The 222,206-nt window shown below is 68.6% G+C and carries 243 protein-coding genes, 5 pseudogenes and 3 riboswitches (2 of these 251 only partly in view); of the genes and pseudogenes, 101 read left to right on the forward strand and 147 right to left on the reverse strand.

The genetic code is table 11. The features are described 5' to 3' along the window. Window positions 1-815, reverse strand: the 5' portion of a protein-coding gene (locus tag K3G64_RS05550; RefSeq protein ID WP_238889565.1) for a glycosyltransferase family 4 protein. The gene continues 391 nt to the left of window position 1, outside the view; only the first 815 of its 1,206 coding nucleotides appear in the window; its start codon is at window positions 813-815; the stop codon falls past the left edge of the window. 134 nt (window positions 816-949) lie between these two features. Here K3G64_RS05550 and K3G64_RS05555 point away from each other — a divergent pair, with 134 nt between their 5' ends. Next, the gene (locus K3G64_RS05555; protein WP_238889567.1) at window positions 950-1,621 is read left to right on the forward strand and encodes a DsbA family protein; all 672 of its coding nucleotides are present in this window, start codon (window positions 950-952) and stop codon (window positions 1,619-1,621) included. Here the strand turns inward: K3G64_RS05555 and K3G64_RS05560 are convergent. From K3G64_RS05560 to K3G64_RS05570, 3 genes are all read right to left on the reverse strand, one after another. Continuing rightward, a complete protein-coding gene (locus K3G64_RS05560; RefSeq protein ID WP_370647107.1) occupies window positions 1,611-2,165 on the reverse strand; it encodes a DUF3592 domain-containing protein in 555 nt (184 codons plus the stop codon). The genes K3G64_RS05555 and K3G64_RS05560 overlap by 11 nt on opposite strands. An 83-nt stretch (window positions 2,166-2,248) precedes the next feature. Further along, window positions 2,249-3,889: a 2-succinyl-5-enolpyruvyl-6-hydroxy-3-cyclohexene-1-carboxylic-acid synthase gene (gene menD, locus K3G64_RS05565; protein ID WP_238889569.1), complete on the reverse strand. Its 1,641-nt coding sequence runs from the start codon at window positions 3,887-3,889 to the stop codon at window positions 2,249-2,251. Beyond that, window positions 3,886-4,674, reverse strand: a complete 789-nt coding sequence (locus K3G64_RS05570) for an alpha/beta fold hydrolase (RefSeq protein WP_238889571.1) — start codon at window positions 4,672-4,674, stop codon at window positions 3,886-3,888. Before K3G64_RS05570 ends, menD begins: the two co-directional genes overlap by 4 nt. Window positions 4,675-4,788: 114 nt before the next feature. Between K3G64_RS05570 and K3G64_RS05575 the strand changes: the two genes are divergently transcribed. Together K3G64_RS05575 and K3G64_RS05580 are read left to right on the forward strand one after the other, a co-directional pair. Continuing rightward, window positions 4,789-5,967, forward strand: a complete 1,179-nt coding sequence (locus K3G64_RS05575) for an FAD-binding domain (RefSeq protein WP_238889573.1) — start codon at window positions 4,789-4,791, stop codon at window positions 5,965-5,967. 4 nt (window positions 5,968-5,971) lie between these two features. Continuing rightward, a complete protein-coding gene (locus K3G64_RS05580) occupies window positions 5,972-6,481 on the forward strand; it encodes a MarR family winged helix-turn-helix transcriptional regulator (RefSeq protein ID WP_238889575.1) in 510 nt (169 codons plus the stop codon). Here the strand turns inward: K3G64_RS05580 and K3G64_RS05585 are convergent. Genes K3G64_RS05585 through K3G64_RS05610 form a run of 6 tightly spaced genes read right to left on the reverse strand, consistent with a single transcriptional unit; the run spans window position 6,478 to window position 11,112 of the window. Then, window positions 6,478-6,984 carry a nitroreductase family deazaflavin-dependent oxidoreductase gene (locus tag K3G64_RS05585; protein ID WP_238889576.1) on the reverse strand — a complete coding sequence of 169 codons (507 nt, stop codon included), beginning with the start codon at window positions 6,982-6,984 and terminating at the stop codon, window positions 6,478-6,480. The two genes, K3G64_RS05580 and K3G64_RS05585, sit on opposite strands and share 4 nt — an antisense overlap. A 44-nt stretch (window positions 6,985-7,028) precedes the next feature. Beyond that, a complete protein-coding gene (locus tag K3G64_RS05590) occupies window positions 7,029-7,745 on the reverse strand; it encodes a DJ-1/PfpI family protein (protein WP_441338864.1) in 717 nt (238 codons plus the stop codon). Between the two features lie 13 nt (window positions 7,746-7,758). Next, on the reverse strand, window positions 7,759-8,517 hold the full coding sequence (locus tag K3G64_RS05595; RefSeq protein WP_238889577.1) for a GlxA family transcriptional regulator: 759 nt from the start codon (window positions 8,515-8,517) through the stop codon (window positions 7,759-7,761). A gap of 42 nt (window positions 8,518-8,559) precedes the next feature. Further along, a complete protein-coding gene (locus K3G64_RS05600) occupies window positions 8,560-9,147 on the reverse strand; it encodes a TetR/AcrR family transcriptional regulator (protein ID WP_238889578.1) in 588 nt (195 codons plus the stop codon). Between the two features lie 4 nt (window positions 9,148-9,151). Further along, on the reverse strand, window positions 9,152-10,102 hold the full coding sequence (locus tag K3G64_RS05605; RefSeq protein WP_238889579.1) for an oxygenase MpaB family protein: 951 nt from the start codon (window positions 10,100-10,102) through the stop codon (window positions 9,152-9,154). Window positions 10,103-10,146: 44 nt separating this feature from the next. After that, a complete protein-coding gene (locus K3G64_RS05610) occupies window positions 10,147-11,112 on the reverse strand; it encodes an o-succinylbenzoate synthase (protein WP_238950428.1) in 966 nt (321 codons plus the stop codon). Between the two features lie 31 nt (window positions 11,113-11,143). Between K3G64_RS05610 and K3G64_RS05615 the strand changes: the two genes are divergently transcribed. Next, window positions 11,144-11,635: a DUF427 domain-containing protein gene (locus tag K3G64_RS05615; protein WP_238889580.1), complete on the forward strand. Its 492-nt coding sequence runs from the start codon at window positions 11,144-11,146 to the stop codon at window positions 11,633-11,635. Window positions 11,636-11,642: 7 nt separating this feature from the next. Here the strand turns inward: K3G64_RS05615 and K3G64_RS05620 are convergent, their stop codons facing one another. Further along, window positions 11,643-12,884, reverse strand: coding sequence for an NAD(P)/FAD-dependent oxidoreductase (locus K3G64_RS05620; protein WP_238889581.1), 1,242 nt, complete (start codon window positions 12,882-12,884; stop codon window positions 11,643-11,645). Between the two features lie 155 nt (window positions 12,885-13,039). On the opposite strand from K3G64_RS05620, the gene K3G64_RS05625 reads away from it, so the two are divergent. Beyond that, entirely contained in the window at window positions 13,040-13,522 is a 483-nt protein-coding gene (locus K3G64_RS05625) for a TspO/MBR family protein (RefSeq protein WP_238889582.1), read from the forward strand. Beyond that, window positions 13,522-14,139 (forward strand): SOUL family heme-binding protein, encoded by a 618-nt coding sequence (locus K3G64_RS05630; protein WP_238889584.1) that lies wholly within the window; start codon window positions 13,522-13,524, stop codon window positions 14,137-14,139. The genes K3G64_RS05625 and K3G64_RS05630 overlap by 1 nt, the downstream gene beginning before the upstream one ends. On the opposite strand, the gene K3G64_RS05635 is transcribed toward K3G64_RS05630, so the two are convergent. From K3G64_RS05635 to K3G64_RS05645, 3 genes are read right to left on the reverse strand one after another with little or no spacing between them, the layout of a single operon-like run. Next, the gene (locus tag K3G64_RS05635; protein ID WP_238889586.1) at window positions 14,136-14,615 is read right to left on the reverse strand and encodes an SRPBCC family protein; all 480 of its coding nucleotides are present in this window, start codon (window positions 14,613-14,615) and stop codon (window positions 14,136-14,138) included. The genes K3G64_RS05630 and K3G64_RS05635 overlap by 4 nt on opposite strands. A 4-nt stretch (window positions 14,616-14,619) precedes the next feature. Further along, window positions 14,620-16,185: a long-chain-fatty-acid--CoA ligase gene (locus K3G64_RS05640; RefSeq protein WP_238889588.1), complete on the reverse strand. Its 1,566-nt coding sequence runs from the start codon at window positions 16,183-16,185 to the stop codon at window positions 14,620-14,622. A gap of 29 nt (window positions 16,186-16,214) precedes the next feature. Next, window positions 16,215-17,825 carry an amidohydrolase gene (locus tag K3G64_RS05645; RefSeq protein ID WP_238889589.1) on the reverse strand — a complete coding sequence of 537 codons (1,611 nt, stop codon included), beginning with the start codon at window positions 17,823-17,825 and terminating at the stop codon, window positions 16,215-16,217. 137 nt (window positions 17,826-17,962) lie between these two features. Between K3G64_RS05645 and K3G64_RS05650 the strand changes: the two genes are divergently transcribed. Further along, the gene (locus K3G64_RS05650; protein WP_238889591.1) at window positions 17,963-18,427 is read left to right on the forward strand and encodes a YciI family protein; all 465 of its coding nucleotides are present in this window, start codon (window positions 17,963-17,965) and stop codon (window positions 18,425-18,427) included. Window positions 18,428-18,433: 6 nt separating this feature from the next. Here the strand turns inward: K3G64_RS05650 and K3G64_RS05655 are convergent, their stop codons facing one another. Further along, window positions 18,434-18,679, reverse strand: coding sequence for a DUF3253 domain-containing protein (locus tag K3G64_RS05655; protein WP_238889593.1), 246 nt, complete (start codon window positions 18,677-18,679; stop codon window positions 18,434-18,436). A 68-nt stretch (window positions 18,680-18,747) separates the two neighbouring features. On the opposite strand from K3G64_RS05655, the gene fadD8 reads away from it, so the two are divergent. Next, window positions 18,748-20,349: a fatty-acid--CoA ligase FadD8 gene (fadD8, locus tag K3G64_RS05660; RefSeq protein ID WP_238889595.1), complete on the forward strand. Its 1,602-nt coding sequence runs from the start codon at window positions 18,748-18,750 to the stop codon at window positions 20,347-20,349. 100 nt (window positions 20,350-20,449) lie between these two features. Here the strand turns inward: fadD8 and K3G64_RS05665 are convergent, their stop codons facing one another. Beyond that, entirely contained in the window at window positions 20,450-21,052 is a 603-nt protein-coding gene (locus K3G64_RS05665; protein ID WP_238889597.1) for a nucleoside/nucleotide kinase family protein, read from the reverse strand. Further along, window positions 21,036-21,245, reverse strand: coding sequence for a ribosome modulation factor (locus K3G64_RS05670; RefSeq protein ID WP_238889599.1), 210 nt, complete (start codon window positions 21,243-21,245; stop codon window positions 21,036-21,038). Before K3G64_RS05670 ends, K3G64_RS05665 begins: the two co-directional genes overlap by 17 nt. A gap of 133 nt (window positions 21,246-21,378) precedes the next feature. On the opposite strand from K3G64_RS05670, the gene K3G64_RS05675 reads away from it, so the two are divergent. The 9 genes from K3G64_RS05675 to menE are packed head-to-tail and all read left to right on the forward strand — an operon-like array spanning window position 21,379 to window position 29,186. Next, entirely contained in the window at window positions 21,379-22,590 is a 1,212-nt protein-coding gene (locus tag K3G64_RS05675) for an RNA polymerase sigma factor (RefSeq protein WP_238950429.1), read from the forward strand. A gap of 11 nt (window positions 22,591-22,601) precedes the next feature. Next, window positions 22,602-23,288: an HAD family hydrolase gene (locus K3G64_RS05680; RefSeq protein WP_238889601.1), complete on the forward strand. Its 687-nt coding sequence runs from the start codon at window positions 22,602-22,604 to the stop codon at window positions 23,286-23,288. A gap of 16 nt (window positions 23,289-23,304) precedes the next feature. Beyond that, the gene (locus tag K3G64_RS05685) at window positions 23,305-23,760 is read left to right on the forward strand and encodes a nitroreductase family deazaflavin-dependent oxidoreductase (protein WP_238889603.1); all 456 of its coding nucleotides are present in this window, start codon (window positions 23,305-23,307) and stop codon (window positions 23,758-23,760) included. A 10-nt stretch (window positions 23,761-23,770) separates the two neighbouring features. Continuing rightward, window positions 23,771-24,232, forward strand: a complete 462-nt coding sequence (locus tag K3G64_RS05690; RefSeq protein WP_238889605.1) for a nitroreductase/quinone reductase family protein — start codon at window positions 23,771-23,773, stop codon at window positions 24,230-24,232. Further along, complete coding sequence (locus K3G64_RS05695; RefSeq protein WP_238889607.1) at window positions 24,229-25,140, forward strand: 1,4-dihydroxy-2-naphthoyl-CoA synthase; 912 nt, start codon at window positions 24,229-24,231, stop codon at window positions 25,138-25,140. Before K3G64_RS05690 ends, K3G64_RS05695 begins: the two co-directional genes overlap by 4 nt. Window positions 25,141-25,178: 38 nt before the next feature. After that, window positions 25,179-26,063, forward strand: a complete 885-nt coding sequence (locus K3G64_RS05700; RefSeq protein WP_238889609.1) for an SDR family oxidoreductase — start codon at window positions 25,179-25,181, stop codon at window positions 26,061-26,063. A 1-nt stretch (window position 26,064) separates the two neighbouring features. Further along, window positions 26,065-27,606, forward strand: a complete 1,542-nt coding sequence (locus K3G64_RS05705) for a long-chain-fatty-acid--CoA ligase (protein ID WP_238889611.1) — start codon at window positions 26,065-26,067, stop codon at window positions 27,604-27,606. 22 nt (window positions 27,607-27,628) lie between these two features. After that, window positions 27,629-28,000 (forward strand): VOC family protein, encoded by a 372-nt coding sequence (locus tag K3G64_RS05710; protein WP_238889613.1) that lies wholly within the window; start codon window positions 27,629-27,631, stop codon window positions 27,998-28,000. Window positions 28,001-28,043: 43 nt separating this feature from the next. Then, window positions 28,044-29,186 (forward strand): o-succinylbenzoate--CoA ligase, encoded by a 1,143-nt coding sequence (gene menE / locus K3G64_RS05715; protein WP_238950430.1) that lies wholly within the window; start codon window positions 28,044-28,046, stop codon window positions 29,184-29,186. Here menE and K3G64_RS05720 read toward each other — a convergent pair. Next, the gene (locus tag K3G64_RS05720) at window positions 29,183-29,524 is read right to left on the reverse strand and encodes a DUF3140 domain-containing protein (protein ID WP_238889615.1); all 342 of its coding nucleotides are present in this window, start codon (window positions 29,522-29,524) and stop codon (window positions 29,183-29,185) included. The two genes, menE and K3G64_RS05720, sit on opposite strands and share 4 nt — an antisense overlap. 73 nt (window positions 29,525-29,597) lie before the next feature. Here K3G64_RS05720 and K3G64_RS05725 point away from each other — a divergent pair, with 73 nt between their 5' ends. After that, entirely contained in the window at window positions 29,598-30,017 is a 420-nt protein-coding gene (locus K3G64_RS05725) for a hypothetical protein (protein ID WP_370647108.1), read from the forward strand. A gap of 239 nt (window positions 30,018-30,256) precedes the next feature. On the opposite strand, the gene K3G64_RS05730 is transcribed toward K3G64_RS05725, so the two are convergent. From K3G64_RS05730 to K3G64_RS05745, 4 genes are all read right to left on the reverse strand, one after another. Then, window positions 30,257-30,718: a hemophore-related protein gene (locus K3G64_RS05730; RefSeq protein WP_370647166.1), complete on the reverse strand. Its 462-nt coding sequence runs from the start codon at window positions 30,716-30,718 to the stop codon at window positions 30,257-30,259. Window positions 30,719-31,146: 428 nt separating this feature from the next. Beyond that, window positions 31,147-31,989 (reverse strand): ATP-binding cassette domain-containing protein, encoded by an 843-nt coding sequence (locus tag K3G64_RS05735; protein WP_238889619.1) that lies wholly within the window; start codon window positions 31,987-31,989, stop codon window positions 31,147-31,149. Next, window positions 31,986-33,095: an ABC transporter permease gene (locus tag K3G64_RS05740; RefSeq protein ID WP_238889621.1), complete on the reverse strand. Its 1,110-nt coding sequence runs from the start codon at window positions 33,093-33,095 to the stop codon at window positions 31,986-31,988. Before K3G64_RS05740 ends, K3G64_RS05735 begins: the two co-directional genes overlap by 4 nt. Window positions 33,096-33,374: 279 nt before the next feature. Next, entirely contained in the window at window positions 33,375-35,741 is a 2,367-nt protein-coding gene (locus K3G64_RS05745; RefSeq protein ID WP_238889623.1) for a heavy metal translocating P-type ATPase, read from the reverse strand. Window positions 35,742-36,486: 745 nt separating this feature from the next. Here K3G64_RS05745 and K3G64_RS05750 point away from each other — a divergent pair. From K3G64_RS05750 to K3G64_RS05765, 4 genes are all read left to right on the forward strand, one after another. Continuing rightward, the gene (locus K3G64_RS05750) at window positions 36,487-37,866 is read left to right on the forward strand and encodes a hypothetical protein (protein ID WP_238889625.1); all 1,380 of its coding nucleotides are present in this window, start codon (window positions 36,487-36,489) and stop codon (window positions 37,864-37,866) included. An 86-nt stretch (window positions 37,867-37,952) separates the two neighbouring features. Next, complete coding sequence (locus K3G64_RS05755) at window positions 37,953-39,302, forward strand: molybdopterin-dependent oxidoreductase (RefSeq protein ID WP_238889627.1); 1,350 nt, start codon at window positions 37,953-37,955, stop codon at window positions 39,300-39,302. A 1-nt stretch (window position 39,303) separates the two neighbouring features. Further along, complete coding sequence (locus tag K3G64_RS05760; protein WP_238889629.1) at window positions 39,304-39,777, forward strand: hypothetical protein; 474 nt, start codon at window positions 39,304-39,306, stop codon at window positions 39,775-39,777. Further along, window positions 39,774-40,811: a hypothetical protein gene (locus K3G64_RS05765; RefSeq protein WP_238889631.1), complete on the forward strand. Its 1,038-nt coding sequence runs from the start codon at window positions 39,774-39,776 to the stop codon at window positions 40,809-40,811. Before K3G64_RS05760 ends, K3G64_RS05765 begins: the two co-directional genes overlap by 4 nt. 1 nt (window position 40,812) lies before the next feature. Here the strand turns inward: K3G64_RS05765 and K3G64_RS05770 are convergent, their stop codons facing one another. From K3G64_RS05770 to K3G64_RS05780, 3 genes are read right to left on the reverse strand one after another with little or no spacing between them, the layout of a single operon-like run. Then, a complete protein-coding gene (locus tag K3G64_RS05770) occupies window positions 40,813-41,439 on the reverse strand; it encodes a class I SAM-dependent methyltransferase (RefSeq protein ID WP_238889633.1) in 627 nt (208 codons plus the stop codon). Further along, window positions 41,439-42,101, reverse strand: coding sequence for a TIGR04282 family arsenosugar biosynthesis glycosyltransferase (locus tag K3G64_RS05775; protein ID WP_238889635.1), 663 nt, complete (start codon window positions 42,099-42,101; stop codon window positions 41,439-41,441). The genes K3G64_RS05770 and K3G64_RS05775 overlap by 1 nt, the downstream gene beginning before the upstream one ends. Further along, window positions 42,098-42,754 carry a glycosyltransferase family 2 protein gene (locus K3G64_RS05780; protein WP_238889637.1) on the reverse strand — a complete coding sequence of 219 codons (657 nt, stop codon included), beginning with the start codon at window positions 42,752-42,754 and terminating at the stop codon, window positions 42,098-42,100. Before K3G64_RS05780 ends, K3G64_RS05775 begins: the two co-directional genes overlap by 4 nt. A 103-nt stretch (window positions 42,755-42,857) precedes the next feature. Here K3G64_RS05780 and K3G64_RS05785 point away from each other — a divergent pair. From K3G64_RS05785 to K3G64_RS05795, 3 genes and pseudogenes are all read left to right on the forward strand, one after another. Further along, window positions 42,858-43,535: pseudogene (locus K3G64_RS05785) on the forward strand (response regulator transcription factor); the annotation flags it as partial. 170 nt (window positions 43,536-43,705) lie between these two features. Continuing rightward, window positions 43,706-44,731, forward strand: a complete 1,026-nt coding sequence (locus K3G64_RS05790; protein ID WP_238889639.1) for a sensor histidine kinase — start codon at window positions 43,706-43,708, stop codon at window positions 44,729-44,731. A gap of 177 nt (window positions 44,732-44,908) precedes the next feature. Beyond that, window positions 44,909-45,355, forward strand: coding sequence for a nitroreductase/quinone reductase family protein (locus tag K3G64_RS05795; RefSeq protein WP_238889641.1), 447 nt, complete (start codon window positions 44,909-44,911; stop codon window positions 45,353-45,355). A 9-nt stretch (window positions 45,356-45,364) separates the two neighbouring features. Here the strand turns inward: K3G64_RS05795 and K3G64_RS05800 are convergent, their stop codons facing one another. From K3G64_RS05800 to K3G64_RS05830, 7 genes are read right to left on the reverse strand one after another with little or no spacing between them, the layout of a single operon-like run. Beyond that, window positions 45,365-45,733 carry a hypothetical protein gene (locus K3G64_RS05800; RefSeq protein ID WP_238889643.1) on the reverse strand — a complete coding sequence of 123 codons (369 nt, stop codon included), beginning with the start codon at window positions 45,731-45,733 and terminating at the stop codon, window positions 45,365-45,367. Between the two features lie 11 nt (window positions 45,734-45,744). Then, the gene (locus K3G64_RS05805; protein WP_238889645.1) at window positions 45,745-46,863 is read right to left on the reverse strand and encodes an NAD(P)H-dependent flavin oxidoreductase; all 1,119 of its coding nucleotides are present in this window, start codon (window positions 46,861-46,863) and stop codon (window positions 45,745-45,747) included. Window positions 46,864-46,873: 10 nt separating this feature from the next. After that, complete coding sequence (locus K3G64_RS05810) at window positions 46,874-47,701, reverse strand: alpha/beta hydrolase (protein ID WP_238889646.1); 828 nt, start codon at window positions 47,699-47,701, stop codon at window positions 46,874-46,876. After that, window positions 47,701-48,732 carry an NAD-dependent epimerase/dehydratase family protein gene (locus K3G64_RS05815; protein ID WP_238889647.1) on the reverse strand — a complete coding sequence of 344 codons (1,032 nt, stop codon included), beginning with the start codon at window positions 48,730-48,732 and terminating at the stop codon, window positions 47,701-47,703. The genes K3G64_RS05810 and K3G64_RS05815 overlap by 1 nt, the downstream gene beginning before the upstream one ends. Then, a complete protein-coding gene (locus K3G64_RS05820) occupies window positions 48,729-49,505 on the reverse strand; it encodes an S-methyl-5'-thioadenosine phosphorylase (RefSeq protein ID WP_238889648.1) in 777 nt (258 codons plus the stop codon). The genes K3G64_RS05815 and K3G64_RS05820 overlap by 4 nt, the downstream gene beginning before the upstream one ends. 44 nt (window positions 49,506-49,549) lie before the next feature. Beyond that, window positions 49,550-50,140, reverse strand: coding sequence for a hypothetical protein (locus K3G64_RS05825; RefSeq protein ID WP_238889649.1), 591 nt, complete (start codon window positions 50,138-50,140; stop codon window positions 49,550-49,552). Window positions 50,141-50,185: 45 nt separating this feature from the next. Then, window positions 50,186-50,416, reverse strand: a complete 231-nt coding sequence (locus K3G64_RS05830; RefSeq protein ID WP_238889650.1) for a hypothetical protein — start codon at window positions 50,414-50,416, stop codon at window positions 50,186-50,188. Between the two features lie 41 nt (window positions 50,417-50,457). Between K3G64_RS05830 and K3G64_RS05835 the strand changes: the two genes are divergently transcribed. Further along, window positions 50,458-51,330, forward strand: coding sequence for a 1,4-dihydroxy-2-naphthoate polyprenyltransferase (locus tag K3G64_RS05835; protein WP_238950431.1), 873 nt, complete (start codon window positions 50,458-50,460; stop codon window positions 51,328-51,330). A gap of 25 nt (window positions 51,331-51,355) precedes the next feature. On the opposite strand, the gene K3G64_RS05840 is transcribed toward K3G64_RS05835, so the two are convergent. Continuing rightward, a complete protein-coding gene (locus K3G64_RS05840; protein ID WP_238889651.1) occupies window positions 51,356-52,561 on the reverse strand; it encodes a DUF1214 domain-containing protein in 1,206 nt (401 codons plus the stop codon). Then, on the reverse strand, window positions 52,558-53,133 hold the full coding sequence (locus tag K3G64_RS05845; protein WP_238889652.1) for a TetR/AcrR family transcriptional regulator: 576 nt from the start codon (window positions 53,131-53,133) through the stop codon (window positions 52,558-52,560). The genes K3G64_RS05840 and K3G64_RS05845 overlap by 4 nt, the downstream gene beginning before the upstream one ends. Before the next feature lie 112 nt (window positions 53,134-53,245). Between K3G64_RS05845 and K3G64_RS05850 the strand changes: the two genes are divergently transcribed. The 7 genes from K3G64_RS05850 to K3G64_RS05880 all read left to right on the forward strand — a co-directional run bounded on the left by K3G64_RS05850 (window position 53,246) and on the right by K3G64_RS05880 (window position 59,502). Continuing rightward, complete coding sequence (locus K3G64_RS05850) at window positions 53,246-54,409, forward strand: sulfotransferase family protein (protein WP_238950433.1); 1,164 nt, start codon at window positions 53,246-53,248, stop codon at window positions 54,407-54,409. A 100-nt stretch (window positions 54,410-54,509) separates the two neighbouring features. Beyond that, window positions 54,510-55,511 (forward strand): AAA family ATPase, encoded by a 1,002-nt coding sequence (locus K3G64_RS05855; protein WP_238889653.1) that lies wholly within the window; start codon window positions 54,510-54,512, stop codon window positions 55,509-55,511. A 6-nt stretch (window positions 55,512-55,517) separates the two neighbouring features. Next, window positions 55,518-56,390, forward strand: coding sequence for a DUF58 domain-containing protein (locus K3G64_RS05860; protein ID WP_238889655.1), 873 nt, complete (start codon window positions 55,518-55,520; stop codon window positions 56,388-56,390). Next, window positions 56,380-56,853 (forward strand): hypothetical protein, encoded by a 474-nt coding sequence (locus tag K3G64_RS05865; RefSeq protein ID WP_238889657.1) that lies wholly within the window; start codon window positions 56,380-56,382, stop codon window positions 56,851-56,853. Before K3G64_RS05860 ends, K3G64_RS05865 begins: the two co-directional genes overlap by 11 nt. Next, the gene (locus K3G64_RS05870) at window positions 56,844-57,848 is read left to right on the forward strand and encodes a hypothetical protein (protein WP_238889659.1); all 1,005 of its coding nucleotides are present in this window, start codon (window positions 56,844-56,846) and stop codon (window positions 57,846-57,848) included. Before K3G64_RS05865 ends, K3G64_RS05870 begins: the two co-directional genes overlap by 10 nt. Next, window positions 57,845-58,783 (forward strand): vWA domain-containing protein, encoded by a 939-nt coding sequence (locus K3G64_RS05875; RefSeq protein ID WP_238889660.1) that lies wholly within the window; start codon window positions 57,845-57,847, stop codon window positions 58,781-58,783. Before K3G64_RS05870 ends, K3G64_RS05875 begins: the two co-directional genes overlap by 4 nt. Next, a complete protein-coding gene (locus K3G64_RS05880) occupies window positions 58,783-59,502 on the forward strand; it encodes a hypothetical protein (protein ID WP_238889661.1) in 720 nt (239 codons plus the stop codon). The genes K3G64_RS05875 and K3G64_RS05880 overlap by 1 nt, the downstream gene beginning before the upstream one ends. Here K3G64_RS05880 and K3G64_RS05885 read toward each other — a convergent pair whose 3' ends face one another. The 3 genes and pseudogenes from K3G64_RS05885 to K3G64_RS05895 form a co-directional block, all read right to left on the reverse strand. Continuing rightward, window positions 59,503-59,847 carry an ester cyclase gene (locus K3G64_RS05885; RefSeq protein ID WP_238889662.1) on the reverse strand — a complete coding sequence of 115 codons (345 nt, stop codon included), beginning with the start codon at window positions 59,845-59,847 and terminating at the stop codon, window positions 59,503-59,505. 245 nt (window positions 59,848-60,092) lie between these two features. Beyond that, window positions 60,093-60,212 (reverse strand): annotated as a pseudogene (locus tag K3G64_RS25635) (aminotransferase); the annotation flags it as partial. 24 nt (window positions 60,213-60,236) lie between these two features. Next, a complete protein-coding gene (locus K3G64_RS05895; protein ID WP_238889663.1) occupies window positions 60,237-60,545 on the reverse strand; it encodes a DUF4229 domain-containing protein in 309 nt (102 codons plus the stop codon). A 52-nt stretch (window positions 60,546-60,597) separates the two neighbouring features. On the opposite strand from K3G64_RS05895, the gene K3G64_RS05900 reads away from it, so the two are divergent. Next, complete coding sequence (locus K3G64_RS05900) at window positions 60,598-60,765, forward strand: hypothetical protein (protein WP_238889664.1); 168 nt, start codon at window positions 60,598-60,600, stop codon at window positions 60,763-60,765. Here the strand turns inward: K3G64_RS05900 and K3G64_RS05905 are convergent. From K3G64_RS05905 to K3G64_RS05940, 8 genes are all read right to left on the reverse strand, one after another. Next, complete coding sequence (locus K3G64_RS05905) at window positions 60,762-61,865, reverse strand: MinD/ParA family ATP-binding protein (protein WP_238889665.1); 1,104 nt, start codon at window positions 61,863-61,865, stop codon at window positions 60,762-60,764. The two genes, K3G64_RS05900 and K3G64_RS05905, sit on opposite strands and share 4 nt — an antisense overlap. Before the next feature lie 544 nt (window positions 61,866-62,409). Continuing rightward, window positions 62,410-63,390: a c-type cytochrome biogenesis protein CcsB gene (ccsB, locus tag K3G64_RS05910; RefSeq protein WP_238889666.1), complete on the reverse strand. Its 981-nt coding sequence runs from the start codon at window positions 63,388-63,390 to the stop codon at window positions 62,410-62,412. After that, window positions 63,387-64,931 (reverse strand): cytochrome c biogenesis protein ResB, encoded by a 1,545-nt coding sequence (resB, locus tag K3G64_RS05915; protein WP_238889667.1) that lies wholly within the window; start codon window positions 64,929-64,931, stop codon window positions 63,387-63,389. The genes ccsB and resB overlap by 4 nt, the downstream gene beginning before the upstream one ends. A gap of 77 nt (window positions 64,932-65,008) precedes the next feature. Beyond that, window positions 65,009-65,791 (reverse strand): cytochrome c biogenesis CcdA family protein, encoded by a 783-nt coding sequence (locus K3G64_RS05920; protein WP_370647167.1) that lies wholly within the window; start codon window positions 65,789-65,791, stop codon window positions 65,009-65,011. An 11-nt stretch (window positions 65,792-65,802) separates the two neighbouring features. Then, window positions 65,803-66,405 (reverse strand): TlpA disulfide reductase family protein, encoded by a 603-nt coding sequence (locus K3G64_RS05925; protein WP_238950435.1) that lies wholly within the window; start codon window positions 66,403-66,405, stop codon window positions 65,803-65,805. Between the two features lie 44 nt (window positions 66,406-66,449). Next, the gene (locus K3G64_RS05930; protein WP_238889670.1) at window positions 66,450-67,085 is read right to left on the reverse strand and encodes a histidine phosphatase family protein; all 636 of its coding nucleotides are present in this window, start codon (window positions 67,083-67,085) and stop codon (window positions 66,450-66,452) included. Continuing rightward, complete coding sequence (hemL, locus tag K3G64_RS05935; RefSeq protein ID WP_238889672.1) at window positions 67,082-68,398, reverse strand: glutamate-1-semialdehyde 2,1-aminomutase; 1,317 nt, start codon at window positions 68,396-68,398, stop codon at window positions 67,082-67,084. The genes K3G64_RS05930 and hemL overlap by 4 nt, the downstream gene beginning before the upstream one ends. A 50-nt stretch (window positions 68,399-68,448) precedes the next feature. Next, on the reverse strand, window positions 68,449-68,829 hold the full coding sequence (locus tag K3G64_RS05940) for a nitroreductase/quinone reductase family protein (protein WP_238889673.1): 381 nt from the start codon (window positions 68,827-68,829) through the stop codon (window positions 68,449-68,451). Window positions 68,830-68,852: 23 nt separating this feature from the next. Here K3G64_RS05940 and K3G64_RS05945 point away from each other — a divergent pair, with 23 nt between their 5' ends. Further along, window positions 68,853-69,236 carry a nitroreductase family deazaflavin-dependent oxidoreductase gene (locus K3G64_RS05945; protein WP_238889674.1) on the forward strand — a complete coding sequence of 128 codons (384 nt, stop codon included), beginning with the start codon at window positions 68,853-68,855 and terminating at the stop codon, window positions 69,234-69,236. A 12-nt stretch (window positions 69,237-69,248) separates the two neighbouring features. Here the strand turns inward: K3G64_RS05945 and K3G64_RS05950 are convergent, their stop codons facing one another. The 14 genes from K3G64_RS05950 to K3G64_RS06015 all read right to left on the reverse strand — a co-directional run bounded on the left by K3G64_RS05950 (window position 69,249) and on the right by K3G64_RS06015 (window position 80,147). Beyond that, on the reverse strand, window positions 69,249-70,607 hold the full coding sequence (locus K3G64_RS05950; RefSeq protein WP_238889675.1) for a cytochrome P450: 1,359 nt from the start codon (window positions 70,605-70,607) through the stop codon (window positions 69,249-69,251). A 37-nt stretch (window positions 70,608-70,644) separates the two neighbouring features. Next, the gene (locus tag K3G64_RS05955; protein WP_238889676.1) at window positions 70,645-71,130 is read right to left on the reverse strand and encodes a pyridoxamine 5'-phosphate oxidase family protein; all 486 of its coding nucleotides are present in this window, start codon (window positions 71,128-71,130) and stop codon (window positions 70,645-70,647) included. 9 nt (window positions 71,131-71,139) lie between these two features. Beyond that, window positions 71,140-71,562, reverse strand: coding sequence for a hypothetical protein (locus K3G64_RS05960; RefSeq protein WP_238889677.1), 423 nt, complete (start codon window positions 71,560-71,562; stop codon window positions 71,140-71,142). Window positions 71,563-71,607: 45 nt separating this feature from the next. Beyond that, a complete protein-coding gene (locus K3G64_RS05965) occupies window positions 71,608-72,207 on the reverse strand; it encodes a TetR/AcrR family transcriptional regulator (RefSeq protein ID WP_238889678.1) in 600 nt (199 codons plus the stop codon). Further along, window positions 72,191-73,063, reverse strand: coding sequence for an oxygenase MpaB family protein (locus K3G64_RS05970; protein WP_238889680.1), 873 nt, complete (start codon window positions 73,061-73,063; stop codon window positions 72,191-72,193). The genes K3G64_RS05965 and K3G64_RS05970 overlap by 17 nt, the downstream gene beginning before the upstream one ends. Before the next feature lie 72 nt (window positions 73,064-73,135). Continuing rightward, window positions 73,136-73,372, reverse strand: a complete 237-nt coding sequence (locus K3G64_RS05975; RefSeq protein ID WP_370647109.1) for a hypothetical protein — start codon at window positions 73,370-73,372, stop codon at window positions 73,136-73,138. After that, window positions 73,369-73,860, reverse strand: a complete 492-nt coding sequence (locus K3G64_RS05980) for a DUF3093 domain-containing protein (RefSeq protein ID WP_238889682.1) — start codon at window positions 73,858-73,860, stop codon at window positions 73,369-73,371. Before K3G64_RS05980 ends, K3G64_RS05975 begins: the two co-directional genes overlap by 4 nt. Next, window positions 73,857-74,303, reverse strand: a complete 447-nt coding sequence (locus tag K3G64_RS05985) for a hypothetical protein (protein WP_238889683.1) — start codon at window positions 74,301-74,303, stop codon at window positions 73,857-73,859. The genes K3G64_RS05980 and K3G64_RS05985 overlap by 4 nt, the downstream gene beginning before the upstream one ends. Before the next feature lie 12 nt (window positions 74,304-74,315). Continuing rightward, window positions 74,316-74,735, reverse strand: coding sequence for a hypothetical protein (locus K3G64_RS05990; protein WP_238889685.1), 420 nt, complete (start codon window positions 74,733-74,735; stop codon window positions 74,316-74,318). Next, complete coding sequence (hemB, locus tag K3G64_RS05995; RefSeq protein WP_238889687.1) at window positions 74,732-75,712, reverse strand: porphobilinogen synthase; 981 nt, start codon at window positions 75,710-75,712, stop codon at window positions 74,732-74,734. The genes K3G64_RS05990 and hemB overlap by 4 nt, the downstream gene beginning before the upstream one ends. A gap of 16 nt (window positions 75,713-75,728) precedes the next feature. Further along, window positions 75,729-77,429 (reverse strand): uroporphyrinogen-III synthase, encoded by a 1,701-nt coding sequence (locus K3G64_RS06000; protein WP_238889689.1) that lies wholly within the window; start codon window positions 77,427-77,429, stop codon window positions 75,729-75,731. Between the two features lie 15 nt (window positions 77,430-77,444). Next, window positions 77,445-78,377 (reverse strand): hydroxymethylbilane synthase, encoded by a 933-nt coding sequence (gene hemC / locus K3G64_RS06005; RefSeq protein WP_238950439.1) that lies wholly within the window; start codon window positions 78,375-78,377, stop codon window positions 77,445-77,447. Window positions 78,378-78,389: 12 nt separating this feature from the next. Further along, the gene (locus tag K3G64_RS06010; RefSeq protein ID WP_238889691.1) at window positions 78,390-79,733 is read right to left on the reverse strand and encodes a glutamyl-tRNA reductase; all 1,344 of its coding nucleotides are present in this window, start codon (window positions 79,731-79,733) and stop codon (window positions 78,390-78,392) included. Between the two features lie 147 nt (window positions 79,734-79,880). Next, entirely contained in the window at window positions 79,881-80,147 is a 267-nt protein-coding gene (locus K3G64_RS06015; protein ID WP_238889693.1) for a glutaredoxin family protein, read from the reverse strand. Window positions 80,148-80,186: 39 nt separating this feature from the next. Between K3G64_RS06015 and K3G64_RS06020 the strand changes: the two genes are divergently transcribed. Together K3G64_RS06020 and K3G64_RS06025 are read left to right on the forward strand one after the other, a co-directional pair. Continuing rightward, the gene (locus K3G64_RS06020) at window positions 80,187-81,155 is read left to right on the forward strand and encodes an HAD family hydrolase (protein WP_238889695.1); all 969 of its coding nucleotides are present in this window, start codon (window positions 80,187-80,189) and stop codon (window positions 81,153-81,155) included. A gap of 23 nt (window positions 81,156-81,178) precedes the next feature. Further along, entirely contained in the window at window positions 81,179-81,718 is a 540-nt protein-coding gene (locus K3G64_RS06025) for an FAS1-like dehydratase domain-containing protein (protein WP_238889697.1), read from the forward strand. A gap of 39 nt (window positions 81,719-81,757) precedes the next feature. Here K3G64_RS06025 and K3G64_RS06030 read toward each other — a convergent pair whose 3' ends face one another. The 9 genes from K3G64_RS06030 to K3G64_RS06070 all read right to left on the reverse strand — a co-directional run bounded on the left by K3G64_RS06030 (window position 81,758) and on the right by K3G64_RS06070 (window position 89,591). After that, window positions 81,758-82,837, reverse strand: coding sequence for a lysophospholipid acyltransferase family protein (locus K3G64_RS06030; RefSeq protein ID WP_238889698.1), 1,080 nt, complete (start codon window positions 82,835-82,837; stop codon window positions 81,758-81,760). A gap of 29 nt (window positions 82,838-82,866) precedes the next feature. Beyond that, window positions 82,867-83,961, reverse strand: coding sequence for an SDR family oxidoreductase (locus tag K3G64_RS06035; protein WP_238889699.1), 1,095 nt, complete (start codon window positions 83,959-83,961; stop codon window positions 82,867-82,869). Window positions 83,962-83,992: 31 nt separating this feature from the next. Further along, window positions 83,993-84,094 carry a 30S ribosomal protein bS22 gene (locus K3G64_RS06040; protein WP_003402602.1) on the reverse strand — a complete coding sequence of 34 codons (102 nt, stop codon included), beginning with the start codon at window positions 84,092-84,094 and terminating at the stop codon, window positions 83,993-83,995. Between the two features lie 106 nt (window positions 84,095-84,200). Further along, window positions 84,201-84,461, reverse strand: a complete 261-nt coding sequence (locus K3G64_RS06045) for a helix-turn-helix domain-containing protein (RefSeq protein WP_238889700.1) — start codon at window positions 84,459-84,461, stop codon at window positions 84,201-84,203. Window positions 84,462-84,588: 127 nt separating this feature from the next. After that, window positions 84,589-85,470 carry a pyrroline-5-carboxylate reductase gene (gene proC / locus K3G64_RS06050; protein WP_238889701.1) on the reverse strand — a complete coding sequence of 294 codons (882 nt, stop codon included), beginning with the start codon at window positions 85,468-85,470 and terminating at the stop codon, window positions 84,589-84,591. 54 nt (window positions 85,471-85,524) lie between these two features. Then, window positions 85,525-86,397, reverse strand: a complete 873-nt coding sequence (locus K3G64_RS06055; RefSeq protein ID WP_238889702.1) for a thioesterase family protein — start codon at window positions 86,395-86,397, stop codon at window positions 85,525-85,527. Window positions 86,398-86,519: 122 nt separating this feature from the next. After that, the gene (locus K3G64_RS06060; RefSeq protein WP_238889703.1) at window positions 86,520-87,365 is read right to left on the reverse strand and encodes a sugar phosphate isomerase/epimerase family protein; all 846 of its coding nucleotides are present in this window, start codon (window positions 87,363-87,365) and stop codon (window positions 86,520-86,522) included. A 13-nt stretch (window positions 87,366-87,378) separates the two neighbouring features. Next, window positions 87,379-88,494 (reverse strand): hypothetical protein, encoded by a 1,116-nt coding sequence (locus tag K3G64_RS06065; RefSeq protein ID WP_238889704.1) that lies wholly within the window; start codon window positions 88,492-88,494, stop codon window positions 87,379-87,381. Window positions 88,495-88,520: 26 nt separating this feature from the next. Next, window positions 88,521-89,591 (reverse strand): Ppx/GppA phosphatase family protein, encoded by a 1,071-nt coding sequence (locus tag K3G64_RS06070; RefSeq protein WP_238889706.1) that lies wholly within the window; start codon window positions 89,589-89,591, stop codon window positions 88,521-88,523. A 12-nt stretch (window positions 89,592-89,603) separates the two neighbouring features. Here K3G64_RS06070 and K3G64_RS06075 point away from each other — a divergent pair, with 12 nt between their 5' ends. Then, window positions 89,604-90,434: a hypothetical protein gene (locus K3G64_RS06075; protein ID WP_370647110.1), complete on the forward strand. Its 831-nt coding sequence runs from the start codon at window positions 89,604-89,606 to the stop codon at window positions 90,432-90,434. A gap of 50 nt (window positions 90,435-90,484) precedes the next feature. Continuing rightward, on the forward strand, window positions 90,485-90,724 hold the full coding sequence (locus K3G64_RS06080; RefSeq protein ID WP_238950442.1) for a YciI family protein: 240 nt from the start codon (window positions 90,485-90,487) through the stop codon (window positions 90,722-90,724). Window positions 90,725-90,728: 4 nt separating this feature from the next. Here the strand turns inward: K3G64_RS06080 and regX are convergent, their stop codons facing one another. The 5 genes from regX to mshA all read right to left on the reverse strand — a co-directional run bounded on the left by regX (window position 90,729) and on the right by mshA (window position 95,389). Then, a complete protein-coding gene (gene regX / locus K3G64_RS06085; RefSeq protein ID WP_238889708.1) occupies window positions 90,729-91,415 on the reverse strand; it encodes a two-component sensory transduction protein RegX in 687 nt (228 codons plus the stop codon). Next, window positions 91,412-92,632, reverse strand: a complete 1,221-nt coding sequence (locus tag K3G64_RS06090; protein ID WP_238889710.1) for a sensor histidine kinase — start codon at window positions 92,630-92,632, stop codon at window positions 91,412-91,414. The genes regX and K3G64_RS06090 overlap by 4 nt, the downstream gene beginning before the upstream one ends. A 129-nt stretch (window positions 92,633-92,761) precedes the next feature. Further along, a complete protein-coding gene (locus K3G64_RS06095; RefSeq protein WP_238889712.1) occupies window positions 92,762-93,523 on the reverse strand; it encodes a phosphoglyceromutase in 762 nt (253 codons plus the stop codon). A 10-nt stretch (window positions 93,524-93,533) separates the two neighbouring features. After that, entirely contained in the window at window positions 93,534-94,025 is a 492-nt protein-coding gene (locus K3G64_RS06100) for a YbjN domain-containing protein (protein WP_370647168.1), read from the reverse strand. 53 nt (window positions 94,026-94,078) lie between these two features. Then, window positions 94,079-95,389: a D-inositol-3-phosphate glycosyltransferase gene (gene mshA, locus K3G64_RS06105; protein ID WP_238889713.1), complete on the reverse strand. Its 1,311-nt coding sequence runs from the start codon at window positions 95,387-95,389 to the stop codon at window positions 94,079-94,081. Window positions 95,390-95,472: 83 nt separating this feature from the next. On the opposite strand from mshA, the gene K3G64_RS06110 reads away from it, so the two are divergent. After that, window positions 95,473-96,231, forward strand: coding sequence for an SDR family oxidoreductase (locus tag K3G64_RS06110; protein ID WP_238889714.1), 759 nt, complete (start codon window positions 95,473-95,475; stop codon window positions 96,229-96,231). Here the strand turns inward: K3G64_RS06110 and K3G64_RS06115 are convergent. Both K3G64_RS06115 and K3G64_RS06120 read right to left on the reverse strand, forming a co-directional pair. Continuing rightward, complete coding sequence (locus K3G64_RS06115; RefSeq protein ID WP_238889715.1) at window positions 96,228-97,508, reverse strand: L,D-transpeptidase; 1,281 nt, start codon at window positions 97,506-97,508, stop codon at window positions 96,228-96,230. The genes K3G64_RS06110 and K3G64_RS06115 overlap by 4 nt on opposite strands. 15 nt (window positions 97,509-97,523) lie before the next feature. Further along, a complete protein-coding gene (locus K3G64_RS06120) occupies window positions 97,524-98,588 on the reverse strand; it encodes a UDP-N-acetylmuramate dehydrogenase (RefSeq protein ID WP_238889716.1) in 1,065 nt (354 codons plus the stop codon). A gap of 26 nt (window positions 98,589-98,614) precedes the next feature. On the opposite strand from K3G64_RS06120, the gene K3G64_RS06125 reads away from it, so the two are divergent. From K3G64_RS06125 to K3G64_RS06135, 3 genes are read left to right on the forward strand one after another with little or no spacing between them, the layout of a single operon-like run. Continuing rightward, window positions 98,615-99,127, forward strand: a complete 513-nt coding sequence (locus tag K3G64_RS06125; protein ID WP_238889717.1) for a DUF2505 domain-containing protein — start codon at window positions 98,615-98,617, stop codon at window positions 99,125-99,127. Window positions 99,128-99,148: 21 nt separating this feature from the next. Further along, entirely contained in the window at window positions 99,149-99,661 is a 513-nt protein-coding gene (locus K3G64_RS06130; protein ID WP_238889718.1) for a DUF2505 domain-containing protein, read from the forward strand. A gap of 49 nt (window positions 99,662-99,710) precedes the next feature. Continuing rightward, complete coding sequence (locus tag K3G64_RS06135; protein WP_238889720.1) at window positions 99,711-100,499, forward strand: class I SAM-dependent methyltransferase; 789 nt, start codon at window positions 99,711-99,713, stop codon at window positions 100,497-100,499. On the opposite strand, the gene K3G64_RS06140 is transcribed toward K3G64_RS06135, so the two are convergent. After that, the gene (locus K3G64_RS06140) at window positions 100,459-102,009 is read right to left on the reverse strand and encodes a sodium:solute symporter family protein (RefSeq protein WP_238889722.1); all 1,551 of its coding nucleotides are present in this window, start codon (window positions 102,007-102,009) and stop codon (window positions 100,459-100,461) included. The two genes, K3G64_RS06135 and K3G64_RS06140, sit on opposite strands and share 41 nt — an antisense overlap. 25 nt (window positions 102,010-102,034) lie before the next feature. Continuing rightward, window positions 102,035-102,137: riboswitch (guanidine-I (ykkC/yxkD leader) on the reverse strand. 182 nt (window positions 102,138-102,319) lie between these two features. After that, a riboswitch (guanidine-III (ykkC-III) riboswitch) is annotated at window positions 102,320-102,389 on the forward strand. Between the two features lie 10 nt (window positions 102,390-102,399). On the opposite strand from K3G64_RS06140, the gene K3G64_RS06145 reads away from it, so the two are divergent. The 3 genes from K3G64_RS06145 to K3G64_RS06155 are packed head-to-tail and all read left to right on the forward strand — an operon-like array spanning window position 102,400 to window position 105,289. After that, window positions 102,400-103,536, forward strand: a complete 1,137-nt coding sequence (locus tag K3G64_RS06145) for an agmatinase family protein (protein ID WP_238889723.1) — start codon at window positions 102,400-102,402, stop codon at window positions 103,534-103,536. Between the two features lie 26 nt (window positions 103,537-103,562). Further along, a complete protein-coding gene (locus K3G64_RS06150; RefSeq protein ID WP_238889724.1) occupies window positions 103,563-104,399 on the forward strand; it encodes a carbon-nitrogen hydrolase family protein in 837 nt (278 codons plus the stop codon). Beyond that, window positions 104,396-105,289, forward strand: a complete 894-nt coding sequence (locus K3G64_RS06155) for an LmeA family phospholipid-binding protein (RefSeq protein WP_238889725.1) — start codon at window positions 104,396-104,398, stop codon at window positions 105,287-105,289. The genes K3G64_RS06150 and K3G64_RS06155 overlap by 4 nt, the downstream gene beginning before the upstream one ends. 53 nt (window positions 105,290-105,342) lie before the next feature. On the opposite strand, the gene deoC is transcribed toward K3G64_RS06155, so the two are convergent. The 6 genes and pseudogenes from deoC to K3G64_RS06185 all read right to left on the reverse strand — a co-directional run bounded on the left by deoC (window position 105,343) and on the right by K3G64_RS06185 (window position 109,459). Then, window positions 105,343-106,017, reverse strand: a complete 675-nt coding sequence (gene deoC, locus K3G64_RS06160; protein WP_238889726.1) for a deoxyribose-phosphate aldolase — start codon at window positions 106,015-106,017, stop codon at window positions 105,343-105,345. Then, entirely contained in the window at window positions 106,017-106,418 is a 402-nt protein-coding gene (locus K3G64_RS06165) for a DUF2599 domain-containing protein (RefSeq protein WP_370647169.1), read from the reverse strand. The genes deoC and K3G64_RS06165 overlap by 1 nt, the downstream gene beginning before the upstream one ends. A gap of 59 nt (window positions 106,419-106,477) precedes the next feature. Further along, window positions 106,478-106,756, reverse strand: a complete 279-nt coding sequence (locus K3G64_RS06170; protein WP_238950448.1) for a DUF2516 family protein — start codon at window positions 106,754-106,756, stop codon at window positions 106,478-106,480. Between the two features lie 95 nt (window positions 106,757-106,851). Continuing rightward, window positions 106,852-106,944 (reverse strand): annotated as a pseudogene (locus K3G64_RS06175) (hypothetical protein); the annotation flags it as partial. 604 nt (window positions 106,945-107,548) lie between these two features. Next, window positions 107,549-108,028, reverse strand: a complete 480-nt coding sequence (locus K3G64_RS06180) for a helix-turn-helix domain-containing protein (RefSeq protein WP_238889727.1) — start codon at window positions 108,026-108,028, stop codon at window positions 107,549-107,551. Between the two features lie 93 nt (window positions 108,029-108,121). Next, window positions 108,122-109,459, reverse strand: coding sequence for a DUF445 domain-containing protein (locus K3G64_RS06185; RefSeq protein ID WP_238889728.1), 1,338 nt, complete (start codon window positions 109,457-109,459; stop codon window positions 108,122-108,124). Between the two features lie 105 nt (window positions 109,460-109,564). Between K3G64_RS06185 and K3G64_RS06190 the strand changes: the two genes are divergently transcribed. Together K3G64_RS06190 and K3G64_RS06195 are read left to right on the forward strand one after the other, a co-directional pair. Then, window positions 109,565-110,269: a TetR/AcrR family transcriptional regulator gene (locus K3G64_RS06190; protein WP_238889729.1), complete on the forward strand. Its 705-nt coding sequence runs from the start codon at window positions 109,565-109,567 to the stop codon at window positions 110,267-110,269. 9 nt (window positions 110,270-110,278) lie between these two features. Further along, window positions 110,279-111,151, forward strand: a complete 873-nt coding sequence (locus K3G64_RS06195; RefSeq protein WP_238889730.1) for a polyphosphate kinase 2 family protein — start codon at window positions 110,279-110,281, stop codon at window positions 111,149-111,151. A gap of 229 nt (window positions 111,152-111,380) precedes the next feature. Here the strand turns inward: K3G64_RS06195 and K3G64_RS06200 are convergent, their stop codons facing one another. The 3 genes from K3G64_RS06200 to K3G64_RS06210 all read right to left on the reverse strand — a co-directional run bounded on the left by K3G64_RS06200 (window position 111,381) and on the right by K3G64_RS06210 (window position 114,605). Next, window positions 111,381-112,196, reverse strand: a complete 816-nt coding sequence (locus tag K3G64_RS06200; protein WP_238950449.1) for a 3-hydroxybutyryl-CoA dehydrogenase — start codon at window positions 112,194-112,196, stop codon at window positions 111,381-111,383. Between the two features lie 115 nt (window positions 112,197-112,311). Further along, entirely contained in the window at window positions 112,312-113,598 is a 1,287-nt protein-coding gene (gene aceA, locus K3G64_RS06205; RefSeq protein ID WP_238889731.1) for an isocitrate lyase, read from the reverse strand. Window positions 113,599-113,828: 230 nt separating this feature from the next. Next, window positions 113,829-114,605, reverse strand: a complete 777-nt coding sequence (locus K3G64_RS06210) for an acyl-[acyl-carrier-protein] thioesterase (protein ID WP_238950450.1) — start codon at window positions 114,603-114,605, stop codon at window positions 113,829-113,831. 120 nt (window positions 114,606-114,725) lie between these two features. Here K3G64_RS06210 and ramB point away from each other — a divergent pair, with 120 nt between their 5' ends. Both ramB and K3G64_RS06220 read left to right on the forward strand, forming a co-directional pair. Further along, entirely contained in the window at window positions 114,726-116,147 is a 1,422-nt protein-coding gene (gene ramB, locus K3G64_RS06215) for an acetate metabolism transcriptional regulator RamB (protein WP_238889733.1), read from the forward strand. A gap of 28 nt (window positions 116,148-116,175) precedes the next feature. Continuing rightward, on the forward strand, window positions 116,176-116,727 hold the full coding sequence (locus tag K3G64_RS06220) for a carboxymuconolactone decarboxylase family protein (protein ID WP_238889735.1): 552 nt from the start codon (window positions 116,176-116,178) through the stop codon (window positions 116,725-116,727). A gap of 16 nt (window positions 116,728-116,743) precedes the next feature. On the opposite strand, the gene K3G64_RS06225 is transcribed toward K3G64_RS06220, so the two are convergent. From K3G64_RS06225 to adh, 6 genes are all read right to left on the reverse strand, one after another. Continuing rightward, complete coding sequence (locus K3G64_RS06225; RefSeq protein ID WP_238889737.1) at window positions 116,744-117,016, reverse strand: hypothetical protein; 273 nt, start codon at window positions 117,014-117,016, stop codon at window positions 116,744-116,746. Next, a complete protein-coding gene (gene lpdA, locus K3G64_RS06230) occupies window positions 117,013-118,407 on the reverse strand; it encodes a dihydrolipoyl dehydrogenase (protein ID WP_238889739.1) in 1,395 nt (464 codons plus the stop codon). Before lpdA ends, K3G64_RS06225 begins: the two co-directional genes overlap by 4 nt. 9 nt (window positions 118,408-118,416) lie before the next feature. Continuing rightward, complete coding sequence (locus K3G64_RS06235) at window positions 118,417-118,884, reverse strand: hypothetical protein (RefSeq protein WP_238889741.1); 468 nt, start codon at window positions 118,882-118,884, stop codon at window positions 118,417-118,419. Next, the gene (locus tag K3G64_RS06240; RefSeq protein ID WP_238889743.1) at window positions 118,877-119,155 is read right to left on the reverse strand and encodes a putative holin; all 279 of its coding nucleotides are present in this window, start codon (window positions 119,153-119,155) and stop codon (window positions 118,877-118,879) included. Before K3G64_RS06240 ends, K3G64_RS06235 begins: the two co-directional genes overlap by 8 nt. Window positions 119,156-119,191: 36 nt before the next feature. After that, window positions 119,192-119,656 carry a DUF779 domain-containing protein gene (locus tag K3G64_RS06245; RefSeq protein ID WP_238950452.1) on the reverse strand — a complete coding sequence of 155 codons (465 nt, stop codon included), beginning with the start codon at window positions 119,654-119,656 and terminating at the stop codon, window positions 119,192-119,194. Window positions 119,657-119,808: 152 nt separating this feature from the next. Next, window positions 119,809-121,332, reverse strand: coding sequence for an aldehyde dehydrogenase (adh, locus tag K3G64_RS06250; protein ID WP_238889745.1), 1,524 nt, complete (start codon window positions 121,330-121,332; stop codon window positions 119,809-119,811). A 51-nt stretch (window positions 121,333-121,383) separates the two neighbouring features. On the opposite strand from adh, the gene K3G64_RS06255 reads away from it, so the two are divergent. Next, window positions 121,384-123,423, forward strand: a complete 2,040-nt coding sequence (locus K3G64_RS06255; protein ID WP_370647170.1) for a prolyl oligopeptidase family serine peptidase — start codon at window positions 121,384-121,386, stop codon at window positions 123,421-123,423. Here the strand turns inward: K3G64_RS06255 and K3G64_RS06260 are convergent. Further along, a complete protein-coding gene (locus K3G64_RS06260; protein WP_238889747.1) occupies window positions 123,416-124,666 on the reverse strand; it encodes a Dyp-type peroxidase in 1,251 nt (416 codons plus the stop codon). The two genes, K3G64_RS06255 and K3G64_RS06260, sit on opposite strands and share 8 nt — an antisense overlap. After that, window positions 124,663-125,583, reverse strand: a complete 921-nt coding sequence (locus K3G64_RS06265; RefSeq protein WP_238889748.1) for an EfeM/EfeO family lipoprotein — start codon at window positions 125,581-125,583, stop codon at window positions 124,663-124,665. The genes K3G64_RS06260 and K3G64_RS06265 overlap by 4 nt, the downstream gene beginning before the upstream one ends. Window positions 125,584-125,751: 168 nt before the next feature. On the opposite strand from K3G64_RS06265, the gene K3G64_RS06270 reads away from it, so the two are divergent. Then, window positions 125,752-126,657, forward strand: coding sequence for a crotonase/enoyl-CoA hydratase family protein (locus K3G64_RS06270; protein ID WP_238889749.1), 906 nt, complete (start codon window positions 125,752-125,754; stop codon window positions 126,655-126,657). On the opposite strand, the gene K3G64_RS06275 is transcribed toward K3G64_RS06270, so the two are convergent. From K3G64_RS06275 to K3G64_RS06300, 6 genes are all read right to left on the reverse strand, one after another. After that, window positions 126,637-127,614: a DUF2889 domain-containing protein gene (locus tag K3G64_RS06275; protein WP_238889750.1), complete on the reverse strand. Its 978-nt coding sequence runs from the start codon at window positions 127,612-127,614 to the stop codon at window positions 126,637-126,639. The two genes, K3G64_RS06270 and K3G64_RS06275, sit on opposite strands and share 21 nt — an antisense overlap. Window positions 127,615-127,631: 17 nt before the next feature. Continuing rightward, a complete protein-coding gene (locus K3G64_RS06280) occupies window positions 127,632-128,477 on the reverse strand; it encodes a hypothetical protein (RefSeq protein ID WP_238889751.1) in 846 nt (281 codons plus the stop codon). Window positions 128,478-128,609: 132 nt separating this feature from the next. Next, window positions 128,610-130,127 (reverse strand): aldehyde dehydrogenase family protein, encoded by a 1,518-nt coding sequence (locus tag K3G64_RS06285; protein WP_238889752.1) that lies wholly within the window; start codon window positions 130,125-130,127, stop codon window positions 128,610-128,612. Window positions 130,128-130,136: 9 nt separating this feature from the next. Further along, window positions 130,137-130,706, reverse strand: a complete 570-nt coding sequence (locus K3G64_RS06290) for a phosphoesterase PA-phosphatase (RefSeq protein ID WP_238889753.1) — start codon at window positions 130,704-130,706, stop codon at window positions 130,137-130,139. Beyond that, the gene (locus K3G64_RS06295) at window positions 130,703-131,218 is read right to left on the reverse strand and encodes a mycothiol transferase (RefSeq protein WP_238889755.1); all 516 of its coding nucleotides are present in this window, start codon (window positions 131,216-131,218) and stop codon (window positions 130,703-130,705) included. The genes K3G64_RS06290 and K3G64_RS06295 overlap by 4 nt, the downstream gene beginning before the upstream one ends. Before the next feature lie 17 nt (window positions 131,219-131,235). Then, a complete protein-coding gene (locus K3G64_RS06300) occupies window positions 131,236-131,625 on the reverse strand; it encodes a VOC family protein (protein ID WP_238889757.1) in 390 nt (129 codons plus the stop codon). Window positions 131,626-131,647: 22 nt separating this feature from the next. Here K3G64_RS06300 and K3G64_RS06305 point away from each other — a divergent pair, with 22 nt between their 5' ends. After that, window positions 131,648-133,375 carry an N-acyl-D-amino-acid deacylase family protein gene (locus tag K3G64_RS06305; protein ID WP_238889759.1) on the forward strand — a complete coding sequence of 576 codons (1,728 nt, stop codon included), beginning with the start codon at window positions 131,648-131,650 and terminating at the stop codon, window positions 133,373-133,375. A gap of 22 nt (window positions 133,376-133,397) precedes the next feature. Here the strand turns inward: K3G64_RS06305 and K3G64_RS06310 are convergent, their stop codons facing one another. Continuing rightward, window positions 133,398-134,222, reverse strand: coding sequence for an SDR family NAD(P)-dependent oxidoreductase (locus tag K3G64_RS06310; protein WP_238889761.1), 825 nt, complete (start codon window positions 134,220-134,222; stop codon window positions 133,398-133,400). 42 nt (window positions 134,223-134,264) lie between these two features. On the opposite strand from K3G64_RS06310, the gene K3G64_RS06315 reads away from it, so the two are divergent. After that, entirely contained in the window at window positions 134,265-134,639 is a 375-nt protein-coding gene (locus tag K3G64_RS06315) for a pyridoxamine 5'-phosphate oxidase family protein (RefSeq protein ID WP_238889763.1), read from the forward strand. A gap of 13 nt (window positions 134,640-134,652) precedes the next feature. On the opposite strand, the gene K3G64_RS06320 is transcribed toward K3G64_RS06315, so the two are convergent. Continuing rightward, a complete protein-coding gene (locus tag K3G64_RS06320; RefSeq protein WP_238950454.1) occupies window positions 134,653-135,156 on the reverse strand; it encodes a DinB family protein in 504 nt (167 codons plus the stop codon). Window positions 135,157-135,191: 35 nt separating this feature from the next. Here K3G64_RS06320 and K3G64_RS06325 point away from each other — a divergent pair, with 35 nt between their 5' ends. After that, window positions 135,192-136,076 (forward strand): endonuclease domain-containing protein, encoded by an 885-nt coding sequence (locus K3G64_RS06325; RefSeq protein ID WP_238889765.1) that lies wholly within the window; start codon window positions 135,192-135,194, stop codon window positions 136,074-136,076. A gap of 106 nt (window positions 136,077-136,182) precedes the next feature. Here K3G64_RS06325 and groL read toward each other — a convergent pair whose 3' ends face one another. Continuing rightward, window positions 136,183-137,808, reverse strand: coding sequence for a chaperonin GroEL (groL, locus tag K3G64_RS06330; RefSeq protein ID WP_238950456.1), 1,626 nt, complete (start codon window positions 137,806-137,808; stop codon window positions 136,183-136,185). A gap of 265 nt (window positions 137,809-138,073) precedes the next feature. Between groL and K3G64_RS06335 the strand changes: the two are divergent. From K3G64_RS06335 to K3G64_RS06345, 3 genes and pseudogenes are all read left to right on the forward strand, one after another. Next, window positions 138,074-138,313: pseudogene (locus K3G64_RS06335) on the forward strand (hypothetical protein); the annotation flags it as partial. After that, window positions 138,313-138,825, forward strand: a complete 513-nt coding sequence (locus K3G64_RS06340) for a cupin domain-containing protein (protein WP_238889766.1) — start codon at window positions 138,313-138,315, stop codon at window positions 138,823-138,825. The pseudogene K3G64_RS06335 and the gene K3G64_RS06340, both read left to right, overlap by 1 nt. 83 nt (window positions 138,826-138,908) lie before the next feature. Further along, complete coding sequence (locus K3G64_RS06345) at window positions 138,909-140,606, forward strand: DEAD/DEAH box helicase (RefSeq protein ID WP_238889767.1); 1,698 nt, start codon at window positions 138,909-138,911, stop codon at window positions 140,604-140,606. Here the strand turns inward: K3G64_RS06345 and K3G64_RS06350 are convergent. The 5 genes from K3G64_RS06350 to K3G64_RS06370 are packed head-to-tail and all read right to left on the reverse strand — an operon-like array spanning window position 140,603 to window position 144,226. Further along, window positions 140,603-141,103 carry an SRPBCC family protein gene (locus K3G64_RS06350; protein ID WP_238889768.1) on the reverse strand — a complete coding sequence of 167 codons (501 nt, stop codon included), beginning with the start codon at window positions 141,101-141,103 and terminating at the stop codon, window positions 140,603-140,605. The genes K3G64_RS06345 and K3G64_RS06350 overlap by 4 nt on opposite strands. A 46-nt stretch (window positions 141,104-141,149) precedes the next feature. Then, complete coding sequence (locus K3G64_RS06355; protein WP_370647111.1) at window positions 141,150-141,422, reverse strand: addiction module protein; 273 nt, start codon at window positions 141,420-141,422, stop codon at window positions 141,150-141,152. Between the two features lie 2 nt (window positions 141,423-141,424). Beyond that, window positions 141,425-142,240: an HAD-IIA family hydrolase gene (locus K3G64_RS06360; protein ID WP_238889769.1), complete on the reverse strand. Its 816-nt coding sequence runs from the start codon at window positions 142,238-142,240 to the stop codon at window positions 141,425-141,427. 25 nt (window positions 142,241-142,265) lie between these two features. Then, entirely contained in the window at window positions 142,266-143,675 is a 1,410-nt protein-coding gene (locus K3G64_RS06365) for a PH domain-containing protein (RefSeq protein WP_238950460.1), read from the reverse strand. A gap of 53 nt (window positions 143,676-143,728) precedes the next feature. Then, window positions 143,729-144,226, reverse strand: a complete 498-nt coding sequence (locus K3G64_RS06370; protein WP_238889770.1) for a PH domain-containing protein — start codon at window positions 144,224-144,226, stop codon at window positions 143,729-143,731. Window positions 144,227-144,294: 68 nt separating this feature from the next. On the opposite strand from K3G64_RS06370, the gene K3G64_RS06375 reads away from it, so the two are divergent. From K3G64_RS06375 to K3G64_RS06435, 13 genes are all read left to right on the forward strand, one after another. Next, a complete protein-coding gene (locus K3G64_RS06375; RefSeq protein ID WP_238889771.1) occupies window positions 144,295-145,206 on the forward strand; it encodes an SDR family NAD(P)-dependent oxidoreductase in 912 nt (303 codons plus the stop codon). Continuing rightward, window positions 145,206-146,465 carry a molybdopterin molybdotransferase MoeA gene (gene moeA / locus K3G64_RS06380; RefSeq protein WP_238889772.1) on the forward strand — a complete coding sequence of 420 codons (1,260 nt, stop codon included), beginning with the start codon at window positions 145,206-145,208 and terminating at the stop codon, window positions 146,463-146,465. The genes K3G64_RS06375 and moeA overlap by 1 nt, the downstream gene beginning before the upstream one ends. A 32-nt stretch (window positions 146,466-146,497) precedes the next feature. Then, on the forward strand, window positions 146,498-147,226 hold the full coding sequence (locus K3G64_RS06385) for a phosphatidylserine decarboxylase (RefSeq protein ID WP_238889774.1): 729 nt from the start codon (window positions 146,498-146,500) through the stop codon (window positions 147,224-147,226). Then, window positions 147,223-148,080 (forward strand): CDP-diacylglycerol--serine O-phosphatidyltransferase, encoded by an 858-nt coding sequence (gene pssA, locus K3G64_RS06390; protein ID WP_238889776.1) that lies wholly within the window; start codon window positions 147,223-147,225, stop codon window positions 148,078-148,080. Before K3G64_RS06385 ends, pssA begins: the two co-directional genes overlap by 4 nt. 5 nt (window positions 148,081-148,085) lie before the next feature. Then, a complete protein-coding gene (locus tag K3G64_RS06395) occupies window positions 148,086-150,293 on the forward strand; it encodes an AAA family ATPase (RefSeq protein WP_238950462.1) in 2,208 nt (735 codons plus the stop codon). Window positions 150,294-150,373: 80 nt separating this feature from the next. Further along, on the forward strand, window positions 150,374-150,856 hold the full coding sequence (locus tag K3G64_RS06400) for a DUF1707 domain-containing protein (RefSeq protein ID WP_238889777.1): 483 nt from the start codon (window positions 150,374-150,376) through the stop codon (window positions 150,854-150,856). A gap of 136 nt (window positions 150,857-150,992) precedes the next feature. After that, window positions 150,993-153,866 (forward strand): Na+/H+ antiporter subunit A, encoded by a 2,874-nt coding sequence (locus tag K3G64_RS06405; RefSeq protein ID WP_238950464.1) that lies wholly within the window; start codon window positions 150,993-150,995, stop codon window positions 153,864-153,866. Next, entirely contained in the window at window positions 153,863-154,333 is a 471-nt protein-coding gene (locus K3G64_RS06410; protein ID WP_238889779.1) for a Na(+)/H(+) antiporter subunit C, read from the forward strand. The genes K3G64_RS06405 and K3G64_RS06410 overlap by 4 nt, the downstream gene beginning before the upstream one ends. Continuing rightward, a complete protein-coding gene (locus K3G64_RS06415) occupies window positions 154,330-155,925 on the forward strand; it encodes a Na+/H+ antiporter subunit D (RefSeq protein ID WP_238889781.1) in 1,596 nt (531 codons plus the stop codon). Before K3G64_RS06410 ends, K3G64_RS06415 begins: the two co-directional genes overlap by 4 nt. Before the next feature lie 124 nt (window positions 155,926-156,049). Next, window positions 156,050-156,586 (forward strand): Na+/H+ antiporter subunit E, encoded by a 537-nt coding sequence (locus K3G64_RS06420; RefSeq protein ID WP_238889783.1) that lies wholly within the window; start codon window positions 156,050-156,052, stop codon window positions 156,584-156,586. After that, complete coding sequence (locus K3G64_RS06425) at window positions 156,583-156,870, forward strand: monovalent cation/H+ antiporter complex subunit F (protein WP_238889785.1); 288 nt, start codon at window positions 156,583-156,585, stop codon at window positions 156,868-156,870. Before K3G64_RS06420 ends, K3G64_RS06425 begins: the two co-directional genes overlap by 4 nt. Continuing rightward, entirely contained in the window at window positions 156,867-157,229 is a 363-nt protein-coding gene (locus tag K3G64_RS06430) for a monovalent cation/H(+) antiporter subunit G (RefSeq protein ID WP_238889787.1), read from the forward strand. The genes K3G64_RS06425 and K3G64_RS06430 overlap by 4 nt, the downstream gene beginning before the upstream one ends. Then, window positions 157,216-157,986, forward strand: coding sequence for an SAM-dependent methyltransferase (locus tag K3G64_RS06435; protein ID WP_238889789.1), 771 nt, complete (start codon window positions 157,216-157,218; stop codon window positions 157,984-157,986). The genes K3G64_RS06430 and K3G64_RS06435 overlap by 14 nt, the downstream gene beginning before the upstream one ends. Here the strand turns inward: K3G64_RS06435 and K3G64_RS06440 are convergent. The 5 genes from K3G64_RS06440 to K3G64_RS06460 are packed head-to-tail and all read right to left on the reverse strand — an operon-like array spanning window position 157,983 to window position 161,266. Next, window positions 157,983-158,621 carry an LON peptidase substrate-binding domain-containing protein gene (locus K3G64_RS06440; RefSeq protein ID WP_238889791.1) on the reverse strand — a complete coding sequence of 213 codons (639 nt, stop codon included), beginning with the start codon at window positions 158,619-158,621 and terminating at the stop codon, window positions 157,983-157,985. The two genes, K3G64_RS06435 and K3G64_RS06440, sit on opposite strands and share 4 nt — an antisense overlap. Window positions 158,622-158,623: 2 nt before the next feature. Next, window positions 158,624-159,757: a glutamate--cysteine ligase gene (locus K3G64_RS06445; protein ID WP_238889793.1), complete on the reverse strand. Its 1,134-nt coding sequence runs from the start codon at window positions 159,755-159,757 to the stop codon at window positions 158,624-158,626. Continuing rightward, entirely contained in the window at window positions 159,738-160,451 is a 714-nt protein-coding gene (gene sodC / locus K3G64_RS06450) for a superoxide dismutase[Cu-Zn] (protein WP_238889795.1), read from the reverse strand. Before sodC ends, K3G64_RS06445 begins: the two co-directional genes overlap by 20 nt. 10 nt (window positions 160,452-160,461) lie before the next feature. Then, window positions 160,462-160,917 (reverse strand): LytR C-terminal domain-containing protein, encoded by a 456-nt coding sequence (locus K3G64_RS06455; RefSeq protein ID WP_238889797.1) that lies wholly within the window; start codon window positions 160,915-160,917, stop codon window positions 160,462-160,464. 40 nt (window positions 160,918-160,957) lie between these two features. After that, window positions 160,958-161,266 (reverse strand): DUF3263 domain-containing protein, encoded by a 309-nt coding sequence (locus tag K3G64_RS06460; RefSeq protein ID WP_238889799.1) that lies wholly within the window; start codon window positions 161,264-161,266, stop codon window positions 160,958-160,960. 130 nt (window positions 161,267-161,396) lie between these two features. On the opposite strand from K3G64_RS06460, the gene K3G64_RS06465 reads away from it, so the two are divergent. From K3G64_RS06465 to K3G64_RS06480, 4 genes are all read left to right on the forward strand, one after another. After that, window positions 161,397-161,990, forward strand: coding sequence for a peptide deformylase (locus tag K3G64_RS06465; protein ID WP_238889800.1), 594 nt, complete (start codon window positions 161,397-161,399; stop codon window positions 161,988-161,990). 35 nt (window positions 161,991-162,025) lie between these two features. Beyond that, window positions 162,026-162,916, forward strand: a complete 891-nt coding sequence (locus K3G64_RS06470) for an N-acetylglutamate synthase, CG3035 family (RefSeq protein ID WP_238950465.1) — start codon at window positions 162,026-162,028, stop codon at window positions 162,914-162,916. 34 nt (window positions 162,917-162,950) lie between these two features. Continuing rightward, window positions 162,951-164,477, forward strand: coding sequence for an HNH endonuclease signature motif containing protein (locus K3G64_RS06475; protein ID WP_238889801.1), 1,527 nt, complete (start codon window positions 162,951-162,953; stop codon window positions 164,475-164,477). Between the two features lie 127 nt (window positions 164,478-164,604). Further along, window positions 164,605-165,405, forward strand: a complete 801-nt coding sequence (locus tag K3G64_RS06480; RefSeq protein WP_238889802.1) for an exodeoxyribonuclease III — start codon at window positions 164,605-164,607, stop codon at window positions 165,403-165,405. A 2-nt stretch (window positions 165,406-165,407) separates the two neighbouring features. On the opposite strand, the gene K3G64_RS06485 is transcribed toward K3G64_RS06480, so the two are convergent. After that, window positions 165,408-166,346 carry a lysophospholipid acyltransferase family protein gene (locus K3G64_RS06485; RefSeq protein WP_238889803.1) on the reverse strand — a complete coding sequence of 313 codons (939 nt, stop codon included), beginning with the start codon at window positions 166,344-166,346 and terminating at the stop codon, window positions 165,408-165,410. 112 nt (window positions 166,347-166,458) lie between these two features. Next, a riboswitch (TPP riboswitch) is annotated at window positions 166,459-166,566 on the forward strand. 4 nt (window positions 166,567-166,570) lie between these two features. On the opposite strand from K3G64_RS06485, the gene thiC reads away from it, so the two are divergent. From thiC to K3G64_RS06530, 9 genes and pseudogenes are all read left to right on the forward strand, one after another. After that, entirely contained in the window at window positions 166,571-168,202 is a 1,632-nt protein-coding gene (thiC, locus tag K3G64_RS06490) for a phosphomethylpyrimidine synthase ThiC (protein WP_238889804.1), read from the forward strand. Continuing rightward, window positions 168,199-169,035, forward strand: a complete 837-nt coding sequence (gene thiD, locus K3G64_RS06495) for a bifunctional hydroxymethylpyrimidine kinase/phosphomethylpyrimidine kinase (RefSeq protein ID WP_238889805.1) — start codon at window positions 168,199-168,201, stop codon at window positions 169,033-169,035. Before thiC ends, thiD begins: the two co-directional genes overlap by 4 nt. Then, window positions 169,032-169,655, forward strand: a complete 624-nt coding sequence (locus K3G64_RS06500; RefSeq protein ID WP_238889806.1) for an alpha/beta hydrolase family protein — start codon at window positions 169,032-169,034, stop codon at window positions 169,653-169,655. The genes thiD and K3G64_RS06500 overlap by 4 nt, the downstream gene beginning before the upstream one ends. A 66-nt stretch (window positions 169,656-169,721) precedes the next feature. Further along, window positions 169,722-170,436 (forward strand): annotated as a pseudogene (locus K3G64_RS06505) (septum formation family protein). A gap of 27 nt (window positions 170,437-170,463) precedes the next feature. Then, window positions 170,464-171,951, forward strand: a complete 1,488-nt coding sequence (locus K3G64_RS06510; protein WP_238889807.1) for a flavin-containing monooxygenase — start codon at window positions 170,464-170,466, stop codon at window positions 171,949-171,951. A 19-nt stretch (window positions 171,952-171,970) separates the two neighbouring features. Then, window positions 171,971-172,246, forward strand: coding sequence for a hypothetical protein (locus tag K3G64_RS06515; RefSeq protein WP_238889809.1), 276 nt, complete (start codon window positions 171,971-171,973; stop codon window positions 172,244-172,246). 198 nt (window positions 172,247-172,444) lie between these two features. After that, window positions 172,445-172,747: a hypothetical protein gene (locus tag K3G64_RS06520; protein WP_370647112.1), complete on the forward strand. Its 303-nt coding sequence runs from the start codon at window positions 172,445-172,447 to the stop codon at window positions 172,745-172,747. A gap of 84 nt (window positions 172,748-172,831) precedes the next feature. Then, complete coding sequence (locus K3G64_RS06525; RefSeq protein ID WP_238950467.1) at window positions 172,832-174,010, forward strand: APC family permease; 1,179 nt, start codon at window positions 172,832-172,834, stop codon at window positions 174,008-174,010. Then, window positions 174,007-175,296, forward strand: a complete 1,290-nt coding sequence (locus K3G64_RS06530; RefSeq protein WP_238889813.1) for a uracil-xanthine permease family protein — start codon at window positions 174,007-174,009, stop codon at window positions 175,294-175,296. The genes K3G64_RS06525 and K3G64_RS06530 overlap by 4 nt, the downstream gene beginning before the upstream one ends. Here the strand turns inward: K3G64_RS06530 and K3G64_RS06535 are convergent. From K3G64_RS06535 to thiO, 8 genes are read right to left on the reverse strand one after another with little or no spacing between them, the layout of a single operon-like run. Beyond that, window positions 175,250-176,704 carry a M28 family peptidase gene (locus K3G64_RS06535; protein WP_238889815.1) on the reverse strand — a complete coding sequence of 485 codons (1,455 nt, stop codon included), beginning with the start codon at window positions 176,702-176,704 and terminating at the stop codon, window positions 175,250-175,252. The two genes, K3G64_RS06530 and K3G64_RS06535, sit on opposite strands and share 47 nt — an antisense overlap. Beyond that, on the reverse strand, window positions 176,701-178,218 hold the full coding sequence (locus tag K3G64_RS06540) for a M28 family metallopeptidase (RefSeq protein WP_238889816.1): 1,518 nt from the start codon (window positions 178,216-178,218) through the stop codon (window positions 176,701-176,703). The genes K3G64_RS06535 and K3G64_RS06540 overlap by 4 nt, the downstream gene beginning before the upstream one ends. Window positions 178,219-178,250: 32 nt before the next feature. Next, window positions 178,251-179,009 carry an ABC transporter permease gene (locus tag K3G64_RS06545; RefSeq protein WP_238889817.1) on the reverse strand — a complete coding sequence of 253 codons (759 nt, stop codon included), beginning with the start codon at window positions 179,007-179,009 and terminating at the stop codon, window positions 178,251-178,253. After that, the gene (locus K3G64_RS06550) at window positions 179,006-179,917 is read right to left on the reverse strand and encodes an ABC transporter ATP-binding protein (protein WP_238889818.1); all 912 of its coding nucleotides are present in this window, start codon (window positions 179,915-179,917) and stop codon (window positions 179,006-179,008) included. Before K3G64_RS06550 ends, K3G64_RS06545 begins: the two co-directional genes overlap by 4 nt. Beyond that, window positions 179,914-180,678 carry an SGNH/GDSL hydrolase family protein gene (locus tag K3G64_RS06555; RefSeq protein ID WP_238889820.1) on the reverse strand — a complete coding sequence of 255 codons (765 nt, stop codon included), beginning with the start codon at window positions 180,676-180,678 and terminating at the stop codon, window positions 179,914-179,916. The genes K3G64_RS06550 and K3G64_RS06555 overlap by 4 nt, the downstream gene beginning before the upstream one ends. Beyond that, window positions 180,675-181,433, reverse strand: a complete 759-nt coding sequence (locus K3G64_RS06560) for a thiazole synthase (RefSeq protein WP_238889822.1) — start codon at window positions 181,431-181,433, stop codon at window positions 180,675-180,677. Before K3G64_RS06560 ends, K3G64_RS06555 begins: the two co-directional genes overlap by 4 nt. Next, window positions 181,426-181,623, reverse strand: a complete 198-nt coding sequence (gene thiS / locus K3G64_RS06565; RefSeq protein WP_238889824.1) for a sulfur carrier protein ThiS — start codon at window positions 181,621-181,623, stop codon at window positions 181,426-181,428. Before thiS ends, K3G64_RS06560 begins: the two co-directional genes overlap by 8 nt. 22 nt (window positions 181,624-181,645) lie before the next feature. Further along, window positions 181,646-182,668, reverse strand: a complete 1,023-nt coding sequence (gene thiO, locus K3G64_RS06570; protein ID WP_238889825.1) for a glycine oxidase ThiO — start codon at window positions 182,666-182,668, stop codon at window positions 181,646-181,648. A gap of 132 nt (window positions 182,669-182,800) precedes the next feature. On the opposite strand from thiO, the gene thiE reads away from it, so the two are divergent. Beyond that, a complete protein-coding gene (gene thiE, locus K3G64_RS06575; protein ID WP_238889826.1) occupies window positions 182,801-183,472 on the forward strand; it encodes a thiamine phosphate synthase in 672 nt (223 codons plus the stop codon). On the opposite strand, the gene K3G64_RS06580 is transcribed toward thiE, so the two are convergent. Continuing rightward, window positions 183,444-183,950, reverse strand: coding sequence for an NUDIX hydrolase (locus tag K3G64_RS06580; RefSeq protein ID WP_238889828.1), 507 nt, complete (start codon window positions 183,948-183,950; stop codon window positions 183,444-183,446). The genes thiE and K3G64_RS06580 overlap by 29 nt on opposite strands. 113 nt (window positions 183,951-184,063) lie before the next feature. On the opposite strand from K3G64_RS06580, the gene glnX reads away from it, so the two are divergent. From glnX to K3G64_RS06600, 4 genes are all read left to right on the forward strand, one after another. Then, a complete protein-coding gene (gene glnX / locus K3G64_RS06585) occupies window positions 184,064-185,383 on the forward strand; it encodes a protein kinase G-activating protein GlnX (protein ID WP_238889831.1) in 1,320 nt (439 codons plus the stop codon). After that, window positions 185,383-186,357, forward strand: a complete 975-nt coding sequence (locus K3G64_RS06590) for a glutamate ABC transporter substrate-binding protein (RefSeq protein WP_238889834.1) — start codon at window positions 185,383-185,385, stop codon at window positions 186,355-186,357. Before glnX ends, K3G64_RS06590 begins: the two co-directional genes overlap by 1 nt. Then, window positions 186,357-188,618: a serine/threonine-protein kinase PknG gene (locus tag K3G64_RS06595; RefSeq protein WP_238889835.1), complete on the forward strand. Its 2,262-nt coding sequence runs from the start codon at window positions 186,357-186,359 to the stop codon at window positions 188,616-188,618. Before K3G64_RS06590 ends, K3G64_RS06595 begins: the two co-directional genes overlap by 1 nt. Before the next feature lie 248 nt (window positions 188,619-188,866). Beyond that, window positions 188,867-189,313, forward strand: coding sequence for an STAS domain-containing protein (locus K3G64_RS06600; protein ID WP_238889837.1), 447 nt, complete (start codon window positions 188,867-188,869; stop codon window positions 189,311-189,313). On the opposite strand, the gene K3G64_RS06605 is transcribed toward K3G64_RS06600, so the two are convergent. The 4 genes from K3G64_RS06605 to fgd all read right to left on the reverse strand — a co-directional run bounded on the left by K3G64_RS06605 (window position 189,248) and on the right by fgd (window position 194,598). Further along, complete coding sequence (locus tag K3G64_RS06605; protein ID WP_238889839.1) at window positions 189,248-190,378, reverse strand: acetate kinase; 1,131 nt, start codon at window positions 190,376-190,378, stop codon at window positions 189,248-189,250. The two genes, K3G64_RS06600 and K3G64_RS06605, sit on opposite strands and share 66 nt — an antisense overlap. Then, complete coding sequence (pta, locus tag K3G64_RS06610) at window positions 190,375-192,441, reverse strand: phosphate acetyltransferase (protein WP_238889841.1); 2,067 nt, start codon at window positions 192,439-192,441, stop codon at window positions 190,375-190,377. The genes K3G64_RS06605 and pta overlap by 4 nt, the downstream gene beginning before the upstream one ends. 127 nt (window positions 192,442-192,568) lie before the next feature. Continuing rightward, complete coding sequence (locus K3G64_RS06615) at window positions 192,569-193,561, reverse strand: endonuclease/exonuclease/phosphatase family protein (RefSeq protein ID WP_238889843.1); 993 nt, start codon at window positions 193,559-193,561, stop codon at window positions 192,569-192,571. Between the two features lie 26 nt (window positions 193,562-193,587). After that, a complete protein-coding gene (fgd, locus tag K3G64_RS06620) occupies window positions 193,588-194,598 on the reverse strand; it encodes a glucose-6-phosphate dehydrogenase (coenzyme-F420) (RefSeq protein WP_238889845.1) in 1,011 nt (336 codons plus the stop codon). A 60-nt stretch (window positions 194,599-194,658) separates the two neighbouring features. On the opposite strand from fgd, the gene K3G64_RS06625 reads away from it, so the two are divergent. After that, window positions 194,659-195,393, forward strand: coding sequence for an MBL fold metallo-hydrolase (locus K3G64_RS06625; RefSeq protein ID WP_238889847.1), 735 nt, complete (start codon window positions 194,659-194,661; stop codon window positions 195,391-195,393). Here K3G64_RS06625 and K3G64_RS06630 read toward each other — a convergent pair. Then, window positions 195,390-195,617, reverse strand: a complete 228-nt coding sequence (locus K3G64_RS06630; protein ID WP_370647171.1) for a hypothetical protein — start codon at window positions 195,615-195,617, stop codon at window positions 195,390-195,392. The genes K3G64_RS06625 and K3G64_RS06630 overlap by 4 nt on opposite strands. A 132-nt stretch (window positions 195,618-195,749) precedes the next feature. Beyond that, entirely contained in the window at window positions 195,750-196,226 is a 477-nt protein-coding gene (locus tag K3G64_RS06635; RefSeq protein ID WP_238889851.1) for a GNAT family N-acetyltransferase, read from the reverse strand. Window positions 196,227-196,283: 57 nt separating this feature from the next. Between K3G64_RS06635 and K3G64_RS06640 the strand changes: the two genes are divergently transcribed. Then, window positions 196,284-197,135, forward strand: a complete 852-nt coding sequence (locus tag K3G64_RS06640; protein ID WP_238889853.1) for an SDR family oxidoreductase — start codon at window positions 196,284-196,286, stop codon at window positions 197,133-197,135. 80 nt (window positions 197,136-197,215) lie between these two features. On the opposite strand, the gene K3G64_RS06645 is transcribed toward K3G64_RS06640, so the two are convergent. From K3G64_RS06645 to K3G64_RS06670, 6 genes are read right to left on the reverse strand one after another with little or no spacing between them, the layout of a single operon-like run. Further along, window positions 197,216-197,659 carry a hypothetical protein gene (locus K3G64_RS06645; protein ID WP_238889855.1) on the reverse strand — a complete coding sequence of 148 codons (444 nt, stop codon included), beginning with the start codon at window positions 197,657-197,659 and terminating at the stop codon, window positions 197,216-197,218. Continuing rightward, the gene (locus K3G64_RS06650) at window positions 197,660-198,907 is read right to left on the reverse strand and encodes an O-succinylhomoserine sulfhydrylase (protein WP_238889856.1); all 1,248 of its coding nucleotides are present in this window, start codon (window positions 198,905-198,907) and stop codon (window positions 197,660-197,662) included. It lies immediately after the preceding gene. Beyond that, complete coding sequence (locus K3G64_RS06655) at window positions 198,904-199,317, reverse strand: rhodanese-like domain-containing protein (RefSeq protein WP_238889857.1); 414 nt, start codon at window positions 199,315-199,317, stop codon at window positions 198,904-198,906. The genes K3G64_RS06650 and K3G64_RS06655 overlap by 4 nt, the downstream gene beginning before the upstream one ends. A 19-nt stretch (window positions 199,318-199,336) precedes the next feature. Beyond that, entirely contained in the window at window positions 199,337-199,798 is a 462-nt protein-coding gene (locus K3G64_RS06660; RefSeq protein ID WP_238889858.1) for an Rv0361 family membrane protein, read from the reverse strand. Beyond that, window positions 199,786-201,048, reverse strand: a complete 1,263-nt coding sequence (gene purT / locus K3G64_RS06665; protein WP_370647113.1) for a formate-dependent phosphoribosylglycinamide formyltransferase — start codon at window positions 201,046-201,048, stop codon at window positions 199,786-199,788. The genes K3G64_RS06660 and purT overlap by 13 nt, the downstream gene beginning before the upstream one ends. Window positions 201,049-201,096: 48 nt before the next feature. After that, entirely contained in the window at window positions 201,097-201,582 is a 486-nt protein-coding gene (locus K3G64_RS06670; RefSeq protein ID WP_238889859.1) for a MarR family winged helix-turn-helix transcriptional regulator, read from the reverse strand. A 63-nt stretch (window positions 201,583-201,645) separates the two neighbouring features. On the opposite strand from K3G64_RS06670, the gene K3G64_RS06675 reads away from it, so the two are divergent. The 5 genes from K3G64_RS06675 to K3G64_RS06695 all read left to right on the forward strand — a co-directional run bounded on the left by K3G64_RS06675 (window position 201,646) and on the right by K3G64_RS06695 (window position 206,190). Next, window positions 201,646-203,799, forward strand: coding sequence for an MMPL family transporter (locus K3G64_RS06675; RefSeq protein ID WP_238889860.1), 2,154 nt, complete (start codon window positions 201,646-201,648; stop codon window positions 203,797-203,799). After that, window positions 203,741-204,337 carry an alpha/beta fold hydrolase gene (locus K3G64_RS06680; RefSeq protein ID WP_370647114.1) on the forward strand — a complete coding sequence of 199 codons (597 nt, stop codon included), beginning with the start codon at window positions 203,741-203,743 and terminating at the stop codon, window positions 204,335-204,337. Before K3G64_RS06675 ends, K3G64_RS06680 begins: the two co-directional genes overlap by 59 nt. Next, complete coding sequence (locus tag K3G64_RS06685) at window positions 204,334-205,566, forward strand: cytochrome P450 (protein WP_238889861.1); 1,233 nt, start codon at window positions 204,334-204,336, stop codon at window positions 205,564-205,566. Before K3G64_RS06680 ends, K3G64_RS06685 begins: the two co-directional genes overlap by 4 nt. A 7-nt stretch (window positions 205,567-205,573) precedes the next feature. Continuing rightward, on the forward strand, window positions 205,574-205,792 hold the full coding sequence (locus K3G64_RS06690; RefSeq protein WP_238889862.1) for a ferredoxin: 219 nt from the start codon (window positions 205,574-205,576) through the stop codon (window positions 205,790-205,792). Window positions 205,793-205,923: 131 nt separating this feature from the next. After that, complete coding sequence (locus K3G64_RS06695; protein WP_238889863.1) at window positions 205,924-206,190, forward strand: hypothetical protein; 267 nt, start codon at window positions 205,924-205,926, stop codon at window positions 206,188-206,190. A 12-nt stretch (window positions 206,191-206,202) separates the two neighbouring features. On the opposite strand, the gene K3G64_RS06700 is transcribed toward K3G64_RS06695, so the two are convergent. From K3G64_RS06700 to K3G64_RS06710, 3 genes are read right to left on the reverse strand one after another with little or no spacing between them, the layout of a single operon-like run. Beyond that, window positions 206,203-206,859, reverse strand: a complete 657-nt coding sequence (locus K3G64_RS06700; RefSeq protein WP_370647115.1) for a hypothetical protein — start codon at window positions 206,857-206,859, stop codon at window positions 206,203-206,205. Then, window positions 206,856-207,518 carry a PaaI family thioesterase gene (locus tag K3G64_RS06705; protein ID WP_370647116.1) on the reverse strand — a complete coding sequence of 221 codons (663 nt, stop codon included), beginning with the start codon at window positions 207,516-207,518 and terminating at the stop codon, window positions 206,856-206,858. Before K3G64_RS06705 ends, K3G64_RS06700 begins: the two co-directional genes overlap by 4 nt. Further along, window positions 207,515-208,810 carry an adenylosuccinate synthase gene (locus K3G64_RS06710; RefSeq protein WP_238889865.1) on the reverse strand — a complete coding sequence of 432 codons (1,296 nt, stop codon included), beginning with the start codon at window positions 208,808-208,810 and terminating at the stop codon, window positions 207,515-207,517. The genes K3G64_RS06705 and K3G64_RS06710 overlap by 4 nt, the downstream gene beginning before the upstream one ends. Window positions 208,811-208,897: 87 nt before the next feature. Between K3G64_RS06710 and K3G64_RS06715 the strand changes: the two genes are divergently transcribed. The 3 genes from K3G64_RS06715 to K3G64_RS06725 are packed head-to-tail and all read left to right on the forward strand — an operon-like array spanning window position 208,898 to window position 211,235. Beyond that, complete coding sequence (locus K3G64_RS06715; protein WP_238889866.1) at window positions 208,898-209,485, forward strand: peptidase M50; 588 nt, start codon at window positions 208,898-208,900, stop codon at window positions 209,483-209,485. A gap of 38 nt (window positions 209,486-209,523) precedes the next feature. After that, window positions 209,524-210,303 carry a site-2 protease family protein gene (locus tag K3G64_RS06720; RefSeq protein WP_238889867.1) on the forward strand — a complete coding sequence of 260 codons (780 nt, stop codon included), beginning with the start codon at window positions 209,524-209,526 and terminating at the stop codon, window positions 210,301-210,303. Window positions 210,304-210,344: 41 nt separating this feature from the next. Further along, window positions 210,345-211,235 (forward strand): cation diffusion facilitator family transporter, encoded by an 891-nt coding sequence (locus tag K3G64_RS06725; RefSeq protein WP_238889868.1) that lies wholly within the window; start codon window positions 210,345-210,347, stop codon window positions 211,233-211,235. On the opposite strand, the gene K3G64_RS06730 is transcribed toward K3G64_RS06725, so the two are convergent. Then, entirely contained in the window at window positions 211,236-211,652 is a 417-nt protein-coding gene (locus tag K3G64_RS06730) for a DUF3151 domain-containing protein (RefSeq protein ID WP_238889869.1), read from the reverse strand. A 72-nt stretch (window positions 211,653-211,724) separates the two neighbouring features. Between K3G64_RS06730 and K3G64_RS06735 the strand changes: the two genes are divergently transcribed. Then, window positions 211,725-212,582, forward strand: coding sequence for an Rv0361 family membrane protein (locus K3G64_RS06735; RefSeq protein WP_238889870.1), 858 nt, complete (start codon window positions 211,725-211,727; stop codon window positions 212,580-212,582). Here the strand turns inward: K3G64_RS06735 and fbaA are convergent, their stop codons facing one another. Further along, window positions 212,583-213,620 carry a class II fructose-bisphosphate aldolase gene (fbaA, locus tag K3G64_RS06740; RefSeq protein ID WP_238889871.1) on the reverse strand — a complete coding sequence of 346 codons (1,038 nt, stop codon included), beginning with the start codon at window positions 213,618-213,620 and terminating at the stop codon, window positions 212,583-212,585. It abuts the gene before it with no gap. Window positions 213,621-213,675: 55 nt separating this feature from the next. After that, window positions 213,676-214,689, reverse strand: a complete 1,014-nt coding sequence (locus tag K3G64_RS06745) for an alcohol dehydrogenase catalytic domain-containing protein (protein WP_238889872.1) — start codon at window positions 214,687-214,689, stop codon at window positions 213,676-213,678. A 94-nt stretch (window positions 214,690-214,783) separates the two neighbouring features. On the opposite strand from K3G64_RS06745, the gene K3G64_RS06750 reads away from it, so the two are divergent. After that, window positions 214,784-215,497 (forward strand): VTT domain-containing protein, encoded by a 714-nt coding sequence (locus K3G64_RS06750; RefSeq protein ID WP_238950472.1) that lies wholly within the window; start codon window positions 214,784-214,786, stop codon window positions 215,495-215,497. On the opposite strand, the gene nhaA is transcribed toward K3G64_RS06750, so the two are convergent. From nhaA to clpB, 7 genes are all read right to left on the reverse strand, one after another. After that, window positions 215,498-217,336 (reverse strand): Na+/H+ antiporter NhaA, encoded by a 1,839-nt coding sequence (nhaA, locus tag K3G64_RS06755; RefSeq protein WP_238889873.1) that lies wholly within the window; start codon window positions 217,334-217,336, stop codon window positions 215,498-215,500. Further along, complete coding sequence (locus tag K3G64_RS06760) at window positions 217,333-218,442, reverse strand: glycoside hydrolase family 76 protein (RefSeq protein WP_238889875.1); 1,110 nt, start codon at window positions 218,440-218,442, stop codon at window positions 217,333-217,335. Before K3G64_RS06760 ends, nhaA begins: the two co-directional genes overlap by 4 nt. Before the next feature lie 15 nt (window positions 218,443-218,457). Beyond that, a complete protein-coding gene (locus K3G64_RS06765) occupies window positions 218,458-219,099 on the reverse strand; it encodes a TrmH family RNA methyltransferase (RefSeq protein WP_238889877.1) in 642 nt (213 codons plus the stop codon). Then, complete coding sequence (locus K3G64_RS06770) at window positions 219,092-219,988, reverse strand: hypothetical protein (RefSeq protein ID WP_238889879.1); 897 nt, start codon at window positions 219,986-219,988, stop codon at window positions 219,092-219,094. Before K3G64_RS06770 ends, K3G64_RS06765 begins: the two co-directional genes overlap by 8 nt. Next, window positions 219,989-220,777, reverse strand: coding sequence for an SDR family NAD(P)-dependent oxidoreductase (locus tag K3G64_RS06775; protein WP_238889881.1), 789 nt, complete (start codon window positions 220,775-220,777; stop codon window positions 219,989-219,991). A gap of 14 nt (window positions 220,778-220,791) precedes the next feature. Further along, a complete protein-coding gene (gene ttfA, locus K3G64_RS06780) occupies window positions 220,792-221,637 on the reverse strand; it encodes a trehalose monomycolate transport factor TtfA (RefSeq protein WP_238889883.1) in 846 nt (281 codons plus the stop codon). Between the two features lie 72 nt (window positions 221,638-221,709). Continuing rightward, on the reverse strand, window positions 221,710-222,206 hold the 3' portion of the coding sequence (gene clpB, locus K3G64_RS06785) for an ATP-dependent chaperone ClpB (RefSeq protein ID WP_238889885.1). Its footprint extends 2,083 nt past the window's final position; 497 of the gene's 2,580 nt are visible here — the last part of the coding sequence; its start codon lies off the right edge, out of view — the gene reads right to left on this strand; its stop codon occupies window positions 221,710-221,712.

The raw sequence follows: 222,206 nt of genomic DNA on the forward strand, positions 1-222,206 counted from the left end.
AACACGTCCATGCTTGCGTAGGCCGCGGCCAGCTCCTCGCCGAAGAGTGCACCGGTGAACACCGCTGTGGGCATGAGGGATTCGAGCTTGGGCCGGTCCACGCCGTCACCGACGACCACGATCTGCACGTCGCGGCGGCGGGCCAGCGCGGCGAGACGCTCGACGTGCTTCTCCGGTGCCAACCGTCCGACGAAACCGACCACCGGCTTGCCGTTCGGCGACCACCGCTGCCGCAACGCCTCGTCACGCGCCGACGGGGCGAACCCGGTGATGTCGACTCCGCGAGCCCATTTGTACACCCGCGGAACACGGTGTGCGGTCAGGTTTTCCATCGCTGCCGTCGAGGGGGCCAGGGTGCGGTCTGCATGGCTGTGCAGATGCCGTGTCCACGCCCACGCCGCGCGCGCGGCGAAGCCGATTCCGTAGCTTTCGGCGAAACCCGCTACGTCCGTTTGGAATACCGCCACCGTCGGCACACCGAGGTAGCGCGCCGCGTGCAACCCGCCATAGCCGAGCAGGGCCGGCGAGGCCAGGTGCACCACGTCCGGGCGGAAGCCGCGCAGCACCCCGACCATCCGGGGCCGCGGCACGCCGAGCGGAAGCGACGTGATCTTCGGGAACATCCGCGACGGCACCCGGTGGACGCGGACTCCGTCGTAGACCTTGTCGGCGGCCGGGTCGCCGCGCGGGGTGTCCGGGGCGATGATGAGGGCTTCGTCACCGGTGCGGCGGAGATGCTCGACCACCCGCAGCACCGAGTTGGTGACACCGTTGACATTCGGGAGGAACGACTCTGCGACGATTGCAACGCGCACGCCCGAATGGTTTCAGCGGAGCCTGTCGGCAAGGTTGCGCCCAGGAATATGTCATGCGAAAACCTCGTGCCGGTGATCGCCGCTCCGGTGGTGTCGGCGTCGCGTAGGGTGCGCACCAAAGAAGGGCGGTTGACATGCGGATTCACCGTGTGGTGGCGGTGCTGGTGCTGACCGTTTCGCTCGCCGCCGCCGGCTGCACGAAACAGGTCACCGGCACCGCGCAACGCGACCCCGCGCAACCGCCGCTCACCGTCAGCGACGACGGGTTCGGCATCGTTGCCGGGTTCGACGACGCCCCGGCACGCATCGAGATCTTCACCGAACCGCAGTGCAGCCACTGCGCGGACCTGCAGGCCGACTTCGGCGACCAGCTGGCCTACTACATCGGCATCGGGCAGCTCAAGGTCACCTACCGGCCGATGATCTTCCTCGACGACGTCGACGACGGCCACTCGGCGCGGGTCAGCAACGCGATGTTCCTGGCGGCCGACACCGAAGCGACCGGCACCCAGTTCCAGCGCTTCGTCGAAGAGCTCTGGTCACACCAGGAACCCGGCGGCCCCGGCCCCAGTGACGACGAGATGGCCGACATGGCCGAGGCGGCGGGCATGCCTGCCGACGCCGTCGAGCGGATCGCCGGCGGCGGGTCCGCGGTGAACATCGCGGAGATGGACGTCGCCAACTTCGACTACTTGTACGACGTCGACCCGCTGACCACCGGGACGCCAACGGTTTTCGATGCGGCGGCCGACGAGAAGCTCGACATCTACGACGACAACTGGCTGAGCAGGCTCATCAGCCGCTGACGTGTTCTCGGTGTGCGTCCGCCGCGCGCCGGGACAACCGGCGTTCGAGCAGGGTGACACCGCCGAGCGCGGCCGCGGCGGCCAGCCATCCCACCACCGCGATGGACCCGGCGGGGATGATCGCCAGCGAGGCATCGCGGTGCCGGACCCGCACCAGATCCGGGTTGTTCGTGTCGTATTCGACGTAGATGTTCATCCCCGGCTCGAGTTCCGACGGGTACAGCACGCCCAACTCCGGGCGGTACGTCACCCGGTCGGGGGTGACGAACTCGATCGTCGACCGGCGAGGTCCGGCGCTGAGCACCTCGGCGGCGGCCACACCCATGTGCCGTTCGATCTGGCGGTCATTGCGCCACGCGCCCAACACCATCAGCACCGACTGCAGCGTGATCAGGCAGCCGACCACGACGATGCCGACCCGGATCCGGCGAAACACCCGTTGCCTGCGCGTCTCGCCGGGAGCGGGCGCCAGTCGCGGCAGCACCCGCCGCACCGACCGCAGCGCAGCCGACAACCGGCTCGCCCCCGCCGAAAACCGGCTCACCCCCGCCGAATTGTTCGCCCCCGCCGAAAACCGGCGCACCCCCGCCGAAAACCGGCTCACCCCCGCCGAATTGTTCGCTCCGCTCACAGGGCGGCCCTGATGGACGCGTGCAGCGCCCGCAGCGACGACCGGTCGGCCTTCACCTCCAGCACCCGCATCCCGTCGTAGGGCTCGGCGAGCGCGTCGGCCAGCTCGTCGGCCTCGAGGTGTCGGCTCTCCACGTGGTACGCCCGGCACAGCGCGCCCACGTCCACGTCGTGCGGGGTGCCGAAGATCCGTGACGACACATCGGCGAACCGCGGGTCACCCTGCTCGAGCAGCTCGAAGATGCCGCCGCCGTTGTCGTTGGAGACGACGATCGTCAGCTTGCGCGGCGTCGGTTCCGTCGGGCCGATCAGCAGCCCGGAGCTGTCGTGGACGAAGGTGAGGTCCCCGAGGAGGGCGATGGTGCGGCCGGGTTCGTGGGCGAGCGCGGCACCGATCGTGGTCGACACCGTGCCGTCGATCCCCGCCACGCCTCGGTTGGAGCGCACCTTGACACCGTGGGTGTCCAGCCCCACCAGCGCGGCGTCGCGAACCGGGTTGGACGCCCCGAGCACCAGCTGGTCACCGGGGCGGACGGCGCGGGCCACCGCGGCGGCGACGTGCAGCCCTGTCTTGAGCGGATGGGTGTCGAGTTGGGTCCGGACCGCCGCCGTCGCGTGCCGGTGCACTTCGGCGCACCGCTCCAGCCAGGCCGGGTCCGGTGTGCCCGTCGTGACGGCGCGGGTGCCGGTGGCCTGCGAGTTGCCGGACACGTCGGGCCAGCGCGGGCCGGTGGTGAGCGCATACACCGGCACCGACGCGTCGGCGAGTAGTGCGGACACCGGCCGGTGCAGCGTCGGACGCCCGAGCATGATGACCTGCTTTGGGCGCAGCAGCCGGAGCGCCAACGGGTGCAGCGGGTTGTCGGCAGGCGGCGCGGTCGGCTCGGCGACGGTCGGCAGCGCGGCGAGGTTGTCATGCTGCCCCGCCCCGTGGCCTGCGATGACCACGGTGTCGGGCGTCAGGTCGATGTCGAGCGGCTGGTCGAACGTCACCGGCGGTGTGTAGGTCCACGGCTTGCCGTCGGGCCGACCCTGCGGAACGTAGCCGCCTGCGGCGTCGACACCGGGCACCAGCGGCTCGCGCAGCGGAACGTCGAACTGCACCGGACCGGCGTTGGCCGTACGAGAACCGGTGGCCGCCACCAGGACTCGGCACACCGCCGATCGCCACTGGGCGTTCAGCGTGTCGATGTCACCGGCCGCGGGTCCGCTCAACTCCGGCGCCAGCCCCAGGCTGATGGATGCGCGCACCTGCGTGCCGAAGTAGCCGAGCTGCTCGAAGGTCTGGTTGGCGCCCGTGCCCAGCAGCTCGTAGGGCCGGTTGGCGCTGAGTACCACCAGCGGCACCCGCGCGTAGTTGGCCTCCACCACCGCGGGCCCCAGGTTGGCGACCGCGGTGCCCGACGTCATCGCGACGCACACGGGTGCGCGTTCGGCGATCGCGAGCCCGATCGCCAGGAAGCCGGCGGTGCGCTCGTCGATGCGCACGTGCAGCCGCAGCCGGCCGGTGCGGTCGGCGTCGTGCAGCGCGAAGGCCAGCGGCGCGTTGCGCGACCCGGGGCACAGCACCACGTCGCGCACCCCGCCGCGAACCAGTTCGTCGACAACCACCCGGGCCTGCGCGGTCGAGGGGTTCATCGCTCCAGCTTATCGGCGAGGAAACGGAGCGCCGCTCTGTTGACCGCCTCGGGCTGTTCGAGGAAACCGAGGTGGCCGGCGTCGGGGATCTCCAGATAGCGGCCCCGGGGAATGGCGTCGGCGACCTCGCGGCCCAGATGCGGCGGCAGCACCACGTCGTGGGCGAACCCGACGACCAGGGTGGGCGCGGTGATGCTGCGGTAGGCAGGCAGGCGGTTGTCCTGCGGGCCGATGCCGATCTGGGTGTGCATGCCGGGTGTCATCGTGGTGGGCCACATGGTGAACATGTCGATCCAGTCGCGCACCCGGGCGTCGTCGTTGAGGGTCGTCGGCGAAAAGCTCTCGAGCAGCCGAATCTTGGCGTCGTAGTTCGGCGGCAGCCGGACGCCGGACGCGGCCAGCTCCCACTCGGCATTGCGGAAGAACTGGCGGGTGCGGTCCGCGCGGCCCCGGGTGGCCATCAGCACCGCCCGATCGACCAGTTCCGGCCGGGCCACCATCAGCTCCTGGGCGATGAACGAGCCCATCGACACCGCGACCAGGCGTACCGGCGCGGCGCCGAGCTTCTCGATCAGCGCGGCGGTGTCGGCGACCATGGTCTCGGCGGTGAAGCCGGTCGCCTTCTCGGTGGCGCCGATGCCGCGGTTGTCGAAGGTGATGCAGCGATAGCCGGCCCGCTGGAATTCGGGGACCTGATGCAGGTGCCACGTGCGCCCGGCGCCGCCGCGCCCGGCGATGAACAGGACTGCAGGACCGCTGCCGCGGTCGTCGTAGGCCAAATTCACCCCGACGACGCTACTGGACCGGCCGGTTCCGGCAGGCACGCCTTCGAACCGATCCGCAGAACGTTCTGTTGGCATGTCGTGCGATACGCATGACATGCGCGCTACGCTGGACTGGTGAGAATCGCGATCAGTGGCGCAGGCGTGGCGGGACCGGCATTCGCCCATTGGATGGTGCGCGGCGGTCATGACGTCACGCTGATCGAGAAGGCGCCCAGCTTCCGCACCGGCGGTTACGTCATCGACTTCTGGGGACTCGGCTACCGCGTCGCGCAGAGGATGGGGATCGAGAAACAGATACAGGCCGCCGGTTACAGCGTCCAGGAATTGCGCTCGGTCGACCACACCGGCCGTCCGACCGCCCGGCTGCGCGTCGATCCCATCCGTCGGGCAGCAGGAGATCTGTACACCAGCTTGCCGCGCGGTGAGCTAGCCGCGGCCATCTACCACACGGTCGAGCACGACATCGAGACCATCTACTCCGACAGCATCGCCTCGATCACCAACGAACCCGACTGTGTCGCCGTCGAATTCGAGCACGGCCGACCACGCGAATTCGACATGCTGGTCGGCGCGGACGGTCTGCACTCCAACGTCAGGGCACTCGAATTCGGACCCGAGTCGCGGTTCGAGCATTATCTCGGCTGCCAGGTGGCGGCGTGCGTGATCGACGGTTACCGTCCACGCGACGAGCTCGTGTATGTGACGCACAACCTGCCCGGGCGCCAGATCGGCCGGTTCGCTCTGCACGACGATCGCACCCTGGTGTTGTTCATCTTCCGGTCGTCGACTCCGACCGCTCCCGGCGATCTCGCGGCCACCAAGTCGCTGCTGCGAGCCGAGTTCGCCGACGGCGGTTGGGAGTGCAGGCATATCCTCGACGCTCTCGACGGTGTCGACGACATCTACTTCGACGTGGTCAGCCAGATCCGCATGGACCGCTGGTCTTCGGGCCGCGTGGCGCTGATCGGCGATGCCGCCGCATGTGTGTCGCTACTCGCAGGCGAAGGCACCGGTCTGGCGTTGGTCGAGGCGTACGTACTGGCCGGTGAGCTGGCCCGGGCCGGCGCCGACGTCGGCACGGCGTTCGCCGCGTACGAGGCTCGACTGCGTGACTTCATCGAAGGAAAGCAGGACGGCGCAACTCGGTTCATCTCCTTCTTCGCGGCGAAGACCCGGTTGGGCATCTGGCTTCGTGATCGGGCGATGCGCGCGTTCAACATCCGGCCGGTCGGGGATCTGGTGATGAGCCGTGCGCTCCGCGATGACTTCGAACTGCCCGACTATCGGATGTGAGCACGTGAAAAGCGCTGACGCACCGGGTGACCGGTCGACCGATTATCTGGTGCAGCTGGAGCTGGCGACCCGCGGCCTACTCGCATTGAATGTCTCGGTCCTCGAGCGGATGGAGAAGCGGATAGGGCTGGCGCCGTTGCGCGCGCTGCAGGCCCTTGACCGGCTCGGTCCGAGCCTGGTCACCGAATTGGGTGACGATCTGGGCCTGTTGCCGTCCACGGCGAGCAGGCTCAGCGACCGGTTGGCCGACGCCGGCTACCTCACCCGACGGGTCTCGCCGACCAATCGCCGTGCGACCCTCCTCGAGCTGACCGACGCCGGACGTGCGGTGCTCGACGAGCTGATCACCCTGCGGCTCGCGGCGTTCGGCGCTGTCACCCGGCACATGACCGAAGCCGATCGCGCGGCGCTGATCCAGGGCACCCGGGCGTTCACCGCTGCCCACCGCGAACTCGCCGAGCCGTCGCGCGCCGAGGACGCCGAGGACGCCGAGGACGCCGAGGTGACCGATTAGGGCTCGGTGATCTCGGTGAACGCCACGACGGGGATCCGGCGGTCGCCGGCCATCTTCTCGTAGTCGGCATAGTTCGGCACGAACTGCTTGGCCAGGTCGAACAGCCGGTCGCGTTCGGTACCGGTGACCTCCTCGCCGAAGAAGTTTCCCGTGTAGCCGCGCGCCGACAGCGTGACCCGCGGGTGCGCCACGACATTGTGGTACCAGGCGGGATGCCGGTCGCCGCCGTAATTGGAGGCGATCGTGATGACCCGGCCCCGGTCGGTGAAGTAGGTCAACGGCGTGCTGCGCTGTCGGCCGGTCTTGGCGCCGGTGTGGGTGAGCAACACCTCGGGCATCACCAGCGACATCGAGACGTGCCCGTTGGTCGCCTTGATCACGGCCCGATCGATGCGCCAGCCGTACTTGCGCAGGAACCGGCGCGCGATGTCGGTGCCCATGAGTCTGGCTCCGGCACGAAACAGTGGCGACGGCTGGGTCGGCTCGACTTCGGGAATGCCCACGCCCGCGACGCTATCTCACGCGACTTGGGCGTGAAAACGTGCGCTCAGCGCACGGAATCACGCCGAAGTCGCTTGATCGCGGCGTCCCACAGCAGCTGCACCGACGGCAGCAGCTGGCCGTGCTTGACGGTGTCCCTGCTCAACAACGCCGTCGCCGCCGCCTTGGTGGACGCCGATGCCTTGGAGACGTGCCCCGAGTCGTAGGGCGGCTGCGGGTCGTACTCGATGACCAGCTGCATCGCCTTGGCCTTGGCGTCACCGCAGATCTGGCCGTAAAGCCACAACGCCAGGTCGATTCCCGCCGAAACCCCTGCGGCGGTGACGATCTTGTCCTCGCGCACGATCCGCTGGTCGCCGACGGTCGTCACGCCGAACGGCTTGAGCATCGGCAGCGCCAGCCAGTGCGAGGTCGCGCGGCGGCCGTCGAGCACACCGGCGGCGGCCAGGATCACCGAACCCGAGCACACCGACGTCGTCCAGGTCGACGTCGCGTGGGCGCGACGCACCCAGTCGAGCACCTTGTCGTCGCGCGCGTGCTGAAAGGTCGCCGAACCGCCAGGGACGAGGACGATGTCGGGCGACGGCGTCTCGTCGAACGAATGGGTGGCCCCGATCAGCAGCACCCCGGAGTCCGCGACGACCGGCCCGGGCTCGTGCCAGACGAACCGCACCTCGGCATCGGGCAGGTTGCGCAACACCTCGTACGGCCCGATGAAGTCGAGTGCGGTGTACCCCGGATACACCATGATCGCGATCTGCACGTCGGTTCCCTTCCTAGGCGGTTCGGTCTGCGCTCTTCGCGTGCGCGGAAGTTCTGCGGTACTGGTCCGGCGAGATGCCGAGGCGGCGAACGAAGTTGCGGCGCAACGTCTCCGCGGTTCCGAAGCCGCACCGCGCGGCGATCACCGTGACGGTGTCGTCGGTCTCCTCGAGCTGGCGGCGGGCGGCCTCGGTGCGGATCCGCTCGACGTAGGCGCCCGGGGCCTCGCCGACCTCGTCGGTGAACACCCGGGTGAAGTGGCGTGGGCTCATCGCGGCGCGCCGAGCCAACTCCGGGATGCTGTGTGCGCCTCCGGGTTCGGCCTCGACAGCCTCCTGCACGTCGCGGATCGGCGCCCGCTTGGCCCGCGGCATCCACACCGGCGCGGCGAACTGCGTCTGGCCGCCCGGCCTGCGCAGGTACATCACCAGCCAGCGGGCCACGGTCTGGGCGGCGGTCCGGACCCATGTGACGAGATCGGGGTCGCGTCGCGCGTCGTCGACGCCGTGGCCACCGGGCAGGATCAGGGTGTCGATGCTGTCACGCGGGTCGGGCAACGGATGGGCGACCAGGCCCAGACCGGTACCGGTGGTGGCCGGTTCGCCGCCAGAGGTGACGACGCTGACGTCGTAGCCGTCCCGGCCCTGCGTGTTCAGGTACATCGAGGCACCGGTGAACACCTCGAACGGGCCGACCAGGTCCAACGCCTGGACGCCCGGATAGCCGAGGATCACCACCGATCGCACGCACTCAGTGTCGGCCACCGGTGTCATGGCGTCTATGCCATGAACCCCACAGATCAGGACATCGGTGTGTCACCACACCAGCGGCGCGAGATGCTTGCGTGCGTAGGCCCGCACCGCGGCGTCGTCCCTGACATCGAGCACCGGGGTGCGCACCTGGGCCAGCGAGCAGGCCAGCCGGATGTGCATTTCGCTGACGGCCAGCAGGTCGCTGTCGGGCATCGCCGCACCGGCCGCGCGCAGACCCTTGGCCATGGCCGCCGCCGCACTGCACAGGAACTCCTCGGCCTCGTCGAACATGCCCGTCATCGCGGTCAGGTTGCCGTCGAGTTGGAGGAACCTGCGCATGATCGGCTCGCCGGTGAGCAGTCGGACGCCTTCGCAGAACGCCGCGACCGCGGCTTCCTTGGCGCCGGAGTCGATGCCGACGGTCTGCAGCCGCGCCACCGCGTAGTCGAAGGTCTGCCTGCCCAGTTCGGTGATCAGTGCGTCGCGGCTGGGGAACCGGCGGTACAGCGTGCTGCGGCTGACCCCGGCCTGTCGGGCGATGACGTCCATGCTGGCGCGCCCGACACCGACCAGGGCGACCTCCTCGGCGGCCGCCTCGAGGATTGCGGCCTCCTGTTCGGTGGGGCTGTCGGTGTTGCGCAGCCGTCGCATGGCCTCAGCCGACCGGGCAGCCGGGTGGCGGCGCGAACGAGTCGAGGGCGACCGAGCGGTGTAACCGCACCAGCCTCTCGTACTCCAAGCGGTTGCGCGCCAACGGAATCAACAGCACGCGGTCGGGCAGCACCCGCCACGCCAGTTGCATCAGCCGGGTGTAGCACTCGAACTCCCGGTCGTGCCGGGATGTCCATCCGAACCCGGTGAGTTCGCGGACACCCGGGTGCAGGATGCCGAACGAGCACACCTTGACCACCCGCCCTGCGATCGGACGCAGCAGCAGCCAGGGCGGTGTCAGCGCGCGGCGCAGCGGCGCCGAGAGCATCAGCGTCGGCAGGGGAAGCCGGGTGAGGTCGGCGGTGACGCGGCTCAAAAACGGGTTGGCCCGCAGCACGGTGTCGACCATGGCGTCGTAGTACTGCACGGCCTCGGCGTAGGTGGCGGGCAGCTTGGCGTTCCTGCCGGGCAGTTCCAGTGACCGGAAGGCCTCCAGCAGTTGTGCATAGGCCGTCTCTTTCTCCGCCGCCGTCATGGTGATTCCCGTGCACGGGGTGAACGAGTTGAGCACGACGAACAGGCCGCTGACGGCGATCCAGTTCCACAGCTTGGGGTCGAGCGCGCTGTAGCGCACGTCGGCGAAAGCGCCGGTGCCGGTACCGCGTACCTCTCGGTGCATCCGCCTGAGGCGGTCCCCCTCGGCGGCGCGGTCGGCCGGGTCGCCCCAGATGGCGAGAAATGACGAAAACCCGCTGCGCACACCGCGATCGGCGAAGTTTGCGGCGAACCGGCCGGTCTTGTCCACCGCCGCGGCCACCGGAACCAGAGCCACCTCGTCGAACGCCGCGGCACCGAAGAATCCGCCCAGCGCACTGCCGGAGTGCTTGCGGAACTCCGCGATCACCTCGGGGCGGACGTCGTTCTGCCGTCTTCGTGCCTGGGACGTCGCGGTCATGTCGCCTCCACAGATGCCGTTGACACAGAGGCTAGTGATCTGTGTCAACGTGTCAACGGTAGGCAGGTGCGGATGCGGTCGATCCACCATCGCCGACGCTCCGGCGGCGCGGCCAGCGCCTCGAGGCGGTGCCGGTCTGGCGCGACGGGTGCGACGGGCAGGCATCCGCCGACCGGGCGCACGGGTTCGGCGACGTCCTCGACGAACAGCCCGCCGGTGCCGAGTCCGCACGCGTGCTCGAGGTGCGGCAGGGCCGCGGCCGCCAGCAGTCCGCGCGCGATACCGACAGCGGAGTCCAGTGCGCTGGACACGACGACCGGGATGTCGATCTGCCCGGCGATGTCGAGCAGTCTGCGCACCCCACCCAGTGGCGCCACCTTGAGCACGGCGATGTCGGCAGCGCCGGCCCGCACCACCTGGAGCGGGTCGTCGGCCTTGCGGATGCTCTCGTCCGCGGCGATGGGCACGTCGATGCGGCGGCGCAACCGCGCCAGCTCGGAGACCGTCGCGCAGGGCTGCTCGAGGTACTCGAGCGGACCGTCGGCGGTCAACGCCGTTGCCGCGCTGATGGCCTCATCGACCGTCCAGCCGCCGTTGGCATCCACCCGAACCGTCGGCACCGTCGCGCGCACGGCGTTGACCCGCGCGACGTCGTCGGCCAGCGTCTGTCCCGGCTCGGCGACCTTGACCTTGGCGGTGCCTGCACCGGGAAAGCGGGCCAGCACCTCGGGCACCTGAGCTGCGTCGACCGCGGGCACGGTCGCGTTGATGGGGATCCGGTCCCGCCGCACCGCGGGCGCAGGTTCGTAGGCGGCCTCCAGTGCGGACGCCAGCCAGTTCGCGGCCTCCGGCGGCAGATATTCGGCAAACGCTCCGAACTCACCCCAGCCGGCGGGCCCGTCGATCAGCGCGACCTCACGAACGGTGATGCCGCGGAACCGAACTCGCATCGGCAGCGCCACGACATGGAGTCGGTCGAGGAGGTCGTCGAGCTCGGGCACGGACTCCATACTGCCCGCCGTCACGCCTACAGTGGGAGACATGCCCACCCCCGACCGGCCACGCCCCGGACAGGAGTCGGTGTGGGACTACCCGCGCCCACCCCGGCTCGAGGAATTCCACGGCTCGATCACCGTCGAGCTCGGCGGTCAGACCGTCGCCTCGACGACGCGGGCGTGGCGCGTGCTCGAGACCAGCCATCCGCCGACCTACTACATGCCGCGCGACTGCTTCGCCGAAGGCAGCCTGCGGGAGGCCGACGGGTCGTCCTGGTGCGAGTGGAAGGGCCAGGCCAGCTACTTCGACCTGGTGACACCCGCGGCCGTGGCACGCCGCGCCGCGTGGACCTACCGGCGTCCCACCGGCGGGTTCGCGCCCATCGCGGGGGCCGTCGCGGTGATGCCCGCGCTGGTGGAGCGCTGCACCGTCAACGGCGAACAGGTGATCCCGCAGCCGGGCGGGTTCTACGGCGGTTGGATCACCAGTGGGGTCGCCGGGCCGTTCAAGGGTGTTCCCGGCTCGATGGGCTGGTGACCACGGATCAGCCGTGGCCCAGCATGGCAGCCGCGGTGCGACGACCGCTGACCAGCGCGCCCTGAATCGACGCGGTGTCGCGGTGGTCGCCGCACACCCACATGCCGTCGGGCGTGCGGATCGCGCGGCGAACCTGCAGCGGCGGCAACTGCGCTGGCAGCGCATGGTCGATGACGTGCCGAACGAGAAGTGTCCAGTCCCGCGCGTCGGCGCCGAGGATGTCGGCGGCGTGGGTGCGCACGATCGACTCGTCGGGCGGTCTGCCGTCTACGCCGAGCAACGCCGACGCGGCGACGAGGTGGTAGCCGGACGGCGCATAGCTGGGCGCGGCCTTGCTGATGACGGCGGTGTTGAGGACGGGCCCAGGCGGGTCGGCGCGCCCGTCGACCCACAGCATCGGCGGACCCGGTATCTCGCGTTGGGTGGCCCACCAGTCGGTGACGACGCCGTGCATCGGCGGTGCCGGTGCGCCGGTCAGTGCGGCGGCGGTAACCGGGTCGGTGGCCACCACCACCTCGCGCGCGTGCACGGTGTGCGTTTGCGCCGACACCGTCCAGCCGTCGCCGGCGCGGTCGATGTCGATCACTGCGCGGTCGAGCGTGATTCGATCTCGGATCGGCGCCGCCAGTGCTCGCGGCAGGGCCCGCATGCCGTCGGCGGGCAGACCGGGCGCGCCGAGCGCGAACAGTCGCGCCAGCAGCAGGACGAACGCGTTCGAGGTCGCACCCCGGTCCTCGAGGACGACACCGGCCAGGAAGCGCTCGATCACCGTGCGGGCCAGTCCGTTGACACCGCTGCGATCCAGCGCTTCGCGCAGCGAGGTGTCGCGGCCCTTCTTCAACGCCGCCGGGCGCAGCGCGGGTGCGGCCCATCTGGCCAGCGCCAACACGTCGCGTGCCCCGAGGCCGCCACCGGTCACCATCGCAGGCAACCCGGCCGGACTGCGCAGCGGATGCACCCACCGCGTGGAGTCGTGATCGCGCCGGATCCCGACACCGACGTCGAAGGACTGCAGGTCGAGCAGCGAAAGGTCAACGGCGCGTTTGAGGTCGGGGTATGCGGGGTTGAGCACCTGAAAGCCCCGGTCGCAGCGGAAGCCGTCGATCTCGTCGGTCCGCACACGGCCGCCGATCTGATCGGCGGCTTCCCACACCGCCACGTCGCGACCGTGGGCGCAGAGCAGTGCCGCGCATCGCAGGCCGGCCAAGCCGGCGCCGATGACCACCACGTCGCGCTTCGACCCCGCCATGGGGCCGAAAGTACCCCCGACCGCCGGTATGCCCGCGGGCGGTGACCCGACGTCACGGATCGGTAAGCAAGCCTTTTCGGGCTGAACCGTCCTCGCGGCGGGTAGTGTTTCACTTGCTTAACAAAAGACGCCGAGCATCCGAATTTAGGAGCATCGTGCAACTGAAAACCCTGATCCCGTCCGCGCTGGCCGTGACGGCGACCGCGGTCGTCGGCGGGCTGGCGAGCAGGCCCGCGCAGTCGCCGTGGTATGCGAAGCTGCGCAAGCCGCCGTATCAGCCGCCCCGGCAGGCGTTTCCGATCGTGTGGCCGGTGCTGTACGCCGACATCGCCGCGGTGTCGTCGGCAACCCTCGACGAATACGAGCGCCGCGGCCAGACTGCCGAACGCCGTCGATATCTCGCGGCGCTCGCCGGAAACCTGGTGTTGAACGCCAGCTGGTCGTGGTTGTTCTTCGGCCGGCGGATGCTGGGCACGTCGGCGGTCGCCGCGGGTGTGTTAACCGCCAGCAGCGCCGATCTGACCCGTCGCGCCGTGGCCGTGCAGGGGGCGTCGGCGGCGCCGTTGGCGCTGTATCCGGCGTGGTGTGCGTTCGCGACCGCACTGTCCACGCACATCTGGATCCTGAACCGACGCTGATGCGAATCCTCGACATACCCGGTCAGGTCGCGGAGTCGGCGCTCTCGATCGTCGGCATCCGCACCGGCACCGAAGAGCCGCACTACCTGTCGACGACGCTCACCGACGTGGTGGAGTTACGGCGGTACGGATCGCGGATCGCCGCCGAGACGGTGGTCGACGCCGACGAGGAACGCGCGCGCAACATCGGCTTCCGCCGCCTCGCGGGCTACATCTTCGGCGCCAACCACCGCGACGAGAAGATCGCGATGACCGCACCCGTCGCGCAGTCCGGTGAGCGCATCGCGATGACCGCACCCGTCGCCCAGGTCCGCGACGCGGACAACCGCTGGACAATCCGCTTCTTCATGCCGTCGAAGTGGACGATGGACACCCTGCCGACGCCGGACGACGAGGACGTCACGCTGGTCGAGGTGCCCGCGCAGACGTATGCGGTGCTGCGCTTCTCCGGCGATCGCGGTCCCAACGCCGTCGCGGCCCGCACCCGCGAGCTGCTGGCGGCATTGCGGGCGCACGACATCGAGGCGGACGGCGAGCCGACCGCCTGGTTCTTCGACCCGCCGTGGACGCTTCCGTTCCGGCGCCGCAACGAAATCGCCGTCCCGATACGCCGTTAGGACTCCGCGAGTGCCTTGATACCGGCGATGGTCGCCGTCATTGCCCGATCGAACTGACCCAGCCGGTTCGCGATGATCGCCTCCCGCCGCTGAGGTGCACGCTCGATGAGCATCGACACTCCCGAGCGGCCGGGCCCGATTTCTGCGGTGTATCGCAACTGTGCTGCTTCGCCGACCGGAACCACCTCGAACCGCCACGTCGCGGCCGGCCGATCCGGATCGCCCACAGCCCACGCGAAAACCCGCGGTGGATCACATTCGACGACCACCGACTCCGTCGTCCACAACCCGATGGCCGGATGGCTGTTGGTGCCGCGGAACCGCGCTCCCAGACGCGGACCGTCACCGTCCACCCACTCGACCGACCTCAATTCGTCGCTGAGCCGCGGCATCACACCGATGTCGGACACCAGCTCCCAGATGCGCACCGCAGGCGCCGAGATCGCCGTGGACACAGTGACCGCCGGCCGGTTCATCACGCTAGACCGTCGTGCGGTCGCGGCCCTCCCAGTACGGCTTGCGCAGTTCCTTCTTGAGAACCTTGCCGGTGGGGTTGCGCGGCAACTCGTCGGTGATGTCGACGGACTTTGGGCACTTGTACCCGGCGAGCCGCTCCCGCGCGAACGCGATGATCTCCTCCGGGGATGCTTCGCCCTCGACCGAGACAACCGCCTTGACCACCTCGCCCCACTTCTCGTCGGGCACACCGATCACCGCGACGTCGGTCACCGCGGGATGCTCGGCCAGCACCCGCTCGACCTCGATCGAGTAGATGTTCTCGCCGCCGGAGATGATCATGTCCTTGAGGCGGTCCTCGACGAAGATGTAGCCGCCCTCGTCGACGCGGCCGATGTCGCCGCTGCGGAACCACCCGTCCTCGGTGATCGACTCGTCCGTTGCCTCGGGCTTGTTGTGGTAGCCCTTCATCAACTGCGAGGTGCGGAACCACAGTTCGCCCTGCTCGCCCGCGGGCACGTCCTCGAGGGTGTCCGGGTCGACGACGCGCACCTCGGCATTGGGCACCAGTGTGCCTGCGCTGGTCAACCGCTCCTCCTTGCCGGGGTCACGGTGCGCCTCGGGCAGCAGGTGGCTGATCACGCCGCACACCTCGGTGAGCCCGTAGGCCTGCATGAAGTCGGTGTTCGGCCAGGCCTCGAGCGCCTGGCGCAGCAGGGGCAACGGCATCGGCGACGCGCCGTAGGCGAACGTCTTGAGCGCGCCGAACAGTTTGACCGCGTCCTCGCCGGACTCCAGCACCTTGGCCAGCACGGCAGGCACCAGGAAGGTGCGGTTGGCGCCGTTGAGGATCGCGCCGGCCAGCGAGACGCCGTCCACCTCGCGCGTCATCACGCTGGGCACGCCGTCGTGAATCCCGAACTGCACGTAGGACGATCCGCCGACGTGGAACAGCGGCATCGCCACCATGTTCTTGTCGCCCTCGTCGAACTCGAAGCCTTCGTGGGCGTTGATGGTGTGTGCGATCAGGTTCGCGTGCGTCAACTGCACGCCTTTGGGCCGGCCGGTGGTGCCCGACGAGTACATGATGATCGCCACGTCGTCGGGTTCGATGTCGTCGGCGCGGCCGGTCGGCTTCGCCGCGGCCAGCATCGCCTCGTACTCGTCGTCCTCCCCCTCGGGCGTCACCTCGATGACATGCTCGACGGCCGAGAGCTTGTCGCGGATCTTGTCCACCGTCGGCTTGAGTTCCTTGCCGACGATCAGCACCTTGGCGCCGGAATCGTTGAGGACGTAGTCGAGTTCGTCGGCGGCGAGGCGAAAGTTGACGATCGCGTTGGCCGCGCCCAGCGACGCGGCCGCCAGCGTGAGCTCGACGCAGGCCGGGTGGTTCTTGTCGAGGAACGCCACGACGTCCCCACGAGTGATGCCGCGCTCCTTCAGCGCGCCCGCGAGCCGTCGCACCCGGTCGTTCCACTCGGACCAGGTCCAGGACCGCTCGAGGTAGGTCATCGCCTCCTCGTCCGGCTTGGTCTCGGCCCAGTGGGCGGTTCGTTCGTCGAGGAAGCGTGGGGCGGGCAGGTCAGACATGTTTCGAGCCTGCCACGGTCGTCGCGGTGTCAGTCGTCTTTCGGGTAAACCTGGCGGCCCGCCAGAAAGGTGGCGCGCACCTGTAGGTCGGCGATCTCCCCCGGCGGCACCGTCCGCGGATCGGCCGACAGCACCACCAGGTCGGCGTACTTGCCGGTTTGCAGCGATCCGACGACGTCGTCGGCGAACAACTGGTACGCCGCGTCGAGGGTCTGGGCCCGGATGGCCTGCTCGACGGTGATCCGCTGCTCGGGTCCGATTACCCGACCGCTGGGCGCGATGCGGGTGGCCGCGACGCTGATGTTGCGCAGCGGCTCCTCCGGGGTGACCGGCGGGTCGTTGTGCAATGAGATCCGCATGCCCGTGGCGACCGCCGAACCGCATGGCATCCAACGGCTTCCGTGCTCGGACCCGAACAGCCCGTCGACGATGATGTCACCCCAGTAGTGGATGTGGTCGACGAACAGGCTGCAGGTGACGCCGAGTCGGTGTGCCCGCTCCAGTTGCGCGTCGCTGATGGCGCCGACGTGCTCGAGCCGCAACCGGTGGTCGTCGCGGGGCCACCGCTTCAGGGTGTCCTCGTAGATGTCGAGGATCGTGTCCGCCCCAACGTCGCCGTGCACGTGACAGGCCATCTGCCAACCCTGCGGGTAGTACGTCTGCACGATCTCGGTCAACTGCTCGCGGGTGTAGTTGGCGTGCCCGCACGATCCCGGTGCGACGCCGATGGTGCGGGTGGCTTCGGTGTCGAGGTAGGGAAAGGACAGGTCGATGTTGCCGACCCACGGGGAGCCGTCGACCCAGATCTTGATGCCGATCTGGCGGAGCAGGTCGTCGCCGTTGTCCGGGGTCATGTCGGTCGTCATCTCTGCGGTGGACATCTCATAGAGCCGCAGCCGGACTGTCAACGCGTCGCGCATCTGCTCGATCAGGGGCCGGAACACCGGGTCGAAGGCCATGTCAGAGCACGTCGTGAGACCGGCGCGGTTGAGCCGAGCCAGTTCGGCCGTCAGCATCGCGGGGTAGTCGCTGGGCGCGATGGCGCCACCGAGCAGGCTGAACACGGCCGCGATCTCCTCGGCGCTGCCGTCGAGGTCCCCGGCGGCGTCGCGGCCGTAACGGGCGCCCTTGGGGTCGGGGGTGTCGCGGGTGAGGCCGACCGCGCGGGCGGCGGCGCTGTTGAAGAACGCCTTGTGGCCGGAGTTGTGCACGATCACCAGCGGGGTGGCGGGGGCCTGGGCGTCCAGCCACTCGAGGGTGGGCTCGGGCAGGCCGGTCTGCAGCAGCGGGTCCCAGCCGTTGAGGTAGGCGCCGTCGTCACCCCGGGCGGCGACTTCGGTGCCGATCGCGTCCAGGACGGCGCCCGCGTCGGGCAGGGTGACCGGGCGGATGTCGACGATCCGGTCCGAGAGCACCATCGCCTCCATCACCGGGTGGCCGTGCGCCTCGACGAACCCGGGCATGACGCAGCCGTCGCCGAGGTCCAGGGTCCGGGTCTCGGCGCCGATCAGGGCGTCGATGTCGGCGCGGGCGCCAACCGCCACGATGCGGCCGTCGGTCACCGCAAGCGCCTCCGCGGTCGGATGCGATTCGTCGACGGTCAGCACGGTTCCACGAATCACCAGGTCAGCAGCCGTCATGGAGTCATCCTGACAGGCGCGGGGAAATTCGATGAGAATTTCTCGCGGGTCGTGTCGATTTCACCGAGGTGTCGTTCGACGTGTCATCGAGGGCACGACAACGGAGCCCCTTCACCACACCGAGAAGGAGACGAACAATGGCGCGTTACATGCTGATCATGCGGTCCACTCCCGAGGCCGAGGCCGCGATGGCGGAGATGGAGATCGACTTCGACCAGATCATCGAGGAGATGGGCCGCTTCAACGAGGAGCTGATCAAAGCCGGTGTGATGCTGGCGGGCGAAGGGCTGACCGGCCCCGAGGAGGGCTTCGTCGTCGACTTCGACTCTGACCCGCCGGTGGTCACCGACGGGCCGTACACCGAGGCCAAGGAGCTGTTCAACGGCTTCTGGATCATCGAGGTGTCGTCGAAGGAGGAGGCCAAGCGGTGGGCGCAGCGGATCCCGCTGGGCAAGGGCGTCAAGGTCGAGGTGCGCCGGGTCTCCGAGACGCAGGACTTCCCGCTGGACAACCCCTGGGTCCGCAAGGAGATCCAGTGGAAGGCCCAACTCGCCGAGAAGATCGCGGCGCAGGCCCGCGCGGAGGCCGACAAGCTGGCATGACAGGTGCTACTTGGCGCGGATCCGGACGGCTCCGCGCCAAGCGGCGTCCGGGTCGAGCACCTCGCCCTTCTGCGTGATCTCGACCTCGCCCTGTCTGGCGAGGTCCCGTGCGACGTCGCGGGCGTCGTCCATCAGGTCACGCCAGTTCTCGCCACCGATAGCGCGGGCGGCGTCGGAAGGGCAGATGGTCTTGTCCGGCCCGCGCTGCCGCGACAGCTCGAGGATCTTGTCCCGCAGCTGTTGCTTGCTCACACGGTCGAGTGAAGCCGAATCAGGCGACCCTTGCCAGCGAATCTGGAACACGTTCTAGTCTTAGGGTCATGACGGACGATTCGTTGCGCCATCCCATTCATTCCGGACACCTGACCGTCGGCGCGCTGAAGCGCAACAAGGACAAGCCGGTGCTGTTCCTCGGCGACACCACGCTGACCGGTGGCCAGCTCGCCGAGCGCATCAGCCAGTACATTCAGGCGTTCGAGGCGCTGGGCGCGGGCGCAGGAAGCGCCACCGGGCTGCTGTCGTTGAACCGGCCCGAGGTCCTGATGATCATCGGTGCCGGGCAGACACAGGGCTACCGCCGCACGGCACTACACCCTCTCGGTTCGCTCGACGATCACGCCTACGTGCTCAATGACGCCGGGGTCAGCTCGCTGATCATCGACCCCAACCCGATGTTCGTCGAACGGGCGCTGGGACTGCTGGAGAAGGTGCCCGACCTCAAGCAGATACTGACAATCGGGCCGGTGCCCTCGGAGTTGGAGGGCAAGGCCGTCGACCTGACCGCCGAGGCCGCCAAGTACTCACCGCAACCGTTGGTGGCCGCAGAGTTGCCGCCCGACCACATCGGCGGGATGGCCTACACCGGAGGCACCACCGGAAAGCCCAAGGGCGTGATCGGTACCGTGCAGTCGATCACCACCATGACGACGATCCAGCTGGCCGAGTGGGAGTGGCCGGAACGGCCGAAATTCCTGATGTGCACCCCCCTTTCGCACGCCGGCGCGGCGTTCTTCGTGCCGACGATCATCAAGGGCGGCGAACTGGTGGTGCTGACCAAGTTCGACCCTGCCGAGGTGCTGCGGGTCATCGAGGAGCAGAAGATCACCGCGACGATGCTGGTGCCGTCGATGATCTACGCGCTGATGGACCATCCCGACAGCCACACCCGCGATCTGTCATCGCTGGAGACCGTGTACTACGGCGCCTCGGCGATGAACCCGGTGCGGTTGAAGGAGGCGATCCGACGGTTCGGCCCGATCTTCGCTCAGTATTACGGGCAGTCCGAGGCCCCGATGGTGATCACGTACCTGGCCAAGCACGAGCACGACGACAAGCGGCTGACGTCGTGTGGCCGGCCTACGGTGTTCGCGCGGGTGGCGTTGCTCGACGGCGACGGCAAGCCGGTGCCCAAGGGCGAGGTCGGCGAGATCTGCGTGTCGGGGCCGCTGGTGTCGGGCGGCTACTGGAACAAGCCCGAGGCGACGGCCGAGACCTTCCGGGACGGCTGGATGCACACCGGCGACCTGGCCCGCGAGGATGAGGACGGCTTCTACTACATCGTCGACCGGACCAAGGACATGATCGTGACGGGCGGTTTCAACGTGTTCCCGCGCGAGGTCGAAGACGTTGTCGCCGAGCATCCCGCAGTGGCCCAGGTCTGTGTGATCGGCACCCCAGACGAGAAGTGGGGTGAGGCGGTGACCGCGGTCGTCGTGCTGCGCCCGGATGCCGCGTCCGACGAGGCGTCGGTCGCGCAGATGACCGCGGAGATCCAGGCCGCGGTCAAGGAGCGCAAGGGATCGGTGCAATCGCCCAAGCAGGTGGTCGTCGTCGACTCCGTGCCGGTGACCGCTCTCGGCAAGCCCGACAAGAAGGCTGTGCGGGCACAGTTCTGGGAGGGCAGCGACCGCGCCGTCGGCTGATCGGCCGTCGCGAGCGTGCGCAAAGTGTTGAATTTCGGCGGCGTGTCGTGTGCGGACGCGCACGCTCGCGCTAGAGGGCGCTAGAGGGCGCTAGAGGGCGCTAGAGGGTGAGCACCAGGTCGGCCTTGTGGCGAGTGGATTCGATGCGACGCGCGTTGGGTTCGTCGATGTCGCGCACCCACGCGCGAGCCTGCTCGGGCGTCTTGCCGAACTCGATGTGACGCGCCTCGAGTCGGCGGCGGCGTTCGTCGGGCGCGACGTCGACATACCAGACCTCGTCGAGCCGCGCGCGCACGGCCGGCCACGGATCGTCGTCGTCGAGCAGGTAGTTGCCCTCGGTGACGATCAGCCGGTCGGCCGGCTCGATCGCGATGCTGCCCGCGATCGGCTGCTCGAGGTGTCGGTGGAATGCCGGCGCGTAGACGATCTCGGTGCGTTGCCGCCGAAGCCGTTGCAGCAGCGCGAGGTAGCCGTATCCGTCGAAGGTGTCGATGGCGCCCTTGCGGTCGAGGCGGCCGAGGCGCTCGAGTTCGATGTCGGCGAGGTGGAAGCCGTCCATCGGGACGCACACCGCGGCGGGTGTCGCGGCGACGATCGACTCGGCCAACGTCGACTTGCCCGTACCCGGCGGGCCGGTGATCCCCAGCACGACGCGGGTGTTCCGCTGCGGGAGCGCGTCGAGGCGGTCAGTCCAGAAGGGCATCGATCTCGGCGGCGAAGCGGGCCAGCCGTTCCTGTTCGCTGGGGATCGCGCGGTTCTCCTCGGCTGCGCGCTGCCAGCCCAGCCGCCACATTCGCGCGACGGCCCGGTCGCCCAGTCCCGCATAGGGGTTGGCGAGCGTGTGCGGGAACGCCTTGCGGCCCTCCCGGTACGCGGTAACCAGTCGATGCGCCATCACCGGTTACTGTCCCACCGCGAGCAGACGGCCGATCGCACTCGGGTCGGCGTGTCGAGGCGGTTTTCCAGCCGCCCGGCACAATGGGCGCGTGACGACCGAGGTGAAGGAGACGGTCGACGCGGTCTGGCGGATGGAGGCCGCCAAGATCGTCGCGACGCTGACGCGCGCGGTCGGCGACGTCGGGCTGGCCGAGGACCTGGCCGCCGACGCGCTCGTCGACGCGCTGCAGCAGTGGCCGCGCACCGGAGTGCCGCGCAATGCAGGCGCATGGCTGACCACGGTCGCCAAACGCAAGGCGGTCGATTACTGGCGCCGCCAGGAGAGCCTCGACGGCAAGTACGCGGCAATGGCGCACGAACTGGAGAGCCACGACCGTGAGTTCCCCGACGGGTGGGATCCCGACCGCATCGACGACGACGTCCTGCGGCTGATCTTCATCTCCACGCACCCGGTGCTGTCGCGGGAGGGCCAGATCGCGCTGACGCTGCGGGTGGTCGGAGGGCTCACGACCGAGGAGATCGCCCGCGCCTTCCTCGCGTCGACGCCGACCATCGCCGCGCGCATCACCCGCGCCAAGAAGACCCTGTCGGCGGCGAACGTGCCGTTCGAGGTGCCCGACCGCGCCGAGTATCCGCAGCGGCTGTCGGCCGTGCTCAGTGTCGTCTACCTGATCTACAACGAGGGTTACTCCGCATCGTCCGGGCAACGCTGGATCCGCGACGAGCTGTGCAGCGAGGCGCTGCGGCTGGGCAGGGTGTTGGCCGCGCTGGTCCCCGACGAACCGGAGGTGCACGGCCTGGTGTCGCTGATGGAGTTGCAGTCGTCGCGGTTCGCCGCACGCACCGACGCCGACGGCAAGCCCGTCCTGCTCGAGCACCAGAACCGCGCACGGTGGGACCGCGCGCAGATCCAGCGCGGCGTCGCGGCCCTCCAGCGGGCCGCGAACGCGGTGCAGCGCAAGGGCAGTGGCTGGGGGCCGTACGCGTTGCAGGCCGCGATCGCCGAATGCCACGCCACCGCCCCGACCGCCGAGCAGACCGACTGGCGCCGCATCGTCATGTTGTACGACGGCCTGCTGCAGGTCACGCCGTCGCCGGTGGTGCTACTGAACCGGGCGGTCGCGGTGGCGATGGCCGACGGCCCGGACGCCGCGCTGAGCATCGTCGACGGTCTCACCGGCCTCGACGGCTCCTACCTGCTGCCCAGCGTGCGCGGAGAACTGCTGGCCCGGCTCGGCCGCGACGGTGAGGCGGCCGACGAGTTCGACAGGGCCGCCACCATGGCCGACAACGAACGTGAACGAGAGGTGCTGCGCGACAAGGCCGCTCGGGCACGCCGTTAAGGTGGTTGGCGATGACCGAGATCGACGCCGTCCTGTTCGACTACTCCGGCACCCTGTTTCGCCTCGAGGAGGACGAGACCTGGTTCGACGGGATGCGGGTCGACGACCGACAGGTCGACGGGCACGTGCAGGCCGAGTTGATGCGCCGGCTCACCGCCCCAACCGGCCACCACGTCGACATGGATCCCCACGCCTACCACGCATGGGTCAACCGCGACCTGGCACCACACCTGCACCGCGAGGCCTACCTGCACGTGCTACGCGAATCGGGGCTGGCCGACGAGCACGCCGAATCGCTGTACGGGCTGGTGGTCGACCCGTTGAACTGGACGCCGTACCCGGACACCGCGACGGTGCTCGAGGGCCTGCACCGGCGGGGCGTCAGGACCGCGGTCGTGTCGAACATCGCCTTCGATGTGCGGCCCGCCTTCGAGTCGATCGGTGCGGCCGAGTTCGTCGACGAGTTCGTGCTGTCGTTCGAAGTCGGCGCCATCAAGCCGGACGCCGCCATCTTCGAGTCCGCGCTGTCCAGGCTGGGGGTGCGACCGGAACGCGCGCTCATGGTCGGCGACAGCGACGAAGCCGACGGCGGCGCCCGAGCCCTGGGCTGCCGATTCGTGCTCGTCGACCCGCTGCCGACCGCCGAGCGCACCGCCGGCCTGCGCTTTGCGCTCAGCGAGTCCGGCATCGAGATATGAGCGGTAGCGTCGCGGCATGGGTGCACGCATCGCTCCCCCGCCATGGCTCAAGCACGTCAACAAATTGCTGATGGTGCTGCTGCGGCTCGGTGTCCCGATCTCGCGACACGAGTCGCCGGTGGTGCTGACCGTGCCGGGCCGCCGCACGGGCAAAGACCGCTCGACGCCGGTCACCCCGATGCACGTCGACGGGGATCGCTTCGTCGTCAACGGATATCCGGGTGCGGACTGGGTGCGCAATGTGCGCGCCGCCGACAGCGTCACGTTGACCGAGGGCCGCTCGTCGGAGCGGGTGCGGCTGGTCGAACTGTCGCCCGACGAGGCCCGACCGGTGCTGCGGCAGTTCCCCGTTCACGTGCCGACGGGCGTCGACCTGATGAAGCGGGTCGGTGTGCTGACCGTCGGCACGCCCGACGAGTTGGAGAGCATGGCGGACCGCCTGGCGGTGTTCCGCATCGAGGCCATCACGTAGCGTCGCTGCTATGTCCGACAGCACGCGTATCCGGCCGCCATGGTGGCTGAAGTACGTCAACACGGTGATGGTCGCGCTGCAGCGGCGCGGGGTGAGTTTTGGCGCCAACGGCCCTGCGGTGCTGACCGTTCCCGGCCGCAAGTCCGGCAAGCTCTACGACACACCTGTGACGCCGATGACCGTCGACGGCGACCGCTACATCGTCGCCGGTCTGCCCGGTGCCGACTGGGCCGCCAATGCCCGCGCCGCCGACGAGGCCACCCTGCGCAAGGGCCGCCACATCGAACGCGTTCACCTGGTCGAGATGCCGGTGGACGACGCGCGGCCGCTGCTGCGCGAGTTCCCGATCAAGGTGCCGACCGGCGTCGGCTTCATGAAGAACGCCGGCCTGGTGACCGGACCCAATCCCGACGAGTTCGAGAAGCTGGCGGGCCGCTGCCCGGTGTTTCGGCTGGATCCGGTAACCGCATGAGGGACAACCCTTTCGACCCGTCGCTGTGGCGGCCCGTCGACGGCTTCAAGCTGACCGACCTCACCTACCACCGCCACGTCCTCGACGGCGTCGACCAGCCGACGGTGCGGGTGGCCTTCGACCGGCCCGAGGTCCGCAACGCGTTCCGGCCGCACACCGTCGACGAGCTGTACCGGGTGCTCGACCACGCACGGATGTCCCCCGACGTCGGCGTCGTCCTGCTGACCGGTAACGGACCCTCCCCCAAGGACGGTGGCTGGGCGTTCTGCTCGGGCGGTGACCAGCGCATCCGCGGCCGCAGCGGATACCAGTACGCGTCCGGCGAGACGGCCGAGACCGTGGACCCCGCGCGTGCGGGGCGGCTGCACATCCTCGAGGTGCAGCGGCTCATCCGGTTCATGCCCAAGCCGGTGGTATGTCTGGTCAACGGCTGGGCCGCAGGCGGCGGGCACAGCCTGCACGTGGTGTGCGATCTGACGCTGGCCAGCCGCGAGCACGCCCGCTTCAAGCAGACCGACGCCGACGTCGGCAGCTTCGACGGCGGGTACGGCAGCGCGTACCTGGCCAAGCAGGTGGGCCAGAAGTTCGCCCGCGAGATCTTCTTCCTCGGCCGCCCGTACACCGCCGAGCAAATGCACGCGCTGGGCGCGGTGAACGAGGTCGTCGACCACGTCGAGTTGGAGAACGTCGCGCTGCAGTGGGCCGAGGCGATCAACGGCAAGTCGCCCCAGGCGATCCGGATGCTCAAGTACGCCTTCAACCTGACCGACGACGGGCTGGTCGGGCAGCAGCTGTTCGCCGGTGAGGCAACACGATTGGCGTACATGACCGACGAAGCCGTCGAGGGCCGCGACGCGTTCCTGCAGAAGCGCGACCCCGACTGGAGCGGCTTCCCGCGCTACTTCTGAGCGGCGATTCGGGCGAATCCCTCGTCTAGGCTCGGCGCGTGAGCAGAAACCCGCTGCGCCGGCTGGCCGGTCAGCTGCTGTTGAGCAGCATGCGTCCCCCGATCGTGCCCGAGCTGCTGCAGTTGCAACCCGGCCGCGAGATCGTCGACCTGCGGGGAAAACGCATCCTGCTGACCGGGGCGTCGTCGGGTATCGGTGAGGCCGCCGCCGAGAAGTTCGCCCGCCGCGGCGCGACCGTCGTGGTGGCCGCTCGGCGTCGGGAACTGCTCGACGCGCTGGTGCACCGCATCACCGAAGCCGGCGGCGACGCCCGCGCGCACGCCTGCGACCTGTCCGACCTCGACGCGGTCGACGAATTGGCGGCCCGGGTCACCTCAGACCTCGGCGGGGTCGACATCTTGATCAACAACGCGGGCAAGTCGATCCGCCGGCCGCTGGCGGAGTCACTGGACCGCTGGCACGACGTCGAGCGCACGATGGCGCTGAACTACTTCTCGCCGCTACGACTGATCCGCGGCCTGGCCCCCGGCATGCGCGAGCGCCGCGACGGCCACATCATCAACGTCTCGACGTGGGGGGTGCTCAGCGAGTCCTCCCCGTTGTTCGCGGTGTACAACGCGTCGAAGGCCGCGCTCACCGCCGTCAGCCGGGTCATCGAAACCGAGTGGGCCGTAGCCGGCGTGCACTCCACGACGCTGTTCTATCCGCTGGTGCTCACCCCGATGATCGCGCCGACCCGCGCCTACGACGGACTGCCCGGCCTGTCGGCGTCCGAGGCCGCCGACTGGATGGTCACCGCGGCGCGCACCCGGCCGGTGCGCATCGCCCCGCGAATGGCGCTCACCGCGCATGCGGTCAACAGCGTGGCCCCCGGTGTCGTCGACGCGGTGATGAAGCGCCAGCGCGTCCAGCCCAACACCTGACATGCCCCATCCCGCCATCGCCACGGTCGCCGACATCGCGCGCGTGTACGGCGCGCAGCGACCGGATGCGGTGGCGCTGATCGCCGGTGAGCGCAGCCTGACGTTCGGCGAGTTGAACGCCCGCTCGAACCGGCTCGCTCAGGCGTTCCGCGCCGCGGGCGTGCAGTCCGGCGACCGGGTGGCGTTCGTCGAGAAGAACGGCATCGAGTTCTTCGAGGTCGCCTGCGCGCTGTCGAAGCTGGGCGCGGTGGTGGTGCCCGTCAACTGGCGGCTGGCCCCGCCGGAGATCCGGCACATCATCGCCGACGCCGGCGCCCGCGCGGTGGTGGTCGGTTCGGAGTTCTTCGGCCACGTCGAGGCGGTCGGGGACGTCGCGATGGTCGCCATCGGCGATCACCCGCGCTGGCTCCGATACGACGACTGGCTTGCCGCCCAGCCCGCCGAAGATCCCGGTGTGACAACCGGACCCGACGACGTCGCGTTCCTGATGTACACCTCGGGTACCACAGGGACACCCAAAGGCGTGATGCTGACCAACGACAACTACTTCTGCAAGGCCACCGGCATCGCGCAGAAGTGGCGCTTCGACCGCGACAGCGTGAACCTCGCGGTGATGCCGATGTTTCACATGGCGGGCTCGGGCTGGGCGCTGGTCGGACTGTGCGAGGGAGCCCGCACCGTGGTGCTGCGCGACGTCGACCCGCCGGCGATCCTCGATGCCGTTGCCCGACATGCGATCACGAACATGCTGCTGGTGCCGGTGGTGATTCAGCGGCTGCTGGACACGCCGGGCGTCGAGGCGACGGACTTCTCCGCGCTGCGGGCCATCGTCTACGGCGCGTCACCGATCACCGACTCCGTTCTGGTCAGAGCACTGGAACGGTTCGACTGCCACCTGCTTCAGGTGTACGGCATGACCGAGACCACCGGCTCCATCACCCAACTCGACGAGCATGACCGGGAACTGTTGCGGTCCTGCGGCAAGCCGTTCGAGTGGGTGGAGCTGCGGATCGTCGACCCGTCCTGTCCTGCCGGCCGCGACGTCCCCGCGGGGACGGTCGGCGAGGTGTGGACCCGGTCGCGGCAGAACATGCGCGGCTACTGGAACAACCCCCAGGCGACGGCCGCAGCCATCACCGCCGACGGCTGGCTCCGGACCGGCGACGCCGGCTACCTCGACGACTCCGGACATCTGTTCCTGCACGACCGGGTCAAGGACATGATCGTCTCCGGTGGCGAGAACGTCTATCCCATCGAGGTCGAGAACGTCCTCATGACGCACCCCGAGGTGGGCGATGTCGCAGTGATCGGTGTCCCGGACGCGAGGTGGGGCGAGGCGGTCAAGGCGATCGTCGTGCCCGCGGCGGGCGCCTCGCCCACCGAGGCCGACCTGATCGCCTATGCCCGCGATCGGCTCGCGGGTTTCAAGCTGCCGAAGTCGGTGACCTTCGCCGACGCCCTTCCCCGCAACCCCAGCGGCAAGCTGCTCAAGCGTGCGCTGCGCGAGCCCTACTGGGACGGTGTCGGCCGCCGGATCGGCTGACCGGCGTGATAGACACGATGGCATGGAGATTCTGGCCAGCCGGATGCTCATCCGGCCGGCGGACTACCAGCGGTCCGTGCGGTTCTACCGCGACGAACTGGGTCTGGCGATCGCCCGCGACTACGGTGCGGGAACCGTGTTCTACGCCGGGCAGTCGTTGATCGAGTTGGCTAGCCATGGCGGCCCCCTCGCCGGCGGCACGTTGTGGCTGCAGGTCCGCGACCTCTACGCCAGCGAGAAGGAACTCGCCGGGCGAGGGGTGCCGATCGCCAGGGCCGCCCGTCGGGAGCCGTGGGGCCTGCATGAGATGCATGTGACCGACCCCGACGGCGTCACGCTGATCTTCGTGCAGGTGCCCGACAATCACCCACTGCGCCGGGACATGCGGCGATGAGGTGCCGCGGAGGCGACCGATAGCCGTCCTGCGACCGTTGGCGATCCCGGCCGGGTCCGCAGCGCCGGCCGTCGTTCCCGCTGTGGCCGACGCGCTGGCCGGGCGAGTCGGCGTTCTTCCGGTTCCCGCCGACGATGAGCGTGGATCGCGCTCGCTGACAACGGCTTTGCGAGCCGGCGACGAGGTCGACGACGACGTGGCGCTGGTGGTGTCGACGTCGGGCACCACCGGAATCCCCAAGGGAGCGATGCTGACGGCGGCGGCGTTGACCGCGAGCGCGCAGGCAACGCATGACCGCCTCGGCGGCCCTGGTCAGTGGCTGCTCGCGTTGTCCGCCGTGCATGTGGCCGGATTCCAGGTGCTGGTGCGCAGTGTCGTCGCGGACACGACGCCGGTGGCACTATCACCGAGCTTCGTTGCTGCCGAATTGGTTTCGGCTATCGATTCGATGACGTCCGACCGGCGCTACGCCTCGCTGGTGGCGGTGCAACTGGACAGGGCGCTGCAGGACTCTTCGGCCGCGGCGGCGCTTGCCCAGTTGGACCGAGTGCTGATCGGTGGCGGCCCGATGCCCACGGCACTCGCCCAGAAAGCCGCTGCCGCAGGGATTCCCGTGGTGCGCACCTACGGGATGAGCGAGACGGCCGGCGGGTGCGTGTATGACGGTGTGCCGCTCGACGGGGTTCGGGTGCGCATCGACCACGGCCGCATCGTGGTGGGCGGACGCACCCTGGCGAAGGGATACCGCAATCCGGTTGAGCCGGACCCGTTCGCCGACGCGGGTTGGTTTCGCACCGACGACGTCGGCGTGCTCGATGATTCGGGCAGGCTCAGCGTGGTCGGCCGCGTCGACGATGCGATCAGCACCGGCGGGCTGACGGTGATGCCGCAACTCGTGGAGGCGGCGTTGGCCACCCATCCTTCGGTCGCGGAGTCGGCGGTGTTCGGGGTGGCCGACGCCCGACTGGGCCAGCGGGTCGTCGCGACCATCGTGCTTTCGCCGGGCTGCGATGCGCCGACGCTGACCGAGCTTCGCTCGCATGTCGCGACCGCTCTGGATGCCACCGCGGCGCCGCGCGAGATCCACGTCGTCGAGGAGTTGCTCCGGCGCGGCATCGGCAAGGTGGACCGCCGCGCACTCGCCGCACGGTACGGCGGACAGGCGGGCGACCGTGGGGGTGCCTAGCGCGGCGGCTTGAGCGGGTCGTGGCCGATCGTCATCAGGCGATGGCGCCAATTCTCCTGACCGGCGGTCGGCTCGAGGTCGTCGCGGCGCTCGGCGTGGATGCGGTCGACGACCTTGCGCATGACGCGTTCGTCCGCGTCGGTGAGGTCTGTGCGCCGCTTCTGCAGGATGTCGAGCACGGCCCGGCCGGTTTTCGTGCCGGCCTGGTCCGGCATCTCCTCGCTGTCCTCGTGGGCGGACCTGGTGCGCAGCCAGTCCATCAGTTCGCGCGACGTCATGTTGACCACCCGATGGAATTCCTCCCACAGCGCCGGGTCAACCTCGACATGGTGTGCCATTGCGTTCACCTCCGCCGGATCGGCTACCCGGCGGCCGAGGGGACTAATCGCGCTCGACCGGTGGGCGAGCATCATGGAGCCATGCGCCACGAAGTCAGCACCGCCCGCGAGCTGCGCGCCATCGTCGGGGACGCCGGACACCTACGTCGCCACCAAGGTGAAGGACCGACGCACGCTGTCGCTCATTCCCGGCCGCAGTGACACGCTGCGCATCAACGGCCGTGCGCGGGTGCTGTCGGACGCCGACTATTTCGATGCGATGGCGGTGAACGGCAAGCGTCCCCTCCTGGCGTTCGGGATCGCCGTCGAGGAGGTGTTCTTCCAGTGCACCAAGGCCTTCCTGCGATCGGATGCGTGGCGGCCCGAAACGTGGAATCCGCCTGCGGTGCCGAGTGTTTCGCAGATCGCGAAGGCGTTGATCAGGACTGACGTCAGCATGGCCGAACTCGACGCGTACTACAGCGCGACGAACATGCGCAACGTTCTGTACTGATGCACGGTCGTGCCGTTGCAACCGCGCCCAGCAGCATGCGACACGCCGCGATTTCACGAACAGACACGCACGGTCGCGCTGAAGTGGGCGGGCTCGCGGACATCATCGAGTACAGATGCGGCCGGTAGTCAGACGCCGCGGTTGAGATGGGCAACCGCCGCTGATGGCGGACCACAGCATGGTGGCGCCCGAACAGGCACCTACGGCCCGTAGCCAACCGCTAGAAGATCGGCCGTAACTCACTGCCCGGGTGTCGGGCCTCCAGGCGCCATTTGCCCGGGCGGCATACCTCCGGGTCCCATGTGTCCGGGCACCATGCCTCCGGCACCCGTATCACCATGCCCCATACCCCCGGGCATCATGCCTGAGCCCATGGACAAGCCGCACCGCGCCATCAGATCCTTCATCGGTTGGTGGATGTTCTGGAAGGCAGCAGCCACGTCTGGGTGTGTATCAGTGAACGACTGGACCACTGCGTGTCGTTCCTGAGGTGTGCCTTTGCTTCTCGCATCGACGAACACCTGTTGAACGTCGGGACGGGAGTCCAAAAAGTCAGCCATCTGGGTCATCGTTGCGGCGTGCGCCCGCATCACGGCTGCCGGAGAACACGGATCCGGTGGCGTAGGCTGCGCAACCGCAATACCGGCCGCTGCGATCGTTGCGACGCCCGCCGTCCCGACAGAAGTGACCGCACCAACCATACGCCGTCTTAGCCATCCGCAATGCACACTCTCGTTCACTTCATTTCTCCTCTCTCATAACCGATCCTCGTTCTCGGAGACGACCTCGGACCGGTCGTTGACCGCGCGCTAGCGGAAACTTGCGCACTTTCACTGTAAGGCAACATCGTTGGGCGACCGGCTAGCTCTAGGACATCCGGTGATCTTCCAGAAACGTGGCTCGGCTACGCCGCCGTGCCGACACCCACTCGAATCCTCCGATCGTCGCTCCACTGCTGCGCAAATAGCGTTCTACGTAGTTGCTCCATACTGCGCCGATCAGTATCGTCTTGATTGAACCGCTGCGCCACCCTGCACCCAGGCTCCGAAAGATCGGCAGCCGGGCAGTTGGTGCGCGAAGACAGCTCCTGTGAACGACGACGACTTCGCCTCCGTGGGAACGGTGAACCTCACTGTTCAGTATCCGGCCGATATCGGGCAGGATTGGCATCGTATTGGTCCAGGCAAACCTGCGAACAGAAGTAGAGCCTGTGTCCGTCGACATCCCGGTGTCCGGCAGCGCGTTCGATCACAATCTCCATACCGCACACCGGGTCCGCCGCGGTGGCGAAGTCGGTTTCGCGTCTGCGCAGCTGTCCATCGGCCAACCAAAGCAACCGGTCAGCAATGGGCGTGATCCTATGGTCGTGGGTGACCATGACAATGGTCTTGTGGTCGTCGCTGGCCAGCCGCTGAAGCAGGTGCAGCACTTGGTAACCCGATGCCGAGTCGAGGTTGGCTGTGGGCTCGTCGGCTAGCAGCAGCGGGGGGTCATTGATCAGCGCACGGGCGATGGCCACACGCTGCTTCTCCCCGCCCGACAGCGCCTCAGGGCGGTGTGCACGTCGTTTTGCCACGCCTAGACGCTCCAGCAACTCTGCGGCACTGGCGCGCCGCGCGCTGCGCGGTACCCCAGCCAATGCCGCTGGCAGAGCCACATTGTCGAGTGCACTCAGCGCACCTAAGAGGTTGAAAGTCTGGAACACAAATCCGATTTCGTGTAGCCGCAAGCGTGCTAGCTCAGAGTTCTTGAACTGAGACAGTGGCCGATCACCGATGCGAATTTCGCCGTGAGTCGGTGACAGCAGCGCCCCCATCAGCTGCAGCAGGGTGCTCTTGCCCGAGCCGGAGGGGCCCATGATGACGACCAGTTCTCCGGTAGCAACCGAGAGGTCGACGTTGTCGACTGCGCTCACCGCGGCACGACCCTCACCGAATGTCTTGGTGACCTGGACGAGTTGCAAGGCTGTCACGATCGAAACACCTCGGCTGGATCTATTCGGGCGATACGGACGAGGGGGATCGCCGAGGCCAGCACGGCCATGACGATGGCGGCGCCCGCAATCCACGCGAGATCGACCGCAACGATATCGGACACGAAGGCCGGCACCCACCGCACCGCCGCAGAGCGAGCAGCCAGCGCGAGCGCAATGCCGACCGCGTATCCGATGAGGGCCGCGAGCATCGCCTGAACAGCAATGGCGACGATGAGGTGGCCCGCTCCAGCGCCGAGCGCCTTGATTACCCCGTATTCGCGGCGCTTCTCCAACACCGCCGAATAGATGGTCAACCCGATCACAGCGACCCCGACCGCGAAGCCGATGATCAGCAGTACCGTGATCACGGGTAAGAAGCTGTCAGTGATCACCCGCTGATTGGCGGTCACGACGGCAGCGGTGTCGCGCACCGAAAACTCCGGTGATAGCGCCTCGATCCGGTCCGCCACCTCAGGCTGCTCGGCGTGTGGCTCGAGTTGAACCAGAAGAGCGTTGTCGATGTCGGGCATAGCGAGCACCCGCCGGGCGGTGGGAACACTGACGTAGGCGTACTGGAACATCACCATGTCCCCGCCAGCACTGATGCCGTCTACCCGTAGGGGTATTCCGTTGATAGTCAACGTGTCACCAAGGCTTACCCCACGTTTGGTCGTGAACACCTCGTCGACGATGATTCCGTCATCGCCTGGCGCTCCGGATCCTGCAACGATGCGGTTCGGACCGGCGATCGGTGCCGGAGGATCGAACCCAACGAGGTAGAGCAACGCCTGCTCATCCTGCAAGGTGAATCCGACCTGGCGGGCAAGGTAGGGATGCACGTCCTGCACACCGGGTATCACGGCGACTCGGTCACGTCCGCTGTCAGGAACGATCGAATAGGAGTGAGAGAAGTCCGCGGTACCCTGCTGTACAACCCACAGCTGCGCAGGGATCCGTTCGAAGTACCCACTGACCTTGTTCTCGTAGGCCACGAACAGACCGCGCAGCAGAACGATCAGCATGACGGCCAACGCCACTCCACCCACCGAGATGGCGAGCCGCATCCGCTCACTGCTGAGATTCTTGATGGCGAATCCGATCATCACGACATCCCTCGTCGTTGTGGCCGTCTCGACTCGGCAGCCCGCATCGAGGCCCTTCCTCGATTGTGTGGCTTCAGGGCTCGCCGGTCTTCTTTCTGTCCGATGTCGTGCCGCTGTGGTCGTTCGTCGCGGCGTACCTCCTCACTGTCGCACGTATTGCGCTGGTGCCCTTGGTCGAGGATGCCCTCCTACTGACTTGGTTCGTAGAGTCGTTGGTCCTCGCCGTCACGCCCGCGCATTCCCCGACCCGACGCCGTACGGCCATCGCGATTGGACCCGTTACAGACGTGCTGCCGGCCGCTGTTCGCCTGTCCGGACGGCCCGTGGCGGCGATGCGTTCGGCAGCTTCAGGCGCTTGAGTAACAGCGCGTTGACGGCGACGATCAGGCTGGATCCCGACATCGACAGTGCCGCGATCTCGGGGCGAAGCACCAGACCGAACGCCGGCTCGAAAACGCCAGCGGCGATAGGCAGGGCAATGACGTTGTAACCCACGGCCCACCATAGATTCTGGCGCATCTTGCGCAGGGTTGCGCGCCCGATGCGCAGCGCGATCGGCACATCGAGCGGGTCCGAGCGCATCAGCACCAGATCGGCGGTCTCGATCGCGACATCCGTGCCGGCACCGATGGCCACCCCCAGGTCGGCCTGCGCCAGGGCGGGGGCATCGTTGACACCGTCGCCGACCATCGCCGCCTTCTTACCGTCACGCTGCAGTGCAGCGATATTGGCGGCCTTGTCCCCGGGCAGCACCTCGGCGATGACGGAGTCGATCCCGAGCTGGGTGGCGATGCGCTTTGCGGTGGCCTCGTTGTCACCGCTGAGCATCACGACCTCTACATCAAGGTCATGCAGCGCAGCCACGGCATCGGCCGATGTCTCGCGGGCGGCGTCAGCTAGCGCGATGACTGCGACCCCCACACCGTCGTCGGCCACCAGCACCGCGGTGCGCCCGCTGGCGGCCAGCTCGTCGCGCCGGTCCATCAATTCGCCGAACTCCGCCTCCTGCTCGATCATCAGTTTGCGGTTACCGACCGCGACAAGGCGGCCATCCACCTCGGCGGTGGCACCGTGACCCGGCACATTGCGGAAGTTTCGCGACGTGGGCGGTGTGACACCGCGATTCAGCGCGTACCTCACTATCGCTGCCGCCAGTGGATGTTCGGATTCGGTCTCCACAGCGGCGACCAAGCCGAGCACTTCCTTTTCGCCGATGCCGTCGACGACCACGTCGGTGACTTCGGGCTCGCCCTTGGTCAACGTGCCCGTCTTGTCCATGACGACGGTGTCGATGCGCGCCGATGTTTCCAGTGCCGTGGCGTTCTTAAACAGCACGCCACGCTTGGCACCCAGCCCCGAGCCGACCATGATCGCCGTAGGAGTGGCCAAACCGAGGGCGTCGGGACAGGTGATCACCACGACCGTGATCGCGAACAACAGCGCAGTCTCCACCCCCGCACCGGCCAACCACCACACCAGGAAGGTGGCGGTCCCGCCGACCAACGCGACCAGTACCAACCAGAACGCGGCACGGTCGGCAAGTCGCTGCCCGGGTGCCTTCGAGTTCTGGGCCTGCTGAACCATCTCGACGATCTGCGCAAGGACGGTATCGGAGCCCACCTTGGTTGTCCGCACCCGCAGCGTGCCGGTGGTGTTGATCGAGGCGCCGACGACCTCCGAACCGGGGTCTTTGCTCACCGGCAGGCTTTCGCCCGTCACCATCGACTCGTCGACCTCAGAGTGCCCCTCCTGCACGGTGCCGTCGACTGGAATCTTGGCCCCTGGTCGGATCAACAGCAGATCCCCGACCACCACGTCGGCGGTGAGGATCTCGACCGGTTTACCGTCGCGCAACACCGTCGCCATCGGCGGCGCAAGCTCTAACAGCGTGCGGATCGCCTCGTTCGCCCCTCCGCGCGCACGCATTTCAAACCAGTGTCCCAGCAGCACGAACGTCGCCAAGACCGACGCGGCTTCATAGAACACCTCACCGCCGCCGGTGAGCGTGACGCCGAGGCTGTATAGCCAGCCAGCGCCGATCGCCACGGCCACCAGCACCATCATGTCCAGGGTCCGCGCTCGCAACGCCCGCCAGGCACCGTCGAAGAAGATCCACGATGAGTAGAAGACCACCGGCAAGCTCAACAACAGTGTGAAGACGTCGGCTCGCATCCCCAACGGTGTGGGCAGCGAAATGCCAAACATGTCGGTGCCCATCGGCGACCACAGCACTATGGGTATCGACAAGATCAGCGCGACCAGGAACCGGTTCCGCATGTCGCGGACCATGGCGTCCATCGACATCGCGGCGTGTCCGCCGTGACCCCCCATCTCGTCCACGCCACGCTCGGTCGCCTGCTCAGGCACCGCGGCGGGCGGTTCGGTCATCGCATCGCAGACATGGTCCGGGACCGAGCGGCCCGCACAGTGGAAACCACATTCGCGCAACCACTTCGACAACTCCGCGACAGAAGTCTGAGCTGGGTCGTAGGTGACCGTCGCAGTCTGGTTGACAGCGTTGGCCTCAGCCGATATGACGCCGGGGCGGCGCAGCAGCGTTGACTCCACCGAGGCCGCCGAAGTCGCCCAGTGTTGGTCGCCCACATGTAACACGGTCGTACGGCGACCGGCCGGCGGTGTGCTCATCGAATCCTCCCCGATCACTTTCACGCTCAAACATCATCGCGCCCACGGCCTCCGCGCGGAAGGGCGGAGGCGAATCCCTTGTGCCTACTGTTCGACTCGCTGTGGCTGATCAGCTGCGGACCGCGGCGATGCAGATTGGGAAATCTACGGCTCTGATCAGTACGTACCTTTTCCCTACATTGCTGCGACGCGTCCGGCGCCGCGATTCTGACCACTTCCTCGGGAGCGGCCATACCGGCCTAGGCGACAGTGAGGCTCCGTCGAATCTCGGCCTCATTGAAAGCACCGACGGGGGACAGTCATGGAGCTCCGTGTCGCTGAAGGGCGAGGCCGATTTCCACTCCCTGGAGTACCGGCACAACACGATCTACGGCCTGGACAGCCTGACCTCTGCACTGCTGGTGAGCGGACAGAATGGCACCTGGGAGCGGCGCGCTGAAATTCCGGCAGCCGACATCGCGGTGTCGCCGAGGACGTCGGACGAGATTCTGGCGACGACCGCTGAAGGGCTGGTGCACAGCATCGACCAGGGCAGGACATTTTCGCCGGTCGCAGGTAAGCCTCCGTTGAGGCTGCTCAGCTGGGCTGACGACGGGCCACTTGTCGGTGTGGACCCTTCCGGCGCGGTCTACGCCAGCACCGCAGCGTGCTGTACTGATCCGCCGCGAGCGACCGCTCCAGTACAGGTTCTACCGGCGTGCCGCGTACAGACACGGTCGCTCGCGGGGTTTGTAGGGTGGCGGGCATGCGAGTGGGGCGCCGCGAGGCCATTGCCGTCACCATCGGCGTGCTGTTGGTCGTCGCGGCGTTTGTGGTACCGCGCCTGAATCTGGGCATCGTCACGCCGTTGATCAACGCCAGTCCGCAGCGCTTCCGCGACTTCGCGGGCACCGCGCCACTGTTCGGGTGGTGGAACGCGCATGTCGGCTGGGGCACCGTCCCGGCGATCGTCATCGGCATCGCGGCGGTGGTGTGGGGTCAGTCGCTGGCGCTGCGGTTGCCGTGGCGCGCGCTGCCCTGGGTGACCTGGGCGACCGCCTGCGGGTGGGCGTTCTCGCTGGCGATGATCGACGGCTGGCAGCGCGGCTTCGCGGGCAGGCTCACCGCCCGGCACGAGTACCTGCGTCAGGTGCCGACGGTCACCGACATCCCCGAGGCGCTGCGCACCTTCTCCGACCGGATCCTCGACTACCAGCCGGACTCGTGGATCACCCATGTGTCCGGGCATCCGCCCGGCGCGCTGCTGACCTTCGTGTGGCTGGACCGCATCGGGCTGTCCGGCGGTGCATGGGCCGGCCTGCTGTGCCTGCTCGTCGGGTCCAGCGCGGCGGCCGCCATCGTGGTGGCCGTGCGGGCGCTGGCCGACGAGCAGACCGCGCGGATGGCGGCGCCGTTCGTGGCGGTGGCGCCCACCGCCATCTGGATCGCCGTGTCGGCCGACGGCTACTTCGCCGGTGTCGCGGCGTGGGGCATCGCGCTGCTGGCCCTGTCCGTCAAGGACCGCGGCGAGCCGCGAATTGGGCACCGGGTGCGCTGGCCCGCGGTGGCCGCAATCGGCGCCGGGCTGCTGCTGGGGTGGGGCATCTTCCTCAACTACGGCATCGGGTTGATGGCGCTGCCCGCGCTCGCCGTGCTGTTGTGCGCGCCGGACTGGCGGGCCGCACTGCGAGCCGTGGCACCCGCCGTCGTCGCCGCGGTCGCCGTCGTGGCGGTGTTCCTGGCAGTCGGGTTCTGGTGGTTCGACGGCTACACGCTTGTGCAGGAACGCTATTGGCAGGGCATCGCCAACGACCGGCCGTTCCAGTACTGGGCGTGGGCGAACCTGGCGTCGACGGTGTGCGCGATCGGACTCGGCAGTGTCGCCGGCATCGGCCGAGTGTTCGACATCGCCGCGATCCGGCGCCGCCCCGGGCTGCACATGCTCGTCATCGGCGCCCTGCTGGCGATCCTGTTCGCCGACCTGTCGATGCTGAGCAAGGCCGAAACCGAACGCATCTGGCTGCCGTTCATGATCTGGCTGACCGCGGCCGGGGCGTTGCTGCCGCCGCGGTCGCAACGCTGGTGGCTCGCACTCAACGTGCTGGGCGCCCTGCTCATCAACCACTTCATCCTGACGAACTGGTGACGCCGCGTCTCGATCACCCCTGACGAATCCGTAACGGAAGCGGCTGGGGCGTCCACCATGGAGCATGAAACAGGAAGGTGGACGTCATGGACGACGGTGAGCGTCGCGACACGAACGCACCGACCGACTCGGGCGGCTACGGGTTTCCCGAACGTGCGTGGCGGGGCTTGGACGAGCATCCCCCGCCCGGTGTCGGTCTGCTGAACCGCTGGCGCAGTCCACTGCGCGGCCTTTGGCTGACCTCGATGCTGGGTGCGGTGCTGCTGGTGACGCTGCCGATCGTGATCATCACCGGGCTGCTGTCCTACATCGCCTACGGGCCGCAGTTCGGTCAGGCGATTCCAGCGGATGTGGGCGGACTCAAACTGCCGACCTTCGCCTGGCCGACCGACCCCTCGTGGTTGTACCGGCTCAACCAGGGCCTGCACGTCATCGGCGGCCTGGTCCTGATCCCGGTTGTGCTGGCCAAGCTGTGGTCGGTGATCCCGCGGCTGTTCGCCTGGCCACCGTCCCGGTCGATCGCACAAGTGCTGGAACGGTTGTCGCTGCTTCTGCTGGTCGGCGGCATCCTGTTCGAGATCGTCACCGGTGTGCTGAACATCCAGTACGACTACATCTTCGGCTTCAGCTTCTACACCGCTCACTACTACGGCGCCTGGGTGTTCATCGCCGGGTTCGTCATGCACATCGCGATCAAGATTCCGCGGATGTGGACCGGTCTGCGGTCGCGGTCCATGCGCGAGGTGCTGCGCACCCGGCGCGAGGACACCGTCGCCGAACCGTATGAGCCCGAGGGCCTGGCCCCCGCCGACCCCGGGCCCGCGACGTTGAGCCGACGCGGCGCGCTGGCCCTCGTCGGTGGTGGGGCGTTGCTGATGGCCGTCGTCACGGCCGGCCAGACCATCGGCGGGTGGGCGCGCCAGACCGCCTTCCTCCTGCCCCGCGGGCTGACCAGCGGTGACGGGCCCAATGACTTCCCGATCAACCGCACCGCCGAGGCGGCGGGCGTCATCCCCCTACTTGCCGGCGGCGACCGGTGGCGACTCACCCTCACCGGCGGGTCGGAGCCGGTGGTCCTCGACCGTGCCACGTTGAGTGCCATGCCGCAGCACACCGCCCGGCTGCCGATCGCCTGCGTCGAGGGCTGGTCGACGACCGAGGTGTGGACCGGGGTGCAGTTGCGGGAACTCGCACAGCTCGCCGGTGTGCCGGACCCGAGTTCGGCGTTCGTCCAGTCGGTGGAGCGGCGCGGCGGGTTCAACCGCGCGACGCTGCAGAGCAATCAGGTGCTGCACCCCGATTCGCTGCTGGCACTGCGGGTCAACGGCGCCGAGCTGTCACTCGACCACGGATTCCCTGCGCGGATCATCGTCCCGGCGCTGCCCGGCGTGCACAACACCAAATGGGTCGAGTTCATCGACTTCCGAGGCGCCTGACATGCGCACCGCACTGGCCCACTTCCGAAGGGCCTACGGATCACACCCGCTGCACCTGCTGACCCTGGTCGCCGGCTTCGCGCTGTTCGGCTATGTGATCGCCACCCTCACTCCCGCTGCGCTGTGGAACGACCGCACGTGGTGGCAGTCCATTCTGGTGTGGTTCGCCGTCGCCATCATTGCCCACGACCTCGTGCTGTTTCCCGTCTATGCGCTGGCCGATCGAATCCTGCTCGCCGCGAACGGGTTCCGGTCCCGGGTGCCGGCTGTCAACTACGTCCGGATCCCCGCGCTGGCCTCCGGGCTGACGCTGCTGGTGTTCCTGCCCGGCATCATCGAACAGGGTGCGCGCACCTTCTACGCGGCAACGGGCATGACCCAGGAACCGTTCCTGCAGCGGTGGCTGCTGTTCACCGCCGCGGTGTTCGGCACGAGTGCGTTCCTCTACGCGATCCGATCGGTGGTACGACGATGAGAACCTCGAAATCTCTTGCGGCCCTGTCCCTCAGCGCAGCCCTGGTGGGCTGCGGCGGGGGGTCGGAACCCCCGGCGCCGACGTCGCCCCCGACGCCCGTACCCGCGGCCGAACCGGCCCGCGCCGACGCCCCCGACACCCGGCCTGCCGGGCGGGTGGTGCCGCTGCCGAGCGTGCCCGAGGGCATCGTGGTCGGGGAGTCCGGGGTCGCGGCCGTGGCGGTGCGCAACCGCGCGGCGATCGCGCTCGTGGACTCCACCACCGGTGCAGTGCGCCAGACCATTCCGACCGACGGCGCCGCGCGCCACCTGAGCCTGGCCGGGCCGGACGGCCCGGTGCTGGCCCCGTTGGAGACCACCGACCGACTTGTGCTGCTGGACCTGCCCGACGGCAGACAGACGTCGGTGCCCGGCGTCGGTAGGCAACCGCACGATGCCGTGCGCACCGCCGACGGCACCATCGTCGTCACCAACGAGCGCGGCGGCGGGGTGGTGTTCGTCCGCGACGGCGCCATCGTCGGGTCGCTGCCCGCGGGCCCGCCCCAACCCGGCGGCGTCGCGGCCGTCGGCGACTACGCCGCCGTGGCCGATGTGCAGGGCAACGGCGTCTGGGTCTACGACGGGCGCGGTCGACGGCAGGTCGCGCAGGCTCCGGTCGGCACGAAGCTGACCCACGCGGTAGCCCTGTCCGGTGACCTCGCCGCGTTCGCCGACACCGACGGTGACGCCGTGCTGATCGAGCGCATCGACCCGCAGGTCACCGAGATCTCGCGCATCGACTCGCCGGGCAAGCCGTACGGGCTCGCCTTCGATCCGCAGCGCCGCCTGCTGTTCGTCACGCTGACCGCGAGCAATCAACTGCAGGTGGTGGACCTGGCCGACCCGGCACAGCCTCGGGCGCTCGGCCTCCTGCCGACCGTGCAGCAGCCGAATTCGGTAGCTGTCGTCCCCGGCTCGGGAAACGTGCTGGTCACGGGCAGCACTGCGCGCGGCAGCCTGCAGATCATCACCGCCGATCTGCTGCCGAAAGCGTGAACTAGGCCGTCAAAGTCGCCACGACACGGCTGCCGATCGGTTGGATGCGCGTCAACGCCAGACCGGCCTGCTCGGCGATCTCGGCGGCGCAGTCGATACCGACTGTGGCCCACTCGAACCACGGACCGATCGTCTGCGAGGTTTCCAGCCGCACCCACCCCGACCGGACGCCCCGGGCGAGCGACTCGAATTCGACGATGCACTGCCCGCCTTGCCGCAGCAGTTCGGCCGCGCGGCGCAGCACCCGATGAGGGTCACCGCCGAGACCGACGTTGCCGTCGGCCAGCAGCACGGTCTGCCAGCGTCCCATGCCGGGCAGGGGGCCGAACACGTCGCGCCGCAACGCCGGGGCACCGCTGCGGCGGGCCAGACCAACCGCGGTGGCCGACTGGTCGACCCCGAGCGCGGGGATACCTCGCCGGATCAACTCGGTCACCAACCGTCCCGGTCCGCAACCCAGGTCGATGGTCGGGCCGTCGCACAGGTCGACGACGGCCTGGTCGAACCGGCCGTCGGCGTGCTCACCGCCCAGCCACCGGCGCACCGGCAGGCTGCGCACCTCGCCGTCGTCGTGACGGATCCAGCAGCGCTCGCCGTCGAGCGCGCGGTCATAGAGGTTGCCCAGCATCAGACCCCCACCGCTCGGGTGGCTCGGGCGAAATGGCTGTCGGCCGGGCACATTCGGCGCACGGCCTCGATGTCGTCGACAGTGTCGACGTCGGCGAGCTCGGCCACCAGGCTGACGGCGACACCCTGGGCGTACAGCGCAGCCAAGGTCAACGCGCCGGTGTCGGACTGCGACATCGGCACGGCGCGTAGACATTCGGCGATCGCCGGGTCGGCGACACCCAACACCCACCAGCCGCCGTCCTCGGCCAGGCCGAGCACCGCGGCGGTGCCCAGAAGTTCTCCGGCGCACTCGGTGAGCATGTCGGTCGACACCTGAGGGGTGTCCATGCCGATCTGCAGGACGGGAAGACCGGTGGAGGCGTCGGCGTGCGCGTTGGCCAGCCGGTCGCCGAAGTCGGACCCCCGCTGTGCCACGACGGTGAAATCGGCGAGGCGCTGCCGTATCTCGTCGCCGAGGGCGGCCTCGCTCAGATCGCCGATCAGCGCCACCACCTTCTCCTGCATCGGTGCGGCGGCCACCGCGTCGAGCGTGTCGAGCAGCGCGGCCGCCGCGATGTGCGCGGCGGCCACGTCACCGATCGTGGCGGCGAGCCTGGTCTTGGCCAGACCGGGCACCGGTGCCTTCGCGACCACCAACCCCGCGACCGGGAGCGTCGTCACGAGATCACCCGCCAGAAGTCCATGGCCGCCACGACACTGCCGCGAAGCGATCCGCTCACCTTCGACTTTCCCCCCGTCCGCGGGCCGTAGTCGACGTCGCGCTCCACCACCTGCCAGCCCGCCGCAGCCGCCCGGACCAGTAGTTCGAGCGGATACCCCGATCGGCGATCCTCTACCCCAAGAGCTATCAGCGGCTCCCGGCGGGCGACCCGCATCGGCGCGATGTCGTGCACCGGCAGCCCGTGCCGTTGGCGCAGCCGCCAGCACACCGCCGCTGTGCCCAGCCTCGCGTGCCACGGCCACTTCAACCCCTTGACCGCCCGCCGACGACCGATCGCCATGTCCGCGCCCCGGTCCAGGTCGTCGACCAACGCGGGCAGGTCACCGGGGTCGAGCGAGCCGTCGGCGTCGATCACCGCCACGATGGGTGTCGTCGCCGCGACCACGCCGGCGTGCACGGCCGCGCCGTAGCCGGCCCGCTTCTCGGTCACCACGATGGCCCCGAGCTGCCGCGCCACCTGCGCTGTTGCGTCGCTGCTGTTGTTGTCGACGACGAGCGGACGGAATCCGGGCGGGATCGCCCCGAGCACTCCGGGCAGTGATTCGGCCTCGTTGAGGCACGGCAGCACCACCGTGACCGGACTGTCGGGCATGCCTGTGAGGCTATCCAGGCGCGTCAACCCCCAACCAGCGCTTTGGTGACGAATCCATGACATCGGCGCAGGTAGTGGCCCACATACGGCTACTCTCGGGCTTGTGACCCGGGTGCTGATCGCCGACGACGACATGGTCGTGCGCGACGTGGTGCGCCGCTATCTGGAGCGCGACGGCCTCGAGGTGGCCATCGCGACCGACGGAACCGAGGCGCTGCGGCTGTTGGGCTCACAGCGCATCGACGTCGCCGTGCTCGACGTGATGATGCCGGGTCCGGACGGATTGACGTTGTGCCGCAGTTTGCGCCAGCGGGGCGACTACGCCGTTCCGGTCATCCTGCTCACCGCGCTCGGCGAGGAGGACGATCGGATCGCCGGTCTGGAGGCCGGTGCGGACGACTACCTGACCAAGCCGTTCAGCCCGCGCGAGCTGGCGTTGCGGGTGCGATCGGTGTTGCGGCGCGTGCCTGCGCCGACGGGCCGGCTGCCGGTGGACATCGCCGTCGGCGATCTGACGGTGTCGACCGCGTCGCGGACGGTGACGATCAAGGGCGCTCCGGTGTCGCTGACCAACCGCGAATTCGACCTGCTGCTGTTCTTCCTGACCCACACCGACACCGTCTTCACGCGCGAGGAGCTGCTGAAGCAGGTGTGGCAGTGGGACTTCGGCGATTTGTCGACGGTGACGGTGCACGTCAAGCGGCTGCGGTCCAAGCTCGGAGAGCATCACCGTGTGCAGACGGTGTGGGGCCGCGGCTACCTGTGGAGTGCCGACGAGCGCTTGCGCGAGGAGCAGACAACTACCGACGAGCGCTTGCGCGAGGAGCAGACAGGCACCGACGAGCGCTTGCGCGAGGAGCAGACAACTACCGACGAGCGCTTGCGCGAGGAGCAGACAACTACCGACGCGGTTGTCGACCCGAGGACAGACGGCCAAGAGCAGAGGGCGTAGTGCCCGGCGACCTGTTGGAGATCGCGGGCCTGGCGCTGGCGTGCTCGGTGCCCGTCGTGCTCACCGGCGGCATCGTCATCCGGTTGGCCCGGTCGTGGTCGCTGGCGGTCAGCATGGTGGCGTTGGTGCTGATCCCGGTATTGGCGACGTTCACCGGCGTGCTCGGCGCCAGCCGGTTCATGATCAACGAGACGTTCGGACAGACCGCCGTCGTCCTGGTGATCGTGTCGGTGGTGACCATCCCGGCGGCGGTGATGCTGGCCCGCTATCAGGCCCGGCGCACGGTCTGGGAGCAGGAGATCCGCGAGTCGGAGCGGGCAGCCGAGCAGTCGCGCCGCAGGTTGGTGGCGTTCGTCAGCCATGACCTGCGCACGCCGTTGGCGGGGATACGGGCGCTCGCGGAGGCCATCGCCGACGGTGTGGTGCCCGATGCCGAGGTGGGCGTGCACGCCAAGACCATCGAGCAGGAGTCGATTCGGTTGTCCGAGATGGTCGACGACCTGTTCGAGATGTCGAAGATCAATGCCGGAGCGGTCCAGCCCGCGTTCGACCGGGTCGCGCTCGACGAGGTGGTCGACGACGTGCTCACCGCCCATCGGATCACGGCCGAACGAGCAGGCGTGGCGCTGACGGCGGAGTTGCCTGAGACACCGGTTCGCGTGCTGGGCAGCGACCGCGCCCTGGTGCGGGTGCTGTCGAACCTGGTCGCCAACGCGATCGCGCACACGCCGGAGGGCGGACGGGTGTCGCTGGCGCTGGGCGCCGACGAGAACGGCGCGTGGGCACGCGTCGATGACACCGGCGTGGGAATCGACGACGCCGACCTGCCGCGGGTGTTCGACGTCGCGTACCGCGGTTCCAACGATCGGGTGCCGCGGGCGGACTCGTCGCTGCCGAGCGGTTCCGGGCTCGGCCTCGCGATCGCGGCCGGCCTGGTGCAGGCCCATCGTGGCACGCTCTCGGCGCGCAACCTCGGCACCGGCGCCCGCTTCGAGGTGCGGTTGCCGCTTGCGGCCGCCGACTGAGTCGGCCTCCGAACCCAGTTCCACTGGCGCCTGCTTCGCCGAATGTAACGCCACGGCGTGATCTCCGTCCGATTCGCGCCGTGGCGTTGCGCTCGCCGATCCCTCCCGCAGCGAACCCTTGTTTTTGAGTGATCACTCAACTACAGTCGGCACCATCCGCTCGACGAGGAGGTTGCAATGGCCGCGAGAACTGCCGAGAAGGCGCGTCGCAAGTTCAAGGTGGAGCGGCAATTGGGCCGCGTGGTGCTCAACCCCGTGGTCGCGGCGCTGGACCGGCTCGGGGTCCGACCGTCCCTGATGGTGGAGCTGGAGACCGTCGGCCGCAAGTCCGGCGAGCCGCGGCGGGTGCCGCTGGCCGGCCGGGCCGACGAGGCGGGTGTGTGGGTCATCTCCCAGCACGGCCGCCGCGCCGGGTGGGCCCACAACATCGCCGCAGACCCGAAGGTGCGTGTCCGTGTCAACGACCAATGGCATACCGGCACAGCCACTTTCGAGCCCGATGACGACGTCCGCGCCCGTGGCCGCAGCTTGGGCGGTGCCGGTAAGCTGAGCCGGTCGGCCACTGCGTTGACGATGCGAGCGATGGAGAGCGACCCCATCTCGGTGCGCATCACCTTCGATTAACCACTCGGCTCAGGGCACGCGGGTCCAGGGTTGGCAGTTCCGCGACTCGAAGGCCATCACCGTCGAGTTGATGTTCGCGAACATCGGGCCGATGGAGATGTTCGTCGCCACCACGTTGTCCTTGTTGGTGTCGGGTGTGCTGTAGGTGAACCATGCGCACATCGAGTCCTGTGTCGGCACATCGTTGATCCACACCGCCCAAGTCGATGCCGACCCGGCCGTCTGATACAACCCTGGCTCGATGTCGGTCCCGACGATGAAGAACCCGTTCCCCGGTATCGGGTTCAGCGGGGCGGCCGAGGCCGGGGGAACGAATGTCATCGCGGCCACCGACGCGAGGAGGCCCGCGGCGGTGCGACGTGGAATCGGTTGCGGCATGACGGCATCTCCTAGTCGGGCAGCGAATTGCTCAGTCGCTCGGTGGCCGCGACGTAGTCCTCGATGAACTCGCGCACCACCTCGCGGGCGGGCTTGACCTTGTTCATCAGGCCGACGCCCTGACCGACGAAGTAGGTCGCCAGGGCCTGCGCACCTTCATGGCCCTGCGAGGCGAGCACGTCGACCCGCCGAATGATCGGTTCGGCCAGCATCGACTGCAGGGGCAGCGGCAACGGTTTGTGACCGCCCTCGACCGGCTGCCACGCCTGAGTCCAGTCCGAAACCAGCTGTCGCGCAGGCTTCCCGGTGCGGCCCGCCGACCGGACGGTGTCCCGCGACGTCGCCGCGAGGAACTTCTGCTTCGTGTGCGGCGCCGTCTCGGCCTCCTCGGTGGTCAACCACACCGAACCCGTCCACGCACCGTCGGCACCCATCGCAACAGCGGCCGCCATCTGCCTGCCGGTGACTATCCCTCCCGCCGCGAGGACCGGCACCGCGCCGTCGACGGCTTCGATGACCTCAGGCACCAGAACCAACGTCGTCACCTCTCCGCAGTGCCCACCGGCCTCGGTGCCCTGCGCGACGACCAGGTCGACACCTGCTGCGACCTGCTTGACCGCGTGCTCCTTGGCGCCGACCAGCGCCGCAACCGGTACGCCGTGTTCCTTGCCGGCCTCGATCATGTAGTCCGGCGGCACCCCCAGTGCGTTGGCGATCAAGCGGATCGGGTGGCTCATCGCCACGTCCATCAGTTCCTTGCCGGTGTTACCCGACAGGGCCGCGTTGCCGAAGCGCGGCGAGTCCTGCGACTCGATGCCGTGCGATGCCAGGAGCTCAGTGACGAAGCCGCGGTACTCGTCGGGAATCCGGCCCGCCAGATCGGCCGCCGTCACCTGCTCGCCCTTGCCCTCGTACTTGGCCGGCACGATCAGGTCGACACCGTATGGCCTACCGCCGACCTGGTCGTCGATCCAGGACAGCTCCTGGTCCAACTGCTCGGGTGTGTAGGCCGTCCCGCCGAGCACCCCCAAGCCACCGGCGTTCGTCACCGCGGCGACCACGTCGCGGCAGTGGCTGAACGCGAAGAGCGGGAAGTCGATGCCGAACTGCTGACAAATCGCTGGTGTCACCCGGCCAGTATTACGTCGCGGTTCCGTGCTCCGACAGGAACCGCCCGATCTCGTCGAGCATCCGCGGCCCGGCCAGCAGCTCCAGGTCGTTGTGCCCGGCGCCGGGCACGAGCAGCCATCGCTTCGGCTCGTTCGCCGCCTCGAAGAGCCGCCTGCTCATCGACGCCGGCACGATGTCGTCGCGATCACCCGCCACCACGAGGACCGGCACCCGCACCGCCGCGATGCGTTCGAGCGACGGATAACGGTCCATCAGCAGCCACCGCACCGGCAGCCACGGGTAGTGCACGGCCCCGGCGTCACCCAGCGAGGTGAACGGCGAACGCAACACCAGCGCCGAAGGCGGGTGCTCGGTCGCGAGCTCGACGGCCACTGCGGCCCCGAGCGATTCGCCGAAGTACACCACCTCGTCGACCCCGGCCTGGGCGGCAAGCCACTCCTGTGCCGCCCGCGCATCGGCGGCCAGGCCCTGCTCCGACGGGCGGCCAGGATTCCCGCCGAACCCGCGATAGTCCACCAGCAGCACCGACATCCCCATCCGGTTCAGCGCCGACGCGAGCGGCACCCGCATCGAGCGGTCGCCTCCGTTGCCCGGAAGCACCAGCACCGCACGACCACCGTCGTCACCGCCGCCGACGGGGAAGTACCAGGCGGTCAGGGACAGGCCGTCGGTGGTCTGCAGAGCGACGTCGCGACCGTTGGGCAGCACCTCGGCGGCCGACGGCAGCGGATCCGAACTCGGGAAGTAGACCAGCCGTCGCTGCTGCGACCACAGCAACCCGATCAGACCCGACGCCACGAGCGTGACGATAACGAGCACCCGAACGGTTCGGCGCATCAGGTCCGCAACGGCGCGAACGCGAACTCGCGCAGGCCGTCGCGCGGGTCGACCGCCGCGTGAAATCCCAGCACCTGCGCGGCGCGCGCGGGGTCGGCCACGATGTGGCGCACGTCGCCGCTGCGGTACTGCCCGGTGACCACCGGAGGCGCGTCACCGCGGGTCTCACACAATTCGGTGGCCACCTGCATGATCGAGATCGGCCGACCCGAGCAGACGTTGAACGGGTTGAACCCGTCCAGGCCCGACTCCACGGCCGCCACGTTGGCCGCGGCCACGTCGTCGACGTGCACGAAGTCGCGCATCTGTCCTCCGTCCTCGAAAACCCTTGGCACGTCCCCTGCTTCGAGTTCAGACCGGAAGATCGCGGCCACGCCCGAGTACGGGGTGTCGCGCGGCATGTACGGGCCGTACACATTGTGATAACGCAGTGCCACGACCGACCCGCCGGTGGCCTCGCCCCAGGACAGCGCATAGTGCTCCTGGGCCGTCTTGCTGGCCGCGTACAGGCTGCGGGGTCGCAGGGGCGCGTCCTCGGACACCAGCCGCCACTGCACCAGCGCGTCGCAGTGCGGACAGCGGTGCTCGAACACGCCGGAATCGAGATCGGCGCGCGTGCGTGGTTGCGGGTCGACCGGGCCGTGCTCCGGACAGTCGTAACCGCCCTGGCCGTAGACGACCATGGAAGAGGCCAGCACCAGTCGCCTGCAGTCCGCGGCGAACATCTCGGCCAGCACCACGGCGGTGCCGTAGTCGTTGTGCGAGCCGTAGGACGGCGCGTCGGCGGCATTGACCCCCGCCCCCACCACCGCGGCCTGATGGCAGACCACATCGACGTTCTTCATCAGCGGAGCGAGTGCGGAGGCGTCGCGGATGTCGACCACCCGGCAGTCGTCCGGCGGCTGCGCCCCGCGTCCGTGCGCGGCGGGCAGCATGGCGTCGACGGCGATGACCTCGTGTCCGGCGGCGCGCAGCGCAGTGCCGATCCGGGCTCCGATGAACCCGGCCGCGCCCGTCAGCAGCACCCTCACGGCAGATCGAAGGGCAGTTCGACGCCGGCGTGCGGCCGGCAGTGCTCGCAGGTGCGTTCGAGTTCGACGTTCTCGATGGCCTCGTGGACGAGCTTCTTGAACGGCACCAGGTTGCGCTCGAACTCGGCGAACACGTCGACGGCTCGCACGCCGGCGCCGGTTTCGATGCCGGCATCCAGATCGGTGACCAATGCGATTGCGGCATAACACATCTCGAGCTCCCGAGCCAGCACCGCCTCCGGGTAGCCGGTCATGTTGACCAGCGTGAAGCCCTGGTCGGCGAACCAGCGGCTCTCGGCGCGGGTCGAGAAGCGCGGGCCCTGGATCACCACCATCGTGCCGCCGTCGACGACGCCGGGCAGTTCGGTTGCCGCGGCGCTCAACTGCGGGCAGTACGGGTCGGCGAAGCCGACATGGATGCCGCCGGAGTCGAAGTAGGTGTCGGCGCGCCCGGACGTGCGGTCGACGAGTTGGTCGGGCACCACCATCGAGCCCGGGCCCAGATCGGGGGTGAGGCTGCCGACCGCGCACGGGCCGAATACGCGTCGCACCCCCAGCGCGCGCAGCGCCCACATGTTGGCCCGGTACGGCACGGTGTGCGGCGAGTACTCGTGGTTGACGCCGTGGCGGGGCAGGAACGCGACCTCGTGGTCACCGACCGAGCCGACGGTGATGGGTGCGCTGGGTGCGCCGTAGGGGGTGTCGAGGCTGACGCTGCGGGCGTCGGAGCCGAAGAACGAGTAGAAACCGCTACCGCCGATGACTGCTAGCAACGTCGGCTCCTCGCGTGCGCGGGCATGGTCTCTATTGTGTCCCGCTAGCCGCGGTAGAACATCACCGGAGGCAGCGGGCGGATGCCACCGCCGCTGTTGCGGGCGTCGAACGCCACCGATCCGATCTCCGCGGCGTCGCCGACGACGAGGTCCCCCACGGCGTGGAAGCGTCCGAGCACGCCGCTGATCAGGAACCGGAAGCCCGAGTCGGCCGCGCGCACGCCGAACAGCACCGGCGAGACGCCCGCGAGGTAGAGCCACAGCGAGGAGAACAGCCGCTCGTCGGTGCGTGTGGCGGGCAGCGCCGCGTGATGGAAGGGCACCCCGTCGGCCGACGACGCGAGCAGGAAGTCCTGATCGCCCCCCTTCCCGTACACGTCGGGAAGCTTGACGCACACCGTGCGGACGGCTCCAACCTCGTCGGGGCCCTCGCCGTCGGGCGCAATGCGCACCAGCGCCGGAACCCGGCGGCCGGCCTGCAGCAACTCCGTGCGCCCCGGCAGTCGTGCCTCGTCATCGAACACCAACTCCGCGCGCCGCAGCGGCGCGTCGACCGCGAACAGTCCGCCGACACCGCCTGCGACCGCCGACAGCGACGAGGTGATTACCGAGGATGCGGTTTCGACGATGGGCACCCGGTGCGACTAGCCGAACCGGTGCGCGGCTAAACGGCCACGCACTTACGCGTCTGTGACGTCGTCCTGCGGGTCCGGGTCGAGCCGCCGCGATGCGCGGCGCACCCCGTCGCGGATCTCGAAGGCGTCGGTGGCGAAGCCGCCGATGGCGTTCACGACGTCCTTGACCGCGGTGGTGACGATCGACGCCACTTGCCCGACCGTCGACGCGCCGGACTCGAAGATCTCCTGCACGGCGTCCTTGCGGATCTCCGCCTTGCTGAGTCGGTCCTCCATGCGCTCAGTCTGCCACGACTCGCCGCGTGCGAGACTGGCTCGTGGCCACATTCGCCCAGTGGGTGGAGGGCGCGCGCCCGCGCACCCTGCCCAACGCGATCGCGCCGGTGATCGCCGGCACCGGCGCCGCGGCCTGGCTGCACGGCGCCTCCTGGTGGAAGGCGCTGCTGGCGCTGACGGTCGCCGTCGCCTTGATCATTGGGGTCAACTACGCCAACGACTACTCCGACGGCATCCGCGGCACCGACGACGTCAGGGCCGGACCGCTGCGCCTGGTCGGGTCGAAGGTGGCGACGCCGCGGTCGGTGTTGACCGCCGCGGTGGTGAGCCTGGCGGTCGCGGCGCTGGCCGGGCTGGTGCTGGCATGGGTGAGCGCGCCGTGGCTGATCGCGGTCGGCGCGGTGTGCATCGCCGGCGCGTGGCTCTACACCGGTGGCCGCAAGCCCTACGGCTACCTCGGACTCGGCGAGGTCGCCGTCTTCGTCTTCTTCGGGCTGGTCGCGGTGCTCGGCACGCAGTACACGCAAGCCCTGCGCGTCGACTGGGTCGGGGTGGCGGTCGCGGTGGCGATGGGGTGCATGTCGTCGGCGGTGCTCGTCGCCAACAACCTGCGCGACATCCCGACCGACAAGGAGTCCGGCAAGATCACGCTCGCGGTGCGGCTCGGCGACGCGCGCACCCGCGTGCTGTACCAGGCGCTACTGGGGGTGGCGTTCGCGCTGGCGCTGGCGCTGATGTCGGCGACCCCATGGGCGGCGGTCGGGCTGATCGCGCTGCCCCTGGCGGTGCGGGCCGCGAGCCCGGTGCGCGAAGGCCTGGGCGGCAGGGACCTGATCCCGGTGCTGCGCGACACGGGGCTGACGATGCTGGTGTGGGCGGTGGCCGTCGCGCTGGCCCTGACGATTTCGGCGTGAAGGTGTGCGGTGGGCGCCCGAATCGCTAGGCGATGGACGTCGGGGCGTCGGCGGCCTTGACCAGCTGCACGTCCGGGCGGGCGGGCACCCGGTCGGCCAGGAACCACCGGAAAGCCAGGTTGCCGCGCGGATAGTCGACGGTGGTGAGCGAGTTGGGATGCGCGGTCATCCTGCGGGAGACGACGACGGTGACCGTGCCGTCCGAATTGGGCACCGCGCTGTAGCCGTTGACCGAGGTCCGCGCATCGGTGACGCCTGCCATGAATTGGTTCCAGATCACCAGGTTCCAGAACCGGCACGCAGGCGGCCGGTGCGTGACGACGAGCGCCTCGTCCTCTGCCAGATCGAAGCTGCCGTACGCATAGCAGGCGTCGCGGGCCGACCAGCCGAAGTTCGCGTCGGGCACCTGGTAGGGGTCGGCGAATCGATTTGCCGCCTGGGAGATCTCGTGGCCCAGGGTGTGGGCGTCGTCGACGCGCGCGCCGACCGCCAGCGGCACGATCGCGAACATGGTGCGCAGCCAGGCCGCACTGGCACGCAGCGCGGCCGCGGTCTCGGCGTCGCCGTGGCGGATGGGGTCGGGCTCGTCGAGCGCCTCGATCCGCCAGGACACGGCGCGCCCGGTCAGCGGATCGGCCTGGTAGTCGCGCGTCACCAACACCACGCCGTCGTCGGTGGGCCCGTAGTCGAATTCGAAGTTGCCGTCTGCGTCCAACCGGCCCGAGGCGGCCAGATCGTCGTCGCGCACGATCGCGACGACGCGGTCCGACCACGCGCCGGGCGACGGTTCGTTGTAGGCGGTCACCGAGAAGTACACGCTGTCCCCCTTGTTGCCGCTGATGCGGTAGCGGCGCTTCGGGTCGACCGGGCACATGAAGTAGTACGCGTCGGTGTTGTCGCCGCCCCACCGGCGGTCGCGGCGGAACGGGGTGTTCAGCTCGACCCACATGGGCCTGCTCGGCTCGGCGAACAGGTAGGTGTCGAACGCGACGCCGAGCGTCGTGGCCAGCATGCGGTAGCCGTCGGCGATGTGACGGTCGTCGGCGACGGCGCGGTCCCCCTCGAGGAACGCGCGGTCCAGCCCGCCGAGGGTGTCGAGCAGTTCACGCCAGGCGGTGGTCGATTCGTGGGCCGCCGGAGCCGCCCCGGCGGCGACATCATGGGCCGGAGCCGCCCCGGCGGCGACATCATGGGCCGGAGCCGCCCCGGCGGCGACATCATGGTCGGTCATGCGCAGATCCCTCTCGTGATGAGTGCAGCGGTGCGGTCGATCCAGGCGTCGTCGAGTGCGTCGCCGCGGGTGATCAAGGCCAGGAACGTAATGCCCGCGACGGCCTCGACGAGGTCGGCCGCCGACACCTGTGCCCGGACCTCGCCGCGGGCCACCGCCGCCCCCAGCCGGTCGGACAACCCGCGCGTCAGCACGTCGGCGAAGCGTTCGAGCAGGGCACTGTGCAGCGCCGGGTCGGCGGCCATCTCGCCGACGAGGCCGGGCAGCGCCGCACGTGCGGCCGGGGTGGTCAACACCCCGGCTGTTCGGCGCACCATCTCGCGGACGTCACCGGGCAGCGAGCCGGTGTCGGGGAGTTCGGTGGCGGCGCTGACGGGAAACACCGCCTCGTGCACGACGTGGGCCTTGCCGGGCCAGCGCCGGTAGATCGCGGGCTTGCTGGTGCCCGCACGACGGGCGATCGCGTCGACGGTGAGCTCGGCGTAGCCCGTTTCGCCCAGCATTTCGACGGTCGCATCGAGCACCGCGCCGTCGATGCGTTTGTCGCGGGGCCGGCCGATTTCCGTCGTCATTACGAAACTGACAGTAACATAACGCGTTGTGACCGACACCACACCCGCCGCCGTTGTTCTCGACGACCTCGCCGAGCCGCGCTTTCCGGCCGCGGTGGCCCCGATCCGCGCGATGATGGCCGCGATGGCGCCCGACTGCCCGCTCGACGCCGACGTGTTGCACGCGAAAGCCCGCGCCGAAACCGGACTGGACGACTTCGGCGCCGATGACTACCGCGAGCGTCTCGACGTGTTTCTCGCTGCGCTGCACGAAATTCCGGGGTTACACGACGCGGGCGTGGTCAACTTCCACGCGCAGGTGCTGCAGTGGCTCAAGAACCGCCTGCTGCTGACCGACCTGTTGCGCCGGCACCCGGAGATCCACGACGTCGAATTGGCCCCGCCGGTCGTCATCGCGGGGTTGCCGCGCACCGGAACCACCCATCTGCACAACCTGCTCGCGGCCGGGACGACGTTTCGCACGCTGCCCTACTGGGAGAGCAACGAGCCGTTCCCGCTGCCGTCGGAGGCCGGGATCGACCCGGATCCGCGCCGCACCCGGATGGACGCCGCGGTCGAGGTCATCAACGCGGTTATGCCGCACTTCGCGCTGATGCACGAGATGACGACCGACCACGCGCACGAGGAGATCCAGCTGCTGGCCAACGACTTCTCGTCCATGCTCTTCGAGACCCTCGCCCACGTGCCACGGTGGCGCGACTACTACCTGTCCCACGACCAGACACCGCACTACGTACACCTGGCCACCCAGCTCAAGGCACTGCAGTTCCTGCGCGGCGGGCGGCGCTGGCTGCTCAAGTCGCCGCAGCACCTCGAGCAATTACGTGTCCTGGACCGCGTCTTCCCCGGCGTGGTGGTGATCGCCACACATCGCGACCCGGTGCCGGTGGTGCTGTCGATGCTGACGATGCTGACCTACAGCGCGCGCATGCACTGCTCGCCGGTGCCGGTCCAGGACATCGCGGCGTGCTGGATCGACCGGCTGGAGTCGATGCTGGGCGCATTGGTCCGCGACCGCGACGCGATCCCGCCGCAGCGGTCGGTCGACATTCGTTTCGACGATTTCATGGCCGACGAAATGGGCGTTGCAGCAACCATTTACGACTTGGCCGACGAGCCGATGCCGGAGGCGGCGCGCCGCGCGATGGCCGACTACCTGGCCGGCCACCAGCGTGGCCGGCTGGGCCGGGTGGCGACGTCGGCGGAGATTTTCGGCCTCGACGAGCACGACCTGCAGGCCCGCTTTGCCCCTTACGTCGAGCGATTCCTCTCCTAGACCGCTTTGCGCCTGCTCGCCGGTGCAGCGGTGTGTGAATACCCTGGCCCGGGTATCCGGACGCGGCAGTCCGCGTCGGGACACGACTCGAGAGGCAGCAATGACCGCAGCACGGACACAACTCGACCAGCGAGATCTCGCCGAGGCGCAGCGCGTCGTCGGCGCGATCTCCGAGGCCTTCGCGGCGAAGGTGGTGGGTCAGGAGAACCTGCGAGAGTCGCTGCTCATCGGGCTGCTGTCCGGCGGCCACATCCTGGTCGAGAGCGTGCCGGGACTGGCCAAGACCACCGCCGCGCGCGTCATCGCCGAATCGATCCACGGCGGGTTCCGCCGTATCCAGTGCACCCCCGACCTGCTGCCCAGCGACATCATCGGTACGCAGGTCTACGAGGCGGCGACCAACTCGTTCGTCACCCAACTAGGACCGGTGCACACCAACATCGTGCTGCTCGACGAGATCAACCGGTCCAGCGCCAAGACCCAGAGCGCGATGCTCGAGGCGATGGAGGAACGCCAGACCACGATCGCGGGCACCGAGTACCCGATACCGGAACCGTTCCTGGTCATCGCCACGCAGAACCCCGTCGACCAGGAAGGCACCTATCCGCTGTCGGAGGCGCAGACCGACCGGTTCATGCTCAAGGACGTCGTGCACTACCCCTCGGCCGAGCAGGAGGTCGAGGTGATGTTCCGCATCGACGCGGGGCTCTACGACAAGAACCACCGCAGCAGGCCGGTGGCCGACCTCGAGGACGTGCGGCGGCTGCAGGCCGTCGTGCGCCATGTGCACATGGATCGGGCGTTGATGCACTACGCCAGCCGGTTGGTGGCCGTGACGCGCGAGCCCGAACAGCACCTGCCGGCCCAGTACGCGCGGCTGATCGAATATGGCGCCAGCCCGCGCGCCACCATCGCGTTCTGCGCGGCCGCGCGCGCGCTGGCGCTGCTCGACGGCCGCGCCCACGTCCTTCCCGGAGACGTCGCCCGACTGGCCCACCGGGTGCTGCGGCACCGCCTCATCCTGGGCTTCGAGGCGGCCAGCGCCAACATCACCCCCGAGGCCATCATCGACGCCGTCCTGCAAGCGGTCCGAGTTCCCTAGGCAGCGATGGGCAAGCATCTCAACGAGGCCAAGTCGCACTTCGGCACCGACACCCGCGGCATGCTCGAGGGCGGCCGGTACGCGTTGTTGCACAGTCGCAGCCTCGAATTCGACGACCTGCGGCCGTACGTGCCCGGCGACGACGTCCGCGACATCGACTGGAAGGCCTCGGCACGCTCGGGTCACGTGCTGATCAAGCGCTTCGTCTCCGAGAAGCACCACAAACTGCTGCTGGTCGCCGACGCCGGGCGCAATATGTCTGCGACGACACCCAGTGGTGAGCTCAAACGCAATGTGGCGGTGAACATCCTGGGCGCCGTCGGCCTGATCACCCTCGGGCGCTCCGATCAGGTCGGAATGGTCTACGGTGACGCCCGCGGCAGTGTCAACATTCGCCAGCGACGCGGTGAGACGCACATCGAGAGCATGCTGCACAGGTACTACCGGCATGCCGCAGTGGGCGGTGGACCCAGCGACGTCATGTGTCAGTTGGATTATGTGGCAACACATTACCGCCATCCGATGCTGATCGTCGTGGTGTCCGACGAGCCGGAGGTGACCGAACGTCTCGACGACGTGGTCGGGCGACTGGCGGGCAGGCACGACGTGATGTGGGCGATGGTGCCCGACATGCCCGCCGTGGGCGGGCCCGGAGACCAGCGCGACGGATTCGACGTGTCCAGCGGGCGTTTCGTGTTGGGCAGCGGGACACTCGGAGCGCGGGTGGTGGCCGCATACCGGCGCGCCGAGCAGGCCCGCATCCGCCGGCTCGATGAACTGTTGACCACCCGCGCCGTTCCGTACGCGAGAATCGGTGCGAGCAGGGACATCCGGTCCCGCCTCGTCGAGTTGACGGGGGTGTTCGCCCGTGCCGGATGACCTGCTGCGGTTCGTCAGCGGCCCGATGACCTACTCGACATGGTGGCTGTGGCTCGGACTGCTGTTGCTCGTCGCGGTGATCGCCTGGTACGTCGGCGTTTTCGTGTGGACGCTGCCAGCGCACCGGCTGAGAGCGCTGCCCGGCGCGCGGGCGCTGCACGGCAGGCTGCTGCGGCGTCACTTCGCCCACAGCGTGCAGCGCATCGCGTCCCGTAACCGGGACGGTGAACTGTCCGCGGCCGACGCCGGTGCCGCGATGAGTCGCACGCTGCGCAGCTTCCTGCACCAGGCGACCGGCACGCGCGCACAGTACATGCACCTCGACGAGATCGGCCGCAGTGACCTGGCGCCCGCCGCTCCGGTGCTGTCGGCGCTCGAGGATGCCCAGTTCAATGCCACGACCGGGGTGCGCCTCGGCGACGTGGGCAACAGCACCGAGGAGCTGATCCGATCGTGGCCCTGAGCTGGTGGCCCGTGGCAGCGCTGGGCTTCGGCTGCCTGGGTGCGGCCGTCGCCTTGGCGTTGGCGATCCCGCTTAATCAGCGGCAGCGGCGGCTGCGATGGCTGGCCAACACCTCCCGGTTGACCAGTCTTCCGCAGTACGCCCGGGTGGCACGGATGCAGTCGGTGTCCGCTGTTGTCGTCATCGCGCTTCTGGTCCTGCTCTTCGCGGCGGCCGCACTCGCCGGTGCCCGCCCGACCGGATGGTGGTGGTCGTCGGAGCCGAGCGACATCGGCGAAGACATCATGCTGTGCGTCGGCCAGCCGGTCACCGATCCGGTCACCGGCGAGTTCCTCGGCTACTTCGCCGAACAAGCGCGCACGTACGGGATCCAACGCATCGGCCTGACCTCACCGAACCGCCGGGTCGTGCCACTCACCCGTGATCACCAGTACGCCGTGGAGACGTTCAGCGACGCCGCAGCCGTGGCGCAGCTACCCGACGACGAGGAGGTATCGGCCGCTCAGCGCTCGGCGAGGCGAAGCGCCATCGCAGCGTTCGCCGCACCGGTGACCTACGTCGACTATGCGCCCAGCGTCGCCGACACGCTGGCGTTGTGCATGACCGGCTTCCCGGCCTCCGACGATCCTGGCCAACGTCGCCGGTCGCTGATCTATCTCGGGCCTGGCGACATGCGGGCACCCGGCGAGACCCGACCGTCCCTGTTCACCACCGAGCAGGTCACCGAAATGGCGCGGCAGAACGGCATTCAGGTCAACGCGCTGGCCTCCTCTCCGGGCAGCTTGCGCCCAGTCGTCGAGGCGACCGGCGGGCGCTACGCGCCGCTCGGCGCCGGCCTGACCGCCGACCTGGACCAGATCCGCGCCCATCCGCCCGGTGCCGCGCAGACCAGCACCGTCACCGGGTGGCGCGGCGACTCGCCGACGGTTCCGCTGGCGGTCGCGGTCTTCGTGTCGGTGCTGCTGTGTCTGGCGCTGGTGGTGGTGCGGCGATGACGTTCTCACCGGTGATCCTGCCTGCTCTGCTCCTGGTGGCCGCGGCGGTCGTCATCATGTTGCGGCTCATCACGATGCGGCAGTTGGCCACCGGCGGTGCCCAGCGCTGGGCGACGGTCTGGCGCTGGTCCGGCTTGACGCTGGCGGTGGTGCTGTTGCTGATCGCCGCCGCACGGCCGGCCATCGGCGACGCCGAGCAGCAGGCCGGCGCGTCGAGGTCGGATGATGCCGCGCCGAACGTGTTCTTGGTCGTGGACCGCTCGGCCGACACCGGCGTCACCGACTACGACGACGGACGGACCCGGCTGGCCGGTATCCGCGACGACGTCACCGCTGTCATCGACCGGTACCCGAACGCCCGGATCGCCATGATCACCTTCGCATCGCGGCCGTCCCTGGAGTGGCCGCTGTCCAAAGACTCATGGAGCCTGAAGCCCGTCGTGGCGGGGCTGAGCCCGGTGACCGCGGACGCCGGCGAGGTCAACGCCGCTGCGGCGGCCAATATCCTGCGTTACCAACTCATCGCGGCCGGGCAGCGCCAGCCCGGTGCCCCGAACCTGGTGTTCTACTTCGGGTCCGGCGCGCCCGGGTCCAGCGCTCCGCAGGGCGAATTCGACCCGGTGCCCAACTCGGTCGACGGCGGCGCAGTGCTCGGATACGGGACCGCCCGCAACGAAGCGGGCCTACAACGACTGGCCGACCAGTTGGGTGTTCCGTACATCGCGCGCGACGGCGCACGGCCGGTCACCGAGGTGATCCCCGATCTGGACACGCTCGCGCCCGAGGTGGCCGCCGGTCCGACGCGCACCCCCGACCGCACTGAACTGTATTGGGTTTTCGCATTGGCGTCGGCCGTGCTGCTGTTGTTCGAGATCTACCTCACCGTCCGCGAGATCCGGGCCAGACGCGGAGCCCGTCGGGATGTGGTGCTGTGATGCGCATCCGGCATTCGATTCCGGCGCGCTTGCGGTTGCGGCGCCGGCTACTGCTCTTCTCGGCCCCGGCCGTCCTCGTCCTGCTGGTCGCCGCGGTGAAGATGATCTCCGTTGTGGCGGCGGGCAATTCGGCGAACTCCAACTATGCAGAGCGCGACGCCGACGCGCTGCGCACCAACGTCGCCGTGCTGGATGTGCTCAATGTGATCGAACCCGCGAAAGCGCCGTTCGCCGCGGGCACGTCGGCCGTGCTCGACGACCGCCTCGCCGACGCCGAGGCACGATTCGCCGAGGCGCTGACGCACACTCCCGCCGAACAGTCGTGTCCGGTGCTGGTCAATCTGGAGTTGGTGCGCGAGCGCCGGGGCGACGTCGACGCGTGGGAGAACCGCCCCGACGCCGCCCGCGCGCGCTACCTCAGCGCGCTGGACCTCGTCAACGCCGCACCGCCGGCCTGCTTCTCGGACAACACGGATCCCGATCCCGAGCGGCGCGCCGTCCGCAGCGACACCGCACCACGGCTGGCGGCCAAGCTCGCCGGGCTGGGCGCTCCCCCGCCTCCGCCGCCTGCCGCACCGTCGGCGGCGCCGGCACCGCCGCCGCCGCCCGCGTTCGCGGTGCCCGAGCCCGAGTCGGAACGCCCTGCCCTGCAGCTGAACCCGGAGGACGGCGACCCGCTGGACCGACTGCGGCAGATACTGCAAGACGCCGCCGGCTGATCAACCGGTCGAGGTACCGGTCCAGTACTCGGCGAACCGGCCGTCGACGATACGCAGAATGTCGTTGCCGGTGAACCGCTTCGGGCCGTCCTTGGCCGCGCCGGTGCCGATCCACCGGGCCGCGAGCATGTCCCCGTCGACGAAGGGTTCGACCTCGATGACGAATTTCAGATCCGTGAACATCGTGTGCGTTTCCCCGACGACGGCCGCCAACTCCGAAGGCCCGTGCACCTCACGTCCGGGCCAGTGCCCGACGAAGTCCTCGGTCACCAGTTCGGCGCCAACGGGCTTGCCGGCCCACAGCTCGTCGATCCAACGTGCATAGAGGTTTCGGGGAGAGGTCATGCCCGACTTCTACCCTGTCGACAGCGGGTCCGCAATACGCTGCACGAAGTCGCAATGGCCGATTGGGAAGCGGGACAACCGGACAGCAACGGAGTGTCTGATCTTGAATTGCGTTTGACCGCTCCGATCTCACTTCCCGGCCCGCCGCGAGCACACTTTCGGCCCGTACCACAACGCGGTGAGTAATCGGTCCAGATCGTCGTCGGTGTTGCAGAGATGGAAGCCGACCCGAAGCGCGCAGGCACACCCAGGATGCTGAACCAGGCGGGTGAGATGTCGAAGCGCCGCGCGTCGGGCGCAAGCGGCATCGGGAGGTCGTAGCTCGGCCGCTCTCCGGCATACCAGTTCGCCGCGTGCGGCGTCGAACGCCTCCCGCACCGCGGCGGGCGTCATTCCGGGGACGGATCTTCACCGCGCAACCGCGCCTGGAGTTGGGCACGGTCCGCTCGGCGGCGTTCGTCGAACGCCGCGATGCTGGCGGTGGCGCGGCGGCGCAGAGGGGCGAACACCCAGATGCCCAACGGCAGTGCGATCACGATCGCGAACAGCAGCGCGACCACTAGGGGGAACTCCCTCAGCCCGACGAGGTGGCCGACGCCCAGGATCGCCACCGTGAGCACGGCGACCAACAGCAACCGCGCCAGGATGTAGGCGACCACATCGAGAACGAGGCGGGATCCCGTCGGACCGTCAGACACGAAACGAGCCTACCGACGGCGCGTATATTCGAGGCAAGGAGGTTTTTCTGTAGTGGCGTACCTGCTCCTGATTCTCGTGTTGGCCGCATTGTTCTATGTCGGTTGGCGACTCATGCGGGATTCCTCGAGCCGTCCGCGCACCCGCACGATCGGGCCGGACGACGATCCTGATTTCCTGCGTCGGCTCGGCACCGAGGACAACCCCCGGCCTGAGCGTTAGCGGCGCCCGCTCGGGAAACCGTCTGCGACCGCGGCCGCGAGTTCGATGAGGGCTTCGCTGGTCTCGGGCCGGAGCCGGTCCAGGCTGACTTCGGCGCCTTCTTCGAGATGCGGGTCGAACGGCACCTCGAGCACGGCGCGGCAGCGCCGGTTGAAGTGGTCGACCACCTTCTTCATGTCCACCTTGCCCGAGCGCGGTCGCACCGCGTTGATCACCGCGATCGAGTCACGGACCAGTGCCTGGTGGCCGTGCGCGTCGAGCCAGTCCAGTGTCGCCGAGGCGCTGCGCGCGCCGTCCACCGAACCGGAGCTCACCACGATCAGCGCGTCGGCCTTGGCCAGCACCGCCGCCATCGCCGAGTGCATCAACCCGGTGCCGCAGTCGGTGAGCACCAGGCTGTAGAAGCGCTCCAGAACCGCCAGCGTGCGGGCGTAGTCGTCGGAGCTGAACGCCTCCGACACGGCGGGGTCGCTCTCCGATGCGAGCACTTCCAGCCGGCTGGGTCCCTGCGAGGTGTAGGCGCGGACATCGCTGTAGGCCTCGATGCCTTCGGCGTCGCGCAGCAGGTGGCGCACCGTCGCGGGCGTCTCCAGCGGCACCTTCTGGCTCAGTGTGCCTCGGTCGGGATTGGCGTCGACGGCGATGACGCGGTCACCCCGAACCGAGGCCAGGGTCGCACCCAATGTCGCGGTGACCGTGGTCTTGCCCACCCCGCCCTTGAGCGATAGGACCGCGATGCGATAGCAGCTTCGCAGCGGCCGCTGCACCTGTGCGACGAGTGCCTGCCTGCGGATCGCCTTGGGTCCGTCGCCCAGGTTGATCGTCTTGGCCGAGGCGAAGTACACCCACCGTCGCCAGCCCTTCGACGGCGCCTGTCTGCGCCGGCCCAACAGCGCGACGGTGGACAGATCGAGAAAGGGCGGCGGGTCCTCCTGCGATGCCGGGGCCTCTGCTGGCTCCGGCGCTGTCAGTCCCAGCGGCAGACCGTTGGGAGGGGTCGGGGCGGTCCACTCCGGCGGCGCCTCGATCGCGGGATCGCTGAACCGGCTCTGCGCACGGAAACCACCGGGCGCAGAAGGGGGCGCCGGATATTCGGACACGCTGCGGGTCTCCCGGGGTCGCTGGGGTTCAGTGCGTGATCTTAGCGAAGCGAGGCCCGCGATCCCGGTAGCGCGGCCGTGCGGCGAGTGCTGTCCCCGTCCCCGTCGAGCCCGTTGACGAGCCCGAGATGTTGGCGGGCGCGCACCCCTCGCAGAGCGACGGACCGGCCGTGCAACTTCTTTGCCGCACTCCCGTTGCGACGAGTTCGCCGCGGAAACCGACTCCGTTACGCCGTGCCGACGCCGCCCTGACGCGCCCTTGACTGCAGTATCACAGCTAATGCCAGTCTGGGTGTGTCATTTCGCGAAAACGGTGCGGTCGCCCGCTCGACGCTTGTCCCGTCGGACGATATTGAAGCGCTTATGCATCGGTCTGGGTGGGTGGACGCCGCTGGCAGGGATCCCTCGTCCGCGGGAACACCAGCAACCAGCAAACGGTTTGCTGAAACCGCCTCAGCCGCCGGCCGTCGGCGCGGCTGCGGCTGGAGGGCTGAGCGACCAACCGGCGCACCGGGTTTGCCGGATCAGTTTTTCGCGCGGTCCGTCAGACCCCCGCGTACGAGTGCAGGCCGACCGTGACGAGGTTGATGAAGAACAGGTTGAACACCATCGCGACGAATCCCGCGACGTTGATCCAGGCGGCCTTCTTGTCGCGCCATCCGGCCGTCGAGCGCGCGTGCAGGTACGCGGCGTAGACCACCCACGCGATGAAGGACACCGTCTCCTTGGGATCCCAGCCCCAGTATCGGCCCCAGGCCTCCTCGGCCCAGATCGCGCCGAAGATGACGCCGAAGCCGAACACCGGGAACGCGAAGATCGTCGTTCGGTAGGCGATCCGGTCCAGAATCTGCGGGTCCGGCAACCTGCTGATCATCCGGGGCAGCGCCCCCGCGGCTGCGCTGTTGCCCGGGTCACCGAACCGCGACATCTTGACCAGGAACAGAATGCTGGCGACCCCGGCGACCAGGAACACCCCGGAGCCGAGGCTGACCACCGAAACGTGTATCGGTAGCCAGTAGGACTGCAGGGCAGGCATGACGGGTGCGGCGGTCGCGTAGAGCCAGCGGCCCGAGACCGTGAGCAGGATGAGCACCGGCACCAACACGAACACCCACAGCGCCCGGTACTGCGGCCGGCGCAGGACCACCGCGGCGGCCACCAACCCGCACAGACACGTGAGGTTGATGAACTCGTACATGTTGCCCCACGGCGCCCGCGATGTCGCAAGCCCGCGCAGCACGATGCAGGCCAGCAGCAGACCGATCCCGACGTAGGTCAGGGCCAGCCCGGCACCGCCGATCCGCTGATCGATCGGCCGTCTGGGCGCCTCGGCGACGATGCCCGGGGACGCGCTGTCCGCGCCGACACCCGCCCCGACCAGTTCCCGCTGCTCGACCTTGCGGCTGCGGCTGTAGGCGAGCTCGATGGCCAGCAGCAGCAGCGCCCCGACCAGTACGAGCACCGACGATGTGAACGCCAAGTCCGAATACCGGGCCAGCCCGATGTCGATTCGTTCGGGATTCATCCGACCTTCTCTCGTGCCGCATCGGCCGCGGGGACCAGCCGCGCCGTCAACCGTTCGAACTCGTCGCCCCATCCGGAGTTGTCGGTGCGGGCCAGACCCCCCAGCTCGACGCTCACGGTACCCGGACCGGCCGACGCGATCCGAATCCAGATCCGGCGCCTGCGCACCACCAGCGACACCAGCAGACCGGCCATCATCGTCAGAGCGAACACCAGCACCCACACCTGCGCCGGGTCATGCGACACCTGCAGGTTGACGAACGGCACCGCGCCGTCGAAGCGCACCACGGTGCCGTCGTCCAGGCGTGTCGACTCCCCGGACTTGAGGTTCACCCGGGCCTGCTTGACCAGCCGGTCCTGATCGATGAGCCGGGGGTCGAGGGTGAACAGCGACTGAGGCCGGCCAGTGTCGAGTCCGGTGTCACCGCGGTAGACGTCGACGGCGACGGCCGGGTCGTTGAGCGCGGGGAAGCTCGACGAGAGCAGCGTGCCGTGCAGTTGTTCGGTCGGGGCGAACAACCCCTGGATGGCGATCTGGTTCCTGCGGCGCTCCGCGGCGTCGGGGTAGGTGCCGCCCGGCGGGTCGAACCGCATGACACCCGAGGACAGGAACGTGGTCTGGTCCTCGGGCCGCCATTGGATGGTCTGCGTACGCGTCTGCCCGTCCGGATACTTCACGGTGAACGTCGGGGCGTACCCGTGGCCCTGCAGATACACCCGGTCACCGCCGACCCGCAACGGATGGTTGACCTCCAGGCGGTAGGGCCGCCACGTACCCGACGCCAGATCGGCGCCGGCCTGATACTCGATGTCGGCGGTGAACGAGGTCGCCTGCCCCGAGTCCAGGTAGTCGGCCTGGAAGTCGTTGACCCGCACACAGATCGGGTGCAGCGACGTGCCGTCGACGGTGTTGCCCGCGCGGAACGAGTCGAACGCGGCGGGCGAGGCCGAACAGAATCCCGGACCGCCGTCGGCGATGACGATGACGTTGCCCTCGTAGCCGAAGAGCTTGCCGGCCGCCACCGCCACCAGAAGGCCCAGCAGCGAGAAGTGGAAGACGATGTTGCCGAACTCGCGCAGATAGCCCTTCTCCGCTGAGATCTCGGTGGACCCGCCCTTGCGGCGGGTGACGGTGCGCCAGCCGCGCAGCCGCCCTTTCACCGTGGCGGCCAGCGCCTCGGGTTCGGCCGTCACCTCGACGAAGTGGTGCTTGGGCAGCCGGCCCAGATTGCGAGGCGCGACCACCGGTGTCGCCCGCAGGCTGCGAACATGCTCGACCATCCGCGGCGTCAGACAGCCGACGAGGGAGATGAACAGCAGCACGTAGATCGCGGTGAACCAGAAGCTGGAGAAGACGTCGAAGGCCTGCAGCCGATCCAGCCACGGCCCCAGTGTGGGGTGCGCGGCGATGTACTCGGCGACCTTGGCCTCGTTGAGGCTGCGCTGCGGCAACAGCGCGCCGGGAATGGCGGCCAGCGCGAGCAGGAAGAGCAGCACCAGCGCGGTGCCCATCGAGGTCAGCGTGCGCCAGGTGTTGCGCATCAGCGCAAGCACACGCGAAATCCCACTCGGACGGGAGGTGGTGGGCGAGTCTGCGTCTGCTCGCGCCTGGACATCGGTCATATCGGCAGCGTGACGTCGCTGACGAAGGCGTCGCGCACCCAGGACACGAAGTCGTTCCACACACCGGTCACCAACGCCACGCCGACGGCGAGCATCAGCACCCCGCCGGCGATCTGGATGGTGCGGGTGTGGCGGCGCAGCCACGCGAGGCCCTGCACGGCGCGTGCGGATCCGAAGGCCAACAGCACGAACGGCAGCCCGAGACCCAGGCAGTAGGCGATCACCAGCGCCACGCCGCGGGCGACGTTCGACCCGTCGGTGGCCGACGCCACGGCGATCACGCCGGTCAGGGTCGGTCCCAGGCACGGCGTCCAACCGAGCCCGAAGACGGCGCCCAGCAGGGGAGCCCCGCCGAGCGTCGAGATCCGGCGCGGGGTGAACCGTGCCTCGCGTTGCAGTGCCGGGATGAGCCCGATGAACACCAGGCCCATCACGATCACGACCACACCGCCGATGCGTTGCAGCAGAAGCTGATTCGTGATCAGCGCGGTCGTCATGCCCAGCACCGCGACCGTGCCGAGGACGAACACGACGGTGAACCCGGCGACGAACAGCATCGCCGCGCCGGCCACCCGCAGCCGCGCGGTGCGCACCGCCACGGCCCCTGCGGCCGCGGTGTCGGGCCGGTCGTCGTCGCTCACTCCGACGACGGCGGCCAGGTACGACAGATAGCCCGGCACCAGCGGCACCACACACGGCGAGGCGAACGACACCAGACCGGCGAGCGCGCTGACGAGCAGCGCCAGCACGACGGGGCCGCCGGCCACCAGCTGACCCAGGCCGTCGAGGTTCACGAGCGGGCCTTCGGGGGCTCCGGTGCGGCGTTCGTCTCCCGGGCAAGCCGTTCCACGACGGGTTGCAGATCCTCGGCGAGCAGCTCGCGCAGGAACACCGCCGCGACGCGGTGTTGGCGGTCGAGCACGACGGTCGAGGGGATCACGGTGGTGGGATAGCGGCCACCGAAGGCGATCATGGTGCGCATCGGCGGGTCATAGATCGACGGGAAGGTGATCTTGCGGTCGACGATGAAGTCCTGCGCCGCCTGGCGGTTGTTGTCGCGGACATCGATCCCCAGGAACGCCACCCCCTGCGCCCTGGTCGCGTCGTACACCCGCTGCAGCTCGCCGATCTCGGTGCGGCATGGCCCGCACCACTGCCCCCAGACATTGATGACCACGACCTTGCCGTCGAAGTCGTCGAGCGAGATGGTCTTGTCCGGGTTCATCAGGGCGGGGCCGCTGATCGTCCCCGGCTGGCCCCGCGTCTGCGGCGGGTCGTAGAAGATGTCGGTCTGCCCGCCGGGGGCGACGAACTCGAAGGTGCCGCCCTGCGCGACGGCGTCGTCGCCGGTCGAGCAGCCGGCGAGCGCGACACATCCCGCGCACGCTGCGATGAGCACTCGCGCGAAGAGCCGAGAGCCCGGGGCAAGCCACCGCTTCACTGCCCGGCCAACTCCGAGTAGCCCCAGCCGACCAGCGAGTCGTTGTGGAAGTAGAACGACGTGACCGACGCGAGGTTGCACAGCCGCCGGGTCGGGAAATGGTGCAGCGCAAGGCCGATCATCGAGCGACGCAACGTCTCGACCGGCAGCTGATGGCTGACGCACACGGCCTCGTGGCCTGCGGCCTTTGCCCGCGCCCGGTGCAGCGCCCCGGTCATCCTGGCTGCGATCTCCCGGTAGGGCTCACCCCAGGACGGCGTGCGGGGGTTGCGCAGATGCCACCAGTTGCGCGGATCGCGCAGCGCGCCGTCGCCCGGCGAAACCCGCTGTCCCTGAAAGATATTGTGCGATTCGATGAGCTCGTCGTCGGTGTCGACGGACAAGCCTTGGGCCGCGGCGATCGGCGCCGCGGTCTCCTGCGCCCGCTCCAGCGGCGAGGCGACCACGTAGACGATGTCGCGCGAAGCCAGCCATGCGGCGACGGCCTGTGCTTGCGCCCGGCCCCGCTCCGAGAGGTGGTAGTCAGGAAGCCGGCCATAGAGGATCTTGTCCGGGTTGTGCACCTCGCCGTGGCGCATCACGTGCACCACTGTCTTCACGGCCTCGGCGGCCTCGGGCGGCTTGTCGGTCATGCGGGTTCGACCGTCTCGGCGGCGGCACGGGCAGCGAACGGCAGGGCCGCGGCGATCCGCTCGAACGCTTCGTCGTCGAGCACCGACGAGACGAACCAGGCCTCGAAAGCGCTGGGCGGCGGATACACCCCGGCGTCGAGCAGGGCATGGAAGAACGCCGGGAACCGCCAGGTCTGCGTCGCTTTGGCCGAGGCGAAGTCGGTGACCTCATGGTCGGTGAAGAAGACACTGAGCATGTTTCCCGCCCGCGAAACACGATGCGCCACTCCGGCTTCGGTCAGCGCCTCACCGAGCAGTGCGCCGAGCCGGTCGGCGTTGGCGTCGAGTGCCGCATAGACGCCGTCGTCCGCGGCGCGCAGGGTCGCCAGCCCGGCGGCCATCGCGACCGGGTTCCCCGACAGCGTGCCTGCCTGATACACCGGGCCGAGCGGCGCGAGCCGCTCCATCACCTCGGCGCGGCCACCGAAGGCGGCGGCGGGCAGCCCGCCGCTCATCACCTTGCCGAAGGTGAACAGGTCGGCGTGCACCGGATCGATGCCGTACCAGCCGGATCGGCTGACCCGGAAGCCGGTCATCACCTCGTCGACGACGAGCAGCGCGCCTGCCGCGGCGGTGATGCGGCGCAGGTCGGCGTTGAAGCCGGGCAGCGGCGGGACAGCACCCATGTTGCCGGGGCCGGCCTCGGTGATGATGCAGGCGATCTGTTCGCCGAACCGGTCGAAGGTCTCCTGGACCGCGGCGACGTCGTTGTAGGGCAGCACGATGGTGTCGGCCGCGGCGGCGCCGGTCACGCCGGGCGACGACGGCAAGCCGAGCGTCGCGACCCCGGAACCGGCGTCGGCCAGCAGCGCGTCGCTGTGCCCGTGGTAGCACCCGGAGAACTTCACGATCTTGGCCCGGCCGGTGTAACCGCGCGCCAGCCGGATGGCGCTCATCGTGGCCTCGGTGCCGGAGTTGACCAGCCGTAACCGCTCGACCGGAGCGACGCGGCCGACGATCTCGGCGGCCAGTTCGGTCTCGGCGGGAGTGGGCGCGCCGAAGGACAGGCCGTCCGCCACCACCCGCTGCACCGCCGCGACGACCTCCGGATGCGCATGGCCGAGGATCATCGGCCCCCACGAGCAGACCAGGTCGACGTAGCGATTGCCGTCGGCGTCGGTCAGCCAGTAGCCGTTGGCGGACGTGATGAAGCGCGGCGTGCCGCCGACCGAGGCGAAGGCGCGCACCGGCGAGTTCACCCCGCCGGGGATGACGGCCGCTGCGTCGGCGAACAGCCGCGCCGACACCTCGGTGGAGATGTGGTCAGCGCGCATGGCACCAGTGTCCCAGCCTGCCGAACGCCGTCAACTACAGGGTGTAGTGGTCAGCCTTTGGGGGTCAGCACGAAAACCGGGTGGTCGGCCTCGCGCGGCAGCTTGCGGAAGTAGCCCTCGACCGATCGGCCGGCCTTCTCCCGATAGGCAGTGAGGATCCGCTGACGGTCGGTCTGGGGGATCTCGCGGGCGACATACTCGGTGTCGCCGATCTTGGCGTTGGGGTTGGCCCGCAGGTTCTTGACCCACTCGGATTCCCCGCGGGTGGACACCACGTACTTGCTGCCCGCCACGTCGACCGGGATCACCGGGAGTTGCTGCGGTCGCCCGCTGTGCCGCCGGGTGACGGTCAGCGTCTCGCCCATCCCGATCGTCGCCGCGAACGGGTTGAAGACCTTGACGGTGAACCACGAGGGCTTGAGGTACGCCATGGTCTCCGAGTGTGATGGGTGGTATGCAGCTACCGCAATGGCTGGCGCGCTTCAACAGGCACGTCACCAATCCGATCCAGCGCCTGTGGGCGGGATGGGCGCCCACGATGGGCATCCTCGAGCACGTGGGCCGTCGGTCGGGCCGGCCTTACCGGACGCCGTTGACGGTGTTCCCGACCCGCGACGGGGTGGCCATCCTGCTGACCTACGGCCCGGACCGCGACTGGTTGAAGAACCTCAGCGCGGCCGGTGCGGGCCGGGTGACGCGCTACGGCAGGACGTTCGGGGTCCGGGACCCGCGGGTGGTTCCCAAGCGCGAGGCGGCGACGTCGGTGACGGGCTGGATGCGGCCGCTGTTCGCGGTGCTGCCGTTCGACCAGGCGTTGCTGCTGACCCGCGCCGAGTGACGGCGGGGCGATTCAGTCGCGGCGCTGCAGGCGGGCGCGGATGGGGCCCTTGGCGACCGTTGTGAACGGCACGTCGCACTCGAAGACGTCGTCGATCGAGCGGACCTTCATGGCCCGCACGATGGTCGCCAGGGCCAGCGTGGTCTCCAGCCGGGCGAAGTGCTCACCGATGCACGGCCGGCCACCGCCGAGGAAGGGCAGGAACTGCCAGCGGTTGCGGTTGCTGACGTTCTCCGGGCTGAAGCGGTCCGGATCGAACTTCATCGGCTCGGGCCACAGCGCCGGGTCGTGGTGCAGTCCGTAGAGGCCGACCGCGACCAGGGTGCCTGCCTCGATGCGGTAGCCGCCGACCGCGATGTCCTGGGTGGCCAGCCGGGCGACACCGGCGGCCGGCGGGCACAGCCGCAACGACTCGTGCAGCACCTGCGCCGTGTACCCGAGCTGTGGCACGTCGTCGGGGGTGAGTTCCCGCGCGCCGATCGCGGCGGCCTCGGCGGCGACCCGGTCCTGAGCGTCGGGGTGGTGCCCGAGCACCCACAGCGAGTAGGTCAGCGCCGTCGCCGTGGTGTCATGGCCGGCGAGCATGAAGATCAACAGGTCGTTGGAGATGTCCTCGTCCGAGATCGGCTGACCGGTTTCCGGGTCGGTCGCTGCGATCAGCGCCTGCACCAGCGGTGCGTCGCGCTGCGGATCCTCGCGGCAGGCGCGCACCATCTCATCGGTGATCGTCTTCATCGCCTCGACCGCGGCCCGCGCCCGGCGGCGGGCCCGGGTGGGGAACCATCGCGGCGCCCGCACCGGGCGCAGCGCACGGTCGGCGGTGTAGGACGACGCCACGTGCATGCAGGTGGCGATGGTGTCGGCCCGTTCGTTGAGGTCGACGCCGAGGACCGACTTGCCCAGGGACTGCATCGCGACCCGGCGGCACTCCACGTCGAGGTCCACCTCGCCGCCGCGGGGCCAACGGTCGACGAAGGCCTGGGCCGCCCCGGACATGTGGCCGCCGAAGTTGCGGACGTTGTGCTTGGTGAACACCGGTTGCAGCGCGCGCTTACGGGGCCGCCACTGTTCGTTGGGCAGTACGAACAGGCTGTCGCCGGCCATGTCGCGCACCTCGTCGTGGTAGACGCAGCGCTCGGAGGATGCATCGGAGCGGCCGAGGACGTCTCGCATGCCGTCGGGCGACATCACCGCGACGAGAGGAGGAAACAGTCTCTTGGGCCCGAACTGGATGCGGGTGACCGGGCCGCCGGCGTCGCGGATCACGTCCTGGCCGGTGTCGAGCCTGCGCACCAATTTGACCAGTTGCCACAGCGGCAGCGGGTTCTTCGGCGCCAGCGGCAGCGACCGGACGTCGACCGTGGTGGTCATGCCATCGATCATCACTCGCGCCGGACCCGCGGACAAGTCACGTCGACGACCAAGTGAGGGGCGCCCCTTTGCCTTTCGTCATCACCGTGCCGGGCATGACGCGCATCCGGTAGGGCGCCAGGCGCAGGACGGCGAACTGATCCGATGTCGGCCCGTCGCTCCACATCGGGATGATGCGTGGGTCGTAACCGACGGGTTCGGGCGCATCGGTGAACTTGTCCCACACCATTTCTCGGGTTTCCACGTCCAGGTACCACTCGACGAGGCACTCGGCGCTGCAGGTGTCGTGGCTGGTGGTCCAGTAGCTCACCGACACCTCAGGGTGCGCGGCGAGGTGGCTTCTCTTCAACCGGGTGGGCACCGTGGCGATCCAGCCGAACAGATCGGTGCCGTCCCATTCCCAGATGGGGTGCAGGATGCGGCTGCGGGGCCGGCCATTGGGGTCGACGGTGGCCACCGAGGCCCACACGATGGAGTGGGCCATCTCGACGAAGGCGGGCGCGATCTGCTCCAGCGAGGTCACGCCGGAACTCTACGCGGGGTTGTTGGCCTCGTCGTTGGACTCGTCGTTCGCGGTGTCGCTCGACTCGTCGCTCGAGGCGTCGCCCGAGTCGTCGCCCGAGGCGTCGCTCGAGGCGTTGCCCGAGTCGTCGCTCGAGGCGTTGCCCGAGTCGTCGCCGAATTTGGGCTTGCCGTCGTCGTCGATCCAGTCGTTGACCGCAGTACCTGCCACCGCGCCGCCGGTGCCCGGCATCTTGATCGTCGGACGTTCCTCCTCGTAGGACGAGAAGTACTCCTTGGCCTTCTCCCGATGCTCGTCGGTGATCTCGGGCTTCTCGGTCGTGGGTGGCGTTTCCCGCTCGCTGGTCACATTGTGCTGTTCGTCGGTCTCCGGTTCGGCTTTCCGCTGCTCTTCGGCCAGCCGCTCGTCGGCGTCGTTCTTCTCGGTGCTCATGGGTAGATAACTGCCCGCAGGTGTGATTTATCAAACAGAGGGTGGCTAAGCAGTCGGCACCGCGCGCAGGGCTGCGGGCAGGCTCGGCAGGAAGTGCTGTCGGGCGAAGGCGCGGATGTCCTCGGCCGTCTCCAGGGGATGGACGCTGGGCAGCAGCAGGACCATCGCCGCATAACGCAGGATCGTGTCGGCCAGTTCGGCCACCGCAGGCTCGCCTATCCGCTGGGCGAAGCCGGGGGGGAAGATCTCGTGAAGCGCCTCGGCCATCCGGGTGATCGCCGCTTCGTAGTGACGGCGCGCCAGCTCGAGCAGCAGGGCCGGCTCGTCGGACACCATCCGGTACAGCACCCGGTGCCGCCGGAACTTGAGGATCGAGAGGGTGAACGCCTCGACGTAGTAGTTCGCTTGCGGCCCGGCGCGTTTCACTTCGTCGGCGATGTCGGCGAACAGGGCGATGTTCTCCCGCTCGATCACCGCCGCGACCAGCTCGTCACGGTTGGCGAACCGTCGGTAGATGGTGGTCCGGCTGACGCCCGCCCGGCGTGCGACGTCGTCGAGCGCCACCCGGTGAAAGCCTTGACGGTCGAACTCGATGACGGCGGCGTCCAGGATGGCCTGTACTGCGGCGTCAGGCTGCTCGGGCATAGCCCTTTTGCGCATAACCGTTGTACCGCAAACTCATTGGCAGGCGGTCCCACATCCAGTTCACCGGCCGAGACCGCCACAACGCGGCGAACCGCTGATAGCGCCGCTCCTGACGAGGGCTCCACGGCAGGCCCAGCAGGTCACGGGCGCGCGGAGGTAACCCGCCGGTGGTCAGGAACGCCGCGAGCGGGTTGAACGCCGGCGCGATCAGCCGCCACGCCCACCCGGGCACGCCCTTGGGGCGCGGAAAACCCTTGGTGACGTAGCCGACGCCGTACTTCGCGGTGGGATGGGCGACGACGATCTCGTCGAGCATCCGGTCCCAGTACCGCTCGAAGTCGTCGTAGTCGGCCGGCATCGGACGGTCGCTCACGCCGTAGCGGCGGTACCACGTCTTGGACTCGAGGTAGATCTGCTCCTTCTCCTCGCGGCTCAGCCGCTTGACGAACGTGTCGGCGAAATAGAGCACCTGCTCGACGAACGTCGCGTGCGCCCAGTAGTAGGTTTCGGGGTCCAGCGCGTGATACCGAGACACCTGGCCATCCGAGTGGGTCATCTCGCCCTTGATCCCGGTGTGGAAGTCACGCACCTGGGTGCCCGGATGGTCGTCGTCGGCGCCATAGACGGTGTTGAAGATGGGCGGCAGCGAGCGCTTCACCCGCGCCGCCGTGTCATCGAAGAACACCGAGTGGTCGAGCACGCCCTGGCCGAGTTCGGCCAGCATGTTCTGCAGCACCGCGGGCCGCGGCCCGATCAGGTACATGCGGTTGTCGCCGAAGTAGCGCCAGACCAGCGACTGCGGTCCCAGCGGCAGCGCGTCGTCCAGCTGTTCGGTCGGGTTGGCCAACTCGGTCATGTGAAACAGTGTTACAAATTCTGCACTTTGTACCAAGGGCTTGTGAGCGGCCTCACGCGTCGCGCCGAGCCGTCAGCGGCGCCGCAGCCGTCCGACACCCAGTACCACCAGCACACCGGCCACGGTGACCAGCAGCAACGCCAAGCCGACCAGCGGCGCGCCGTACTCCACCGAGGTGGTCGACGGTTCACCCTCCAGCGGCGGCGGCACCGGCACCGTCGTGGTCGCCGCGAGCCAGGCCAGCGCGGCGCCGGCGGCGGCCATCGCGGCGAGCGTCAGTTCGACCGCTGCGCGGGCTCGAGTCCTCACGGAGCCGGGTCCGGAGGGATGCGCTCCTCGAGGACCTGGGTGAGGATGGCGCGCAGCTGCCGATGCTTGCGCGCCCACGCCTGCGCCGAGCGGTCGTGGGTCAGCTTGAGGCCGATGCCGGTGCGGCCACGCGGCACACCGACGAGTTCACCGAGCGCGCGCGCCGACTGCCATTTCGGCTCCTCCTTGCCCGCAGCCTCGGGGTAGATCCGCACGATCTCGTCGGTGCGGATGGTTTCGGCGCCCTGGCGCAGATGATCGGGCGTCAACTCGACGGAGGTGTGGATCCGCGCCGCCTTGACCTGAATCGCGAGGAAGCCCGAGACCAGAACCAGGAAGATCGTCGGCACCAGCCACTGGAAGCCGTACCCCGCCGACGCCTGGATCAGCGCCATCGCCACCGCGGCTCCCGGGCCTGCGAGGACCCACAGCCAGCTCGCGCCCTGCTCGTAGAACAGCACGGGAGGCGAAACGCCGTTCTCGGTCACGGCACCTCCTCCGGCTTCACTGCGAACCACGAGCGGGCCGCAGGCTGGACGATGACCAGGACGCCGATCAGGAGCGGCAACAGCGCAGCCAGCGTGACGAGTTGTGCCACTCCCAATACGACGGCGAAGACGCCGACGACCAGCACGGCCGCCAGCGCGAGGCCAACGGTGGCCCGATAGAACCGGGCGTCGCCGCGGCGTGCGCGACCCGCGACGAACGCCAGCGCCCCCCCGACCAGCACGGAAATCAGGCCCGCACCGCGGTACAGCGTCAGATATTGCCGCAAGTCCTCATCGGTGACCGACGACGCGACAGCCGACCGGGCGTCGTCGAAGTCGGCGGCAGAAGCCATGAGGCCGCCGATGATGAGAAGCACTGCGCTGGTGAGGATGATCCAGAAAGCAACCTCGACGACACGCGGGCGCGGCGGTGGGGCGGTCATGGTCGGGTCAGCCTAACGCGTGAAGTAGGCGTGAGCGTCCTTGCGGTGCAGCAGAAACACCCCGCCGACGATGAGCACGGAACCCAGAATCGCGGTGACCGCATAGGCGAGCGCGACGGCCGCCGACCGCTCGACGCTGAACAGGTTGGTCACCACATACACCACCGACGCGAGCCCGCCGCCGGTCAGCACGGTCCTGGCCCACCGGTAGCCGTGGCGCATCAGGATCATAAAGGTCAGGACGACGGCCGCCAGCACCGCCACTATCACCAGCGATGCGGCCAGCAGCGGACCGGCCAGGTCCTGCTCGCGGGAGAACAACACGTCGATGATGTGGCCGGTGACCAGCAAGGGAAGCGCCACCACCCACAGCCAGAACCCGGTGTCGACGTCCTCCGGGCGGCCCTCGGGCTCGGCCGGCAAGGTGCTCACGCCAGCCAACCGGCGACGTCGGCCGCCCAGTACGTCAGCACGATGTCGGCGCCGGCGCGCCGGATGCCGGTCAGCGTCTCCAGCACGACGGCCCGACGGTCGATCCAGCCGTTGGCCGCCGCGGCGCTGATCATCGAGTACTCACCGGACACCTGGTAGGCAGCCACCGGGACAGGCGACAGGTCAGCCGCGGCGCGCACGATGTCGAGGTAGCCCATCGCGGGCTTGACCATGACGATGTCGGCGCCCTCGTCGATGTCGAGTTCGATCTCGTGCACCGCTTCCCGCGCGTTACCCGGATCCTGTTGGTAGGTGCGACGATCGCCGCAGAGGCTGGAGGCCACCGCCTCCCGGAACGGACCGTAGAAGCCGGAGGCGAACTTGGCCGCGTAGGCCAGGATCACGGTGTCGGTGTGGCCGGCGGCGTCCAGTCCGTCGCGGATCGCGGCGACCTGGCCGTCCATCATCCCGCTCGGGCTGACCACGTGTGCACCCGAATCTGCCTGTGCGACAGCCAGTTCCACGTAGCGCTTGGTGGTGAGGTCGTTGTCGACCCGGCCCGACCCGTCGACGATCCCGCAGTGGCCGTGGTCGGTGAACTCGTCGAGGCAGGTGTCGGCCATCAGCACCGTGTCCGCACCGACGTCGGACGCCAGATCGCGCAGCGCGGCGTTGAGGATGCCGTCCTCGGCCACCCCGATCGAGCCGGTGGCGTCCTTGTCCTCGTCGCGCGGCACGCCGAACAGCATGAGGCCGCCGACGCCCGCCGAGACGGCCTCGGCCGCGGCCCGGCGCAGCGAGTCGCGGGTGTGCTGCACGACTCCGGGCATGGAGGAGATGGGGCGCGGTTCCGCCAAGCCGTCGGCGACGAACATCGGCAGCACCAGATGCCGCGGCTCCAAGGAGGTCTGCGCGACGAGTCGGCGCAGCGCCGGCGTCGACCGCAGTCGACGGGGTCGGTGTCGTGGGAATGACACGGCAGGCCGCCCTCCCCTAGCGGCGGCGGCTCTTCTTGCGCGGCGGCGGCAGCGCACCTTCGGCCCGCAGCCGGGCCGCGTGCTCGGCCAGCGCCTCCACCAACGGCCCCACGGCCGCCACCTCCGGCTGCACGTCCACCCTCAGCCCGAACTCGGCTGCGGTTTCAGCGGTTTTCGGCCCGATGCACGCGACGATGGTCCGTGCGTGCGGCTTACCCGCGATGCCGACCAGGTTGCGGACGGTCGAGCTGGAGGTGAAGCAGACCGCGTCGAAGCCGCCGGTCTTGATCATCTCGCGGGTGTGGGCAGGCGGCGGCGCGGCGCGGACCGTGCGGTACGCCGTGACATCCTCGATCTCCCAGCCCCGTTCGCGCAGACCCTCGGCCAGCGTCTCGGTCGCGATGTCGGCACGCGGCAGCAGCACCCGGTTCACCGGGTCGAAAACGTCGTCGTAAGGCGGGAATTCGTCGAGCAGGCCGAGCGAGGACTGCTCCCCGGTCGGCACCAGTTCGGGGTTGATGCCGAATGCCCGGACCCGGTCGGCGGTGGCCTGACCCACGCAGGCGATCTTCACACCGGAGAAGGCCCGCGCGTCGAGACCGAACTCGTTGAACTTCTCCCACACCGCGCGCACCGCGTTGGTGGAGGTGAACACCACCCACTGGAAGCGGCCGTCGACCAGACCCTTGACCGCGCGTTCCATCTGGGCGGGGCTGCGCGGCGGCTCGACGGCGATGGTCGGCACCTCGATCGGCAGGGCGCCGTGCGACACCAGCTTGTCGCTCATCTCGCCGGCCTGGTCCTTGGTGCGCGGCACCAGCACGGTCCAGCCGTACAGCGCGCGGCTCTCCCACCAGTTCAGCTTGGCGCGGTTGGCGACGGTCTTGCCGATGGTCACCACCAGCGTGCCCGCCTGCGCTCCTGCGCCCGCCGGGGAGGCGGCGACCGGTTCGCCGCCGACGGGCCTGTCGAGGACCGCCTTGTCCAACAGGCCGACCAGCGTCGTCTCGACCGAACGCTGCTGGCACGTGGTGCCGTTCGCAGTGACCACGACGGGCGTGGTGTCGGTCAGCCCGTACTCGATCAACGTGCGCGCCGCGTCGGGCAGATGCGTCGCGGTCGCGTGCAGGATCAGCGGGCCGGGTGCGGCGGCCAACGCGGCCCAGTCGACGTCCGGGTCGCGGACGTCGGCCACGGTGTGCGCCGAGCCCAGCGGCAGGCCCGCATAGGTGGGCACCGCGGTGGTGTCGGGCAGACCCGGCACGATCTCGAAGTTCAGGTGCGTCCTCGCCAACGCGTTCACCTCGGTGATCACCGCGTCGACCGACAGCGGGTCGCCTGCGACCAGCCGGACCACGTCGACACCGGTGCGCGCCTCGGTGGCCAGCATCTTGGCGACCTCGGCCGGATCACCGACCGCAGAACGGATGTCGGGCCCGCCCGAGATCGTCGGCGCCTGCTGCCCGGTGGCATCGGCGGGTTGGCCCACAGCCGGCGTGGCCGGCTCGGGCTCGGGTCCCGACGGCGCCGGCAGCTCGGAACCCACCAGCGCCAGCACCGGTTCCGGCACGTCCGGATCGGTGAACACCAGGGCAGCGTGGGCCAGCACGGTACGGGCTCGCGTCGTCAGCAGGCCGGGGTCCCCCGGCCCCGAACCCACGAACGTGATGCGGCCCGGCTTGGACTTGCGCCCTCGCCCGGTCACTTGCCGAGTCATGTCAGTCACTCCGCTCTACTGCTTTTCGTTGGCATCCGCCATGAGTTCGCGCGCGCCGAGGTCGAACAGCTCCTCGGCCACCGAGAGCCCCAGCTCCCGGGCCCGGTCGGGTGTCCCGACTCCGGACGCGCGGATCACGTCGGATCCGTCCAGCGTCGCCACACAGCCGCGCAGCGACACCTCTTCGAAGACGTTGCCGTCCTCATCGATGGACTCGACCACCTCGGCGATCGCGCCCACCGGTGCGGAACAACCCGCCTCCAGCCGGGCGAGCAGGGCACGCTCGGCGGTGACCGCGGCGCGCGTGTCGGCGTCGTCCAACTCCGCCAACAGCGCGGCGAGCCCGGTGTCGCCTGCGCGGCACTCGACCGCAAGCGCACCTTGAGCCGGTGCCGGCAACATCTGCACCGGCTCAAGCGTCTCGGTGACATCGGCCAGCCGTCCGATGCGGGACAGACCCGCCCGGGCGACGACGACGCCGTCGAGATCACCGTTGCTTACCCTGTTCAACCTGGTATCAAGGTTGCCTCTTAGGGGGCGGATTTCCAAACCGAGACCCAGTGCTCTAAGCTGCGCGGCCCGTCGCGGGCTCGACGTGCCGATCACCGAGCCCGTGGGCAACTCGCCAAGCACCAGCCCGTCGCGGGCCACCAGGGCGTCGCGCGGGTCTTCACGCCGCGGTATCGCCGCGATGGTGAAGCGGGGGTCGGCGGCGGTCGGCAAATCCTTGTAGGAATGCACGGCCATGTCCACGCGACCGTCGTCGATGGCCTCCCGCAGCGCCGCGGTGAACACCCCGACACCGATGTCGGCGATCGGCGCATGGGACCGGTCGCCGTCGGTGGAGATGATGACCAACTCCGCGGAATGCCCGTTGGCGGCGAGTGCGTCTCTGACGGCACCGGCTTGGGTGGTGGCCAACAGGCTGCCGCGGGTGCCTATCCGGATTTCAGTCAAGCGTTACTCGGTGTTGTCGAATTCAGTTGCGACCAGCGGAATTTCGGGTCCGGCGACGGCGTCGACGGCCTGCTGGTCGAGCTCGAACAGCTCGCGCAGCGCCTCGGCGTAGCTGTCTCCGCCGGGCGCGCTGGCCAGTTGCTTGACCCGCACGGTCGGGGCGTGCAGCAGCTTGTCGACCACCCGCCGCACGGTCTTGGCGACCTCGTCGCGGTGGGCGGCGTCCAGGCCGGGCAGCCTGTTGTCGAGACGAAGCAGCTCGGCCTCGACGACGTCGGCGGCGCGCTGCCGCAAAGCGGTCACGGTCGGGGTGACCTCGGCCATCCGCTGACCGGCCAGATAGTTGGCGACCTCGGCGGCGACGATGGTGCGGGCGGCTTCGGCGTCGGAGGCGGCGGCCCTTGCCGACGGTTCACGCTGGATCCGGTCCATGTCGATGACGTGAACGCCGGGCAGACCGGCCACCGCGGGGTCGACATCGCGCGGCATGCCGAGGTCGCAGAACACCAGCTCCTTGGGCTCCATGCCGTGGGCCAGCCCGCGGTGCACGTCGGCCAGCGAGACGACCGGCCGCACGGCGCCCGTGCAGCACACCACCACCTCGGCGTCGGTCAGCAACGGCGGCAGGTGGTCGAACGGGAAGGCGTCGGACTCGATGCCCAGTTCGCGGATGTGGTGGGCCAGACGCTTGGCGCGCGGCAGCGACCGGTTCACGACGTGGATACGCTCGACACCCGCCGCGGCCAGGTGTTTGGCGGCCAGTGAGCCCATCGAGCCTGCGCCGATCACCACAGCGCGGCGGCCGGCCAGCGAGTCTAGCTTCGTCGCGGCCATGCCGAGGGCCACCGACACCACGGATGCGCCCGCGGCGTCGATCCCGGTCTCCGAGTGCACCCGCTTGCCGACCGACAGCGCTCGCTGCGCGAGCTCGTGCAGGGTGCGACCGACGGTGTGGTTCCCCTCAGCGGTGGCGTAGGCGCGGCGCACCTGGCCCAGGACCTGCTGCTCGCCGATGACCGCGGAGTCCAGTCCGGAGGTGACCGCGAACAGGTGCTCGACGGCGGCTTCGGCGTAGCGCACGTAGGCGTACTTGGTGAGCTCGTGCAGGGTCATCCCGGAGTGCTCGGAGAGCACCTGACCGATCACCGACAAACCGCCGTGGAAGGCCTCCACCACCGCGTAGACCTCGACGCGGTTGCAGGTGGACAGCACCATCGCCTCGGTGACCAGGGACGACTGCAGCGCCTTCTCGACGATCTTGGCCTGATCGGATTCGTCGGTGCTCAGTTGCTCGAGCACCGAGACCGGCGCGCTGCGGTGCGAAACCCCGAAGAGCAACACGCTCACGGCTTCCTCACCACAATTCTCCCCGTCGCTTCGCTCGCCCCAGGATCGACATCCACGGTAGTCGGTGAACAGTTAGGCGACCAAATTCCGGAGGTTGCCGAGATGCGACTTTCGACACGTCGACGGGCGGCGATTCGTACCGGAATCTCATTTCGGCCGGGGGCTCGTCAGATCAGTGCGCAGCCGGGCCTCGTCGACCTCCCAGTAGCTGTGCTCGGCGCCGTCGAGGAGCACCACCGGCAACCGGTCGCCGAACTCGGCACGCAGCGCCGCGTCGCCCGCGGCAGCGGCCGCGTCGACGTCGGTGACGGTCAACTCGAAGCCCAGCTCGTCGGCGAGCCGGGCCAGTTGATCGGCCGCCCGCACGCAGATCGAGCAGCCGTCGCGGGTGAGCAACTGCACCTGCCGGTCCACCCCGCAAGTATCCCGCCGGCGTGACTTAGGGTTGACTGCGTGTCCGAGCCCGGTCGCGTCGAGGGTGAGCAGTTGGCGGGCGCCACCAGCCCCGCCGAGCAGCAGCGCGCCGGTGAAGCCAGCGCCGAGCAGGCCGCCGCCGGCCTGCTCATCGAACCCACCACCGCCCCGCCGCCGCCCCCGCCGGATCTCACCGCGGCGGCCTTCTTCGATGTCGACAACACGCTGGTGCACGGTTCGTCGTTGATCCACTTCGCCCGCGGGCTGGCCGCGCGCAAGTACTTCACCTACGGCGACATCGCGAAATTCGTCTATGCCCAGGCCAAGTTCCAGCTGACCGGCCGGGAGAACAGCGGCGACGTGGCTGCCGGCAGGCGCAAGGCGCTGGCGTTCATCGAGGGCCGGACCACCGCGGAGCTGATGGCCGTCGGCGAGGAGATCTACGACGAGATCATCTCCGACAAGATCTGGCCCGGCACCCGCGCGCTTGCACAGATGCACCTCGACGCCGGGCAGCAGGTGTGGCTGGTGACCGCGACGCCCTACGAGCTGGCCAACACCATCGCCAAGCGGCTGGGTCTGACCGGTGCGCTGGGCACCGTCGCCGAATCCGTCGACGGGGTGTTCACCGGCCGGCTGGTCGGCGACATCCTGCACGGCACCGGCAAGGCGCACGCGGTGCGGTCGCTGGCCATCCGCGAGGGCCTGAACCTGCGCCGCTGCACGGCCTACTCGGACAGCTTCAACGATGTGCCGATGCTGTCGCTGGTGGGTACCGCGGTGGCGATCAACCCGGATGCGGACCTGCGGGATCTGGCTCGCGAGCGGGGCTGGGAGATTCGCGATTTCCGCACCGCCAGAAAGGCCGCGCGCATCGGGGTGCCGTCGGCACTGGCGCTCGGGGCGGCAGGCGGGGCACTGGCCGCAATCGTGTCGCGGCGGCAGGAGAGCAAGGTGGCCCGCGTCCGCCGAGCCGGGATTGCGCCGCTGATAGGCTCGCGCCGCTGACACCGAGCAGAAGAGACTCCAGTATGGCGATCGCCGAGAACATCATCGGAACGCACTACCGCTATCCCGACTACTTCGAGGTCGACCGGGAGAAGATCCGCGAGTTCGCGCGCGCGGTCAAGAACGATCACCCGGCCCACTTCAGCGAGGACGCGGCGGGCGAGTGCGGCTTCGACACGCTGATCGCACCGCTGACCTTCCTGGCGGTGGCCGGGCGCCGGGTGCAGCTGGAGATCTTCAACCAGTTCGACGTGCCGATCAACATGGAACGGGTGCTGCACCGCGACCAGAAGATCACGTTCCACCGCCCGATCGTGGCCGGTGACAAGCTGTACTTCGACTCCTACCTGGACTCGGTGACCGAGTCGCACGGCGCCGTCGTGACCGAGGTCCGCGGCGAGGTGACCGACGCCGAGGGCAAGCCGGTGCTGACCAGCATCGTGACGGTGATGGGCGAGGCCCAGTCCGACACCGAGGCCGACGAAGTGAGCGAGCGCATCGCCGCCGCGCGCGACGAGGCCATCGCCAAGATGATTGCCAAGCAAACTAGTTCGCCGAGCTAGCGGCGCGGCGGGTCGTTGTCCGGTCTCCCGGCGAGCGGCTCAGCCGAGGAACGTGTTGCGCCTGCTGGCCAGCAGTTGGTAGAGCGTCTGTTGAATGGTCTCGCGCACCTGGTCGGTGAGCTCGAAGGTGACCATCGGGTCGTCGGCGGCCGATTCGTCGTAGTCGGCGGTGTCGATCGGCGCACCGAACTGGATGTGCCACTTGGACGGCAGCGGCACCATGCCCACCGGACCTGCCAGCGGGAACAGCGGCGTGACCGGGAAGTACGGCAGGCCGAGCAGCCGGGCCAGCAGCTTCACGTCGGCGACCATCGGGTAGATCTCCTCGGAGCCGACGATCGAGCACGGCACGATGGGCGCCTTGGTGTGCAGCGCGGCCGAGACGAACCCGCCGCGGCCGAATCGTTGCAGCTTGTAGCGGTCCTTGAACGGCTTGCCCAGCCCCTTGTACCCCTCCGGGAACACCGCCGTCAGCTCACCGGCGGCGAGCAGTCGGTGCGCGTCGGCGGTGCAGGCCATGGTGTGGCCGGCCTTGCGTGCGGCGTGACCGACCACCGGCAGGTCGAACACCATGTCGGCGGCCAACAGGCGCAGATCGCGGTGCGCCGGGTGGTGGTCGCGCACCGCCACCGCCGTCATCAGCCCGTCGAACGGCAATACCCCGGCATGGTTGGCGACCACAAGGGCGGCGCCGGTCTCGGGCAGGTTGTCGATCCCGCTGACCTCGACCCGGAACCACGAGTTGAAGAACACGCGCAGCAAAGGCAGAAAGATTGCGTCGTTGAGGTGCGCGTCGAACCCGAACTCGTCGACGGGGTAGTCACCCATCATCCGCTTGCGGACGAATTCTGCGACGCCGGCGATGCGCCTGGCGAGTTCGGTCGGGGTCTCCTCGGCGCCGGGCTTGCCGGCTCCCGCGGCACCGCGGCGGTCGTCGATCTCGCGGACGACGGCGGCGATCTCCTCGGCGGAGGCGCGACCCTCCGGGTCGGATAGCAGCGAGGGATGTCGCCCAGCGCCCGAGGAGCGAGCGGCGGTTCGCCGCTGAGCCGCCGCACGACCTGAATTGGCATGCAGCGGAATGACTTTAGCCTTGGACTCGCCCGACACGGTCGTCACCTTCTCCCCACTCGATTCAGTTGATCGAGCTACCGCCCCCATCGTTGCGCCGCTGACACGACGCGACTCTCCATTGAGCGTACCCATCGCGGGTCGACGATCGGAGTCATTCCGCGACCCCTTACATAATCGTCGAAGGCCTCCGCGGTGGTCCACTTCGGGTTGTAGCCGAGGTCATGTCGCATCCGCGACGTATCCATGACCCGGCCGTAACTCAAATAGTCCAACTGCTCGCGATCGAGTTCAGTGTAGCGAGTCGCGCGCCACAGCGAATCCACCGCCCACAGTGCCGACCGAGGCACCGGCAGCGGGATCCGCCCGGCCCGGCGGATGGCCTGGCTCATCATGATCACCCCGGATGCGCCGACGTTGTAGGTCCCGGGCTTGCCTGCCATCGTGGCGCGCTCGAGCGCACCGAGGGCGTCCTGCTCGTGCAACAGCTGCAGGCGCGCATCGCGCCCGATGACGGTCGGCACCACCGGGTTGGACAGGTAGCGCGACAGCGCGGTGTCCATCGCGGGCCCGATCATGTTGGCCAGCCGCAGGATGGTGACCGCGATGTCGGGTCGGCGCCGCCCGAGCCCGCGGACGTAGCCCTCGATGTCGATGCTGTCGCGCGCGAACCCCTCGCCGGGCGGCCTGCGGGCGCTGCTGTCCTCGGTGAACATCACCGGGTCTCGAGAAGTCGACCCGTACACCTCCGACGTCGACTTGAGCACGACGCGCTGCACCGACGGGGCCTTCTGGCACGCGGCGAACAGCTGGATCGCGCCCATCACGTTCAGCTCCTTGAGCGCGGCGCGCCCGCCGGAGCGGGGCGCGTATGACGCGGCCGCCGCGTGCACCACGGTGTCGACGTCACCGTTGCGGATCACCTTGGCGATGAAGGGGTTACGGATGTCGGCGCGCACGAACTCGGCACGGCCCATGCGCCGCAGCAGATCCTTGCTCGGTGTGACCGCGTCCACCGCGATGACGTGGTTGATCAGCGGGTTCTGCGCCAACCTTGCAGTCAGATACCCACCCAGAAAACGGCACGCGCCGGTGACCAGCACCACCTTCGGATAGTGCACACGCGAATCGGAGCTGTCGCCGTTCACGCCGAGGCGACCTTCGGAATCCATACCCGGTCAGCTGGGGTAACGCGCGCGGGGCTTACTTGCCGAGTTTTCTGCGCTGCACCCGGGTGCGACGAAGCAGCTTGCGGTGCTTCTTCTTGGACATGCGCTTACGCCGCTTCTTGATGACTGAACCCATGAACTCCGCTACCTAGCCCTTGCTGTACTTACCCGGTCACCTTACCGGGCAGCGTCGCCAACCGCGAAAACGCGTCTGCCTGCCGCGAGAGTGTGCGTGAGGCCGGTCAGCCGGCGTCGAAGTAGGAACTCTCCAGCATGTCGTGGACGGCCTTGGCGTGCACCCGGAACGATCGGCCGACGCGGACGGCGGGCAGTTCCCCGTTGTGCACGAGGCGATACACCGTCATCTTGCTGACCCGCATCAGGCTCGCCACTTCGGCGACGGTGAGGAATTGGGCCCGCGGCGGTTGACCGTCGGATCCGCCGTCCCGCGCCGACTTGCCACTCGCCGAATCCCGCGCTGATGGCCCGTTCATAGACGTCATCGCAACCCATTCAGTCAGGCACAGGCAGTTCCAGCGGCTTCCCCACCGCTGGCACCGACCCGTGCTTACACGAGGAGAATAGCGTGGCAGATGGTGTTACTGCGACGGGTGTGGGCATTTAAATGAACTACTCAGATGTAATTCCGAGCTGCTCAGAGCGCCTTTTCGCGGCCTCGACCGCTTCGGCGACCGCGGTCCGCAAACCACCCCGTTCGAGTTCGCGCAGCCCAGCGGCGGTGGTACCCCCGGGCGAGGTAACCGTCGCGCGCAATTGTGCGGCGCTGGTATCGATGCCCGAACCGAGGGCGTTCGGGGCGCCGGCGCCCGCCGCCTTGGCCTGATCCAGGCGCTCCAGAAGCATCGCCGCCGACCCCGCCATTGTTTGCACGACCAGTTCACCGGCCACCTCGCGGGGAAGTCCGGCGGCCACCGCCGCGTCGACGAGCGCCTCGACCATCAGGAAGAAGTACGCCGGGCCCGAGCCCGACACCGCGGTGACGGCGTCCAGCTGTGATTCCGGGACGGTCAGCACGCCGCCCACCGCGTCGAAGATGCCCGACACCTCCTTGAGGTGGTCGGCGGTGGCGAACCGGCCGGCCGCCAGCGCGCTGACGCCGCCGCCGACCACCACGGGAGCGTTGGGCATGACCCGGATGACCGGCGAGCCGGCGGGCAGCTTGTTCTCGTAGAAAGCGGTGGTGACCCCCGCCGCGACGGTGACGAAGACCTTCTCGGCGGTGTCGGTCTCGGCCCGCGCGGCCGCGTCGGCGATCTCGTTGACCAGGCCCTGGACGTCGAACGGCTTGACCGCGACGATCACGTAGGTCGCCGTGTCGACCGCGTCGCCGACCGACGTCACCAGCACCGAGTACTTCTCGGCCAGCGACTTCGCGCGCCCCGGGTCCTTCTCGGCCACCACCAGGTCCTTGACCTGCCGCCCGGCCCGCAACAGCCCGGACAGCAGCGCCTCGCCCATACTTCCACCGCCGACGATCGCGATTCTGGCCATGCGGGAAAGCATTGCAGACGCCGATGGCGCCGCGGACGCGAGGAGCTCAAAGACCTACCCGGTCGGCACCATCGCCAGTTGGCGGCTCTGCACCACGATGTGGCCTTCGCAGTCGACGACGATGTGGTCCTCGTCGAACCAGTCCTGGCCGATCTGCACCGTGGTGCACAGCACCCGCAGCCACCCGTCGGCGGGCAGCGAGCGAAGATAGGCCGTCAGCTGGACGGTGGGCGCCCAGCCGAACCGGTTGACCCCGAACGTCACCGGCGCCGACACGTCACCGCACAGCAGCGCGAAGAGCACATCGGGCGGGGTGCCCTTGGGTCGCACCCAGTACTCGATCACCGGCGGGCCGCCGTCGGTGCGTGGCTCCATGGTGGTCAGCGACGGCCGGATGTCACAGCCGTGCGCGAGGTGGACGACGTCGGCCATGCGGTGCCCCGGCCCGATCGGCTCCAGCCCGGGCGGCGGGTCGGGCTGCATCAGCGGGATGACGGGGTTGACCGACAACAGCGGCGGCACGTGGTGCTCCGGCTCGCCCAGCGTGATGGACGCCCGAACGGCGACTTTCTGCTCTTCGCGCGAGCGTCCCCCTGCCCTTCGGGCGGGAGGTGCCCCCACATCGCCGGCGCGGACCCCTTGTCTGAGTTCCACGTCGATCAGGCTCACCCGCCGCCCACGCTTGCGCACCGTGGTCACCACCTGCATCGGCCCAGGGTCCGGGGCCCACAAGAAGTTGCCCGAGACCGCGATGGGCTCGACATCCCCGCCGTGCTCCAGCCGCGCGGCGTTGGCGCACAACGCCAGCATCGCTCCGCCGTGCACCTTCGGCCCGATCGTCCAATGTTCGTTCAGCTCACCGTGATACACGCCGTCGCCAGTGGTGGTCAGCGCCATCGCGTCGGTGAACAGGGTCGAGCCGGACATGGGTGATCGTCCTTTACGTCGGCGGTCAGCGGAACTTTCGGTTATTCGCGCAAGCGCTCATCGGCATAATCGGCTCTTCGCGCAAGCGCTCATCGGCAGTTTTCGGTTCTTCGCGCAAGCGCTCATCGCAACAGGTGCTGGCGGGCGAATTGCAGCGATTCCACCAGCAGCGACTCCCGTTCGGCGGCGTTGCGCGCACTTGATGTCGTCACCTCGAGGATGACATGGCCGGCGAAATCGCTTGCAGCCAGCGTCTCGCAGATCTCCACGGTCGGCTGGGTGCCTCGCCCGGGCACCAGATGCTCGTCGGCCGATGCGCCGCTGCCGTCGCACAGGTGCAGATGCACCAGCCCCTCGCCCATCCGTCGGGCCATGTCCACGGCGTCCGTGCCTGCCGTCGCGGTGTGCGACAGATCCAGCGTGTAATGGGCGTGGTCGCCGTCCAGCGGGTCGTAGGACGGTGCGAACGCCGAGATTCCCGGGCCCGGCCTGCCGCCGCGTTTGCGCATCCGCTCGATGGAGGTCTGCCCCGCCCCGAAGAACCGGTCGGCGCGGAACGGGAACATGTTCTCCACCGCCACCATGACGTCGCTGGCCGCCTCCAGCTCGGCGACCTGCTCGCTGAAGCCCTCGGCATAGCGGCGCTGCCACCGGAACGGCGGATGCACGACGACCGTCTGGGCGCCGAGTTCTTCGGCGGCCCGCACGCTGCGCTCGAGTTTCGGGATCGGGTTGGCGCCCCACACCCGCTGCGAGATCAACAGGCACGGTGCGTGCACCGACAACACGGGGACGCTGTAGCGCTCGGACAACTGCCTGACGGCCGCGACGTCCTGGCTGACCGTTTCGGCCCACACCATCAGCTCAACGCCGTCATAGCCCAGGCGCGCCGCGTACTCGAAGGCGGCCTCGGTCCTCAGCGGATAGACCGAGGCCGTCGACAGACCGACCTTGATGGCGGGGCGCACGTAGGTCCGGGGCCTAAGCCTTCATCAGCGCCAACGGCCCGAACGTGACCAGGGCTCCGACGGCGACGGCGATCAGCGTGCTGGCGATGTCCTCGGTCTTGCGCACCACCCGCACCCCGACCACCAGCCCGAGAATCACCAACACGCCGAGCACCAGCGCGACGATGCTGTTCCAGTTCCAGAGCTGGTCGAACGCGACGAAGAGGCCCGCGCCGAACGCCACCGCGAGGATGCACTGGCCGACCACCCAGGCGCCGTGCAGGACGGTCGACATCGCGCCCGCGGGGGCCGGTTCGTCCTCCTCGATGTCGAGGTCCTCGGGACCGGGCCTGGTGTCGCGGCGCACGTCGTCGTCGACGGTAGGGCCGCCGAACAGGGCGCTTTCCGATGAGCGCAAGTAGGACGGCAGGTCGTCGCGGTCGTCATCCCGCGAGGCGAGATCCTCGTCCCGCTCGTCGAGGTCGACGGCCGCATCGGCGTCGATGGTGTCGTCGGTGCCGTCGGGGTCAGACCAGTCGACGGGGTCTGGGCTCATCTGCTCGGCGCCCACAGCGGCGTCCGTCGCTGACGCGTCACGGCGACGCGGCGCAGTGCCGGACCGGCGCGCGGGCGCGAAGAAGTCGAGATCCTCCACGACGTCGCGGGCGTCACGCTCCTCGAGGTGGGCGGCGTAGTCGGCTTCCGCGTCGCTCAGATCCTCGTCTGCCTCGTCGCTCAGATCCTCGTCTGCCTCATCGGGTACGCCGACGGCGTCCTCGTCGGCTTCTTCGACGACGTCCTCGACGGCTTCATCGACGGTGCCCTCGCTGGTGAGGACCACCTCTGCGGGCTCGTCCTCGCCGGGCTCCTCACCGGCCTCCTCGGCAGCCCCGTCGGACGGCTCGGGAGCCTCGATCGGCTCCTCGACCACCACGGCGCTGGTCCGTCCGGTCGCGGGCTCGTCGGCGTCGTGGTCACGCACGATCGGGATCTCACCCGTCAACTCGGCGACGGTGACCGAGTCGGTGTCGCCGCGGCGGCGCCTGCGCCTGCCACCGATCGGCGGGGCACCGATGGTGCCGTTCTTGGCCAGCAGCTCCGCAACCGAGATCGGTCGGCTGCTGCTCTGGCTGTCTTCTGGTCCTGTCATCGTGTGTTGCCTCTGCGCCTCGTCACCTATCGTCGTGCATTGCGTACGGACGCCCGCACCGAGGCCGCGTTGCCGGCACCGCCGGCGTTGGTCGCTCTGTCGGCACTGCCGACGTTCGTCGGATTGCCGGCAGCGGTCGGGCTGTCAGCACCTCCGACGAAGCCGCTTCCGACGGCTTCGCTGTCGAGTTTCCGCAGAATCAGCCCCTCCCGCAACGCCCAGGGGCAGATGTCCACGCTCTCGATCGCGAGAGCCTTCATGCTCGCCTCGGCGACCAATGCTCCAGCGACGATCTGGGGCGCCCGATCGGCACTCACTCCTTCCAATTCCGCACGGTCGGCCGCGGTCATCCTAGAGATGAATGCTATGAGCTGCCGCAACCCGCTGGCAGTCAGCGTCCTCTTGACCCGCGGGCCTGCGCCGGAGGGCGCGGCACCGGTGAGCCGGGCCAGCGACCGGAACGTCTTGGAAGTCGCCACCGCCAAGTCCGGGCTGCCCGCCTCGAGCATCTCGGCGCCGGCGTCGGCGAGCTCGGTGGCCAGCCAGTCCCGCAGCATCGCCACCCGCCGCCTGCCAGGCGGATCGTCGGGCAGCCACTCGCGGGTCAGCCGGCCGGCGCCCAATGGCAGCGACAGCGCCGCATCCGGTTCCTCGTCGACGCCGTTGGACAGTTCCAGCGAGCCACCGCCGATGTCGATGTTGATGATTCGCCCGGCGCTCCACCCGTACCAGCGGCGTACGGCAAGGAACGTCAGCCGCGACTCGTCGACTCCGGTGAGGACCTGCAGCGCCACCCCGGTCTCGGCGAGCACGCGGGCGAGCAGTTCCTCGGAGTTCTTGGCGTCGCGCACCGCAGAGGTGGCGAACGCCATCAGTTGGGCACACCCGGAACTCCCGGCGATCTTGGCGAACTCGTCGATGGTGCCGATCAGCTTGTCGGCGCCCTTGCGGGTCAGCTTGCCGTGGCTGTCGATGGCCTCGGCCAGCCTCAGCGAGGCCTTGGTCGAACTCATCGGCGTCGGGTGCCCGCCGCGCCGCGCGTCCACCACCAACAGGTGAACGGTATTGCTGCCCACGTCGAGCACGCCTAATCGCACTCATCCAACTTAATGGGTCTACCGTGGAAAATTGTGAGCGCATCGGCGATGAGCCCTCGGGCGAAGAGCAAATCACCTGGGCCAGGAGAGGTCGAACTCGATTTCGCTCGTGAATGGATTGAGTTCTACGACCCCGATAATCCGGAGCATCTGATCGCCGCGGACATGACCTGGCTGCTGTCCCGCTGGACGTGCGTCTTCGGCACGCCGGCGTGCAAGGGCACCGTCGAGGGCCGACCTGACGACGGGTGCTGCTCGCACGGTGCGTTCATGTCCGACAAGGACGACATCGCCCGCCTCGACGACGCGGTGCAGACGCTCACCGACGAGGATTGGCAGTTCCGCGAGAAGGGCCTGGGCAAGAAGGGCTATCTCGAGATGGACTCCTACGACGACAAGCCCAATGAGCGCACCCGGAAGTACAAGGGCGCGTGCATCTTCCTGAACCGTCCCGGGTTCCCCGGCGGCATCGGATGCGCGCTGCACAGCAAGGCGCTCAAGCTCGGCGTCGAGCCGTTGACGATGAAGCCGGAGGTGTGCTGGCAACTGCCGATCCGGCGTACCCAGGAGTGGGTGGAGCGACCCGACGGTTCGGAGATCCTGAAGACCTGGATCACCGAGTACGACCGCCGCGGTTGGGGTGAGGGCGGTCTGGACCTGCACTGGTACTGCACCGGTGACCCGAACGCCCACGTCGGCGCCAAACCGGTCTGGGAGTCCTACGCGCCCGAACTGACCGAGCTGCTCGGCGCCAAGGCATACGCCGAGCTGGCCGCGATGTGCAAGCGGCGCAGCGGGTTAGGGCTGATTGCCGTGCATCCCGCGACCAGGGCTGCCGGGTGAACCTCTTTCTGTTCCGGTTGATCCCGCCTCGCGCGGACTTCGCGCAGACCATGACCGGGGCCGAGCAGCAGGCGATGGCCGCGCACATGGAGTACTGGCAGCGTCTGCTGGCCGACGGCCGCGTTGTCGTCTACGGCCCGGTCGCCGACCCCGAGGGCGTGTGGGGGCTGGGCGTGCTGCGGGCCGCCGACCGCGCCGAGGTGCTGGCGATCGGCGAGAAGGACCCGTCGGTCATCGCCGGTGTCAACGCTTTCGACGTTTTCGAGATCATGGACGGCATCACGGGCTAGCCGGCTAGCCCTCGAGTTTGTAGCCGAGGCCGCGCACCGTGACCAGGTGCACCGGATTGGCGGGGTCGGCCTCGATCTTGCTGCGTAGCCGCTTCACATGCACGTCAAGGGTTTTGGTGTCGCCCACATAATCCGCGCCCCAAACCCTGTCGATGAGCTGTCCGCGGGTGAGCACCCGGCCGCTGTTACGCATCAGATACTCGAGCAGATCGAACTCCTTGAGCGGCAACGTGATCTGCTCGCCGTTGACCGACACCACATGGCGCTCGACGTCCATCCGGACCGGCCCCGCCTCCAGCACCCCGTCACCGATGCCGGAATCGTCGGCGTCGCTACCGCGGCGCAGCACCGCGCGGATGCGGGCGATCAACTCGCGCGCCGAGTACGGCTTGGTGACGTAGTCGTCGGCGCCGAGTTCCAGCCCGACGACCTTGTCGATCTCGCTGTCACGTGCGGTCACCATGATGACCGGAACGCTTGAGCGCGAACGCAACTGCTTACAGACGTCGGTGCCGCTCATGCCGGGCAGCATCAGGTCGAGCAGCACGATGTCGGCGCCGGCCCTGTCGAACTCGGCCAGCGCCGTCGGCCCGTCGGCCACCACCGTGGCCTCGAAGCCCTCCTTGCGGAGCAGAAAGGCCAGGGGATCAGCCAAGGACTCCTCGTCCTCCACGATCAACACACTGGTCATCGGTCTTGGGTGTCCTCTCGTTCGAAGTACCCATCCAGGTCATTGTCTGGCTGGGGATAGGCCGGGATCGACAGGGTGAACGTCGATCCCGTTCCCGGCTGACTCCACAGCCGGATGGATCCGTTGTGGTTGGCCGCCACGTGCTTGACGATGGCCAACCCCAACCCGGTGCCACCGGTGGCCCGGGAACGCGCCTTGTCGACGCGGAAGAACCGCTCGAACACCCGCTCCTGGTCCTCGCGGGCGATGCCGATGCCGCGGTCGGTGACCGCGATCTCGATGTTGGGGCCGCGTCGCCTGCGGCTGACCGACACCGACGAGCCGTGCGGCGAGTAGGCGATCGCGTTGGAGACCAGGTTCGCGATGGCGGTGACCAGCAGGGCCTGGTCGCCGAGCACGCGGTAGCCCGACGGGGCGTCGGTGGTGATCGCGATGTCGGCGTTGTCGGCGGCCACCTTGTAGCGCGACAGCGCCTCGGACACCACGGTGTCGACGTCCACGGCCTCGAGGTCGGGCAGCCGCTCGGCGCCCTGCAGCCGCGACAGTTCGATCAGCTCGCCCACCATGTCGGCCAGCCGAACCGATTCGGCGACCATCTTCTCGGCGAAGCGGCGCACCGTGTCGGGGTCGTCGGCGGAGGCCAGCAGTGCCTCGGCCAGCACACCCATCGCGCCGACCGGGGTCTTGAGCTCGTGACTGACGTTGGCGACGAAATCCCGGCGCGTCGCCTCCATGCGGGCGTGCTCGGACTGGTCGTCGACGTAGACCACCGCGAAGCGGCGGTCCCGGGTCGTGAGCAGCCGCACGTGGCCGCGAACCGACCGCGGATACCGCCCGCTGGTCGGAGACCCGGACCGGCCGGGGTGGGCACTCTTGGCCGGCGAGAGGTCGACCTCGCTGGGTTCACCCGTGGCCAGGGTTCGCTCGACGGCCTTCCAGGCCCGGTCGTCGAGCAGTCGGTCGCGGATGAGACCCAGGTCGCTGGCCCGATCGTTCGAGTAGACGACGTCACGGAACAGGTCGACCACCACGATCCCCATGGGCGATCGCGAAACGATGTGCTGGAACATCTGAGACACGGTGAGGTCGGTCTGCGTAGCGGTCCGGCGTCTGCGCTGCGCCAGGCGGGACGTCAGCCCCGCCCCGAGTGCCACACCGACCGCCAGAGCGAGCAGTGCGACTAGCGCTGCGAGCAGCAGAGCCGATACCACACTCACGCGAAAATCGTACGCACTCGGTGAACGTCATCCCAGCAGCGTGCGGCCAAATCGGGACAAGTCACACAGCCAATCGGAGGTGTTCGGCGCCTGTTCACCCACTGTTTGCCGAACCTCATGGCGAGTCGCCTACTTCGCCCCTTGGGCGGCCACCGCGGCGGCGCCGGCGGCCGCGGCCTCCGGGTCCAGATAGGTACCGCCCGCGACCGTCGGCTTGAGCTCGGAGTCGAGGTCGTAGCGCAATGGGATGCCGGTGGGGATGTTGAGGCCGACGACGTCCTCGTCGGACATCCCGTCGAGGTACTTGACCAGCGCGCGCAGCGAGTTGCCGTGCGCCGCGATGAGCACGGTCTTGCCCGCCCGCAGATCCGGCTCGATGGTCTCGGTGTAGTACGGCACGAACCGCTCGACGACGTCCTTGAGGCACTCGGTGACCGGCGGACCGCCGGGGATGTCGGCGTACCGGGGGTCACCGTCCTGGCTGTATCGGCTGCCCGGATCGATGGGCGGCGGCGGGGTGTCGTAGCTGCGCCGCCACGCCATGAACTGTTCCTCGCCGTACTTGTCCTTGGTCTTGGCCTTGTCCAGGCCCTGTAGCGCGCCGTAGTGCCGCTCGTTGAGGCGCCAGTGCCGGTGTACGGGTATCCAGTGCCTGTCGGCCCTGTCCAGGGCGATGTTGGCGGTGGTGATCGCGCGGCGCAGCAACGACGTGTAGAGCACATCGGGCTGGCGTTCCAGCTCCTTGATCAGTTCCCCGGCGCGCGCCGCCTCGTCGCGGCCCTTCTCGGTGAGATCGACGTCGACCCATCCGGTAAACAGGTTCTTCTCGTTCCAGTCGCTCTGGCCGTGGCGGAGCAGGATCAGCGTGCACTCTCCCCGGGAATCAGACATGGCATCGAGACTATCCCGAGCCGGACCCGTTCCTCTTGCCGTCCGCCTCGTCCTCGTTGTCGATCAGGTGGGCGAACGCCTCCAGGTTCTTCAGCGATTCACCACGCGACACCCGCCACTCCCACTCCTTCTGGATCGACGAGCGGAAACCCAGTTCCAGCAACGTGTTGAAATCGGTGTCGACGGCCTCGAGGATCTGCCCGAGCACGCGGTCGACCTCGTCGGGGGTGACCGAGCTCAGCGACATCCGGCCGACGAGGTAGATGTCGCCGACGTTGTCCAGGGTGTATGAGACGCCGTAGAGCCTGCGGTTGCGCTTGAGCAGGAACCGGTACACACCCTCGAGGTTCTCGTCCGGCCGGCGGCAGACGAAGGCCTCCATGCGCACCGAGTGCTCGCCGATGGACATGATCGTGTTGGTCACCAGGCGCCGCTCGCCCGGCAGTTCGACGATGATGCCGGGCAGCCCGCCGTGCGCCCCGTCGTGGCGCGTGCAGACCAGGCCGCTCTCCTTGCAGGCATCGACGATCACCTGTTCGGCATTGACGCTCGTACTCACGCGCGCACCCCCCGTCGCCTGGTGAATCGGCGACCGGTGCGACGCGGCTCCCGCGGCTGGTGGCGCGAGCGGTAGTCGGCGATGGCGCGCCCGTAGCCGGCCAGCAGCGCGTCGACCGTGTGCGTCCACGAGAACCCGGCTGCGTGCGTGACGGCAGCGGCGGCCATGGCGTCGGCGCCGCGGCCCAGCAGGTCATCGATCGCGTGCGCCCAGTCCCCCTCGTCATGGCCGTCCACCAGAGTGCCGGTGACGCCGTCGCGCACCGCGACCGGCAGGCCGCCGACCGCCGCCGCGACCACGGGTGTCCCACACGCCTGCGCCTCGAGAGCGACCAGACCGAACGACTCCGAGTAACTGGGCACCGCCACCAGGTCGGCGGCCCGGTACACGTTCACCAGCTGTGCGCGAGACTGCGGCGGCAGGAACGTCACCCGGTCCGAGATACCCAGTTCAACGGCCAGGCGAATCAACCCGTCCGGCGCCTGGAGCCCTGAGCCCGACGCACCACCGGCAACCAGCACCCGCACACCGGGCAGTTTGGCGACGGCGCGCAGCGCGACATCGGGCGCTTTCAGCGGCTGGATGCGCCCGACGAACGCCACGAGCTGCTCATCGGCGTGGAGCCCCAGCGCCGCGCGGGCGGCACGCCGGTCACCGGGCGTGAACGTGTCCAGGTCGACACCCGGATGCACGACGTCGATACGGGCCGGATCTGCGTGGTGCACCGAAACCATCTGTTGCGCTTCGTGTTCGGTGTTGACAATCAACCGGTCGGCCTCGTCGACCACCTGCTGCTCCCCCACCTCGCGCAGCGGCGGTTCGGGTGCGTCCCCCTCGGCCAGCGAGGCGTTCTTGACCGCGGCCAGCGTGTGGGCGGTGTGCACCAGCGGCACGGCCCAGCGATCGCGGGCCAGCCAGCCGACCTGACCGGACAGCCAGTAGTGCGAGTGCACGATGTCGTAGTAGCCGGGTTCGTGAGTGGCCTCGGCGCGCAGCACGCCGGCGGTGAACGCGCACAACTGGGTGGGCAGGTCGTACTTGTCGAGTCCCTCGAACGGGCCTGCCACCACGTTGCGCACCAGCACGCCGGGCGCTACCCGCACGCTCGCCGGGTCGGACGACGAGGTCGCGCGCGTGAAGATCTCCACCTCCACGCCGCGGCGGGCCATCTGCAGCGCGGTCTGAAGGACGTAGACGTTCATCCCGCCCGCGTCGCCGGTGCCCGGCTGGGCCAGCGGCGACGTGTGCACCGACAGCACCGCCACGCGTCTCGGGACCGGAAGGGACGATTCCGTTGCTGGGCGCACACAGTCATGTCTACACCCCTGAGCAGAAGTGGCCCCGCAGACCGTGGCCGGAAGTGGTCCGGAGGCTGATTAGAGTTGGGCGGATGACCGTTACGGGACGCGACGGACGGGTCGCGGTGGTGACCGGTGCGAGCGCCGGCATCGGTGAGGCGACCGCCAGAACGCTTGCCGGGCAGGGGTTCCACGTCGTCTGTGTGGCGCGCCGAGCCGAGCCGGTCAACGCGCTCGCCGAGGAGATCGGGGGCACCGCGATCGTGGCCGACGTCACCTCCGAGGAGGCGGTCACGGCGCTGGCCGACAGCATCGACCGGGTGGACCTGCTGGTCAACAACGCCGGCGGTGCCCGCGGTCTGGAACCGATCGCCGAGGCCGACATCGACAACTGGCGGTGGATGTGGGAGGCCAACGTGCTCGGCACGCTGCGGGTGACACGCGCGCTGCTGCCGAAGCTGATCGACTCCGGCGACGGGCTGATCGTCACCGTCACCTCCATCGCAGCGGTGGAGATCTATGACAACGGCGGGGGCTACACCTCGGCCAAACACGCGCAGGGCGTGCTGCACCGCACCCTGCGCAGCGAGCTGTTCGGAAAACCCGTGCGCCTCACCGAGGTTGCGCCCGGGATGGTCAAAACGGACTTCTCGCTCAATCGGTTCGACGGCGACCAGGAGCGAGCCGCCAAGGTGTACGAGGGCGTCACGCCGCTGGTGGCGCAGGACATCGCCGAGGTGATCGGTTTCGTCGCGAGCCGGCCCTCGCACGTCGACCTGGATCTGATCGTGGTCCGACCGCGCGATCAGGTCACCGGCGCGAGCGGGTCACGCTTCAACCGCCACAACTAGCGGCCGGGGCCGTTGACCGGCTGCGGTGCACCCGACGGCGTCGCAGGCGCCGTGCTCGGCAGCCGCGGGGCCTCCTGATCGCTGAGCGCCGACATCGCCTTCCACTCCTCCCACGGCACTGCCCAGTCCCAGATGTCGCCGTCGGCGTAGGACAGCTGGATCCGGGTGCCCGTGACCTCGACGGGGTCGCCGTACATCGCGGCATGGAAGTACCGCTCGGCATCGGCGAGGGAGAGGTTGATGCAGCCGTTGGTGACGTTGCTGCTGCCCTGCGCACCGAGGCTGGCGGGGTTGGCGTGAATGAACTCGCCGTTGTTGGAGATCCGCACCGACCACCGCTCGCGCAGGTTGTAGTAGCCCGCGGCCGGATTGGACATATAGAAGTCCTCGTACTTCTCGGTGACCACGTGGATTCCGCTGCGGGTGACGTTGCGGTCGAGGTCACCCTCGCCATAGCTGCAGGGGAAGTCCATGATCACCGCGTCCGACGCGTCCAGCACCCGCAGGCGGTGTGACGGTGCGTCGGCCTTGACCACCTGGCGACGGCCGGTCTCGAAGCTCAGCGTCACGTCCTGCGCGCCGTAGGCGCCGTCGCCGAACGGAACACCGTAGAGCCTGGCGTCGACGTGCACCTTGGTGTTCGCCGGGTAGTAGTCGCGGGTGCGAAAGTGCACGCGGGACCCGCCGACCTCGTCGGGCAGCCACGCCCAGCTGCCCTCGACGGCCGGTTCGGTGGTCACCGTCAACGCCTTCTCGACCGACGCCTTGTCGCTGATCGATGCGTCGAACTGGATGATGATCGGCGCCGCGACACCGACGACCTGCCCGTCGGCCAGCTGGAACCGGCCGTTCACCTGCTTGGTGGGCTGGATGGTGGTGAAGCTGCCCGCGACGGGCACGGCCTTGCCGTCGTGGCCGACTACCGAACCGTCCCAGGTGTATTCGACGCCGTAGCCGAGCGGCTCGCTGGTCTGGAAGGCGGTGCGGTCACGGTTCAGTGCGCCTGCGACGACCTTGCCTTCGGGGTTGGTCAGCCGGACGCGCTGGAACCAGCCGTCGCTGACCTCGACGGCGACCGGCGCGGTCGGTGGGATGTCGGTGGCGGCGTTCGCCGGCTCGAAGCGCAGCGACGGCGCGGGCACCGCCTCCTGCGCCGCCGACGGGTCGTTCGAATCGGTCATGCACGCGGCCAGCGCACCCGGAGCCACGACCCCGACTGCCAGGGCCGTAAGCGCGCGCCGCCGATTGAACGACGGCAGGGGTCCAGGGGTGCTCACGTGGATCCAGCGTACCTAGAGCGAACACCCCACCAGGGCAGGCTCGGGTGTGAGTTCGATCCCGAATCTTGTTCGCACACCGTCTCGTACCGTCCTGGCCAGCGCGAGCACGTCGGCGGTGGTGGCCCCGCCGCGGTTGGTCAGCGCCAGGGCGTGCTTGGTGGACAGCCGGGCGACGGCGCCCTCGCCCGGATAGCCCTTGCCGAACCCGGCGCGCTCGACGAGCCAGCCCGCGGCCAGCTTGACCCCGTCGGCGGCCGGGAAATTGGGCACCGGGCCGTCCTGCTCGGCGCGGATCCGCTCGAAGTCGGCGGCCGAGACGACGGGGTTGGTGAAGAACGAGCCGACACTCCAGGTGTCGCGGTCCGGGTCGGGGCCGCCGTCGATGACCATGCCCTTGCGGCCGCGCAGCCGCAGCACGGCCTCGCGCACTGCGACCGGGTCGGTGCGCGAGCCCTGCTCGGCACCCAGGGTGTCGGCCAGTTCGCGGTAGCGCAGCGGTGCGCTGCGCCCGTCGGGATCGAGCCTGAACTCCACCTCGAGCACGATCGCGTCATGCGAGTGCTTGAGGACGCTGGTGCGGTAGCCGAACCCCAACTCCTCGGGAAGCACCCAGCGGTCGTCACCGCTGCGACGGTCCAGCAGCCGCACCCGCCGGATGGTGTCGGCGACCTCGGTTCCGTATGCGCCGACGTTCTGCACCGGCGTCGCGCCCGTGGAGCCGGGGATGCCCGACAGACACTCCAGTCCGCCGAGGCCATGCGCCAGCGACGTGACGACCACGTCGTCCCAGACCGTGCCGGCCTCGGCGCGCACGACGTCGCCGACGACGGTGATCTCGGTGTTGACCAGATGGATCACGGTGAGGTCGGTCAGCGTGTCGGACAGCACCACGTTGGATCCACCCGCGAGCACGAGGGCGTCGTCGTCGGGTCCGAGTGCGCGCACCACGTCGATCACCTTGCCGGTGGTGTCGCATGTGATGAGCCGTCGCGCAACGGGTCCGACGTGCAGGGTGGTCAGCGGCGCCAGTGGCACGTCGTACTCGACGCACGCACCCCCTAGCTGCGAAGTCACCACGGGCGGTAACGGTAGCGTGGCGAGCTATGCCACGTTCATTCGACATGGCCACCGAGTACGGCGGCAGCGTCGAACAGGTGCACCGGGCGTTCCGCGACGAACGGTACTGGATGGCCCGGCTGACCGACTCCGGCGCGGACGACTACTCGCTGGAAGCGTTGGTCGTCGACGACGGCGGCGGCATCGACGTCGTCACGACACAGCGGATTCTGGCCCACCGACTGCCCGGGGTCGTGCAGCAGTTCCACCGCGGCGAGCTACGCCTGCTCCGGGAAGAGACGTGGTCGCCGATCGCGGGCGGGAAGGCGGCGGCGGCGATCACCCTGACGATCGACGGTGCGCCTGCGACGCTGAGCGGCAGCGCCGAACTGGTTCCGATCCAGGACGGGCAGCGGTCACGGCTGGACTTCCACGCCGAGGTCGAGGTGCGGGTGCCGCTCGTCGGCGGCAAGATCGAGAACTTCATCGGCAGCCAACTGGTCGACCTGCTGATCGCCGAACAGCGCTTCACCACGCTGTGGATCGCCGAGAACGCCTAGCCGGTCGGTAACCTGGGTTTCATGTCACGGCGGAGGACCTACACCGTCGCGTTCGATCTGCCGCCGGAGAAAATCCACCAGGACCTGACCAGCCCCGAGTACTGGCACGGGCTGATCGAGGTCTATCGGGAGTTCACCCCCTCGGAGCTCACCTCGTTGGGCACAGACGACGGTGGAATCGACGTCGAGTTCGTCCACAATCTGCCGCGATCGGACCTGCCTGCGGTGGCGCGCCACGCGTTGCCCACCGACGTGGTGGTCACCCGTCGTCAGCGCCTCGACACCTTCGACCACTCGCGTAACCGTGCAACGGGCACGTACTCCGCGTCGATTCCGCACGCACCCGGCCGGTTGTCCGGCCAGTATGCGCTCACCGAGACCGCTACCGGCAGTCGGCTTCAGTACGAAAGCGTCTGCAAAGTCTGGGTGCCGCTGATCGGCGGCTCGGTGGAGGAGATGATCCTCGACGGAATCACCGACCTGTTCGACGGCGAACGTCGGTTCACCGCGGACTGGATCGCCGAGCGTCACTGAACCGGCGTGGGTCACGGCCATTCCCGACGCCGCTCCCTAGAATCGGGGCATGTCCGGCCCAATCGGCCAGTTGACGCGTGGCACCACCGGATACAACCGCTTGCGCCGCAGCGATCGATGGCTGGTGCACTCGCCCCGGGTCCGCGCCGCGCTGCTGTCGGCCGCCGACCCGTTGGTGGTCGACCTCGGTTACGGCGCGCTGCCGGTCACCACCCTCGAGCTAGCGGCGCGACTACGACTGCTACGCAACGACATTCGGGTCGTCGGCCTGGAGATCGACCCCGAGCGGGTACGCGCTGCCCGCGAAAACGCCGACGACGATGTGGAATTCGGCCTCGGCGGGTTCGAGTTGGCGGGGATGAGGCCGGTTCTGGTGCGGGCGTTCAACGTGCTGCGTCAGTATCCGGTAGAGGCGGTCGCCGACGCGTGGTCGACGATGCAACGGCACCTTGCCCCCGGTGGACTGATCGTCGACGGCACGTGCGACGAGTTGGGCCGGCGCTGCTGCTGGCTCCTGCTCGACGCCGGCGGACCGGTGAGCCTGACGCTGGCCTGCGACCCGTTCGCCATCGACCGCCCCTCCGATCTGGCCGAGCGGCTGCCCAAGGTGCTGATCCACCACAACGTCGAGGGCCAACCGATCCACGCCCTGCTCGCAGCCGCCGACCGCGCATGGGCCAGCGTCGCGGGCCACGGCGTCTTCGGCCCACGCGTGCGGTGGCGGGCGATGCTGGAGCTGTTGCACCACAACGGTTTTCCCGTCGATCCGGCGAGGCGCCGGATGCGCGACGGGGTGCTCACGGTGCCGTGGCCGACGGTGGCGCCGACTCTGCCCTGACGAGATCCGCCTCGGCCTCGGCGATTTCGGCTTCCGCCAGCGCCTCGTCGAGGTCCTCGGCGACCCGGATGTCGAGCCCGCGCAGCGGCGAAGCCGGCATCACGAGGGCAACCGTGACGTAGGTGAGCAGCGACGACGCGAACGCGATGAAGGTCGGCCAGCCGTCGAACGCGGCGTCGAACACCCCGTTGGGCAGGTACAGAATGGTGTTGTCGACGCCGTACATCGTCGGCGTCATCGCGAACAGCACCAGTCGCACGGTCAGGCCGACGGCGATCGCCGCGCCTGCCGCCAGCGCCGTCCCCTTGCGCCAGACCAGTCCGAGGACGAACGGCACCAGCAGGCAGGCCAGCAGCAGGTCGAACGCGAGGGTGAGCAGGATGCCGGTCTGGGGCACCCTGATCGCGAAGACCACCGCGACCACCACCACCGGCACCATCGCCCACCGGGTGGCCCGCAACAGCGGATCGGCGCGCCCCTCGATGTGGACCCGGCGCACACCGCCGATGTTGCGCACCGCCACCGCGGCCGTGCCCAGGATCGCGCCGTTGGCGGTGCTCATCGACGCGCCCACGATGCCCGCGAGCAGCAGCACGGTCAGCCCGATCGGCGCGTACTGGTCGAGCAGCACGAACAACACCGGACCGCTGCTGTCCGCGGGCACGATCGCCGTCGAGGCAAGAGCGACGAGCGCGAACGGGATGCCGATCGCCGCCGCGCCCGCCGCGCCGACGAAACAGGCCCGCCGGGCGACCTGAGGTGAGCGCGCCGAGAAGATGCGCTGCATGAAGTCGATCGCCACGATGTCGCCGATACCGAGCGCGATCAACGTGGCCCAGTTGACGGTGGCGCCCTGCGCGGGATCGGAGAGCTGCCCGAAGTCGAAGGGCCCCATGCCGTCCGGGATCGTCAACCCGTACGCCACCGCCACCCAGATCAGCGTCGCGATGGCGCCGACGAGGATCAGCGACATCTGGATGATGGCGGTGTACGCGTCGGCCAGCATGCCGCCTGCGGCGGTGTAGGCCAGCACGATCGCCACGATCAGCACCACGCCGAGCCAGTACGGGAAGCCCACGAAGTACTCGAAGAGGAACCCGCCGGCGACCAGGTTGCCCGCCACCAGGATCGCGAAGGCGAGCATCATCAGCACCGCCGCGGCGACCTCGACCGGGCGGCCGAACCGTAGGCGGTAGTAGTCCGGGAGGGTGGTCAGCCCCATCCGGTTCATCGGTGCGGCGAAGAACAGGCCCGTGAGGAAAAGGCACAGCGCCAGCCCCAGCGGCAGGGTCGCGCCGGCCCAGAAGCCGAACTGCGACGTCAGATCGGTGTTGCCGAGGGTGGCGTTGGTGTCGACGGCCTGACCCATCAGCGCCGCGCCCACCAGTGGCAGCGTCAGGCTGCGCCCGGCCACCAGGAAGTTGGCGCTGTCGCCGCCGACGCGGCGGGCCACCCAGAACCCGACGAGGACGACGACGGCGACGCTGATGCCTACTCCGAGAAGGATCATCGGAAGTCTCCTTGAGCGGTATGGAGCCTCCCGGGCTTTTCTCCCGCCGTGGAACGGTCACCGCGTCGCGACCGCCTGCGTCTCTCGGACCAGACCCGGCGGGCGGCGGAACCCTAGACGCGCCTCACGCGAATGAACGTGAGTCGCTTGTAGAAAAGCGTCGTGCTGTTACGGCGGGCCGCGTCGCGGGTTAACGCTCTGTTGCGATTCCGGTGCCGAGACTGAACTTGTGCACCAATAAGGCCGGGATTGTCGTGCACGAGCTCAGATTCGGCGTCCCGGTGGCGCGTCGGCCGATCGCTGCCAAGATGAGTAGCCAGGAGCTCAGTGGCTCCCCGGACGAGGTGTGCCGTACCCGGTCAGCGACAAGACGGCGCGTGAGGAGCACCCGTGACCGAGCAACCCCCCAACGCCGAAGGCGCCTGGGCGCAGCAGGCCGAGGCCCGCCTGCCGGACCGGCGCGAGCGAGAGGAGATCGAACGCAGCCTGGCACACGGGTTGGAGGCGGCGCCGACGATCAACGACCGGCGCATCTCGACGTTCGTGCGCGGCGAGTTGCCGCACTTCGCCGGTGAGCGCGGCACGTTCCTGAAGTGTCCGTTCATCGAGGACGTGAACCAGGTCGACGACGCCGAGGTGGCGATCTTCGGGGTGCCGCTCGACGCAGGCGCCACATACCGGCCCGGCACCCGGTTCGGCCCACAGGGCATTCGCCGTTCGACCAACCTGTTCGGCACCTACAACTACGAGTCCGGCGTCGACCTGCGCGAGCAACTCAATATGGTCGACATCGGCGACGTGTTCACGATCCCGGGCAATCTGGAGAAGTCGTTCGACCAGATCAGTCAGGCCATGGCGCACGTCGCCGGGAAGGGCGTCATGCCCGTGGTGCTCGGCGGCGACCACTCGATCGGCTTCCCGACCGTGCGCGGGCTGGCGCCCTACCTGGACGGCAACGTCGGCATCATCCACTTCGACCGCCACGTCGACACCCAGGAGACCGACCTCGACGAGCGCATGCACACCACGCCGTGGTTCCATGCGACGAACATCAAGGACGCGCCGGCGACGAACCTGGTGCAGATCGGCATCGGCGGCTGGCAGGCGCCGCGGGCCGGCGTCAAGGTCGGCCGCGAGCGCAAGTCCACGGTGATCACGGTCGGCGACGTCGAACGGGTGGGCATAGAAAAAATTGCGGAAGTCGCCCTTGAAGTCGCGTGGAAGGACGCGAAGGCGGTGTACCTGTCGTTCGACATCGACGTCATCGACGCAGGCTTCGTGCCGGGCACCGGGTGGCCCGAGCCTGGCGGGCTGCTGCCCCGCGAGGCGCTCAACCTCATCAAGCTGGTGTCCGAGCCCGGGCTGGCCGGCATCGAGGTCGTCGAGTGCTCGCCGCCGTACGACTGGGCCGAGCAGACGGCGCTGCTGAGCTCGCGGGTGATCCTCGACAGCCTGGCGGCCCAGATCCGCTCCGGCAAGCTCGGCAACAAGGCGGCCTCACTGCAGCGTCCCGCCTGGGGTCCCTGACTCCGGTCACGACGTAGGCTGGCGCGATGCGGATTGCGCTGGCGCAGATCCTCTCCGGTACCGACCCGTCGGCGAACCTGGCGACGGTCGAGGAGAACACCCGCCGCGCCGCCGACGAGGGCGCGCGCATGGTGCTGTTCCCCGAGGCCACGATGTGCCGGTTCGGCGTGCCGCTGGCGCCGATCGCCGAGCCGATCGACGGGCCGTGGGCCGACGGCGTGCGCGCGATCGCCGACTGCGCGGGGATCGTCGTCGTCGCGGGCATGTTCACTCCTGTCGAGGGAGACCGTGCCGGGCGCGTCACCAACACGCTGATCGCAACCGGCGCAAGCTCCGACGGTTCAATCGACGCGCACTACGATAAGATCCACCTCTACGACGCTTACGGCTTCGCCGAGTCCAAGACCGTGGCGCCGGGTCGCGAACCCGTGGTCATCACGGTCGACGGGGTGAAGGTCGGCCTGAGCCTGTGCTACGACGTCCGCTTCCCGGAGTTGTATGTCGAGTTGGCCGCGCGCGGCGCGCAGCTGATCACGGTGCACGCGTCGTGGGGCAGCGGCCCCGGCAAGCTCGAGCAGTGGACGCTGCTGGCCCGCGCCCGCGCCATCGACACGACCGGATATGTCGCCGCAGTGGACCAGGCACGCCCGACGGACGAGGAGGTGGCCGTCGGGCCCACCGGCGTGGGCGGCAGCCTGGTCGCCTCCCCGGTCGGTGAGGTCGTGTCGGCGGCGGGCGCGGACCCGCAGTTGGTGGTCTGCGACATCGACCTCGACGCGGGGCGAAAGCTGCGCGAGACGATCGCGGTGATGGACAACCGCGCGGAGTTCACCCGGCTCGGTAGGGCAGAATCGCGGGGGTGACCGACCCCTGGGCCCGCCCCAACCAGCCGCCTCCCCCGCCGTCGTCACCGCAGGGTCCGCCGCCCGGATACCCTCCCGCGCCGCCGTCACCGCAGGGTGCCCCGTCACCGCAGGGTGCCCCGCCGCCGCAGGAGCCGAAGTCGGGTTCCCGGCTCAAGAACCTGTTCCGCGACCCGCTGTCGATCGTGTTGGTCGTGGTCATCGTCGTGGCCCTGGTGCTGGCGGGCCTGCTCGGCGGTGAGCTGTACGCCCGCAGCCGCGCCAACGATGTGGTGGCCGCGTCTGTGTCGTGCGTGGTCGAGGACGAGGCGACGGCGTCGTTCGGGGTGATGCCGCCGTTCCTGCTGCAGCACATGACCGGCCATTACACCAACATCCACATCGAGACCGCGGGCAATCAGATCCGCGAGGCCAAGGGCATGAAGGTCGACATCTACGTCGAGGACGTGAGGCTCGAAGACACGCCTGACTCGGGCGGTTCGGTCGGCTCGATCGTCGCCGACATCACGTGGTCGTCGGAGGGGATCCTGCAGACGATCTCGGATTCGGTCCCGCTGATCGGCGCGTTCGTCAGCGGCGTCTCGACCAATCCGTCCGAAGGCACCGTCGAGTTGGAGGGCCCGCTGGGCAGTATCACGACCAAGCCCACCGTGGTCGACGGCGGCATCGAACTCCAGGTGACGGAACTGACCGGACTCGGGTTCTCGCTGCCTCGGGAGGCGGTCCAGCCGGCGCTCGACGTGTTCACCGCGCAGTTGACCCAGGACTACCCGATGAACATCAAGGCCGACTCGGTCACGGTCACCGACACCGGTGTCGATAGCCGGTTCTCCACCCAGGACGCCGAACTCCCGAAGGGCCAGCAGGACCCCTGCTTTGCCGGGATCTGAGGTCAGCGCTCACGGTGACCCGGGCGTCGCCCGAGTGCGACGACGCCAGGTCGTCACGTAATTCCGTCGAGCACGGCGCGGGTGCCGGAGAGGCCGAGCCGGGTCGCACCGGCGTCGAGCATCGCCACCGCGTCGCCTGCCATACGGATTCCACCGCTGGCCTTGACCTGCGGGCCGACCGTCGACATCAGCTCGACGGCGCGCACGGAGGCGCCGCCAGCCGGATGGAATCCGGTGGAGGTCTTGACGAAGTCGGCGCCCGCGTCGGCGGCGGCCGTACACGCGTCGAGCAGTGTCTGTTCGTCACCGAGCATCAGCAGCGCGGCCGATTCGACGATCACCTTCAGGGTGACGCGCTGCGCGATCGCCGCCCGGACCGCGGCGACGTCGGAGCGGACCACCGCCGTCTCGCCGTTGAGTGCGGCGCCGACGTCGATCACCATGTCGACCTCGTCGGCGCCCGCCTCGACCGCCAGCCGGGCCTCCTCGGCCTTGACGGCGGAGACGTGCTTACCTGACGGGAATCCCACGACCGCACACAGCTTCTGGGCCGGCGAGCGGGCCTGCGCGGCGATCGGCACCATCGACGGCGACACGCAAATCGCGTAGACGCCGAGCGCGGCGGCCTCCTCGGTCAGGCGCGCGACGTCGGCGTGTGTCGCCTCGGGTTTGAGCAGCGTGTGATCGACGAGTGCGGCAACCTCTTCGCGGCGGTAGGCACCAGGCACTAGAACGGTTCTTCGGTGCCGCCGGGATTGCAGCCGGCGGCCAGCATCTGCTCCTCGGTGACCTCGGGCCGCCACGGTTCGAGGTTCCAGCTGCTCTTGCCGGGCTCGCTGAGCTCGGCGAACTCCCAGTGGCAGACGAACTGCGGCTTCATGCCGGGGATGTCGGCGTCGGGTGACAGCGCCAGCACCTCGGCCCACGCGTGCTCGGCCTGCGTTTCGGTGGCCAGCCCCGACGCCTCACGCCCAGCGGCCGTGGGATACACCCGCAGGCTGGACAGGTCACCCCATTTCGCCCACTCCACATGGTCGACGTACGGAGGGGGCGGGCTGGGGGCGGCGGATGCGACGGGGGCCACCGCGAGCGGAGCGAGCAATCCAACCACCGCGAGCGGAGCGAGCAATCCAACCACCGCGAGCGGAGCGAGCAATCCAACCACCGCGAGGGTGGCGGCACGGCGCACTAGCGGGACTTCCCCTGAATCTCGAGCAGCTTGGGCCGCACGTCGACCAGATAGACACCCGCGGCGACCGCCGCGATCGCGAGCCCGAAGACCGAGGGGCTGGCGAGGCTGAGGATCAGCGCGAAGGCGCCGGCGCCGCCAATGATGGCCAGCCAGGCCGGCTTCGTCAGTTTGCCCGCCGCAGTGTAGGCGTCAGGTCGCTGCCGAGCCGCGTGGAGGAAGGCGTATATGGTCGCGCCCAAGACAGCGGCCATGAGAACAAGAAGGACGATCTCCATCAGCTGGAAAACCACGAGTCCAGACTAAGTGGAGATCGTCCCCTTGGTCGACTTTGGGCCCTGAGACCCGCTGACGACTACTTCTGGGTGACCTTCTTGGCCGGCGCCTTCTTGGCCGGCGCCTTCTTGGCGGGCGTCTTCTTGGCCGAGCTCTTGGCGGGAGCCTTCTTGGCGGCGCTCTTGGCCGGCGCGGCACCCTTCTCGGCCTTCTTCGGCAGCTCGACGCCCACCAGCTTGGCGGCGCGCTCGCCGACCGCGCGGGTCTGCGCGGCGACGTTGCCCAACGCCTCCTGGGTCAGCTCGACGGCCTGATCGGTGTAGCCCTCGACGCGGCCCGCGGCCTCGGTGAAGCCGGGCTGGGTGCGCAGCCGCTCCAGGGCGGCCTCGCCACGCTCGATGAGCTTGTTGTAGGTGGTCTGCGCGGCGTCGGCGTAGGTCTCGGCGAACTTGCGCAGCTCCTCGGACGACAGCCGCTCGCGCAGCTCACCGAACTGGGTCGGCAGGTCTTCCTGCATCTGGTCGATCCGCGCGCGGGTTCCCTCGACGCGGCTACGCGAATCGGTGCGGGCCTCGCCTGCGCGCTCGCGCAGGGTCGCGACGATCTCGTTGACCCGCTCGAGGGCCAGGTCGGCGGCGCCCACCGCGGCGAGCAGGGGGGCCTTCAGGTCGTCGACGTTGGGCTGTTGGTTCTTGGCCGGGGTGTTCTTGGCCATGGTGTGTGTTCCTTTCCACGAGATTTGCTTCTGATGATTTGGCTTGTCGAATGACGGCCACTAGGGCCATTGGTCTGCGTCAGTCAGTCGTCGGCTCCTCACCTGTCTGGACACCTTCGGCTTCGTTCTGCCCGACCGCGCGCTGTTGGCCTTCGTTCTGCTGGCCTTCGTTCTGCTGGCCTTCGTTCTGCTGGCCTTCGTTCTGCTGGCAGAAGGTCGTGTAGATGTCCAGCAGCACGCGCTTCTGCCGCTCGCTGATCACCGTGTCGTTGACGATGGCGTCGCGCACCTCGCTCGTCTCGCCCGGCTCGAGGATCCCGGCCCGGACATAGAGCACTTCGGCGGACACCCGCAACGCCTTCGCGATCTGGTTCAGCACGTCGGCGGAGGGTTTCCGTAATCCCCGCTCGATCTGGCTGAGGTAGGGATTACTGACGCCGGCCTTCTCGGCCAGCTGCCGCACGGACACCTGAGCAGCTTCACGCTGGGTGCGGATGAAGGTGCCGATGTCCTGCGCGGCGTTGGTCACCACGGCGGCAAGATTCTCATCCTGCGTCATGCGCAACCCCCTCAATCGCGATGGGTATCCAATAAACGACAATTCCCACCGTACGACGGGGTGCTAACTTTTGCAAGCACTAGTTAGCGCAGGTCAGAATAGTAGCTGGGCTATCGAGTAGATGATCAGGCCGGCCAGCGACCCCACCACGGTGCCGTTGATCCGGATGAATTGCAGGTCACGTCCGACGTGCAGTTCGATGCGGCGACTCGCCTCATCGGCGTCCCAGCGCTCGATGGTCTCGGTGATGATCGCGGTGATCTCCACGCCGTACTCGCCCACCAGGTGCTGGGCTGCTCGGACGATCCAGTTGTCGACCTTGTCGCGTAGATCGGCGTCGTCGCGAAGCGACTCCCCGATGTTGACCACCGAGTCGGCGATTCGGGTGCGCAGCGCCGACGACGGATCGTCGACCGACTCCAGAATGATGCGCTTGGCCGCCGACCACGCCGTCTCGGCCGCCCGGGTGACCTCCTCGCGGCCCATGATCTGATCCTTGACCTTCTCGGCACGGTCGATCGTCGCGTCGTCGTGCTGCAGGTCGTCGGCGAACTCGAAAAGGAACCGGGTGGCCGAGCGCCGCAGTTCGTGGTCGGGGTTGCGGCGCACCTTGTCGGTGAAGTCCATCAACTCGCGGTGAATGCGGTCGCCGACCAGGTGGTCGACCCAGCGCGGCGACCAGGTGGGCGAGTCGCGTTCCACGACCCGTTCGATGATCTCACCGGCGTTGAGGGACCACTGGAACGCGCGGTCGGCGAGCAGTTGCAGCAGCGCCTCCTGGCGGCGTTCCTGCAGCAGGCTGGCCAGCACGCGACCGACGGGCGGACCCCACTGCGGCTCGGCGATGCGCTTGACGATCATTCGATCGAGCACGTGCTGGACGTCCTCGTCGCGCAGCATCTCCACCAGGACCCGCAGCACGGTCGCGGTTTCGGCAGCGACGCGTTCGGCATGCGCCCGGTCGGACAGCCACTTGCCCAGTCGCCCCGCGACCTCCGCGTCGCGCAACTTGGTCTCCACCACCTGCGGGGACATGAAGTTCTCGCGCACGAAGGCGCCCAGACCCTCGCCGAGTTGGTCCTTCTTGCGCTTGATGATCGCGGTGTGCGGGATCGGGATGCGCAGCGGATGCCGGAACAGCGCGGTGACCGCGAACCAGTCGGCGAGTCCGCCGATCATGCCCGCCTCGGCTGCGGCGCGGACGTAACCCACCCAGCCCGGCGCACCGTTGGCCAGCGCCCATGAGCAAACCAGGAACACGATCGCGGCGCCGATGAGGAAGCTCAGCGCGACGACCTTCATCCGCCGCAGCCCGCGACGGCGTTCGGCGTCTCCGGCCGAATCGGCGCCGGCTAACGACTCGGCGAAGCTGACGGGCTCAGCGGGCGGGACGGGCAGAACCCGTCCGCCGGCGCTCGGTCTGTGTGCCACCCCTCCATCATCCGCTACCGCGAGAGTGAGACGCCGGTCCGACAACGCCGAATGTCAAGATCGGCCGTACTATCAAGAAGGACTAGGGAACGGATCACCGGCACAGTGGCACAGCAGACCCAGGCAGTTGCGGTCAAAACCGATGGCCGTAAACGGCGCTGGCACCGGCACAAGGTCGAACGCCGCAACGAGTTGGTGGACGGCACCCTGGAGGCCATCCGACGCCGCGGCAGCGACGTCAGTATGGATGAGATCGCCGCCGAGATCGGGGTCTCGAAGACCGTGCTGTACCGCTACTTCGTCGACAAGAACGACCTGACGACCGCGGTGATGATGCGGTTCGCCCAGACCACGCTGATCCCCAACATGGCCGCCGCGCTGTCGTCGAACCTGGACGGCTATGCGCTGACCCGAGAGATCATCCGCGTCTACGTCGAGACAGTGGCCGCCGAACCCGAGCCCTACCAGTTCGTGATGGCCAACAACTCGGCGAGCAAGAACCACGCGGTCGCGACGTCGGAGAACATCATCGCCCGCATGCTGGCGGTGATGCTGCGGCGCCGGATGCTGGAGGCGGGCATGGACACCGGTGGGGTGGAGCCGTGGGCCTACCACACGGTCGGCGGGGTGCAACTCGCCACGCACTCGTGGATGTCGAATCCGCGGATGACCTCCGACGAGTTGATCGACTACCTGACGATGCTGTCGTGGAACGCGTTGTGCGGGATCGTCGAGGTGGGCGGGTCGCTGGAGAAGTTCCGCGGGCAGCCGCACCCGTCGCCCGTCCTGCCCCGGCCCGTCACCGACTAACCTTCAGCCATGAACGAGGAGCCCGACCTTCCGTCGTTGTGGTCGCACGCGCCACATGAGCACCTGAGGTTCCGCAGCGGTCAGCAGGTGTCCGAGATCCGCACCCGCGCCACTCCTGGGTTCCAGGGCAAGAAGGCGGACGCGGCGACTCTGCAGGTGGAGCGCAACCTGCGCCTGGCCGAGTTGCAGGAGAAGCTGTACGCCAACAGCAAGGCGGGCACCGGCACCGACCGCTCGGTGCTGCTGGTGCTGCAGGGGATGGACACCTCGGGCAAGGGTGGCATCGTCAAACATGTTGTGGGCGCGGTCAATCCAATGGGTGTGCGGTACACCGCATTCGGCACGCCGACCGAGGAGGAGCGGGCACACCACTACCTGTGGCGCATCCGCAAGGCACTGCCGTCTGCGGGCCACATCGGAGTGTTCGACCGCTCGCACTACGAGGATGTGCTGATCGTCCGGGTGCACAACCTGGTGCCGCCCGCCGAGTGGGAACCGCGATACGACGAGATCAACGCCTTCGAGCGCGAACTCACCGACAGCGGAATGAAGCTCGTGAAGGTCGCGATGTTCCTGTCGCTGGCCAAGCAGAAGGAGCAGCTGCTCGAGCGGCTCGACGATCCGACGAAGTACTGGAAGTACAACACGGGCGACATCGACGAGCGCAAACACTGGAAGGCCTACCAGGAGGCGTACCAGGTGATGCTGGATCGCACGTCGACCGACTACGCGCCCTGGTTCGTCGTGCCGTGCGATCGGAGGTGGTACAGCCGGCTCGCGGTCACCGAGTTGCTGATCCAAGCGCTGAAGTCGTTCAACATGGTTTGGCCGCCAGCGGATTTCGACGTCGCCGCCGAGCGTAAGCGCCTACTGGAGTCGTAGTCCGAGATCTCGCGCCGATCGGCCGACGGGTCGCAGGCGACACCGGGATCATCCGCATACACGTCGAGTACGACGGTGAGCACCACTGGACGAACCCGGGCGACTACACCAACGACTTCGAACGTCTCGAATCCCTTGCCCTGCATGGCTCGACGATCGTGCGCGTGAGTGCGCGGCCCCTGAGACACGACCGGCCGGCCGTTCTGGCTCGGGTACGCGTTGCCCTCGCTCAGTACGTGTAGAAACCCTGGCCCGACTTCTTGCCCAGCTGGCCCGCCTCGACCATCCGCAGCAGCAGCGGCGGCGGCGCGTAGTGCGGATCCTTGAGCTCATCGAACATCGAGTCGGCGATCAGCTTCATGGTGTCCAGACCGATCAGGTCGCTCAATCGCAATGGTCCCATCGGATGCGAAAGCCCTGCCACCACAGCGGTATCGATGTCCTCGACGCTCGCCACGCCGGCTTCGGCCATCCGGATCGCCGACAGCAGGTACGGCACCAGCAGGGCGTTGACCACGAAGCCCGACCGGTCGCCGCAGCGCACCACCTGCTTGCCCAGCGTTTCGGACGCGAACGCGGCGGTCCGCTCGAGCGCGCCGTCGGACGTGACCAGCGTGTTGACCAGTTCCACCAGCGGCAGCGCCGGCACCGGGTTGAAGAAGTGCAACCCCAGCACGCGGGCCGGATTCTTCGTCGCCGCAGCGATTTTCATGATCGGGATGCTGGACGTGTTCGACGCAAGTACCGCATCGGGATCGGTGACGATCTCGTCGAGCTCGGCGAAGATCGTCCGCTTGACGTTCTCGTCCTCGATGACGGCCTCGATCACCAGCTGCCGGTCGGCGAGATCGCTCAGCGACGTGGTGAACCTCAGCCGCCCCAGCGCGGCATCCCGATCGCTCTCCGACAGCTTGCCCTTGCTCGCCGCACGCTCCAGCGACCCGGTGATGCGCTTGCGGCCGGCCTGCACCAGCTCCTCGGACGGCTCGAAGACGACCACGTCGGCGCCCGCCTTCGCGCACACCTCGGCGATCCCGCCGCCCATCTGTCCGGCGCCGACCACGCCAACTCGTTCGATCCCCACGACTCTCCTCACCACATGCATCAGGCCCCGCCCAATATAGGGACGGGGCCTGATGGCGCCTGCTAGGGGCTGCAGATCAGTGGAACTGGCCCTCTTCGGTCGAGCCACTCAGCGCGGTCGTCGACGAGTTGGGGTCCACGGTGGTGGCGATCCGGTCGAAGTAGCCGGCGCCGACCTCGCGCTGGTGCCGGGTCGCGGTGTAACCCCGCTCCTCGGCATCGAACTCGCGCTCCTGCAGCTCGACGTACGCGCTCATCTGGTTGCGCGCGTAGCCGTAGGCCAGATCGAACATCGAGTAGTTCAGGGCGTGGAAGCCGGCCAGCGTGATGAACTGGAACTTGAAGCCCATCGCGCCGAGCTCCTTCTGGAACTTCGCGATCGTCGCGTCGTCCAGGTGCTTGCGCCAGTTGAACGACGGCGAGCAGTTGTAGGCCAGCATCTGGTCCGGGAACTCGCTCTTGACGCCCTCGGCGAACTTCGCCGCGAGCTCGAGGTCCGGCGTGCCGGTCTCCATCCAGATCAGGTCGGAGTACGGCGCGTAGGCCTTGGCGCGGGCGATGCAGGGCTCCAGGCCGTTCTTCACACGGTAGAAGCCCTCGGCGGTGCGCTCGCCGGTGATGAACGGGCGGTCGCGCTCGTCGACGTCGGAGGTGATCAGCGTCGCGGCTTCGGCGTCGGTGCGGGCGATGACGACGGTCGGCACGTCGGCGACGTCGGCGGCCAGGCGAGCCGAGGTCAGCGTGCGGATGTGCTGCTGAGTCGGGATCAGCACCTTGCCACCGAGGTGACCGCACTTCTTCTCCGATGCGAGCTGGTCCTCCCAGTGCGAACCGGCGACACCCGCGGCGATCATCGCCTTCTGCAACTCGTAGACGTTGAGCGCACCGCCGAAGCCGGCCTCACCGTCGGCGACGATCGGGGCGAGCCAGTTCTCGACGGAGGTGTCGCCCTCGACCTTGGCGATCTCGTCGGCGCGCAGCAGCGCGTTGTTGATGCGGCGCACCACCTGCGGCACCGAGTTGGCCGGGTAGAGGCTCTGATCCGGGTAGGTGTGGCCGGACAGGTTCGCGTCGCCTGCGACCTGCCAACCGGACAGGTAGATGGCCTTCAGGCCGGCGCGCACCTGCTGGACGGCCATGTTGCCGGTCAGCGCACCGAGTGCGTTGACGAACTCCATGTCGTGCAACTGGTTCCACAGCACCTCGGCGCCGCGGCGGGCCAGGGTGGCCTCCTCGACGACGCTGCCCTGCAACGCGACGACGTCGGCCGCCGAGTATTCGCGGGTGACGTTCTTCCAGCGCGGGTTGGTGTCCCAATCCTTCTGAATCTCTTCCGGTGACTTCGGCTTGCCGACCGTCGACATGACGCTCCTTCGATTTTGTTAACTCTTGAACGGCTTCGCCGTCCTGCTAATTCGAGGATGCACCAAGGCATCGGCGCAGGTCCAGCGGTTCTCTTTGCGAACTTTCGCCAACCACCGCGGCGATTTTGCAAATATTGCGAAGACTACTTGCAGCTGAACCGGTTCAGAAGTTACCCGTAGGTAACCTGTTTCCGCTGGTCAGTACGCCCGTACTGTTAAACGAGCGGCAATCACAGCGAGAAGATCGCGGCGACGGCCTTGGCCTCATCGCCGACCGCATATGTGAGCGTTGTAACAGTCCGATCCGCCAACTCCGGACCGAACTTGTCGGTCGACCCCGGCGGGTGGACATGGCTGAGGATCTCCAACTTGTCGCCCAGCGCCACCGCGGCGTCGTGCTCGATGGTGACGCGCAGGGGATGGGTTGCCTGCTCCGGGTGATGGTGGAGGTAGTCCTCGATCACCGACCAGTACACGGAGTTGTTCATGTGGTCGAAGATGTCGATGTCGCTGACGCGGATCGGGTAGTCGCGGATCTCGTCGGCATCGTCGCGACTGCCTGCCGACAGGTAGGCCTTCCACCGCAGGCGGTCGACGTCGGTGGTGCGTCGCAGGCCTTCGAGGAAGTCGTCGGCGATGCGCGCGGGGCCCTGCGTCTCGCGGTTGATGTTGATCCAGAACGCCTCGGACTCGAAAAGGCCGCCCTTGCGGCCATCGATGCGGACTCGCATATCGCACCAGCGGTTCGACGTGCCCGAGCACCAGCGGCGCAGCCGCAGCATGTCCTGGAACTCGATGGGCCGGATCATGTCGATCATCGTGCGGCGCACGATCCACAGCGGATGGGTCTCCTGGAAGCCCATCTCGCGGAGTTGGTCGGAGCCGATGTCCTGAATGTGCCGTGTCGCGGCGTCGAACTTGAGCCTGCCCTCCCGGTCGACGTCGGCGACCCGCAGCGGCCACTCGATATCGAACACGTCGGGGTGCGGGTCCGGGACCGGCATCATGGTCTTCGCGAGACCGGCTCCTGCAGCGCCCTTGGTGTTCACGGATGCCGATCCTGCCACACGTCGCGACCCTGCCAACAATGCAAACGGCCTGTTAACAACGTTGCTAGGCTGGCTGACGTGGCGAAAACGTTCGTCGGTTCCCGAGTGCGGCAACTGCGCGGCGAACGCGGCTTCAGCCAGGCCGCGCTGGCACAAATGCTGGAGATCTCACCGAGCTACCTCAACCAGATCGAGCACGACGTCCGGCCGCTCACCGTTGCGGTGCTGTTGCGGATCTCCGAGGTGTTCGGCGTCGACGCTACGTTCTTCTCGTCCCAGGACGACACCCGCCTGGTCGCCGAGCTGCGCGAAGTCACCCTCGACCGCGACCTCGACATCGACGTCGACCCCGCCGAGATCGCCGACCTGGTCGCCGCGCATCCCGCACTCGCGCGTGCCATGGTCAACCTGCACCGCCGCTACCAGCTGGCCAACACCCGGCTCGCCGCGGCGACCGAGGACCGTTTCTCCGTCGGTAGCGGCAGCGGTAGTGGCTCCATCACCATGCCGCACGAGGAAGTGCGCGACTACTTCTACCAGCGGCAGAACTATCTGCACGAACTCGACACCGCTGCAGAGGAGCTCACCATCCGGACCCGGATGCACCGCGCCGAGCTGGCCCGCGAGCTCTCCGACCGGCTGACGATGGTGCACGGCGTGCGCGTCGTCCGCCGCACCGATCTCGGCGATGTGGTGCTGCACCGCTACGAGACGGCGACCAGGACGCTGGAGATCAGCAATCACCTGTCGTCGGGGCAGACGGTGTTCAAGATGGCCGCTGAGTTGGCCTATCTCGAGTTCGGTGACTTGATCGACAAGCTCGTCGCGGACGGCAAGTTCACCAGCGAGGAGTCGACGAAGCTGGCGCGGTTGGGTTTGGCCAACTACTTTGCGGCCGCGATGGTGTTGCCGTACAAGCAGTTTCATGAAGTCGCCGAGAATTTCCGCTACGACGTCGAGCGGTTGTCGGCGTTCTACTCGGTCAGCTACGAAACCGTCGCCCACCGGCTGTCCACCCTGCAGCGGCCGTCCATGCGCGGCGTGCCGCTGTCCTTCGTGCGGGTGGACCGTGCGGGCAACATGTCCAAACGCCAGTCGGCGACCGGGTTCCACTTTTCGTCCAGCGGCGGCACCTGTCCGCTGTGGAACGTCTACGAGACCTTCGCCAACCCCGGCAAGATCCTGGTGCAAGTCGCGCAGATGCCCGACGGACGCAACTACATGTGGGTCGCCCGCACCGTCGAGCGTCGCAGAGCGCGCTACGGACAACCCGGTAAGACGTTTGCGATCGGGCTCGGCTGCGAACTGCGCCACGCGCACCGGCTGGTGTACTCCGAGGGCCTCGACCTGTCGGGCGACGTGTCGACGCCGATCGGCGCCGGATGCCGCGTCTGCGAACGGGACAAGTGTCCGCAGCGCGCGTTTCCTGCGCTCGGTCGCGCCCTCGACATCGACGAGCACCGCAGCACGGTCTCGCCGTATCTGGTGAAACAGCCCTGATCGGTAGGCGGTCTATAGACTCGCTGTGGTGAGCGCAATCGAGTCGGCGCGCGTCGCGCCCGGTGGATTCAAGGAACTCGGCCCGGTCAACTGGGCCATCGCCAAACTCGGCGCGCGGGCCATCAGGGCCCCCCGGTTCAGCCTGTTCAACGTGCTCGGCCAGCACCGGCTGCTGTTCCTGGCCTGGCTGCCCTACAGCGGCATGCTCCTCGGGTTCGCCAGCAAGCTGCCGGTACAAGACGCCGAGACCGTCATCCTGCGTGTCGGTCATCTCCGCGACTGCGAGTACGAGCTGCAGCAGCACCGCAGGCTGGCGCGGACCCGCGGCATCGGTCCCGACATGCAGAAGAAGATTTTCGAGGGCCCCGACGCCCAGGGGCTGAGCGAGCGTCAGCGCGCGCTGATCACCGCCACCGACGAGTTCGTCGTCACCCGTGGCGTCTCACAACAGACTTGGACGCGGCTGGCCGGTCACCTGACCAAGCCGCAGCTGATCGAGTTCTGCATGCTGGCCGCACAGTACGACGGTCTGGCCGCCACCATCACGACGCTCAAGGTGCCGCTGGACTTTGCGGACTGAGGATCTGGAGACAGGTCTAGAGATAGGTGATGCCCAGCACGGCCAGCGACAGCAGCACCGGCGAGACCGGCAGGGCCCAGAGGAACGCCGTCCACACGTCGGTCTTGCGCTTGTAGGACCGCCACCCCAGCCAACCGGCCAGCCCGCCCACCACGAACGACACCGCCGCGACCACGAGGACCCACGTGTTGACCCGCGCGCTCGCGGTGGCCAGCGAGATGCCGGCCAGCCACAGGATGTGGCCGACCACCAGCCCGCCGATCCCGGCGACCCAGATCGCTCTGGTCAAAAGTTGATCATGTGGCCGACCAGACCGTGGAAGCACTCCTGCAGCGCCTCCGACAGCGTCGGGTGGGTGTGCACGTTGCGCGCCAGCTCGGTGGCGGTGAGGTCCCACTTCTGCGCCAGTGTCAGCTCCGGCAGCAGTTCGGAGACGTCGTGGCCGATCAGGTGCCCGCCGAGCAACTCGCCGTACTTCGCATCGGCGACAAGCTTGACGAATCCCGCGGGTGCGCCCATGCCGTGCGCTTTGCCGTTCGCCGTGAACGGGAACTTCGCGACCTTGACGTCGTAGCCCTCTTCCCGCGCCTGCTCCTCGGTGAGCCCGAAGCTGGCGACCTGGGGTTGGCAGAACGTAGCGCGCGGCATCATCCGGTAGTCACCGAACGGCAGGGTCTCCGCACCGGCGATGGTCTCGGCGGCCACCACACCCATCGCCTCGGCGACGTGGGCGAGTTGCAGCTTGCCGGTGACGTCACCGATCGCATAGATGTGCGGCACGTTGGTGCGCATGTAGTCGTCGATGCCGATGGCCTTGCGTTCGGTCAGCTCCACACCGGCCTTGTCGAGGTCGTAGCCCTCCACGTTGGGCGCGAATCCGATTGCCTGCAATACGGTCTCGGGATTGAGGTCTTCGCTCTTGCCGTCCTTGCTGACGGTCACGGTGACCTTGTCGCCGTCGTCGACGATGGACTCCACCTTGGTGCCGGTGAGGATTTTCACGCCCAGCTTCTTGAACTGCTTCTCGATCTCCTTGGATACCTCGGCGTCCTCGTTGGGCAGCGCGCGGGGCAGGAATTCGACGATGGTCACGTCCACGCCGTAGTTCTTCATCACGTAGCCGAACTCCATGCCGATCGCGCCCGCGCCGGCGATGAGGACCGACTCGGGCAGTTCACGCCGCATGATGAGCTCTTCGTAGGTGACCACGTTTTCCGACAGCGACGTGTTGGGCACCAACTTGGTGCTGGCGCCGGTGGCGATGATCGCACTGTCGAAGGTGACGCTTTCGGTGTCGCCTTCGTTGAGATCGACCTCGATGGTGTGGTCGTCCTTGAACTTGCCGTAGCCGTGGATCTCGGTGATCTTGTTCTTCTTCATCAGGAAGTGCACACCGGCGACGCGCCCGTCGGCGACCTTGCGGCTGCGGTCGAAGGCGACGCCGTAGTCCATCGACACGTCGCCGTTGATGCCGAACGTCTTGGCTTCCTTGGTGAGGATCTGCGCCAGTTCGGCGTTGCGCAGCAGGGCCTTTGACGGGATGCACCCGACGTTGAGGCACACGCCGCCCCAGTACTTGGGTTCGACGATGGCGGTGTTCAGTCCGAGCTGGGCGGCGCGGATGGCCGCGACGTACCCGCCGGGGCCTGCGCCGAGGACGACGACGTCATAGTGGGTCACGCCCCCACACTAGTAAGGGATGACGCCCGCGAAACAGCGGCTGGCCCATTCGCAGAAGTAAATCCCGTGCAACACCGCCGCGCCCGCGACCATCCCGAGCGGTGCCGACGTGACCGCGATGCCCAGCGCCGAGAGCAGCGGCCGGTTCGGCGACATGCTGACGAGCAACCCGATCACGGTCGTCGTGACGACGAACACCAGGACGACGAAGACGGGCGCCGTCTTGTCCAGCGAGTGGAACCACCAGTGATAGAGGCCCCCACCCGCCGCGGCCGCCAGCATCCACACGCCGGACACGACGAGCGCGAACATCCACCGTTTGAGATAGACGAAGTTGCCCGGCACGACGATCGGAGGTGCCGGTATCGGCAACGGCTCCGACGGCACGTCCAGGGCCACCGACGCCGGCGCCGCGAATTCCCCCGTGTCGAACGTCGGCGTGTACGGCTGCGTCGGATAGGTGTCGGTATCAGGCACCGTGCACCGCCTGGGTCGCGACCAGCACACCGAACCAGCCGGGCGCGATCGCCAGCAGGAAAGCACCGACGGTCGTCACCCATCGACGTCCGGACAGCAGGATCGTGAGGATGCCCAGCGCTCCGGGCACCCAGACGACCAGCGCGACCACCACGTCGGGGCGGACCGCCGCATCGATGACCAGCGTGGCGGCGACCCCAATGATGAGCCCAACGGCCGTGCCGACGAGCATTGCGCTCGTCAGCAACCACGCCCGAGGCAGCGGGATCACGGACACGAGGCTACGCGGCCGGCGGCGCCCTACCCGTTAGCCGCTCGGCGCGTCAGGTATCGGACATGCATCGATTGCATCACCGACGATGTGGGTGTCCGCCGCCGCAGGCCGTGCACCTTGTGCGAAGGCCGCACCGGTGACCGGCGGGTGATCGGCCAGCAACCGGTTCTCGGCGTCGGTGAACGCCCGCCCACGCGACAGGAACCGCACCCCCTCCGGCGCTTCGACGCTGAACCCGCCGCCGCGTCCGGGCACCACGTCGATCACCAGCTGGGTGTGCTTCCACGCCTCGAACTGCGGGCCGGAGATCCACACCGGCACCCCCGCCCCGACGTCGAGCACCGCCAGCAGCACGTCGCGGTCCCCGACAACGAACTCGCCGTCGGGGTAGCACATCGGCGACGAGCCGTCGCAGCATCCGCCGGACTGGTGGAACATGAGCGCGCCGTGGCGAGCCTGCAACGTCAAGAGCAGGTCCGCGGCGGCCCGCGTGATCAGCGCGCGCGGCGGCGCCCGAGTGCCATCGCGCGTGACCGTGGCATCACGCTCGGCGTCGGGCGCGACGGTGGCGTCACGTTCGCGGGGGCTGAACACCTCAGGTTCGTCGCTTCCTCGCCGTCAGATTCCTTGTTTCCTCGCGCAAGCGCTCGTCAGAAAAAGCCCTGGGCCTTGTTGCTGTAGCTCACCAGCAGGTTCTTCGTCTGCTGGTAGTGGTCGAGCATCATCTTGTGGTTCTCGCGGCCGATGCCGGACTGCTTGTAGCCGCCGAAAGCCGCGTGCGCCGGATAGGCGTGGTAGCAATTGGTCCACACCCGGCCGGCCTTGATGTCGCGGCCGGCGCGGTAGGCGACGTTGCCGTCACGGGACCACACGCCGGCGCCCAGCCCGTAGAGCGTGTCGTTGGCGAGGCTGATCGCGTCCTCGTAGTCCTTGAACGACGTGACCGCGACAACCGGACCGAAGATCTCCTCCTGGAAGATCCGCATCTTGTTGTGGCCCTCGAAGATCGTGGGCTGCACGTAGTAGCCACCGTTGAGGTCACCACCGAGTTCAGCGCGCTCGCCGCCGGTGACGACGCGCGCACCTTCGTCTTTGCCGACCTCGATGTAGGACAACACCTTCTCCAGCTGGTCGTTGGACGCCTGCGATCCGATCATGGTCTCGGTGTCCAGCGGATCGCCCTGGCGGACGGCCTTGGTGCGGATGGCGGCCAGTTCGAGGAACTCGTCGTAGATGTCGGCCTGAATGAGGCTGCGCGACGGGCAAGTGCACACCTCGCCCTGGTTGAGGGCGAACATCGTGAAGCCCTCGAGCGCCTTGTCCTGGTAGTCGTCGGCGGCGGCCATCACGTCGGAGAAGAAGATGTTCGGGCTCTTGCCGCCGAGTTCCAGCGTCACCGGGATGAGGTTCTGCGACGCGTACTGCATGATCAGCCGTCCGGTGGTGGTCTCCCCGGTGAAGGCGATCTTGGCGATCCGGTTGCTCGACGCCAGCGGCTTGCCCGCCTCGAACCCGAAGCCGTTGACCACGTTGACCACCCCGGCGGGCAACAGGTCGCCGATCAACGACATCAGGTAGAGGATCGACGCAGGCGTCTGCTCGGCCGGCTTGAGGACGACGGCGTTGCCCGCGGCCAGCGCAGGCGCCAACTTCCACGTGGCCATCAGGATCGGGAAGTTCCACGGGATGATCTGGCCGACTACGCCGAGCGGTTCATGGAAGTGATAGGCGACGGTGTCGTCGTCGATCTGGCTCAACGAGCCTTCCTGCGCGCGGATGGCGCCTGCGAAGTAGCGGAAGTGGTCGACGGCCAGCGGCAGGTCGGCGTTGAGGGTCTCGCGGATCGGCTTGCCGTTGTCCCACGCCTCGGCCAGCGCCAGCGACTCGATGTTCTCCTCGATGCGGTCGGCGATCTTGTTGAGGATGTTCGCGCGCTCACCGGCGGCGGTCTTGCCCCAGGCCGGAGCAGCACCGTGCGCGGCGTCGAGCGCCTTGTCGATGTCGGCCTCGTTCGATCGCGGCACCTCGCAGAACGCCTGGCCGGTCACCGGGGTCGGATCCTCGAAGTACTCGCCCGACGCCGGCGGCACCCATTCACCGCCGATGAAATTGCCGTAGCGCGACTCGAAGGACATCAGGGCGTCGGCGGAACCAGGGCGGGCGTAAACGGTCATCGGTGACTCCCTTCGAGTGTGAACGAGCTCACACTACGCCGCACCGCCACAATGGTTGTCGTGGATACCGATGAGCGCTCGCGCGAAGAGCAGACTGACCCCGACCCGTACTTGTGGCTCGAGGACATCGGCTCCGACGACGCGCTGGACTGGGTGCGCGAACACAACGAACCCACCATCGCGCGGTTCGGCGGCGACCAGTTCGAGCAGATGCGCGCGGAGGCACTCGAGGTGCTCGATACCGATGCCCGCATTCCCTACGTCCGTCGGCGCGGCGAGTTCCTGTACAACTTCTGGCGCGACGCCGACAACCCGCGCGGCCTGTGGCGGCGCACCACGCTGGAGAGCTACCGCACCGAGCAGCCCGACTGGGACGTCGTAATCGACGTCGATGAGCTGGCGCGCGTGGACGATCAGAACTGGGTGTGGGCGGGCGCCGAGGTGATCGAGCCCGACTACTCGCTGGCCCTGGTGGAGCTGTCCCGCGGCGGAGCCGACGCCACCGTCGTACGCGAATTCGACATGCAGACACGGAAGTTCGTCACTGAGGGATTCACGCTGCCGGAGGCCAAGTCGAGCGTTGTCTGGCAGGACCACGACACCGTGCTGGTGGGCACGGATTTCGGCGACGGGTCGCTCACGGACTCCGGTTACCCGCGAATCGTCAAGCGGTGGAAACGGGGACAACCACTCGAGGAGGCGCAGACGCTGTTCGAGGGCGAGACCGCCGACGTCAGCGTGAGCGGCGGATACGATCCGACCCCGGGTTATGAACGCCTGCTGATCACGCGTTCGGTCGACTTCTTCAACCGGTACCGCTACGAGTTGCGCGGTGATGACCTGATCCAAATCGACGTTCCCACCGACGCCGGGATCTCGGTGCACCGCGACTGGTTGCTGATCCGCCCGCGGACCGACTGGACCGTGGGGGCGACGACGTATCCGGCCGGATCGCTGCTGGCCGCCGACTACGAGCAGTACCTTTCGGGCACAGTGCAATTCAGCGTGGTGTTCGAGCCCGACGCACACTCCAGCCTCGAGAACTACGCGTGGACCCGCGATCACCTTGTGCTGATCACCCTCGTGGATGTGGTCAGCCGCGTCGAGTTGGTGACACCCGGATCATGGGAGCGCGCGCCGATCGACGGGGTGCCGCCGAACACCAACACGGTGCTCGTCGACGCCGACGAATACGGTCACGAGATCTTCCTCGACGCCAGCGGATTCGACACGCCGTCCCGACTGCTGTGGGGCCACGCCGGCGGCGTGGTGAGCGAGATCAAGCGGGCCCCGTCCTTCTTCGACGCCGCCGACCTCGAGGTCAGCCAGCACTTCGTCGCGTCGGCCGACGGTACCCAGATACCGTATTTCGTTGTCGGGCATCGGCACCAGCAGGCACCCGGTCCGACGCTGCTCAACGGATACGGCGGCTTCGAGGTCGCCAACACGCCGGGGTATCTCGGGGTGCTCGGCCGGTTGTGGCTGTCGCGGGGTGGCACGTTCGTGTTGGCGAACATTCGCGGCGGCGGCGAGTACGGCCCGACCTGGCACACCCAGGCGATGCGGGAGAACCGGCACCTGGTGTACGAGGACTTCGCCGCGGTGGCAACCGATCTCGTGGAACGCGGCATCACATCCGTCGAGCAGCTCGGGGCACAGGGCGGCAGCAACGGTGGGCTGCTCATGGGGGTCATGCTCACGCGGTACCCCGAGCTGTTCGGCGCACTCGTGTGCAGCGTCCCGCTGCTCGACATGCGTCGCTATCATCTGCTGCTGGCCGGGGCGTCGTGGATGGCCGAATACGGCGACCCCGATGATCCCGACGACTGGGCATTCATCTCGAAATACTCGCCTTATCAGAACATCTCGTCCGACCGTCGCTACCCGCCCGTTCTCATCACCACGTCGACCCGCGACGACCGCGTGCACCCGGGCCATGCGCGCAAGATGACCGCGGCGCTCGAGGACGCCGGCCAGCCGGTGCACTACTACGAGAACATCGAAGGCGGGCACGGCGGTGCGGCCGACAACGCGCAGTCGGCGTTCCGGGCGGCGCTGATTTACCAGTACCTGTGGTCGGTGCTCAGCTGAACAGCCGGTCGCCCAGGAAGCGGTCCGGTCCGGTCACGCCGGGCAGGGCGAAGAAGAAACCGCCGCCGACCGGCAGGGTGTACTCCTCGAGCGGTTCACCGTTCAGCCGGTTCTGCACCGCCAGGAAGCCCTTCTCCAGGCTGCGCTGATAGGAGATGAAGGCCAGCCCCTGGTCGAGTCGCCCCGCGCCGTCGAAGCCGCGCGAGTAGTTGAACCCCCTGCGCAGGATGAGGTTTTCGTCGGTCGCCGGTGTGCGGGGGTTGGCGAGTCGGATGTGGGCGTTGAGCGGTATTCGCTTGCCGTGGGGGTCCTCCGGGTAGTTCGGGTCGGTGAACTCGCCGGACAGACCCAGCGGTGCGCCGCTGACCTTGTCGCGCCCGATCAGCGCCTCCTGCTCGACGAGTTGGGTGCGGTCCCAGAACTCCACGAACATCCGGATGATGCGGATCGCCTGGTATGACCCGCCCACGGCCCAGTCCGGTTCGCCGTCGTCGCGCCCGACCCACACGTGACGGTCCATCAGCGCGTCGTCGTCGACGTCGAGATTGGCCGTCCCGTCCTTGAAGCCGAGGAGGTTGCGGGGGGTGGCCTCGTCGGACACCCGGCCGGCGCCGATGCCCCTGGCGTAACCGTCGATCATCCACCGCAGCACGAGATCGCTGCGGGTCCGCCGCATGAGCTGACGCAGCGCGAAGATCACGCTGTCGTTGTGGCCGGCTTCGATCACTATCGAGAGGTCGCCGTGGGACAGGTTCGCATCGAGGCGATCGTTGGCCAGGAACGGCATGGTGACCAGTTCCCTGGGCTTGCGGTCGGCCAGTCCGAACCGGTCGTCGAACAGCGAGGCGCCGACGCCGACGATGATCGACAGGTTGTCCGCAGGCGGCTTCTCGCCGAGGATGCCGGAGTCGACCGGCGGAAACTGCGGATCGCGCACCTCGGGTGGCTGACCGGCCATCAGCGCGCGGATCTCGTCGGTGAGTTCCTGCAGCGCGGTCTTCAGTCTGGCGCGGTTCCTCGACAGCACGTTGAATGACGCCACCAGTCCCTGCTCGGGAATCGGCAGCGCGGTGATGCCGGTCTGATACGCACCCTCGAAGGGCACGAAGGCAGGCGACGGCGCGGCGGCCGGGCCGGCCGGGGTACACGCGGACAGCGCGGCACCCGCGCCGACGGCGACACCGGTGCCCAGCGCGCCGGTCACGAATCCGCGGCGGGTGATGCCCGGGTGCCGCTCGGTCACTGCAGTTTCAGCACTCCCGACACCTGCGCCAGGTTCTCCGACAGTCCGGCCAATTGGGCCTTCAGTTGGTCGATGACGTCGGGCGTCACCGTGACCTCGGGGCAGCGCGACGACGGGTAGGGGTCGTTCTGGGTGCAGTACAGCACCCAGCCGTCACCGCGCCGAAGCGGCCGCATGGTGTCGAACACCTGCGTGATCCCGGCGTCGATCTTGCCCAGCAGGGCCGGATCGGCTTGCTCGAGAGCGGGGCTGAGCTTGTCGACGGCGACCTGCGCGCCCTGCATGTTGGCGTCGAAGTCCCAGAGGTCGGTCTTGGCGTACCGGTTCTCCTCACCGGTGATCTTGCCCTCGGAAACCTCTTCGACCAGTTCGGCCGCCCCGGTCGAGACGTCGACCGGCTTGACCCGAACGCTGGGGAACTGCTCCTTGAGTGCTGCGACATCCCGATCGAGCTGGTCGGCGAACGGCGCGCCGCCCTCGGTGGTGTTCTTCTCGAACAGCAGGTACTCGAGGCGGTGCCAGCCGGTGAAGGCCGGATCGTCGACACCGGCGAAGTCGTCGACACGCGCGTCGATCTTGCCGTCGATCTCCTCCACCAGACCGGCCAGCGGCTCGATGCGCTCCCACGGCTGGCGCGACGGCGCATAGGCCTCCTGCGCGGCCTGCAGATTGTTGGCGCGAACGGCGTCGGTGAAGGTCTTGACGACGCCGACGAGTTCGTCGATCTGTGCCGTCGCGTAACCCTTGTACTCGGCAGCCGCCTTGTCCAGGACCGCCGGGGCGACCGCTGCGGAGGCGCTGGTTGTGGCGGCGTCGGCCGACGTCGTCTCACCGGAGGAGGAGTTGTCGCTGGAGCATCCGGAGAGCAGCATGCCGGCCACGGCAACCGGAGCCGTCCAGGCGAGAACGCGGTTCATATGCACCTCTGAGTTAGGGAAGCCAAAACATAGCATCTGGTGATCATGGCGAGGGTAGCCACACCTAATCGCGTGCGACGTCGGACTTCAGTGGTGGAGGGCAGGCGTGACGATCCTCAGGCCCGCGCCCTTATCGCTGACTGAACCGTCGGGTGCCAGACTTCAGCCATGTCGACAGCACCGCGGTTCGAGACACTGCTCTACGCCGCTGAACCGCCGATCGCCACCGTCACGCTGAACCGTCCGCAGCACCTCAACACCATCGTCCCGCCGATGCCCGACGAGATCGAGAGGGCCATCGGTCTGGCCGAACGCGATCCCGCTGTCAAGGTGATAGTGCTGCGCGGCGCCGGGCGCTCGTTTTCGGGCGGATACGACTTCGGCGGCGGCTTCACCCAGTGGGGCGATGCGATGAACACCGAGGGACGCTGGGACCCGGGCAAGGACTTCGCGATGGTCAGCGCCCGCGAGACGGGCCCGACGCAGAAGTTCATGGCGATCTGGCGGGCGTCCAAGCCAGTCATCGCCCAGGTGCATGGCTGGTGTGTCGGCGGCGCCAGCGATTACGCCCTGTGCGCCGATATCGTGATCGCCAGCGACGACGCCGTCATCGGCACACCGTATGCCCGGATGTGGGGCGCCTACCTGACCGGGATGTGGCTGTACCGGCTGAGCCTGGCGAAGGTCAAGTGGCACTCGCTGACCGGGGAGCCGCTGACCGGAAAGGAAGCCGCCGCCGTCGAACTCATCAACGAGTCCGTTCCGTTCGAGCGGCTCGAAGCCCGCGTCCGCGAGGTCGCCGAGAAGCTCGCGCAGATTCCGCTGTCGCAGTTGCAGGCGCAGAAGCTGATCGTCAACCAGGCGTACGAGAACATGGGACTGGCTTCAACGCAGACGCTGGGCGGCATTCTCGACGGCCTGATGCGCAACACTCCGGAGGCGCTCGAGTTCATCGAAACCGCTCAGCAGCAAGGGGTTCGGCGCGCGGTGGAGAGACGCGACGGTCCGTGGGGCGACTACAGCCAGGCGCCACCGGAGAAGCGGCCCGACCCGTCACACGTCATCGAGCCCTGACAGCAGCGCCTCGAGGTCACCGATTGCGCGCAGGGTGTCGTTGAGGTGGGTGCACGTGCTGGTCCCGACGAACTCGCCGCGCACCCGGTCGCGGATCTCGGCGACGGTCATCCCGCGCACCCGGTGTGCACTGGTGATGGCACCGGGGCACTCCTGCCAGGGCAGCACGTGGTAGTCCGCCGAGATGGCGGTGACGGTTCGCGTCGCGATATCGACCGTGCCTGCGACGGTGTATTCGTGCACGACCGTCTCCACGCCGTCGCCGTCGACGTGCGAGTCGCGGAAGTGGGCGTCGAAGTCGGCCGCCCCGTCGCGGGCCTGCCGCAGATCCAGCCGCCGCAGCCGCCGCATCCCGTGCGCGCGAAGCGGTTCGACGGCGTGCAGACCGCCGTGGTGCAGCGGTGGCGCCACCGGTCCGTGCACCGAGGGGATGGTGCCGGCGCGCCGCGCGAAGTCGACGAGCGCGGCGTCAGGCGCGAAGCCTGCGCAGATACCCGCCATCCGGTCGGCCGTGCCGGGCGGCAACGGCTCCTCGACGCCCGCGGTGATGGCCCTGTGCTGCAGGGCGTATCCGGAGACCAGCGCCGCTCCGACCCAGTCGTCGAGCAGCAGGTGAAGCAGGCTGTCCGGTCTCTCCTCGGGCAGCAGCTTCGCGATCGTCGACCGGAAACCGGGCCCGACCCGACTGCCGATCAACCGGTTCAGGCGGGCGTCGTGTGGGTTGATGCCGTCGATGACACGCTCGGCGAGGTGTGCGCGCACCCGGACCTCGCCACGGATGTCCACGGCGTCCGGCGCGCAGACCGCGATGTCGCGGGCCCGCAGGTCGACGTCGGAACCGGCGGCGCCGACCGGGTGGGTGTCGATGGTGCTGGTGCGGCGCAATGTGCCGGCGACCAGGGGCGGCCACGTCGCGACGGGCCGTTGCGGTCCCACGATGTCCGAGACGAACGGCATGAACCGACGTTAGCGGGCTATACCTCGCGCCGCCGCAGTCCGCCCAGCATGGACACCAACACGCCGAACACCACCAGCACTCCCCCGGTGGCCAGGGTGAGGTTCAACCAGTGGTGCAGGCTGTCTTCGGCGTGGTTGACCATCACGTCGGCCACCTGACGGATGTCACCGGACATTCTGTTCAGCGAGTCGTTGACGTGGCGGCGCACGACCTCCACGCCGGCCCAGCCGGCGGCGCCCACCAGCAGTGCCGAGATACCGAGTGCTGCAAGAGTTTTGCCTTTCGATCGCGCGGCGGCCAGCGTCAGCAACGCGAACACGCCGGTCAGGATCGCCGATCCGACGCTGATCCACGGACCCCACGTCGCGATCGGCTTGAGCTGACCGGGCCGCAGGTTCTCCGAGACCTCCAACGGGACCGGCACGGTGGCAGGGGTCTCGACGTTGAAGGTGGCCAACGTCTTGCGGAACGATTCGTCGGCCAGCATCGGGCTCAGGTCGACCACCCACTCATCTGTTCCGTCGACCTGCTGCGCCGAGTCGGTGAACATCCAGCGGTGGCCGACGGCGTTGGCCAATGCGAACTGCCCGGGGAACGACGGGCTGGTGGTGTAGGCCGATGCCACCCCGCTGATCAGTTCGTCGTTGCTGACCTGGCCGTACTCCGAGAGCAACCCGGTGACCTCGGTCGCGAGCACGCCGGCCATCGCCTGCTGCAGTTGCGGGTCCTCGGCCGCGGACGCGGCGAACGCCGCAAACCCATTGGCGTCGACCACATTGCGCTCGGCCCACATCGTCGGCACCGCCACGGCGAGCAGGACAGTGGTGACGAGCCACGACAGCACGGTCGCCACCAACCGCACGCGCGTCCTCCTAGTCCGGATGGTCCTCGTTGTCCTCGTGGGCGTTGATGCCGTAGTCGAACTTACTCAGCACGTGGAACGTGGCGGCGCCCGCGGTCGCCGAGATGACGCGAAGCTGAATGCTGAAGTGCCCTACTTGGCCGTCCGCTTCGGCGTGACGAGCGCCAGCTTGGTCATCAACGAGTTCATCCGCTTGAGCGCCTTGAGCGAATTGTTGTAGTAGTTGCCACCCGCCCCGACGGCGGTGCGCGGCGCGACCACGGCCTCCTGGCGGCAGAATTTTCGCAGCCCCTCGGCGCCACCGAAGCGCGCCCCCATCCCCGAGGTCTTCCAGCCGCCCATCGGCGCGGTGGTGCACATCAGGTTCGAGATCACGTCGTTGATGTTGACCGCGCCGCAATCCAGCTGCACGGCGACGTCCTTGGCGCGGTCGACGTCTTTGGAGAACACCGCGGCCGACAGACCGTAGGGACTGTCGTTGGACAGCCGGACCGCCTCGCGGGCGTCGGCGACCTTCATGATCGGCAGCGTCGGCCCGAACGTCTCCTCGGTCATGCACATCATCGTGTGGTCGACGTCCACCATCACCGTCGGCGGGTAGAAGTTGCCCGTGCCGTCGGAACGCTTGCCGCCGGTCAGCGCGCGGGCGCCCTTGGCGAGTGCGTCGTCGACATGGCGGGCGGTGACGTCCACCTGGCTCTCGTCGATGAGCGATCCGAAGTCGTGGCCGTCGCCTGCGCCCATCTTGAGCTTCTCGACATCACGCACCACCGCGTCGACGAACTGGTCGTACACCGACTCGACGACGTAGACCCGCTCCACCGACACGCACGTCTGGCCCGCGTTGAAGAAGGCGCCCCACACCGCGGCGTGCGCGGCAAGCTCGACGTCGGCGTCCTCGAGGACGATCATCGGATCCTTGCCGCCCAGCTCTAGGCTGACCGGGGTGAGCCGGCGGGCGGCCCGTTCCATCACCTTGGCGCCCGTCGCACTGGATCCGGTGAACTGGATGTAGTCGGAGTTGTCGATGACCGCCTCGGACACCTCCCGAGCGCCCTGCGCGAGCGCCAGCACCTCGGGGGCACCGGAGTCCAGCCAGCCGCGCAGCAGCAACTCGGCCGTCAGCGGCGTCCGTTCCGACGGCTTGAGCAGCACGGCGCAGCCCGCGGCCAACGCACCGATGGCGTCCATCAACGCGTTGGCGACCGGATAGTTCCACGGCGCGATGATGCCGACGACGGCCCGCGGCCGGTAGTGCACCTCGATCTTCTTGATCGCCAGGAACGGCAGCGCGGCAGGCCGGGTCTCCGGGGCCAGCGCCTTCTCCATCGTCTTGATGTAGTACGACGCGATCATGATGAGCAGCGGCACCTCTTGGGCGGCGTCGACGGCCGACTTGCCGGTCTCCTTGATCAACAATTCCTCGATCTCGTCGCGGTGCTCGCCCAGCCAGACGGCGTAGCGGGCCAGCACCTTCGCGCGGCCCTTCGCGCCGCGGGCTTCCCACTGCCGTTGCGCCTCGCGTAGCCCGGCGGCGATGCGAGGCACGTCGGCGGGGTCGGTCCAGCGCACGGTGCCGGCGACGGCGCCGGTGGCGGGATTGCGGATGGTGCTGGTGTCGGGCAGCTCAACGTCGGACGTCGCGGTCATGACCTCATGTTAACCGCGGCGTGTGACGTAGATCGCACGGGGGTTGACACGTGTCAAGTCCCGTCGGGCGATGACCGCCGCCGCGCAGACCAGCGCCGACCCGAGGAGCAGTCCGCCGACGACGTCGGTGAAGTAGTGATACGTCGTCCCGACCCCGAGCATCGCGAGTGCGACCGCGCCGACGGCGATCGCCACCGCCCACCACGCGGCGCCGGCCACCATGATGACCAGCCCCATCACGATCGTGGTCGTGGTGATGTGGCCACTCGGATAGGCCAGCCCGCCGTCCCCCTTCTGCCGGTAGAAGATCTGCTTCAGGACACGCACGAACACCAGCCCCACCGCCGGGGCCACCACCACCATGGCCGCCAACCGCCAGCGCCGCTGCCACAGCGCGACGACGGCCACCGCGACCAGCGTCCCGACCAGCAGGCGCGGGTCGGCGAAGACGGCGAGCCAGCGCAGCGGGCTGGTGTTGAACTGTTGGAACCACTTGTCGACGGGCGTCGACGAATCCCCGACCGCCCAGCCCAGCAGCAGCATCGCCGCGAGGCCGATCGACGGCCACCACCGGATCACGTGATACCGCTGATGTAGGCCGCCTGGCCGAGGTGTTGCGCGCTGTCGTCGACGATGCTGATCAGGCGCACCCCGACGGTCACCGGTGGATCCCAGTTGTCGTCGACGACACGGCTCAGCTCGTCGGCTGTCACGGAGGCGATGTACTCGAGCGTCACCTTGTGCACTGCGTGCGCGTAGCCGGCGAGCACGTCCGCCGATGCGCGCACCCGGCCGACCTCGTCGGGGCTGTGGCCGTAGCCCATGCTGTCCCGCGGCAGGTCGAGGCCGAACCGGTCGACCCAGCCGTCGCGCAGCCAGACCTGTTCGGTGCCCGCGATGTCGGCGAGTTGGACGTCGTGTTGGCGCGCGCTGTGCCAGACCAGCCACGAGATGCTGTTGGCGGTCGGCGTCGGGCGGTAGAACGCCACCTCGTCGGTCAACCCGTCGGTGAGTTCCTCGACGTGCTCGATCTGCCGGGTGAACGCGTCGCGCAGCAGGTCGCGCACCGCTGCGAGGTCTGAGTCAGCCATGCCTTGACGGTACGACGTCAGCCGGGTGGTTGGGCACCGTGGAACACGGCTTCGACGTTATTGCCGTCGGGATCGCGGACGAAAGCGCCGTAGTAGCCGGGGTGGTATTCCGGCCACAGCCGCGGTGCGTGCAGCGACTCGGCGCCCGTCTCCAGGGCGGCGTCGTAGAAGGCCCGGACGGCGTCGGCGTCGGCGGCCCGGAAGGCGAAGTGGGTCTCCCGGTTGGGGCCCGCCGCGTCGCCGGTGTTCATGTCGGCGATCCAGAAGTCCGGATGACCGTCCTTGCCGTATCCGATGGCCACGTGATAGTCCATCTGCCTGCTGTAGCCCAGCACGCCGAGCACCTTGTCGTAGAACGCCTTCGACTTCTCCCAGTCGGCGCAGTTGATTCCGAAGTGATCGATCACGCGATCATCGTAGATTCGACGTATGACCTTCGAACTCGTCATCCGTAACGGCACCATCGTCGACGGGCTCGGCGGTGAGCCCTACGTCGGCGAAGTCGCGGTCTCCGACGGGGTGATAGCGGCCGTCGGCTCCGTTCCTGTCGGCACGGGCGCGCGGGAGATCGACGCGACAGGCCTGCTGGTCACTCCCGGATTCGTCGACCTGCACACGCACTACGACGGGCAGGCGATCTGGTCGGATCGCATGACACCGTCGTCGGCGCACGGTGTGACGACGGCGGTGATGGGCAACTGCGGGGTCGGCTTCGCACCGTGCCGCGCCGAGGACCACGAGGTGTTGGTCGACGTGATGGCGGGCGTCGAGGACATCCCCGGCGTGGTGATGGTCGACGGCCTGCCGTGGGACTGGGAGACGTTCCCGCAGTATCTCGACGCGCTCGACGCGCGGCATCGCGACATCGACGTGGCCGCGTACCTTCCGCACTCCCCGCTGCGGGTGTACGTGATGGGCCGGCGCGGTGCGGACCGTGAGCCCGCGACGCCTGAGGACCTCGCGCGGATGCGGGCGCTCGCCAAGGAGGCGGTCGAGGTCGGCGCCCTCGGATTCGCCTCCTCGCGGTTCGTCCTGCACAAGACCGAGAGCGGCGCGCAGATCCCGACGTATGAGGCTGCACAGGAGGAGATCGCGGCGATCGCCAACGGCATCGCCGACGGCGGCGGGGGGCTGATCCAGTTCGTGCCCGACATCGCCGCGGGCGGATATGAGGGCGTGCTGCGCCAGGTGTTCGAGGTGGGCCAGGACGTGGGGCTACCCGTGACCTTCTCGCTGTTGACGGATAACTCCGGCGAGCCGATCTGGCCGGAGGCCATGACGCTGGTGGAGAAGTTCAACGCAGCAGGCGCGAACATCAGCACCCAGGTCTTCCCGCGGCCGATCGGCATGGTGATCGGCCTCGAGCTGTCCGGGCATCCGTTCGTGCTCTATCCCAGCTACCGGCAGATCGCGCACCTGCCGCTGGCCGAGCGCGTCGCGGAGATGCGCAAACCGGAGGTACGACAACGGATTCTGGCCGACAACCCGACCGCCGAAGGACATCCGCTGATGTTCATGGCGCAGGCGTGGCGGTGGATCTTCCCGCTCGACGACGAGCCGAACTACGAACCGGACGCGTCGACGTCGATCGCGGCTCGGGCGGCCGCGCGCGGCGTCTCGCCCGCCGAGGAGGCCTACGACCGCCTGCTCGACGACGACGGCCACGCGATGATGCTGATCGCGATGGGCAACTACGAGAACAACTCGCTGGACACCGTCGGTGAGCTGATGCGCCGCGACGACGTCGTGCTCGGCTTGGGCGATGGCGGGGCCCACTACGGAATGATCTGCGACGCAAGCTTTCCCACCTTCCTGCTGGCGCACTGGACCCGCGACCGGCCGACCGGACGGCTCACCGTCGCCGAAGCGGTGCGCGAGCTGACCTCCGTGCCGGCACGGGTAGCCGGGCTGGCCGACCGCGGTCGAATCGCCGTGGGTCACAAGGCCGATCTGAACGTCATCGACCACGCCGCGCTGACGCTGCACAAGCCCGTCATCACCCACGACCTGCCTGCCGGAGGCCGACGGCTCGACCAGACCGCCGACGGCTACGTCGCGACGATCGTCTCCGGCGAGATCATCGCCGAGAACGGGTTCCCCACGGCGGCGCGGCCCGGCAGGTTGATCCGCGGCCGGCGACCCGCGCCTGTGGCTTGACGCGCGTCGCACCCGGCCAGCCTCAGCTGCGCACCCGATCGCGGCGCAGCGCCGGATGCTGACCGGCCAGCACTCTGAGCAGGATGCGGCGTGGCAGTAGTTGCAGCAGGCGGGTGCTGACCTGGCTCGGCAAGCCCGCGATCACGGTGCCCTTGTCGGTTTCGAGCGCCTCGACGCCGACACGGGCGACGTCGCGCGACGGCATCCACATGAACTTCGGGAACGCCTGAGCGAAGGTCCGCTCGTCCATGCCCGCCGACTGCAGGAACTCGGTGCGCACCGGGCCGGGTGCGAGCATCGCGACGGTGACGCCGGTGCCGGTGAGTTCGGCGCGCACACCTTCGGTGTAGGCCTTCACGAACGCCTTCGTCCCCGCATAGCCGGACTGGCCGGGGAACGGGTGGAAGCCGGCGGTCGACCCGACGTTGAGGATCGCGCCACGACCGCGCGGCACCATCTGGCGCACCGCCCGAGTGGTCAGGTCGATGACCGCCTCGACGTTGACGCGCACCTGAGCGATCTCGTCGGCGACGTCGGCCTTGGCGATCCAGCCCAGGGTGCCGATACCCGCGTTGTTGACCAGGATGTCGACGGTCAGCCCGCGGGACTCGATCTCCTCGAAGAGGCCGGCACGCGCATCAGGGTCGGCCACGTCGCAGGCGACGACCTCGACGCGCACGCTCGTGCCGAGGTCGGCGGCCAGCTCGCGCAGCTTGTCCTCGCGGCGGGCCACGAGCGTGACACCGTGGCCGCGGGCCGCGAGTTCGCGGGCGATGTCGGCGCCGATGCCCGAGGAGGCGCCGGTGACGACGGCGGTGGTGGTCGACGAGGGCGGGGGCAATGGCATGACCAAAGCTAACGTCCGGCGGTGGCGCACTATTCTCGAAGGATGAGCGTCAAGGTGGATCTCGACCAACTGGCCGACAAGCTCGCCGACTTCACCTTCGCGTACCTGATCTCGGTGGGCGACGACTTCCGGGCGCATACGGTCTTCGTCGAGCCGGTGTTCCGCGACGGCTGTCTGGATGTCGGTGCGGTCGGGCGGCACACCCGCGACAACACCACTGGGCACGCCGACGTGACGCTCGTCTGGCCGCCGCGCGATCCGGGCGGCTACTCGCTGATCGTCGACGGCCGCGCGCACTCGTCGCAGGAGTCGCTGACCATCGAACCGACCCGCGCGGTGCTGCATCGCAAGGCGACCGCCGACTCGCCCACCACCGACCCCGCCGGGCTGCACGACTGCGTGCCGCTCAAGAAGTGAAGCCCGGCTCGAATCAGATGCCGGTCGCACCGTCGATGCGTTCGCGGATCAGGTCGGCCTGGCCGCAGTGGCGGGCGTACTCGGCGATCATGTGCAGATAGATCCACCGCAGGCTGACCTCGCCGCCCATGAACGGGCTGGTGTCGTCGAGCCCGCGGGTCGCACAGTTCGCGCGGCCGCGCTTGATTTCGTCGCGCCAGATTCGTTGAGCGTCAACCAGTGTCGAGTGTTCGGACACGTCGAAGCCGCCGTCGTGTCCCGCGGGATCAGCGGTCGGATCGTAGATCGGCGGGGCGGATTCGCCGGCCAACACCCGGCGGAACCAGTTGCGCTCCACTTCCGCCATGTGCTGCACCAGGCCCAGCAGCGTCAAGTTTGACGGCGGTACCGACGCGGTGCGCACGTCGGCGTCGGACAACCCGTCGCACTTGAACGCCAGCGTCGCGCGGTAGAAGTCCAGCCACGCACTCAGCGTCGTTCCTTCGTCGGCGTTCAGCGGCGGCGTCGCGCGGTCCATCACGACGCCGATACTGCCAGCAAGTTATCCACAGGTTGGCGACGGATAACTTTCGGCTGGCCGAGGTGGTGGGCTGCGATGAAGCGGTGGAGATCGAGCGCATCCTTCAGGCGAACGGCGGCGTTGTGTCCACGGCACAATTGCGCACCGCAGGATGGTCGTACTCGCAGATCAAGACGCTCGCGCAGGGTTGGCGACCCCTTCGGCGGGGTTGGTACGCCAGTCCGTCCGCCCACCCTTATGTCGTCCGCGCCGTCGCCGCCGGGGGTGTACTGAGTTGCGTGTCGGCTTTGCGCCTGTGTCATGTCTGGGTTCCCGATTCCGAGTTGCACGTCCGGTATTCGGCACGAGCACGCCGGTCGCGTCCCGGAGTTCGCTCTTGCCATCCCCACCGTCTGGATCCGCCGACTCTCAATGCGATCGACCCCATTGAGATCGCGGCGGCGTCTGCGGCGAACTGTCTCGACAGGGAGGGGTTGATCATCGTGCTGGACTCGATGCTGAACAAGCGGATCCTCGACATGGCGGAAGCGAGATCGATTGTGGCAGCGTCGCGGTTTGCACGCCTTGACCTCGCCGAGTGGTGCGACCCCAGAAGCGAGTCGGGTACGGAGACGATGATCAGACTGCGACTGCGGGCCGCCGGAATCCGACTGAAGAGTCAAGTCAAGATTCCTGGTGTCGGGCGCGTCGACTTCCTCGTCGGCGATCGCCTCATCATCGAAGCCGATAGCCGTGAGCACCACCTGTCGAAGTACCAATCGGACCGTACCCGGGACAGAGTCGCGATCGGGTTGGGGTTTTTGGTGATTCGGCTGACCTATGAGGATGTTGTGCATCGCTGGGATGTGGTGTTCGCGGACATTCGGTCGGTCATCCGGAGAAGGGCGCATCGACGTCCGATCGCAACGTCACTCTGAGAGCGTCGCCGTGGACATATAGCCGCGGAGGCGCTCTCAGAGCGACATTGCGTGCGCCAACGAAAAAGCCCGGCCTGCCGAAGCAGACCGGGCCCTTCCGTGGGACTCAGAAGTCCATGCCGCCCATGCCACCGGTCGGGTCGGCCGCACCAGCGGCCGCCTTCTCCGGCTTGTCGGCGACGACGGCCTCGGTGGTCAGGAACAGCGCCGCGATGGACGCCGCGTTCTGCAGCGCCGAACGCGTCACCTTCACCGGGTCGGCCACGCCGGCCTTGAGCAGGTCCTCGTACTCGCCGGTGGCGGCGTTGAGGCCGGTGCCCGCAGGCGAGTTGGCGACCTTCTCGGCCACCACGCCCGGCTCGAGCCCACCGTTGAGGGCGATCTGCTTCAGCGGAGCCGACAGCGCTACCCGCACGATGTTCGCGCCGGTGGCCTCGTCACCGTCGAGCGTGAGCTCGTCGAGCGCCGGGGCGGCCTGCAGCAGGGCGACACCGCCACCGCTGACGATGCCCTCCTCGACGGCGGCCTTCGCGTTGCGAACGGCGTCCTCGATGCGGTGCTTGCGCTCCTTGAGCTCGACCTCGGTGGCAGCGCCGGCCTTGATCACCGCAACACCGCCGGCTAGCTTGGCCAGGCGCTCCTGCAGCTTCTCGCGGTCGTAGTCCGAATCGCTGTTCTCGATCTCGGCGCGGATCTGGGCCACGCGACCGGCGATGGCGTCGGAATCACCGGCACCCTCGACGATGGTGGTCTCGTCCTTGGTGACGACGACCTTGCGGGCCTTGCCCAGCAGCGCGACGTCGGCGGTCTCAAGAGACAGGCCGACCTCTTCGCTGATGACCTGACCACCGGTGAGGATGGCCATGTCCTGCAGCATCGCCTTGCGACGGTCACCGAAGCCCGGAGCCTTGACGGCGACGGACTTGAAGGTGCCGCGGATCTTGTTGACCACCAGGGTCGACAGGGCCTCGCCCTCGACGTCCTCGGCGATGATCAGCAGCGGCTTGCCGGACTGGATGACCTTCTCCAGCAGCGGCAGCAGATCCTTGACGGTCGACACCTTGGAGCTGACCAGCAGGATGTACGGATCCTCGAGGATCGCTTCCTGACGCTCGGCGTCGGTGACGAAGTAACCCGAGATGTAGCCCTTGTCGAAGCGCATGCCCTCGGTCAGCTCGAGCTGCAGCCCGAAGGTGTTGCTCTCCTCGACGGTGATGACACCCTCGTTGCCGACCTTGTCCATGGCCTCGGCGATGAGCTCACCGATCTGGGTGTCGGCGGCCGAGATGGCGGCGGTGGCAGCGATCTGCTCCTTGGTCTCGACCTCCTTGGCCGACTTCAGCAGCGTCTCGGTGATCTTCTCGACGGCCTTCTCGATGCCGCGCTTGAGCGCCATCGGGTTCGCGCCCGCAGCGACGTTGCGCAGACCCTCGCGCACCAGCGCCTGGGCGAGAACCGTCGCCGTCGTCGTTCCATCTCCAGCGACGTCGTCGGTCTTCTTGGCGACTTCCTTGACCAGCTCGGCGCCGATCTTCTCGTAGGGGTCCTCCAGCTCGATCTCCTTGGCGATGGACACGCCATCGTTGGTGATCGTGGGAGCGCCCCACTTCTTCTCGAGGACGACGTTGCGACCCTTGGGGCCCAACGTCACCTTTACCGCGTCGGCGAGGCTGTTCAAGCCCCGCTCGAGGCCGCGGCGGGCCTCTTCGTCATACGCAATTGTCTTGGCCATTGCGAAGTGTTCCTCCGGATTGGGGATGCACGTCTTGTCGGCCGGGTGCAGTGCCCGCGACGGACGGCTGGAGTTGTGCTCCCGCAGGTGCGGCTCCTGCCTCACCGTCCCGACCTAGCACTCGCCGGTCGCGAGTGCCAACAGCATTCTTAGCACTCGACCAGGGAGAGTGCAAGGTCGTCACGCCGGGCGGAGACCGTCGAGCACGCCAGTCCAAGCTCGCCAACTTGTCGTTCACCTACGAGTTGCAGCGTCGGCCGGCGTCTTCTCGCAGAGCCCGGCCAAGGGCGCCCTGCCCACCCTGCGCGCCGCCACCGATCCGGCGGTGCAGGATGGGCAGTACTACGGCCCGAACGGCATCGGCGAGACACGCGGTCATCCGAAACTGGTCGGCTCCAGCAAGCAGTCGCACAACACCGCGATCCCACGCCGGCTATGGGCGGTGTCCGAGGAGTTGACCGGAGTGGTCTTCCCGGGTCAGCCGACTGTGGCAGGCTGGCCGTGATGTCACTCATCGTGGATCCGCGGAATGTGCCGCCTTATCCGCCGCCCCGCTACCGCGATGACGAGCCGGAAACCAGCGCCTGGCTGAAGCGCGGCGACGAGCCGCCGGACTACGAATCCTTCGGTCTGGTGAAGTATCACTACCTGGCGTCCCAACAGGCGACCGACGGTGACTACGGCCTGTACCGCGTGGAGATCGCGCCGAGGGGCGGAGGGCCGGGACCACACTTCCACCGTGCGATGAGTGAGGCCTTCTTCGTCCTCTCCGGAACCGTCCGGCTCTACGATGGCAGGGACTGGACCGACGGGCACCCGAACGATTTCCTGTATGTGCCGCCCGGCGGCATCCACGGCTTCCGCAACGAGGCCGACGAGCCGACGTCCCTGCTGATGTTGTTTGCTCCGGGGGCTCCGCGCGAGCATTACTTCGAGGGCATGGCCCAGCTCGGAGAGTTGACCGACGCCGAGCGTCGCGAGTGGTTCGTCAAGAACGACAATTACTTCGTCGAGTGACACGCCGCATGAAGATGCGGAGCCGTAATCCCTTGCGCTAGGCTCTTTTCGATCGCGTTCCGATCAGAAAAAGGAGTCTTTGGGTGCGGGCAGAGGCAGCGCCCGGCACCCAGGCTTTGCGGGGCTGGCAGCGTCGGGCATTGGTGCGGTATCTTGGCGCCAAACCACGCGATTTCTTGGCCGTGGCCACCCCGGGTGCGGGCAAGACGGCATTTGCCCTGCGCGTTGCCGGTGAGCTGCTGGCCGACGGTACGGTCGAGCGCCTCACCGTCGTCGTACCCACCGAGCACCTCAAGATCCAGTGGGCGCTGGCCGCCGCCCGCTTCGGCATCGCGCTCGACCCGAAGTTCTCCAACAGCGCGGCCCACACCTCCTCGGAGTACCACGGCGTCGTCGTCACCTACGCCCAGGTGGCCAGCCACCCGACCCGCCACCGGGTACGCACCGAGAACTACCGCACGCTGGTCGTCTTCGACGAGATCCATCACGGCGGCGACGCGAAGAGTTGGGGCGACTCGATGCGCGAGGCGTTCAGCGACGCCACCCGCCGGCTGTCGTTGACCGGCACGCCGTTCCGCAGCGACGACAGCCCCATCCCTTTCGTCACCTACGAACCCGACGCGGACGGCCTGCAACGCTCGCGCGCCGACCACGTATACGGCTACGCCGACGCGCTGGCCGACGGGGTGGTGCGGCCGGTGGTGTTCATGGCTTATTCCGGGGAGGCCCGCTGGCGCACCAGCGCCGGGGAGGAGTACGCCGCGCGATTGGGCGAACCGCTCAACGCCGAGCAGACCGCGCGGGCGTGGCGCACCGTGTTGAACCCCGAGGGCGAGTGGATCCCGGCCGTGCTGCAGGCCGCCGACACCCGCCTCACCCAGTTGCGCAACGGCGGCATGCCCGACGCCGGCGCGATGGTGATCGCCTCGGATCAGAAGGCGGCGCGCGCCTACGCGACGGCGCTCGCCGCGCTGACCGATGAGGAACCGACGGTTGTGCTCTCCGACGACCCGGGGTCCTCGGAACGCATCGCCGACTACGCCGCGGGCACCGGCCGCTGGCTGGTCGCGGTGCGCATGGTGTCCGAGGGCGTCGACGTGCCTCGGCTCGCGGTCGGCGTGTACGCGACCAGCGCATCGACCCCGCTGTTCTTCGCCCAGGCGATCGGCCGGTACGTCCGGTCGCGTCGGCCCGGCGAGACCGCGAGCATCTTCCTGCCCTCGGTGCCCTCGTTGCTCGACCTCGCCAGCGAGATGGAGTCCCAACGCGACCACGTGCTGGGCAAGCCGCACCGTGAGTCGCCGGGTGAATGGGACGACGACCTCCTCGCCGAGGCCAACAAGGAGAACAACGAGGGCGACGCCCTCGACAAGGGCTTCGAGATGCTGGGCGCCGACGCCGAGCTCGACCAGGTGATCTTCGACGGCTCCTCGTTCGGCACCGCCGCCGCGGTGGGCAGCGAGGACGAAGCCGACTACCTCGGCATTCCCGGTCTCCTGGACGCCGCACAGATGCGGGATCTGTTGCGGCGCAGGCAGGAAGAACAACTGACCCGGCGCACCGCGTCCGGCGAGGTGCCGCGGGTGTCGACACACGGCCAGCTGCGCGAGCTGCGGCGTGAGCTCAACACGCTGGTGTCCATCGCCCATCACCGCACGGGCAAGCCGCACGGCTGGATTCACAACGAACTGCGCCGGATCTGCGGCGGCCCACCGGTCGCCGCGGCCACCACCGATCAGCTACGGGAACGCATCGAGGCGGTCCGCACCCTGCAGGCCTAGCCGCCGCGCTGCGCCAGTTCGGCCAGGTGCTGCAGCGAGTTCTCCAGGTGCGACATCGCAAACGGCGGGAACTCGATGTGCTGACGCTGCGACGACGGCACCCGCGACCAGTCGTAGGTCAGCGTGACTTTCGTCTGTCCGGGTCCGCCGGGTTCGAGGTCGTAGCGCCAGATCCACCCGCCGAACTCCAGGTCAGCGTCGGGCATCAGGTTCCCGCGGTCGTCGGGGCCCTGCCCCGGTTGCCACGCGATCGCTCGCGGTCGGTCGAACACCTCGACGCGGTTGGACATGTCGTAGACCTTGTTCGGATGGTTGTCGTGATACATCTCGATGCGGAAGATCTGACCGACCTCGGTGAGAGGCATGCCGTCCAGCGACTCCCGCACCCACCCGGTGCCGTCGATTCCGGCGTGCTGGGTCGGGTCGGCGAGCACGTCGAACACGGTCTCCATGGCGGCGTTGACAGTGATGCTGGTCTGTACGGTCTCTGAGTTCATGTCACGGCAGACCCGGGCGATCGCCAAAAGTCATCGGAGCTCACCACTAGAACACGCCGCAGCCGGCCACCCCGCACAGCAGCGAGGTACCCAGCAGCACCGGCCACAGGGCCACCGTCAGGACCAGCGAGGCGATGTTGGCGAACACCGAGAACTCGTCGCTCAGCGCGTGTTCCAGCTGGACCATGAGCTCGATGTGCAGGCTCGCGTAACCCACGCCGACGATGGTGTAGAACAGCGCGAGCCACAGCACCAGCTCGAGCCAGGTGTTGATCCCCCGCCGCAGCAACATCTGCTGCACCCGCTGCCACATGGTCACCGCTACAGCCCGAGCAGCTCCGGCAGATCGGCCACCGACTCGATCACGTGATTGGGCTGCATCGCGAACTCGTCTGCGGCCCAACGGTCCAACGTGTCCTGCCGGAACTTGCCGGTCCGGACCAGCACGCCGGTCATGCCGACCACCTGGGCGGCCAACACGTCGTTGTTGAGATCGTCACCCACCATGTACATCTCGTCGGGCTCCACGCCGAGCCGGCCCGCCGCCGCGACGAACCCCTCGGGCGCGGGCTTGCCGACGGCCGTGGCCTTGCGCCCCGACGTCTCCTCCATGCCGATCAGGTACATGCCTGTGTCGATGCGCAACCCGTCGGTCGTCGTCCACGCGGTGCTGCGGTGCATCGCCACCACGGGCACACCCTGGGCCATCCAGTCGTACACCCAGGACAGGGTCAGGTGGCTGTACTCGCGGCCGGCGCCGCCCAGCAGCACCACGTCCGGGGTCTCGGGAGCCTGCGGCCCGGTGAACTCACTGGAGTACACGATGTCGATGCCGGGCATGTCCTCCGCGATCTGCCCGCTGTTGACCAGGAAACAGCGGGCGTCGGGATAGCGGTCGCGGACGTATTCGGCGGTCAGCACGGCCGCGGTGATGACTTCTTCGGGGTGCACCTGCATTCCGGCCCCGGTCAGCAGTTCGGAGATCTGCACCCGCGTGCGCGTCGTCGTGTTGGTGAGGTACGAGCACGCGATCTGGTTGTCGGCCAACGCCCGCACGGTGTCCGCGGCGCCCGCGATTGGCCGCCACGACGTCACCAGCACGCCATCGATGTCGAAGAGCACCCCGCCGACGGCCATGGCCTGACAGTAAACCGCAATCGGGTCAGCGCAAGTCGGACGCCCACCGGGTGTCGCCCACCCAGGGTGACGCGTCGGCCGCGATCGACCAGGCCAGCTCGGCCGGTACGTCGATCACCTGATAGCGCTTGACCCCTGCGGCCGTCGCCGCGATCAGCGTCGCGACCCCGGCCCGGCGCTGCATCAGCGTCTGGCGCACCGTCCATCCGATGATGCCGGTGCCCGCGATGCAGTCGCGCCTGCGCTGCAGGCTGCCGGTCCGGGTGACCAGCCACCCGTCCAGGACGCGGTGGCCGAGCGAGCGTGCGCGGTCGGCGGCCAGCAGCGCACAGCACAGCGTGACAACCACCCAGCCCGCCCACGCCCACGCCGGCACCGACCCGAGCGCCAACGGCACCACTGCGAGCACGGGAACGGCCAGCGCCCTGACCCAGCGTCGGCGGGTGGCGGCCGCGCCGTGCCCGCGCACCGGTCCGCTGACCGCGTCGGGCTGGTCGATGAGATCGCTCAGCACCGCCTCGGCCGTGGACTTGGGGCACGGCGGCAGCAACACCGAGGCCTCGCCCGCGCCTGCCACGCCGGTCATCACCGCATCCAGGCGGGCACCACCGAACAACCTAACCAGCAGCGGTTCTCGCAGCGTGCCGCCCCGCAACCGGCGCATGTCATAGGTGTGCTCGCGTACCCGGACCAGGCCGTGCCGCAGATGCAGTACGTCGAAATCGCGGCGCAGGTCCAAGTTCCCGTAGGTCAGCAGGGACTGCAGGACCGAAAGCAGCGCCGACGCCAGCACCAGCACGACAGCGGCCAGTGCCACGCTCGCGGCCACACCGATCCGCTCGACGGTATCCACACCGGACTCGGCCAGCGGCGAATCGCGCAGCGCCACACCGCCTCCCACCTGGTATAGCAGCCCGACCGCCGCGGCGATCATCGCCAGTCCGGTGAAGCTCAGCGCGCTGTAGCGCAGCCACGACGGCCGCCAGCGGGCCAGTACCCGGCCGGCGGTGGCAGGCTCGGTCTCGTCGACGGCCAGCGATCCGGCCAGCAGGACCGCCCGCAGATGCGGCACCTGATCGGCAGGCACGCCGTCGAGTGCGAACGCGGCATCGGCCCTGGCCTCCTGACCGGTGCTGACCCGCAGCACGGTCAGCCCGAGCAGCCGGTGCAGCAGCCGGGCATCGGTTGACACCGATCGAATCCTGTTGCGCGGCAGCGAGAGAACCTTGCGCTGCAACAACCCGGTGCGCATCTGGACGTCCGCAGGCCCGATCCGGTAACTGGTGGTGAACCAGCGTGCCAACCCGACCGCCACCGTCACCGCGAGCGCTGCCACCGCCACCAACGGGTTGCCGGTGGCCGCGCCCAGCACCAGCGTGCCGACGATGACCGGGATCTGCCGCAGCACCTCGTGCACCGGTTGCACCAGCAGCATCCGCGCGCTGAGCCGGCTCCAGCCGTCGGCTTGCGCCGGTGGTACCACGGCGGTCACGTCGCGTCCTCACCCCCGATGGCCGCGTTGTCGGTCAGGTGGGCGACGATCCGGTCGGCGACGTCGGCGTCGAGCGCCGAGATCCGCACCGCGCCCGCCGACGACGCCGTCGTCACGGTGACCGTGGCCAGCCCGAACAACCGATCCAGCGGTCCGCGTTCGGTGTCGACGGTCTGCACCCGCGAGATCGGCGCGATGCGGCGCTCCTGGGTCAACCAGCCCTCGCGGGTGTAGACGGCTTTCGGGTCGATGTCCCACCGGTGCACCCGGTAGCGCCACCAGGGCACCACGAAGACGAACAACGCGATGCCCAACACGGTGGCCAGCGCCGCCAGTCCGTTCACCCACGGCATCCGGCGGTCCACGACGAACCACACCAGTTGACCCACCGCCAGCGCCAACCATGGAATGGCCGCGCTGATCGCCCACACCAGCGGCGCTTTGCGGCTCGGACTGTTGGCGGGCTCCGCGAGTGTGGTCACCGCACTGGTCATCGAACCTCCCGATCGCCGTCCAGCGTAGGTAACCGCGGCGGCGTCGTCCGCTGAGTATGTTGATCAGCATGGGCAGCAAATGGACCGCGGCCGACATCCCGGACCAGTCCGGCCGGACCGCCATCGTCACCGGAGCGAACAGCGGCCTCGGCTACGACACCGCGGCCGCCCTTGCCGAGAAGGGCGCACACGTCGTGCTGGCGGTGCGCAACCCCGACAAGGGCGATGAAGCCGTCGACCGCATCAAGAAGACGACGCCGAACGCCGTCGTCACGCTGCAACGGCTGGACCTGTCGTCGCTGGCGAGCGTCCGGGCGGCCGCCGACGAGCTGCGGGCCGCGCACCCGCGCATCGACCTGCTGATCAACAACGCGGGCGTGATGTACGTGCCGAAGCGCGAGACCACCGCAGACGGCTTCGAGATGCAGTTCGGCACCAACCACCTCGGCCACTTCGCGCTGACCGGCCTGCTGCTCGACCACCTGCTGTCGATCGAGGGCTCGCGCATCGTCACCGTCAGCAGCGTCGGCCATCGCCTCCTCGCCCGCATCCGCTTCGAGGACCCGCACTTCGAGGACGGTTACCAGCGGGTGCGGGCCTACGGCCAGTCGAAGCTGGCCAACCTGCTGTTCACCTACGAACTGCAGCGGCGCCTCGAGCTCAAGGGCGCATCGACCGTCGCCCTCGCCGCGCACCCGGGCTTCTCCGACACCGAACTGATGCGGTACCTGCCGGGCTTCATCCCCGACATCGTCTGGAAGGTGGCCACCCAGCCCGCCTCGATGGGCGCGCTGCCGACGTTGCGTGCCGCCACCGATCCCGGTGCGCAGGGCGGCCAGTACTACGGACCCGACGGCCTCGGGGAGGTCAAGGGCCATCCGAAAGTCGTTGCCTCGAGCGCACAGTCGCGCGACGAGGACATCGCGCGTCGCCTGTGGACCATGTCCGAGGAGCTGACCGGCGTCACCTTCCCCGTCTGATGCGAACTGTCGAGGAGCACCAGCGGGTCGTCGCCGCGCTGCTGCACCGCCGGGCACCGGTCAGCGTGCCGATCGCCGACGCCCTGGGCCTCGTGTTGGCCGACGACGTCGTCGCACCGCTGTCGCTGCCGGGCTTCGACAACTCGGCCATGGACGGCTATGCCGTGCTCGCCGACGATGTCGAAGCCGCGACGCCCGAGCGCCCGGTGCTGCTGCCGGTCGCCGAGGACATCCCGGCGGGCCGCACCGATCTGCTGACCCTGGAACCCGGCACCGCGCACCGCATCATGACGGGCGCGATGCTGCCGTCGGGCGCGACGGCGGTGGTGCCGGTGGAGGCGACGAACGCGGCCACCGACACCGTCGAGATCCGCGCAGGCGCCAGGCCCGGTCAGCACATCCGCCGCGCCGGTGAAGACGTCGCGGCGGGTAACACGGTGCTTCGGGCGGGTCAGGTCCTCACCCCGGCGGCGCTGGGCCTGGCGGCCGCGCTGGGTCTGGGCGAACTGCCGGTGATCCCCCGCCAGCGGGTGCTTGTGATGTCCACCGGTACCGAACTCGTGGCGCCCGGCACGCCCCTGCAACCCGGACAGATCTACGAGTCCAACGCGGTCATGCTGGTGGCGGCGATGCGCGATGCCGGAGCCGACGTGATGACCTCGGTGATGACCGGCGATGACGTCGCCTCGTTCCGCGACGCGCTGGCCCGCCATGTCGGCTCGGACCAAGCCAGGGCGGACCTGATCGTGACGACGGGCGGCGTCAGCGCGGGCGCCTACGAGGTGGTCAAGGACGCCCTCGGAGCCGGGCCGTCGGCGACATCCGGCATCGGCGGGTCGGTGGACTTCGTCAAGGTGGCGATGCAACCGGGCATGCCGCAGGGAGCGGGAACCGTGGCCGGAGCGGGCGGGCCCGGGACATCGGGCAGAAGCACGCCGATCATCACGCTGCCCGGCAACCCGGTCAGCGCGCTGGTCTCGTTCGAGGTGTTCATCCGCGCTCCGCTGCGCGCCGCGATGGGCCTGCCGAACCCGGAGCGTCCCCGGCGCAGCGCGGTGCTCACCGAGGACCTCACCTCGCCGCGGGGCAAGCGGCAGTTCCGCCGCGGTGTGCTCGACGGCGACACCGTCACCAGCTACGGCCCGCCCGCCTCGCACCATCTGCGCTGGTTGGCATCGGCGAATTGTCTGTTGGAGATCGCCGAGGACGTCGACGCCCTGCCTGCCGGCTCGCGGGTCGACGTCTGGGACCTGACATAGCGGCCACCCCGGGTCCGTAGAATCGCCACACGATGGCCAGACGCCCCGACCTCAGATCCGGCCCCGCGCGGCTCGTGGCGCTGGCCCGGACCACCATCCCCCCGATGCACCCCGCCGGCCTGCCGTTCGTCGGCGCCAGCGTCGCCGTCGCGGCGCTGGGGTACAAGAGCAGCTGGTTGCGCCGCGCCGGCCTGACGTCGGCGGCCGTCAACGCGGCGTTCTTCCGGCATCCGCCCCGGGTGTCACCCACCCGGCCGGGCCTCGTCGTCGCCCCCGCCGACGGGTTGATCTGCCTCATCGAGGAGGTCGCGCCGCCTGCCGAACTCGGCCTCGGCGCCACCGCGCGCCCGCGCATCAGCATCTTCCTGTCGGTGTTCGACGCGCACGTGCAGCGCGCGCCGATCGGCGGCGAGGTGATCTCGGTCGTGCACCGGCCCGGAAAATTCGGTTCGGCCGAACTCGAAGCGGCCAGCGAGGACAACGAACGCAACAGCGTGCTGATCCGCTCCGGTGACGGTGTCGAGGTGATCGCCGTGCAGATCGCCGGCCTGGTCGCCCGCCGCATCGTGTGCGAGGCCCGGGTGGGCGACAAGCTGGAGATGGGGCAGACGTACGGCCTGATCCGGTACGGCTCGCGGCTTGACACATACCTGCCTGCGGGCTCGAACATCATGGTGAGCACGGGTCAGCGGGCGCTCGCGGGCGAGACGGTGTTGGCCGAGCTCGGGTCCGATGTCGCCGGCAGAGCGGCTCCGGCATGATCAAACCGCGCATCAAGAGTTCTGTCGTCAGCCTGAAGATCCTGCCCAGCGCGATGACGGTCGCGGCGATCTGTCTGGGGCTGTCGGCGGTGAAGATGGCGCTGGACAACCGGCCCACCGAGGCGATGGCGTTCCTGGCGATCGCCGCGATCCTCGACGCCCTCGACGGCCGCATCGCGCGCGTGCTGAACGCCACCTCACGGATGGGCGAGGAGATCGACTCGCTGGCCGACGCGGTGAACTTCGGCGTCGCACCGGCTTTCATCGTCTACGGCACCCTGCTGTCACAGTCGCGCGTGGGCTGGATCGTGGTGCTGTTGTACGCGGTGTGCATCGTGCTTCGCCTGGCCCGGTTCAACGCGATGCTCGACATGGACCGGCCCGCCTACGAGAAGGAGTACTTCGTCGGCATGCCCGCGCCCGCGGGCGCGATCGGCGCCATCGGACCGCTGGCGGCCAAGATGCAGTTCGGCGAGGGGTGGTGGACCTCGGAGATCGCCGTCGTCGTCTGGATGGTCGGCGTTTCGCTGCTGGTGGTCAGCACCATCCCGATGCGCAAGATCCACACCTTCTCGGTCTCGCAGAACATGGTGGCGCCGCTACTGGCATTACTGGCGATCGGCGTCGCCGCGGCGATCCTCTACGGCTATGTCGTGATCCTGCTCATCATTGCGGCCTACGTCATCCACATCCCGTTCGCGATCCGCACCCGCCGGTTCCTGGCAGCACATCCGGAGGTGTGGAACGACAAGCCACGCCAACAACGTGCGGTGCGGCGGGCGATCCGCCGGGCGCAACCGCACCGCCGCTCGATGGCTCGGCTCGGATTGCGCAGACCGGGATCGGATAGGTGACCGAACTGCAGGCCGACCGGCCGGCACCGCGCCCCCAGCTGACCCTGACCGCCCGTCTGAACACCTCCGCGCTGGACTCGCGCCGCGGCGTGGTCCGCCTGCATCCCGAAGCGATCGCCGCGCTCGGCATCCGGGAGTGGGATGCGGTGTCGTTGACGGGTTCACGCACCACCGCCGCGGTGGTCGGCCATGCGCCCGCGGGCACCCCTGCGGGAACGGCACTGCTCGACGACGTGACCCTGTCGAACGCAGGCCTGCGCGAAGACACCACCGTGCTCGTCGCACCCGTCACGGTGTACGGAGCACGATCGGTGAGCCTGTCGGGTTCCAAGCTGGCGACCCAGTCGATCTCGCCTGCGACGCTGCGCCAAGCGCTGCTGGGCAAGGTGATGACGGTGGGTGACACCGTGTCGCTGCTGCCCCGGGAGTTGGGGCCCGACATCCCGGCGTCGCGGGCCGCCGCGGCACTGGCCTCCTCGGTGGGCATCACGTGGACATCGGAGCTGCTGACCGTGACCGGCACCGATCCGACGGGACCGGTGAGCGTGCAACCCAATTCGTCTGTGTCATGGGGTAGCGGTGTCGCGGCGAGCCCGAGCACCGGGACGGGCCATGCCGTCGTCACCGCGCCGGACAAGCCGCGGGCGGCGGCACTCAGCGTCGACGACCTCAAGGGCGCCCAGGCCGAGGCGCAGCGGCTCGCCGAGTGGCTCAAGCTCGCGCTCGATCAGCCGGAGCTGCTCGAAACACTCGGTGCCACAGCCAATCTCGGCGTGCTGGTGTCCGGACCCCCCGGGGTGGGCAAGGCCGCGCTGGTGCGCGCGGTGTGCGCCGACCGGCGCCTGGTCGAGCTCGACGGTCCGGAGGTCGGCTCGCTGCGGGCCGAGGACCGGCTCGGCAGCGTGGCGTCGGCGGTGGCCACCGTCCGGGACGGCGGCGGGGTACTGCTGATCACCGACATCGACGCGCTCCTGCCGGGAGGCCAGGACAGGCCGCCGGAGCCGGTGGCCACACTCATCCTCACCGAACTGCGCAACGCCGTCACCACCGGTGGTGTCGCATTCGTCGCGACGTCGCAGCAGCCCGACAACGTCGACCCGCGACTGCGCGCCCCCGACCTGTGCGATCGCGAGCTCGGCCTGAGCCTGCCCGACGGCGCGATCCGCGAGCAGCTCTTGGAGGTGCTACTGCGCGAGGTTCCGGCCAAGGAACTCGACTTGGACGAGATCGCCCAGCGCACACCGGGATTCGTCGTCGCCGACCTGGCGGCCCTGGTGCGGGAGGCCGCGCTGCGGGCTGCTGCCCGGGCCAGCGCCGACGGTCAACCACCCGCGTTGACCCAGGAGGATCTGCTCGGGGCGACGACCGTCATCCGCCCGCTGTCGCGATCGGCCACCGAGGAGGTGTCGGTCGGCTCGGTCACCCTCGACGATGTCGGCGACATGGCGGCCACCAAGCAGGCGCTCACCGAGGCCGTGCTGTGGCCGCTGCAGCATCCGGACACCTTCGCCCGCCTCGGGGTGGCGCCGCCGCGCGGCGTGCTGCTGTTCGGGCCTCCCGGCTGCGGCAAGACGTTCGTGGTGCGGGCGCTGGCCAGCTCGGGCCGGTTGTCCGTGCACGCGGTCAAGGGCGCTGAGCTGCTGGACAAATGGGTCGGTTCGAGCGAGCGAGCGGTGCGGGAGTTGTTCAGACGGGCCCGCGACTCGGCGCCGTCGCTGGTGTTCCTCGACGAGATCGACGCGCTGGCGCCGCGGCGTGGTCAGAGCTTCGACTCGGGTGTCACCGATCGGGTCGTGGCGGCACTGCTGACCGAACTCGACGGCATCGACCCACTGCGCGATGTGGTGGTTCTCGGCGCGACGAACAGGCCCGACCTGATCGACCCCGCGCTGCTGCGACCCGGCCGGCTGGAGAAGCTGGTGTTCGTCGAACCGCCCGACGCGCAGGCCCGCCGCGACATCCTGCGCACCGCAGGCAAGTCGATCCCCCTCGCAGACGACGTGGACCTCGACGCGCTGGCCGGCGATCTCGAGGGCTACAGCGCCGCGGACTGCGTGGCGTTGCTGCGCGAGGCTGCGCTGACCGCGATGCGGCGCTCGATCGAGGCCGCCGACGTGACGGCGGCCGACCTCGCGACCGCGCGCGAGAACGTGCGGCCGTCGCTGGACCCGGTGCAGGTGGAGTCGCTGCGGAACTTCTCCGACGCACGCTGATCCATTAATCTTGACAGTGACTAGTTCGCGAGGCATAGTCGGCATCAGAACTTGTCACTGCCAAGATTCGGGAGGTTCCCATGCCCGCGACCACACCCGCCGTCCGCGCAGGCGATGCCGATCGGGAGGACACCGCCACGCTGCTGGGCCAAGCGCTCGCCGGGGGTTACCTCGGCATGGCCGACTACGAGACGCGGCTGCAGACCGCTTTCACCGCGCCGACCCGAGTCGACCTGGACGGCCTCACCGCCGACCTGCCCGTCGACCAGCTGCGGCGCACCGACCCGCGACGCCGCGAGGCCCGGGCACGCGCCGCCCGCCGCGGCGTGCAGGTCCACCTGGCCGCGTACCTGACGATGGTCGTCGTCGTGCTGACCGTCTGGTTGGCCGTCGGACTCACCGCCGGCGCGTGGTATTTCTGGCCGGTCTGGCCGATCCTCGGTGCAGGCATCGGCGTGCTCGCCCACGCGCTGCCGGTGCGCTACACGTCGCGACCGCTACCGCATCACTGCGGCGGCCGTCGTCAGATCGCAGCCATGGTGCAGAAAGCGGCGCTTCGGTAACGCGCCGCGATCAGGGCCGGGAGTCGATCACCGCCGCCTCAGTAGACTGGCCCCCACCCCGTCATCCCTAGGCTGACACCCACACATGCTCTTCGCCTGACGGCTCATCGCCGACCCGCTCGACGATCGGAGTGCCCTGCTCGCCATCCTGCTCGCGCACGCGGCGGCTGCCGCCTTGGCGCCACTGTTCGTTTACCGGTGGGGCCGAATGGCGTTCTACCCCTTGTCCTTGGTGCCGCTGGGCTCGCTCGTCTGGGTAGTGCTGAACTGGCCGAGCGCCGGCCGCTCGACCACGGCGAGCGTGCAGTGGGTGCCCGAGCTGTCGATGGACATCACGCTGCGCTTCGACACGCTCGCCGCGGTGATGAGCGTTCTGGTGCTCGGTATCGGCGCGCTCGTGCTGTTGTACTGCGCGGACTACTTCCACCACCATGACGGCCGCACAGAGAATCGGCTGCCCAGCTTCGCCGCCGAGCTCGTCGCGTTCTCCGGGGCGATGTTCGGGTTGGTCACCGCCGACAACATGCTGGTCCTCTACGTGTTCTGGGAAGTCACCACCGTCTTGTCGTTCCTGCTCGTCGGCCACTACGCCGAGCGTGTGACGAGTCGCCGGTCGGCCACCCAGGCACTGCTGGTGACGACGTTCGGCGGGCTGGCGATGCTGGTCGGCATCATCGTGCTGGCCAACGACGCAGGCACCTACCGGTTGTCCGAGCTCGTCGCGTCGCCGCCGACGGACATCGCCGCGTCGGTCGGCGTTGTCCTGGTTCTGGTGGGCGCGTTGTCGAAGTCGGCGATCGTGCCGATGCACTTCTGGCTGCCCGGCGCCATGGCCGCCCCCACCCCCGTCAGCGCCTATCTGCACGCAGCGGCGATGGTGAAAGCGGGCGTCTACCTGATCGCGCGCATGAGCCCCGGCTTCGCCGACGTCGCGCCGTGGCGCCCGACAGTCGTCGTCCTCGGGGTGCTGACCATGCTGCTCGCCGGCTGGCGCGCTGTCCGCGAGTACGACCTGAAGTTGATCCTGGCCTTCGGCACCGTCAGCTACCTCGGGCTGATCACGCTGATGGTCGGCACAGGTGGTCAGGACATGATGCTGGCGGGGCTGGCGATGCTGTGTGCGCACGCCATGTTCAAGGCGGCGCTGTTCATGGTGGTCGGGATCATCGACCACGTCACCGGCACGCGCGACATCCGGCGGCTGGCCTGGCTCGGCGACCGGGCGAAGCCGCTTCTGGTCATCGCGGTCGGTGCGACGGCCAGCATGGCGGCGCTGCCGCCGTTCCTCGGCTTCGTCGCCAAGGAGGCCGACTACGAGACAGTCCTGTACAGCCCGACATTGGGCGGCGCCGCACCGTACGTGCTCGCCGGAATCGCGATCGGGTCGGTCTTCACCACGATCTACAGCCTTCGCTTCCTGTTCGGCGCGTTCGGCCGCAAGGGTCGCGCAGAACCGAGCACCCGGGTAGCCGAGATGCATCGTCCGACAACAGCATTCCTCATTGCGCCGGCAATACTCTCCGCGTCGGGTTTGGTGTTCGGGCTGTGGCCCAAAGGTCTTGGCGACGTGCTCGAGCAGTACTCGGACACGGTGCGCGCCGGCGGGCAGGACTACCACCTCGCCTTGTGGCACGGGCTCGGGGTGCCGTTGCTGGTATCGGCTCTGGTGCTGGCCGCCGGTGTCGCCGCTTACGTCTACCGCCAACGGCTGCGCCGGATTCGCACCGTGCGCGAACCACTGGGCAACGCCGACCGGGTGTACGACGCCTTCCTGCGCCGGCTCGACCTGTGGTCGGTCGAGCTCACCGCGGTCACGCAGCGGGGTTCGATTCCGGCGACCCAGTCGGTGATCCTGGCGACGCTGGTGCTCGTGCCGGTCATCGTGCTCGCGCTTGGCGCACGCGACCGTCCGGATTTCGGGCTCTGGAGTTCACCACTGCAAGTCATCATCGGCGTCATCATCCTGGCTGCCGCGATCGGCGCGATGGTGATGCGCAACCGCTTGGCGGCCGTTCTGCTTGTCAGCGTGACGGGCTACGGCGTCGGCGCGATCTTCGCGCTGCACGGCGCGCCGGACCTCGCGCTCACCCAGTTCCTGGTCGAGACCCTGACCCTGGTCGTCTTCGTGCTGGTGCTACGCACGCTGCCCGCCGAAGCCGACCGCGCCCAGATCCGCCGCCACCGGTGGCCTAGGGCGGTTCTCGCGATCGCCGTCGGCGCGACCGTCACCACGCTGGCCGTCTACGCCGTTGCCGCGCGCACCGCAACACCGATCGCCGACCTGATCCCCAACGCCGCCTACTTCGGCGGCCACGGTGCCAACGCAGTCAACGTGCTACTGGTCGACATCCGCGCCTGGGACACGATGGGCGAGATCATGGTGCTGGTGGTCGCGGCCACCGGAGTGGCGTCAATGGTGTTCCGGCACCGGCGATTCGGCGCGGCACCGCGCATATCCGACGTCGGTCAGCCAGACATCGGGGTGCCCTCGAATCCGGCGGCCAGCGAGGTCACCTGGCTGCGCGGCAGCGGAATGCGTGACCCAAGGCACCGGTCGCTCCTTCTCGAGGTCGCCACGCGGATCATCTTTCCCCTCATCATGGTGCTGTCGGCCTACTTCTTCTTCGCCGGACACAACAATCCCGGCGGCGGTTTCGCCGGCGGGTTGACCGCAGGGCTGGCGCTGGTGCTGCGATACCTGGCCGGTGGGCGGTACGAGCTCGGCGAGACCCTGCCGCTGGACGCAGGCAAGATCCTGGGGGCTGGGCTGTGCCTGTCGGTGGGCACCGCGCTGGTCTCGTTGTTCTTCGGAGCGCCCGTGCTGTCGTCGGCACTGATCGAGTTCGACGTGCCCGTCCTCGGCACGGTCAAGTTCGTCACCTCGCTGATCTTCGACCTGGGTGTCTACCTCATCGTCGTAGGCCTCGTGCTCGACGTGCTGCGCAGTCTCGGCGCCCGCGTCGACGAGGAGATCGCCCAGTCGACCAAGCAGCAGGTGGACGCCGGATGACCACCAACATCGTTCCACTCGTCCTGATCGGGGGACTCATCAGCGCCGGGGTATACCTGCTGCTCGAGCGCACGCTGACCCGGATGCTGCTCGGTCTGCTCCTGATCAGCAACGCGGTGAACCTGCTGCTGCTCGTCGCCGGTGGCCCGTCAGGCAATCCGCCCATCATGGGCCGCGCCACCGAGGACCGGTCGTTCACGGCAGATCCGCTGGTTCAGGCGCTGATACTGACCGCGATCGTGATCACCATGGGAGTGGCGGCGTTCGTGCTCGCCTTGGCCTACCGGACGTACCGGTTGACCACCGAGGAGGAGGTGGGCGACGACCCGGAGGACGCCAAGGTCTCGGAGATGGCCGCCAAGGACATGTCGGCATACGAGGAGGAACAGCTGCGTCCGGACACCTCGCGCGACACCGAGCTGCCCGACGAGCTCGACGCGCTGCCCGGATACGAGGGGTCGAAGTGACGCTGGGCGCGGTGCTCACGCCGCTCCCCGTTCTGCTTCCCGCCCTCGGCGCGGCCGCGACGTTGATCGCCGGCCGGCGACCGCGGCTGCAACGCCTGATCGGGCTGGTGGTGCTGTTCACCGTCCTGGTGGTGTGCGGCGCGTTGGTCTACCTCGCCGACCGCGACGGCACGCTGGTCGTCTACGTCGGCGGATGGGGCCAGGCGGTGCCCGGCCTGGGGCCGCTCGGCATCACCCTGGTGGTGGATCGCCTGTCGGCGCTGATGCTGCTGGTGTCGTCGATCGTGCTGTTGGCGGTCGTGTTCTATGCGATCGGTCAGGGCATCAGGGACGGCGACGAGCGCCAACCCGTGTCGATCTTCATGCCCACCTACCTGGTGCTGTCTGCCGGCGTCTGCATGGCCTTTCTCGCCGGCGACCTGTTCAACCTCTTCGTCGGCTTCGAGGTCTTGTTGGCCGCGAGCTTCGTGCTGCTGACGATCGGGGCCAGCAGGGACCGGGTGCGGGCCGGCATCGCCTACGTCATGGTGTCGATGGTGTCGTCGCTGGTGTTCTTGTTGGGCATCGCTCTGGTCTACGCCGCCACCGGGACCCTGAACATGGCGGAGGTGGCGGTGCGCCTAGACGATGTGAGCGATGGCACCCGCACCGCGTTGTTCGCCGTGCTGCTGGTGGCGTTCGGCATCAAGGCGGCGGTGTTTCCCCTTTCGGCGTGGCTGCCCGACTCCTACCCGACCGCACCGGCGCCGGTGACCGCCGTGTTCGCCGGACTGCTCACCAAAGTCGGCGTCTACGCCATCATCCGCGCGCATGCCCTGCTGTTCCCCGGCGGCGGGCTGAACACGCTGCTGCTGGTCGCCGCGTTGCTGACCATGCTGGTCGGCATTCTCGGCGCGATCGCGCAGAGCGACATCAAGCGGTTGCTGTCGTTCACTCTGGTGAGCCACATCGGCTACATGGTCTTCGGCATCGCGTTGGCCAGCGAGCTCGGCATGTCCGGAGCGATCTTCTATGTGGTGCACCACATTCTGGTGCAGACGACGTTGTTCCTGGTGGTCGGCCTGATCGAGCGGCAGGCCGGCGCGTCGACGATGCAGCGGCTGGGCGGGCTGGCGGCGGCCAGTCCGTTGCTGGCCTTCGTCTGGGTGGTGCCTGCGCTCAATCTCGGTGGGATTCCGCCTTTCTCGGGGTTCATCGGCAAGGTCGCCCTGTTGGAGGCCGGCGCCCAGGACGGCTCGGCGCTGGCCTGGGTACTGGTCGGTGGTGCCGTGCTGACCAGCTTGTTGACGCTGTACGTGGTGGCCAGGGTGTGGACCCATGCGTTCTGGCGTCCGCGCGCGGACGCTCCCGAGGGCCACCTGTCGGCTGCGGTGCCTGCTTCTCTGATCGACGAACCACACGACATCAAGTTCGTCGACCGGGACCACGTCGGCCGGATGCCGATCGGAATGCTGGCTCCGACGGCGGCACTGGTCGCTGTGGCGTTCGCGCTGACCGTATTGGCCGGGCCGATCTTCTCGTACAGCGAGCGCGCGGCGGCTCAGGTGCTGGACCGGAGCCAGTACATCACCGCAGTGGTGGGAACGCGATGAGCGCTTGCGCGAAGAGCCGAGGGCCGCGATGAGCGCTTGCGCGAAGAGCCGAGGGCCGCGATGAGCGCTTGCGCGAAGAGCCGAGGGCCGCGATGAGCGCTTGCGCGAAGAGCCGAGGGCCGCGATGAGACGAATCGCGTTGCGGGTGTTTGTGATCAGCTGGCTGGTGATGGTGTGGATACTGCTGTGGGGCACCGTTTCGGCGGCGAACATCCTATCCGGCCTGGCGATCGCGGCGGTGATAACTCTGCTGCTGCCGTTGCCCGTCGTGCCGGTGGAGGGCAGGCTGCATCCTGTTTCGCTGCTTCGCCTGGTGCTCACCGTCGCCTCGTACCTGATCGTGTCGTCGGTTCAGGTCGCCGCCCTGGCGGTGAAACCGGGCCCGCCGCCGTTGTCGGCCGTTCTACGCGCACATCTGGCCGTCAAGTCGGACCTGGTGCTGGCGCTGGCGGCCAGCATCTTCAACCTCATTCCCGGCACCATCGTGCTGGAGATAGATCCAGTCCGCCGTACGCTGTACATGCACGTCCTCGACATCGCTTCCCAGCGGGCGGTGAACCGGTTCTACAGCCAGGTCGAAGAGATCGAGCGGTTGCTCGTCGCCACCTTCGAGCGCAACAGCGAGTGGCGGCCGGTGACCGAGGAGGCGAATCGCGCATGACAGTCGTGTGGGTGATCGCGGGGGTCATGCTCATCACCGCGTCGGTGTTGACGTTGTTCCGGTTGCTGGCCGGCCCGAGCACGCTGGACCGTCTGGTGGCCCTCGACGCCCTTGTGGCCGTGACGATGTGCGGGATCGGCGCATGGGCGGCATTCAGCCGCGACACGACGGTGACCTACGGCCTGGCCGCGCTGGCTCTGACCACGTTCCTCGGCTCGGTCAGCGTCGCGCGTTTCCGGGTGCCCGACGTCGACAAGCCGCGGGTGCACGGGGAGCATCGATGAACGCGCTCGACGTGGTGACGGCCGTACTGGTGCTCAGCGGTTCGGCTCTTGCGCTCACCGCCGCCGTCGGCGTGGTGCGTTTCCCCGACACGCTGTCGCGGATGCATGCGGCCTCCAAGCCGCAGGTGCTCGGCCTACTGCTGGTACTCGCGGGCGCCGCCGTAAGACTGCGCGGCCACATCGACGTCGGCATGCTGGTCCTCACCGGGATGTTCACCCTCATCACGGCGCCGGTGGTGGCCAACCGCGTCGGTCAGCTCGCCTACCGCGAGCACAACGTCCGCGACGAGTTGCTGACGGCCGACGAGATGGACCAGTATGCCGCAGAACCGGAAAGCGGTGGCGATGGCAAGGGCTGACGACGCCGGTCGCGACATCACCGAGGGCGACGGTGTGACGGCCCTTACCGTCGCGTGGTCGCGCGTTCAGGAGCAGGACAGCGACTGCCCGCTCTTCACCGACCCCTACGCGAAGCTGTTCGTCGACGCCGCCGCCGAGCGTGGCTGGCGGGTGCCAGTCGCTGAGACGGCGGCGCGGCTCAGAGCCGCCTGCGGGTACGCGGCGTCGCGCACCAAGTGGTTCGACGAGTTCTTCATCGCCGCCGGCGCCAACGGCATTGACCAGGCGGTGATCCTCGCGGCGGGGCTCGATGCGCGGGCATGGCGGCTGCCGTGGGTCGGTGGCAGCGCGGTGTACGAGATCGACCAGCCTACGGTCTTGGCGTTCAAGGCCGAGACACTGCGCCGGCACGCCGCGACGCCGGGTGCACACTACGTGGCGGTGCCGATCGCGCTGCACGACAACTGGCCGGAGGCTCTGCGACGCAGCGGTTTCGACCCCGACGAGCCGACCGCATGGGCCGCCGAGGACCTGCTGCCGACCCTGTCCGCGGAAGACCAGAGCGTGTTGTTCGAGCGGATCGGGGATCTCAGCGCGCCGGGAAGTCGCATCGCTGTGGAAGCCTCCGAGGTGACCGACTGGTTTCTGCGGCGCGGGTGGGAAGTCACCGCGATCGCGGCCGCTGACCTGATGGACCGCTACGGGCGTTGTGCGGCAGGCGAGGCCGACGACACCACGCCACGCACACTCTTCGCCGAGGGGCGGCTGCTGACCTAATCGCCCGAGGGCAGCTGGAACTCGACCATGGCGGTGACCGTTTCGACGGCGTCGCGCAGCGCCGCCAACCTCTCGGCCGGGGTCGGGGCCGCGAGCACCGCGTAGCGGTCCGCCTGGCCCATGGGCAAGCGGGATGTCAATGCGTACAGCCACATTCCGACATCACCTGACGCGTCGGCGCCGGCGACGATATCGCGGGCGTTCACCTCCGCGCCACGCGAAGCGGCGATCCGCTCGAACAGTGCGACCATCCGGTCCTCGACCTCGCGAATGGCGTCGATGTCGACCGACTCGCCGGGCTGATCCGGCCACGGCTCGATCGCGGCCCGTGGGTACGGGTTGTCGGGTTGCCACTCGAGCACCCGGATCCGCTCGCCCATCGTGCACCGTAGCCGGTAGCGCCCGTCGCCGAAGTCGGCGCACTCGGCGATGCGGGCCAGCGCACCGACGTCGCTGCGGGTGTCACCGCCGCCGACCTCGCGACCCGCGGCGATCAGCACGACGCCGAATGACGGGTCGTCCATCGCCAGACAGTCCGAAACCATGGCGCTGTAGCGCGGTTCGAAGATCCGCAGCGGCAGCTCCTCGCCGGGCAGCATCGCCACCTGCAGCGGGAACATCGGGATGGCGGCCACGGCTAGATTTCCAGTTCTGCGACCAGCGCGTCGACCACCGCACGCAGGTCGCCGTCGTGCTCCTCGGCGACGCGGCGCTGCCGCTGGTACGACGCGCCGGTGCGATAGATGTCGGCGACGCCGGCGAGTTCGTCGGCACAGTGCAGTGACCGCGCAACCGGTTCCAGGCGGTTCAACAGCTCGTCGAGGTCCTCGGTCACCAACCGCTCGTTGCTGTCGGCGTCGAGGATGATGACCGCGTCGAGGCCGTAACGCGCTGCGCGCCACTTGTTCTCCTGCACATGCCACGGCGGCATGGTCGGCAGCCGCTCACCGGCCTCGAGGCGGCGGTCGAGGTCGACGATCAGGCAGTGCGTGAGCGCGACGAGCGCGCTGAGCTCACGCAGGTTGGAGACGCCGTCGAAGATCCGCACCTCGACCGTGCCGATGTGCGGGGACGGCCGGATGTCCCACCGGATCTCGTTCATGTGGTCGATGATTCCGGTCTTCTTCTGATCGTGGACGAAGCGTTCCCACTCGGTCCACGTCTGGAAGTGGAACGGCAGCCCCGCCGTCGGCAACTGCTGGAACATCATCGCCCGGTTCGACGCGTAGCCGGTGTCCTCGCCGTCCCAGAACGGCGAGGACGCCGACAGCGCCAGCAGGTGCGGATAGTGGTTGAGCAGGGAGGTGTTGATAGCCATCACCTTGTGCGCCGAGGAGATTCCGACGTGTACGTGCACGCCCCAGATCAGCATCTGCCTGCCCCACCACTGGGTACGTTTGATCAGCTCGGCGTACCGGGGCGCATCGGTCAGGCTGCCGGGCGACCACTTCGCGAACGGGTGCGTGCCCGCACAGAACAACTCCATACCGCGACCGCGAACGATCTGACGCGCCGTGGCCAGCGTCGCACGCAGGTCGTCCATCGCCTCCGGGACGGAATCGCAGATGCCGGTGACGATCTCGACGGTGTTGCGCAGCAGTTCCTTGTGTACGTGCGGGTTGTTCTCGCCGAGCTCCTCGATGACGGCCGCGGCCTCGTTGCTCAGGCCGCGGGTCTGCGCGTCGACGAGGGCGAACTCCCATTCGACGCCGACCGTCGGTCGGGGCGAGCCGACGAAGTCGATGCGGCTGCTAGCCGGTACGGATAACACCGCATGCCACCCGAGCGCCGGCGTCGCCGGTCGCCAGAGTGGTCTGATCCGGCGGCGGATCGCCGTTGACCTGCTGGTAGCGATCCGGCGGGATGTTGGCGAAGTTGTCGGCCTTCTCGTGGATGATGATCGACGTGCCTTCGCCGCTGGTCAGTTCCTCGGCGGTGAACGCGCCGGTCGTGGTCACCAACATCGCCGAGCCGTCGTCGCGCACCTGCAAGGAGGTCAGGTCACCGCTGGCGGGGTGGCCGCTCTGGCCCGGCGCCTGAAAGTGACCACCGGCCGAGTTGAAATTCCCCGGCGCGCCCCCGGCTGGCGCGACGGAATTGGGCTCGCACTTACCGACCTGATGGATGTGCAGCCCATGGAAGCCAGGCGTGAGCTCACCCGGGGTTGTGGTTCGCACGGTGACCGTCGCGTAGTCACCGGTGAATTCGATGGTGGCGGTTGCGACCGGGGTGCCGTCGGCCATCCGCAGGTCGGCGCTCAGCGTCTCGCCGGTGGTTTGGTTCTGAGCCTGGCCCTCGGCCTCGGGCTCGCCGCCCTCACCGGGCGGGGCGGCCGGCGGCGGCGAACCGGTCCAGATCGCCGGCGTGGTACCGGGCGTGCTGCTGGGCGTCTCGGGTGCGTAGCAGGCGCTCAACGCGAGGGCGGGCAAGGCGAACACGGCACCGGAAGCGACGATCTTGCGCATGGAGCAGAGCCTAGCCGGTGACCACTACCACCACGCCTGGTGGCTGGTCGGCAAGTTCGGGCACCCGCGGTTCGACCGGAGCCGCCAACAGCCGGCCCACCTCCTCGGCGGCTTCGCGTTCGCCCGGGGCGTCGCTGAAGTAGACCGTGGTGGCCGTGACGTCGGGCAGTTCCAGGTTGGTGGTGTCGGTGACATTCCAATCCGCTTCACGCAACCGGTTCGCCACGTCCTCGGCAGCGCCCTGCACCGTCGAGATGTTGTAGACCCGCACCTCGGCCCGCGCCGGGCCGGGCGCCTCCGACGTCGTCGGGCTGGACGTCGTGGTGGTCGCGATCGGCGACGGGGCGTCCTCGTCGTCACCGGAGCCCATCGCCTGCAGGGCCACCAAGAGGAACACCACGCCCAGGAACAGCAACACCATGACCATGGCGCGCAGCGGCAGGCCGGACGAGTCTCGCTGGTTCATTGCGCCCACCTTATCGAGCGGCCCCGCCGGGCCGGGAAGGTCAGGTGACGTCGAAGCCGAGACGCCGGGCAGCTCGCGCCTTCTGCCTGCTCGCCCGCAGCCGACGTAACCGCTTGACCAGCATCGGGTCCGCCGCCAGCGCTTCGGGACGGTCGACAAGCGCGTTGAGCACCTGGTAGTAGCGGGTGGCCGACATCGAGAAGAGTTCCTTGATGGCGTCTTCCTTGGAGCCGGCGTACTTCCACCACTGTCGCTCGAACGACAGGATGTCGTGTTCGCGACGGGTCAGCCCGTCGCACAGATCGGAGTCGTTCCCGGATTGCTCAGTCCGCGCGATCGCGCCGTCCATCTCGATCCTGGACCCTTCCGACAAATGACATCCCTGTAGTTCGGCGCTCATTCAATCACGGGTTGGCACCGTGACGCGTCAGACATGCCCGCGAGTCTGTGGCCAATGCCTGCGCACTTAAGCTTGCCGAATGGCCGTCGTACCCATCCGCATCGTAGGAGATCCGGTCCTGCACACCGCGACCGAGCCCGTGTCCGTCGGCGACGACGGTTCGCTACCCGCCGAAATCGTAGATTTGATCAGCGATCTGTACGACACGATGGACGCCGCGAACGGGGTGGGACTGGCCGCCAACCAGATCGGAGTCGCCAAGCGGGTGTTCGTCTACGACTGCGCTGATGCGCGCGGACGCGCCACCCGTCGCCGCGGTGTGGTCGTCAACCCGGTGCTGGAGACCTCCGACGTGCCCGAGACGATGCCCGATCCCGACGACGATGACGAGGGTTGCCTGTCGGTGCCCGGCGAGTCCTTTCCGACCGGTCGGGCCGACTGGGCGCGGGTGACCGGACTGGACGGCGACGGCGCACCGATCACGGTGGAGGGCACGGGTCTCTTCGCGCGAATGCTGCAACACGAGACCGGCCACCTCGACGGCTTCCTGTATCTGGACCGGTTGTTGGGCAGACACGCCCGCAGCGCAAAGCGCGCGGTGAAATCGCACGGCTGGGGCGTGCCCGGGTTGACGTGGATGCCCGGCAAGGACCCCGACCCGTTCGGACATTGAAGCCGCTGACGCCGCCTCCGGCGGGGTCGCGGGTGATGATCCGCTACCGACTGCCCGCAGGTGCCGAGCCACCGCTGACCGACGTGGTCGGGTACGTGGTCGAGGTCGGCGCGACGCTTCGGATTCGCACCAAGCAGGGCGACCTCGTCGACGTCGACATGGACGATGTGGTGGTCCTCAAGGAACTGTCTGCGGTGCCGGTGCGCACCGCCGACATCCGCAATCTCGAGCATGCCGCCGCCCTCGGCTGGCCGGGACTGGAGCAACGGTGGCTCGGCGGCTGGCTGCTGCGGGCGGCAGCTGGACACACACACCGCGCGAATTCAGCTGTGCCGCTGGGGTTCGAGGCCGACGCATCGGCGCTGCCCGCCATCGTCGACTGGTATGCCGAGCGGGGGCTCACGCCGTGGTTGTCGCTGCCTGACCGGCTCTACCGGCTGGCCGATGGCGAGCCGCACCTCGAAACCCTCGTCATGGCACGAACTTCGGTCGTCACCGGCGAACGCGCCGCGGGCGTGCGGTTGACCGCCGTCCCGGACGACAGCTGGCTGGAGGTCTATAAACGCGACGTCCCGGTCGACGTGCTCACCGCGGTGGTCGACGGCAAGGTGGTGTTCGGGTCGATCGAGGATGCGGCAGTCGGACGCGCGGCGGTGACCACGGCGCCCGACGGCACCCGTTGGGTCGGGCTGTCTGCCATGCGGGTCGACGAGTCGCAGCGGCGGCGCGGCCATGCCCGCAGGCTGTGCGACACCCTGCTGGCGTGGGGCGCCGAACTCGGCGCGACAAGGGCCTATCTACAGGTGCTTACCGAGAACACAGCGGCGACAAGACTTTTCGAGTCGATGGGCTTTCACGTCCAACACCGATCCCGTTACCTCGCCGCGAAGGCGCCTCAGAAGGGTGGTGGCGGCGTTCGGCGGTGATGCACTCGCGGCAGTCAGACATGTCGGATGTCGAATGTATGTTCGAAGTATGTCCAGGGAAGCGCTTCGGGCCGCGGTCACCGCGGTCGCCGCTGCCGTTGAGGAGTTGGCTGCCTGTGATGTCGAGCTGCTGACCCGCTCGGAACTCGTCAGTGCCCTTGATGATTTGGAGACGGTGGGGTGCCGGCTCCCCTCGGTGAATCATCGGCTGCTGGCCCGTTTGCAGGCCGAGGCGACACCCCAAGAGATGGGTGCCAAGTCATGGAAAGAGGTGCTGGCGGTCCGCTGGCGGATCTCGACCAGCGAGGCCAACCGTCGGCTCACCGAAGCGGCGCTGCTGGCACCGCGGCGCGCGTTGACCGGACCATCACTGCCACCGATGTTGCCCGCAACCGCCCTCGCCCAAGCCCACGGGCTGATCACCGGTGAGCACGTCGAGGTCATCCGCAAGGCGATCGACCGCCTGCCGGGTTTCGCGGACGCGGCCACCCGTGAGCAGTTCGAGGTCGACCTGGTCCGGACCGCGGTCGGCGTCGGTCCCAAAGAGCTCAAAGACACAGCCGACTTGACGCTGTACCTGCTCGACCAGGACGGCCCCGAGCCCGACGACACCGAACGCGCCCGCAAGCGTGGAGTCTGGAAAGGCAAGCAGCGCCGTGATGCGATGACCAACGTCACCGCGGAGCTGACCCCCGAAGCATGGGTGACGTGGGAGGTGATCTTCGCCAAGTACGCCGCACCGGGAATGTGCAATCCCGACGATGCTGAACCCTGCACGTCGGGCACGCCGTCACAGGCTCAGATCGACAACGACCACCGCAGCCTCGCCCAGCGCCAGCACGACGCCCTGGTCGCTGTCGGGCGCATCGCGTTGATGAGCGGTGAACTCGGCGCGCTCAACGGATTGCCGGTCTCGATCATCATCCGCACCACGCTGCAGGACCTGCAGTCGCGAGCCGGGGTCGGTGTCACCGGCGGCGGCACCATCATGCCGATCGCCGACGTCATCCGGCTGGCCGCACACGCCAACCACTACCTGGCGGTGTTCGACGGCGCCACCGGCTCGGCCTTGGATCTGTTCCGCGCCAGACGAGTTGCTTCTGCGGCGCAACGAATCATGCTGATCGCCCGCGACGGCGGATGCACCAAACCCTGCTGCACCATCGGGGCCTACGGCTCCCAAGCACATCACGTCACCACCGACTGGGCCCACGGCGGCAACACCAACATCGACGAAATCGGCCTTGCCTGCGGGCCCGACAATCGCCTCGTCGGCCGAGACGGCGGCTGGACCACCCAGATGAACGAGCGCTGCGAGGTCGAATGGATCCCGCCGGCGCCACTGGACACCGGACAAGCCCGGCTCAACTACTACCACCGTCCCGAACGACTTCTCCGTCCACCCGACCAACCAGAACCCCTGAGCCGCACCAACACCACTGCCGCCCCCGGTGGGTCCGCCGACAGCGATCAGGACAGCGACGTCCAACCCGGCACCCCAGACCCGGTCGACTTCGATGAACCCGGAGGACCCGCACCACCCGGCAACCAGGCGGCCTGACGTCTGCGGCTCTCGATCACCACGTCGACCCCGCGCAATCTGTCACCCCACCGACACGACGTTCTGTCATCCCACCGACACGACGTCCGGATCAGGCGTGGGGGAGCCCGTCAGTAGTCTCGGTCGCGTGCGGATCGCCACCTGGAATGTGAACTCGATCCGGGCGCGGGTCGATCGCGTCGCTGACTGGTTGGAGCGCGCCGATGTCGACGTGCTCGCGATGCAGGAGACCAAGTGCTCTGACGAGCAGTTCCCGCACATGCCGTTCCTGGCGGCCGGCTACGAGGTGGCGCACTGCGGTTTCAACCAGTGGAACGGCGTGGCGATCGCCTCACGGGTCGGCATCGAGAACGTCGAGGTCGGCTTCGAGGGCCAACCGACCTGGAGTGACAAGCCGGAGATCGAGGCGGCCGCCGAGGCGCGGGCACTCGGTGCGACGTGCAACGGGGTGCGGGTTTGGAGCCTCTACGTGCCCAACGGCCGTTTCGTCGGCTCGCCGCATTACGAATACAAGCTCGACTGGCTGGCTGCGCTCCGGGACGCCGCCGCGAACTGGTTGTCGGACGACGCTTCGGCGCAGATCGCGATGGTCGGCGACTGGAACATCGCTCCCACCGACGAGGACGTGTGGAGCGTGGAGTTCTACCGGAACAGCACCCACGTCACCGCACCGGAGCGCGCGGCGTTCAACGCCTTCGTCGAGGCACAGTTCGCCGATGTGGTGCGACCGTTCACGCCAGGCCCGGCCGTCTACACGTACTGGGACTACACCCAACTGCGGTTCCCGAAGAACCGCGGTATGCGCATCGACTTCATCCTCGGCTCACCGGCGCTGGCGCAGCGCATCACCCATGCCGAGATCGTTCGTGAGGAGCGAAAAGGTAAGGGCGCCAGCGACCACGCGCCGGTGCTGGTCGATCTCGCCTAGCGTCAACCGAACAGTGGGAGCGCCCGCTTGCGGGCGAGTGCATCCATGCCGCGCTGGATGCTCTTCTCGACCTCACGGTATTTCTCTTCGACGTAGGCGTCGTCCTCCGCGCGGTCCGCATCGTCGTCCAGCCGGACCGCAGGCATGAGCCGGGTGCGGATCTTGGCCGGCAGCGGGAACTGCGGCAGCGCGGCGGGTGCGATCCCCCAGGGCAGCGAAAGCGCGATGGGAAATACCTTGAGCCGCAACAGTTTATCCAGCTTCAGTGCCCTGGACAGGCCGTCGCCGCGGATGAGAACCGGCATCGCGTCGGCGCCGCCCACCGTGGCGATCGGCACGATCGGCACACCGGCGCGGATCGCCATCTTCACGAATCCGGTTCTTCCGGCCAGGTTCGCGCGATCACGCTCACTCCATGGACGCAGCGAATCGACCTCGCCGCCGGGCCACACCGCGACGTCTCGGCCCTCGGCAAGGGCGGTCGCCATCGAGTCGGGAGCGGCCGGGAGCACTCCCATCGCCCGGAAGTAGCGGCCGATGAGCGGGATGGCCATCAGCGCGTCGTGCGCCGTGCCGTGCAGCGGACGGTCCTGGCCGAACCGCCGCCACCACTGCACTCCGACCGTCCACGCATCCCACACAAAGGGCGCCCCCGAGTGGATGCCGACCAGCAGCACCGGTGGGTCCGGCAAGTTCTCCCAGCCGTCGAACTCCATCCGGAACCAGTGGTCGACAAGGGTGTTCCAGAAGAATTTCTGCCGCTGCATCGTCGGCTCGTCCGGCGGGTTCAAGTCCCAGTCCCCTGCTCGCCGGTTCAGCCAGCCGCTGACGCCGGCGTCGTTTTTCCGACGTTTCGCGTCCATCGCTTCCCGGGCGTCTGCGGCCTGCTCGCGGGCCTGCTTGCGGATGTCGCCCGGTCTGTGGTCAGTCGTCGATGACATGCCCAGCGGATACCCGGCCGGCAGGCAAACAACTCCGAAAGGTTTGGGCGAACACCGGCGGATTGGTCGGCAGCTCGCTATTCCCCGACGCGGGGCGCTGCGCTAGCGTGGCCAGTGTCCACACGGGAGCGCAACCAAAGCGCTGAGAGGACGGGTGTGCCCGTCGACCGTACGAACCTGACCGGGTAATGCCGGCGTAGGGAGATGAAGGAATGACCCCAGTCGTGACCAGTGAAGTCGATCCGTCCGTGACCACCGGGCCCATCGCGGGCAGCGCCAAGGTCTACCGGGAGCTCCCTGGGATCCCGGGAGCGAAGGTGCCGTTTCGCCGCGTGCACATGACCAACGGTGAACACCTCGACCTGTACGACACCTCCGGGCCGTATACCGATCCGAGCGCCGCACTCGACCTCAACGCCGGACTACCGCCGCGCCCCGGAGTGATTCGCGACCGCGGCACGCAACTGCAGCGCGCCCGCAACGGCGAGGTCACCGCCGAGATGGCGTTCATCGCCGAACGCGAAGGCATGCCTGCCCAGCTCGTGCGCGACGAGGTGGCGGCCGGCCGCGCGGTGATCCCCGCCAACCACAACCACCCCGAGACCGAGCCGATGATCATCGGCAAGGCCTTCGCGGTGAAAGTCAATGCCAACATCGGCAATTCGGCTGTCACCAGCTCGATCGCCGAAGAGGTCGACAAGATGGTGTGGGCCACGCGGTGGGGTGCCGACACGATCATGGACCTCTCCACGGGCGAGGACATCCACCTGACCCGCGAGTGGCTCCTGCGCAACTCGCCGGTGCCGGTCGGTACCGTGCCGATCTATCAGGCGCTCGAGAAGGTCAAGGGTGACCCGGCGGAGCTGACGTGGGACATCTACCGCGACACCGTGATCGAGCAGTGCGAGCAGGGTGTCGACTACATGACGGTGCATGCCGGTGTCCTGCTGCGCTACGTGCCGCTGACCGCCAAGCGTGTCACCGGGATCGTGAGCCGCGGCGGTTCCATCATGGCCGCATGGTGTCTGGCCCACCACCGCGAGTCGTTCCTCTACACCCACTTCGAGGAACTCTGCGAGATCCTGCAGCGCTATGACGTGACGTTCTCACTCGGCGACGGGCTGCGGCCCGGATCGATCGCCGACGCCAACGACGCCGCCCAGTTCGCCGAACTGCGAACTCTGGGCGAGCTGACGAAGGTTGCCAAATCGCATGGCGTGCAGGTCATGATCGAAGGACCCGGCCACGTGCCGATGCACAAGATCGTCGAGAACGTGCGGCTCGAGGAGGAGCTGTGCGAGGAAGCGCCGTTCTATACGCTGGGCCCGCTGACCACCGACATCGCGCCCGCCTACGACCACATCACCAGCGCCATCGGTGCGGCGATCATCGCCCAGGCCGGTACCGCGATGCTGTGCTACGTCACGCCCAAGGAACACCTCGGCCTGCCCGATCGTAAGGACGTCAAGGACGGGGTAATCGCCTACAAGATCGCCGCGCACGCAGGCGATCTCGCCAAAGGCCATCCGCACGCACAGCAGCGCGACGATGCCCTGTCGCGCGCCCGCTTCGAGTTCCGGTGGCACGACCAGTTCGCGCTGTCGCTCGACCCTGACACCGCACGCGAATTCCACGACGAGACGCTTCCGGCGGAACCGGCAAAGACCGCGCACTTCTGCTCGATGTGCGGTCCGAAGTTCTGTTCGATGCGTATCACCCAGGATGTCCGCGACTACGCCGCCGAACACGGGCTGGAGACTGAAGAGGACATCGAGGCCGCGCTGGTCAAGGGGATGGCCGAGAAATCCCAGGAGTTCGCCGACCACGGCAATCGCGTGTACCTGCCGCTGGCATGAACTATCTGCCGCTGCCCGAGCCGCAGACCACGCCGGTTCGGGTGATGACGATCGCCGGGTCCGACTCCGGCGGCGGCGCAGGCATCCAGGCCGACCTGCGCACCTTCGCGCTGCTGGGCGTGCACGGCCTCGTGGCGGTCACTGCGGTCACAGTGCAGAACTCGTTGGGCGTCAAGGGCTTTCACGAGATTCCGCTCGACGTCATCGGCGGCCAGATCGAGGCGGTGGCCTCCGACATCGGTGTGCAGGCGGCCAAGACGGGCATGCTTGCGTCCTCCGAGATCATCGACACGGTGGCCGGCGCCTGGCGCGGCCAGGGTCTTGCCGGCGCGGTCCCGTTGGTGGTGGACCCGGTGTGCGCCTCGATGCACGGCGATCCGCTGCTGCACCCCAGCGCACTCGACGCCATGAAGGAACGGCTGTTTCCGCTTGCGACGCTGGTGACGCCGAATCTCGACGAGGTCCGCCTGCTCGTCGGCATCGAGGTCGTCGACGATGACACCCAGCGCGACGCTGCTCGTGCCCTGCATGCGTTGGGCCCGCCTTGGGTGCTGGTGAAGGGTGGCCACCTTCGTTCGTCGGCTCAAAGCCCCGACCTTCTCTTCGACGGCACGGAATTTCACGAGTTCGACGCCACCCGCATCGACACCGGCCACGACCACGGCGCGGGAGACACCCTGGCAGCCGCGGTGGCCAGCGCGCTGGCACATGGTTACACCGTTCCCGACGCGGTCGCGTTCGGAAAGCGTTGGGTGACCGAATGTCTGCGTGCCGCATACCCGTTGGGGCAGGGTCACGGCCCCGTCTCGGCGCTGTTCAGGCTGACCGAGTGACGCTCGAGGACATCGCCGGAGTCGCCCATGAACCCGACGGCACTCCGGCGGGCGTCGTCGTCCTCACCCACGGCGCGGGCGGCAGCCGGGAAGCCCCCTTGCTCAAGAGGATCTGCGACGAGTGGGCTCGGCGCGGCTGGTTGGCGGTGCGCTACAACCTGCCCTATCGAAGGCGCCGCCCCAAGGGGCCGCCGTCCGGTTCGGCGAAGGCCGATCAGGCGGGGGTGGCCGAGGCCGTTGCGGTCGCGCGGACGCTGGCCGGCGGCCCCGTCATCGCAGGCGGGCATTCCTACGGCGGCCGGATGACCTCGATGGCGGTTGCCGACAGGGCAACCGAGGTCGACGTGTTGACGCTGTTCTCCTATCCCCTGCACCCGCCGGGCAAGCCGGAGCGGGCACGCACCGATCACCTGCCCCTCATCACCGTGCCGACGGTGTTCACCCACGGCTCGGCGGATCCGTTCGGCTCCATCGACGAACTTCGCCCGGCCGCCGACCTCATCGGTGCGCGCACGACCATCGTCGAAATCGCCGGAGCGCGCCACGATCTGGGCTCCAAGACATTCGATGTGCCCGCACTCGCAGTCGACGCGGCAGTCCGCTTGCTCGGTGCGCCCTAGGATCGTGTCGTCGTCGGCGGCAGTCGATATGCAGCCAACGGGCGGCCGACGGGTTACGGTTCTCGCGTGACCACGCCGCCCGGTCCCCCTCCGCCACCGTACGGCGAGCAGCCCTCGTATGGCGAGCAGCCCTCGTACGGCTACCCGCCCCCGCCGGGGTTATCCGCCGCCACCTCCGCCGCCGTACTCGCAGGGCGGCCCCGGCTACTACGGCCAGCCGCCCGCGCAGAACAAGACGAACTGGTGGGCCATCGTCTCGCTGATCTTCGGGCTGATCGGCGGCGTGCTCATCAGCGTCGTCTGCGGCATCGTGGGACTCAAGAAGGCCAAGGACGGCCAGGGCGGACGCGGGCTGGCCATCGCCGGCCTGGTGCTGTCCGCGCTGTGGACGTTGGCCATCATCGCCATCCTCGCCTTCGTCGTGCTCGACGCGGGGACCGTCACCGCGACCGACGTTCAGGAGGGCGACTGCTTGTCGGAGATCCCGGGCGACACCCGGGTGCGGACCGTCAAGACCGTCGACTGCGCCGAACCACATGCCGGGGAGGTGTTCGCCGTACTGCAGATGCCCGACGGCGACTTCCCCGGTCAGGCCGTGATCGACAGCTACACCGAGAGGTGCAGCCCTGAACTGGCGCGCTACTCGCCTGCGGCGATGGAGGACGACGCCGTGCAGTTGTACGTGCTGTACCCGACGGCCGAGACGTGGGCGGAGGGGGACCGCGCTGTCACCTGTATCGCGACGCTGAATCCGCCAAGGGCCGGTTCCCTCAAGGGCTGAATCCGGTACCTGAGGTACCGTGCGGGCATGACTTCGGAACAGTTCGACGCCGTCATCGTGGGCGCCGGGTTCGGGGGCATCGGCGCGGCCATCCAGCTCAAGCGGATGGGCTACGAGAACTTCGTCATCCTCGACCGAGAGGACGACCTGGGCGGAACGTGGCACGTCAACCACTACCCGGGCCTGGCCGTCGACGTCCCGACGACCACCTACTCCTACTTCTTCGAGCCGAACCCGAACTGGTCGCGCTTGTTCTCCACCGGCGGCGAGATCAAGCAGTATGCCGATGATGTCGCAGACAAGTACGACGTGCGCAAGCACATGCGGTTCAACACCACGGTCGAGGGCGCCCGCTGGGACGAGGACGCCAAGGTCTGGCGGATCGCGCTGGGCGGTGGCGACACGCTGAGCGCGCGCTACCTCATCACGGCCACCGGTTTCCTGTCACAGCCGCACACCCCTGACATTCCGGGCATCACGAGCTTCGACGGCAAGGTCATCCACACCACCGCCTGGGACGACGGCTACGAGCCGGAGGGACGCCGCATCGCGATCATCGGCACCGGCGCAACGGCGGTACAGCTCATTCCGGAACTCGCCAAGAAAGCCGCCGAGCTGACCGTCTATCAACGGACCCCGATCTGGGTCGTGCCGAAACTCGACTTCCCCATCTCCGAGCGCGCCAAGCGGTTGTTCGCCCGTGTGCCGCTTACCCAGCGCGCGGTCCGGATGGTCACCGACGCGCTGTATGAGTTCTTCATCTTCGTCGGACTTCATCACCGCCAGACGCTGTTTCGACGGCTCAACATCGCCGCCTCCGACCTGGCCAAGATGCACCGGTTCTTCTCGATCCGGGACCCCGAGTTGCGTGAGCAACTGACACCGGACTACGACTTCGGCTGCAAGCGGCCCACGTTCTCCAACAGCTACTACCGGGTCTTCACCAAACCCCATGTGCACCTTCAGAGTTCGGGTATCGAGCGGATCGAATCCGACGGCATCGTGGCCAATGACGGAACGAAGACGGTGATCGACACGTTGGTGCTGGCCACCGGCTTCGACCTGTGGGAGGCGAACTTCCCGGCCATCGAGATCGTCGGCCGCCAGGGACGCAACCTCGGCAAGTGGTGGCGCGAGAACCGGTTCCAGGCTTACCAGGGCGTCTCGATGCCCTACTTCCCCAACCTGCTCAGCCTGGCCAGCCCGTATGCCTTCCTCGGCCTGAACTTCTTCAACACCATGGAATACCAGATGCGCCACATGGACAGGCTGTTCGGCGAGGTGAAGCGCCGGGGGGCGACCACGTTCGAGGTGACCGAGGAAGCCAACACCCGCTACCTGGACCGGATGACGGAGTTGATCGCGGATTCGGTGTTCACGGTGGGCAACTGCGCCTCGTCGCGGTCCTATTACTTCAACCCCAGCGGCGAGGCCACGCTCCTGCGGCCGATGCCCACGCGACGGGCCATCAAGGAAGCGTCGCAGTATCCGTTGAGCGACTACCAGATCGCGTGACAGGAAGGGAACGACAGACGTGACAGAGGATCCGGGCACCGGTTCGCGGGCGGCCACCCTGGCAGGCTTGGGTGTCGCCGCCGTCGGGGTCTCGCACTTCGTCAAGCCGCAACTGTTCGAGTCGGCCACGGTGCAGGCGTTTCCGCGAAACACCCGCCAGTTCATCTACCTCAACGGTGGCATCGAGACCGCGATCGGACTGGGGCTGGCGTCGCGCAGGACACGCAAGCTCGCCGCCCTCGCGACTGTCGGCTATCTCGCCTACCTCGCAGGCAACATGGCACGCAACCGGTAGTCGACTCGCCTGGCGAACTCCGTGCCCGGACCCTGTCCACATAACCGGTGACTTGCCTTGGCAATCGCCGAGAATCGTTTCCTCATTCGCAGAATCGCCATTAACATAGTGGGGTGTTCGGCGCGCTGCGCAGGCTGCTTGGACAGGAACGGGGAAACCATGCAGGACCGACATCATCGACTCGCGTACACCGGCATCGTGGCTGGAGCCGTGTTGGCCGCCGGTCTGCTGGCGATGAATTTCCCGGTCTTCCTCGACGCCTTCGACCAGTACGGCTGGCAGATCAAGTGCGGAACCGGCTACCTCACCGACCTGACGCAGGCGGCGGCGACCGTCGGCGAGTCGAGCTATGTCGAGCAGTGCCAGAGCGCTCTGCTGGTGCGGCGGCTGTGGACCATGCCGCTGACAGTGCTCGCCGGGATGGTGCTGCTGGCCGTGCTCGTCGCCTCGGCCGCCACCTCGGCCAGCGAGTCTTTGGAGCCGCAGGACAACGACGGCTGATCTAACATTCTCGCCGTGAGCACGCCGCCGCACGGCCCTGCCCTGCAGCGGCGACTCGGCACCACCGACGCGGTGCTCATCGGGATGGGCTCGATGATCGGTGCGGGCATCTTCGTCGCGCTGGCCCCGGCCGCGGCCGCGGCGGGTTCGGGGTTGTTGATCGGCCTGGCCGTCGCGGCCGTCGTCGCCTACTGTAACGCCACGTCCTCGGCACGCCTTGCCGCCCTTTACCCGCAGTCCGGTGGGACCTACGTCTACGGCCGGGAATGTCTCGGCCCGTTCTGGGGATACACGGCGGGGTGGAGTTTCGTCGTCGGCAAGACGGCTTCGTGTGCGGCGATGGCGCTGACCGTCGGTTACTACGTCTGGCCCGAGTGGGCGCACGCGGTGGCAGTGGCGGCCGTCGTCGCGCTGACCGCCCTGAACTACGCGGGTATCAGGAAGTCGGCGTTGCTGACCCGGCTCATCGTCGCCGTCGTGCTCGCGGTGCTGGCCGCGGTGGTCGTCGTCATCGCCGGGTTCGGTGCGCCCGACGGCGCGCGGCTCGCCCTGGGCTCCGATGTCACGGTGGTCGGTGTGCTGCAGGCCGCAGGGTTGCTGTTCTTCGCCTTCGCGGGCTATGCGCGCATCGCCACCCTCGGTGAGGAGGTCCGCGACCCGGCCCGGACGATCCCCCGCGCGATCCCGATCGCGCTGGGCATCACGCTCGTCGTCTACGCCGTCGTCGCGGTCGCCGTCATCGCCGCGCTGGGCAGCGAAGCGCTGGCGTCGGCGACGGCGCCGCTGGCCGACGCCGTGGCCGCTGCGGGATACCCAGGATTCGAGCCCGTGGTCCGGACGGGCGCCGCGGTCGCCGCGCTGGGCTCGCTGCTGGCGTTGATCCTGGGGGTGTCGCGCACGACGCTGGCGATGGCCCGCGACCGCCACCTGCCGCAGGCGCTGGCGGCCGTGCACCACCGGTTCGACAGCCCGCACCGCGCGGAGCTCGCGGTGGGTGTGGTGGTGGCGACGCTCGCCGCGCTGGTCGACGTGCGAACCGCGATCGGCTTCTCGTCGTTCGCGGTGCTGCTCTACTACGCCATCGCCAACACCGCCGCATTCACGTTGCCGCGCAAGGCCATACCGCTGGTCGGTGTGGCAGGGTGTCTGCTTCTGGCGATGTTGCTGCCGGTGTCGTCGGTGCTGGCAGGCGCGGGTGTCGTATTGATCGGCGCGGCGGTCTACGCCGGACGCCGCGTTCACGCCGCAAGGTATGCCCCGTGATTCCAGTGACATGGTCGCGGGTCGACGCACGAGCAGGCGAGGACTTCGTCGTCGCGCCCGGCGAACGGCTCAGGTGGGGCCGGATGATCGGCCTGGGTGCGCAGCACGTCGTCGCGATGTTCGGCGCAACCTTCCTGGTGCCGGTCCTCACCGGTTTCCCACCCGCAACGACGCTGCTGTTCTCGGGCGTCGGCACGGTGCTGTTCCTGCTGATCACGGGCAACCGGCTGCCGAGCTATCTGGGCTCCAGTTTCTCGGTGATCGCGCCGGTCACCGCGGCGGTGGCCACGTACGGGACCGGCAGCGCGCTGGGCGGACTGGTTGCAGTCGGCCTGGCACTGGTCGCGATCGGAGCGGTCGTGCACCTGGTGGGTACGCACTGGATCGACGTGACGTTGCCGCCGGTGGTCACCGGCGCGATCGTCGCGCTGATCGGCTTCAACCTCGCTCCGGCCGCCAAGGCGAATTTCGAGGAGGGGCCGCTGGTCGGACTCGTCACCTTGGTGTTGCTGGTGGCCATCCTGGCCTTCTTCCGCGGGATGATCGGTCGGCTCGCCATTTTCCTGGCGGTGTTGGTCGGGTATCTGTTGGCGCTGGCGATGGGAGAGGTCGACACGTCGGCGATCGCGGCCGCACCGTGGCTGGGCCTGCCCGAGTTCCAGACGCCCACGTTCACCCTGGCGGTGCTGCCGATGTTCCTGCCTGCGGTGATCGCACTTGTCGCCGAGAACATCGGGCACGTGAAGTCTGTCGGGCAGATGACCGGCACCGACGTCGACCCGCTGATCGGGCGAGCACTGGCGGCCGACGGTGTGGCGACCACCCTGGCGGGCATCGGCGGGGGTTCGGCGACGACGACGTACGCCGAGAACATCGGCGTGATGGCGGCGACGCGGGTGTACTCGACCGCCGCGTACTGGGTGGCGGCGGCGGTGGCGATCATGCTCTCGCTCTGCCCGAAGGTGGGCGCGGTGATCTCGGCCATTCCAGCCGGCGTACTCGGCGGGGCCACCGTGGTGCTCTACGGGCTCGTCGGGGTGCTCGGAATCCGGATCTGGCTGACCAACCGGGTCGACTTCACGAAGCCGGTGAACCAGATGACAGCCGCGATTCCGCTGATCATCGGTATCGCCGACTTCACATGGCAGGGCGGGGGTTTGACGTTCACCGGCATTGCGCTGGGATCCATCGCCGCGCTGGCGGTGTATCACGGCATGCGACTGCTGGGCTACCGGAAGGCTACCGAGAGATCCGTTGCCGTTGATCCCGAGGCGGAACTCCGTTGACGCCGTCGACGGCCTGCGCATAGGTTCCGACGGCGAACGCGGCGGCCGGCCCCAGGACCGAAAGCGCGTCGCGGTTCACGGCGTCGATCCGGTCGCGTGGCGTGCGGTAGTTCGGATCGAACGGCACACCGGCCTTGCCGCCCCAAAGGCGCTCCTGCACCTCGGTTTTCCGCTGCGAAGCGCCGGCCGTCAGGCCGCCTACCGGAATTCCCGCGGTCAGAAACGGGTAGTAGTCGGTGGCTTTGGCCAGCGGCATGTCGGCGGGCCGCACACCGGCCGAGTTGAGATAGCCGGCCAGGGTGCGCTCGAGGCCCGCGGAGCCTTGCGGCACCGATCGCAGCGGGATCTCCGGGTTGGGCTGCGCGGTCTGGTCACCGTCGTAGGTGAAGTAGCCTGCGTTCGGCGAGCCGAGCATGTCGAAGTTGAGGTAGAGCGCGATGTCGGCCAGGTCTTCGAGCGACAGGCTGTGCACATATCGGCTCGGCCCGGCATGCCCGTTCTCCTCCGACGCCCAGAAGGCGAACCGCACGGCATTGGTGATCTGCGGTTCCGAACCCAGCGCCGCCGCCGTCTCCAAAAGCGCGGCCACACCGGTGCCGTCGTCGTTGATCCCGGGACTTCGGGTCACGCTGTCGAGATGCGCACCCGCCACGACGAGATTCGCGGTGTCGCCGGTCTGCGTCTGCGCGATCACGTTGCGCGCCTTGGTCATGACCGGCTTGCTGTCCAGTACGAGTTGCACCGGTGCGCTGGTGCGGCGCAGGGCGGCGTCAGCATCGGGGTTGATCACTCCGACGGGCACGGTCAGCTCCCGGTAGTAGCCGGGCGTGAACAGTCCGGCCGGGCTGCCGCTGGTTCCGCGGGTGTTGACGACGAGCACGCCGACCGCTCCTTCGGACACTGCCGCGTTCTGTTTGTCGACGACCGAGCAACCGGTGTCGTCGACGACGGCAATGGCGCCCTTCACCGAACGGCCGTCGTAGTCGGCGGTGCGACACCCTGGTGACTTTCCGGGCCTCAGGGTCGGGGCGGCGAGCCCGCCGGGCGGTGTGGTGATCAGCAGCGAGGCCTGCTCGGCGGGGAAGCTTCGCCCGCCCACCCGCAGGGCGGGGTTGCCGCCCTCGCTGCGATCGAGGACTTCGAACTCCGGCGTCTGGACATCGAAGCCGCTGTCGCGCAGCAACTCTGCGACGTAGTCGACGCTGGCGTCGTAGCCGGGGGTGCCCTCTGCCCGGCTGCCGTCGTTGGCGTCGGCGATCTCCTGGAGTCGGCGCAGGTGCGGATACATTCCGTCGGCGGTGACTTTGGCGGCCAGTTCTCGGCCCAGGTCGTCAGGTGCCGGGTTGGAGTCCGTCGACGAGCAGGCCGTCAGGATCGCGGCAAGCCCGACGGCAGCCCAGCGTTTCATGACGCGAGCGGGTGGCGCGTACGGTCTTCCCGGATCGGCACACCGTTGCGGCCACCCTGGTCTTGGGCGTAGACGCCGACGGCGTACGCCACGGCGGCACCGTTGATGGCCAGCGCCGTGCGGTCGATGTTCGCCAAGACGTCCGACTCTTTGTGGTAGTTGGGGTCGAAGGGCTCTCCGGCCTCACCTCCCCACCGCTCGGCTTGCTCGGGCGTCTTCTCGGCCTCCGCGCCGGAGAACACCCCGCCGATCGCGATGCCGGCGAGGGCGAAGCCGTCGTAGTCGGAGCGCCCGTCGAAGTTGATGTCCTCGGCCGGTTTGCCTGCGGCGTCCAGATAGGCGACGAGCGTTCTTTCGATGCCCGCCGACCCTTCCGGAATGCGGCCGACCGGCGGGCCGTCGGGATCCGGTGGCAGCGAGAGGTCGCTGTCATAGGTGAAGTAACCGGGGTTCGGCGACCCGATCATGTCGAAGTTCAGGTACAGCGAGATGTTCCTGAGCTCCTCGACGCTGAGCGACTGCACATAGTCATTCGACCCCATCAGGCCCACTTCTTCGGCGCCCCAGAAGCCGAAGCGCACAGCGTAGTTGACGTCAGGAGCGCTGCCGAGCTGCAGCGCGGTCTCCAGGACGGCGGCCACTCCGGAACCGTTGTCGTTGATGCCGGGGCCTTCCGGGACGCTGTCCAGGTGGGCACCGACCATGACGACGTTGTCGGTGCCGCCGGTCTTGGTCTGTGCGATGACGTTGCGCGACTGCTCGACGCGGACGCCCGCGTTGAGTTTGATGGTCGTCCGGCCGGGGTCGGCCCGCAGTCGGGCGCCGGCATCCTTGGTGACGCTGATGACGGGGATGTCGACGCCGGTCTGCTCTCCGAGCGTGCCGCCCATCTCGTCGCCTTCCTCGTTGTTGGCGACGATCAGGGCGAGGGCACCGCGTTCGGCGGCCGCGCTCTCCTTGTCGGCGAACGGACAGGTGCCGCGGTCGACCAAGACGACGGACCCGCGCACGGTCAGTCCGTCGTAATCGGCGGGTGTGCATCCCGGTGAATCCTCGACGCGGGCAGCCACCAGCGGCCCCGAGACACCGTCGGGCGGGGTGCCGATGGTGAAGTTCAACGGCCTCGCGGCGATCTTCTCGCCGCCGACGGTCAGTGCGGGTTCGTCGGCGAAGGGTAGCCGCACCTCGAACTCAGGGGTCTGCACGTCGAAGCCCTTGTCACGCAGCGTGTTAGCGACGTAGTCCACGCTGGCGTCATAACCGGGGGTGCCGAGGGCCCGGTTGCCGTCGTTGTTGTCGGCGATCTCCTGCAGCCGGGCCAGGTGGGCATACATCTCGCCACCGGTGACTCGCCGCGAGAGCGACGCGGCGAACTGTGCTGCCGCGGGAGAGACGCCGACTGGCGCGGTCGGCGGTTGCCGCGTGGGTTCGCTCGGGTCGTCACGACCGCAACCGGCCAGCACGACGGCGACTGACAGCAGCGCGACGGTTCCCGACCACCATTTGTGCCTCATCGCCCACCACGTTAGCGCCGAAACAGCACGAGTCAGGCATCCCTGGCATTGACCACGGCGATCGCCGCGATCAACACCGCCACCACCCAGGCAGCGAAATACACCAGCGACCCGAGCGGCCCCCACGGCATCGCGTAAACCGGATACAGCCACTGCACGTCGATGAAGAGGAAGACGTTGGCGAACGGCAGGTACGGCCCCACCTGCGCACCGACATCGGGCAGGTTACCGAGCATGGGTTCGACCAGCAGTGGCCACAGCAGCAGCACCGCCACCGCCCCAGGGCCCGCCCGCACCAGCGCTCCGATGCCGACACCGAGGGCCGATGCCAGCGCCGCGTAGAGCGCTGTGGCCGCACTCAGGCGCCACACTTCCGGCGAGGCCGGCGACAGCTCAACCGCGCTGCCGGTCGCCGCGACAATCCTGGCCAACGCGATCGCCATCACCACCAGCGCGGCGGCGAACAACGCCGAGAAGATCGCCGTCACAACCACTTTGGCGAGGATAACGAGCGTACGTTTCGGCTCCGCGATGAACGTGGTGCCGACCATCCCGGTTCGATACTCGGCCGTCACGGTCATAGACGCCATCACCATCAGCACCGGCACGCCGAAGACGGCGACGCCGAGGGCGGCCCGTTGCGGGTCCAACGGCGCCGAGGCGTGTGACAGCGCACCCTGCAGGCCGGCCAGCGCGAGGGCGAGCAGCGCAACGACCACGGCGGTCGACGAAGCCGAGTGCGTGGTGCCCAGCTTGATCCGCTCGGCGTTGACCACTGCCAGCGCGCTCACGACCCCGCCGCCCGATACTCGACGGCCTGGTCGGTCAGGCTCATGTAGGCCTCTTCCAGGGAGACCTCCTGCACGCTCAGTTCATGCAACGTGATCCCGTGACGCGCAGCAAGATCGCCGACCACCTCGATCGCCGCGCCATGCACCACCAACGCGGAGTCGCCCGGCACCGACTGCACCGTCAGGCCGGCGGTCTCGGCCGTGCTCCGCAGCGCGTCGAGGTGGGGGCTTCGCACGCGCACGCTCTGGACGCCCGAGCGGCTGACGAACTCGCCGACCGACGTCGCCGTGATCAGTCGGCCCCGCCCGATGACCACAAGCCGGTCGGCGGTATTGGCCATCTCCGCAAGCAGGTGGCTGGAGACGAGAACCGTGCGTCCCTCAGCGGCCAGCGACCGCATCAGCGTGCGTACCCACCGAATGCCCTCCGGATCAAGGCCGTTGACCGGTTCGTCGAACAGCAACACCGGCGGGTCACCCAGTAGCGCGCCTGCGATGCCCAACCGTTGACTCATGCCCAGCGACAGTGCTCCTGCCCTCTTGCCCGCCACCGAGGCGAGCCCGACCATCTCGAGGACCTCGTCGACCCGCTTGGCCGGGATCCGGTTGCTGGCGGCCATCCACCGCAGATGGTTGCGCGCCGAGCGGTTCGGGTGCGCCTGCCGCGCGTCCAGCAACGCTCCCACTTTGCGCAGCGGATCGACCAGCCGCGGGTAGGGAACGCCATGGACCGTGGCGGTGCCCGAGGTGGGGTGATCGAGCCCGAGGATGAGCCGCATGGTGGTGGTCTTGCCCGCGCCGTTGGGCCCGAGGAACCCGGTCACGAAGCCCGGTTCGATGGAGCACGTCAGGTCGTCGACGGCACGGGTCCGTCCGAAGGTCTTCGACAGCCCGACCAGCTCGATCATCGGTTCGTCTGCGCGACCACGAGATCGGCCACGGCCCGCATCCCTGCTGCGTTCGGGTGCAACGGCGCCGGGCGCCCCGGCAGCGGCAGGCCGAATCCTGTGGTCCACGGTTCGGCGGACCACGCATGATGCGGGCGGCTGGGCTCGGCGACGCACACCAGCCCGCAGCCCGTCGCGGCCGCCGCCTCGGCCGTCAGCCGTTGCAGGGTGTCGGCGATGTGGCGGCCCGTCGCGACGTCGGCATCGCTGAGCGGAGGGGCCGGCGTCCCGGCCGGAGGCAGCAAGGTCAAGTAGTCCACGAACAGCACCTTCGCATGCGGCGAGCGCCCGCGGATAGCACGACCGACGTCTCTCAACGACTCCGCCAGTTGGGCCAGAGCCGCGTCCCGTTCAGCCCGGTCCACATGCGCGCGCACGACCCCGCCAAGCCACGGCACCGCTCGCGCCCACCGGGGCAGTCCGGCCGCGAACAGCATCGGCACATAGCCGACGTCGTTGCCGCCGATCGTCACCGTCACCAGGTCCTCGGTTCCGTCGAGCGCGGAAATCTGTGGCGGCGCATTTCGCTGCGCGTCGGTGAGCACGTTCGCCGTGGTCGCCCCCGAGTAGGTCACGTCAACGAGATCGAATCCCAGCCCCTGGGCGACGAGATGCGGATAGTTGCGTGCGGATCGGCCCGCCGCCAGCGGCGCCCCGGCCGCACGGGGGCGGATGCCCGGACCCGCCGCCATCGAACTGCCCAGCGCAACATACCGACTCATAAGGCCGGACTGGAAGCGTGCGCCCAGAACCGCTTGGGTATCCGGCCCGCCTGCCGCGCCAGATGACCGGCCGTGACCGCGGCCGCCATGGCCGCCGCCATCGTCGGCGGGTCCGCGGATCGGGTGACCGCGGTGGCCAACAGGACGGCGTCGCAACCCAATTCCATCGCCATCGCGGCATCGCTGGCGGTGCCGATCCCGGCGTCGAGCACCACCGGCACAGACGCGCCGTCGACGATCATCTCGATGTTGTGCGGATTCGCGATGCCCAGGCCGGTTCCGATCGGGGAGCCCAGCGGCATCACCGCCGCACAACCGACGTCTTCCAGTCGACGCGCCAACACCGGGTCGTCGTTGGTGTAGGGCAGCACGATGAAACCGTCATCGACCAATTGCTCTGCGGCGCGGACGAGTTCGATCGCATCGGGCAACAGCGTGCGTTCGTCGGCGATCACTTCCAGTTTCACCCAGTCCGTGTGTAAGGCCTCCCGGGCCAGTTGCGCGGTCAACACCGCCTCGGCCGCACCACGGCACCCGGCGGTGTTCGGCAGCGGGGTGATGCCCAACCGGTTCAGCAGGTCCAGCACACCGGTGCCGCCGTCGGCGTCGACCCGTCGCATCGCGACCGTGGTCAACTCCGTGCCAGACGCCACCAGCGCCTGTTCCAGCACCGCGAGATTCGCCGCGCCGCCGGTGCCCAGGATCAGTCGCGACCCGAACTCCCGGCCCGCGATGGTCAGCTTCGAGTCACCCACCCTGCACCGCCGTCAACACCTCGACGCGGGCACCCTCGGCCAGCCGGGTGTGCCAATCGGACTTGGGCAGCACCGACCAGTCCACCGATACGGCGATGCCCTTCTCCGGATAGCCGAGACGGTCCAGCAGTGCGGCGATCGTCGTCTGCGGGTCCACCTCCACCGATTCGTCGTTGACCGTCACCCTCATTGTTTTGCTCCTCGCGTGCGCGTCATAGCCCAGCTCCCACCGTCACATCGAGTTCGGCCGCGATCCGCGCAGCGGTCCACGGCGCGAGTAGGAATCCGTTGCGGCCGTGGCCGGCGGCCACCAGCGTTCGCTCGTCGAGGCGCTCGACGATCGGCAATCCGTCCGGCGTCATCGGCCGCAGGCCCGCCGCGCACTCGGCCAGTTCGTATTCGCCCAGCGCCGGCATCACCGCGCACGCATCGTCGAGCAGTTCCCGGACACCGCTCACCGCGGGCGCCGTGTCGCGCCCGTGCTCGTACTGCGTCGCGCCGACCACCACCCCGTCGCCGCGCGGCACCAGATACACCTGCCTGCCGTGCGCGCGCGCTCGAATGACCCGCTGCGGCACCGGCATACACCCGCGGCGCCATCGTAGGCGCAACACCTCCCCCTTCACCGGCCGGATCGGCAGGCCCGGCCACAGCTTCGGTGCGTCGATGCCGTTCGCGATCACCACGGCATCGGCGTGCACCGATGCCAGGTCGTCGACTCGTTGCGCCCACTGCACCCCGAGCCGCTCGCAGTGCTCAGCCAATGCCCGCACCACCGCGCGGTTGTCCACCGCCAGTTCGGTTTCCGCGACGAACCCGTGCCGGATTCCCTGCGCCAGCAGCGGTTCGAGGTCGCGCGCGGCTGTGGTCATGGTCACCGGGTGCCCCTGCGCGGCCAGCCATTCGCCGACGGTCTTCAGGTCCGCCGCGTCGGCGCGGTCGACGGCGACCACGAGCGACTCCCGGGCGGTGACCACCTCGCCGGGCAACCCCTCGAGGAAATCGTCGTGCCACATCTGCAACGATGCCAGGCCGATGCGCAGCAGTTCGTCCTCGCCGGGCCAGCCCTCGCTGTGCGGCGCCAGCATGCCGCCGGCTACCCACGACGCGCCCCCGTCGTCGCTGCGGTGCACCCACACGGTCCAGCCGTCGAGCGCGGCTCGACGCGCGACGGCCAAGCCGATGACGCCGCCACCGATGACGGCCAACGAACCGGCGGACGATCCTCGAGACATTTCCCTCCCTTCGCCGGCATGACCCGGATCAGGTGCGACGGTAAGGGTGGCGTGCCCACTCTCAGACCCCGGTCCCGGGACTCCCGTGTGCGGATTCCAGCGTACTCAAGCCAAGGCGCTACCGTTCGCGGTGTGCAGCAAGCCCTGGACCGCTTGGCGACGGCGTCGCTGTACCTGTGCACCGACGCCCGCCGAGAGCGCGGCGACCTGGCCGAGTTCGCCGATGCGGCGTTGGCCGGCGGCGTGGACCTCATCCAGTTGCGCGACAAGAACTCGCCGGGCGAGCAGAAGTTCGGGCCGCTGGAAGCCCGTCAGGAACTCGACGCGCTCGAGCTGCTCGCCGATGCCGCGCGCCGACACGGCGCCCTGCTGGCGGTCAACGACCGCGCCGACATCGCGCTGGCGGCGGGCGCCGATGTACTGCACCTCGGTCAGGACGACCTGCCGCTCACGGTGGCCCGCCGCATCGTCGGGCCCGAACCGGTGATCGGCCGCTCCACCCACGATGCGGCCCAGGTGGCCGCTGCGATCGCCGAACCCGTCGACTACTTCTGCGTCGGGCCGTGCTGGCCCACCCCCACCAAGCCGGGCCGCCCTGCTCCCGGGCTGGACCTGGTCCGCCACACCGCCGCCACGGACACGGACAAGCCGTGGTTCGCGATCGGCGGAATCGACCACGAGCGGCTTTTCGAGGTGCTCGCCGCGGGCGCCCGCCGGATCGTGGTGGTGCGGGCGATCACCGGCGCCGACGACCCGACCTCGGCGGCGCGCAGCCTCAAAGAGGCCGTCGCGGCTGCTCGTTGACCAACAGCGGGATCGCCGCGATCTCCGCGCGCAGCCGCTCCCAGCTGGCCGCGAAGCCGGGATGCAGCGGCAGGTCGGTCACCTCCTCGACGTGCACCCACCGCAACTCGGCGCTTTCCCGGTTCGGCGTCGTCGCCAGCCGTTCGGGTGCGTCGGCGATGACCGTGGTGTAGCTCCAGACGCCGGTGATCTCCAGTGTCACGACGGCGGTCCGCACGGTCAGGCGATGGGCAGGCAGCCCCGCTTCCTCGTGGGCCTCCCGCACCGCGGCCTGTTCCGGGGTCTCGTGGCTGTCTCGCGCGCCGCCCGGAAGGCCCCAGGTTCCGCCCTGATGGCTCCACGGCGCCCGGTGCTGCAACAGCACCGCGGCCGCGCCGTCCAGACCCGGCGCACGCAGCAGCAGCCCCGCCGCGCCGTAGCGGCCCCAGAAGGCCGCACCGGTGTCGGCCACCACCCACCCGTCACCGTCGCCGCGCACACGCCCAAGAATAGGTAACGCGCAGCTGCGGGAAACTCTCAGAGTTCTTTTATACAGTTGAGTGCAGCCGGAATGACGAGTCGGAAAGCGAAGCAAATGAGGTCCGCGCGCACGTGACTGTGGAGTTGGCGCATCCGTCGACGGAGCCGCTCGCCTCGCGGTCGCCGACGACACCGACGCACCCACGGTGGTGGTTCCTGTGGACCACCCCGGGCCGGATCCTCACCATCGGCGTGGTGCTCGCCGCGTTGGTCGTCGCCAGCGCCTTCGCCACGTCCACGACGATCAACGACCGCCAGCGGGCGCTGACCACCGTCCTGAACCACACCGAGCCGTTGGCGTTCGCGGCGGGCCAGCTGTACACGACGCTTTCGGTCGCCGACGCCGCCGCGGCGACCGCATTCATCGCAGGCGCCGAACCGCGCAACGTCCGGCAACGCTACGAGCAGGCGATCACCGACGCATCGGTCGCCGTGACCAAGGCGTCGAGTGGGCTCACGGATGAAGAGATGGTGCAGCTGCTCGGCCGACTCAACGCACAGTTGTCGGTTTACACGGGACTGGTCGAAACCGCGCGCACCAACAACCGGGCCGGTAACCCGGTCGGCTCCTCGTATCTGTCGGAGGCGTCGGCGTTGATGCAGACGCAGATCCTGCCGCAGGCGCAACGGCTGTACGAGGAGACCTCCGAGCGGGTGGACGCCGAGACCACGGCGTCGACGCGGATCCCGGGCCCCGTCATCCTGGTGGTCCTCGCGACGCTGTTGTTCGGGGTGTTCGCCAACCGCTGGCTGGCCCGGCGGACCCGCAGGCGGATCAACATCGGCTTCGTGGCGGGCGGGCTGGCCGTGCTGATCATGTTGATGTGGGTCGGAACGGCGCTGATCATCTCCACCGCCGACAGCCGCAGCGCCAAGGACACCGCCGCGGAGTCGCTGAAGACCGTCACTAATCTCGCGATCACAGCGCAGCAGGCGCGCGCCGACGAAACCCTGGCGCTGATCCGGCGCGGGGACGAGACCGTGCGCAAGCAGTCCTACTACAACCGGATCGAGTTGATGCAGCAGCAGCTGTCGGAGTACCTGGCCCGCGACGACGCGATCGACAAAACCGATCTGTCCGGCGCCGTGAAACTCCTCGAGCGCTGGCGCGCGGCCGACGACCGGATCAACGCCTACATCAGTGTCGGGAACTACCAGGCCGCCACGCAGGTGGCGCTCGGCACCGGCGACGACGACTCGACACCCGCGTTCAACAAGCTCGACGAGGCCCTGAGCAGCGGCATCGAAGAGAGCCGCAGCCAACTGCGCGACGACATCATCAACGCCTACCGGGTGCTGTCCGGGGCGACCGTGGGCGCCGCCGTGCTCAGCGTGGCGGCGGCCATCGCCGTGGCGCTGGGGTTGTGGCCGAGATTGAGTGAGTACCGGTAATGAACAAGCAGCTCCTTCGAGTTTTTCTCGTCTTGCTCGCCGCGGCAGTGGCGCTCACCGGCTGCGCGCAGGCGGCGTCGGTGCCCACGCCTTCTGCGATCACCCTGACCCCACCGACGCCTGCGGGCATGGAAGAGCTGCCGCCGGAGCCGGTACGCGCGCCCGTTGACGACGAACAGGACTGCGACCGCATGGCCAGCCTGCGGCCGTTCCCCTCCAAGGCCGAGGCCGACGAGGCGGTGCGCAACATCCGGGCCCGCGGCCGGCTGATCGTCGGCCTGGACATCGGCAGCAACCTGTTCTCCTTCCGCGACCCCATCACCGGCAACGTCAGCGGATTCGACGTCGACATCGCCGGTGAGATCGCGCGCGACATCTTCGGCACCCCGGCCCAGGTGGAGTACCGGATACTGTCCTCGGCCGACCGGATCACCGCGCTGCAGAACAACCAGGTCGACGTGGTGGTCAAGACGATGACGATCACCTGCGAGCGCAAGGAGGTGGTGAACTTCTCGACCGCCTACTTCAACGCCAACCAGCGCATCCTGGTCCCGCGCGACTCGACGATCCGGCAGCCGTCGGACCTGTCGGGCCGCCGGGTGTGCGTCGCCAAGGGCACCACGTCGCTCGAGCGCATCCGGGAGATCACGCCGCCGCCGATCATCGTCGGGGTGGTGACGTGGGCCGATTGTCTGGTCGCGCTGCAGCAGCGGCAGGTGGATGCGGTGAGCACCGACGACTCGATCCTCGCCGGACTCGTGGCGCAGGACCCGTACCTGCGCATCGTCGGGCCCAGCCTCAGCCAGGAGCCCTACGGCATCGGCATCGGCCTGCAGAACACCGACCTGGTGCGGTTCGTCAACGGAACGCTCGAGCGGATCCGCCGCGACGGCACGTGGAGCACGCTGTACCGCAAATGGCTGACGGTGCTCGGCCCCGCACCCGCACCCCCGGTCGCGAGGTACGTCGACTGATGGCCGATCCCCCGCACGAGGACTTCGACGACGCCGGCCCGGGGACCCAACCGGCCAGCTTCGACGACATGGGGATGGACTCGGTGTCGACGATGCGCCCGATGTCCACGCAGGCGGTGTTCCGCCCTCAGTTCGACGACGACTCCGACGCCGTCTCGGTCATCACGGGCGACACCGAACCGCAGGACCACACCACCGCGACCAGGGCGCTCTCTCCGACGCGTCGCCTCGGTGGTGGCCTCGTCGAGATCCCCCGGGTGCCCGCGAAGGATCCGCTCGAGGCGCTGATGACCAATCCGGTGGTCGCCGAGTCGAAACGGTTCTGCTGGAACTGCGGTCGGCCCGTCGGCCGGTCCTCGGGTGAGGAAGCCGGACAGTCCGAAGGTTGGTGCCCGAACTGCGGCAGCTCTTATTCCTTTCTGCCGCAGCTCAATCCGGGCGACATGGTGGCCGACCAGTACGAGATCAAGGGCTGCATCGCACACGGCGGCCTCGGCTGGGTCTATCTGGCCTTCGACCACAACGTCAACGAACGGCCGGTCGTCCTCAAGGGTCTGGTGCACTCCGGCGACGCCGAGGCGCAGAAGATCGCGATGGCCGAGCGGCAGTTCCTCGCCGAGGTGACCCATCCCGGCATCGTGAAGATCTACAACTTCGTCGAGCACGGCGACAAGCACGGCAACCCGGTCGGTTACATCGTGATGGAGTACGTCGGCGGGACGTCGCTCAGGCCGGCCAGGGGTGAGAAGCTGCCCGTCGCCCAGGCCATCGGTTACATGCTCGAGATCCTGCCTGCGTTGGGCTACCTGCACTCGATCGGGTTGACCTACAACGACCTCAAGCCCGAGAACATCATGATCACCGAGGAGCAGCTCAAGCTGATCGACCTCGGCGCGGTATCGACGATCAACTCGTTCGGCTACCTCTACGGCACCCCGGGCTATCAGGCGCCGGAGATCGTGCGTACAGGCCCGACGGTGGCCACCGACATCTACACCGTCGGCCGCACGCTGGCCGCGCTGACGCTGAACCTGCGTACCCGCAAGGGCCGCTACGTCGACGGCCTGCCCGAAGACGACCCGGTGCTGAGCATCTACGACTCGTTCGGACGGGCCCTGCGCCGCGCCATCGACCCCGACCCGCGCAGGCGGTTCGGCAGTTCCGAGGAGATGTCGGGCCAGCTGCTTGGCGTGCTGCGTGAGGTCGTCGCCCAGGACACCGGCTCGCCCAAACCCGGTCTGTCGACGGTGTTCTCCCCGTCGCGGTCCACGTTCGGCGTCGATCTGCTCGTCGCACACACCGACGTGTATCTCGACGGGCAGGTGCATTCGGAGCGGCTGACCGCGCAGGAGATCGTCAAGGTGCTGCCGGTGCCGCTGGTCGATCCGGCCGACATCGGTGCCGCGGTGCTGTCGGCGGCGGTGCTGTCCGAGCCGGTGCAGACGCTCGATTCGCTGCGTGCGGCGCGGCACGGCACGCTGGAGGCCGAGGGCATCGACCTGTCGGACTCGGTGGAGCTGCCGTTGATGGAGGTCCGCGCCCTGCTGGACCTCGGCGACGTCGCCAAGGCCAACCGCAAGCTCGACGAGCTGGCCGACCGCGCCGGCTGGCGCTGGCGACTGGTGTGGTTCAAGGCGGTCGCCGAGATGCTATCGGCCGACTACGACTCGGCGACCAAGCACTTCACCGAGGTGCTGGACACGCTGCCGGGTGAGTTGGCGCCCAAGCTCGCGCTGGCCGCCACCGCGGAACTGGCAGGCACCGCCGACGAACGCAAGTTCTACAACACCGTGTGGTCCACGGACAACGGCGTGATCTCTGCGGGGTTCGGGCTGGCGCGGGCACAGTCGGCGGAAGGGGACCGGGAGGCGGCGGTACGCACCCTCGACAAGGTTCCGGTGATGTCACGCCACTTCACCACCGCCCGCCTCACGAGTGCGGTGACGCTGCTGTCGGGTCGCTCGACGAACGAGATCACCGAGCAGCACATCCGCGACGCCGCCCGGCGGGTGGAGGCGCTGCCCGACACCGAGCCACGCGTGCTGCAGATCCGCGCACTGGTGCTCGGCACGGCCATGGACTGGCTGGCCGACCACACCGCCAGCACCAACCACATCCTCGGGTTCCCGTTCACCGAGCACGGGCTGCAATTGGGCGTCGAGTCGTCGCTGCGCGCCCTGGCGCGGGTGGCCCCGACCCAGGCGCACCGCTATGCGTTGGTGGATCTGGCTAACAGCGTGCGGCCGACGAGTACCTTCTAGCGGCACCTAAGAAATCCGCGCGCAGTCACAGCAACGTTCGGCCGGTCAACACGCTGGTCAGAGCGTCGTCGGTGCTCAGAAACCCATGGTCAAGGTGCGCGATCCGTAGTAATCTGCGTCACAGGTTGAGTTCACAGCCACCAGGTGACGTCATCGGCGTCGGGGTGAACTCCCGGCGTGCGGCTTTTACCAACGAGGGTCCCCCCTGGCGCCATCCGCGTACTAATCCTCGACTGATGGAGTGCACGGTGTCTGCTATCGGAACCTGCCGCGTGTTCCGCCCCGACCCCCGGTCGTTCGATCGTTGCGAACGACACCACAGGGGCAATTTCTCCGCATCGCACCTTCACGGCTCGACGGTCGTCGTCTCCGTCGAGGGCGAGATCGACGCCACCAACAACCGGGCGCTCGCCAACTACGTCGAAGGCCGGGTCGCCGGCGCCAAGCGCCTGCTGCTCGATCTGCGGCTCGTCGACTTCTTCGGCACGGCCGGGTTCGCGGCCCTGCACAACGTCAACGTCGTCTGCTCCCGCCTCGGGGTGAGCTGGCAGCTGCGGTGCGGCAGGCAGGTCCGCAGGCTGCTGGCGATCTGCGACCCGGACGGCACGCTGCCGCTCGAAGAAGCGCAGTCAGTCCTCGACGAGCTGGGCGCAGGCCCGGGCGATCGCCAACTCCTCATCGGTGGGAATCACTAGCACCGTCGTCGGGGAGTTCTCCGCAGAGATCCGCCGGGCCGTCTTGGCCGGGCTGGCGTTGAGATGTTCGTCGAGTTCGATACCCAGCGGCGCCATGCCGCTCAGCGCGTCACGGCGCGCTGCGGCGTCGTTCTCCCCGACCCCGGCGGTGAACGTGATGACGTCGGCCGAGCCCAGCAGCGCCAGATAGGCGCCGATGTACTTGCGCAGGCGGTGGATGTAGACGTCGTAGGCCAGTTGCGCCGCGGGGTCGCCGGCGTCGATGCGCTGGTGCAGCACCCGGAAGTCGGTCTCGCCGCTGAGCCCGCGGACGCCGGAACTGCGGTTGAGCATCTCCTCGATGTCCTCGATGCTCATGCCCGCGGTGCGCCACAGATACATCAGCAACCCGGGGTCGACATCACCCGAGCGGGTGCCCATCACCAGGCCCTCCATCGGGGTCAACCCCATCGACGTGTCCACGGGCCTGCCGCCGACGATGGCCGAGGCCGACGCCCCGTTACCCAGGTGCAGCACGATCTGGCGCAGCGACTCCAGCGGCACCCCGAGGTAGGCGGCGGCCTGTTCACTGACGTACTGGTGCGACGTGCCGTGAAACCCGTAGCGGCGGACATGCCACCGCTCGGCCACGTCGCGGTCGATCGCATACGTCGCCGCGGCAGGCGGCAGGCGGTGGAAGAACGCGGTGTCGAACACGGCGACGTGAGGAAGATCGGGCAGGGCTCGGCGAGCCTCCTCGATGCCCAGCAGTGCAGGCGGATTGTGCAGCGGGGCGAGCGAGGACAACTCGTCGATCTTGGCGACCAGCGCGTCGTCGACCAGTGTCGGGCGGTAGATGTCCGGGCCGCCGTGCACCACGCGATGGCCGACCGCGACGACTCCCGCCATGTCGTCGGCGAGCTCGTCGAACACCACCCGCAGCGCGGCGCCGTGATCGGGGACGTCGCCGTCACCGATCCGCTCCACGATGCCATCGGCGACCATGGTGGCCGTGTCCGGTTCGATCACTGCGTATTTGAGCGACGATGAACCCGAGTTGAGGACAAGGACGCGGTGGCCCGTCAATTCTCCGTGCTCCCCGCGTCCGCGGGCTTCTGCGCCTGGATCGCGGTGATCGCCACGGTGTTGACGATGTCGGCGACCAGTGCGCCTCGCGACAGGTCGTTGACCGGCTTCTTCAGCCCCTGCAGCACCGGGCCGATCGCGATCGCACCTGCGCTGCGCTGAACCGCCTTGTACGTGTTGTTGCCGGTGTTGAGGTCGGGGAAGATCAGCACGGTCGCGCGGCCCGCCACCTCCGAGTCGGGCATCTTGGTCCTGGCCACCGACGGCTCCACCGCGGCGTCGTACTGGATCGGCCCGTCGACGAGTAGATCCGGTTCCCGCTGTCGCACCAATTCCGTTGCGGCTCTTACCTTGTCGACGTCCGCACCGGTGCCGCTGCTGCCGGTCGAGTAGGACAGCATCGCGACGAGCGGTTCGATGCCGAAGCGGTCCGCGGTTCGCGCCGAGGAGATCGCGATGTCGGCCAGTTGCTCGGCGGTCGGATCCGGCACGATCGCACAGTCGCCGTAGGCCAGTACCCGGTCGGCCAGACACATCAGGAAGATGCTGGACACGGTCTCGACGTCGGGCAGGGTCTTGATGATCTCGAACGACGGCCGCACCGTGTGCGCCGTGGTGTGCCGCGCGCCGGACACCATGCCGTCGACCATGTCGTTGTGCACCAGCATGGTGCCGAAGTAGGACACGTCGTGGATGATCTCCCGGGCCTGCTCGACGGTGACGCCCTTTTGCTTGCGCAGTTCGGCGTACTGTTCGGCGAACTTGTCGCACAGGTCGCTGGTCTGCGGGTCGAGCACCGCGGCGGCCGAGATGTCCACTCCGAGTTCGGCTGCGCGGGAACGCACCTGGGACTCCTCACCGAGAATGGTGAGGTCGGCCACCTCCCGGTCCAACAGCCGCCCCGCGGCGGTGAGGATGCGGTCGTCGTCGCCCTCGGGCAGCACGATGTGTCTACGGTCCCTGCGCGCCCATTCCAGCAACTGGTAGGTGAACATCTGCGGCGTGACCACGTTGGGGATCGGAATCGTCAACTGCGTCAACAGATCCGCCGTGTCGACATGCCTCTCCATCAGCGAGAGCGCGGTGTCGATCTTACGCAGCGACTTCGAGGTGACCCGGCCGCGCGCCGACGCCACCTTGCCCGCGGCCTCGAACGTGCCGAAGCGGGTGGTGACGATCGGCAGTCGCAGGCCCAGCCCTGACACCAGCGAGGCGATCGACGGGTGCAACTCCAGCCCACCGTTGAGGATCAGCGCCGACAGGGTAGGGAAGCCCTCGGCCACGTGGGCGCTGACGACGGCGAGCACCACGTCGGAGCGATCGCCGGGGGTGATGACGGCGACCCCCTCGGTCAGCCGCTCCAGGACGTGTTCGGCGGTCATGCCTGCCACCAGTACGTCCATCGCCTCTCGCGACAACAGCGCCGGATCGCCGCAGATGACGGTGCCTTCGACCGCCTCCTGCAACTCGGCGACCGACGCGGCGACCAGCAGCGGATCCTCGGGCAGCACATAGCTCTTGGGCTCGAACGGCTCGAGCGCATCGGCGACCGCGGCCAACTCGTCCGGGGCGCAGCGGTTCGCGACCACCGCGGCGGTGTGGGCGTGCTGGGCGGCGATCTCGACCAGGCACACGTCGACGAGGTGGGCCACCTGTTCGGGGCTGCGGCCCTTGGCCTTCACGGCCAGCACGATGGAGGCGCCCAGGTTGGCGGCGATGCGCGCGTTGGTCGACAGCTCACTGGGCGCGGCCACGTCGGTGTAGTCGCTGCCGACGATCAGCACCGCGTCGCACTGGTCGGCGACGTGGTGGTAGCGGTCGACGATCTCGGCGAGCGCGGCATCGGGGTCGTCGTGCAGCTGCTGGTAGCCGACGCCGACGCACTCGTCGTAGCCAAGCCCGGCGGTGCTCTGCTCGAGCAGCAGTTCGAGGATGTAGTCCCGTTCCTCGCCGACGCGGGTGATCGGCCGGAACACACCGACTTTGGCGGCAGTGGCCGTCAGCCGGTGCAGGATGCCCAGCGCGATCGTCGACTTGCCGGTGTCGCCTTCGGGTGACGCCACGTAGACGGCGGATGAGCGCTCGCGCGAAGACAATGAGTCAGATGAGCGCTCGCGCGAAGACAATGAGTCAGATGAGCGCTCGCGCGAAGGCAATGAGTCAGCCGGCACCCGACCAGCCTAGGGCACCTCAGCCGGTGGTCGGGTCCACGGGGATGTCGACGACTGCGAACAGGCCGCGGTGGTCGGAGCCCGAGACGGCGACGGTCTGGGCCGACGTCGCGACGGCGTTGCGCACCAACACGTGGTCGATCCCCACGACCGGTGGTCGCCACGGCCGGCTGGGATAGCTTCTCGTGAGTCCCGCGCCGGCTTGTTCGGCCGCATCGCGGTAGCCCTCGTCGAGCAGCGCCCGAAACGGCCGCATGTCATAGGTGGCGTTGAGATCGCCGGCGACGATCACCGCACCCGGCCCCGCATCGCGGGCGAGCGCGCGCAACGTCGACGGCAACCGCTCGATGTCGCCGCGGAACCAACGCAGCGGCTGCACCCACGGTGCGGCCAGGTGCACGGCGAGCACCGTCGTGTCGAACCGCACGCCGGGCACCGTGATGCGGGCGCGCAGCATCGGCATCTGGTAACCGCCGATCGGCGCCGAGGCCACGATCGGATGCCGACTCCATACCCCGATCCCGGCCGCCATCGGTTGTGGGTCGAGGACGCGGTGCGGAAATCCGGCGTCCAGTCCGGCAGCCGACATCGCGGCCGCCACCTGTGGCGTCATCTCCTCGACCACCAGCACATCGGCCGCCACGTCGGCCAGCGCGACGACGGCGCGCGGATCAGCCTGTCCGAGTCCGAGATTCGCGGTGACGACACGCAGCGCCACCGACGGCGCACCGACCTCGTCGGGCCCGATGTACCGGGGCGCAAGCACCGCCAGCATGACCATCGCCAGGCAGGCGGCCACGATGGTGAGGACCCAGCGACGCGCCACGGCGAACAACACCATCGCCACGACGGCCAGGGGCGTCAGGTAGGGCGAGGCCGCGGCCAGCACCAGCACCACCTCATGAGTGATCGGCAGGTAGCGCGCCAGCAGCGCCGCCGCGGCGATGCCGAAGGCCAGAGCGCCGAGACCCACCGCGAACGCACCGAGGATCGTCGCCAACACTCGGAACACGGTGTGTTGGTCCGGTCTTCGGCCGCTCAGCCCAGCCGGCGCAGGCGCGGCTCGAGATCCTTGCCGAACAGCTCGAGGAAGCGGCGCTGATCGTGGCCTGGGGCGTGGAACACCAGGTGGTTCAGTCCCCAGTCAACGTAGTCCTTGACCTTCTCGACGGCTTCGTCGGGATCGGACGCGACGATCCAGCGCTTGGCGACCTGCTCGATGGGCAGTTCGTCGGCGGCCTTCTCCATCTCCATGGGGTCGTCGATGGAGTGCTTCTGTTCGGCGGTCAGCGACAGCGGTGCCCAGAACCGGGTGTTCTCCAGCGCCAGTTCCGGATCGGTGTCGTAGGAGATCTTGATCTCGATCATCCGGTCGATGTCGTCGGGATTGCGGTCGGCGGCCGCGGCGCCCTCCTTGACGGCCGGGATGAGCTTGTCCTTGTACAGTTCCTCGCCCTTGCCCGAGGTGCAGATGAACCCGTCGCCCGCGCGGCCGGCGTACTTGGCGACCACCGGGCCGCCCGCCGCGATGTAGACCGGGACACCGCCCTCGGGCACGTCGTAGATCGAGGCGCCCTTGGTGTGGTAATACTCGCCGTCGAAGTCGACCCGGTCGCCGAGCCACAGTTCGCGCATCAGCCTGACCGACTCGCGCAGCCGGGCGAAGCGCTCCTTGAACTCGGGCCAGTCCCCTTCGTAGCCCGTGGCGATCTCGTTGAGCGCCTCACCGGTTCCCACGCCGAGCATGACCCGCCCCGGGTACAGACACCCCATCGTCGCGAACGCCTGGGCGATCACGGCGGGGTTGTAGCGGAACGTCGGCGTCATCACCGACGTGCCGAGCATGATGCGCTCGGTGCGCTCGCCGACCGCGGTCATCCACGCCAGCGAGAACGGCGCGTGTCCACCTTCGTGGCGCCACGGCTGGAAGTGATCGCTGACGACGGCGCTGTCCATGCCGTGCTCTTCGGCGGCGACGCCGAGTTCGACGAGTTCCCGCGGCGCGAACTGCTCCGCCGACGCCTTGTATCCGAGCTTGAGCTCACCCATTGATTTCCGCTCCTCGCGTGCGCACGGTTTCTTTTCTACTCCCCTGCCTACACTCGCGGCATGCCAGCAGCCTTGACGGCGGTGACCGACAGTGTGCACTTCGCCTACACCGACCTCGTCAACTGGACGTTGGTCACCGACGGTGAGGGTGTGGTGCTGATCGACGCAGGCTTTCCCGGCAGCCGGGACGACGTGCTGGCCTCGCTGCGTCGACTGGGCTTCGGCGTCGACGACCTACGCGCGATCCTGTTGACCCACGCGCACGTCGACCACTTCGGATCGGCCATCTGGTTCGCCCGCACCCATGGCACACCGGTGTTCTGCCACGCCGCGGAGGTCGGTCACGCCAAGCGGGAGTACCTGGAGCAGGCGTCGCCGGTCGACATCGCCAAGCACGCCTGGCGTCCGCGCTACCTCACCTGGTCGCTGGCGATCACCCGCAAGGGCGCCATGGTGCGCGACGGCATCCCGACCGCTTCGGCACTGACCGAGGACATCGCAACCGGCCTGCCCGGTGCGCCGAAGGCGATCCCGACCCCGGGGCACACCGGCGGACACTGCTCGTTCCTCGTCGACGGCGTGGTGGTGACCGGGGACGCGTTGGTCACCGGGCATCCGCTGCTGACGCGCGGGGGGCCCCAGTTGCTTCCCGGACTGTTCAACCACGACGAGGAGGGCTGCGTGCGCAGCCTGTCCGTCCTGGCCCTGCTCGACGCCGACGTGCTGCTACCGGGCCACGGGCCGATGTGGCGCGGGTCGATCCGCGAGGCAGCCGAGACCGCCGCGCGCCGCTAGACGAGCTTCTGGTAGCCGAGGAGGAAGACCGCCGTCAGGCACAGGCCGCAGGCCACGACGATCGTCGGCATCAGGATCATGGCGTCGAGTTCGTCGTCATTGAGAACATCGTCGTCGAACCGGCCGAACAGCACCCGGGCCACCCCGGTCCTGCGGAACGTGTGCACCATCAGCCGCACGGGCTTGGTCTCCCGGTTGCGGCCGATCAGCGCGCGCGAGCCCATTCCGACGATGAAGACCAGCACGGCGGCGGCCACCAACAGCCAGCCGACCGTCGTCTGCGTAAAAGCCACATCCACCACCCCGGCGTCGCTGTGCTGGTTGTGCTCCTCGCGTGTGCGACACCACCCGCCAGCCTATAGACACTTCAGGAATGCGATCGGATACACCTCGCGGTCGGCCTTCAGCGGTTCGGCCAGCCGGGTGTAACCGGTCGAGGAGTACAGCGCCTCGGCCTCTGGCTGGCGATCGCCCGTCGTCAGGTAGACCCGGCGGTAGCCCCGCGTGGCGATCTCGGCCTCCAGTTCGGCCAGCAGCGCCTTGGCGTACCCGCGCTGCCGGTGGCCGCTGTCGGTCCAGATGCGTTTGAGCTCGGCGGTTTCGGCGTCGAAGCGCTGGAACGCCCCACCGGTGACCGGCTGGTCGCCGACCAGACCGATCAGCAGCCCGCCGTCCGGCGCGGCGAAGTCCTCGGCGGGATGGCTGCGCAGCCAGGCCATCACCCGCTCTCGGGTGCCGCCGTACCGGTGGGCGTACTCGACCGCCAGTTCCGCGAGCAGGGGTGCGGCCAGCGGGTCGTCCTGGCCGACGGCCACGAAGCGCAACGCGGTCACGCTGACGAAGATAGCCGCACTTCCAGCCGAAACTTGACACGTGTAAAGTTTGGCCGCATGGACAACATCAGGGGCAAGACGATTGCGATCACCGGCGCCGCCCGCGGCATCGGCTACGCGACCGCCAAGGCGCTGCTGGCGCGCGGCGCCCGCGTGGTGATCGGCGATCGCGACGTGGCGCTGCAGGAGTCGGCCGTCGCGCAGCTGACCAAACTGGGCCCGGTGTCGGGCTACCCGCTCGACGTCACCGACCGCGAGTCGTTCGCGACCTTCCTGGACAAGGCCCGCGTGGACGGTGGCGGTCGCATCGACGTTCTGATCAACAACGCCGGTGTGATGCCCATCGGCCCGTTCGTCGAAGAGTCCGAACAGGCGATCCGGTCCTCGCTCGAGGTCAACCTCTACGGCGTCATCACAGGTTGCCAGTTGGTGCTGCCCGACATGATCGCCCGGCGCAGCGGGCACATCATCAACATCGCCTCGCTGTCGGGTCTCATCCCGGTGCCGGGTCAGGTCGTCTACGTTGGCGCGAAGTTCGGTGTCGTCGGCCTGACCGCCGCGCTGGCCGACGAGGTCGCACGCCACAACGTGGACGTCTCGGTGGTCATGCCGCCGTTCACCCGAACGGAACTGATCTCCGGCACCAAGGAGACGGTCGGCACCAAGCCGGTCGAGCCAGAGGAGATCGCCGCCGCGATCGTCAAGACCCTCGACAAGCCGAAGACGCATGTGGCGGTGCCGCCCTTCCTGCGCTTCACCGCGCAGGCGGCCCAGATGCTCGGGCCGAGGGGCCGGCGGTGGATGAACCGCAAACTGGGCCTCGACCACGTGTTCCTGGAATTCGACACCAGCGCGCGCAAGGGCTACGAGGACCGGGCACGCACCGCGCAGGGCGTCGTAGAGGGTTAGCACAGTTAGCAACGCCGACTGTGGGGGCTATCGATGAGATGCGGTCCCGTCACCACCACAAAGCGCCACAGTCGCCGCGGTCAGTCGAAGCTGGGCGCCGGATCGCCCAGACGATAGGCCTCGACCACCTCGACGGCTTCGAAGAGTTCGTCGAAATCGAACTGATAGTCGTCGGCCGTCCCGACGAACACCACATGCGCGACGTCGTGACCGTCGTCGGCGGTCACCACGATCGTCGTCACCGACACCACCTCGTCGGGATCGGCGGCGTCGGCATGCGACGGCGGGTAGAACCACAGCGCCGACTCGTCGTCGGACAACTCGTCGTCGAACACCCAGCCGCGCTCGGTGAGTCGTTGGTCGAAGGTCTCCAGTATCGCGGCGAGTTCGATGTCCTCTGACAGCGAGTCCATCACCGTGTCCGGCAACCACCGGTCGTCGCGCGCGGCCTGGCGCTTGCGCCGACGCGCCTTCTTGGCTTGCGCTTTTTTGCTCCTCGCGTGCGCGTCCGACCTGCGCGACACCTAGCTCAGCGCCCGGTCGAGATCGTCCAGCAGATCCTCGGTTCCCTCCAGACCCACCGACACCCGCACCACGCCGTCACCGAGTCCGATCGCGGCACGGCCCTCGGGTCCCATCGCGCGGTGCGTGGTGGTGGCCGGGTGGGTGATCAGCGACTTGGCGTCACCGAGGTTGTTCGAGATGTCGATGATGCGCAGCTTGTCGAGCACCTCGAACGCCCGGTCCTTCGTCGCGGCTGCATTGCCGGCTCCGCCGGCGCTCGCCAGCTCGAACGTGACAACCGTTCCGCCGCCGCTCATCTGGCGCTTCGCCAGATCGTATTGCGGGTGTGACTCCAGGAACGGGTAACGCACCCAGCTCACCGCCGGGTGGTTCTGCAGGAACTCGGCCACCCGCTGCGCCGAGTTGTTCTGGTAGTCGACCCGGACCGCCAGCGTCTCCAGACCCTTGAGCAGCGTCCACGCGTTGAAGGGGCTCAACGCCGGGCCGGTGTGGCGCATCAATTTCTGCACCGATTCGTCGATGTAGGCCTTGTCGCCCAGGATCGCCCCACCCAGCACGCGGCCCTGGCCGTCGATGTGCTTGGTGCCCGAGTACACGACGACGTCGGCGCCAAGCGGCATGCCCTGCTGCAGGACCGGAGTGGCGAACACATTGTCCAGCACCACTTTCGCGCCAGCGGCATGGGCGAGGTCGCAGACCGCCGCGATGTCGACCAGCTGCTGCATCGGGTTGGACGGCGTTTCGAAGAACACGGCCCGGGTGGGCTTGGAAGTATCGGCCAGGGCTTGCTCCCACTGGGAGAGGTCGTCGCCGTCGACGAACACCGTCTCCACACCCCAGCGCGGCAGGATCTCGTTGCAGACCACGAAGCAGGACCCGAACAGCGACCGCGCCGCGACCAGCCGGTCGCCCGCGGCCAGCAGCGCTCCGAGCGAGGTGAAGACCGCCGCCATCCCGGTCGCCGTCGCGAAACATGCAGGCGCACCCTCCATCAGGCGCAGCCGCTCTTCGAACATCGAAATGGTCGGATTGCCGTAGCGGGAGTACACGTAGCGGTCGATGTCGCCGGTGAACGCCTTCTCCGCCTCTGATGCGGACGCGTACACGTAACCCGAGGTGAGGTACATCGCCTCGGCGGTCTCCTCGAAACCCGAGCGCAACAGCCCGCCGCGCACCCCGATGGTCGCCTGGCTGACACCCTCGGGCAGTTCGGCGGGGATCCGAACGGACGGAACCTCGGCACTCATGACTGTTTCCACGGTAGGCCGACGGCCTTCCAGCCGGTGCCGCCGCGGTGGCGATCCTCGTCCAGGTTGCCCTCGAAACCGTCGAGGATGTTGTACGACGGCGCGATACCGGCCGCGGTGGCGGCCTCGGCGGCGCCGATCGAGCGATTGCCGGAGCGGCACAAGAACACCACCGGCCGGGTCCCCGGTGCGATTCCCGCCGACCGGAGGTCGTCGACGAACGACTCGTTGCGCGTTCCGTCGGTGCGATTCCACTCGATGAAGACCGCATCGCGTTGCAGCGAAGACAGATCCGGCACCCCTACGAAACGCCACTCGGCGTCGGTGCGGACGTCCACCAGCACGGCGTCCGGGGTGTCGGCCAGCAGCTTCCAGGCCTCCTCGGGCGTGATGTCTCCCGCATAACTCACGGACGTGAGTGTCCCACAGCTACCTGGGCACCGGTGAACAGACCTTCCAGGCCCCGCCCTCGCGAACGAAGGCGACTTCGGCCTCTTTCTTGGTGTCGGGCGCGTTGTCGAAGTGATAGGTCACCGTGGCCGTGGCGCGGTCGCCGTCGATCTCGACCTCGGTGACGTCGTCGATGGTCCGCTCACCGTTTCTCTCGACCGAATCACGTTGCGCCCCAAGCACTTCGGCCTCACTGCCGTGCTGTGTGGCACAGGTGTAGGTGAGGAAGTCACCGTAGTCCTGCCGCTGCAGCGCGTCGTTCTGGCCGACGGCGGCGGTGGCGACCTGCTGATCCGGTGGCCGCTCCGAGTCACCGCCGAAGAGGTTGAGTAGACCGATCGCGACCACCACCAGGACGATGATCACCAGCGCGGCCAGGAACGGCGTCGCGGTGGGCCGGTCAGCAGGCGCCCCGGCATCCGGGTCGGTCACCGCGACCACAGCCTGCGCAGCGTCGCGGTCACCCGCCGGGCGCGGTCGCGGGCGACGATCGGGTCGGGGGCGGTGGCCAGTGCCAGCGCCAGGCGCCGCCGGTCGTCGGACTCGTCCGGACGGCCGAACAGTCGCACGTCGCTCTCGGCCACTGCGAGCGCATCGGCAAGCACCGCCTGCGGATCGGTGCCCTCCGCCGGCCTCGCATCCGCTCCGGCATAGGTGATCTCGGCAGCGGCCGGCGAGATCATGATGGTGTCGACCGGAAGCCCGAGGATCGCCCGGGCGTGCAACTCGAACTCCGATAGCCGCTGGGAGCGCAGGGTGACAAGGCCCGAGTCGTGGAGCCGTGGGCGCACGTTGTCGAAGTACACCTCGTCGCCCTTGACCAGCAGTTCGACGCCGAACACTCCGCGCCCGCCGAGCGAATTGACGATGCGCGCGCCGATCGACTTGGCCGCGTCCAGGGCCGCCGGGGAGATCCGCTGCGGTTGCCAGGACTCCAGCACGTCGGCGCCCGGCCGGTGGTGGCCGATCGGCTCGCAGAAGTGCACCGCCGGCCCCGTCGGGCCGATGGTCCGAATGGTGAGCAGCGTGATCTCGAAGTCGACCTCGACCACCGACTCGGCCATCACCCGGTTGTGCGAGATGTGGCCGGCCGCGACGGCACGGTGCCACGCGGGCTCGACGTCGGCGGGGCGCACCAGCACCGACTCCCCGTCTCCTGGCGCCGCTGCGATCGGCTTGACCACCAGCGGCAAGCCGGCATGCTGGGCCACCGAGGTCAACTCCTCGACCGAACCGGCGAACCAGAACGGAGCCGTTGGCAGCCCCAACTCGTCGGAGGCCAGCTTGCGCAGGCCCTCGCGGTCCAGCGACAGGCGGGTGCTCCGCGGCGTCGGGAACACCTCGACGGCGCCGCGCTCGGCGACGGCGATCAGCGCGTCGGCCGCGATCAACCCGGCCTCGGCCACCACGTAGCGCGGGTTCTCCCGCTCGATCAGCGCCGTCAGCGCCTCGGCGTCGTTCATGTGCACGACGACCGCGCGGTCTGCGACACCGTGCGCCGGGGCGTCGGCGTAGCGGTCGACGGCGACCACCTCGGCACCCAGCCGCTGGAAGGCCAGCGCCAGCTCGCGGCTCAGCTCGCCCGAGCCGAGCAGCATCACCGCGCGGGCGGCCGGTGACGCGGTGGGTTCAGGGGCTGTCGTCGGCTCGTCAGCGCCGGGTTGTGGTTCGTTGGCGGGGGAATCACTCATCGCGGGGTCCAGCCTGCCAGACGGCGGCCCGACCGGGCACCGGCGACGTCAATCGGCGGCAGGGCTGTCCTGCAGCCGGCTGCGGAAGCCGCGCATGGCCTCGATGAGCGCGCCGAACGCGCGGTGTGCGGCGACGAGGTCGGAGTCGGACAGCGGGGCCAGCGCGGCGCTGGTCTGCTCGCCCAGCGGCGTGAAGAACCCCCGTGCGACGGAGACTCCGTGCTCGGCCACCCGCAGGATCACCTTGCGCCGGTCCTTCGGATCGGACTCGCGCAGGAAGTGGCCGGACACGATCATCCGCTCGACGAGGTAGGTGATCGCCGCACCGGACATCCCCATCCGCTTGCGTAACTCCCCGGCGGTCAGCGGGCGACCTTCGGTCTCGGCGACCATGACGTAGAGCAGCGCGCGGAAATCGTTGGCCGCGACGTCGTGCCGGCTCGCGAACAAGCGGCCGATCTGGTCGGACTCGGCGTTCATCGCGCGCACGTCGGCGGCGATCTCGGCCTCCAACATCTCGCGGTCGGCAGGCATTCGACCAAGCATAGGACCTCCGGCGACTTGCTTAATTGTTAAGTATCTGAAATATTCGGGTCCATGTCTAGGCGGTTCTCCTGGATCCTCGCCCTGCTCATCGTCATCGCATCCGGCGCACTGATGGCACTCGTGGGCAGCGACGACTCGAGCGCCCGGTCGCCGGTTCCGGTGCCCGACAGTGCCGAGTCCGCGCGCGCCGACGCGCTGCGGGCCCAGTTCCCAGCCGGCGACCGAGTTCCGGCGATCGTCGTCATCACCCGCGACGACGGTGCGCCGTTGCGGCCGGCGGACATCGAGGCCGTCGAACAGAAGTGGCCGACGGCGCAGGTCTCCTCCGACGGTATGGCCGCCCTGGCGGTGGTGCCGTTGGACGCCGACCTGACCGGCTTCGCGCTCAACGACGCGATCAAGGAGGTGCGCGCCGACGCAGGCGACGGCCTGCCCCGCGATCTGCACACCCAGGTAACCGGCGGACCGGCGTTCGGAGCGGACATCGCCAACGCGTTCTCCGGAGCCAACGTCACGCTGCTGGCCGTCACCGCCGCCGTGGTGGCACTGCTGCTTATCGTGACCTACCGCTCCCCGGTGCTCTGGCTGGTGCCGCTCGCGGTGATCGGGTTCGCCGACCGGGTCGCCTCCGTGCTGGGCAGCGCGGTGGCCCAGGCGGTCGGCATGACCCCGGACGGATCGACATCGGGCATCACCAGCGTGCTGGTGTTCGGCGCCGGCACCAACTATGCGCTGCTGTTGATCTCGCGGTATCGGGAAGAACTGGGCCGCGACCGCGATGAGCGCTCGCGCGAAGAGCATGGGCATCGGCATGAGCGCTCGCGCGAAGAGCATGGGCATCGGCATGAGCGCTCGCGCGAAGAGCATTCGGTCGAGGATCACCGCGCGGCGCTGAGCATCGCGGTGCGGCAGGCCGGCCCGGCCATCATCGCCAGCAACGCGACCGTGGTGCTGGCCCTGCTGACGTTGCTGTTGGCGTCCTCGCCCAGTGTGCGCAGCCTCGGCGTGCAGGCGGCCGCCGGCCTGGTGGTGGCGGCGGTGTTCGTGCTGCTGGTGCTGCCGCCGCTGCTGGCCCTGTTCGGCAAGCGACTGTTCTGGCCGTTCATCCCGCGCGCAGGGGCGAAACCGCTGACCGAGGGTGGTGTGTGGCATCGCATCGCCGAGGCGGTGGCGCGCAGGCCCGCCCGCGTCGCAATGGTCGCCGTCGCGGCCCTCGCGCTGCTGTGCATCGGCGTGCTCACCACACCTGTCGGCCTGTCGCAGACCGAGCAGTTCCGGGTGGAGGCCGAGTCGGTCCGCGGCTACGAGACGCTCGCCGAGCACTTCCCCAGCGGGCTGACCGACCCGACCCGCGTCATCGCGGCGACCGACCGCGCGGACGCCATCGGGCGCGCCATCCTCGAGACGCCCGGAGTGGTGTCGGCGACGCCTGCGGGCCAGACCTCGACGGGCCTGACGCAGTGGTCGGTGATACTCGACGCCGAGCCCGCCTCGGAGCAGGCCTTCCAGACCATCGACGCGCTGCGCGGTTCGGTACAGGCCGTCGACGATGAGGCGCTGGTCGGCGGATCGGACGCCACCGCACGAGACGCCAGCGCCGCCGCTGCGCGTGACCGCGCCGTCGTGATCCCCGCGATCCTGCTCGTCGTGCTCGCGGTGCTGTACGTGCTGTTGCGTGCCGCGCTGGCACCGCTGATCCTGGTGGCGGCCACGGTGTTGAGTGCGCTGGCCGCACTCGGCCTCGGCGGGTGGGCCAGTGTGCACATCTTCGGCTTCCCCGCACTCGACAACACCGCTCCGCTGTTCGCGTTCCTGTTCCTGGTTGCGCTGGGCGTGGATTACACGATCTTCCTGGTCACCCGGGCCAGAGAGGAGACACCCGAGCACGGCACCCGCGACGGCATCGTGCGGGCCGTGTCGGCGACCGGCGCCGTCATCACCAGCGCGGGCATCGTGCTGGCGGCGGTGTTCTGTGTGCTCGGCGTGCTACCGCTGATCGTGCTGACCCAGGTCGGCATCATCGTGGGTCTGGGCATCCTGCTGGACACCTTCGTCGTGCGCACGGTGATCATTCCCGCGTTGTTCACCCTCATGGGGCCCCGCATCTGGTGGCCTGCGCTGCGTGACGGGGGCTACCGTGCAGACGGTGGAGGAACACACGGTCGACACCGCGCTGGGACGGCTACGGGTTCGCACCCGCGGTGACGGCGACCCGGTCATGTTCTGGCCGAGCCTGCTGATGACCGGCGACATGTGGCCGGTGCAGGTGCGCCGCTTCGGTGCCGACCAACGCGTGATCCTGGTCGACCCGCCGGGACATGGCGGCAGCGAAAAGCTCAGGGCGGCATTCACATTCGACCATTGCGCGCAGTGCATCGCAGACATCATCGATGCTCTGGGCATCGACCGGACCCACTTCGTGGGCAACTCCTGGGGCGGCATGATCGGCGGCACCTTCGCCGCCCTGCATCCCGAACGCATCGGCCGCGCCGTGCTGATGAACCGCACAGCGTCGCGGGCAGGCCTGCGACAGCGGGTGGAGTTCGGCCTGCTGCTGCGCATCGCGACGGTGATGGGCGGCGTGCGACCCCCGATGACTCGTGCGGTGCTCAAGGCGTTCCTTGGCCCGACCACGTTTCGCACCCGGCCCGAGGTCGTGCAGTTCGTCCGCGCCAGCGTGCAATCCACCGATGTGCGCTCGGCCCGGTGGGCGGTCCGGAGCGCGGGTAGCGTCGTGTCATGACTGAGGCTGATGCCGCGCTCCGCGACGGCGAGGCACCCCCGCTTCCGCCCCTGCACATGCGGCGGGACGCGTTCGACCCGGCCCCCGAGTTGAGCGAGATCCGCGAGACCACCGGGGTTCGCACGGTGGTCAACGCGTTCGGCATGACGGTGTATCTGGTGACCCGCCACGACGACGTCAAGGCGGTGCTGTCGGACTACGAGCGGTTCTCCAACGGCCGCCCGCCCGGTTTCGTGGTGCCCGGCGCGCCAACGCTTTCCGAGGAGGAGGTGGCCAGCGCCCGCGCGGGCAACCTGCTCGGCCTCGACCCGCCCGAGCACACACGACTGCGGCGCATGCTGACCCCGGAGTTCACCATCCGGCGCATGAAACGCCTCGAGCCGCGTATCGGCGAGATCGTCGGCGCCCAGCTCGATTCGATGCAGAAGGCCGGTGCCCCAGCTGATCTGGTCGAGCAGTTCGCGCTGCCGATCCCGTCGTTGGTGATCTGCGAACTGCTCGGTGTGCCCTACGACGACCGTGACGACTTCCAGCGCCGAAGCGCGCGCCAGCTGGACCTGTCACTGCCGTTCGAGGAGCGCATCGAGTTGCAGCGGGCGGGCCGCGCGTACATGCAGTCCCTCGTCGAACGCGCGCGGCGTCATCCCGGCGACGACATCCTCGGCATGCTGATCCGCGAGCACGGCGCCGAGCTCACCGACGACGAACTCGTGGGCGTCGCCTCGCTGCTGCTGCTCGCCGGTCACGAAACCACGTCGAACATGCTTGGCCTGGGCACGCTGGCGCTGCTCCGCCATCCCGATCAGCTCGCCGCGGTCCGCGACGATCCCGCCGCCGTCGGGCCCGCCGTCGAGGAGCTGCTGCGCTGGTTGTCCATCGTGCACACCGCGATACCCCGGATCACCACCACCGACGTCGAGATCGCCGGTGTGCCTATCCCCGCCGGTCAGTTGGTTTTCGCGTCGCTGCCCTCGGGGAACCGGGATCGCGGGTTCATCGACGCACCGGAGACACTCGACATCCGCCGCGGTGCACCCGGGCATCTGGCGTTCGGCCACGGTGTGCACCACTGCCTGGGCGCACCGCTGGCGCGGATGGAGATGCGGGTGGCCTTTCCCGCTCTGCTGCAACGCTTCCCGACACTTGCGCTGGCCGAGGACTTCGCCGACGTGCAGTTCCGGTCATTCCACTTCATCTACGGCCTGAAGTCATTGGAGGTGCGATGGTGATGGCCCAGTGAAGATCGCGGCCGATCGCGACGTGTGCATTCAGGCGGGCAACTGCGTGATGTCCGCCGGCGAGGTCTTCGACCAGGACGACGACGGCGTCGTGGTGTTGCTGATCGAGTCGCAGGGCGAAGCGGTCCAGACCGGCGAGGTGCCCGACGGCGACCTCGACCATGTCCGGGAAGCGGTGCGACTATGTCCCTCGCAGGCGCTGCGACTCACCGACTGAGCGGATCCGGTAGGAGCCGAAAGACACCGCGCGGACGAGACTTCCGTCCTCCCAGCCGGGGCACTCCGACTCCTGAGCGCAGCGGTGTCAGTCGAATAACGTCCCGTCACAGGAAGCGGGAGGAGCCGACCATGAGCGACAAGACGCTGGAAGTCATCACCTGGGATCCCGAGGAGCACGTCGACCTGCCCGGGTTCGCGCACGGGCTCACGCGCTACGGCGGCCACTGGTTCGACGTCGAGATCTCGGTGGTGCCGCAGGACGTCGATCCGCTCGAGGCACTCGACATGACGTTCGCCAAACTCAAGGAGATCGTCACGAACGAGAAGCCGACGATCACGCACTTCCACGTCGGGCTGCGGGTCGCGTCGGAAGACCCGGTGCCGCGGCCGCGCTGACCCGCGACCGGATCAGCGGTCGTCGCGGTCGAAGTCGATCACTCCGGCCCGACTCAGCAGCAGCACGCTGACCACCAGCACCCAGGCGGGGAACGCCAACACCAGCCACATGCTCAGGTCGCTGGCCAGCAGCAGCCCCACCGCCATGACGTAGGTGATGACGGCCAGCCAGCCCGGCATCAAGCGGGTGCGCAGCCAGATGGTCGCCAGCGAGATCATGAACACCGCCGCCATCCGCAAGGCATATGTCTTGGAGACGGTCAGCAGCACCTTCTGGCCGAACACCGCGAGCTCAGACTCCGCCCCCGCGCCGCTGCCCTCCAGGCCTGCCCCGACGCCGACGGCCAGGAACATCATCGCCAGAAACAGCAGGCCGCTGCCGATGAACACCGTCGAGAAGAACTTGTCCTCGTAGCGGCCGAGGCCGTCACGCACCACACCCATGAACCACAGGAACGCGATGCCGGCGAACGGCATCATGATCGCCGCGACCCGCAGGTTGGTGCTTCCGTCGCGCAGCCACTGCGAGCTGGGCGGGCCGTCCTCCGGTAACGCGAGCCGGATCAGCACCAGCGCGGCGCCGAACAGCAGCGCGAACAGCACACCGGCGAGCGCCGCAGCCCGCGGCGTGGTCAGGCGACGGGTGCGGCCCCGGTGGTCCGACGTCACGGCTGGCCCGGCAGCAGGCGGATCATCAACCCGTTGGCCTCGGCGAGCAGGTGGCCCCCGGGGTCGCGCATCTCGGCGTTGACGAACGACTTGCGCCCCTGGGCGGCGCGCACCCAGCCCCGCACCGTCAGCGGGGTGTCGATCGGGGTGACCCTGCGGTAGTCGACGTGCAGGAAAGCGGTGCGGCTGATCGGCCTGCCGGTGGCGTGGATGACCATGCCGAACACCGAGTCGAACATCAGCGGCAGCACGCCGCCGTGCACCGCGGAGTTGCCGCCGACGTGATAGCGGCTGAACGTCACGGTCAACTCGACGGCCTCGGCGTCGAACTTGTGCACCCGGTACGGCGGCATCAGCAGGCTGCCCGCGCCGGGCAGCGACGGCACGCGGTTGGCCGGACCGACGCCCTCGGCCGCCTCGAACGGGTCGAGCAGCTTCACCAGGGCCTCGACCTGGTCGGCCGCCTCGTCCCACGTGTGGCTGTCCGGGTCGGCGGACACCGCCAGGTCCTGCGCGCGGCGCATCGCAACGAGGAACCGCCCGAAGCCGGGTCCCGGTTCGGCCGCCTCGAAGGCCGGGAACCCTCCGTGTCTGTCGTAGTCCGGGTCGAGCAGGTGGGGATCGGCTGCGGTATCTCCGCTCCTCGCGTCGTCGCTCACGACGTCGCCAGGATGTCGCGGCGCACAATCGTCTGCTCGCGGCCCGGACCGACACCGATGCACGAGATATGCGCTCCGGCAAGCTCTTCGAGCCGAAGCACATAGTCGCGCGCCTTGGCGGGCAGGTCTTCGAAGGAACGGCACGAGCTGATGTCCTCCCACCAGCCGGGCAGTTCCTCGTACACCGGTTCGGCGTACCCGATCTGGGACTGGGTCATCGGCATGTCGTCGATGCGCTTGCCGTTGACGCGGTAGCCGACGCACACCGGCACGGTCTCCAGACTGGACAGCACGTCGAGCTTGGTCAGGAAGTAGTCGGTGATGCCGTTGACCCTGGTGGCATAGCGCGCGATGACCGCGTCGAACCAGCCGCAGCGGCGCCGCCTGCCCGTTGTGACGCCGAACTCGCCGCCGGTCTTGCTCAGGTACTCGCCGTTGGCGTCGAACAACTCGGTGGGGAACGGTCCCGACCCCACCCGGGTGGTGTAGGCCTTGAGGATGCCCAGCACCGTGGTGATGCGCGTCGGCCCGATACCCGAGCCGACCGCGGCACCGCCGGCCGTCGGATTCGACGACGTGACAAAGGGATACGTGCCGTGATCGACGTCGAGCAGGGTCCCCTGTGAGCCCTCCAGCAGCACCGTCTCGCCGTTGGCCAGCGCGTCGTTGAGCAGGAACCGGGCGTCGGCGATGCGGTGCTTGAATCCGTCGGCCTGGCTCAGCAGGTTGTCGACCACCTCGGCGGCGTCGAGCGCCTTGCGGTTGTAGATCTTGACCAGCACCTGGTTCTTGAAGTCCAATGCCGCCTCGATCTTTTCGGCGAGCAGCACCGGGTCGAGCACGTCGGCGACCCGAATCCCGATGCGGGCGATCTTGTCCTGGTAGCAGGGACCGATGCCGCGGCCGGTGGTGCCGATCTTCTTGCTGCCCGCATACCGCTCGACGACCTTGTCGATCGCAACGTGATAGGGCATCAGCAGATGCGCGTCGGCCGAGATCAACAGTCGTTCGGTGTCCACGCCACGGTCCTCGAGCCCGCGCAGCTCGGTGAGCAGCACCCCGGGGTCCACCACCACCCCGTTGCCGATGACGTTGGTGACGCCTGGCGTGAGGATCCCGGACGGGATCAGGTGCAGTGCGAAGTTCTCCCCCGTCGGCAGCACCACGGTGTGGCCGGCGTTGTTGCCGCCCTGGTACCGCACCACCCACTGGACGCGTCCACCGAGAAGGTCGGTGGCTTTTCCTTTGCCCTCGTCGCCCCATTGGGCGCCGATGAGCACGATTGCCGGCATGGCTCGGTCCTTAGCTCCCCGCTACTGTTGCACCAACACTGTGCAGCCGGTGAGCTACCTTATCCCAGCCCTATGCGAGGAGCAGGCATGAGCACCGCCGACGTCGTGGTGTTGCCGTTCGCCGGCCACCGGCCGCCACGTGCGCTGCGCGGGCTTCCCGTCGTCGACTCCCCCGACGCGCCGTGTCGACGGCTGGTCGTGGTGGGCTCCGACGCCGACCTGGCCACCGTGCTGACGAGGTTGATGCGCACCGACCGGCTCGACGTGGAAGTGGCGCACGTACGCCGCCGCTGGCACGCGAGATCAGCCCTGCGGGCGCCGGCGAACCGGGTGCCGCTGATCCGCGACGACACCGGCACCGTCATCACCGGCGCGGCCGAGTGGCGCGGCACCCCGGAGTCACCGGCGCTGCACGGCGAGGCCGTCGTCGACGACACCGTGCTGTTCGACGGCGACGTCACCGGCGTGCGGATCGAGCCGACGGCGGGCATGCCGGGGCTACGCGCCGCCGTGCTCGGCAGGCGGCCAAGGCGCTGGGTCACCGGCCGCGCCGCACAACTGGGCACCACCGGAGCCACGGTGGTGCGCGACGGGGTGGGCGCGCCGCGACAGGTCAGGCGCTCGACGTTCTATCGGCACACCGAGGGGTGGTTGCGGGTCGGTCGGCGGGCCTGAAGATCACCCGACCATCTCACAGCCGGTAGCGTCGACGCGTGAGTGTTCACCCGTTGCATCAGTCGGTGCGGCCGAGCCCGGTTTTCCTGGTCATCGTCGCCGTCACCGCCGCTGGTGGGGCGGTGGCCTGGCTGCATACCAGCGAGGGCGGCCCCTGGGCGTACGTCGGGGTGTTCACGTTCGTGATCGCGGGCTGGCTCGTGTCGCTGTGCGTACACGAGTTCGCCCACGCCTACAGCGCCTGGCGGTTCGGTGACCGCGATGTCGAGGTGCGCGGCTATCTGACGCTCAACCCGTTCAAGTACTCCAACCCGCTGCTGTCGATCGGGCTACCCGTGCTCGTCATCGCGATCGGCGGCATCGGCCTGCCGGGCGGTGCGGTCTACGTACGCACGGCCGCGATGACCAAGCGGCAGCGCAGCCTGGTCAGCCTGTCCGGACCGGCGGTCAACCTGGTGTTGGCCGGGCTGCTGTTGGTGCTGGTCAACCTGCTCTACGACCCGTCGCACAGCGTGTTCTGGGCCGGCGTGGCGTTTCTCGGTTTCCTCCAGGTGACGGCCTTCGTGCTCAACATGCTGCCGGTGCCGGGACTCGACGGATACGGCGCGCTCGAGCCGCACCTGAGCCCGCAGACCCAGCGCAGCCTCGCGCCGGTCAAGCCGTGGGGGCTGCTGGTGCTGCTGCTGTTGTTGTTCACACCGCAGCTCAATCAGTGGTTCTGGGGTGTGGTGCTGTGGTTCTTCGACTTCTCCGGCGTGCCTCGTTGGCTCGTCGGCACCGGCGCCGACCTGACCCGGTTCTGGTCCGCCTGGTTCTGAGCGTCTTGCGACATATGCGTGCTTCCGCATAGATTGCAGACATGGGTGCCGGCCACGACCACAGCAGCCCCGACACCCGCGTGAGCCGGATGGTGATCGCCGCCGCGATCCTCACCGGCTTCTTCGTCCTCGAACTGGTCACCGCGCTGCTGATCAACTCGATCGCCCTGCTCGCCGACGCCGGACACATGCTCACCGACCTGGTGGCCATGTTCATGGGCCTGACCGCGGTCCTGCTGGCCCGCCGCGGCAGCGCGTCGCCGGCCCGCACCTACGGCTGGCACCGCGCCGAGGTGTTCACCGCCGTCGCCAACGCCGTGCTTCTGCTGGGCGTCGCCGTGTTCATCCTCAGGGAGGCGTTCGAGCGGTTGGGCGACGCCCCGGAGGTCCCGGGGGTGCCGCTCATCGTGGTCGCCTTGGCCGGATTGCTGGCCAACGCCGTCGTCGTGCTGCTGCTGCGGTCGCACTCGCAGAGCAGCCTGGCCGTCAAGGGCGCCTACATGGAGGTGCTGGCCGACACCGTGGGCAGCATCGGCGTGCTGATCGCCGGCATCGTCACCGTCACGACCGGCTGGCCGTATGCCGACGTCGTGGTCGCGGTCCTGGTGGCACTGTGGGTGCTGCCGCGGGCGATCGCACTGGCCAGGGCGGCGCTGCGAATCCTGTCGGAGTCCTCGCCCGCCCACATCGACGTCGAGGAGTTGCGCACCGCGCTGTGTGCGGTGGACGGCGTGACCGAGGTGCACGACCTGCACGTCTGGACGCTGGTGCCCGGCAAGGACATGGTGACCGCGCATCTGACCAGCAGGCGCGAATCCGCCGAGGTACTCGACGACGCGCGTGCCGTGCTCTCCGCCCGCGGGCTGGACCACGCGACCGTTCAGGTGGAGCCGCCCGACGGCGCCGCCGACTGCAAGTGCGATGCCGAGTGACTACGGCAGGCCGAGTTCGGCGCGCGCGGTCGGGTCGCAGTCGTCGAGCAGGTCGAGGCAGCGCTGAGTCTCGTCGACCTCGCCGATCGCATCAGCCGCGCGGGCCAGCGCGGCCACGCAACGCAGGAACCCGCGGTTGGGTTCGTGGCTGAACGGCACCGGCCCGAAACCCTTCCAGCCGTTGCGACGCAACTGATCGAGCCCGCGGTGGTAGCCGGTGCGGGCATAGGCATACGCCGTGACGGCCCGGTCTTCGGCCAGCGCCTGCTCGGCGAGCTCGGCCCATGCCACCGACGCCGAGGGATGCGCGGCGGCCACGATGGCCGGTTTCTCGCCGGCGGCCAGCTCCGCCTCGGCAGCGGGGTCACCGGGCAGCAGTACCGGCTCCGGCCCGAGTAGGTCACCCATCCGTGTCATGCCCCCATTCTGCCCGTACGGGTCATGACTAAGCTTCCGCCCGTAGCGTCGTAAGGGAGGACCGCAGCAGGCATGTCGCACCCATCAGGGCCTGACCAGCCAGAAGACGTCTCGGACACCGAGGCTGCCGACGAGGCCGGTGGTTCCGAGGCCAGTGAGGCCGCGGCCTCGCCGACCTCGGAGCACGCCGACGCACCGCATGATCCCGACCCTGTCACCGAGGTCATCGAGCCGGACCCCGAGCACGAACCGGCCACCGAGATCATGGCGCCCGCGCCCAGGCCCACCCAGGACTCGGCGACCGAGGCACCGGCCGAGCGGCGGTTCACCGCGCCGTCGAACTTCGACGCGGGCACGACGCAGCGGATGGACACGCCCGCCGAGCCTGCCACCGAGGTGTTCACGACCTCGCCGGACTCCGGCCAGGCCAGAAGCGTCGCCCCGCAGATGATCCCGCCGCGGGGCGAAGCGCCCGGGCCGCCGCAGCAACGGCGCAGCTGGGGGTGGGTGGTGGCGCTGGTGCTGGTCATCGCCGCCCTGGTGGCGATCGCGGTGCTGGGCACCATCCTGCTGACACGCGACTCGGGTCCGAAGGTGTCGCAGGAGGACATGGTGCGCGCCACCATCGAGGAATTCGACGCCGCCATCCAAAGCGGTGACCTCGCCAGGCTGCGCAGCATCACCTGCGGCGCGACCCGGGACAGCTACGTGCGATACGACGACCGCACCTGGGCCGAGACCCATGACCGGGTGGCCGCGGCCAAGCAGTACCCGGTGGTAGCCAGCATCGACCAGGTGATCATCAACGGCGACCACGCCGAGGCCAACGTCACGAGCTTCATGGCGTATGCGCCGCAGACCCGGTCGACACGCAGCTTCGACCTGCAGTTCCGCGACGACAGTTGGAAGATCTGCCAGGCTCCGCAGTAGTCAGCCCGAGGACACGCTGCGGCCCGCACTGTGCAGGTCGCGGCACGCCTCGACGACGCGCTCGCTCATCGACGCCTCCGCCTTCTTCAGGTAGCTGCGCGGGTCGTAGGCCTTCTTGTCGCCGACCTCGCCGTCGACCTTGAGCACGCCCTCGTAGTTGGTGAACATATGCCCGGCGATCGGGCGGGTGAACGCGTACTGGGTATCGGTGTCGACGTTCATCTTCACCACGCCGTACCGCAACGAGTCTTCGATCTCGGACTTCAACGAGCCCGACCCGCCATGGAAGACGAAGTCGAAAGGCTGTGCGTCCGTCGGCAATCCGAGTTTGGCGGCAGCGACCTTCTGTCCCTCGGCGAGGATGTCGGGCCGCAGTTTGACGTTGCCCGGCTTGTACACCCCGTGCACGTTGCCGAATGTCGCGGCCAGCAGGTACCTGCCGTGCTCGCCGGCGCCGAGCGCCTCGACGGTCTTCTCGAAGTCCTCCGGCGTGGTGTAGAGCTTGTCGTTTATCTCGTGTGCCACGCCGTCCTCTTCACCGCCGACCACACCGATCTCTATCTCCAGCACTATCTTCGCGGCCGCCGCTTCCTTGAGCAGTTCGCGGGCGATGTCGAGGTTCTCGTCGAGCGGCACCGCCGACCCGTCCCACATGTGCGACTGGAACAGCGGGTGATCGCCGCCGGCGACACGCTGCTGCGAGATCGCCAGCAGCGGCCGGACATAGCCGTCCAGTTTGTCCTTGGGACAGTGGTCGGTGTGCAACGCGACGGTGATCGGGTATCTCTCGGCTATCACGTGCGCGAACTCGGCCAGCGCGACCGCGCCGGTCACCATGTCCTTGACTCCCAATCCGGAAGCGAATTCCGCTCCGCCCGTTGAGAATTGGATGATGCCGTCGCTACCGGCGTCGGCGAATCCCTTGATCGCCGCGTTGATGCTCTCCGACGACGTGCAGTTGATGGCCGGGAACGCGAACGAGTGCTGCTTGGCCCGGCTCAGCATCTCCGCGTACACCTCGGGCGTGGCGATCGGCATGAGCGGTCCTTCCCGCGACTGTGGTTTCGACGAGTATCGCAGCAATCGACCGTGTTCACATCGTCAGTACCATGCGGTAGCGCGCCCGGCCCTCCGCCATGGCCGCGTAGGCCTCGGCGAAATCGGCCAGTGGCATCTCCTCGACCCGGGCCCGCACTCCCGTCTGCAGCGCGAAGTGCATGGTCTCCTCGACATCGCGAGCGGTCCCCGACGGATGCCCGCTGATGCTGCGGCCGGCCAGGATCAGATCCACGGGGCTGATGGGCAGCGGGTCGGCGCTGACCCCGACGATCACGAGCTCGCCCTCCGGACCGAGGCCGCCGACGGTGTCGGCCATCGCCTGCGAGTTCGCCGCCGTCGCGAGCACCGCTGCCGCACCGCCGAGGCCCTGCAGTGCGGCCGCAACGTCCTCGGCGCGCGAGTCGATGTAATGGTGCGCTCCCAGGGCGCGGGCGTCGTCGGCCTTGTCGGCGCCGCGGGCGATCGCGACCGTTTCGAATCCCATCGCCGGGGCCCACTGCACACCGAGGTTTCCGAGGCCGCCGATTCCCAGGACGGCGACCAGGTCACCGGCCACGGCCCTGGTCCTGCGCAGCGCATTGAACGTCGTGACGCCTGCGCAACCCATGGGCGCGGCCTCGGTGAACGACAACCCGTCAGGAATGCGGGCCAACGCGGTCGCCGGGGCGGTGGCGGACTCGGCGTACCCACCCGGATAGGCCAAGCTCGGCACCTGGAACTCGACGCACTGCATGAACTTGCCCTTGCGGCACGGCACGCAGCGATTGCAGATGCCGCCGAACCACCCGACCGCCACGCGGTCGCCGACCGAGAAGCCTTCGACACCCGCGCCGACCTCGTCGACGGTGCCCGCGATCTCGTGCCCGGGTGTCACGGGCCACGTCATGCCCGGAAAGCCACCGTTGACGACACCGTGATCGGTCCCGCACACACCACAGGCCACGACCTTGATCCGGACATGACCGGCGGGCGGAGGGACGGTCTCGACGTCGGTGAGCGCGAGCGGGGCGCCTGCGGATTCGACCAGAACGGCCTTGTGAGTGGGCATTCTGTGAGGGTATCGGCGTCGGCGCGCGACCGCCTCACGTCGACGTTTCCGGTTTCGATGGAGCCGACCGGTATCTTTGGGCGTTGTGACGACCATGTCCTTGGCCGCAACCGATCAGCTTGCGCTGATGCCCGACTTCCTCGACCCGATGGTCCTGCTCGGATACTTCGGCGCCTGGGCGCTGGTGGGCCTGCTGGTGGTCGTCTTCGTCGAGTCGGGCGTCCTGTTCCCGGTGCTGCCCGGCGACTCCCTTCTGTTCGTCGCGGGCATGCTGGCCGCGGGGACGGCGGCGCTGGCCGAAGGCGGCGGCGAGGTCATCAACTTCCAGCTTTGGCAACTGCTGGTCTTCATCCCGATCGCCGCGATCCTGGGCGGTCAGGTGGGGTATTGGATCGGTCGCAACCTCGGCACCGCGATGTTCAAGCCCAATGCCCGCATCCTGAAGCAGAAGTATCTCGACGAGGCGCACCTGTTCTTCGAGCAGCGTGGCCCGTTCGCGATCGTCATCGCCCGGTTCGTGCCGATCGTGCGTACGCTGGCGCCGCTCACCGCAGGCGCCGCCCGCATGACCTACCCCGTGTTCGCGTTGTTCAACATCATCGGCGCCGTGGTCTGGGGCGTCGGGCTGGTGCTGCTCGGCTACTGGCTCGGCCGCTTCGAGATGGTGCAGAGGCTGCTCGAGCCCATTGTCATCGGAATCGTGGTGCTCTCGGTGCTGCCGATGCTCATCGAGTGGTACAAGCGGCGCCGGGCGGCCCGGCGCGCAGGCATTCCGGCGCCGCCGATCGACGCGGGCGAGCAGGCCTAGTCAGGCCTCCAGCGCCCGAATCAGGCTGGCGGCGTCCCACGGTCCCTTGTGCCGCTTGCCGTTGACGAAGAACGTCGGCGTCGAGTTCAGATCCATCAGCTCGGCGTCCTGGGCGTCGTCCTGCACGCGGTGCAGCCCATCGGAGGCGTGCACCCGCACATCCTGGTCGAACCGCTCGATGTCGACGCCTGCCGCCACCGCATAGCGGTACATGTCGGACCACTCCAGGTCATCCTGGTGGCTGAACAGCTGGCGGGCCATCTCCCAGAACCTGCCCTGGGCCGCGGCCCCCTCGCTGGCGCGTGCGGCGTCGAACGCACGGGGATGCGCCCGCTCCAGCGGCAGGTGCCGCCACACGTAGCGCAGCCGCCCGCCGAAGTGTTCACGCACCTCGTCGATCGCGCCGGTGGCCCGGCTGCAGAACGGGCATTCGAAGTCGCCGTACTCGACCAGTGTCAGCGGGGCGTCGGGGTCGCCCCTGATGTGATCGCGGTCCGGGTCGACCGGCCGGAGAAGCTTCAGGCCGACCGGGTCCGGCGGGCTGAGCCAATCGGTGATTCGGAAGATCGCCCAGCCGGCGAAGAAGGCGACCACCGACGCGATGAGCACGCCGATGATCGCCTGTTCCCTGCGCACGGGGTCGTCGACCGCAATGTCGACGATGAACAGCGAGATGGTGAAGCCGATCCCGGACAGTGCCGCACCGCCTGCGACCCGCCGCAACGTCAGTCCGGGCGCCAGCATGCCCAGGCCGGTCCGTCGCATCAGCCAGGTCGCGGCGGTGATCCCGGTGAACTTGCCGATCACCAGGCCGGCGACGATGCCCCACGTCAGAGGTGAGCGCAGCGCAGCACCGACGATCTGGGCGTCGAGCGTCACACCGGCGTTGACCAGGGCGAACAGCGGCAGGACGACGAACGACACGTACGGGCCGACGTCGGTCTGCAGCCGCTCGTTGATGGAGATGGAGTCGCGCAGGCCGCGGGTCACCTCGCGGGCGTAGCGCGAGTTCGGCGATTGCCGGAAAGCTTGGATGCGCGTGACGACCTCTTCGACCGGTTGTCGTTCGGGGGAGAACACCGGGATCAGCAGGGCGACGGCGACACCGGCCAGCGTCGGGTGAACGCCTGCCATGAACAGCGCCACCCACAGCGCGACACCGAGCGCCGCGTAGGCGGGTCCGCGAGCCGCGGGCAGGAACCGCACCAGGGCGATTGCACCGATGAGCAGCGCCGAAACCACAAGCGGCGCAACGTCGATGCGGTCGGAGTAGAAGACGGCGATGACGAGAAGCGCGCTGACGTCGTCGACCACGGCCAGGGTCAACAGGAAGATGCGCACCCGGGCCGGGAACTTGGGCCTGATGATCGCCAACGCGCCGATCAGGAACGCGGTATCGGTGCTGATCACCACGCCCCACGCTTCGGCGTTCTCGCCCGACGGGTTCAGCAGCAGAAAGACCGCGGCGGGCACCACCAACCCGGCGAGCGCGGCCACCACGGGCACCGACGCCCTCGCCCGGTCGGTGAGCTCGCCGATGGCGAACTCACGGGTGACCTCCAGGCCGACGATGAAGAAGAAGAACGTCATCAGCCCGTCGTTGACGAGATGCTTGACCGTCAACTCGAAGCGGTGTTCGGCGAAGGTGAAGCCGACGTGGGTGTCCAACAGCGTCCAATAGCTCTCGGCCCACGGTGAATTCGCCCACAGCAGCGCGACGACCGTGGCCGCCAGCAGCAGCGCGGCCGCGCTGTTCTCCCCGGTTCTGGCCGCCTTGGCGTCGCGGCTGAAGCGTGCGGGCACCAGGCGGGTGATCCGCGGTGTCGACGACGTGCTCACCGTTGGTCGGCGCTACTGACGCTATGCGCTGCTTCCATCAGCATCCATCCCGACAGCTGCACCGACAGATCCCGCTCGGGCACCTCGGAGGTGTTGACGGCGCCGTCGACGGATTCGGCTTGCACGCCTGCGGCGGTCGGGATCTCGGCGGTGCGATCCCAGAACGCGCCGAACAGCGGCAATCCGTCGACGGTCTGACGGTTGTCCCAAGCGGCCTGCGCCGACGACAGCACCAGCGAGCGGGCGATGTCGCGAGCCTCGGCGTCGTCGGGGCCATGCTGGGGCAGCGTGGTCGCAACGAGGGCGAGGTAGCGCGCCAGGATGCCGTTGAACAGCCCACCGTCACCGCCGCCGGCACCCCTGATGACACCGTCGGGCGCCATGTGTGCGGCCACCGCGGCGACGAGGCGGTGCACACGCGGCGCGTGGTCGTCGTCGTCGGTGCGGGCGGCGAGTTCGGTTTCCAGGCCCAGCACCACGCCCTGGCAGTAGGTGTACTGCGCGCGCACCAGCGAGCCGCCCCTGATCCCGTCGAACACCAGATGGGTGTCGGGGTCGACGAGCGTCTCGTCGATCCAGTCCGACATCTGCTGGGCCCGGCGCAGCCGGTCGAAGCGGGCCAGGAAGATCGCGGCCGGGCCGTTGGCCGGTGCGTTGAAGAACTGGTCCTGTTTGCGCCACGGGATGCCGCCGCCGTCCTCGGGCACCCAGGCCTTGAGCAACTGCTCGGACAGCTTGTCCATCGCTTTGGGCTTGTCGACGCCTGCGAGCCTGTTCGCGCGCTCGAGCGCGAGCGCCAGCCAGGCCATGTCGTCGTAGTAGTCGTTGACCCAGGACAGGTTGTTGCGCAGCCGATGTGCCCGGATCTGACGGGCGATGCGCTGCAGGCGCTCGGGTTGCGGGTCGCGGACGTGCGCGTCGACGAGGTTGTCGAGCAGGTGAGCTTGCCACCAGTAGTGCCAGGTGCCGAACATTCGGTGCGTGCGTGCCGCCGGCCACGCCACGACACCGAGCTGCGTGCCGGGCAGTCCCCACAGGCGTTTCAGATGGCGCGCCGTGACCGCGGCTTCTGCCGTGCCCGCCCGGTTGGCCCAGAGCTGATCCATGCTGTCGATCCTGCCCTACCAGGCGAGGTCGAGGTCGGCGTGTTGGGTGATCCACACGTGCATCGCGATGCCCGCTGCGACGCCGGCATTGATGCTGCGGGTGGAGCCGAATTGCGCGATCGACACGGTCAGTGCCGCACCGGTCCTGGCGGCCTCGGTGATGCCCGGACCCTCCTGTCCGAAGACCATCAGGCAGCGCTCGGGCAGCTCGGCGTGTTCGAGGCGTGCCGCACCGGGCAGGTTGTCGACGGCCACGACGGTCAACCCTGCTGCGACCGCGAAGCCGAGCAGGTCTTCGGTGTTGTCGTGGTGGCGCAGCCGCTGATAGCGGTCGGTGACCATGGCGCCGCGACGGTTCCAGCGCCGCCTGCCCACAATGTGCACGGTGTCGACGGCGAACGCGTTGGCCGTGCGCACCACTGCGCCGATGTTGGCGTCGTTGCCGAAGTTCTCGATCGCGACGTGCAGCGGGTGTCTGCGCCGGTCGATGTCGGCGACGATCGCCTCTCGGGTCCAATAGCGGTACGGGTCAACGACATTGCGGGTATCACCGGTCCGCAGCAGCTCGGGGTCGTAGCGGGGGTCGTCGGGCGGCGGGCCGGCCCATGGTCCGACCCCGGGGCTCTCGCCCCATTCGGTCGGTCCCGCATCACTCATCCTGCGTCCACAGGCCGGCATGCGTGCCTGCCACCGTGACGGTGGGGTACAGCAGCGCAGCGTTGATCTCACCCTGGGTGCACAGCGAAACACGAAGCTGCACGGAGTCGCGGGAGCTGTCGGGCAGCACCAGCACCGACGAGCCGTAGACATCGCAGGCGTGGCTGAGTCCCGGCGCAGGCAACGTCGGCGTCACGATCACCATGGCCGGGCCGCCGCGCTGCTCCGCGACATCGCGGTATTGCGTTGCCAGGCCGTCGATCTGCAGACCCAGCAGCATGTAGCCCTGGCCGGTGAACGCGCCGGGATCGCCGAGCGCGGCCGGGTCGAGCATGGCGCCGTTCCCGCGGAACGCGTCGACACTGGTCGTCTGCAACGTCAGCCCGGTGTCGTTGTCCTTGGTCTGCGGCAGCCCGACCGGGAACGCCGCGGGGTACGCCGTCGTGGTGGCCGGGATCCGGTCCTTCGGGGAGTACACGTACACCCCCCGCACCGGCGCCTGGTCCCGTTGCGGGCCGATGCACACGGTTCCGGCGAGCCGTTCCCCCTGCACCGACAAGGGTTGCAGCTCGAGGTCGGTCAGGTCGCCGCAGCTGCCGATCGCCTTGGCCTCGATCGGGTGCGACAGGGTGCCGTAGAGACCGAAGCGGATGTCGTTCGGGTCGACGCGGGGCGCGTCGGGATCGGAGGGGGAGGCGTCGACGTCGAACAGGACGTACTCGCCGTCGAATCGCATGTCGGTCACCGACATGTTCCAGCCGAGCACGGCCAGCGACTCACCGATCGTCGCCGTCTGCGCCCCGTAGTGCGACGCCGAACCGTCGTCACCGCTGCAGCCCGAAGCCGCGACGAGGAGCGCCGCCGCGAGCGCCGAGGCCAGTGCACGCACCTAGGTTCTGCCCCGACCCTTGCCGACCACTTTCGTCACGGCGCGCACCAGGCCCCGCGGCACCACGCGACCGCCCGTGGTCAGCGCCTTGTACTGCAGGCCCGGCACGATCACCACTCCGCCTTTTCTGCGGCCGTTCCCGACGTGCGCCATGGTGTCGCGCACCACGTCGTCGACCTCGAGGTAGAGCCACGACGGTGTGCCCGACATGTCGATGCCTGCGCGTTCGTGGAACTCGGTGCGCACGAACCCCGGGCACACTGCGTACACGCCGACACCGGTGCCGCCGAGCCCGTTTGCCAGTCCCTCGGAGAAGGCGATCACCCACGCCTTGGAGGCCGAGTATGTCGACCCACGTCCCGGCAGCAGCCCCGCGACACTGGCCACGTTGATCACCGTGCCCTCTGCGGCAGCCAGCATCGCGGGCAGCGCGGCGTGCGTCAGCTGCATGACCGCGGTGACGTTGACATCCAGCTGGGACTGCAGCAGCGAGTAGTCGGCCGTCCAGAATTCACCCGACGTGCCGAACCCGGCGTTGTTGACCAGCACCCGCACGCCCTGGGCGAGCCGGTCGGCCACCTTCGCGCGGTCGTCGGCCTGCGCCAGATCCGCTGTCAGCACCTCGACCTTCGCACCCGCCTCGTCGTGCAGCTCGGCGGCCAGGCGCTCCAGCCTGCCCACGTCACGGGCGACGAGCACCAGGTCGTAGCCGTCGATCGCGAACCTGCGGGCGAAGCCCGCGCCGATGCCGGAGGTCGGACCAGTGATCAGTGCGACAGGGCGAGACATGCGTACGAGCGTACTTACCGCTGATAGTGCGGCGACTGTCTCCCGTTTCGGGCAGGCGGGGGCGGGGCTCGCCGGACACCCTCGGAACGAGCGGGTGGCTGCTGGCCGAAGCGACCGGCCTCGGGGCGCGGCGGCGCATCGGCGCGGCCGGACGGCTGCTCGGAACGACCGGGACCGGGGGTCAGCGGCCGACTCGGCGAACCGCTGCGCCGCGACAACGCCGACTGACCGCTCTGGCCGGCCATCGCCTGCGGTGTCGGCGGCAGCACCCGCAGCAGGTCGTTGAACTGGCGTACGGTGCGCAGGCCCTCGTCCCACTGCGCCCTGGTGCTGGTGACGGGCATGGAGACCAGCGTCCAGTGCTCCTCGTTCCACATGATCTCGGCGCAGTCCGGCGCGGTGTGCGCGAACGTCACCATGCGCCGGTCGCAGGCGCGGCGGGCGGCGTCGAGGTTGGTGGAGTAGACCATGCGCGGACCGATCGCGCCGAGCAGCCAGATGTCGCTTTCCCGCGGCTCTTTGATGCCCTTGAGCCGCAGGTCCACGACGACGTTGGTGCCGACCTTGCGGTGCAGCGCGATGACCGTCGCGACGTCATCGAGGTCGAAGATGAACACCGCCTCGCCGCGGATCTGGCCGAGCACGACGTTGCGGGCCGTCACGTCACCGACGGTCGACATCACGCCGCGCTTCCAGCGCTTGAGGATGTCGTGCGACTCGTTCTCGTAGTCGAAGCCGTGCGACTTCGCCCAGGACTTCCGCCGCCTGCCCAGCCCACGCCGACGGTCGATGTCGACGTACAGCAGCACGGCCGCACCCACGAAACAGAGCGCGGACAGCGTGAACCAAAGCGGAACCATTGCGCCTAGCTTACGTGCCCGGGCCTCGTTATCCCGAACTCAAGTTGGTCACAACCCCGTCTCCCGGGCGAATCAGCCCAGGACCAGCGACTCGCCGTCGGGGCTGACGTTGACCGGCACGACGTCGCCGTCGTGCACCTCGCCGGCCAGCAGCATCTTGGCGAGCTGGTCGCCGATGGCCTGCTGGATGAGCCGGCGCAGCGGGCGGGCGCCGTACATCGGGTCGAAACCGCGCTGGGCCAGCCACTGCTTGGCGGGCAGCGACACCTCCAGGGTGAGCCTGCGCTGCTCGAGCCGCTTGGCCAGCTGCTGCAGCTGGATGTCGACGATCGACACCAGCTCCCCGGGCTCGAGCCCGTGGAAGATGATCACGTCGTCGAGCCGGTTGATGAACTCCGGCTTGAACGCCGAGCGCACCGCGGCCATCACCTGCTCCTCGGTGCCGCCCGAACCCAGGTTGGACGTCAGCACCAGGATGGTGTTGCGGAAGTCGACGGTGCGGCCCTGGCCGTCGGTCAGCCGGCCCTCGTCGAGCACCTGCAGCAGCACGTCGAACACGTCCGGGTGGG

The sequence above is a fragment of the Mycobacterium sp. IDR2000157661 genome, assembly GCF_022317005.1.
GTDB lineage: Bacteria > Actinomycetota > Actinomycetes > Mycobacteriales > Mycobacteriaceae > Mycobacterium.

Coding starts and splice junctions, on each gene's coding strand:
- K3G64_RS05555 (WP_238889567.1), top strand. CDS start 950: ATGCGGATTCACCGTGTGGTGGCGGTGCTGGTGCTGACCGTTTCGCTC.
- menD (WP_238889569.1), bottom strand. CDS start 3,889: ATGAACCCCTCGACCGCGCAGGCCCGGGTGGTTGTCGACGAACTGGTT.
- K3G64_RS05595 (WP_238889577.1), bottom strand. CDS start 8,517: ATGACACCGGTGGCCGACACTGAGTGCGTGCGATCGGTGGTGATCCTC.
- K3G64_RS05600 (WP_238889578.1), bottom strand. CDS start 9,147: ATGCGACGGCTGCGCAACACCGACAGCCCCACCGAACAGGAGGCCGCA.
- K3G64_RS05605 (WP_238889579.1), bottom strand. CDS start 10,102: ATGACCGCGACGTCCCAGGCACGAAGACGGCAGAACGACGTCCGCCCC.
- K3G64_RS05610 (WP_238950428.1), bottom strand. CDS start 11,112: ATGGAGTCCGTGCCCGAGCTCGACGACCTCCTCGACCGACTCCATGTC.
- K3G64_RS05615 (WP_238889580.1), top strand. CDS start 11,144: ATGCCCACCCCCGACCGGCCACGCCCCGGACAGGAGTCGGTGTGGGAC.
- K3G64_RS05620 (WP_238889581.1), bottom strand. CDS start 12,884: ATGGCGGGGTCGAAGCGCGACGTGGTGGTCATCGGCGCCGGCTTGGCC.
- K3G64_RS05630 (WP_238889584.1), top strand. CDS start 13,522: ATGCGAATCCTCGACATACCCGGTCAGGTCGCGGAGTCGGCGCTCTCG.
- K3G64_RS05635 (WP_238889586.1), bottom strand. CDS start 14,615: ATGAACCGGCCGGCGGTCACTGTGTCCACGGCGATCTCGGCGCCTGCG.
- K3G64_RS05640 (WP_238889588.1), bottom strand. CDS start 16,185: ATGTCTGACCTGCCCGCCCCACGCTTCCTCGACGAACGAACCGCCCAC.
- K3G64_RS05645 (WP_238889589.1), bottom strand. CDS start 17,825: ATGACGGCTGCTGACCTGGTGATTCGTGGAACCGTGCTGACCGTCGAC.
- K3G64_RS05650 (WP_238889591.1), top strand. CDS start 17,963: ATGGCGCGTTACATGCTGATCATGCGGTCCACTCCCGAGGCCGAGGCC.
- fadD8 (WP_238889595.1), top strand. CDS start 18,748: ATGACGGACGATTCGTTGCGCCATCCCATTCATTCCGGACACCTGACC.
- K3G64_RS05665 (WP_238889597.1), bottom strand. CDS start 21,052: ATGCCCTTCTGGACTGACCGCCTCGACGCGCTCCCGCAGCGGAACACC.
- K3G64_RS05670 (WP_238889599.1), bottom strand. CDS start 21,245: ATGGCGCATCGACTGGTTACCGCGTACCGGGAGGGCCGCAAGGCGTTC.
- K3G64_RS05675 (WP_238950429.1), top strand. CDS start 21,379: ATGGAGGCCGCCAAGATCGTCGCGACGCTGACGCGCGCGGTCGGCGAC.
- K3G64_RS05680 (WP_238889601.1), top strand. CDS start 22,602: ATGACCGAGATCGACGCCGTCCTGTTCGACTACTCCGGCACCCTGTTT.
- K3G64_RS05685 (WP_238889603.1), top strand. CDS start 23,305: ATGGGTGCACGCATCGCTCCCCCGCCATGGCTCAAGCACGTCAACAAA.
- K3G64_RS05690 (WP_238889605.1), top strand. CDS start 23,771: ATGTCCGACAGCACGCGTATCCGGCCGCCATGGTGGCTGAAGTACGTC.
- K3G64_RS05695 (WP_238889607.1), top strand. CDS start 24,229: ATGAGGGACAACCCTTTCGACCCGTCGCTGTGGCGGCCCGTCGACGGC.
- K3G64_RS05705 (WP_238889611.1), top strand. CDS start 26,065: ATGCCCCATCCCGCCATCGCCACGGTCGCCGACATCGCGCGCGTGTAC.
- K3G64_RS05710 (WP_238889613.1), top strand. CDS start 27,629: ATGGAGATTCTGGCCAGCCGGATGCTCATCCGGCCGGCGGACTACCAG.
- K3G64_RS05720 (WP_238889615.1), bottom strand. CDS start 29,524: ATGGCACACCATGTCGAGGTTGACCCGGCGCTGTGGGAGGAATTCCAT.
- K3G64_RS05725 (WP_370647108.1), top strand. CDS start 29,598: ATGGAGCCATGCGCCACGAAGTCAGCACCGCCCGCGAGCTGCGCGCCA.
- K3G64_RS05730 (WP_370647166.1), bottom strand. CDS start 30,718: ATGGTTGGTGCGGTCACTTCTGTCGGGACGGCGGGCGTCGCAACGATC.
- K3G64_RS05740 (WP_238889621.1), bottom strand. CDS start 33,095: ATGATCGGATTCGCCATCAAGAATCTCAGCAGTGAGCGGATGCGGCTC.
- K3G64_RS05745 (WP_238889623.1), bottom strand. CDS start 35,741: ATGAGCACACCGCCGGCCGGTCGCCGTACGACCGTGTTACATGTGGGC.
- K3G64_RS05750 (WP_238889625.1), top strand. CDS start 36,487: ATGCGAGTGGGGCGCCGCGAGGCCATTGCCGTCACCATCGGCGTGCTG.
- K3G64_RS05755 (WP_238889627.1), top strand. CDS start 37,953: ATGGACGACGGTGAGCGTCGCGACACGAACGCACCGACCGACTCGGGC.
- K3G64_RS05760 (WP_238889629.1), top strand. CDS start 39,304: ATGCGCACCGCACTGGCCCACTTCCGAAGGGCCTACGGATCACACCCG.
- K3G64_RS05765 (WP_238889631.1), top strand. CDS start 39,774: ATGAGAACCTCGAAATCTCTTGCGGCCCTGTCCCTCAGCGCAGCCCTG.
- K3G64_RS05770 (WP_238889633.1), bottom strand. CDS start 41,439: ATGCTGGGCAACCTCTATGACCGCGCGCTCGACGGCGAGCGCTGCTGG.
- K3G64_RS05780 (WP_238889637.1), bottom strand. CDS start 42,754: ATGCCCGACAGTCCGGTCACGGTGGTGCTGCCGTGCCTCAACGAGGCC.
- K3G64_RS05795 (WP_238889641.1), top strand. CDS start 44,909: ATGGCCGCGAGAACTGCCGAGAAGGCGCGTCGCAAGTTCAAGGTGGAG.
- K3G64_RS05800 (WP_238889643.1), bottom strand. CDS start 45,733: ATGCCGCAACCGATTCCACGTCGCACCGCCGCGGGCCTCCTCGCGTCG.
- K3G64_RS05810 (WP_238889646.1), bottom strand. CDS start 47,701: ATGCGCCGAACCGTTCGGGTGCTCGTTATCGTCACGCTCGTGGCGTCG.
- K3G64_RS05830 (WP_238889650.1), bottom strand. CDS start 50,416: ATGGAGGACCGACTCAGCAAGGCGGAGATCCGCAAGGACGCCGTGCAG.
- K3G64_RS05840 (WP_238889651.1), bottom strand. CDS start 52,561: ATGACCGACCATGATGTCGCCGCCGGGGCGGCTCCGGCCCATGATGTC.
- K3G64_RS05845 (WP_238889652.1), bottom strand. CDS start 53,133: ATGACGACGGAAATCGGCCGGCCCCGCGACAAACGCATCGACGGCGCG.
- K3G64_RS05850 (WP_238950433.1), top strand. CDS start 53,246: ATGATGGCCGCGATGGCGCCCGACTGCCCGCTCGACGCCGACGTGTTG.
- K3G64_RS05855 (WP_238889653.1), top strand. CDS start 54,510: ATGACCGCAGCACGGACACAACTCGACCAGCGAGATCTCGCCGAGGCG.
- K3G64_RS05860 (WP_238889655.1), top strand. CDS start 55,518: ATGGGCAAGCATCTCAACGAGGCCAAGTCGCACTTCGGCACCGACACC.
- K3G64_RS05875 (WP_238889660.1), top strand. CDS start 57,845: ATGACGTTCTCACCGGTGATCCTGCCTGCTCTGCTCCTGGTGGCCGCG.
- K3G64_RS05880 (WP_238889661.1), top strand. CDS start 58,783: ATGCGCATCCGGCATTCGATTCCGGCGCGCTTGCGGTTGCGGCGCCGG.
- K3G64_RS05885 (WP_238889662.1), bottom strand. CDS start 59,847: ATGACCTCTCCCCGAAACCTCTATGCACGTTGGATCGACGAGCTGTGG.
- ccsB (WP_238889666.1), bottom strand. CDS start 63,390: ATGAATCCCGAACGAATCGACATCGGGCTGGCCCGGTATTCGGACTTG.
- resB (WP_238889667.1), bottom strand. CDS start 64,931: ATGCGCAACACCTGGCGCACGCTGACCTCGATGGGCACCGCGCTGGTG.
- K3G64_RS05930 (WP_238889670.1), bottom strand. CDS start 67,085: ATGACCGACAAGCCGCCCGAGGCCGCCGAGGCCGTGAAGACAGTGGTG.
- hemL (WP_238889672.1), bottom strand. CDS start 68,398: ATGCGCGCTGACCACATCTCCACCGAGGTGTCGGCGCGGCTGTTCGCC.
- K3G64_RS05940 (WP_238889673.1), bottom strand. CDS start 68,829: ATGGCGTACCTCAAGCCCTCGTGGTTCACCGTCAAGGTCTTCAACCCG.
- K3G64_RS05945 (WP_238889674.1), top strand. CDS start 68,853: ATGCAGCTACCGCAATGGCTGGCGCGCTTCAACAGGCACGTCACCAAT.
- K3G64_RS05950 (WP_238889675.1), bottom strand. CDS start 70,607: ATGACCACCACGGTCGACGTCCGGTCGCTGCCGCTGGCGCCGAAGAAC.
- K3G64_RS05960 (WP_238889677.1), bottom strand. CDS start 71,562: ATGAGCACCGAGAAGAACGACGCCGACGAGCGGCTGGCCGAAGAGCAG.
- K3G64_RS05965 (WP_238889678.1), bottom strand. CDS start 72,207: ATGCCCGAGCAGCCTGACGCCGCAGTACAGGCCATCCTGGACGCCGCC.
- K3G64_RS05970 (WP_238889680.1), bottom strand. CDS start 73,063: ATGACCGAGTTGGCCAACCCGACCGAACAGCTGGACGACGCGCTGCCG.
- K3G64_RS05985 (WP_238889683.1), bottom strand. CDS start 74,303: ATGACCGCCCCACCGCCGCGCCCGCGTGTCGTCGAGGTTGCTTTCTGG.
- K3G64_RS06000 (WP_238889689.1), bottom strand. CDS start 77,429: ATGACTCGGCAAGTGACCGGGCGAGGGCGCAAGTCCAAGCCGGGCCGC.
- K3G64_RS06025 (WP_238889697.1), top strand. CDS start 81,179: ATGGCGATCGCCGAGAACATCATCGGAACGCACTACCGCTATCCCGAC.
- K3G64_RS06035 (WP_238889699.1), bottom strand. CDS start 83,961: ATGGATTCCGAAGGTCGCCTCGGCGTGAACGGCGACAGCTCCGATTCG.
- K3G64_RS06040 (WP_003402602.1), bottom strand. CDS start 84,094: ATGGGTTCAGTCATCAAGAAGCGGCGTAAGCGCATGTCCAAGAAGAAG.
- K3G64_RS06045 (WP_238889700.1), bottom strand. CDS start 84,461: ATGACGTCTATGAACGGGCCATCAGCGCGGGATTCGGCGAGTGGCAAG.
- proC (WP_238889701.1), bottom strand. CDS start 85,470: ATGGCCAGAATCGCGATCGTCGGCGGTGGAAGTATGGGCGAGGCGCTG.
- K3G64_RS06055 (WP_238889702.1), bottom strand. CDS start 86,397: ATGTCCGGCTCGACCCTGTTCACCGACGCGATGGCGCTGACCACCACT.
- K3G64_RS06065 (WP_238889704.1), bottom strand. CDS start 88,494: ATGACAGGACCAGAAGACAGCCAGAGCAGCAGCCGACCGATCTCGGTT.
- K3G64_RS06075 (WP_370647110.1), top strand. CDS start 89,604: ATGGGTCTACCGTGGAAAATTGTGAGCGCATCGGCGATGAGCCCTCGG.
- K3G64_RS06080 (WP_238950442.1), top strand. CDS start 90,485: ATGACCGGGGCCGAGCAGCAGGCGATGGCCGCGCACATGGAGTACTGG.
- regX (WP_238889708.1), bottom strand. CDS start 91,415: ATGACCAGTGTGTTGATCGTGGAGGACGAGGAGTCCTTGGCTGATCCC.
- K3G64_RS06095 (WP_238889712.1), bottom strand. CDS start 93,523: ATGTCTGATTCCCGGGGAGAGTGCACGCTGATCCTGCTCCGCCACGGC.
- K3G64_RS06110 (WP_238889714.1), top strand. CDS start 95,473: ATGACCGTTACGGGACGCGACGGACGGGTCGCGGTGGTGACCGGTGCG.
- K3G64_RS06125 (WP_238889717.1), top strand. CDS start 98,615: ATGCCACGTTCATTCGACATGGCCACCGAGTACGGCGGCAGCGTCGAA.
- K3G64_RS06130 (WP_238889718.1), top strand. CDS start 99,149: ATGTCACGGCGGAGGACCTACACCGTCGCGTTCGATCTGCCGCCGGAG.
- K3G64_RS06135 (WP_238889720.1), top strand. CDS start 99,711: ATGTCCGGCCCAATCGGCCAGTTGACGCGTGGCACCACCGGATACAAC.
- K3G64_RS06140 (WP_238889722.1), bottom strand. CDS start 102,009: ATGATCCTTCTCGGAGTAGGCATCAGCGTCGCCGTCGTCGTCCTCGTC.
- K3G64_RS06150 (WP_238889724.1), top strand. CDS start 103,563: ATGCGGATTGCGCTGGCGCAGATCCTCTCCGGTACCGACCCGTCGGCG.
- K3G64_RS06170 (WP_238950448.1), bottom strand. CDS start 106,756: ATGGAGATCGTCCTTCTTGTTCTCATGGCCGCTGTCTTGGGCGCGACC.
- K3G64_RS06180 (WP_238889727.1), bottom strand. CDS start 108,028: ATGACGCAGGATGAGAATCTTGCCGCCGTGGTGACCAACGCCGCGCAG.
- K3G64_RS06195 (WP_238889730.1), top strand. CDS start 110,279: ATGAACGAGGAGCCCGACCTTCCGTCGTTGTGGTCGCACGCGCCACAT.
- K3G64_RS06200 (WP_238950449.1), bottom strand. CDS start 112,196: ATGGGCGGCGGGATCGCCGAGGTGTGCGCGAAGGCGGGCGCCGACGTG.
- aceA (WP_238889731.1), bottom strand. CDS start 113,598: ATGTCGACGGTCGGCAAGCCGAAGTCACCGGAAGAGATTCAGAAGGAT.
- K3G64_RS06210 (WP_238950450.1), bottom strand. CDS start 114,605: ATGATGCCGGTCCCGGACCCGCACCCCGACGTGTTCGATATCGAGTGG.
- adh (WP_238889745.1), bottom strand. CDS start 121,332: ATGACCGTTTACGCCCGCCCTGGTTCCGCCGACGCCCTGATGTCCTTC.
- K3G64_RS06255 (WP_370647170.1), top strand. CDS start 121,384: ATGGTTGTCGTGGATACCGATGAGCGCTCGCGCGAAGAGCAGACTGAC.
- K3G64_RS06265 (WP_238889748.1), bottom strand. CDS start 125,583: ATGAACCGCGTTCTCGCCTGGACGGCTCCGGTTGCCGTGGCCGGCATG.
- K3G64_RS06270 (WP_238889749.1), top strand. CDS start 125,752: ATGTCGACAGCACCGCGGTTCGAGACACTGCTCTACGCCGCTGAACCG.
- K3G64_RS06275 (WP_238889750.1), bottom strand. CDS start 127,614: ATGCCGTTCGTCTCGGACATCGTGGGACCGCAACGGCCCGTCGCGACG.
- K3G64_RS06285 (WP_238889752.1), bottom strand. CDS start 130,127: ATGACCGCGACGTCCGACGTTGAGCTGCCCGACACCAGCACCATCCGC.
- K3G64_RS06295 (WP_238889755.1), bottom strand. CDS start 131,218: ATGGCTGACTCAGACCTCGCAGCGGTGCGCGACCTGCTGCGCGACGCG.
- K3G64_RS06305 (WP_238889759.1), top strand. CDS start 131,648: ATGACCTTCGAACTCGTCATCCGTAACGGCACCATCGTCGACGGGCTC.
- K3G64_RS06310 (WP_238889761.1), bottom strand. CDS start 134,222: ATGCCATTGCCCCCGCCCTCGTCGACCACCACCGCCGTCGTCACCGGC.
- K3G64_RS06315 (WP_238889763.1), top strand. CDS start 134,265: ATGAGCGTCAAGGTGGATCTCGACCAACTGGCCGACAAGCTCGCCGAC.
- K3G64_RS06320 (WP_238950454.1), bottom strand. CDS start 135,156: ATGGACCGCGCGACGCCGCCGCTGAACGCCGACGAAGGAACGACGCTG.
- groL (WP_238950456.1), bottom strand. CDS start 137,808: ATGGCCAAGACAATTGCGTATGACGAAGAGGCCCGCCGCGGCCTCGAG.
- K3G64_RS06340 (WP_238889766.1), top strand. CDS start 138,313: ATGTCACTCATCGTGGATCCGCGGAATGTGCCGCCTTATCCGCCGCCC.
- K3G64_RS06350 (WP_238889768.1), bottom strand. CDS start 141,103: ATGAACTCAGAGACCGTACAGACCAGCATCACTGTCAACGCCGCCATG.
- K3G64_RS06360 (WP_238889769.1), bottom strand. CDS start 142,240: ATGGCCGTCGGCGGGGTGCTCTTCGACATCGATGGCGTGCTGGTGACG.
- K3G64_RS06365 (WP_238950460.1), bottom strand. CDS start 143,675: ATGCTGCTGGTGCAACCGGTGCACGAGGTGCTGCGGCAGATCCCGGTC.
- K3G64_RS06370 (WP_238889770.1), bottom strand. CDS start 144,226: ATGACCAGTGCGGTGACCACACTCGCGGAGCCCGCCAACAGTCCGAGC.
- K3G64_RS06375 (WP_238889771.1), top strand. CDS start 144,295: ATGGGCAGCAAATGGACCGCGGCCGACATCCCGGACCAGTCCGGCCGG.
- moeA (WP_238889772.1), top strand. CDS start 145,206: ATGCGAACTGTCGAGGAGCACCAGCGGGTCGTCGCCGCGCTGCTGCAC.
- K3G64_RS06385 (WP_238889774.1), top strand. CDS start 146,498: ATGGCCAGACGCCCCGACCTCAGATCCGGCCCCGCGCGGCTCGTGGCG.
- pssA (WP_238889776.1), top strand. CDS start 147,223: ATGATCAAACCGCGCATCAAGAGTTCTGTCGTCAGCCTGAAGATCCTG.
- K3G64_RS06400 (WP_238889777.1), top strand. CDS start 150,374: ATGCCCGCGACCACACCCGCCGTCCGCGCAGGCGATGCCGATCGGGAG.
- K3G64_RS06410 (WP_238889779.1), top strand. CDS start 153,863: ATGACCACCAACATCGTTCCACTCGTCCTGATCGGGGGACTCATCAGC.
- K3G64_RS06420 (WP_238889783.1), top strand. CDS start 156,050: ATGAGACGAATCGCGTTGCGGGTGTTTGTGATCAGCTGGCTGGTGATG.
- K3G64_RS06425 (WP_238889785.1), top strand. CDS start 156,583: ATGACAGTCGTGTGGGTGATCGCGGGGGTCATGCTCATCACCGCGTCG.
- K3G64_RS06430 (WP_238889787.1), top strand. CDS start 156,867: ATGAACGCGCTCGACGTGGTGACGGCCGTACTGGTGCTCAGCGGTTCG.
- K3G64_RS06435 (WP_238889789.1), top strand. CDS start 157,216: ATGGCAAGGGCTGACGACGCCGGTCGCGACATCACCGAGGGCGACGGT.
- sodC (WP_238889795.1), bottom strand. CDS start 160,451: ATGCGCAAGATCGTCGCTTCCGGTGCCGTGTTCGCCTTGCCCGCCCTC.
- K3G64_RS06455 (WP_238889797.1), bottom strand. CDS start 160,917: ATGAACCAGCGAGACTCGTCCGGCCTGCCGCTGCGCGCCATGGTCATG.
- K3G64_RS06460 (WP_238889799.1), bottom strand. CDS start 161,266: ATGGACGGCGCGATCGCGCGGACTGAGCAATCCGGGAACGACTCCGAT.
- K3G64_RS06465 (WP_238889800.1), top strand. CDS start 161,397: ATGGCCGTCGTACCCATCCGCATCGTAGGAGATCCGGTCCTGCACACC.
- K3G64_RS06470 (WP_238950465.1), top strand. CDS start 162,026: ATGATCCGCTACCGACTGCCCGCAGGTGCCGAGCCACCGCTGACCGAC.
- K3G64_RS06475 (WP_238889801.1), top strand. CDS start 162,951: ATGTATGTTCGAAGTATGTCCAGGGAAGCGCTTCGGGCCGCGGTCACC.
- K3G64_RS06485 (WP_238889803.1), bottom strand. CDS start 166,346: ATGTCATCGACGACTGACCACAGACCGGGCGACATCCGCAAGCAGGCC.
- thiD (WP_238889805.1), top strand. CDS start 168,199: ATGAACTATCTGCCGCTGCCCGAGCCGCAGACCACGCCGGTTCGGGTG.
- K3G64_RS06510 (WP_238889807.1), top strand. CDS start 170,464: ATGACTTCGGAACAGTTCGACGCCGTCATCGTGGGCGCCGGGTTCGGG.
- K3G64_RS06525 (WP_238950467.1), top strand. CDS start 172,832: ATGGGCTCGATGATCGGTGCGGGCATCTTCGTCGCGCTGGCCCCGGCC.
- K3G64_RS06535 (WP_238889815.1), bottom strand. CDS start 176,704: ATGAAACGCTGGGCTGCCGTCGGGCTTGCCGCGATCCTGACGGCCTGC.
- K3G64_RS06540 (WP_238889816.1), bottom strand. CDS start 178,218: ATGAGGCACAAATGGTGGTCGGGAACCGTCGCGCTGCTGTCAGTCGCC.
- K3G64_RS06550 (WP_238889818.1), bottom strand. CDS start 179,917: ATGATCGAGCTGGTCGGGCTGTCGAAGACCTTCGGACGGACCCGTGCC.
- K3G64_RS06555 (WP_238889820.1), bottom strand. CDS start 180,678: ATGAGTCGGTATGTTGCGCTGGGCAGTTCGATGGCGGCGGGTCCGGGC.
- thiS (WP_238889824.1), bottom strand. CDS start 181,623: ATGAGGGTGACGGTCAACGACGAATCGGTGGAGGTGGACCCGCAGACG.
- thiO (WP_238889825.1), bottom strand. CDS start 182,668: ATGTCTCGAGGATCGTCCGCCGGTTCGTTGGCCGTCATCGGTGGCGGC.
- K3G64_RS06590 (WP_238889834.1), top strand. CDS start 185,383: ATGAACAAGCAGCTCCTTCGAGTTTTTCTCGTCTTGCTCGCCGCGGCA.
- K3G64_RS06595 (WP_238889835.1), top strand. CDS start 186,357: ATGGCCGATCCCCCGCACGAGGACTTCGACGACGCCGGCCCGGGGACC.
- fgd (WP_238889845.1), bottom strand. CDS start 194,598: ATGGGTGAGCTCAAGCTCGGATACAAGGCGTCGGCGGAGCAGTTCGCG.
- K3G64_RS06625 (WP_238889847.1), top strand. CDS start 194,659: ATGCCAGCAGCCTTGACGGCGGTGACCGACAGTGTGCACTTCGCCTAC.
- K3G64_RS06630 (WP_370647171.1), bottom strand. CDS start 195,617: ATGGGCTCGCGCGCGCTGATCGGCCGCAACCGGGAGACCAAGCCCGTG.
- K3G64_RS06640 (WP_238889853.1), top strand. CDS start 196,284: ATGGACAACATCAGGGGCAAGACGATTGCGATCACCGGCGCCGCCCGC.
- K3G64_RS06650 (WP_238889856.1), bottom strand. CDS start 198,907: ATGAGTGCCGAGGTTCCGTCCGTTCGGATCCCCGCCGAACTGCCCGAG.
- purT (WP_370647113.1), bottom strand. CDS start 201,048: ATGAGTGATTCCCCCGCCAACGAACCACAACCCGGCGCTGACGAGCCG.
- K3G64_RS06670 (WP_238889859.1), bottom strand. CDS start 201,582: ATGCCTGCCGACCGCGAGATGTTGGAGGCCGAGATCGCCGCCGACGTG.
- K3G64_RS06675 (WP_238889860.1), top strand. CDS start 201,646: ATGTCTAGGCGGTTCTCCTGGATCCTCGCCCTGCTCATCGTCATCGCA.
- K3G64_RS06685 (WP_238889861.1), top strand. CDS start 204,334: ATGACTGAGGCTGATGCCGCGCTCCGCGACGGCGAGGCACCCCCGCTT.
- K3G64_RS06695 (WP_238889863.1), top strand. CDS start 205,924: ATGAGCGACAAGACGCTGGAAGTCATCACCTGGGATCCCGAGGAGCAC.
- K3G64_RS06710 (WP_238889865.1), bottom strand. CDS start 208,810: ATGCCGGCAATCGTGCTCATCGGCGCCCAATGGGGCGACGAGGGCAAA.
- K3G64_RS06715 (WP_238889866.1), top strand. CDS start 208,898: ATGAGCACCGCCGACGTCGTGGTGTTGCCGTTCGCCGGCCACCGGCCG.
- K3G64_RS06725 (WP_238889868.1), top strand. CDS start 210,345: ATGGGTGCCGGCCACGACCACAGCAGCCCCGACACCCGCGTGAGCCGG.
- K3G64_RS06730 (WP_238889869.1), bottom strand. CDS start 211,652: ATGACACGGATGGGTGACCTACTCGGGCCGGAGCCGGTACTGCTGCCC.
- K3G64_RS06735 (WP_238889870.1), top strand. CDS start 211,725: ATGTCGCACCCATCAGGGCCTGACCAGCCAGAAGACGTCTCGGACACC.
- fbaA (WP_238889871.1), bottom strand. CDS start 213,620: ATGCCGATCGCCACGCCCGAGGTGTACGCGGAGATGCTGAGCCGGGCC.
- K3G64_RS06745 (WP_238889872.1), bottom strand. CDS start 214,689: ATGCCCACTCACAAGGCCGTTCTGGTCGAATCCGCAGGCGCCCCGCTC.
- K3G64_RS06750 (WP_238950472.1), top strand. CDS start 214,784: ATGTCCTTGGCCGCAACCGATCAGCTTGCGCTGATGCCCGACTTCCTC.
- K3G64_RS06760 (WP_238889875.1), bottom strand. CDS start 218,442: ATGGATCAGCTCTGGGCCAACCGGGCGGGCACGGCAGAAGCCGCGGTC.
- K3G64_RS06765 (WP_238889877.1), bottom strand. CDS start 219,099: ATGAGTGATGCGGGACCGACCGAATGGGGCGAGAGCCCCGGGGTCGGA.
- K3G64_RS06775 (WP_238889881.1), bottom strand. CDS start 220,777: ATGTCTCGCCCTGTCGCACTGATCACTGGTCCGACCTCCGGCATCGGC.
- ttfA (WP_238889883.1), bottom strand. CDS start 221,637: ATGGTTCCGCTTTGGTTCACGCTGTCCGCGCTCTGTTTCGTGGGTGCG.